General features: G+C 42.8%; 210 protein-coding genes, 8 tRNA genes and 7 pseudogenes (2 of these 225 cut by a window edge). 120 read left to right on the top strand and 105 right to left on the bottom strand.

Annotated features, from left to right (window positions below):
• From acnA to HUK62_RS03970, 8 genes are all read right to left on the bottom strand, one after another.
• On the bottom strand, positions 1 to 644 hold the 5' end (the start) of the coding sequence (gene acnA, locus HUK62_RS04005) for an aconitate hydratase AcnA (RefSeq protein ID WP_176537147.1). 2,110 nt of this gene lie to the left of the window's left edge; the window shows 644 of its 2,754 coding nt (coding positions 1-644); it begins with the start codon at positions 642 to 644; the stop codon falls past the left edge of the window.
• Positions 645 to 790: 146 nt separating this feature from the next.
• Positions 791 to 1,537 (bottom strand): IS5-like element ISAba31 family transposase, encoded by a 747-nt coding sequence (locus HUK62_RS04000; RefSeq protein ID WP_004645384.1) that lies wholly within the window; start codon positions 1,535 to 1,537, stop codon positions 791 to 793.
• Between the two features lie 93 nt (positions 1,538 to 1,630).
• Complete coding sequence (locus HUK62_RS03995) at positions 1,631 to 2,446, bottom strand: TatD family hydrolase (RefSeq protein ID WP_171500530.1); 816 nt, start codon at positions 2,444 to 2,446, stop codon at positions 1,631 to 1,633.
• 12 nt (positions 2,447 to 2,458) lie between these two features.
• On the bottom strand, positions 2,459 to 3,409 hold the full coding sequence (locus HUK62_RS03990; protein ID WP_151835552.1) for an RsiV family protein: 951 nt from the start codon (positions 3,407 to 3,409) through the stop codon (positions 2,459 to 2,461).
• Between the two features lie 47 nt (positions 3,410 to 3,456).
• A complete protein-coding gene (locus tag HUK62_RS03985; protein ID WP_151835551.1) occupies positions 3,457 to 4,275 on the bottom strand; it encodes a hypothetical protein in 819 nt (272 codons plus the stop codon).
• Between the two features lie 90 nt (positions 4,276 to 4,365).
• Entirely contained in the window at positions 4,366 to 5,955 is a 1,590-nt protein-coding gene (locus tag HUK62_RS03980) for a peptide chain release factor 3 (RefSeq protein WP_004692398.1), read from the bottom strand.
• 168 nt (positions 5,956 to 6,123) lie between these two features.
• Positions 6,124 to 8,202: an EAL domain-containing protein gene (locus tag HUK62_RS03975; RefSeq protein WP_176537146.1), complete on the bottom strand. Its 2,079-nt coding sequence runs from the start codon at positions 8,200 to 8,202 to the stop codon at positions 6,124 to 6,126.
• Between the two features lie 265 nt (positions 8,203 to 8,467).
• Entirely contained in the window at positions 8,468 to 10,663 is a 2,196-nt protein-coding gene (locus tag HUK62_RS03970) for a carboxy terminal-processing peptidase (protein WP_176537145.1), read from the bottom strand.
• Between the two features lie 241 nt (positions 10,664 to 10,904).
• On the opposite strand from HUK62_RS03970, the gene nagZ reads away from it, so the two are divergent.
• Together nagZ and HUK62_RS03960 are read left to right on the top strand one after the other, a co-directional pair.
• Complete coding sequence (gene nagZ / locus HUK62_RS03965; RefSeq protein WP_176537144.1) at positions 10,905 to 11,921, top strand: beta-N-acetylhexosaminidase; 1,017 nt, start codon at positions 10,905 to 10,907, stop codon at positions 11,919 to 11,921.
• A 158-nt stretch (positions 11,922 to 12,079) separates the two neighbouring features.
• A complete protein-coding gene (locus tag HUK62_RS03960) occupies positions 12,080 to 12,955 on the top strand; it encodes a class I SAM-dependent methyltransferase (protein ID WP_176537143.1) in 876 nt (291 codons plus the stop codon).
• Positions 12,956 to 13,013: 58 nt separating this feature from the next.
• Here HUK62_RS03960 and HUK62_RS03955 read toward each other — a convergent pair whose 3' ends face one another.
• Positions 13,014 to 14,345, bottom strand: coding sequence for an alpha/beta hydrolase (locus HUK62_RS03955; RefSeq protein ID WP_176537142.1), 1,332 nt, complete (start codon positions 14,343 to 14,345; stop codon positions 13,014 to 13,016).
• Positions 14,346 to 14,651: 306 nt separating this feature from the next.
• Here HUK62_RS03955 and HUK62_RS03950 point away from each other — a divergent pair, with 306 nt between their 5' ends.
• The 4 genes from HUK62_RS03950 to HUK62_RS03935 all read left to right on the top strand — a co-directional run bounded on the left by HUK62_RS03950 (position 14,652) and on the right by HUK62_RS03935 (position 21,023).
• A complete protein-coding gene (locus HUK62_RS03950; RefSeq protein WP_176538444.1) occupies positions 14,652 to 15,917 on the top strand; it encodes a glutamate-5-semialdehyde dehydrogenase in 1,266 nt (421 codons plus the stop codon).
• A gap of 476 nt (positions 15,918 to 16,393) precedes the next feature.
• On the top strand, positions 16,394 to 17,611 hold the full coding sequence (locus HUK62_RS03945; protein WP_176537141.1) for an acetate kinase: 1,218 nt from the start codon (positions 16,394 to 16,396) through the stop codon (positions 17,609 to 17,611).
• Positions 17,612 to 17,666: 55 nt separating this feature from the next.
• On the top strand, positions 17,667 to 19,808 hold the full coding sequence (gene pta / locus HUK62_RS03940) for a phosphate acetyltransferase (protein ID WP_058868917.1): 2,142 nt from the start codon (positions 17,667 to 17,669) through the stop codon (positions 19,806 to 19,808).
• A gap of 204 nt (positions 19,809 to 20,012) precedes the next feature.
• Positions 20,013 to 21,023: a hypothetical protein gene (locus HUK62_RS03935; protein ID WP_176537140.1), complete on the top strand. Its 1,011-nt coding sequence runs from the start codon at positions 20,013 to 20,015 to the stop codon at positions 21,021 to 21,023.
• A 55-nt stretch (positions 21,024 to 21,078) separates the two neighbouring features.
• Here the strand turns inward: HUK62_RS03935 and HUK62_RS03930 are convergent, their stop codons facing one another.
• Positions 21,079 to 21,588: a DinB family protein gene (locus HUK62_RS03930; protein WP_176537139.1), complete on the bottom strand. Its 510-nt coding sequence runs from the start codon at positions 21,586 to 21,588 to the stop codon at positions 21,079 to 21,081.
• Positions 21,589 to 21,697: 109 nt separating this feature from the next.
• A complete protein-coding gene (locus HUK62_RS03925; RefSeq protein WP_176537138.1) occupies positions 21,698 to 22,603 on the bottom strand; it encodes a DMT family transporter in 906 nt (301 codons plus the stop codon).
• A 179-nt stretch (positions 22,604 to 22,782) separates the two neighbouring features.
• Here HUK62_RS03925 and HUK62_RS03920 point away from each other — a divergent pair, with 179 nt between their 5' ends.
• Entirely contained in the window at positions 22,783 to 23,652 is an 870-nt protein-coding gene (locus tag HUK62_RS03920; protein ID WP_176538443.1) for an AraC family transcriptional regulator, read from the top strand.
• 22 nt (positions 23,653 to 23,674) lie between these two features.
• Here HUK62_RS03920 and HUK62_RS03915 read toward each other — a convergent pair whose 3' ends face one another.
• On the bottom strand, positions 23,675 to 23,980 hold the full coding sequence (locus HUK62_RS03915) for a hypothetical protein (RefSeq protein ID WP_004979064.1): 306 nt from the start codon (positions 23,978 to 23,980) through the stop codon (positions 23,675 to 23,677).
• A gap of 696 nt (positions 23,981 to 24,676) precedes the next feature.
• Between HUK62_RS03915 and HUK62_RS03910 the strand changes: the two genes are divergently transcribed.
• Both HUK62_RS03910 and HUK62_RS03905 read left to right on the top strand, forming a co-directional pair.
• Positions 24,677 to 26,203: a fumarate hydratase gene (locus HUK62_RS03910; protein WP_004692421.1), complete on the top strand. Its 1,527-nt coding sequence runs from the start codon at positions 24,677 to 24,679 to the stop codon at positions 26,201 to 26,203.
• A 104-nt stretch (positions 26,204 to 26,307) separates the two neighbouring features.
• Positions 26,308 to 26,856, top strand: coding sequence for a DUF2059 domain-containing protein (locus tag HUK62_RS03905; protein WP_176537137.1), 549 nt, complete (start codon positions 26,308 to 26,310; stop codon positions 26,854 to 26,856).
• A gap of 5 nt (positions 26,857 to 26,861) precedes the next feature.
• Here HUK62_RS03905 and HUK62_RS03900 read toward each other — a convergent pair whose 3' ends face one another.
• From HUK62_RS03900 to tig, 4 genes are all read right to left on the bottom strand, one after another.
• Positions 26,862 to 27,578, bottom strand: a complete 717-nt coding sequence (locus tag HUK62_RS03900; protein WP_176537136.1) for a DUF2846 domain-containing protein — start codon at positions 27,576 to 27,578, stop codon at positions 26,862 to 26,864.
• A gap of 158 nt (positions 27,579 to 27,736) precedes the next feature.
• Entirely contained in the window at positions 27,737 to 29,047 is a 1,311-nt protein-coding gene (gene clpX / locus HUK62_RS03895) for an ATP-dependent protease ATP-binding subunit ClpX (protein WP_010325894.1), read from the bottom strand.
• Positions 29,048 to 29,075: 28 nt separating this feature from the next.
• On the bottom strand, positions 29,076 to 29,681 hold the full coding sequence (gene clpP / locus HUK62_RS03890) for an ATP-dependent Clp endopeptidase proteolytic subunit ClpP (RefSeq protein ID WP_004692427.1): 606 nt from the start codon (positions 29,679 to 29,681) through the stop codon (positions 29,076 to 29,078).
• 193 nt (positions 29,682 to 29,874) lie between these two features.
• Positions 29,875 to 31,206, bottom strand: coding sequence for a trigger factor (gene tig / locus HUK62_RS03885; RefSeq protein ID WP_004979052.1), 1,332 nt, complete (start codon positions 31,204 to 31,206; stop codon positions 29,875 to 29,877).
• Positions 31,207 to 31,480: 274 nt separating this feature from the next.
• On the opposite strand from tig, the gene HUK62_RS03880 reads away from it, so the two are divergent.
• A complete protein-coding gene (locus HUK62_RS03880) occupies positions 31,481 to 33,664 on the top strand; it encodes a TonB-dependent receptor (protein WP_176537135.1) in 2,184 nt (727 codons plus the stop codon).
• A gap of 94 nt (positions 33,665 to 33,758) precedes the next feature.
• Here the strand turns inward: HUK62_RS03880 and HUK62_RS03875 are convergent, their stop codons facing one another.
• The gene (locus HUK62_RS03875) at positions 33,759 to 34,787 is read right to left on the bottom strand and encodes a transposase (protein WP_176536921.1); all 1,029 of its coding nucleotides are present in this window, start codon (positions 34,785 to 34,787) and stop codon (positions 33,759 to 33,761) included.
• 314 nt (positions 34,788 to 35,101) lie between these two features.
• Between HUK62_RS03875 and HUK62_RS03870 the strand changes: the two genes are divergently transcribed.
• The 8 genes from HUK62_RS03870 to rdgB all read left to right on the top strand — a co-directional run bounded on the left by HUK62_RS03870 (position 35,102) and on the right by rdgB (position 44,562).
• On the top strand, positions 35,102 to 37,378 hold the full coding sequence (locus HUK62_RS03870) for a TonB-dependent siderophore receptor (protein WP_176537134.1): 2,277 nt from the start codon (positions 35,102 to 35,104) through the stop codon (positions 37,376 to 37,378).
• 115 nt (positions 37,379 to 37,493) lie between these two features.
• Positions 37,494 to 38,177 (top strand): Fe2+-dependent dioxygenase, encoded by a 684-nt coding sequence (locus tag HUK62_RS03865; protein WP_176537133.1) that lies wholly within the window; start codon positions 37,494 to 37,496, stop codon positions 38,175 to 38,177.
• 49 nt (positions 38,178 to 38,226) lie between these two features.
• Entirely contained in the window at positions 38,227 to 39,333 is a 1,107-nt protein-coding gene (locus HUK62_RS03860; protein WP_176537132.1) for an alpha-hydroxy acid oxidase, read from the top strand.
• 358 nt (positions 39,334 to 39,691) lie between these two features.
• Positions 39,692 to 41,389, top strand: a complete 1,698-nt coding sequence (gene leuA / locus HUK62_RS03855) for a 2-isopropylmalate synthase (protein ID WP_004979043.1) — start codon at positions 39,692 to 39,694, stop codon at positions 41,387 to 41,389.
• 101 nt (positions 41,390 to 41,490) lie between these two features.
• Positions 41,491 to 42,651: a homoserine O-acetyltransferase gene (locus tag HUK62_RS03850; protein ID WP_176537131.1), complete on the top strand. Its 1,161-nt coding sequence runs from the start codon at positions 41,491 to 41,493 to the stop codon at positions 42,649 to 42,651.
• Positions 42,651 to 43,244, top strand: a complete 594-nt coding sequence (gene metW, locus HUK62_RS03845; protein ID WP_004692438.1) for a methionine biosynthesis protein MetW — start codon at positions 42,651 to 42,653, stop codon at positions 43,242 to 43,244. The genes HUK62_RS03850 and metW overlap by 1 nt, the downstream gene beginning before the upstream one ends.
• Positions 43,241 to 43,831 (top strand): tetratricopeptide repeat protein, encoded by a 591-nt coding sequence (locus HUK62_RS03840; protein WP_218015310.1) that lies wholly within the window; start codon positions 43,241 to 43,243, stop codon positions 43,829 to 43,831. The genes metW and HUK62_RS03840 overlap by 4 nt, the downstream gene beginning before the upstream one ends.
• A 104-nt stretch (positions 43,832 to 43,935) precedes the next feature.
• The gene (gene rdgB / locus HUK62_RS03835; protein ID WP_176537130.1) at positions 43,936 to 44,562 is read left to right on the top strand and encodes an RdgB/HAM1 family non-canonical purine NTP pyrophosphatase; all 627 of its coding nucleotides are present in this window, start codon (positions 43,936 to 43,938) and stop codon (positions 44,560 to 44,562) included.
• Between the two features lie 119 nt (positions 44,563 to 44,681).
• Here rdgB and HUK62_RS03830 read toward each other — a convergent pair whose 3' ends face one another.
• On the bottom strand, positions 44,682 to 45,566 hold the full coding sequence (locus HUK62_RS03830) for a permease (RefSeq protein ID WP_176537129.1): 885 nt from the start codon (positions 45,564 to 45,566) through the stop codon (positions 44,682 to 44,684).
• Between the two features lie 159 nt (positions 45,567 to 45,725).
• Here HUK62_RS03830 and tatA point away from each other — a divergent pair, with 159 nt between their 5' ends.
• From tatA to HUK62_RS03810, 4 genes are all read left to right on the top strand, one after another.
• Positions 45,726 to 45,944 carry a Sec-independent protein translocase subunit TatA gene (tatA, locus tag HUK62_RS03825; RefSeq protein ID WP_004692445.1) on the top strand — a complete coding sequence of 73 codons (219 nt, stop codon included), beginning with the start codon at positions 45,726 to 45,728 and terminating at the stop codon, positions 45,942 to 45,944.
• 12 nt (positions 45,945 to 45,956) lie between these two features.
• A complete protein-coding gene (gene tatB, locus HUK62_RS03820) occupies positions 45,957 to 46,415 on the top strand; it encodes a Sec-independent protein translocase protein TatB (RefSeq protein WP_176537128.1) in 459 nt (152 codons plus the stop codon).
• Positions 46,412 to 47,191, top strand: a complete 780-nt coding sequence (gene tatC, locus HUK62_RS03815) for a twin-arginine translocase subunit TatC (protein WP_176537127.1) — start codon at positions 46,412 to 46,414, stop codon at positions 47,189 to 47,191. The genes tatB and tatC overlap by 4 nt, the downstream gene beginning before the upstream one ends.
• Positions 47,192 to 47,364: 173 nt before the next feature.
• The gene (locus HUK62_RS03810) at positions 47,365 to 47,904 is read left to right on the top strand and encodes an alkaline phosphatase PhoX (protein WP_176537126.1); all 540 of its coding nucleotides are present in this window, start codon (positions 47,365 to 47,367) and stop codon (positions 47,902 to 47,904) included.
• A gap of 3 nt (positions 47,905 to 47,907) precedes the next feature.
• On the opposite strand, the gene HUK62_RS03805 is transcribed toward HUK62_RS03810, so the two are convergent.
• Positions 47,908 to 48,659 (bottom strand): IS5 family transposase gene (locus HUK62_RS03805; RefSeq protein WP_149931241.1). Its coding sequence is split into 2 segments (ribosomal slippage): positions 47,908 to 48,323 and positions 48,323 to 48,659, totalling 753 coding nucleotides; the frame shifts between segments, so codons are not numbered across the junction.
• A gap of 71 nt (positions 48,660 to 48,730) precedes the next feature.
• On the opposite strand from HUK62_RS03805, the pseudogene HUK62_RS03800 reads away from it, so the two are divergent.
• Positions 48,731 to 50,398 (top strand): annotated as a pseudogene (locus HUK62_RS03800) (alkaline phosphatase PhoX); the annotation flags it as partial.
• 42 nt (positions 50,399 to 50,440) lie between these two features.
• Here the strand turns inward: HUK62_RS03800 and HUK62_RS03795 are convergent.
• Positions 50,441 to 51,223 carry an NRDE family protein gene (locus HUK62_RS03795; protein WP_176537125.1) on the bottom strand — a complete coding sequence of 261 codons (783 nt, stop codon included), beginning with the start codon at positions 51,221 to 51,223 and terminating at the stop codon, positions 50,441 to 50,443.
• Between the two features lie 93 nt (positions 51,224 to 51,316).
• On the opposite strand from HUK62_RS03795, the gene lgt reads away from it, so the two are divergent.
• From lgt to HUK62_RS03780, 3 genes are all read left to right on the top strand, one after another.
• Positions 51,317 to 52,129, top strand: coding sequence for a prolipoprotein diacylglyceryl transferase (gene lgt / locus HUK62_RS03790; RefSeq protein ID WP_176537124.1), 813 nt, complete (start codon positions 51,317 to 51,319; stop codon positions 52,127 to 52,129).
• Between the two features lie 100 nt (positions 52,130 to 52,229).
• The gene (locus HUK62_RS03785; RefSeq protein WP_176537123.1) at positions 52,230 to 52,613 is read left to right on the top strand and encodes an AzlD domain-containing protein; all 384 of its coding nucleotides are present in this window, start codon (positions 52,230 to 52,232) and stop codon (positions 52,611 to 52,613) included.
• 3 nt (positions 52,614 to 52,616) lie between these two features.
• Entirely contained in the window at positions 52,617 to 52,985 is a 369-nt protein-coding gene (locus HUK62_RS03780; protein WP_151835538.1) for a hypothetical protein, read from the top strand.
• Positions 52,986 to 53,166: 181 nt separating this feature from the next.
• Here the strand turns inward: HUK62_RS03780 and ltrA are convergent, their stop codons facing one another.
• Positions 53,167 to 54,408, bottom strand: a complete 1,242-nt coding sequence (gene ltrA / locus HUK62_RS03770) for a group II intron reverse transcriptase/maturase (RefSeq protein ID WP_004826931.1) — start codon at positions 54,406 to 54,408, stop codon at positions 53,167 to 53,169.
• 492 nt (positions 54,409 to 54,900) lie between these two features.
• Positions 54,901 to 55,368, bottom strand: a complete 468-nt coding sequence (locus tag HUK62_RS03765; RefSeq protein WP_176537122.1) for a CHAP domain-containing protein — start codon at positions 55,366 to 55,368, stop codon at positions 54,901 to 54,903.
• A 526-nt stretch (positions 55,369 to 55,894) separates the two neighbouring features.
• On the opposite strand from HUK62_RS03765, the gene thyA reads away from it, so the two are divergent.
• The 5 genes from thyA (at position 55,895) to msrA (ending at position 59,688) form a co-directional block, all read left to right on the top strand.
• On the top strand, positions 55,895 to 56,737 hold the full coding sequence (thyA, locus tag HUK62_RS03760; protein ID WP_176537121.1) for a thymidylate synthase: 843 nt from the start codon (positions 55,895 to 55,897) through the stop codon (positions 56,735 to 56,737).
• Positions 56,738 to 56,900: 163 nt separating this feature from the next.
• Positions 56,901 to 57,413, top strand: coding sequence for a dihydrofolate reductase (locus tag HUK62_RS03755; protein WP_176537120.1), 513 nt, complete (start codon positions 56,901 to 56,903; stop codon positions 57,411 to 57,413).
• Between the two features lie 26 nt (positions 57,414 to 57,439).
• Positions 57,440 to 58,492 carry a DUF4105 domain-containing protein gene (locus HUK62_RS03750; protein WP_176537119.1) on the top strand — a complete coding sequence of 351 codons (1,053 nt, stop codon included), beginning with the start codon at positions 57,440 to 57,442 and terminating at the stop codon, positions 58,490 to 58,492.
• Between the two features lie 95 nt (positions 58,493 to 58,587).
• Entirely contained in the window at positions 58,588 to 59,046 is a 459-nt protein-coding gene (locus HUK62_RS03745; protein ID WP_010325871.1) for an META domain-containing protein, read from the top strand.
• Between the two features lie 114 nt (positions 59,047 to 59,160).
• Entirely contained in the window at positions 59,161 to 59,688 is a 528-nt protein-coding gene (msrA, locus tag HUK62_RS03740) for a peptide-methionine (S)-S-oxide reductase MsrA (protein ID WP_176537118.1), read from the top strand.
• Between the two features lie 56 nt (positions 59,689 to 59,744).
• On the opposite strand, the gene HUK62_RS03735 is transcribed toward msrA, so the two are convergent.
• The 5 genes from HUK62_RS03735 to HUK62_RS03715 form a co-directional block, all read right to left on the bottom strand.
• On the bottom strand, positions 59,745 to 60,149 hold the full coding sequence (locus HUK62_RS03735; protein ID WP_058868889.1) for a biopolymer transporter ExbD: 405 nt from the start codon (positions 60,147 to 60,149) through the stop codon (positions 59,745 to 59,747).
• Entirely contained in the window at positions 60,149 to 60,772 is a 624-nt protein-coding gene (locus tag HUK62_RS03730; protein ID WP_176537117.1) for a MotA/TolQ/ExbB proton channel family protein, read from the bottom strand. The genes HUK62_RS03735 and HUK62_RS03730 overlap by 1 nt, the downstream gene beginning before the upstream one ends.
• A gap of 19 nt (positions 60,773 to 60,791) precedes the next feature.
• Complete coding sequence (locus tag HUK62_RS03725; protein WP_114836430.1) at positions 60,792 to 61,559, bottom strand: energy transducer TonB; 768 nt, start codon at positions 61,557 to 61,559, stop codon at positions 60,792 to 60,794.
• Positions 61,560 to 61,774: 215 nt separating this feature from the next.
• Positions 61,775 to 62,641, bottom strand: a complete 867-nt coding sequence (gene purU / locus HUK62_RS03720; RefSeq protein WP_004692478.1) for a formyltetrahydrofolate deformylase — start codon at positions 62,639 to 62,641, stop codon at positions 61,775 to 61,777.
• Positions 62,642 to 62,712: 71 nt separating this feature from the next.
• On the bottom strand, positions 62,713 to 63,414 hold the full coding sequence (locus HUK62_RS03715; protein WP_005400842.1) for a TetR/AcrR family transcriptional regulator: 702 nt from the start codon (positions 63,412 to 63,414) through the stop codon (positions 62,713 to 62,715).
• A 116-nt stretch (positions 63,415 to 63,530) separates the two neighbouring features.
• Here HUK62_RS03715 and HUK62_RS03710 point away from each other — a divergent pair, with 116 nt between their 5' ends.
• The 4 genes from HUK62_RS03710 (at position 63,531) to HUK62_RS03695 (ending at position 67,403) form a co-directional block, all read left to right on the top strand.
• Complete coding sequence (locus HUK62_RS03710) at positions 63,531 to 64,979, top strand: coniferyl aldehyde dehydrogenase (RefSeq protein ID WP_176537116.1); 1,449 nt, start codon at positions 63,531 to 63,533, stop codon at positions 64,977 to 64,979.
• 159 nt (positions 64,980 to 65,138) lie between these two features.
• The gene (rpmB, locus tag HUK62_RS03705) at positions 65,139 to 65,375 is read left to right on the top strand and encodes a 50S ribosomal protein L28 (RefSeq protein ID WP_000048256.1); all 237 of its coding nucleotides are present in this window, start codon (positions 65,139 to 65,141) and stop codon (positions 65,373 to 65,375) included.
• Between the two features lie 12 nt (positions 65,376 to 65,387).
• Positions 65,388 to 65,543 (top strand): 50S ribosomal protein L33, encoded by a 156-nt coding sequence (rpmG, locus tag HUK62_RS03700; RefSeq protein WP_003654787.1) that lies wholly within the window; start codon positions 65,388 to 65,390, stop codon positions 65,541 to 65,543.
• A 144-nt stretch (positions 65,544 to 65,687) separates the two neighbouring features.
• A complete protein-coding gene (locus tag HUK62_RS03695; RefSeq protein ID WP_176537115.1) occupies positions 65,688 to 67,403 on the top strand; it encodes a cation:proton antiporter in 1,716 nt (571 codons plus the stop codon).
• 56 nt (positions 67,404 to 67,459) lie between these two features.
• Here the strand turns inward: HUK62_RS03695 and HUK62_RS03690 are convergent, their stop codons facing one another.
• The 6 genes from HUK62_RS03690 to HUK62_RS03665 form a co-directional block, all read right to left on the bottom strand.
• The gene (locus HUK62_RS03690; RefSeq protein ID WP_004692486.1) at positions 67,460 to 67,738 is read right to left on the bottom strand and encodes a hypothetical protein; all 279 of its coding nucleotides are present in this window, start codon (positions 67,736 to 67,738) and stop codon (positions 67,460 to 67,462) included.
• Between the two features lie 105 nt (positions 67,739 to 67,843).
• Entirely contained in the window at positions 67,844 to 68,347 is a 504-nt protein-coding gene (locus tag HUK62_RS03685; protein WP_004692488.1) for a DUF6586 family protein, read from the bottom strand.
• Positions 68,348 to 68,422: 75 nt separating this feature from the next.
• Entirely contained in the window at positions 68,423 to 68,746 is a 324-nt protein-coding gene (locus tag HUK62_RS03680) for an ASCH domain-containing protein (protein ID WP_176537114.1), read from the bottom strand.
• Between the two features lie 78 nt (positions 68,747 to 68,824).
• On the bottom strand, positions 68,825 to 69,085 hold the full coding sequence (locus tag HUK62_RS03675; protein ID WP_176537113.1) for an RNA-binding protein: 261 nt from the start codon (positions 69,083 to 69,085) through the stop codon (positions 68,825 to 68,827).
• Between the two features lie 98 nt (positions 69,086 to 69,183).
• The gene (locus HUK62_RS03670) at positions 69,184 to 71,172 is read right to left on the bottom strand and encodes an ATP-dependent helicase (RefSeq protein WP_176537112.1); all 1,989 of its coding nucleotides are present in this window, start codon (positions 71,170 to 71,172) and stop codon (positions 69,184 to 69,186) included.
• A gap of 155 nt (positions 71,173 to 71,327) precedes the next feature.
• Positions 71,328 to 72,482, bottom strand: a complete 1,155-nt coding sequence (locus HUK62_RS03665; protein WP_176537111.1) for a glycerate kinase — start codon at positions 72,480 to 72,482, stop codon at positions 71,328 to 71,330.
• A 301-nt stretch (positions 72,483 to 72,783) separates the two neighbouring features.
• On the opposite strand from HUK62_RS03665, the gene HUK62_RS03660 reads away from it, so the two are divergent.
• Positions 72,784 to 73,233, top strand: coding sequence for a carboxymuconolactone decarboxylase family protein (locus HUK62_RS03660; protein ID WP_176537110.1), 450 nt, complete (start codon positions 72,784 to 72,786; stop codon positions 73,231 to 73,233).
• An 83-nt stretch (positions 73,234 to 73,316) separates the two neighbouring features.
• Here the strand turns inward: HUK62_RS03660 and HUK62_RS03655 are convergent, their stop codons facing one another.
• The 7 genes from HUK62_RS03655 to HUK62_RS03625 form a co-directional block, all read right to left on the bottom strand.
• Positions 73,317 to 73,886, bottom strand: a complete 570-nt coding sequence (locus tag HUK62_RS03655; protein ID WP_176537109.1) for an HdeD family acid-resistance protein — start codon at positions 73,884 to 73,886, stop codon at positions 73,317 to 73,319.
• A gap of 119 nt (positions 73,887 to 74,005) precedes the next feature.
• Complete coding sequence (locus tag HUK62_RS03650; protein WP_176537108.1) at positions 74,006 to 74,764, bottom strand: hypothetical protein; 759 nt, start codon at positions 74,762 to 74,764, stop codon at positions 74,006 to 74,008.
• 47 nt (positions 74,765 to 74,811) lie between these two features.
• Positions 74,812 to 75,258, bottom strand: a complete 447-nt coding sequence (locus HUK62_RS03645; RefSeq protein ID WP_005400851.1) for an NUDIX domain-containing protein — start codon at positions 75,256 to 75,258, stop codon at positions 74,812 to 74,814.
• A 96-nt stretch (positions 75,259 to 75,354) separates the two neighbouring features.
• Complete coding sequence (topA, locus tag HUK62_RS03640) at positions 75,355 to 77,997, bottom strand: type I DNA topoisomerase (RefSeq protein ID WP_005400852.1); 2,643 nt, start codon at positions 77,995 to 77,997, stop codon at positions 75,355 to 75,357.
• A gap of 36 nt (positions 77,998 to 78,033) precedes the next feature.
• Positions 78,034 to 78,483 (bottom strand): ammonium transporter, encoded by a 450-nt coding sequence (locus HUK62_RS03635; protein WP_004692510.1) that lies wholly within the window; start codon positions 78,481 to 78,483, stop codon positions 78,034 to 78,036.
• Positions 78,484 to 78,553: 70 nt separating this feature from the next.
• Entirely contained in the window at positions 78,554 to 79,543 is a 990-nt protein-coding gene (locus tag HUK62_RS03630; protein WP_176537107.1) for a hypothetical protein, read from the bottom strand.
• A 178-nt stretch (positions 79,544 to 79,721) separates the two neighbouring features.
• Positions 79,722 to 79,967, bottom strand: a complete 246-nt coding sequence (locus HUK62_RS03625; RefSeq protein WP_004692513.1) for a SlyX family protein — start codon at positions 79,965 to 79,967, stop codon at positions 79,722 to 79,724.
• A gap of 35 nt (positions 79,968 to 80,002) precedes the next feature.
• Here HUK62_RS03625 and HUK62_RS03620 point away from each other — a divergent pair, with 35 nt between their 5' ends.
• A complete protein-coding gene (locus HUK62_RS03620; protein ID WP_078389554.1) occupies positions 80,003 to 81,898 on the top strand; it encodes an ATP-binding cassette domain-containing protein in 1,896 nt (631 codons plus the stop codon).
• 52 nt (positions 81,899 to 81,950) lie between these two features.
• Here HUK62_RS03620 and HUK62_RS03615 read toward each other — a convergent pair whose 3' ends face one another.
• Positions 81,951 to 82,301: a hypothetical protein gene (locus HUK62_RS03615; protein ID WP_176537106.1), complete on the bottom strand. Its 351-nt coding sequence runs from the start codon at positions 82,299 to 82,301 to the stop codon at positions 81,951 to 81,953.
• A 249-nt stretch (positions 82,302 to 82,550) separates the two neighbouring features.
• Between HUK62_RS03615 and HUK62_RS03610 the strand changes: the two genes are divergently transcribed.
• On the top strand, positions 82,551 to 83,489 hold the full coding sequence (locus HUK62_RS03610; protein WP_026056504.1) for a lauroyl acyltransferase: 939 nt from the start codon (positions 82,551 to 82,553) through the stop codon (positions 83,487 to 83,489).
• A gap of 291 nt (positions 83,490 to 83,780) precedes the next feature.
• Here HUK62_RS03610 and HUK62_RS03605 read toward each other — a convergent pair.
• A pseudogene (locus HUK62_RS03605) lies at positions 83,781 to 84,897 on the bottom strand (endonuclease/exonuclease/phosphatase family protein).
• A gap of 184 nt (positions 84,898 to 85,081) precedes the next feature.
• Here HUK62_RS03605 and asd point away from each other — a divergent pair.
• The 5 genes from asd to truA all read left to right on the top strand — a co-directional run bounded on the left by asd (position 85,082) and on the right by truA (position 90,903).
• The gene (gene asd, locus HUK62_RS03600; RefSeq protein ID WP_004692521.1) at positions 85,082 to 86,200 is read left to right on the top strand and encodes an aspartate-semialdehyde dehydrogenase; all 1,119 of its coding nucleotides are present in this window, start codon (positions 85,082 to 85,084) and stop codon (positions 86,198 to 86,200) included.
• Between the two features lie 141 nt (positions 86,201 to 86,341).
• The gene (locus tag HUK62_RS03595; RefSeq protein ID WP_176537105.1) at positions 86,342 to 87,709 is read left to right on the top strand and encodes a hypothetical protein; all 1,368 of its coding nucleotides are present in this window, start codon (positions 86,342 to 86,344) and stop codon (positions 87,707 to 87,709) included.
• A 64-nt stretch (positions 87,710 to 87,773) separates the two neighbouring features.
• Entirely contained in the window at positions 87,774 to 89,075 is a 1,302-nt protein-coding gene (locus HUK62_RS03590) for a hypothetical protein (protein WP_176537104.1), read from the top strand.
• A gap of 46 nt (positions 89,076 to 89,121) precedes the next feature.
• Positions 89,122 to 90,093 (top strand): asparaginase, encoded by a 972-nt coding sequence (locus HUK62_RS03585; protein ID WP_176538440.1) that lies wholly within the window; start codon positions 89,122 to 89,124, stop codon positions 90,091 to 90,093.
• 12 nt (positions 90,094 to 90,105) lie between these two features.
• The gene (truA, locus tag HUK62_RS03580; protein ID WP_176537103.1) at positions 90,106 to 90,903 is read left to right on the top strand and encodes a tRNA pseudouridine(38-40) synthase TruA; all 798 of its coding nucleotides are present in this window, start codon (positions 90,106 to 90,108) and stop codon (positions 90,901 to 90,903) included.
• An 87-nt stretch (positions 90,904 to 90,990) separates the two neighbouring features.
• Here truA and HUK62_RS03575 read toward each other — a convergent pair whose 3' ends face one another.
• A complete protein-coding gene (locus HUK62_RS03575; protein WP_005400861.1) occupies positions 90,991 to 91,998 on the bottom strand; it encodes an AraC family transcriptional regulator in 1,008 nt (335 codons plus the stop codon).
• A gap of 230 nt (positions 91,999 to 92,228) precedes the next feature.
• Here HUK62_RS03575 and infA point away from each other — a divergent pair, with 230 nt between their 5' ends.
• From infA to HUK62_RS03555, 4 genes are all read left to right on the top strand, one after another.
• Positions 92,229 to 92,450, top strand: a complete 222-nt coding sequence (infA, locus tag HUK62_RS03570; protein WP_004692529.1) for a translation initiation factor IF-1 — start codon at positions 92,229 to 92,231, stop codon at positions 92,448 to 92,450.
• Positions 92,451 to 92,592: 142 nt separating this feature from the next.
• Positions 92,593 to 92,799 (top strand): hypothetical protein, encoded by a 207-nt coding sequence (locus HUK62_RS03565; protein ID WP_004692531.1) that lies wholly within the window; start codon positions 92,593 to 92,595, stop codon positions 92,797 to 92,799.
• A 27-nt stretch (positions 92,800 to 92,826) separates the two neighbouring features.
• Positions 92,827 to 92,982 (top strand): hypothetical protein, encoded by a 156-nt coding sequence (locus HUK62_RS03560; RefSeq protein ID WP_176537102.1) that lies wholly within the window; start codon positions 92,827 to 92,829, stop codon positions 92,980 to 92,982.
• 130 nt (positions 92,983 to 93,112) lie between these two features.
• On the top strand, positions 93,113 to 93,433 hold the full coding sequence (locus tag HUK62_RS03555; RefSeq protein ID WP_228723729.1) for a hypothetical protein: 321 nt from the start codon (positions 93,113 to 93,115) through the stop codon (positions 93,431 to 93,433).
• Positions 93,434 to 93,578: 145 nt separating this feature from the next.
• Here the strand turns inward: HUK62_RS03555 and leuB are convergent, their stop codons facing one another.
• From leuB to leuC, 4 genes are all read right to left on the bottom strand, one after another.
• Positions 93,579 to 94,658, bottom strand: a complete 1,080-nt coding sequence (leuB, locus tag HUK62_RS03550; RefSeq protein ID WP_176537101.1) for a 3-isopropylmalate dehydrogenase — start codon at positions 94,656 to 94,658, stop codon at positions 93,579 to 93,581.
• 37 nt (positions 94,659 to 94,695) lie between these two features.
• Positions 94,696 to 95,256, bottom strand: a complete 561-nt coding sequence (locus HUK62_RS03545) for a hypothetical protein (RefSeq protein WP_005400864.1) — start codon at positions 95,254 to 95,256, stop codon at positions 94,696 to 94,698.
• 99 nt (positions 95,257 to 95,355) lie between these two features.
• Entirely contained in the window at positions 95,356 to 96,006 is a 651-nt protein-coding gene (gene leuD / locus HUK62_RS03540; RefSeq protein WP_004692538.1) for a 3-isopropylmalate dehydratase small subunit, read from the bottom strand.
• 21 nt (positions 96,007 to 96,027) lie between these two features.
• On the bottom strand, positions 96,028 to 97,461 hold the full coding sequence (leuC, locus tag HUK62_RS03535; RefSeq protein ID WP_159153405.1) for a 3-isopropylmalate dehydratase large subunit: 1,434 nt from the start codon (positions 97,459 to 97,461) through the stop codon (positions 96,028 to 96,030).
• Positions 97,462 to 97,961: 500 nt separating this feature from the next.
• Between leuC and HUK62_RS03530 the strand changes: the two genes are divergently transcribed.
• Both HUK62_RS03530 and HUK62_RS03525 read left to right on the top strand, forming a co-directional pair.
• Positions 97,962 to 98,198, top strand: a complete 237-nt coding sequence (locus HUK62_RS03530; protein ID WP_004692541.1) for a DUF2061 domain-containing protein — start codon at positions 97,962 to 97,964, stop codon at positions 98,196 to 98,198.
• 159 nt (positions 98,199 to 98,357) lie between these two features.
• Positions 98,358 to 99,215, top strand: coding sequence for a LysR family transcriptional regulator (locus tag HUK62_RS03525; RefSeq protein ID WP_004692542.1), 858 nt, complete (start codon positions 98,358 to 98,360; stop codon positions 99,213 to 99,215).
• A gap of 58 nt (positions 99,216 to 99,273) precedes the next feature.
• Here the strand turns inward: HUK62_RS03525 and HUK62_RS03520 are convergent, their stop codons facing one another.
• The 3 genes from HUK62_RS03520 to HUK62_RS03510 form a co-directional block, all read right to left on the bottom strand.
• Positions 99,274 to 99,780: a DUF2628 domain-containing protein gene (locus tag HUK62_RS03520; protein ID WP_176537100.1), complete on the bottom strand. Its 507-nt coding sequence runs from the start codon at positions 99,778 to 99,780 to the stop codon at positions 99,274 to 99,276.
• A 70-nt stretch (positions 99,781 to 99,850) separates the two neighbouring features.
• The gene (locus HUK62_RS03515) at positions 99,851 to 100,096 is read right to left on the bottom strand and encodes a DUF2789 family protein (RefSeq protein WP_004978928.1); all 246 of its coding nucleotides are present in this window, start codon (positions 100,094 to 100,096) and stop codon (positions 99,851 to 99,853) included.
• A gap of 212 nt (positions 100,097 to 100,308) precedes the next feature.
• Positions 100,309 to 100,959: an HAD family hydrolase gene (locus HUK62_RS03510; RefSeq protein ID WP_005400870.1), complete on the bottom strand. Its 651-nt coding sequence runs from the start codon at positions 100,957 to 100,959 to the stop codon at positions 100,309 to 100,311.
• A gap of 182 nt (positions 100,960 to 101,141) precedes the next feature.
• Here HUK62_RS03510 and HUK62_RS03505 point away from each other — a divergent pair, with 182 nt between their 5' ends.
• Both HUK62_RS03505 and ptsP read left to right on the top strand, forming a co-directional pair.
• Positions 101,142 to 101,624 (top strand): RNA pyrophosphohydrolase, encoded by a 483-nt coding sequence (locus HUK62_RS03505; RefSeq protein ID WP_004692547.1) that lies wholly within the window; start codon positions 101,142 to 101,144, stop codon positions 101,622 to 101,624.
• A gap of 81 nt (positions 101,625 to 101,705) precedes the next feature.
• The gene (gene ptsP, locus HUK62_RS03500) at positions 101,706 to 104,003 is read left to right on the top strand and encodes a phosphoenolpyruvate--protein phosphotransferase (RefSeq protein WP_176537099.1); all 2,298 of its coding nucleotides are present in this window, start codon (positions 101,706 to 101,708) and stop codon (positions 104,001 to 104,003) included.
• Between the two features lie 11 nt (positions 104,004 to 104,014).
• On the opposite strand, the gene HUK62_RS03495 is transcribed toward ptsP, so the two are convergent.
• The gene (locus HUK62_RS03495) at positions 104,015 to 104,197 is read right to left on the bottom strand and encodes a hypothetical protein (protein WP_176537098.1); all 183 of its coding nucleotides are present in this window, start codon (positions 104,195 to 104,197) and stop codon (positions 104,015 to 104,017) included.
• Positions 104,198 to 104,385: 188 nt separating this feature from the next.
• Entirely contained in the window at positions 104,386 to 104,949 is a 564-nt protein-coding gene (locus tag HUK62_RS03490) for a LysE family transporter (protein ID WP_176538439.1), read from the bottom strand.
• 203 nt (positions 104,950 to 105,152) lie between these two features.
• On the opposite strand from HUK62_RS03490, the gene HUK62_RS03485 reads away from it, so the two are divergent.
• Entirely contained in the window at positions 105,153 to 105,605 is a 453-nt protein-coding gene (locus tag HUK62_RS03485) for an Lrp/AsnC family transcriptional regulator (protein ID WP_176537097.1), read from the top strand.
• Between the two features lie 283 nt (positions 105,606 to 105,888).
• The gene (locus HUK62_RS03480) at positions 105,889 to 107,025 is read left to right on the top strand and encodes a DUF389 domain-containing protein (protein ID WP_176537096.1); all 1,137 of its coding nucleotides are present in this window, start codon (positions 105,889 to 105,891) and stop codon (positions 107,023 to 107,025) included.
• Positions 107,026 to 107,031: 6 nt separating this feature from the next.
• Here HUK62_RS03480 and HUK62_RS03475 read toward each other — a convergent pair whose 3' ends face one another.
• On the bottom strand, positions 107,032 to 108,684 hold the full coding sequence (locus HUK62_RS03475) for an acyl-CoA dehydrogenase family protein (RefSeq protein WP_176537095.1): 1,653 nt from the start codon (positions 108,682 to 108,684) through the stop codon (positions 107,032 to 107,034).
• A 78-nt stretch (positions 108,685 to 108,762) separates the two neighbouring features.
• Between HUK62_RS03475 and HUK62_RS03470 the strand changes: the two genes are divergently transcribed.
• From HUK62_RS03470 to HUK62_RS03435, 9 genes and pseudogenes are all read left to right on the top strand, one after another.
• Positions 108,763 to 109,383, top strand: a complete 621-nt coding sequence (locus HUK62_RS03470; RefSeq protein ID WP_176537094.1) for a TetR/AcrR family transcriptional regulator — start codon at positions 108,763 to 108,765, stop codon at positions 109,381 to 109,383.
• 380 nt (positions 109,384 to 109,763) lie between these two features.
• Positions 109,764 to 109,826, top strand: a pseudogene (locus tag HUK62_RS19210) (PAAR domain-containing protein); the annotation flags it as partial.
• 6 nt (positions 109,827 to 109,832) lie between these two features.
• Positions 109,833 to 110,183, top strand: a complete 351-nt coding sequence (locus HUK62_RS03465) for a hypothetical protein (protein ID WP_267314105.1) — start codon at positions 109,833 to 109,835, stop codon at positions 110,181 to 110,183.
• Positions 110,173 to 110,499 (top strand): annotated as a pseudogene (locus HUK62_RS03460) (zinc protease); the annotation flags it as partial. The gene HUK62_RS03465 and the pseudogene HUK62_RS03460, both read left to right, overlap by 11 nt.
• A gap of 66 nt (positions 110,500 to 110,565) precedes the next feature.
• A protein-coding gene (locus HUK62_RS03455) for an IS3-like element ISAba22 family transposase (RefSeq protein ID WP_176537093.1) occupies positions 110,566 to 111,731 on the top strand; the annotation gives its coding sequence in 2 pieces (ribosomal slippage) (positions 110,566 to 110,824 and positions 110,824 to 111,731; 1,167 coding nt in all).
• Between the two features lie 130 nt (positions 111,732 to 111,861).
• A complete protein-coding gene (locus HUK62_RS03450; protein WP_004726761.1) occupies positions 111,862 to 112,338 on the top strand; it encodes a helix-turn-helix domain-containing protein in 477 nt (158 codons plus the stop codon).
• Entirely contained in the window at positions 112,334 to 112,873 is a 540-nt protein-coding gene (locus tag HUK62_RS03445) for an IS630 family transposase (protein ID WP_126038012.1), read from the top strand. Before HUK62_RS03450 ends, HUK62_RS03445 begins: the two co-directional genes overlap by 5 nt.
• A pseudogene (locus tag HUK62_RS03440) lies at positions 112,874 to 113,228 on the top strand (zinc protease); the annotation flags it as partial.
• Positions 113,225 to 113,626 (top strand): NF045616 family extracytoplasmic (lipo)protein, encoded by a 402-nt coding sequence (locus HUK62_RS03435; protein WP_342755709.1) that lies wholly within the window; start codon positions 113,225 to 113,227, stop codon positions 113,624 to 113,626. The pseudogene HUK62_RS03440 and the gene HUK62_RS03435, both read left to right, overlap by 4 nt.
• Positions 113,627 to 113,763: 137 nt before the next feature.
• Here the strand turns inward: HUK62_RS03435 and katG are convergent, their stop codons facing one another.
• From katG to HUK62_RS03420, 3 genes are all read right to left on the bottom strand, one after another.
• Positions 113,764 to 115,956 carry a catalase/peroxidase HPI gene (gene katG, locus HUK62_RS03430; RefSeq protein ID WP_176537091.1) on the bottom strand — a complete coding sequence of 731 codons (2,193 nt, stop codon included), beginning with the start codon at positions 115,954 to 115,956 and terminating at the stop codon, positions 113,764 to 113,766.
• Positions 115,957 to 116,391: 435 nt separating this feature from the next.
• Entirely contained in the window at positions 116,392 to 117,447 is a 1,056-nt protein-coding gene (locus HUK62_RS03425; protein ID WP_176537090.1) for an MBL fold metallo-hydrolase, read from the bottom strand.
• Positions 117,448 to 117,517: 70 nt separating this feature from the next.
• Positions 117,518 to 118,456 (bottom strand): cation diffusion facilitator family transporter, encoded by a 939-nt coding sequence (locus HUK62_RS03420; protein WP_176537089.1) that lies wholly within the window; start codon positions 118,454 to 118,456, stop codon positions 117,518 to 117,520.
• Positions 118,457 to 118,774: 318 nt separating this feature from the next.
• On the opposite strand from HUK62_RS03420, the gene hcaR reads away from it, so the two are divergent.
• Together hcaR and HUK62_RS03410 are read left to right on the top strand one after the other, a co-directional pair.
• Positions 118,775 to 119,674 carry a DNA-binding transcriptional regulator HcaR gene (gene hcaR / locus HUK62_RS03415; protein WP_176537088.1) on the top strand — a complete coding sequence of 300 codons (900 nt, stop codon included), beginning with the start codon at positions 118,775 to 118,777 and terminating at the stop codon, positions 119,672 to 119,674.
• A 302-nt stretch (positions 119,675 to 119,976) separates the two neighbouring features.
• Entirely contained in the window at positions 119,977 to 120,654 is a 678-nt protein-coding gene (locus HUK62_RS03410) for a DUF1345 domain-containing protein (RefSeq protein ID WP_114392485.1), read from the top strand.
• A gap of 260 nt (positions 120,655 to 120,914) precedes the next feature.
• Here the strand turns inward: HUK62_RS03410 and HUK62_RS03405 are convergent, their stop codons facing one another.
• Together HUK62_RS03405 and HUK62_RS03400 are read right to left on the bottom strand one after the other, a co-directional pair.
• Positions 120,915 to 121,583, bottom strand: coding sequence for an HAD-IA family hydrolase (locus HUK62_RS03405; protein ID WP_176537087.1), 669 nt, complete (start codon positions 121,581 to 121,583; stop codon positions 120,915 to 120,917).
• A gap of 192 nt (positions 121,584 to 121,775) precedes the next feature.
• On the bottom strand, positions 121,776 to 122,714 hold the full coding sequence (locus HUK62_RS03400; protein ID WP_004692575.1) for an RluA family pseudouridine synthase: 939 nt from the start codon (positions 122,712 to 122,714) through the stop codon (positions 121,776 to 121,778).
• A gap of 757 nt (positions 122,715 to 123,471) precedes the next feature.
• On the opposite strand from HUK62_RS03400, the gene HUK62_RS03395 reads away from it, so the two are divergent.
• The 5 genes from HUK62_RS03395 to HUK62_RS03375 all read left to right on the top strand — a co-directional run bounded on the left by HUK62_RS03395 (position 123,472) and on the right by HUK62_RS03375 (position 129,430).
• Complete coding sequence (locus tag HUK62_RS03395; RefSeq protein ID WP_176537086.1) at positions 123,472 to 126,939, top strand: Rne/Rng family ribonuclease; 3,468 nt, start codon at positions 123,472 to 123,474, stop codon at positions 126,937 to 126,939.
• 170 nt (positions 126,940 to 127,109) lie between these two features.
• Positions 127,110 to 128,951: a long-chain-acyl-CoA synthetase gene (locus HUK62_RS03390; RefSeq protein WP_176537085.1), complete on the top strand. Its 1,842-nt coding sequence runs from the start codon at positions 127,110 to 127,112 to the stop codon at positions 128,949 to 128,951.
• Positions 128,952 to 129,081: 130 nt separating this feature from the next.
• Positions 129,082 to 129,157 (top strand) — tRNA-Lys (locus HUK62_RS03385).
• Positions 129,158 to 129,176: 19 nt separating this feature from the next.
• Positions 129,177 to 129,252: transfer RNA gene (locus HUK62_RS03380), tRNA-Lys, on the top strand.
• 102 nt (positions 129,253 to 129,354) lie between these two features.
• A tRNA-Lys gene (locus HUK62_RS03375) sits at positions 129,355 to 129,430 on the top strand.
• Positions 129,431 to 129,573: 143 nt separating this feature from the next.
• Here the strand turns inward: HUK62_RS03375 and HUK62_RS03370 are convergent.
• Positions 129,574 to 130,218 carry a hypothetical protein gene (locus HUK62_RS03370; protein WP_005400888.1) on the bottom strand — a complete coding sequence of 215 codons (645 nt, stop codon included), beginning with the start codon at positions 130,216 to 130,218 and terminating at the stop codon, positions 129,574 to 129,576.
• 280 nt (positions 130,219 to 130,498) lie between these two features.
• Here HUK62_RS03370 and HUK62_RS03365 point away from each other — a divergent pair, with 280 nt between their 5' ends.
• The gene (locus HUK62_RS03365; protein ID WP_004692583.1) at positions 130,499 to 130,774 is read left to right on the top strand and encodes a PspC domain-containing protein; all 276 of its coding nucleotides are present in this window, start codon (positions 130,499 to 130,501) and stop codon (positions 130,772 to 130,774) included.
• A 95-nt stretch (positions 130,775 to 130,869) separates the two neighbouring features.
• Here HUK62_RS03365 and HUK62_RS03360 read toward each other — a convergent pair whose 3' ends face one another.
• Complete coding sequence (locus HUK62_RS03360) at positions 130,870 to 131,967, bottom strand: HPP family protein (protein ID WP_058868850.1); 1,098 nt, start codon at positions 131,965 to 131,967, stop codon at positions 130,870 to 130,872.
• Positions 131,968 to 132,139: 172 nt separating this feature from the next.
• On the opposite strand from HUK62_RS03360, the gene HUK62_RS03355 reads away from it, so the two are divergent.
• The 7 genes from HUK62_RS03355 to HUK62_RS03325 all read left to right on the top strand — a co-directional run bounded on the left by HUK62_RS03355 (position 132,140) and on the right by HUK62_RS03325 (position 139,158).
• Positions 132,140 to 132,430: a hypothetical protein gene (locus tag HUK62_RS03355; RefSeq protein WP_004692588.1), complete on the top strand. Its 291-nt coding sequence runs from the start codon at positions 132,140 to 132,142 to the stop codon at positions 132,428 to 132,430.
• 410 nt (positions 132,431 to 132,840) lie between these two features.
• Positions 132,841 to 133,830 carry a glycine--tRNA ligase subunit alpha gene (glyQ, locus tag HUK62_RS03350; RefSeq protein ID WP_004978878.1) on the top strand — a complete coding sequence of 330 codons (990 nt, stop codon included), beginning with the start codon at positions 132,841 to 132,843 and terminating at the stop codon, positions 133,828 to 133,830.
• The gene (gene glyS / locus HUK62_RS03345; RefSeq protein ID WP_176537084.1) at positions 133,830 to 135,899 is read left to right on the top strand and encodes a glycine--tRNA ligase subunit beta; all 2,070 of its coding nucleotides are present in this window, start codon (positions 133,830 to 133,832) and stop codon (positions 135,897 to 135,899) included. Before glyQ ends, glyS begins: the two co-directional genes overlap by 1 nt.
• 69 nt (positions 135,900 to 135,968) lie before the next feature.
• Positions 135,969 to 137,132, top strand: coding sequence for a TIR domain-containing protein (locus tag HUK62_RS03340; protein ID WP_176537083.1), 1,164 nt, complete (start codon positions 135,969 to 135,971; stop codon positions 137,130 to 137,132).
• A gap of 81 nt (positions 137,133 to 137,213) precedes the next feature.
• The gene (locus HUK62_RS03335; protein ID WP_004978867.1) at positions 137,214 to 137,603 is read left to right on the top strand and encodes a hypothetical protein; all 390 of its coding nucleotides are present in this window, start codon (positions 137,214 to 137,216) and stop codon (positions 137,601 to 137,603) included.
• 300 nt (positions 137,604 to 137,903) lie between these two features.
• Positions 137,904 to 138,425: a hypothetical protein gene (locus HUK62_RS03330; RefSeq protein ID WP_176537082.1), complete on the top strand. Its 522-nt coding sequence runs from the start codon at positions 137,904 to 137,906 to the stop codon at positions 138,423 to 138,425.
• A 169-nt stretch (positions 138,426 to 138,594) separates the two neighbouring features.
• Positions 138,595 to 139,158 carry a hypothetical protein gene (locus tag HUK62_RS03325; protein WP_078425264.1) on the top strand — a complete coding sequence of 188 codons (564 nt, stop codon included), beginning with the start codon at positions 138,595 to 138,597 and terminating at the stop codon, positions 139,156 to 139,158.
• Positions 139,159 to 139,208: 50 nt separating this feature from the next.
• Here HUK62_RS03325 and HUK62_RS03320 read toward each other — a convergent pair whose 3' ends face one another.
• From HUK62_RS03320 to HUK62_RS03310, 3 genes are all read right to left on the bottom strand, one after another.
• Complete coding sequence (locus HUK62_RS03320) at positions 139,209 to 140,165, bottom strand: 2-hydroxyacid dehydrogenase (protein WP_176537081.1); 957 nt, start codon at positions 140,163 to 140,165, stop codon at positions 139,209 to 139,211.
• A gap of 123 nt (positions 140,166 to 140,288) precedes the next feature.
• Positions 140,289 to 140,483: a hypothetical protein gene (locus HUK62_RS03315; protein ID WP_078425266.1), complete on the bottom strand. Its 195-nt coding sequence runs from the start codon at positions 140,481 to 140,483 to the stop codon at positions 140,289 to 140,291.
• Between the two features lie 133 nt (positions 140,484 to 140,616).
• Positions 140,617 to 141,903 (bottom strand): hypothetical protein, encoded by a 1,287-nt coding sequence (locus tag HUK62_RS03310; protein ID WP_176537080.1) that lies wholly within the window; start codon positions 141,901 to 141,903, stop codon positions 140,617 to 140,619.
• A gap of 122 nt (positions 141,904 to 142,025) precedes the next feature.
• Between HUK62_RS03310 and HUK62_RS03305 the strand changes: the two genes are divergently transcribed.
• Both HUK62_RS03305 and HUK62_RS03300 read left to right on the top strand, forming a co-directional pair.
• Positions 142,026 to 142,805, top strand: a complete 780-nt coding sequence (locus HUK62_RS03305; RefSeq protein WP_176537079.1) for a class I SAM-dependent methyltransferase — start codon at positions 142,026 to 142,028, stop codon at positions 142,803 to 142,805.
• Between the two features lie 12 nt (positions 142,806 to 142,817).
• The gene (locus HUK62_RS03300) at positions 142,818 to 143,378 is read left to right on the top strand and encodes a hypothetical protein (RefSeq protein WP_176537078.1); all 561 of its coding nucleotides are present in this window, start codon (positions 142,818 to 142,820) and stop codon (positions 143,376 to 143,378) included.
• 58 nt (positions 143,379 to 143,436) lie between these two features.
• Here the strand turns inward: HUK62_RS03300 and HUK62_RS03295 are convergent, their stop codons facing one another.
• From HUK62_RS03295 to HUK62_RS03285, 3 genes are read right to left on the bottom strand one after another with little or no spacing between them, the layout of a single operon-like run.
• Positions 143,437 to 143,847, bottom strand: a complete 411-nt coding sequence (locus HUK62_RS03295; protein WP_062035103.1) for a GFA family protein — start codon at positions 143,845 to 143,847, stop codon at positions 143,437 to 143,439.
• 45 nt (positions 143,848 to 143,892) lie between these two features.
• Positions 143,893 to 145,116: a TIGR03862 family flavoprotein gene (locus tag HUK62_RS03290; RefSeq protein ID WP_176537077.1), complete on the bottom strand. Its 1,224-nt coding sequence runs from the start codon at positions 145,114 to 145,116 to the stop codon at positions 143,893 to 143,895.
• A 3-nt stretch (positions 145,117 to 145,119) separates the two neighbouring features.
• Positions 145,120 to 145,779 (bottom strand): SAM-dependent methyltransferase, encoded by a 660-nt coding sequence (locus tag HUK62_RS03285; RefSeq protein WP_176538438.1) that lies wholly within the window; start codon positions 145,777 to 145,779, stop codon positions 145,120 to 145,122.
• Positions 145,780 to 145,864: 85 nt separating this feature from the next.
• On the opposite strand from HUK62_RS03285, the gene HUK62_RS03280 reads away from it, so the two are divergent.
• Both HUK62_RS03280 and HUK62_RS03275 read left to right on the top strand, forming a co-directional pair.
• Positions 145,865 to 146,038 carry a DNA gyrase inhibitor YacG gene (locus HUK62_RS03280; RefSeq protein ID WP_004692619.1) on the top strand — a complete coding sequence of 58 codons (174 nt, stop codon included), beginning with the start codon at positions 145,865 to 145,867 and terminating at the stop codon, positions 146,036 to 146,038.
• Between the two features lie 165 nt (positions 146,039 to 146,203).
• A complete protein-coding gene (locus HUK62_RS03275; protein WP_176537076.1) occupies positions 146,204 to 146,383 on the top strand; it encodes a hypothetical protein in 180 nt (59 codons plus the stop codon).
• A 51-nt stretch (positions 146,384 to 146,434) separates the two neighbouring features.
• On the opposite strand, the gene HUK62_RS03270 is transcribed toward HUK62_RS03275, so the two are convergent.
• From HUK62_RS03270 to HUK62_RS03250, 5 genes are all read right to left on the bottom strand, one after another.
• Positions 146,435 to 147,079, bottom strand: a complete 645-nt coding sequence (locus HUK62_RS03270) for an MBL fold metallo-hydrolase (protein WP_078425275.1) — start codon at positions 147,077 to 147,079, stop codon at positions 146,435 to 146,437.
• 12 nt (positions 147,080 to 147,091) lie between these two features.
• Positions 147,092 to 148,114 carry a ferrochelatase gene (hemH, locus tag HUK62_RS03265; RefSeq protein ID WP_176537075.1) on the bottom strand — a complete coding sequence of 341 codons (1,023 nt, stop codon included), beginning with the start codon at positions 148,112 to 148,114 and terminating at the stop codon, positions 147,092 to 147,094.
• Positions 148,115 to 148,183: 69 nt separating this feature from the next.
• Positions 148,184 to 149,209: a DUF4062 domain-containing protein gene (locus HUK62_RS03260; protein ID WP_004692624.1), complete on the bottom strand. Its 1,026-nt coding sequence runs from the start codon at positions 149,207 to 149,209 to the stop codon at positions 148,184 to 148,186.
• A 131-nt stretch (positions 149,210 to 149,340) separates the two neighbouring features.
• Complete coding sequence (murI, locus tag HUK62_RS03255) at positions 149,341 to 150,210, bottom strand: glutamate racemase (RefSeq protein ID WP_058868829.1); 870 nt, start codon at positions 150,208 to 150,210, stop codon at positions 149,341 to 149,343.
• Between the two features lie 47 nt (positions 150,211 to 150,257).
• A complete protein-coding gene (locus HUK62_RS03250; RefSeq protein ID WP_176537074.1) occupies positions 150,258 to 150,869 on the bottom strand; it encodes a DUF1285 domain-containing protein in 612 nt (203 codons plus the stop codon).
• A 191-nt stretch (positions 150,870 to 151,060) separates the two neighbouring features.
• On the opposite strand from HUK62_RS03250, the gene HUK62_RS03245 reads away from it, so the two are divergent.
• The 4 genes from HUK62_RS03245 (at position 151,061) to HUK62_RS03230 (ending at position 155,490) form a co-directional block, all read left to right on the top strand.
• Entirely contained in the window at positions 151,061 to 152,773 is a 1,713-nt protein-coding gene (locus HUK62_RS03245; RefSeq protein WP_004692627.1) for an electron transfer flavoprotein-ubiquinone oxidoreductase, read from the top strand.
• 301 nt (positions 152,774 to 153,074) lie between these two features.
• Positions 153,075 to 153,458: a transposase gene (locus HUK62_RS03240; RefSeq protein ID WP_151829929.1), complete on the top strand. Its 384-nt coding sequence runs from the start codon at positions 153,075 to 153,077 to the stop codon at positions 153,456 to 153,458.
• Positions 153,455 to 153,790: an IS66 family insertion sequence element accessory protein TnpB gene (tnpB, locus tag HUK62_RS03235; RefSeq protein ID WP_058951667.1), complete on the top strand. Its 336-nt coding sequence runs from the start codon at positions 153,455 to 153,457 to the stop codon at positions 153,788 to 153,790. Before HUK62_RS03240 ends, tnpB begins: the two co-directional genes overlap by 4 nt.
• Before the next feature lie 74 nt (positions 153,791 to 153,864).
• A complete protein-coding gene (locus HUK62_RS03230) occupies positions 153,865 to 155,490 on the top strand; it encodes an IS66 family transposase (RefSeq protein ID WP_151829928.1) in 1,626 nt (541 codons plus the stop codon).
• Between the two features lie 27 nt (positions 155,491 to 155,517).
• Here HUK62_RS03230 and HUK62_RS03225 read toward each other — a convergent pair whose 3' ends face one another.
• Together HUK62_RS03225 and tusA are read right to left on the bottom strand one after the other, a co-directional pair.
• The gene (locus tag HUK62_RS03225; protein WP_176537073.1) at positions 155,518 to 155,994 is read right to left on the bottom strand and encodes a hypothetical protein; all 477 of its coding nucleotides are present in this window, start codon (positions 155,992 to 155,994) and stop codon (positions 155,518 to 155,520) included.
• A 72-nt stretch (positions 155,995 to 156,066) separates the two neighbouring features.
• Entirely contained in the window at positions 156,067 to 156,324 is a 258-nt protein-coding gene (gene tusA, locus HUK62_RS03220; RefSeq protein WP_004692640.1) for a sulfurtransferase TusA, read from the bottom strand.
• Positions 156,325 to 156,536: 212 nt separating this feature from the next.
• Here tusA and HUK62_RS03215 point away from each other — a divergent pair, with 212 nt between their 5' ends.
• A complete protein-coding gene (locus HUK62_RS03215) occupies positions 156,537 to 157,376 on the top strand; it encodes a CBS domain-containing protein (RefSeq protein ID WP_004978829.1) in 840 nt (279 codons plus the stop codon).
• Complete coding sequence (gene lnt, locus HUK62_RS03210) at positions 157,373 to 158,932, top strand: apolipoprotein N-acyltransferase (RefSeq protein WP_176537072.1); 1,560 nt, start codon at positions 157,373 to 157,375, stop codon at positions 158,930 to 158,932. The genes HUK62_RS03215 and lnt overlap by 4 nt, the downstream gene beginning before the upstream one ends.
• A 66-nt stretch (positions 158,933 to 158,998) precedes the next feature.
• Here lnt and HUK62_RS03205 read toward each other — a convergent pair whose 3' ends face one another.
• From HUK62_RS03205 to gspF, 4 genes are all read right to left on the bottom strand, one after another.
• On the bottom strand, positions 158,999 to 159,337 hold the full coding sequence (locus HUK62_RS03205; RefSeq protein WP_004978826.1) for a tRNA-binding protein: 339 nt from the start codon (positions 159,335 to 159,337) through the stop codon (positions 158,999 to 159,001).
• A 161-nt stretch (positions 159,338 to 159,498) separates the two neighbouring features.
• A complete protein-coding gene (locus tag HUK62_RS03200) occupies positions 159,499 to 159,834 on the bottom strand; it encodes a hypothetical protein (protein ID WP_004978824.1) in 336 nt (111 codons plus the stop codon).
• A gap of 283 nt (positions 159,835 to 160,117) precedes the next feature.
• Entirely contained in the window at positions 160,118 to 160,555 is a 438-nt protein-coding gene (gspG, locus tag HUK62_RS03195) for a type II secretion system major pseudopilin GspG (protein WP_010325797.1), read from the bottom strand.
• Positions 160,556 to 160,588: 33 nt separating this feature from the next.
• The gene (gspF, locus tag HUK62_RS03190) at positions 160,589 to 161,794 is read right to left on the bottom strand and encodes a type II secretion system inner membrane protein GspF (protein ID WP_058868820.1); all 1,206 of its coding nucleotides are present in this window, start codon (positions 161,792 to 161,794) and stop codon (positions 160,589 to 160,591) included.
• A 152-nt stretch (positions 161,795 to 161,946) separates the two neighbouring features.
• Between gspF and HUK62_RS03185 the strand changes: the two genes are divergently transcribed.
• The 7 genes from HUK62_RS03185 to HUK62_RS03155 all read left to right on the top strand — a co-directional run bounded on the left by HUK62_RS03185 (position 161,947) and on the right by HUK62_RS03155 (position 169,471).
• Positions 161,947 to 164,169 (top strand): primosomal protein N', encoded by a 2,223-nt coding sequence (locus HUK62_RS03185; RefSeq protein ID WP_176537071.1) that lies wholly within the window; start codon positions 161,947 to 161,949, stop codon positions 164,167 to 164,169.
• An 82-nt stretch (positions 164,170 to 164,251) separates the two neighbouring features.
• A complete protein-coding gene (locus HUK62_RS03180) occupies positions 164,252 to 166,093 on the top strand; it encodes a monovalent cation:proton antiporter-2 (CPA2) family protein (protein WP_176537070.1) in 1,842 nt (613 codons plus the stop codon).
• 50 nt (positions 166,094 to 166,143) lie between these two features.
• Entirely contained in the window at positions 166,144 to 167,019 is an 876-nt protein-coding gene (locus tag HUK62_RS03175; protein WP_176537069.1) for an Hsp33 family molecular chaperone HslO, read from the top strand.
• A 200-nt stretch (positions 167,020 to 167,219) separates the two neighbouring features.
• Positions 167,220 to 167,672, top strand: coding sequence for a DUF2147 domain-containing protein (locus tag HUK62_RS03170; RefSeq protein ID WP_176537068.1), 453 nt, complete (start codon positions 167,220 to 167,222; stop codon positions 167,670 to 167,672).
• Positions 167,673 to 167,816: 144 nt separating this feature from the next.
• Positions 167,817 to 168,770, top strand: coding sequence for a DnaJ C-terminal domain-containing protein (locus tag HUK62_RS03165; protein ID WP_176538437.1), 954 nt, complete (start codon positions 167,817 to 167,819; stop codon positions 168,768 to 168,770).
• A gap of 10 nt (positions 168,771 to 168,780) precedes the next feature.
• Positions 168,781 to 169,137 (top strand): chaperone modulator CbpM, encoded by a 357-nt coding sequence (locus HUK62_RS03160; protein WP_004978810.1) that lies wholly within the window; start codon positions 168,781 to 168,783, stop codon positions 169,135 to 169,137.
• Between the two features lie 73 nt (positions 169,138 to 169,210).
• On the top strand, positions 169,211 to 169,471 hold the full coding sequence (locus HUK62_RS03155; RefSeq protein WP_004692664.1) for a YdcH family protein: 261 nt from the start codon (positions 169,211 to 169,213) through the stop codon (positions 169,469 to 169,471).
• Between the two features lie 120 nt (positions 169,472 to 169,591).
• Here HUK62_RS03155 and HUK62_RS03150 read toward each other — a convergent pair whose 3' ends face one another.
• The 3 genes from HUK62_RS03150 to rpsO form a co-directional block, all read right to left on the bottom strand.
• On the bottom strand, positions 169,592 to 170,827 hold the full coding sequence (locus HUK62_RS03150; RefSeq protein ID WP_176537067.1) for a magnesium transporter CorA family protein: 1,236 nt from the start codon (positions 170,825 to 170,827) through the stop codon (positions 169,592 to 169,594).
• Positions 170,828 to 170,969: 142 nt separating this feature from the next.
• The gene (pnp, locus tag HUK62_RS03145) at positions 170,970 to 173,057 is read right to left on the bottom strand and encodes a polyribonucleotide nucleotidyltransferase (protein WP_171428538.1); all 2,088 of its coding nucleotides are present in this window, start codon (positions 173,055 to 173,057) and stop codon (positions 170,970 to 170,972) included.
• A 260-nt stretch (positions 173,058 to 173,317) separates the two neighbouring features.
• On the bottom strand, positions 173,318 to 173,587 hold the full coding sequence (rpsO, locus tag HUK62_RS03140; RefSeq protein WP_004692669.1) for a 30S ribosomal protein S15: 270 nt from the start codon (positions 173,585 to 173,587) through the stop codon (positions 173,318 to 173,320).
• A gap of 251 nt (positions 173,588 to 173,838) precedes the next feature.
• Between rpsO and HUK62_RS03135 the strand changes: the two genes are divergently transcribed.
• On the top strand, positions 173,839 to 175,137 hold the full coding sequence (locus tag HUK62_RS03135) for a serine hydrolase domain-containing protein (protein WP_176537066.1): 1,299 nt from the start codon (positions 173,839 to 173,841) through the stop codon (positions 175,135 to 175,137).
• 689 nt (positions 175,138 to 175,826) lie between these two features.
• Here HUK62_RS03135 and recD read toward each other — a convergent pair.
• The 3 genes from recD to HUK62_RS03120 are packed head-to-tail and all read right to left on the bottom strand — an operon-like array spanning position 175,827 to position 185,087.
• Positions 175,827 to 177,611 (bottom strand): exodeoxyribonuclease V subunit alpha, encoded by a 1,785-nt coding sequence (gene recD, locus HUK62_RS03130; protein WP_176538436.1) that lies wholly within the window; start codon positions 177,609 to 177,611, stop codon positions 175,827 to 175,829.
• A 39-nt stretch (positions 177,612 to 177,650) separates the two neighbouring features.
• Positions 177,651 to 181,403 (bottom strand): UvrD-helicase domain-containing protein, encoded by a 3,753-nt coding sequence (locus HUK62_RS03125; RefSeq protein WP_176537065.1) that lies wholly within the window; start codon positions 181,401 to 181,403, stop codon positions 177,651 to 177,653.
• Between the two features lie 3 nt (positions 181,404 to 181,406).
• Complete coding sequence (locus HUK62_RS03120) at positions 181,407 to 185,087, bottom strand: exodeoxyribonuclease V subunit gamma (RefSeq protein ID WP_176537064.1); 3,681 nt, start codon at positions 185,085 to 185,087, stop codon at positions 181,407 to 181,409.
• A gap of 178 nt (positions 185,088 to 185,265) precedes the next feature.
• On the opposite strand from HUK62_RS03120, the gene HUK62_RS03115 reads away from it, so the two are divergent.
• Positions 185,266 to 185,808: a hypothetical protein gene (locus HUK62_RS03115; protein ID WP_176537063.1), complete on the top strand. Its 543-nt coding sequence runs from the start codon at positions 185,266 to 185,268 to the stop codon at positions 185,806 to 185,808.
• A 622-nt stretch (positions 185,809 to 186,430) separates the two neighbouring features.
• On the opposite strand, the pseudogene HUK62_RS03110 reads toward HUK62_RS03115, so the two are convergent.
• Positions 186,431 to 187,078 (bottom strand): annotated as a pseudogene (locus HUK62_RS03110) (phosphate--AMP phosphotransferase); the annotation flags it as partial.
• Between the two features lie 77 nt (positions 187,079 to 187,155).
• On the opposite strand from HUK62_RS03110, the gene HUK62_RS03105 reads away from it, so the two are divergent.
• A protein-coding gene (locus tag HUK62_RS03105; protein WP_107010211.1) for an IS4-like element ISAba33 family transposase occupies positions 187,156 to 188,246 on the top strand; the annotation gives its coding sequence in 2 pieces (ribosomal slippage) (positions 187,156 to 187,696 and positions 187,696 to 188,246; 1,092 coding nt in all).
• On the opposite strand, the pseudogene HUK62_RS03100 reads toward HUK62_RS03105, so the two are convergent.
• Positions 188,244 to 189,047, bottom strand: a pseudogene (locus tag HUK62_RS03100) (phosphate--AMP phosphotransferase); the annotation flags it as partial. The gene HUK62_RS03105 and the pseudogene HUK62_RS03100 overlap by 3 nt on opposite strands.
• Before the next feature lie 196 nt (positions 189,048 to 189,243).
• On the opposite strand from HUK62_RS03100, the gene HUK62_RS03095 reads away from it, so the two are divergent.
• From HUK62_RS03095 to HUK62_RS03025, 15 genes are all read left to right on the top strand, one after another.
• Positions 189,244 to 189,948, top strand: a complete 705-nt coding sequence (locus HUK62_RS03095) for a hypothetical protein (RefSeq protein ID WP_176537062.1) — start codon at positions 189,244 to 189,246, stop codon at positions 189,946 to 189,948.
• Positions 189,949 to 190,115: 167 nt separating this feature from the next.
• A complete protein-coding gene (ubiE, locus tag HUK62_RS03090; protein WP_176537061.1) occupies positions 190,116 to 191,060 on the top strand; it encodes a bifunctional demethylmenaquinone methyltransferase/2-methoxy-6-polyprenyl-1,4-benzoquinol methylase UbiE in 945 nt (314 codons plus the stop codon).
• A gap of 23 nt (positions 191,061 to 191,083) precedes the next feature.
• Entirely contained in the window at positions 191,084 to 191,755 is a 672-nt protein-coding gene (locus tag HUK62_RS03085; protein WP_176537060.1) for a hypothetical protein, read from the top strand.
• Positions 191,756 to 191,767: 12 nt separating this feature from the next.
• Complete coding sequence (locus HUK62_RS03080) at positions 191,768 to 193,387, top strand: AarF/UbiB family protein (protein ID WP_078388540.1); 1,620 nt, start codon at positions 191,768 to 191,770, stop codon at positions 193,385 to 193,387.
• 162 nt (positions 193,388 to 193,549) lie between these two features.
• Positions 193,550 to 194,626: a patatin-like phospholipase family protein gene (locus tag HUK62_RS03075; RefSeq protein WP_176537059.1), complete on the top strand. Its 1,077-nt coding sequence runs from the start codon at positions 193,550 to 193,552 to the stop codon at positions 194,624 to 194,626.
• Positions 194,627 to 194,885: 259 nt separating this feature from the next.
• Positions 194,886 to 196,172 carry an NAD(P)/FAD-dependent oxidoreductase gene (locus HUK62_RS03070; RefSeq protein ID WP_176537058.1) on the top strand — a complete coding sequence of 429 codons (1,287 nt, stop codon included), beginning with the start codon at positions 194,886 to 194,888 and terminating at the stop codon, positions 196,170 to 196,172.
• Positions 196,173 to 196,361: 189 nt separating this feature from the next.
• Complete coding sequence (hisIE, locus tag HUK62_RS03065; protein WP_176537057.1) at positions 196,362 to 197,144, top strand: bifunctional phosphoribosyl-AMP cyclohydrolase/phosphoribosyl-ATP diphosphatase HisIE; 783 nt, start codon at positions 196,362 to 196,364, stop codon at positions 197,142 to 197,144.
• Between the two features lie 11 nt (positions 197,145 to 197,155).
• Entirely contained in the window at positions 197,156 to 198,658 is a 1,503-nt protein-coding gene (locus HUK62_RS03060; protein WP_005400931.1) for an AAA family ATPase, read from the top strand.
• A gap of 38 nt (positions 198,659 to 198,696) precedes the next feature.
• Positions 198,697 to 200,061, top strand: coding sequence for an AAA family ATPase (locus HUK62_RS03055; RefSeq protein WP_176537056.1), 1,365 nt, complete (start codon positions 198,697 to 198,699; stop codon positions 200,059 to 200,061).
• A gap of 361 nt (positions 200,062 to 200,422) precedes the next feature.
• Positions 200,423 to 203,263, top strand: coding sequence for a monovalent cation/H+ antiporter subunit A (locus HUK62_RS03050; protein ID WP_176537055.1), 2,841 nt, complete (start codon positions 200,423 to 200,425; stop codon positions 203,261 to 203,263).
• Position 203,264: 1 nt separating this feature from the next.
• Positions 203,265 to 203,630, top strand: coding sequence for a Na+/H+ antiporter subunit C (locus HUK62_RS03045; protein WP_004692695.1), 366 nt, complete (start codon positions 203,265 to 203,267; stop codon positions 203,628 to 203,630).
• Positions 203,630 to 205,438 carry a monovalent cation/H+ antiporter subunit D gene (locus HUK62_RS03040; protein WP_176537054.1) on the top strand — a complete coding sequence of 603 codons (1,809 nt, stop codon included), beginning with the start codon at positions 203,630 to 203,632 and terminating at the stop codon, positions 205,436 to 205,438. The genes HUK62_RS03045 and HUK62_RS03040 overlap by 1 nt, the downstream gene beginning before the upstream one ends.
• Positions 205,439 to 205,440: 2 nt before the next feature.
• Entirely contained in the window at positions 205,441 to 205,962 is a 522-nt protein-coding gene (locus HUK62_RS03035) for a Na+/H+ antiporter subunit E (RefSeq protein ID WP_005400935.1), read from the top strand.
• Positions 205,959 to 206,234, top strand: a complete 276-nt coding sequence (locus tag HUK62_RS03030) for a monovalent cation/H+ antiporter subunit F (protein WP_004692700.1) — start codon at positions 205,959 to 205,961, stop codon at positions 206,232 to 206,234. The genes HUK62_RS03035 and HUK62_RS03030 overlap by 4 nt, the downstream gene beginning before the upstream one ends.
• Positions 206,235 to 206,245: 11 nt before the next feature.
• Positions 206,246 to 206,644, top strand: a complete 399-nt coding sequence (locus tag HUK62_RS03025) for a Na+/H+ antiporter subunit G (RefSeq protein ID WP_004692702.1) — start codon at positions 206,246 to 206,248, stop codon at positions 206,642 to 206,644.
• Positions 206,645 to 207,021: 377 nt separating this feature from the next.
• Here HUK62_RS03025 and HUK62_RS03020 read toward each other — a convergent pair whose 3' ends face one another.
• The 11 genes from HUK62_RS03020 to tpiA all read right to left on the bottom strand — a co-directional run bounded on the left by HUK62_RS03020 (position 207,022) and on the right by tpiA (position 214,268).
• Positions 207,022 to 207,426: a ribosome-binding factor A gene (locus HUK62_RS03020; protein ID WP_004978763.1), complete on the bottom strand. Its 405-nt coding sequence runs from the start codon at positions 207,424 to 207,426 to the stop codon at positions 207,022 to 207,024.
• Positions 207,426 to 210,125, bottom strand: a complete 2,700-nt coding sequence (gene infB / locus HUK62_RS03015) for a translation initiation factor IF-2 (protein ID WP_176537053.1) — start codon at positions 210,123 to 210,125, stop codon at positions 207,426 to 207,428. Before infB ends, HUK62_RS03020 begins: the two co-directional genes overlap by 1 nt.
• 9 nt (positions 210,126 to 210,134) lie before the next feature.
• A complete protein-coding gene (gene nusA, locus HUK62_RS03010; protein WP_005400937.1) occupies positions 210,135 to 211,619 on the bottom strand; it encodes a transcription termination factor NusA in 1,485 nt (494 codons plus the stop codon).
• A gap of 39 nt (positions 211,620 to 211,658) precedes the next feature.
• Positions 211,659 to 212,183 (bottom strand): ribosome maturation factor RimP, encoded by a 525-nt coding sequence (gene rimP / locus HUK62_RS03005; RefSeq protein ID WP_004692708.1) that lies wholly within the window; start codon positions 212,181 to 212,183, stop codon positions 211,659 to 211,661.
• A 228-nt stretch (positions 212,184 to 212,411) separates the two neighbouring features.
• Positions 212,412 to 212,488, bottom strand: a tRNA-Met gene (locus HUK62_RS03000).
• 89 nt (positions 212,489 to 212,577) lie between these two features.
• Positions 212,578 to 212,654: transfer RNA gene (locus HUK62_RS02995), tRNA-Met, on the bottom strand.
• A 69-nt stretch (positions 212,655 to 212,723) separates the two neighbouring features.
• Positions 212,724 to 212,800, bottom strand: a tRNA-Met gene (locus tag HUK62_RS02990).
• A 69-nt stretch (positions 212,801 to 212,869) separates the two neighbouring features.
• Positions 212,870 to 212,946, bottom strand: a tRNA-Met gene (locus HUK62_RS02985).
• 49 nt (positions 212,947 to 212,995) lie between these two features.
• Positions 212,996 to 213,080 (bottom strand) — tRNA-Leu (locus HUK62_RS02980).
• A 53-nt stretch (positions 213,081 to 213,133) separates the two neighbouring features.
• Entirely contained in the window at positions 213,134 to 213,463 is a 330-nt protein-coding gene (secG, locus tag HUK62_RS02975) for a preprotein translocase subunit SecG (RefSeq protein WP_004692710.1), read from the bottom strand.
• A gap of 13 nt (positions 213,464 to 213,476) precedes the next feature.
• On the bottom strand, positions 213,477 to 214,268 hold the full coding sequence (tpiA, locus tag HUK62_RS02970) for a triose-phosphate isomerase (RefSeq protein WP_176537052.1): 792 nt from the start codon (positions 214,266 to 214,268) through the stop codon (positions 213,477 to 213,479).
• 279 nt (positions 214,269 to 214,547) lie between these two features.
• Here tpiA and pilB point away from each other — a divergent pair, with 279 nt between their 5' ends.
• The 4 genes from pilB to coaE are packed head-to-tail and all read left to right on the top strand — an operon-like array spanning position 214,548 to position 218,983.
• Positions 214,548 to 216,260, top strand: coding sequence for a type IV-A pilus assembly ATPase PilB (gene pilB / locus HUK62_RS02965; RefSeq protein WP_176537051.1), 1,713 nt, complete (start codon positions 214,548 to 214,550; stop codon positions 216,258 to 216,260).
• A gap of 30 nt (positions 216,261 to 216,290) precedes the next feature.
• Positions 216,291 to 217,517 (top strand): type II secretion system F family protein, encoded by a 1,227-nt coding sequence (locus HUK62_RS02960; RefSeq protein WP_176537050.1) that lies wholly within the window; start codon positions 216,291 to 216,293, stop codon positions 217,515 to 217,517.
• On the top strand, positions 217,517 to 218,377 hold the full coding sequence (locus tag HUK62_RS02955; protein WP_176537049.1) for an A24 family peptidase: 861 nt from the start codon (positions 217,517 to 217,519) through the stop codon (positions 218,375 to 218,377). The genes HUK62_RS02960 and HUK62_RS02955 overlap by 1 nt, the downstream gene beginning before the upstream one ends.
• Before the next feature lie 6 nt (positions 218,378 to 218,383).
• Positions 218,384 to 218,983: a dephospho-CoA kinase gene (gene coaE / locus HUK62_RS02950; RefSeq protein WP_062035173.1), complete on the top strand. Its 600-nt coding sequence runs from the start codon at positions 218,384 to 218,386 to the stop codon at positions 218,981 to 218,983.
• Positions 218,984 to 218,997: 14 nt separating this feature from the next.
• On the opposite strand, the gene HUK62_RS02945 is transcribed toward coaE, so the two are convergent.
• The 4 genes from HUK62_RS02945 to HUK62_RS02930 all read right to left on the bottom strand — a co-directional run bounded on the left by HUK62_RS02945 (position 218,998) and on the right by HUK62_RS02930 (position 221,370).
• A complete protein-coding gene (locus tag HUK62_RS02945) occupies positions 218,998 to 219,915 on the bottom strand; it encodes a DMT family transporter (protein ID WP_176537048.1) in 918 nt (305 codons plus the stop codon).
• Positions 219,916 to 219,947: 32 nt separating this feature from the next.
• Entirely contained in the window at positions 219,948 to 220,697 is a 750-nt protein-coding gene (gene rlmB, locus HUK62_RS02940; RefSeq protein ID WP_004692717.1) for a 23S rRNA (guanosine(2251)-2'-O)-methyltransferase RlmB, read from the bottom strand.
• A gap of 142 nt (positions 220,698 to 220,839) precedes the next feature.
• Positions 220,840 to 221,163 (bottom strand): pyrimidine/purine nucleoside phosphorylase, encoded by a 324-nt coding sequence (locus tag HUK62_RS02935; RefSeq protein ID WP_004692718.1) that lies wholly within the window; start codon positions 221,161 to 221,163, stop codon positions 220,840 to 220,842.
• Between the two features lie 66 nt (positions 221,164 to 221,229).
• Complete coding sequence (locus HUK62_RS02930; protein ID WP_176537047.1) at positions 221,230 to 221,370, bottom strand: hypothetical protein; 141 nt, start codon at positions 221,368 to 221,370, stop codon at positions 221,230 to 221,232.
• A 184-nt stretch (positions 221,371 to 221,554) separates the two neighbouring features.
• Between HUK62_RS02930 and recN the strand changes: the two genes are divergently transcribed.
• From recN to ruvX, 3 genes are all read left to right on the top strand, one after another.
• Positions 221,555 to 223,216: a DNA repair protein RecN gene (gene recN, locus HUK62_RS02925; protein ID WP_176537046.1), complete on the top strand. Its 1,662-nt coding sequence runs from the start codon at positions 221,555 to 221,557 to the stop codon at positions 223,214 to 223,216.
• A gap of 112 nt (positions 223,217 to 223,328) precedes the next feature.
• Positions 223,329 to 223,883: a YqgE/AlgH family protein gene (locus HUK62_RS02920; RefSeq protein WP_004692720.1), complete on the top strand. Its 555-nt coding sequence runs from the start codon at positions 223,329 to 223,331 to the stop codon at positions 223,881 to 223,883.
• On the top strand, positions 223,876 to 224,319 hold the full coding sequence (ruvX, locus tag HUK62_RS02915; protein WP_176537045.1) for a Holliday junction resolvase RuvX: 444 nt from the start codon (positions 223,876 to 223,878) through the stop codon (positions 224,317 to 224,319). The genes HUK62_RS02920 and ruvX overlap by 8 nt, the downstream gene beginning before the upstream one ends.
• Positions 224,320 to 224,428: 109 nt before the next feature.
• Here the strand turns inward: ruvX and HUK62_RS02910 are convergent.
• From HUK62_RS02910 to HUK62_RS02895, 4 genes are all read right to left on the bottom strand, one after another.
• Positions 224,429 to 225,666 (bottom strand): IS3 family transposase gene (locus HUK62_RS02910; protein ID WP_176537044.1). Its coding sequence is split into 2 segments (ribosomal slippage): positions 224,429 to 225,330 and positions 225,330 to 225,666, totalling 1,239 coding nucleotides; the frame shifts between segments, so codons are not numbered across the junction.
• A 105-nt stretch (positions 225,667 to 225,771) separates the two neighbouring features.
• Positions 225,772 to 226,779, bottom strand: a complete 1,008-nt coding sequence (locus tag HUK62_RS02905) for an HlyD family secretion protein (protein ID WP_125273381.1) — start codon at positions 226,777 to 226,779, stop codon at positions 225,772 to 225,774.
• Between the two features lie 35 nt (positions 226,780 to 226,814).
• Positions 226,815 to 227,021 carry a DUF1656 domain-containing protein gene (locus tag HUK62_RS02900; RefSeq protein ID WP_004692723.1) on the bottom strand — a complete coding sequence of 69 codons (207 nt, stop codon included), beginning with the start codon at positions 227,019 to 227,021 and terminating at the stop codon, positions 226,815 to 226,817.
• A 2-nt stretch (positions 227,022 to 227,023) separates the two neighbouring features.
• Positions 227,024 to 229,105: an FUSC family protein gene (locus HUK62_RS02895; RefSeq protein ID WP_176537043.1), complete on the bottom strand. Its 2,082-nt coding sequence runs from the start codon at positions 229,103 to 229,105 to the stop codon at positions 227,024 to 227,026.
• Positions 229,106 to 229,551: 446 nt separating this feature from the next.
• On the opposite strand from HUK62_RS02895, the gene HUK62_RS02890 reads away from it, so the two are divergent.
• Entirely contained in the window at positions 229,552 to 230,322 is a 771-nt protein-coding gene (locus HUK62_RS02890) for an IclR family transcriptional regulator C-terminal domain-containing protein (protein WP_004692725.1), read from the top strand.
• 6 nt (positions 230,323 to 230,328) lie between these two features.
• Here HUK62_RS02890 and HUK62_RS02885 read toward each other — a convergent pair whose 3' ends face one another.
• Positions 230,329 to 230,686, bottom strand: the 3' portion of a protein-coding gene (locus tag HUK62_RS02885) for an alpha-ketoglutarate-dependent dioxygenase AlkB (protein WP_176537042.1). 275 nt of this gene lie beyond the right edge of the window; only the last 358 of its 633 coding nucleotides appear in the window; the start codon falls outside the window, past its right edge — the gene reads right to left on this strand; the stop codon is at positions 230,329 to 230,331.

Here is a 230,686-nt window from a genome sequence, read left to right as displayed (position 1 = left end):
TCTGTTCCAACCAAAGTGTCAGGGAATGCAAAAGTTTGTCCCTCATCTTCGCCTAGCCATACCGCTTGAGCCAGATACTCTAAATTGACTTGGTGGCAAATCCCTGTCCCTGGCGGAACAACACTAAAGTTATTAAATGCAGATTGCCCCCAACGTAAGAACTGATAGCGCTCACCATTACGCTGCATTTCAATTTCGACATTTTCAGCAAAGGCATCTTTATCTGCAAAATGATCGACCATCACCGAATGGTCAATCACTAAATCTACAGGAGACAAAGGATTAATCAAATTCGGATCGCCCCCCGCTTGTGCCATTGCGGCACGCATGGCTGCCAAGTCAACCACGGCGGGAACCCCTGTGAAATCCTGCATCAGTACGCGTGCTGGCCGATATTGAATTTCCTGATCAGAGCTTCTGGTTTTTTGCCAATCGACTAGGGCTTGAATATGCTCTACTTTTACACTTTTTTGATCTTCAAAACGGAGTAAATTTTCGAGTAAGACCTTTAAAGACTTGGGTAATTGATCAATATTACCCAATGTTTGGGCGGCTTGAGGGAGGTTAAAAATTTGATAGGATTTTTCACCCACCATGAATGTTTGTAATGCATTGAAACTATTGATTTTGCTATATCTGGCCATTCGGTTGCCCTCTAGTATTGGCGAATTTATTTATTATGATGTTCTTTCTTTAATGTAAGCCTGTTTAGAAAAGAATGTGTTCCCTTTTGGTTATCTTATTTTTATCGAGATTAGGGTCTGTTGACATTTACTGTTCATAATTAACCCTATAAAGGTAGCCATAAAAATATACAGGCTAAAGCAACAGAACTTTGATAATTTCTTTTGAGCTTGTCATATCGAGTAGCTATTCCTCTAAATTGCTTTAATCTACAAAACATATTTTCAACTAAATGCCTGATTTTATATAAATACCAGTCCATATGGTCATTGTTCGATTGGCTATTTGTTTTCTTTGGTATATTCGCTTTAGTCCCTGTTTTCCTGATCTGTTCACGCAGTGGTTCTGAATCATAGCCTTTATCTGCACATACCACTTTTGTCTCTTTTAAATCTAATGTTGATATTAAATCAGGTGCAACTTTAACATCATGTGTGGTTCCATCGGTAATCATGAAATCAATAGGATTGCCATGTGCATCAACAATCAAATGTATTTTTGAGGAGTTTCCTCCTACACTTTTAGAAATAGATTGATTCGCTATGCCGGCAGAATGTTGATGAGCACGTACATGAGAGCCATCAATAAAAATCCACTCCATATCGGGGCATGAGGCTAGTAATTTGAATAATCTAAGTAACTTACCGCTGCTTGACCAACGATTAAAACGTTTGAAAATAGAGTTTGAATGACCAAAACAACAAGGAATATCTCGCCACGGACAGCCTGTTCTAATTCTATAGAGAATAGCTTCAATAAAATTGCGTAAATTTGAGTTGTGGTGAATGGATAAATTACGCAGAATAACTTTCAACTTTTGCCAGTGTTGATCTGTCAGCATGGTACGAGGCATAGCGAATAGTAAAATTGGGTTTGGCGATTTGATTTTACTACTTCGCTATTTTTTTAAGCTAAAAGTGTCAACACACCCTATTGTCTTATTCTTCTAAAATTTTAAATTCAACGCAGCCAATGAGTTCTGCCAGAGTTGAGTTGCTAACGACCGCTCAGACTGATCCAGTGTCTGTGCGAGACTCTCCAAAACATAAGGTAAATTTACCGGTGTATTGCGGGTGCGATGCTCGGTCGATGTTTGACAACACAACGGTGTCATATCTGGACAGTCCGTTTCAATCACCAAATGTTCGCTACCAAGTGCTTGCACCACTTGATGCAATTTTTTGGCATTTGGATTGGTGATTTGCCCTGTGACTCCAATTTTAAAACCGAGTTTGACCAAGGCCTTGGCTTCTTCCACCCCACCACTAAAGGCATGAGCGATACCACCGAATTTGAATTTTTGGGCTTTTAAAAGAGCAATGCTTTCTGCATGCGCTTTACGAATATGTAATAACACTGGCTTTTGATATTGCTGAGCAAGTTCCAGTTGTGCAGAAAAATAAGATTGCTGCTTGGCGAAAAGTGCAGGCTGTTTATGTTGTTTAAAAAAGGTGTCTAAACCAATTTCACCCACAGCTACGCAGTCCTGCTGCTGCAAAACCTGCTCTAAACGTTGTAAGTGTTCAGTCTGATGCTGTTCGATATAAAACGGATGTAAACCTGGGGCAAGATAAGAGCACGGAATATTCTCCCAGCTTTTGAGTTGCTGATGTGTCTGAATCAGCGTATCAAATCGTGATTCAAGAAAACCAATAAGGACCAGTGCCTCTACCCCAACATGTTTTGCTTGCTCGGCCAAATGTTGCCGATCAGTATCAAAATCGGCAACATCAAAATGAGTATGGGTGTCGAACAAAGGCAAGCTCATGCTTGATTAGCTCTTGGCTTCTGAAGCAGCCTGTACGCTCTGTTTGGCTTTGGGTAAATACTCAGGCTTTAAAATTTTCTGGAGTTGATCATAACCAAGAGTTAAGCGCGGTAAACCCACCACATAAGGGCCAATTTCATACTCGCCATATTGCAAAATCAGACCTTCAGTGCCCAAGTAATAATTGTTACTCAAACTAAACTTCCACGCTTGCTCATATTCATCGACATTGGTCGCTAACTTAGAGTCGACGACCCAAGTACGAAAGGCTTCATGCGCAACTCTATTTAACGCCGCCTTCTGATTCGGCAACAATAGATCATCCAAACTCACCAGCTTTTGCTGCTTCAAGTCAAAATTATAATAATGCTGTGACGATGAACCATGTGCACCGCCTAAGTAGCTACTGGTGTTCAATACCACCGTGGCCAAAGGATCTTTGGCATTTAGAATTTTAGGCTTAATCATCAAACTAATTTGATGGTTAGAACTTAAGGCTTTCAACTCTTGGTCTAAACCCAGAAAAGCAGCCAAATAAGGTTGAACTTGTTTCTCTAGTTTCAGTTTAGGGGTGATGACTTGGCCCACTACTGCAGGTTCAGAACTTGCCGCCACCGCACTTGATGCCGTGGTATCAGAACTGCTATGCATCGGCGAAATATCAATAATCTGCGATAAATCTTTCACAATTTGTTGATCAATAAAATCATCAATAAATGCTTGATTACTTTGCAAACGATCAATGTTTAATTCTGGGCAAGCATTGCCATCACATTCAGGTAATTCGAATTGTAATTTTTCTGTGTCACCGACCAGCTTTAAGGCTGTTTCTACCTCTGAAGCCGCTGTGGTTTGCGTTGCAGGAGTTTGAGGCTCTTTATCTTTTGGTTGGCAGGCTGTCAAACTAATGGCAGCTGCAAGTACGCTGATTGTAAATATTATTTTGCTTTTTAACATATATAACCTATTACTTTGTGAAGCCGGCTCTTGCTTTGGCCAATGCACTAAAACAACTGGGTATAGACATCGGCTTTTAATACCTGTTGAGTTTGTGCTTTCGTCAAATAAATATCAAGCTGAGTCCCATCTTTTACAATCTCATGAGTCCGGTAGTGTAAACCGATGCCCTCTTGGTCAAAGAACCAATCTGCTTGCCCCCAGTACAACTTCGCAGGTGCAGATTTTCTCACCTCAGGTTCTTGTTTCTTCAACCAGTCTTGATACGCTTTTTGCACCAACACATTCATCGCCAGTTGCTGTTTCGGGTGAATTAAATCTAATAATGCCACCGCTTTTTGATTTTTACGATCTGCAACAAAGAAATAATAACGTTCCTTAACATTTACATTCTCTTGATTGGTATCAACCCCAATTTGCATGAGCACAAACTGATTGCGCTGATACGGTATACGCGTATACATCGCCAAGCTATAAGCCTTGTTGGCCTTGAATTCGGCTTGCCATGTATCCGACTTTTTCACATAGGCATTAATAGCTTGCTGTAAGCTCATGTCTTGTTTTAAGCCAATTTGATCTTGAATCACGCGAGCCTGACTTTTGGCAATCCATTGGTTTAACCACGGATCTGCCGTTGTTAGACTTTGCAGATCTAATTCAATACAATTCTTGGTTTCACAAAATGGTTGTGCAATATCAGCCGCTTGTTGCTGAATATTTAAATATGGTAACACTTCAGCCTGCTCTGTTTTAAATACCGAGCTTTTGGCATCTGCGTCTGTTTCAGATTGTTTAGAGGAGTCACATGCCGTCAATAAGACAGTCAAACTCACCAATATTGTATAAATAGCCTGTTTCTGCAACATGCGTCTTCCATGAAATTCATGATTAAAATAAAGTATCTTGCATAATAAAACAGCTTCACGAAGAAGCTGTTTTATTTTTTAACATCCCGATTAGTGTTCGCGGGTATTGCGGAACACGATGTCTGGATAACGCTCTTGCATCAGTTGTAAGTTCACACGACTCGGTGCCAAGTAGGTCAAGTGACCACCACCATCTACCGATAGTTGGTCATGTGCTTTTTTCTTAAATTCATTGAATTTTTTGTCATCATCACATGACACCCAGCGCACAGTGTTAATGCTCACAGGCTCGTAGACGCAGTCGACTTTGTATTCTTCTTTCAAACGGTATGCCACCACTTCAAACTGAAGCACACCTACCGCACCGACAATCAAGTCATTGCTATTTTGCGGCATGAAGACCTGTGTTGCACCTTCTTCTGAAAGTTCTTTTAAGCCTTTTTGTAACTGCTTCGATTTCAATGGATCTTTCAAACGTACACGGCGGAACATTTCAGGGGCGAAGTGCGGAATACCCGTAAATTGCAATTTTTCACCTGAGGTGAAGGTATCACCAATTTGAATCGTACCGTGGTTATGTAAACCAATAATGTCGCCCGGCCATGCTTCTTCTAGATGCTGACGATCACCAGCTAAAAAAGTCAAAGCATCACTAATACGCACATCTTTATCTAGACGCACATGCTTCATTTTCAAACCTTTTTCATATTTGCCTGAACAAATACGCATAAAGGCAATACGGTCACGGTGTTTCGGGTCCATATTGGCTTGAATTTTAAAAACAAAGCCAGTAAAACCCTCTTCAGTTGCTTCAACCAAACGATTTTCTGTTGGGTGCGCTTTAGGTTCAGGCGCATAGTTGCTAAATGCATCTAACACATGGTCTACACCAAAGTTACCTAATGCTGTACCAAACAATACAGGCGTTTGACGACCCGCAAGGAACTCTGTGCGGTCTAAAGGCTCATTGGCCATTTGCACCAGTTCTAGAGACTCTTCAAATGCCGCCCAAGCCAACTCACCGACTTTTTCACGTAAGTCTGGATAGTCATAGCCATCACGGACTTCAATTTCGGTAATGGTTGAACCAAAACCTGCTTTATACACGTAAAACTTTTCTTCGATCAGGTTAAACACCCCAGCGAAGTCACGACCTGTACCAAGCGGCCAAGTAATCGGCACACATTTGATTTTGAGAACGTTTTCAATTTCATCCAACAGCTCTAAAGGCTCACGGATTTCACGGTCCATTTTGTTCACAAATGAAATGATCGGTGTGTCACGCATACGACACACTTCCATCAGTTTCACGGTACGATCTTCAACACCTTTTGCACCATCGATCACCATCAAAGCTGAATCGACCGCTGTTAAGGTACGATACGTATCTTCAGAGAAGTCTTCGTGTCCCGGCGTATCGAGTAGGTTGATCATCTTGTCTTTAAAGGGAAACTGCATCACAGAGGTGGTGATCGAAATACCACGTTCTTTTTCCATTTCCATCCAGTCTGAAGTCGCAGCACGGTCCGATTTACGGCTTTTCACCATACCAGCAATCTGAATAGCTTGTCCCCACAACAGCAATTTTTCTGTCATGGTGGTCTTACCAGCATCGGGGTGGGAAATAATCGCAAAGGTACGACGCTGCGCAACTTGCGCTGCTAATTCATTTTTAAACATAAATTAAATCTGCAATTGATCATAGCCCTCATGATCGATACGACCACAAAGTCCTATAAAAGAAATTCTAAATTGGGCTAATTGTATCCGAATACCGCTTGAGCTTCTATTGTCTTTTATCAAGCGAAGCGAGAAAGCACCACACGCCAAAGCGTTTCAATGAGTGGCTTAATTGAAATAAGTTGACGATGTGTACTCAAACTCTTCTAAGCGCTTAACATCCATAGGCATACCCAACAAATAGCCTTGTAATTGCTGACAGCCTAAACGCGACAAGATTTCCATTTGTAGGGGACTTTCTACACCTTCTGCTGTCACGACCAAACCCAAGCGAATCGCCAGATGAACAATACTTTCTAAGATCATTTCATCTTTTGAACCAACGGTCAGCTCATGAATAAAGCCACGATCAATCTTCAACTCATCCACAGGAAGATTTTTTAAATATAAAAAGCTGGAATGTCCTGTCCCAAAGTCATCAATCGCCAAACGAATTCCCATTTCACGTAACCGCTGTAAGGTACGAATGCTGCCTTCGATATGGTGCATGGCCGTACTTTCAGTGATTTCAATAATTAAATGGTTTGGGTTGACCTTGTATTTATCAAAAAGATGCTCAAGATTATTAAATAAATGCTTATGCTCAAACTGCACCGCTGATAAATTCACGGCAATCGGATACAGTTCAATTTTCTCTCGTTCCCAAATTTGTAGTTGTTTACATGCTTGCTCCAAAGCCCAATACCCCATTTGGATGATCAGCCCCGTTTTCTCCGCGCCTTTAATAAACATATTGGGGGTCAGCAAGCCTAAAGTCGGATGCTTCCAGCGAATCAGCGCCTCGACTCCACAAATCCGTTGATCTTGGATGGTAAATTTAGGCTGGTAATACAAAACAAACTGTTGTTCTTCTACGGCTTTATATAAGTCATTGATTAGCTTAGTTTGGCTTTTCGCTTCTTGTTGGTCAAAACTGTAGTTAAAAATAGAATAGGTATTTCTTCCCTGATATTTTGAGGTCAGCATCGCTGCATCGGCATTAATCAGTAAATCCTGCAAATTACTGCCATGCTCAGGATACATCGCAATACCAATACTCGCAGACACATTGATTTCTTTACCCGCAATCAAAAAGCTATCTTGAATCAACTCCAGCACGTGCTCCGCCATTTGGCACGCTTGCTCTGGAGTGGCCTGCTCCAGCACCATCAGAAACTCGTCCCCACCAATTCTGAGAATTTTTTCATTTTTACTTAAGTGGCGATGAATTCGTGTGGTCAGTTGAACCAATAATTGATCCCCAACATGATGCCCAAAGACATCATTTACGGCTTTAAAGCGGTCTAAATCGATATATAAAAAGGCAATGCTTTCATTGCGGAAGCGTTGATCTGTAAACAAAAAATGGGCGTATTCCGCCAAATACAATCGATTGGGCAGCTTGGTTAAATTGTCCTGTACAGCCTGATTTTCCAGCTCTTTATTGGCCAGAGAAAGTTGAATATTGCGCTCTTCTAAACGCTGCTCCAGCACCGCAACAACAAATGCTGCCACCAAAATCAAACAGGTAATAAAGATAACAACAAATAAAACGATGCTTTGACCTGCTTCAAGGGTCATGACCAGTTTGTCACTATGGGTTGGATAGAACGAGACTGCTAGCATGCCGGTATAATGCATGCTCACGATGGTCAAGGCCATCATCCCTGCAACATACCATTGGTACAACAGTTTCTTACTGACTGCACTTTTATATTTAAAGATCAGCCAAAAGGTTAAACCCGAGCCACTAATCGCAATCAAGATAGAGAAAACTGTCAGCAAGGGATCATAAGCACTCTGATAGCCCTCAATAATCAGCCCCATCATGCCAGTATAATGCATGCCCGAAATACCAAGCCCCATCAATACCGACCCCAAAACCAATCTTAAAAAAGGTAAGGTCTGACGCGAGGTCAACCAAATTGAAAAAACAGATGCAATAAAAGCAATAAAAAAAGAAAGAATTGTCAGTGCAGGGTCAAAATAACTATGCGTCGGCAAATCACAAGCCAACATACCCACAAAATGCATGGCCCAAATGGCACAGCCTAAGAAAAAACTACTGAGTAAAATGAGCGCTGTTTGAAATTTTTTACGCCAAGCACGAAATAATAAGCGTTCGGTCGACACTGCAAAAAAACACGCCAACAATGCCACAACAATTGAACCTAATACCAAACTAAAATCGTAATGCACATGCATCATATAAAGTGTCCGTATTAATTGCTCTTTTTCTTCATTTATATATCCTTTTTATCAAAGGCGAAAAGCATTGCTACCCGATTAAGAATCTTATACAAACAGGTTCAGGTCAAGAAAAAAACATAGAAATCTTATTAGAATTTATAGATTTATTTTACCTTAAAGATCGGTTTGGTAACCAGCCAAACCCGTATTTGTGTTTCAAATCACAATTTAAATAAAAAGCCAGTCGAAACTGGCTTTTTAATACATTGCGTCAGAGATTAAACTATTTTGCAGTGCCTTTTTGCAACTTGGCATAATCTAATAAGACATTTGCAGATTCAGTCACAAATGCTTCCTCTTCAGGCAATGCAGGACGTTGATTCGCTTTCATTTTAGCGCGTGCTTCAACCAAAGCTTCCATAGAAGCTTGATAGCTTTCCCAGTTTGCATAAGGCTTTTGTCCTGCAATCTGACGGCGCTTGTTTTCCGAGTCTAAAGTCTGTTTTTCCAGTGCCAACAATTCAGCTTTACGTTGATCAATATCTAAAACCACACGTTTTTGATCTTCGGTCTTTTTCGAGATTTCTTTACGCTGTTCAAGATAGTTAAACTGCGGGTCGACTTTAACGCGTGCTTGCGACAACTCACCTAAACGTTTCACATACGGTGCAATACTGCCTTCACGTTTAAACGGTGCAGTTGGAATGGTGTCCCACTCAAGCGCATTTTTCGCTTTACGCTCACCAAACTCTTCATTGTAAATATCTACCAGCTTCACGTCTGGAATCACGCCTTTGTTCTGCGTACTGCCACCCGTTACACGGTAAAACTTACGTTGCGTTAGTGTCGCTTGACCATGCGCCAAGTTGTCGAGCTGAACTTGTGCGGTTCCTTTACCTGTGGTGGTGCTACCAATCACAATGCCACGTTCATAGTCTTGAATCGCAGCAGAATAAATTTCGCTTGCAGATGCAGATGCTAAATTCACCATCACTGCCAATGGACCCGCATAGGTTTGCGCACCATTGTCATCGTCTTCGAAAACGCTCACATTGCCATTACCATCTCGAATTTGCACCACAGGACCTGACTTAATCACCTGTCCAAGCATGCGAGCCACTTCTTCAAGCGAACCCCCTGGGTTATTACGTAAGTCGATAATAATCCCTGAGACATTCTTGGCCGCTAAAGTTTTCAGCGCATTGTTGGTATCTTCAGATACAGAGCGATATTCTGTGCCCGCACGACGTGCACGATAGTTCAAATAGAAAGACGGAATTTCAATCACACCAAAGGTGTATTGTTGTCCATCACGCGCTACATTCACGGTACGTGAACGTACCCCAGCATCTTCTTCTTGAATGACGTCACGGGTAATGGTCACATTACGTGCTTGGCTCATCGGCGCACCTGAACCGAGTAACCGTATGGTAACTTTGGTACCACGTTTACCACGGATTAAGCCCACAATTTCATTGCTCGGCCAACCGATCACATCCACCATTTTTTCGCCATCTTGCGCCACACCAATGATGCGGTCGCCCGACTTCACCTGTCCAGACTTGCTCGCAGGACCACCTTCCACAATGGTTTCGATTTTGGTGTAGTCTTCATTGCCCCGTTCAGGTCGAATCGACACCCCAATCCCTTCAAGCTGCAAAGTCGTCTGACGGTTCAATTCCATTGCATCGACAGGTGGGAAATAGTTACTGTGCGGATCATATGTAAGCGTCATTGCATTGAGTGTTTTGTCTAACACATCATCGCTTTTCACGCGTGAAATACGTTCTAACTGGCGCGTATAACGTTTGGTTAAAGTCTGTACTGGGGTTAAATCTTCCGAGCTAGTGAGATCTTGTCCATTAGCCAATTCTGGGTTGGCTTTAAGCGCTTTTTGCTTCGCTAACTCTTCTTCTTTGCTGATGGTCAAATTAATCAGCTGCGAAACCAACATTTTGTTCCAATGCTGACGTTGCGCCGCTTCATTGGTAAAATATGGTGCCTTTTCACGATCCGTTTCGATATAAACGTTGGTTTGTTTTAAATTCTGCGGCTTTTTCAGCTCATCCAGCATATAGGTATAAAACTGGGTCAAACGATCTCGATACTGTGCATGAATCGCATACGGTCCACTTAAGTCACCTGCTTTTAAAGCTGCACCTAAGTTTGAGCCATATTTACGCTTATAACTCTCTACTTCAGAGGCAAGAAACAGCGAATGGTCTGGATCTAAACTGTCCAGATAGAAATCGAGAATACGTGCCGATGTTTTCGCATCTAAACGTTGATTGAGATAATGTTGACGGTCAACCAAGGTCGCCAGTTGACGAGACACCAAAGCCTGCTCCTGCGACGGAACAATAGCTTGTTTGGTTACAGCGGTAGTTTCAGTCGCTGCAATGGCTTCATTAATGGCATGAGTGAAAAAGAATCCACCCGTTGCAATTGCAACCGCACAAGCAATGGTTTGAAGTTTCATAAATAATTCTTAGTTCCTTGGTTTTTGACCAAAATTACAATGTCATTTTTCGACATGAATTGAGAATATTCAAAATCTTAAACAACTTAATCTGTTTATGTCGTGTAGTTTTATCATAATCTGTGCTGACAAAATGTAGCAAATCATTGCAAAATTCGGGTATTGTTTTCAACGACCTGTTTCGCTCACCTTTCAGAGCCAAAACAGTCACTGACCAAAAAATCAAATACGGACACCCAATATGATTGGCGCATTGATGCTCGACATCGCAGGCACAGAACTTACTCAAGAAGATATTGCACTATTACAAGCACCGCAAGTCGGTGGCATGATTTTATTTGGACGAAATATTGAATCTCCTGCACAAGTTCGCGCCCTAACCGACCATATGCGCCGAATTCGTCCTGATATTTTGATTGCTGTCGATCAAGAAGGTGGACGTGTGCAACGCTTAAAACAGGGCTTTAGCCTACTTCCAGCCATGGGTAAGTTTGGCGAGCTATTCTTAAGCGAACCTGAAAAAGCCTTAAGCTTGGCAGAACAATCTGGCTGGTTGATGGCGACAGAAGTGCTTGCCGTCGGTATCGACTTTAGCTTCGCCCCTGTACTCGATTTAAATGACATCAGTGATGTGATTGGTGACCGTGGCTTTGCCAAAAATATTCAAGACATCGTACCGCTGGCCAGTGCATTCCTAAAAGGGATGAAAGCCGCAGGCATGGCATCGACAGGCAAACATTTCCCCGGTCATGGTTCAGTCAAAGCAGACTCGCATGTCGCAGCAGCCATCGACTCACGCACATATGATGAAATCTATGCCAAAGATATGCAGACTTTTATAAAACTGATGCCACAGTTGGATGCACTCATGCCTGCACATGTGATTTATAACCAAGTCGATCCAAACCCAGCAGGTTTTTCACCGTATTGGATTCAAACCGTTCTACGTCAACAACTGGGCTTTGATGGGGTCTTATTCTCAGATGATTTAAGCATGCAAGCTGCATGTGTTGCAGGCGGTGCAGATGCACGCATTCAAGCCGCACTCCATGCAGGCTGTGACATGGGACTGGTATGTAATGACCGAGCAGCCGCATGTGTAGCCTTGGAGGGGATCAGCCAACTGGCGCTGCCAAACCAAGCTCGCTTAGAACGCATGCGTGGTCAGATTCCAAATATCAGCGTTCAGTCGAAGCTGTATTTAGGTGAAGATTGGGCCAAAGTACGCGACCAAGTGGAACTGTTTAGATTAAGTTAAGCACTTCATCTTTGACCATTTCAACCGCGATATTTCGGACAAAGGGACATCACAAGATGTCCTTTTTTCATTATGATAAACTCAAAATAAATCAACAGGCTTGCTCTGCATTGCCCAAACAACAACGCTAAAATAACAAAATATCAGGTACGGATACCATGACAGATGCTTTATCGGCTCATCGCCATATCTCTTTTACTGCGCACTATACAGGTTATATTTGGTATAGCATGGGCATCTCACATCCTGTATTTGCCACCCGCAAAGGAAAGTTACTGGCCAAACTGGTACATCCACTCGAAAGTTGGGCCGAGAAACACGTCGGTGGTAGCATGCGCACCACCTTAAAACAGCGTCATCAAATGATTGATGACCACCTCAGCACACTAATCCAGCAGCATCCAAACTTACAAGTTTTAGAAATTGCCAGTGGCCTGTCCCCACGCGGCTGGAGCTTTCGCCAACAGTATCCTGAGATTGACTATCGTGAACTCGACTTACCAGACATGGCACAAATGAAAACTCAGGCCTTAAAACAGATCGATCAGACCAGTCCAACGGTTCTCTCCGCCGACTTATTTAGCGCAGATTTTGCCCGTGCCTTTGAGGTGTTTGACCCAAACCGCCCTTTGGTGGTGGTGAGTGAAGGTCTGATCAACTACTTTAGCAAAAACATGCTCGCTCAACTGTTACAAGGCATTGTCCAATACGGACAGCAGTCTGATCAGTTATATTATCTGACTGACCTCTACCCTGAACCTGTGAAAAATAAGCTGGCTAATTTTATCTGGAGCAGTAGCAAGCTTTTAAAATGGATGTCTCGTAGCGCCTTTGGCTTTCACTTTGTCAGTCCGCCTGAAGCGGCTCAGTTTTTCAAACAAGTAGGCTTCCACACTGTTACCGTTCACCAACCCACTTTAGCTTTCAATAGCACTCAGTCTGACACTTCAAACTTAGATCAGCAGGATCACTTAGGCGACTTGGTCTGGTTGATACATAGCCAATGGCAAAAGCCCAATCAACCCGAGCAATAAACTTAGTCCCCATAAAAAAACAGCGATGACACGCTGTTTTTTTATTTTTGACTTTCACTTAACTCACGGCTTCGAGCAACGTCTGTTCTTGTTTCTGACGCCCCACAAAGCGAAGCAGTCGCTCCGCGAGTTCAAAACTGCCATGTTTAAATAAGGCACGAAGGTGCGGTCCATCTTCGGCAAAAATTAAACATTCAATCTGAAACTCGCCTTCGTCATCGCTCAAGTGCAAAGCTAAATCACGCGGATATTTAGCCGCCACAGCAGCCAAGTCTGACTCAAAACGTAAAAGCACCCCAAAGTAGTTCAAATCCATCACTTCTGTCGCAATCACCAAATCCGAATGGCGATAGCTTAAAAAGGTTTCAGGGTGTTGAATCTGAACCCGCTCTTCACCACGGCGCTCCATTTCCAACATTTGTGCTCGACTAAAGGGGATAATCCCGTCTAAGTGTTGAATGGACTCGTCCTTCAGAAACGTCGCAAACAAATGCATGGTTTCTTTACGGCGTTGTAGCTGTGGCACATGGTCTGCATTGGCAATTTGCGCATATTCCATGTCAGGACATTGCAATGCAAAATTGGCATTTTCATGTGGCAAAGTAAAACTGTCATATTGGCCACAGGCCACCAAGACTTTACACTGTGGAATCGGCACATCGGTGAGGCGAAGCAAACGATTGCAGTTGATTTCATAGCGCTCTTGTTCTGTTGCGGTAAACTCCGCCATCTGTCTGAAGAACAAACGCTTGGCTGTGGGTGACATTCTGGTTTTATCCATTTTGGCATGATTGACCAAATACAAAATCACGGCCTGACCAAACTCATCCATGCGTTGTTCACGCATTAAATGTAACGATTCCTCCAGCAACATCCGCCAGCTTTTACGGGTCTTTTGCATCACACCCATTAAAATCATACGGTCAATCAGCTCTGGTCGTTGATCGGCCAGACAAGATGCCACCACTGAGCCCAGTGACATGCCCATCACTGAAACTTTGTCTAATCCTTCAATGTCGAACCAAACACCGAGCATTTTCGCGAGATCACCCAGTTCTAATGTTCCTGCAGACAAGCCCGTATCGATATTACGAATTTGTTGATTGGCGCCCATTGAAGGCAGATCAATCAGGACAATCGGACCAGCATCGAGCAGTTGCTCAACGCAGTATTTGTAGGAATTAAAGTTTTGAAATGCCCCACCGATAATCACGATAGGCGTGCGATGGAATGACTCTGGCCGAGCAATCGCCATGTATTCGACTTTCCAGCCCTCAATCCATGTGGTTCGTGCAGGTTCTTTAAAGCTGTTACGATGGTAAACATCAAAAAAACCTAAGCGTAAATTAGCGTCATACAGCTCGGCATCCCTTTGAATCATAGAATTCATGTTCCTTCCCTCTACTCTTGCCTATACTTTTTGTTTTGCAAGAAATGCACGATCACGCCTGTCAACGATAACAGGGTGTTCAGTGTTGTAATAATTATGCAAGGACTTCATGTCCTAAAATTCATTCTATACAGAGCACTGTTTTACACGCAACAGATTGTGTAACCGCTCATCATGTTTTAGATAAAAAACAATTTCAAAATATGTATAAGTCCGCCTATACGCTGGATTTTTCATGTAGAGACTATGCGGTCGAGTGTTAGGCTGTTACTATCTTCTGTGAAATTTCTAAGTGATCAAACCGCTATGCAAGAGTCGATTGAACAATATATGCAAACGGTAGGACAGCAAGCACGTCAAGCTTCTCGTATTTTGGCGCGTGCCTCTACCGAAACTAAAAACAATGCGTTGTCAGCTATTTATACTGCTTTAGTCAACAGTGAGCCCACTATTTTAGCGGCGAACCAAGCAGATATGAACAAAGCGCACAGCAACAACTTAGACAGTGCTTTACTTGATCGCTTAGAACTGTCTCCCGCACGCTTTAAAGGCATGTTGCAAGGCTTAAAAGATGTGATTGGCCTCAAAGATCCTGTCGGTGAAATCACCGACATGGCCTATCGTCCGTCAGGAATCCAGCTCGGTAAGATGCGCGTTCCTTTAGGCGTGGTTGGCATGATTTACGAGTCTCGCCCAAATGTGACCTTAGAAGCCGCCTCTTTAGCACTGAAGTCTGGTAATGCCATTATTTTACGTGGTGGTTCTGAAGCGCTCGAATCCAATAAAGCCATTGCTGAAGCTATCCAACGCGGTTTAAAACTGGCGGGTTTACCTGAACATGCGGTTCAAGTCATTAACACCGCAGACCGCACAGCCGTGGGGCAACTGATTACACTCACTGAATTTGTCGATGTGATTGTTCCACGTGGAGGCAAAGGTCTGATTGAGCGTATCAGCAAGGAGGCCCGCGTCCCGGTGATTAAACACTTGGATGGGAACTGTCACGTTTATGTTGAAGCACAAGCTGACCTACAAAAAGCCCTACCGATTGCGCTCAATGCAAAAACTCACCGTTACGGCGTATGTAATGCAATGGAAACTTTGCTGGTCGATGAAAAAGTCGCAGATGAGTTTTTACCGCGTGTCGCTGAGCTCTACACTGAAAAACAAGTGGAGTTGCGCGGCTGTGCTGAAACTCAGCGCATTCTAGGTACAGCAGTCAAAACGGCGACAGAAGAAGATTGGTACACCGAATACCTCGGTCCAATTTTAGCAGTGAAAGTGGTGTCTGGTATGGAAGAAGCGATTGAGCATATCAACAAATATGGCTCACACCATACTGATTCGATCATCACCGAAAACTACTCTCTAGCCCGCGAGTTCTTGGCTGCTGTTGATTCGAGTTCTGTCATGATCAATGCTTCGACCCGTTTTGCCGATGGTTTTGAATATGGCTTAGGTGCAGAAATTGGCATCTCAACTGATAAAATCCATGCCCGTGGCCCAGTCGGCTTAGAGGGCCTGACTTCACAAAAATGGATTGTGTTTGGTGATGGTCAAATTCGCCAATAGCGCGTCCAACTCATTTTAAAGCATGATGCTCAGCCCTCTTAAGAGGGCTGAGCATTTTTATATCTAAACATTCTCTGCCTCTGCGAATCCTTAAAATCTAGAGGAAATCATGCTTTTTTGATGGTCACGTTGATTGCGCATATGATTATGTGTGGACTTAAAATGAAATATCAAAAATAAACAGGAACGCCACAATATATTCAGCTCTTTTCAGCAGATAACGTGTTATTTTTAAAAGGTTGGAGCTGATGAATAATTCAGCATCATTTCATGAATAAATGAAAATCATGAGCCGATAAATTTTAATTATTATTCATCAGACGGTCGATAGTGCTTAAGTCTAATCACCTAAAGTCTATCTTGGACTAAAAATATACACATGATACAACATAAAAAATGATCAAGATTGCATAAGAACGTACTGCATGAAGATCAGTTCTAGGACGGATAATTCAATTAGAATCAGGTATTAAAACGTGTCTACATCAGTATTAGTAATTAACTGCGGATCTTCATCAATCAAATATGCGCTCGTTTCTGAACGTCGTGAAGATCGTATTTTCGGTTTAGCTGAGAACTTAGGTTCTGCTGACGCTCGTATCAAAGGCATTACAGCGGGTGGTCAACCCCTTGAATTGTCTATTCCACATGCCGATCATGAAAAAGCATTGGAAACCATCTTAGAACGCCTTTCACATTATAACCCTCAAGCCATTGGTCACCGCGTAGTACACGGCGGTACATTGACCAAAGCTGAACTTTTAACAGAAGAAATTGTAGAACGCATTCGTGCAGCAACACCACTTGCACCATTACACAACCCTGCGCATTTGGTTGGGATTGACGCCACGATGCGTTTATTCCCAGAGCTACCACAAGTGGCTGTATTTGATACAGCATTCCACCAGACTATGCCTGCACATGCTTACCGCTATGCTGTACCAAAATTTTTATACACTGAACACAATGTCCGCCGTTATGGCTTCCACGGCACGAGCCATGCTTATGTGTCTGAACGCGGTTCAGAACTGGCTGGTAGCTTCAAACAAGGGGGCTGGTTAACTGCACACTTGGGCAATGGTAGCTCTACTTGTGCAATTTGGAATGGGCAGAGTGTCGATACCTCAATGGGCTTAACTCCACTTGAAGGTGTCGTGATGGGCACACGCAGTGGTGATGTCGATCCAAGCTTACATAGTTTCCTTGCTAACAACCTAGGCTGGGACATTTATAAAATTGATAAAATGTTGAATAGCCAATCGGGCTTACTCGGCCTATCTGATCTTTCGAATGACATGCGCACTTTGATTGAAGCCTCAGAACAAGGCAATGAAGATGCGACTTTAGCCATTGAAGTGTTCTGCTACCGCCTCGCAAAATCATTGGCTGCGCTGAGCTGTGGTCTACCACGTCTTGATGGCTTGTTCTTCACGGGTGGTATTGGTGAGAACTCCGCATATATTCGTGAAAAAACAGTCGCTTTCCTACCGCACTTTGGTTTTAACTTGAGTAAAGAAGCCAATGACAGTTTAAAACGTGGTACCGAAGGTCGTATTGATACAGGTACAGGCCCGCAAATTTGGGTTGTACCGACCGATGAAGAAGGCCGTATTGCCAAAGAAACTGCATCCGTGGCCGATGAGGTGATTCAAACTGCTGCAAAAAAGTCTGAAGACAATGTAGTGATCGCTTAAGCGGTCGCTACATTCACTCAAGTCTGTTTTAAATTCTTGTATGACGAATAAATATATGAAAACGATTTTACTTGTGCCCACTGGGGAAGGCGTCGGCTTAACATCCGCTTGTCTGGGTTTGGTTTATGCGCTGGAATGCCAAGGTGTTAAGGCTGGATTTTTAAAACCTTTTTCTCAAGAACTGAGCACGGGTGCAGACCGTACCACAGCGCTCTATCACCATGTTTCAAAAAACGAAACCGTTGAACCGATTAGTTATCACACCATTTTGCAACAACTCAGTGCAGGTGAAAATGATGAGTTGCTTGAAGATGCGGTTCGTTTGCACCGTGCTATTGCGCGTAAGCATGACCTGATTATTGTTGAAGGCTTAGTCCCGAATAGCCGAGATTCTTTTGCTTCTGAACTAAATGCACAACTTGCGCAAGCACTCGATGCCAAAGTCATTATTGTCAGTAATGCAGACATTAACAAGCCAAGCGCGACGGCTGAAAAAGTCGATAGTCAACTACGCTACTTTGGGGGTGCGAGTTCAGAGCGAACTGCGGGTGTGTTATTGATGCGCACCAAAGGCTTGCCCGATGACTCAGCACACATTCCAGTGACGTTTGACCCAAGTCTGCGTTTAATCAGCGATACCAATAAATTTATAATTGAGCTCCAAAAGACCCATCCAAAGCTCGGATCAGACAAACTCCCTGTAATAGGCTTGGTTCCGTTTAGCAACACGCTTAGCGTACCGCGTATGTCGGACTTGGCTTCACACATTCAAGCGGAATGGATCAATCAAGGCGACGCTAACCAACGTCGTGTGTTGCATAGCAGTTTGATTGCATCGAACATTGAGCACGAACTTCATAAGTTTGTCGCAGGCGAGCTGATCATTAGTGCATCAGATCGTATCGATGTGCTTTTGGCATCCAGCTTAGCCAGCAGTAACGGTATTCCACTGGCAGGTTTAGTCCTAACTGAACACCATACACCAAACGAGCAAGTGCTTGCGTTCTGCCAAACAGCGATTAAGCAAGGCTTACCAATTTTACATACAGCGCTCAGCACGTTCGACACGGCGCAGAGCTTAGCCAATCTCAGCAATGAAATTCCGGTCGATGATACGGAACGTGCTGAACAAGTCACTCGTTTTGTTTCGAGCCATATCAATGAAGAATGGTTAACGGCAATGTTGAATGGCTCGTACCAACCTCGTCTCTCGCCTTCGGCTTTCCGCCATGAGTTGGTCCAAAAATCGATTGCTGCGAAAAAGCGGATTGTTCTACCTGAAGGCGATGAGCCACGTACAGTTCAAGCGGCGGCTATTTGCCAATCTCGTGGCATTGCACACTGTATCTTATTGGCAAAACCTGAAGCTGTCGTAGAGGTGGCAAAAGCACGTGGTATTGAGCTTCCACATGACTTAGAAATTATCGATCCAGATTTAATTCGTGAAAACTATGTCGAAAAAATGGTGGAATTGCGTAAAGGCAAACTGAACGAGCTGCAAGCACGTGAACAACTGCAAGACACAGTCGTTCTTGGTACTATGATGTTGGCACTCGATCAGGTCGATGGTTTGGTTTCAGGTGCAATACATACCACAGCCAATACTGTACGCCCAGCCTTCCAACTGATTAAAACAGCGCCTGAGTACTCACTGGTCTCTTCCGTGTTCTTTATGCTGTTACCCGATGAAGTCTATGTTTATGGCGACTGTGCGATTAACCCAGACCCAAATGCCGAAGAGCTCGCTGAAATTGCGATTCAATCGGCTGATTCAGCAAAGGCCTTCGGCTTAGACCCACGTATTGCAATGATTTCATACTCTACGGGTACCTCTGGTGCTGGAGCTGAAGTTGAAAAAGTCGCTGAGGCAACACGTATAGCGAAAGAACGCCGTCCTGATCTGTTGATTGATGGGCCGCTTCAGTACGATGCAGCATCGGTTGAAAGTGTCGGACGCTCGAAAGCACCTGATTCTAAAGTTGCAGGTCGTGCCAATGTGTTTATTTTCCCTGACCTAAACACAGGCAATACGACCTATAAAGCCGTGCAACGCTCTGCCAATGTGGTAAGCGTCGGCCCAATGTTGCAAGGTTTGAACAAACCTGTAAATGATTTGTCTCGTGGGGCTTTGGTGGATGACATCGTGTTTACGATTGCACTCACTGCAATTCAAGCAGAACAGCAAGCAACAGCGTAAAGTAATTTAAGCGGATCAAAACCATCCAACGGAAAAGTTGGGTGGTTTTTTTATTCTATAGCGCTCAACGGTATGACCGAAGCTTAACTTCTATATATTTACGAACATAGCCCAAACACAGATAAAATAGTAAGACTTTACTTTTCAGAAACTTAAGAAATATACTCAAGCGATATAATTAAATCCTAAATCATTGGTCTCATAATGAATAAAACATGGCTTCCAATTCTAATAGTGACAACATTTTCTCTGACAGCATGTAATGAATCTAAGCAGCACCAAACACCGTCAGACTCAACCACAGCATATAAAAACTTAAGAACAGCAAATCCAACTGACATTAAAGCGGATCTTGATGCCCTAGATCAGATTTCGAATAAAAACTCTCAAGCCATTTTGAACGCACAAGATGCACTTAAAGCGGCTCGTCAAAATAAAGAAGTCGATATCATCCCCGCCCTGCTAGAACAACTGAAAACCCATTCTCTTGCGTTTAATACTGCACTAGATGCAACAAACTTCAAAAGCCAAGAAGGTGCTGCGCTACGTGAGAAATTTAAGCAAGTCCATTTACTTGGTGTTGAACTGGCACAAGAAAATACTAAAACTCCACCACAGATGCAGCGTATAACAGCACTTGAAGCAGAAATCAGCGTCATACAACAAAGCTCTATCAGTGAAATGAGAGCCTTACAACACATGATTTACCCTCAACTGAATTCAGGGGCATTAGACAACACGCGACAACAGATAAAATCAGACCCTGAGCTCAATGTTACGGCTCGCACTGCACCGCAGACCACCTCACATCTAAGTCAAGATAATGCTGCAGACATTAAATATGACCTCATCGTTCTTGGAGCTGCATCTCAAACCGCCAAACAAAAGGCTCAAAATTCTTTTATGGGCATCCAGCATGCGATAGACAGTGGTAATAGGAATGCGCTTATGACGGCTGTTAAACAAACCACTACGCGAATTCATGACCTGAATCAAAAATACGATGCTGTGACACTCAAAAGTGCTGAAGTAACAGCGGCTCGTGAAAAGTTGAAAGAAGAAAATAATCTTCAAATTGAAATGGGTAATATCATCCTATCTGCCTCACCAGATCGACAGAGGTTTGCTGAGCTGAATAAGAAATGGGAAAATGCTCAAAAAATGGTTGAGATTGAGATGGAAGCGCTTCGGATTAAAGCCAATACAGCGTCATGATTGGGGCGTCGTATTAGCTCGATTCCATTATTTTACAAAACCAACCGCAGCTCTCTTAAACAGGCAGATTTTCTTCTATCAACATATATACCATATCAATCTCTGGGCATGGATAACCCATTGAAGTTAAAGCCGCTGTCACTTGTCCTCTGTGATGCGTTCCATGGTTAAACACATGCAATAATGTAGCGGCATAGGGCAGACTCATTTCTTGTCCAGCTGATGTTTTGTACTGTAAATCATGTCCAAATTTTTCCACATCAACATGTTTTAAGAAATCTATCCAGTTGTAAGCCCTGCTCTCTAACTCAAACATGAGTTTATCTTTATCCCTTTCTACGATGGTATTTAACTTCAATGTAGGAGATGATTTCGATGAGAACCGAGGAAACCATAGATAATGCTCACCAACAAGCAAGTGATTCAACGTTCCAGAAATACTTTTGAAGAAAAGTCCACATTCAGCATTGAAATCTTCATCAGAGACATTTTTTAAAACTTGGTTTAATTTTTGAGTAGACCACACGTTGTAACGAGCGAATAATTCAAACATTTTTAAATCCATTTATAAAGCCCTACATAAAGTCCTCTAAAATGAGCATAATACAAAGGATGAAAAACACCTAAATCTTTCATTTCTAAGGCAGAATCGCTTTTGATTTTCTTGCGCACACTCAACTTCGCTTCAACATTTGACTCAGTCTAAACTTGGGCGGCTTGATAAAGAAAATTGCATTACCACATAAAATCAAAATCACCCCAATCACCGCATTGATATGCCATTGATACCCTTCCCAGATGGTCGAAATCACCAAAGCCACCAAAGGAAATAACAAAGTACTATAAGCTGCCTTACCTGCCCCAATCCTTCCGACCAAATAGAAGTAGGCGGTAAAGCCAATCACTGAACCAAAAATAGCCAAATACAATAAAGCACTCACTGCACTGAATTCCATAGCAGGGAAAAACTCGTCTTGTTTAAATCCAGCAATCAACGCCATCAGAATTGAACCGTACAACATGCCATAAGCATTGGTGGTAAAAATATCCAGACCTTGTTTTTGATGACGCGCACTGATCATATTGCCCAGTGAAAACCCATAGGTTCCCAACACACAAAGACCAATCCCCATCAGCGTATGATTGTTTAAGGTACTCCCCACCACATCATGCCAAAATAAGGCGATGATCCCCAATCCACCCAACAAAGCCGCAGGATAAAAACGTGTAGACACCTGTTGTCCAAAGAACAGTTTAGCGTTGAGGGTATTAAAAATTACCGCCATCGAAAAAATAACAGCCTCCAAACCGCTGCTGATATATTGAACCGCATAATAGAAACAAACAAAGTTAAAACCAAAAATACAGCATGCTTGCAACATACAAAATAGATGGTCTTTTACAGCCAGCTTTTGCAGTTTTCGGCACAATACAACAAAAGTAAACAACACCAGAGCCGAAATAAAGAAGCGCCAAAATACGGCTACATTGGTCAATATTCCACTTTGTTGTTGCAGACTTATCGCAATCCATGTCGTTCCCCAAATCACCACCACCAAAGCATATAACAGCGCATTCATACTCTTTAAACCAAACTCAAACGACTCACGCTATTGTGCTTGGTTTAGGTTTCTCATTTCTTGCACCTTCTTGTGGTCACTATCATGAACTTGTGGTTTTTTACTGATTTTCTGCTATAGATGACAAAATGAAATCAAAGTCCTACACTGAATCTTCCATTCGGCACTGCGTATAGATGATGAAATATCAGATTCTAGATCAATTACAACAACATAAAGCTCAACTCCTCGACTCGGTCGAATTGGGTTCAGGCATGCAGTTGGCCATGTGGCAAAACAACCAAGACCGCGTCAGTGTTTGTAGTAACCACCATACGCTCAGTATGTATATTCAGGGTGGATATCACAGTTATCAAAAGACAGCTCAAGGTTGGCATAATGGCGGTGGGCCAGATCATATGTGCTTGATGCCACAAAATTTTGAGTCAACATGGGATCTGCGTGACCCTCTGACTTTTGTGCATTTGTACTATACTGAACAACATTTACAACGTGTCGCCGAACAGGTGTGGGATCGTGAGCCGAGCCAAATTATTTTAAATCCGCAAAGTTTCGTGGCCGACCCACAGATTGCTATGATCTATCGACATTTTTTACTCAATGGGGCTTGGCAAAACCGTGAAAATCACTTGCAGATGAGTACTGCCACAACGCTTCTGCTCAACCATCTAATTAAAAATTATAGCCATACCGAATGGCAAGTCCCTGAAGTCAAAGGTGGGCTGTCCCCGTATACTCTGAAGCAATTATTAGAATGGGTTGATCAGCATATTCAGCAAAGCTTGACTCTGTCAGATTTAGCCGAGCAAACTCAGCTCAGTGAATACCATTTTGCCCATATGTTTAAGCAATCCATGCACATGCCACCGCACCAATATGTAATGCAACGTCGACTTGAACTGGCACATCAAGCTTTACAGCACACATCTGCCAATATGACGGACATTTCGGAACAGTATGGATTTAGCTCCAGCAGCCATTTTAGTCATCGCTTTAAAAAGCACTTTGGCTACTCTCCATCCCAAATGCGAAAAAGTGAGAAAAATTAGATCGGATAAACTCACATTCAGCTTATTTATCTAACATCAAAATAAAGCTCATCATTAAACTCGACATTAAAAAACCGAAAAAAGCACTCATCAAATAAGCTTTCCGACGCTCTTGAGCAGATTGGCTCAGGACTTGATGGCGCATTTCCATATGTTGCTTTTCTTCAAAAATCGTCATCTCGACATCGTTTTTAGGCGGAGCTTTTTTCAAAAGCAAAGGCGACATTGCAAGCATCATGCAGTAAAAATTAAATTTAAATATATCTTCGACAATGACATTGCCTGCATGCTTTTGAGCCATTAAATAAAACAGGAAAATAGACCACAAGAAAAAGCATCCGATAAATAGCAAGGCTGAAGTCGAGGAATAGTATTTCATTTTATTTTTTAAGATTTGAAACTTGAATCTTAAGGCGTTAAACAATTTTTAGCTAGTTGAAGATTTGAAGATTTGAAGATTTGAAGATTTGAAGATTTGAAGATTTGAAGATTTGAAGATTTGAAGATTTGAAGATTTGAAGATTTGAAGATTTGAAGATTTGAAGATTTGAAGATTTGAAGATTTGAAGATTTGAAGAGAGCTTAAAACAAAAAAAAGAAGATAAAGCTTAAGCCTGATCTTCTTTTTGACCGTACATCCAAGTCGCTGCGATATATACACAAAAGCCCGCAGCCATCACTAAACCTGTCAACATGTTCGATGTCCTATTGTTTGATGAATGCATTATGCGAAAGTTTTATGACAACTTTATGACAGTGCTGTCATATTTCGAAGATTATTATTTTTACAATAAATTCAAAACCTTAAACAATAAATCATATTTATAATCCAAATTTAGACATGAAATATTTCATTAAATTTAGATATTTTTGTCATATTTACCACCATTTATAACCCCATTTTCTCATCAATTTCGTTCAACTATTAAACTTTCGCCCAAAGCCTTCGCAAAACATCCACAACCTCGGCATTTTGTCTTATAATTTAGCCCGCTAGCTATCAGCCCGCTCAAGAGATATTTGTATGACCACTATTATCAAGCAAGATGATTTGATCACATCGGTCAAAGACGCGCTTCAGTTCATTTCTTACTATCACCCACAAGACTTCATCCAAGCGATGAGCCGTGCATATGATCGTGAAGAGAACAAAGCTGCGAAGGATGCGATCGCACAAATCTTAATTAACTCGCGTATGTGCGCAGAGGGTCACCGCCCAATCTGTCAAGATACAGGTATCGTCAACGTATTCGTTGAAGTGGGCATGGATGTTAAATTTGATTTAACTATGAGCTTAGACGATGCAATCAACGAAGGCGTACGTCAAGGTTACCTAGAAAACTCAAACGTACTGCGTGCTTCTGTATTGGCTGACCCAGCTTTTGGTCGTAAAAATACCAAAGACAACACCCCTGCGGTGATCTATCACAAACTTGTTCCAGGCAACAAAGTGGATATTACCGTTGCGGCAAAAGGTGGCGGTTCAGAAAACAAATCTAAACTGGCTATGTTAAACCCATCTGACTCAATCGTGGATTGGGTACTTAAAACTGTTCCAACTATGGGTGCTGGCTGGTGTCCACCAGGTATGTTGGGTATTGGTATTGGTGGTACTGCTGAAAAAGCCATGATGCTTGCGAAAGAATCGCTCATGGAAGAAATCAACATGGACGAATTACTTCGTCGTGGTCCTGAAAATAAAATCGAAGAACTTCGTATGGAAATCTTCGAAAAAGTAAATGCGTTGGGTATTGGCGCGCAAGGCCTAGGTGGCTTAACCACAGTTCTAGACATTAAAATTAAAGATTACCCATGTCACGCTGCGGGCAAACCAGTGGGCATGATTCCAAACTGCGCAGCGACTCGTCACGCGCACTTCCAACTTGATGGTACAGGTGTTGCACACATTCAAGCACCTAAACTTGAAGACTATCCATCAGTCACTTGGGATTCATCAACCTCTAAACGCGTTGACCTTGACACCATTACCCAAGAAGAAATGAACGCTTGGCAACCAGGCGACACTTTGCTTCTAAACGGTACAATTTATACAGGTCGTGATGCTGCACACAAACGCATGGTAGACATGCTAAACAATGGTGAAGAACTTCCTGTCGACTTAAAAGGTAAATTCATTTACTACGTGGGCCCTGTAGATCCAGTCGGTGATGAAGTGGTTGGTCCTGCTGGCCCAACAACAGCAACACGTATGGACAAGTTCACACGTCAAGTGCTTGAAGCAACCGGCATGTTCGGCATGATCGGTAAAGCGGACCGTGGTCCTGCAGCGGTTGAAGCAATCAAAGACAACAAAGCGACTTACTTGATGGCAGTGGGCGGCGCAGCTTACCTTGTGTCTAAAGCAATTCGTGAAGCTGAAGTGGTTGCTTTTGCTGACTTAGGTATGGAAGCGATTTACAAATTTGTAGTGAAAGACATGCCTGTATCGGTAGCAGTTGATGTGAATGGTACGTCTATTCACGCAACAGCACCAAAAATCTGGCAAGCCAAAATTGGTAAAATTCCAGTAGTCGATGCTGCAGCGGGCTAAAACTTAAGTTTTACTTTTTTGGATACCCTTAACATGCTAAGGTCATGTTAAGGGTATTTTTTTTACCTATTTTTATAGACTTAATCAAAAGATATAGACCAACAATGAAAAAATTAAATCACATCCTTTGCGGTATTACCTTATGTGTCCTCAGCACAGCGTCTTTTGCAAAACCCGCGACCGAAGCATCGGTAGAAAAGGCGCTCAAACTGGGCGATATTAAAGGCACATTAGCTCAATCGCAGCAAGAAATGCGCCCTGTATATGACCAACAAGCCGAAGAAATTATTAAGAATATTTTTAAAACCTCAACACTCAATACTGAACAACAAAAAGCAGCCAAGCAAATCGCTGAAATCACGGCATCATTTAGCAGTAAATTGATTTCAGATCCAAAATTTATGCAAATGCTTAAAAATGTCTATATGCAGACCTTTACCGAAGAGGAAGTGTTGGCCAACATTCAGTTCCTCGAAACGCCTCTAGGCCAGTCTATCAATAAAAAAAGCAGCAAAATGATGAGTGAAATCATGCGTAATAGCATCGCCATGTCTGCTGAAATGATGCAAGATCCAGCTATTCAGCTGGAAATGAATCGTCAAATTGAAAAGACCCTGACACCATTATTTGAACAAGCCAAGAAAGCACAATAGCTCACTTACCAGGTTAAAGGATTCCATAGCTTAAAGGGCTTCATCAGCTGAACATCTTCACTTGGGTCATATTTGGCAGGTTTAAGTTTTTGCGCTTTCTTTCGTAGTTCACCCGTGTGTTGATCTTCCGCCACAAAGTTGTAGCTGTTGGACTTTAATTGGGTAAATGCAATTTCTTGAATCGCAATTTTTTCAGGTATGACCGCCAAAGGCCCCGAAACATCACGGCGTGTGGATAAGTTCTCTTCATCATACTTGATGAAATAAGACTGCCCCGCTTCTACGCTAAAATCGATATATTTCGGCTTTTGAAAATGGTTAATACCCAAAGGCCGACTACTCGATAAGCGATAAGTCCCAGCGGGCAATTCGACCCAATAGTAATGATTGTTCAGCAGGCTTGGAATGCGTTCTTTATTGATAAATAAACTCGACGCCACAATTTCTTGTCGGTTCCATTTTGAGTCTGGACGATACAGATAAACCATCGCCGCTTGTTCATGCTGGGGTTGGACACGCTGAAAACGCTGTCCTAATTTTTGATTGACCCACCCACCTACGCTAAACACCCCAATGCGATACTGCTCAATCATGCCTGGGTCATGTTCAAAATCAACCTCATGACTGAGGGTCGATGTTAGTTCAGGTTGTTCAACTGCGACCTTTCCATGACAACCCAATAAAATTAAACTGCTTAAAAGCGTAATCGTCATTGCACGCATGACTATTCCTCACGGCATTTTTTTATTTTGATACTAAATTTTTAGTTTTAATCTAGGCATCCCAGCCTATTGATGCAGAGTAGCATCCCCTCTTTTTTTTGAATACAAAAAAACGTGTGAAAACACTCGATTTTCACACGTTTCAGATGAATAACAACTTAAGCGGACTTTGAATTAATCACTTTTAAATCAACTTTGGCTGCATCTTTCTGTTCGATTCTTGGTAAACGTTCTGGCTTAAATAATGGTGCAGCCGTGCCGTTAATCACGTCTTCATTCACCACAACCGTACCAACATCGGTACGACTTGGTAAATCGTACATGGTTTCAAGCAGCGTATTTTCCAAAATAGAACGTAAGCCACGTGCACCCGTATTGCGGTCTAAGGCTTTTTTCGCCACAGCGCGTAGTGCTGAGTCTTCAAAAACCAGATCAACATTTTCCATATCAAACAAATGTTGATATTGACGGGTCAATGCATTCTTCGGTTCAGTCAGAATTTGCATCAAAGCTTCTTCGTCTAACTCTTCCAAAGTCGCAATTACAGGTAAACGACCAATAAACTCTGGAATCAGACCAAATTTCACCAAATCTGTCGCTTCAACTTGACGGAACAAATCAGACAATTTCTTGCCTTCATCTTTCTTCTTCACTTCAGCCGTGAAGCCGATTCCACCTTTTTCTTGGCGCTGTTGTACGATTTTCTCAAGACCCGAGAATGCCCCACCACAGATGAACAAGATATTTGAAGTATCAATTTGAATGAATTCTTGCTGCGGATGCTTACGACCACCTTGAGGTGGAATAGAGGCAACCGTACCTTCAATCATTTTCAGTAACGCTTGTTGCACACCTTCACCCGACACATCACGCGTGATCGATGGGTTTTCAGACTTACGGGTAATCTTGTCGATTTCGTCGATATAGATAATACCTTTTTGCGCTTTTTCTACATCGTAGTCTGCTTTTTGTAGAAGCTTTTGTACAATGTTTTCAACATCTTCACCGACATAGCCTGCTTCGGTAAGTGTCGTGGCATCAGCCATAGCAAAAGGAACATCAAGAAGACGGGCCATGGTTTGCGCAAGCAAGGTTTTACCCGAACCCGTTGGTCCTACTAATAAGATATTACTTTTCGCAATTTCAACAGCATCATCGTGTTTATGTCCACCATGTGTCGCTTTAAGGCGTTTATAGTGGTTATAGACAGCAACTGACAAGGTTTTCTTTGCCACATCTTGACCAATGACATATTGATCTAGTGCCGCACGAATCTCGTGAGGTTTAGGCAAGGGTTTTGCAGCCCAGTCACCCGACTCAACTTGTTGACTGGTTTGCACCAAGTCTAAGCATACGTCCACACATTCATTACAGATGTACGCGTCCTCGCCTGCTATCAGTTTCCCAACTTCAGACTGCGTTTTACCGCAAAATGAACAATGCTTTTGTCCTTGAGGATGTTCGGACATATTCACTCCAATTCTAAACTTTTAAAACTTATGGACGTTTAGATAACACTTCGTCCACGAGACCATATTCTTTTGCAGCTTGCGCTGTCATAAAGTTATCACGGTCAGTATCACGTGCCACAGTTTCATAGTCTTGACCACTGTGCTCTGCCATTAAACGGTTTAAACGTTCTTTAATGAACAGAATTTCACGTGCATGAATTTCAATATCAGATGCCTGACCACGGAAACCACCTAACGGTTGATGGATCATGACACGTGCATTTTCAAGGCAATAACGTTTACCCTTTGCACCTGCATTCAGCAAGAAAGCACCCATTGATGCTGCTTGCCCCATACAGTAAGTCACAACATCTGGTTTAATAAATTGCATGGTATCGTAAATCGCCATACCAGCAGTCACCGAACCACCTGGTGAGTTAATGTAAAGATGAATATCTTTATCTGGGTTTTCCGCTTCTAAAAACAACATTTGCGCGACAATCAAATTCGCCATGTTATCTTCAACTTCACCAGTCATAAAAATGACGCGTTCACGCAAAAGACGTGAATAAATGTCAAATGAACGTTCACCGCGAGATGACTGTTCTACAACCATTGGAACTAAGGCATTATCGATAGTTGGAATATACATACGTTTACTTATTCCTAAATTTTTTGTTACTCAACTCATAGTCACAATATGAGGGATAATTGCTGAAAATGCAAAATATTCTCAAGTAAATAACAGATATTTTTTGCATAAGCTTTATGAACGCAAGGCCTTTTAAAAAAACCAGATCACAATAAAAAAGGCGCTCAAAGCGCCTTTTTTACTTTAGCTAAACTTAGCCTTGTTGACGAGCTTGTTGCTCTTTCAATAAATCTTCGTAGCTTACAGCAGTATCTGTTACTTTAGCAGACGCTAAGATGTGATCAACCACTTGGTCTTCTAACACAACAGCTTCGATTTGCGAACGTTGTTGTTTGTCATTTTTGAAGTATTCGATCACTTCAGCTGGATCTTCATAAGAAGAAGCCATGTCTTCGATGTAAGCATCAACACGTGCTTGATCTACTTCAATTTTAGCATCAGCTAAAACTTTGCTTACCAGTACGCCTAATTTTACAGATTTTTCAGCTTGTTCTTTGAACAATTCATCTGGAAGCATGCTTGAGTCAAATGCTTTCGCACCTTGAGCACCAAATTGCTGAGTGAACTGTTGGATCATTTGTTGACGTTGACGGTCAACTTCTTGAGCAACCATAGACGCAGGAAGTTCAACTTCGTTTGCAGCTACAAGCGCATCAAAAGCCGCACCTTTCACTTGATTACGCAAACCATTTTTCACTTCACGTTCCATGTTTTTACGAACGTCAGCTTTTAATTTCTCAATGCCTTCTTCTTCAGTTAAACCGAAGATTTTAAGGAATTCAGCATCAACTTCTGGAAGTTTTTGTTTTTCAACAAGCTTCACAGTAATTTTGAATTGAGCTGATTTGCCAGCAAGGTTTTCAGCTTGGTAGTCTTCAGGGAAAGTTACATCAATCACTTTCTCTTCACCTTTCTTCATACCAACGATGCCGTCTTCGAAGCCAGGGATCATACGACCTGAACCTAAAACAAGTTTAAAGTCTTCTGCAGAACCGCCTTCAAACTTTTCACCGTCTACTGAACCTTCAAAGTCGAAAGTGACTTGCATGTCTTTTTTAGCCATGCCTTTCGTTTCAGCCCAAGAAGCACGTTGCTTCTGAAGGTTTTCGATCATTTGATCAACATCTTTGTCGTTTACTTCAGACGCTTTACGTTCAACTTCTAAACCATCAAACTTCACGTTAACTTCTGGATAAACTTCAACAGTCGCTTCGTATACAAGCGCGTCGTCTTTTAATTCGGATTTTTCAATGTTTGGCATGCCAACAGCATTGATTTTTTCTTGTTGGATCGCTTCAAATACTGTGTCACGAATTATGTCGCTTACGACTTCTTGGTAGATACCCGCGCCATATTCACGACGAACAACATTTACTGGCACTTTACCTGGACGGAAGCCGTTGATCTTCACAGTTTTAGCAGTGCGTTTTAAGCGAGCTTCGAACTGCTCGTTAACACGGCTCGTCGGTACAGATACATTTAAACGACGGGTAACACCCGAAACCGCTTCAGAAGTTACTTGCATGGCTTCCTCAATCTTTTGGTAAGAACAATTTTAAAAAGTGCCACATTATATGACAACATTGAACGATATACAAAACACCCGATTGAAACCACATATTTTTTTCTTCATTTATCGTTTTTTATTTTGAATATTTTTAAATCGCTACTTAATTAAGCGCAAAGTATTATATTTTTTATGTCTTTTTGTTGCAAATGATAAATATTACCATTAATATTTGCAACAACTTTGATCGCTTTTTTCAATTTTTTTCTCGTCCATCATTGGAACTCTAGTTATGAGTAAGTTTAATCTACACCCTCTTTCATTGGCATTGCTTGGGGCAATCACCACTCCTGTTTTCGCAGAAACAACAACTGAAGACTCATCTACCCATCAGCTTTCCACCATTGTGATTTCAGCTGCGGGTTTTGAGCAAGATATTAAAAAAGCACCTGCTACAATGACGGTCATTACAGCAGAAGATTTAAAAAATAAACGTATTAATTCGATTGCCGATGCCTTAAGCGATATAGAAGGCGTTGATATTAGTCCCACAGCAGGAAAAACAGGTGGTCTGAATATTCGTATTCGTGGAATGGATTCAGAATATACACTCGTTCTAATTGATGGTCGCCGTCAAAACAGCACTGGTGACATTACTCCAAATGGATTTGGCGAATCAAACAACAGTTTTATCCCTCCAATATCTGCGATTGAACGTATTGAAGTCATACGCGGCCCTGCATCAACATTATATGGCTCTGATGCCATCGGTGGTGTAGTCAACATTATTACTAAAAAAGTTTCAAATGAATGGACTGGAGCAGTCACTTTAGAAGGAACATTACTCCCTAATAGTTCTGATTTCGGGAATCAACGCTCTGTAGATGCATATGTTACTGGTCCACTTATTCCAAACCTCCTTGGTATTCAATTAAGGGGCCGCAAAGCTGAACGAGATCAATCAAGCGTAATTCGTAGCGATGATGAAGGTACTGAAACAGAACTAACTCAGGGACAAAACCCAACCAAATCAGACTTAGAAAATATTGGTGTTCGCTTAACTTTAACACCAACGGATCAACACGATATTTCTGCGGAATATGAACAGACAGATCAATGGTATGACAACTCTAAAGGACAATTAGGCACTTTAGGTGCAAACGGCGGTTATGATAAGTCCCAAGAATATAATCGTGAAAAAATGATTCTTTCGCATACATGGCGCAGTAATATCGGCACTCTTGAGTCTAGTCTCGCAAATACTCAAACAGAAACTGTAGGTCGCTTAATTCCGGCTCGCGCGCAAAATATGTCTCAGGCAATAACACCACGTTTGCTTGAAAGCGAAGATACTATTTTCGATACCAAGTTTACGACTAATTATATTAATGGTCATAACATTACTTTAGGGGGGCAATGGTGGGATGCAAGTATTCGTGATGGACTTCGTGTTCGAAAAGAAGTTTCTTTTGAGCAATTAGGACTATTCGCTGAAGATACATGGTCACTTAATGATAGTTTGGCATTAACCTTGGGTTTACGTTATGACAATCATGATACTTTTGGGGATTTTTGGACGCCGCGTGCTTATTTAGTCTGGAATGCAAATGATAACTGGACATTTAAAGGTGGCTACTCTGAAGGCTACAAAGCGCCTCGATTAGAACGCCTAACCACAGGTATTTATAATGTTAGTGGTCAAGGCCGCACACCAGTTTTCGGTAATCCTGATTTAAAACCTGAAACCAGTAAAAATTTAGAACTAGGTACGTATTTTACAAATAACTCTAATTTTGACTTTAATATCACAGGTTTTTTTAGTGAAATTGAAGACAAAATTATGACGGGTAATGCTGAGTTACGTTGTAATACTGATACGAATAAACAGCAATGTGAAGACTATATGCTTTCCGTTGGAACGCCTTGGACAATGGACTATAACCGAGGTGCTCCAGATACGTGGAACGTTACGCGCCCAATCAATGCCGAAGAAGCTGAAGTTTATGGTATTGAAACTGGTCTAAATTGGGAGTTTGCAGAAAACTGGAAACTAGGCCTCAATTATACTTGGACCGAGACGGAAATTAAGGATAAACAACTTAATAACCCTGTTCTAAATGATACACCAAAGCATATGGCAAACGCCTCTTTGAAATGGCAAGCTGCCGATTTCGTCAATTTATGGGCACGTGGTGAATATCGTAGTGAACGTGCACGTTTTACGTCAAATTACGAGAATCTAACTGCAGCTAACCAAGCTGTTTATGATGCTTTAGGAGATTATAAGGCATATACACTGTTCCATATTGGTTCAAACTTTATCGTTAATGATAACTGGGACGTCGGTGTGGCTTTATACAATGTCTTTGACAAAGACTTCAATGATTATGAAAAAATAGGGACAGGCTACTACAATCGTTATAGCAATACCCAAGAAGGACGACGTGTTCAGCTAAGTACGACCTTTAAGTTCTAAGCTGCATCCAAAACCCTGCTCCGGCAGGGTTTTCTTCATACATACCAAATATAGATCCAACACAATTTCTACATATTCTAGGACTTACGCAGTATTATTTATAGATTCTCTGTGGTAGCAGATGATTTTTATCGAGAATAAAGTCATCAATGAAGTTTTTGATCATTGGTCTAAATAACTTCTTCTGCCAACGATATACATTTTCAAAGATCCGCTCAAACTGGTTCTTTTGTATCTCAACGTAGGCCATCAAGGCTGAAAAAATATGATTCGAAATCAGTTTAGATCGTCTTACTTGAAACTTTTCAATATGACAAACCTGTTTAATCACTCGGTGATATTGTTCTATTTTCCAATGACTTGAATGTAATTCATGAAAACCCTCAAAGGACAATAAATCATCTTCATCTTGATGCACAATATAAAACCTCTGCTGTTCTTTTAACTGAGTCTTAAATAATTGTACAAAGCCAAAATCTTTAAGCCAGACCACTTGACCCTGATGGAAATTCGGCAATAAACGCAGTTGAAACCATTGTCCTTTTTCTGGGGAAACCTTACGGTTACAGTCGATACCAAACATAAATCGAATACCATATTTTCTTATGGTTTTTAGATTTGCAGTCGATGAATACCAACTATCACCTGTAATAAATTGAATCTTTGCACCCCAACTGAGTACTTCACTTAACATATCCATAAAGTAATCATTCTTGGTTTTACTTTCAGATTTGTCATAAATTCGGAAATTAATTGGAATATTTTGACCATTTTGATCTGTCGCATACAAGGTAATGAGATTAATACCCTTGACGGATCGGTGGTGTTTGCCTGACCAAAAATAGCTAACCAAGTCCATATGCTGACTATACGGTTTATCTAAAACAGTATCATCAATACTGACTATAAGTTTATTATTATCAATATGTTGAATTGCTTCTTGATATAGGTCGTGAGGTGTGTAGTCTTCACGCTCTAGAAAGCGATTTACACTATCATGCGAGATGTTATAAGTCTCGGCAAGTTGTGTGCAGCTAATAGAGTTCGGTTCTGTCATGAGAAAGCCCATATAAATGGGTAGTGTACAAGTTGCTGTAGAAGCATTTTTAATTCGTCTGATCACAGATACTTTATAAAGTATTTTAATACTTTTTTGAATCCGTCAATGCGTAAGTCCTATATTCTTTTGAGATACGCCTTTAAAATTGGCTTGCAAAAAGTAAATTCTAAATTCCAATAACATTATAAAAATATAATCTAATTTTCCAATTTAAATAAAAATCAAAAACTTACAACAAATTCATTACATTATTACATTTATTTTTTCTACACAAATATATCTAAGCATCGACAATTCCAATGTAATAGTTATGCTACAAAAAAATAAGAATCATTATTATTCGCATACTAATTTACAACGCTAGAACTAGATTCGTTATGGCCTTCATCAAAACACGTAAAAAGCTGGTTTCTTCAGCAATCGCTTCAACACTCTCTGTGGTTGCAGTCAATGCTGTTGCGCAAGATCAAATCGCGCAATTAGAAACAATTCACACGGAAGCGGCAGCAGAACAAAGTTTGAAAGTAGACAAATCTGCAAACAGCAAGTTCGTTGCTCCCCTACTCGACACACCAAAGTCAGTGTCTGTTATTTCTAAACAGTTGATTGAAGACACTCAAGTTACAACTTTAAGCGATGCTTTACGCACAGTGCCTGGTATCACACTTGGTGCAGGTGAAGGTGGTAACCCAAATGGTGACCGTCCATTTATCCGTGGTTATAACTCTGAAAGTTCAATGTACGTAGACGGTGTACGTAACTCTACTTCTCAAAACCGTGAAATGTTTGCAATTGAGCAAGTTGAAATTACTAAAGGTTCTGCATCTGCTATGGGCGGTGCAGGTACAACTGGTGGTAGCATCAACATGATTTCTAAAGTTGCAAAAAAAGGTGACTTTTTAGAAGGTTCTGTTGGTGCAGGAACGGATGATTACCAACGTATTACTTTAGATGGTAACAAAGATTTTGGTAATGGTATTGCTGCTCGTGTTGCCGTAATGGGTCACCACAACGACAAAGCGGGTCAAGAAGATGGTACTGAATATGCACGTGCAGGTATTGCGCCAAGTATTACTTTTGGTCTAGACAGCGACACGCGTGCGACTTTAATCTACTACTACCTCAAAACTGATGACACCCCTGATTCAGGCATTCCATATAACAACCCTTTTGCAGCCACAAATGCAAAAGCGGGTCTAAATGGTAATGGTAAGCCTATTGATGTTGAACAAGGCATGTATTATGGCTGGAAAGATCGTGATTTCCAAAAACAAGAAAATCAATCAGGAACGATCAAGCTTGAACATGATCTTACTGATAATTTAACCATTAGTAATACTGCTGTTTATAACAAATCTAAAAATGACTACCTTTGGACAAATCCAGATGATTCAAAAGGTAACTTTTATAGTGCTACAGGGGCTTTAACAGGAAATGTTTGGGCACGTACAAACTCACGTGTCGCCGATACTGATACATTTACAGACCAATTGGCTTTAACAGGTAAATTTAATACAGGTCGCTTAAAGCACAACTTTAACCTAGGTGCTGAGTACTCAGACCAAGAAACTGATCGTACCCAATATATTATTGATGGTTTGACCTCGACAGGTGCTGCGAATAGCTCATGTAATGCAGCTGCTATTGCTTCAGGCTGGTGTACTTCTGTACAAAATCCTAATCGTGGTCCATGGACAGGCAGCATCAGCACCGAAGGCGCTGACCGCTATAACATTGAAAATAAAAACAAATCAGTTTACTTTCTAGACAGTATTGAATTTAGCCCTCAATGGATTTTAGATTTAGGTCTTCGTTGGGATGATTATTCTGCGAAGCAGACCATGACGTATGGCGCACGTAATAGTGCTGTTATTGCAAACCCACCAACAGCAAAAGCTGGCGATAAAGTAACGATTAAAAACGACTCTGATTTTGTCAATTACCAAGTCGGCTTAGTCTACAAACCAGTCGAAAATGGCTCGATCTATGCAAGTTATGCAACCTCATCAAATCCAGTCGGTGTGGATGGTGGTGATGGTTCAGAAGGTATTACAGCAGCTATTCAGAACTTAAAACCTGAAGAAGTCCGTACTATGGAACTGGGAACTAAATGGGATGTCTTGAATGACAAACTTAATTTAACTGCAGCCATTTTCCGTACTGAAAAAACCAATACACGTGCAACAGCTGATGACGGTACAACCAAAAATATTGGTGAAACACGTGTCGATGGTTTTGAATTGGGTGTAAACGGTAATATCACTGAAAAATGGGCGTTATCTGCTGGTTATACCTATTTGGATAGCGAATTAGTGGATGATGGCACTGGTTTAAATGACGGTAAGCAAGTTCAAAACGTTGCTAAGAACTCTGCGACACTTTGGACCACTTACCAAGTCATGCCACAGTTGACTTTAGGTGCTGGCGCAATTGCGATGGACAAAGTCTATGGCAATGCTGCAAATACCAAATGGGTACCAGGCTACGTTCGCTACGATGCTATGGCACGTTACAACGTAAACAAAAATGTTGACCTTCAGTTAAATGTCAACAACTTGGCTGATACACGCTACTTCACTAAAGCATATTCATCTCACTATGCAACTGAAGCCGAAGGTCGTAGCGCAGTACTGTCTCTAAACTTCAAATACTAAGGTTATAACTAAAATCTCTCTTCATCCTGAGATTTGATAAAATAGCCTCTCATTGAGGCTATTTTTATATATGCTTAAAGACTAAATAGATCTTTCATTTTCAGCAGGTCGTGTTGTGATCCATCATATTCCCAATGTTTTAAACAAAGAACAGGTACAATACTTTCGCAGTGAAATGACAAAAGTCGAGTGGGTTGATGGTAAAAAAACCACAGGATCACTCTCAAAAAATGTAAAACAAAATCAACAGCTACCTGAAGCTCACCCTCTCACGCAACACTTAGGTAATATCATCCTAGAAGCACTTGGACAACATCCACTCTTTATATCCGCTGCCCTACCTTTAGATATTTTGCCACCGTATTTTAACCGCTATGAACAAGGCGAAACTTTTGGCTTCCATGTAGACAATGCTATTCGCTGGGTAGCCGGAAGCAAAGATCGGATTCGTACCGATGTATCCTGCACTATTTTCCTAAGCGAACCTGACGAATATGAGGGTGGCGATTTGGTGGTAGAAGACACCTATGGTTATCATGAAGTAAAACTACCTGCGGGAGATATGATTTTATATCCATCTACCAGCGTGCATGAGGTAACACCAGTGACCTCGGGCTGCCGTGTTGCGTCGTTCTTTTGGGTTCAAAGTATGATTCGAGATGATGCTGACCGTCATATCTTATTTAATCTTGATCAAACCATTCAGAACCTACGTGTACAACTCGGTGATCAACATCAGGAAGTGGTCAAGCTCACCAGTCTGTATCATAACCTGATGCGCAAATGGGCTGAACTGTAAAACAATAATCCCAGCTCAACGTTAACTACTGTAGTAACTGGACCGTTCCATGACATCAAAAACTGTTTTGCCACCACTCACCCAAATTCCTGCCTCATTACAAACGATTGCAGACTATGAAATTGAGGCAGAAAAGCATCTGCCTGAGATGGTCTGGCACTATTTGCAAGGTGGTGCTATGGATGAAATCAGTGTTCGAAATAACCTCGCTCAGTTCCAAAACCTGCACTTGATACCACGCATGTTAAGAGATCTCACTCACGGCAATACGAGCTGTGAAATCTTAGGACAAAGCTTTCCACATCCTATTTTTGTTGCACCGATTGGTCATCAACAGCAGTTTCATCCTGACGCAGAAGCTGCAACCGCGTTGGCGGCTGAAGTACTCGGCAGTAATATGATTTTGAGTACTTTTACCAATACCGATATGCGCACATTCAAATCAGAGAATCCCTACAAATGGTTTCAACTGTACTGGCAAGGTGACCGCGATAAATCTTTGGCTTTGCTTAAACTTGCTGAGGGACAAAATTTCACCGCCATTGTCATCACTGTAGACTCACCACATACAGGGATTCGTGACCGTGAACGTCGTGCATTTTTTCACTTACCTGAAGGCATGCAACACCCACATACCCCTGCTCATATTCCGCTACCTGAACTGCAAGAAGGTGATCATCCCGTGTTTAATGGCCTAATGAAAATTGCCCCTACATGGGAAGATATCGCGTGGATAGTTCAACAGACTGATTTACCCATTCTGTTAAAAGGCATCGTCAGTCCACTCGATGCGCAACTGGCTATTCAACACGGCGTACAAGGCTTAATTGTGTCTAACCACGGCGGTCGTGTTTTAGATACCTGTATTCCTCCACTCAAAGCCTTGCAACTCATCAAAAAAGCCGTTCCGCATGACTTCCCTCTTTTATATGATGGGGGTGTGCGTCGCGGCTCAGATGTGTTTAAGGCGATTGCCTTGGGAGCTTCCGCGGTTTTAGTTGGGCGACCATGTATTTATGGTCTTGCCACTGCGGGTGCCTTGGGCGTTGCCCATGTGCTTAAAATCTTAAAAGAAGAGTTTGAGATCACCATGGCGTTGATGGGCACTGCAACACTTGCAGATATACAGCCCGATATGGTCATAGAGTTCTCATAACCTCTTCAACAAAGCGAATGAAATGAATCAAATTCGTAAAATAAAGAAATAGATCAAACACATCTCAAAAATACACGGAAATATTTCCCCTAAATATCAAATTAAAGGGAAATATTTTTTCAGATACGACTAAAAGCCATAAAAAAAGAAAAATCTTTTCGACCGAACTGGATTAAACTCTTAAATATAACGTTACAAGGTTACTCACGGTAAATCTAAGTCGTATCAAATATTTACGTTTACAAACACCCTGAAGACTCCCTTGTAAATAGAGACCATAGACACAATCTATATTCAGTAGTAGGTTGCTTTTTATTACCCACTCAAATGCAACCCGTACTATGTAAGGAGTTACCTCATGATGTTGGCTGATCCAAGTAAAAAATATCGTCGCATGTATCAACGTGTTGACTTGCCAGACCGTCAATGGCCAAACAACGAAATTACAAAAGCGCCTATTTGGATGAGTACTGACCTGCGTGATGGTAACCAAGCGATTTTTGAACCGATGGACATGGAACAAAAATTTAAAATGTTCCAAATGTTGGTGAAAATTGGATTCAAGAATATTGAAATCGGTTTCCCTTCAGCATCTCAAATTGACTTTGACTTTACCCGTAAATTAATCGAAGAAAATCACATTCCAGATGATGTGTATATCGAAGTTTTAGTTCAAGCACGTGATCATTTGATCCAGCGTACTTTTGAGTCTTTAGCGGGCGCAAAACGTGCCATCGTACATATTTATAATTCAAATGCTCCAACTTTCCGCCAAAAAGTCTTAAATGTCGATGTTGCAGGTGCGAAGCAATTAGCAGTCAATGCAGCGAGCAAAGTTAAAGAATATGCAGCGCAATATCCGGAAACGGAATGGGTGTTCCAGTACAGCCCAGAGTGTTTCTCTGCAACCGAATTAGAAGTTGCAAAAGATGTGTGTGATGCAGTTACCGAAATTTGGGAAGCATCGCCAACCAATAAAGTGATTTTAAACTTACCTGCTACGGTTGAAGTTTCAACACCGAATGTTTATGCAGACCAAGTTGAATGGATGCACCGCAACATCGCTCGTCGTGATGGCGTGATTATTTCTGTGCACTGTCACAACGATCGTGGCTGCGGGATTGCTGCCTCAGAATTGGCGATTATGGCCGGTGCAGACCGTGTCGAAGGCTGTGTGTTTGGTAATGGCGAACGTACAGGTAACGTCGACGTCGCTGCGATTGCTTTGAATATGTACTCTCAAGGTGTTGCGCCAAACTTAGATTTTTCAAATATCAATGAAATCATTGCAACGGTAGAAGAATGTACAGGTTTGCCTGTTCACCCTCGCCACCCTTATGCAGGCGACTTGGTCTTCACCGCATTTTCTGGTTCGCATCAAGATGCCATTAAAAAAGGGTTTGAGTTCCAAAAGAACGAAGAAATTTGGGATATGCCATACTTACCAATCGACCCGAAAGACTTGGGCCGCGACTATGATGCTGTGATTCGCGTCAACTCACAGTCAGGTAAAGGTGGTATTGCTTACTTGTTGGAAGCAAATTACAACGTAGTATTGCCACGTCGTATCCAAATTGAATTCTCTCAAACCGTACAAAAACGTACCGATGAAGAAGGCACTGAAATTACCGCACAAGAAATTTGGAAATTGTTCAAAGAAACTTATGTGGACACCAAGGATACGCATTACTCGACTAAAAACTACCGTTTGTATGACAACAACGGCAAACAAGTGGTTGAGCTTGAAGTTGAAGTGAATGGTGAAACGCAGCAATTACGTGGCGAAGGCAATGGTCCAATTTCTGCGATGTTGGATGCTTTACAGTTACCAATTGATGTCTTGAGCTACGAAGAGCGTGGTATTAGCTCTGGGGCAAATGCTAAAGCCTTGGCTTTGGTTGAATTACAAGTCAAAGGAACCGGCAAATCAGCCTTCGGTGCAGGTATTCATGACAACATTGTGACCTCATCGATTGAAGCGATTATTGCGTGTACCAACCGCTTAATTGATCAAGGTGTGTTAAGCACAGATCAAGTGATTGCTGCTGCGGTATAAGTATTAGCAATAATAATTAGCACTAAAATGACTTTAGAAGGATACCCTCAAGTGGTATCCTTTTGTTTATTAATCCCAAAGATTTAAGGCGTATTATTCCTGTGTCTTTTCCTGCTGACTCCGTGGGTATCGTTAGTCCACAAAAGTTTACTTTTGAAGAGCCCTTAGAGCTCGAATGCGGTCGTATTCTCCCTCGTTATGAACTGATGGTTGAAACCTATGGTGAGCTCAATGCAGATAAATCCAATGCGATTTTAATTTGCCATGCACTATCGGGTCATCATCATGCTGCGGGTTACCATCATGCTGACGATAAAAAACCGGGTTGGTGGGACGCCTGTATTGGCCCAGGCAAAGCGATTGATACTTCAAAGTTTTTCGTAGTTGCACTGAACAATATTGGGGGCTGTAGCGGTTCAACAGGGCCAACTTCGCCAAATCCTGAAAATGATAACCGTCCTTATGGCCCTGACTTTCCTTTAGTCACCGTCCGAGACTGGGTTAAAACCCAAGCCATTTTATCCGATCATCTGGGTATTCAAGTCTGGAGTGCGCTCATTGGCGGTTCGCTAGGCGGTATGCAAGCCTTGCAATGGTCGGTTGATTATCCTGATCGCTTGCAAAAATGCGTGATTATTGCCAGTGCGCCGAAACTGTCTGCTCAGAATATTGCCTTTAACGAAGTCGCACGTCAGTCAATTTTGTCTGATCCAGACTTCCATGATGGTCGCTATCTTGAAAATGACAGCTATCCAAAACGTGGCCTAATTTTGGCACGTATGGTCGGTCATATTACCTACCTGTCTGAAGAAGCCATGAAACAAAAATTTGGCCGCGACTTAAAGTCAGGCAAATTTATGTATGGTTTCGATGTCGAATTCCAAGTCGAAAGCTATTTGCGCTATCAAGGTGAACAATTTAGCCGTAACTTTGATGCCAACACTTATCTGATTATGACCAAAGCTTTGGATTATTTTGATCCTTCGCGTGAGTATGAACAGTCTTTAGTTAAAGCCATGTCACAGACCAAATGTCAGTTCCTTGTGGTGTCCTTTACCACCGACTGGCGTTTTACCCCGCAACGTTCACAAGAAATTGTGGATGCGCTGATCACCAACCACAAACCGGTGAGCTATTTAGATATCGACGCTGAACAAGGCCATGACTCATTCCTGTTCCCGATTCCTTTGTATGTAAAAGCATTACGTGCATTTCTGGGCGGTTCTGAACACCTTCAAGCAACATCTCAGGAGGCTCTGTAATGCGTATTGATCATCAACTGGCAGAAAAATGGATCAAACCTGATTCTAGCGTACTCGATTTAGGTTGTGGTGACGGTGAATTACTGGCTCATATGAGCAAAAAGCACAATATTCGCGCATATGGACTGGAAATTGATCAAGAAAAGATTGCAATTGCAGTCGGTCGCGGGTTAAATATTATCCAACAAGACTTAAACTTGGGTTTAAGCCGCTTTGCAGACCAGTCTTTTGACTATGTCGTTATGGCACAAGCCTTGCAAGCGGTAGATGCACCAGATGTTTTATTACGTGATATGGTGCGCGTAGGGAAACAGGCGATCATTACTTTTCCTAACTTTGCCCATTGGAAGACCCGTTCTTTCTTGGCACTGAAAGGAATGATGCCCGTTTCTGAAGTTTTGCCGTACATGTGGTATAACACACCCAATATCCACTTATGTACTTTCCGTGATTTTGAAGCACTTTGTGCGGAAAATAACATCAGAATTATTAATCGACTCGCTGTAAATGGGGATCAACAAGATAGTTTACTCAGTAAACGTCTCCCGAATTTGTTTGGTGAAGTCGCAATTTATCGAGTGAGCGCTCTATGAAAAAACTATTCTTAAGCACGACACTACTGGTTGGACTTTTGAGCATTCAAGCTCATGCAGATTATGTTTCCCCAACCACGTCTGTTGCGAGTCAAGCTGCACAGTATTCTGTTATGGATATCAATAGCTTAATTAAAGCGGCAAAAGCAGGTCAGCCTGCTGCGCAGTTCTATCTTGCAACCAAGTATCAACAAGGTAAAGACATCTCTGCAGATGAACGACATGCCTTTGCTTGGTACAAAGCAGCTGCAGATCAAGGTCTTTCAGCGGCCCAGCTGAATGTTGGTCGTATGCTTGCAGATGGCCTAGGCACTAAAAAAGATGAATCTTTAGCACGTCAATACTTTGAAAAAGCAGCCAGCCGTGGTGATAACCGCGCAAGCTTTAACTTGGCGATGATGGAAGAGCAAAAGAAAAACTACATGGGTGCTTACCAATGGTATGAGCTTTCAACCCGTGATGGCATGCTTGACAATAAAGTGATTACACTTTCTGAAGGCAAGAAAACAGCCTTGGCGGCAAACTTAACGCAAGATCAAATTCGTCAAGCACGTGACCGTGCAGACAAGTGGATTCAAGCTCAATAAGCTTTTATTTCCATACTCAGCACCTTCGGGTGCTTTTTTATTGCCTATCCATGAGTCGGACTTGTTAAAATAATCGCATAATTTTTAAAGCACGGATCTTTCACATGGCATCAACTGATTGGTTATCTCAAGGTACCTTAGTCCTCGCAAGTAATAACAAAGGCAAAATTGCGGAATTTGAAAAATTATTTGCAGAACTCAACTTACCTGTTGAAGTGATTGCTCAAGGTAAATTGAATATTGAAGATGCCATTGAAGATGGTTTGAGCTTTGTCGAAAATGCGATTATTAAAGCGCGCCATGCTTCTAAAATTTCAGGAAAACCAGCCATTGCAGATGACTCTGGGGTTTGTGTCCCAGTTTTAGATGGTGCACCGGGGATTTACTCTGCGCGTTATGCAGGTGAACACGGCGATGATGCTGCCAATAACCAAAAACTCTTAGCTGAACTCAAGCCACTGCGTAAAGACGGTCAAGCGATCGAAGGCATGTTTGTATGCGTTTTAGCGTTAGTACAACATGCTGATGATCCTCTTCCACAAATTTTCCAAGGCATTTGGAAAGGTGAAGTACTAGAGGCTGCTCGTGGGGAAAATGGTTTTGGTTATGATCCACTGTTCTGGCTACCCGAGTTAGGGCTTTCAAGTGCAGAAATGAGCAAAGAAGAAAAAAATAAAATCAGCCATCGTGGTCAGGCGATGCAACTGTTTAAAGCCAGTTTAGAACAATAAAAACCAAGCTGCGCAATGTTACCCATTCTCCCCTCGGGGAGGACGGCGGCGAAAGATTTTTCATATTCTCCTCTATCGCCCTTGCGCAGCACTACGCATCTCCAGCTAAAAGTGAGTGCTTAGATCACAGCAAATACATGCAGCAATAAACCATAAATACTCACCACAACACAGCTGATGATCGTACCTGAAGCAATGTATTTTGCCGACATGCCTGTACCCTGATAATGCGTTTCCAAAGCCACAATATTGGCTGCTGGCGGTAAACAGAACAATAAGAACATGACCCCAATATATTGTTCAATATTAGGAATAGCGAAGTAACGATAACTCAGCCCACACAGCACCACGCCGCATGCCAATTTTAACAAAGCCGTCTGACTACTTTGCCACAGGTCCGCTTTCTCAACTTTGGTGTGCCTCAACCACATGCCCAATACACACATGCCAGAGAAGCTCATACCAAATTTGGCTGCACTATAAATCACATCAATCAGATCATGCTGTGACCAATGTTGTACCCCAACGGAACGAAAAATAAGGGCTAAAATCAAAGCAATCATGGGTGGAGCACAGAGCACTTTTTTAAAAATAAACGAAAAAGCTAACGATGTTTGGCTCACAGCCGTCACTGCCCAGAGATTGCCAAAAATAGAGCCACCGATATATAAAGCCACCATCGCTGGACTAATTTTTGTGCCAAACAACGCAATCGCAAAAGGAAAGCCTAACCATGCCATATTGACATAACTAAAACATAGGGCGCTTAATTTATTCTTTGAAAAGTATAAGAAAAAGTAAAATAAGAGCACTGCCACGACAAAACTGAATAGCATCAGACTAAAGCTACCAGCCTGATAAAACACCATGTTGTAGACAATAACAATCGGAATAAAGCAACGCGCTAAAAGACTTGAAAAGCCTGTTTTCAACCATGTTGCCAATGGGGTGGATGCAACGAATAAACCACTAAGAAAGGCCAACAGAGGGAGCAGCAACGTCACTTCAATATCCTTGAAATTTCACCGAATCATCATAACACTGCTTTTTCTCAAAATCTGTGCAAAGCGATCGTTTTGTCTTGAAATTGAAACATCATCGTCACCGCAATGTCACACAAGCCTGTTGATATAGGGAAAACGAAAAATGATGAGGATCTACCCATGGCGGGACTATCAATTTGGCACGTACTAATTTTTGCAATTGTGGTTATTCTTCTTTTTGGTACAGCCAAACTTAAGAACTTAGGTAAAGATGTCGGCGGTGCGGTGAAAGACTTTAAAAAGTCGATCCGTGATGAGGAAGCTGAAGCAGCTCAACTCAATGAGCCACGAACGATTGATGCTCATGTCAAAAGCACCGAAAGTTCTATTAAAAGCTAAGCGAGCACTGCCATGCTAAATGTAGGTATGACGGAACTCTTATGCTTTGCTATCGTTGCATTATTAGTTCTAGGTCCTGAGAAACTACCTGAAGCAGCACGCTTTGCAGCCAAATGGTATGGCAAAGCCAAACGCATGGTCAGTAATGTACAAAATGACATTGACCGTGAACTGCGTATGTCTGAATTACGTGAGCAAATGCAAAATGAAATGAAGCGAATTCAGGAGCTTGAACAAAAAATGCAAGCTCAGATGCAACATATACAACAACAAAATATTTTGGCAAATGAAAAGCACCAAGAAACCGCCACACTCGATAATAAAAATATCTCCCATACTTATCAGTATGTAGATCAAAAAGCACCTGTATTATTGACACTTCAGCCTATGAAACAAAAGTCATCTGTAGATTCGGCACCTTATTTAAGCTGTGTTCAAAATAGCTTTGAACCGATGCGGGAGGCCGTATGAAATCTAGCAACTTAAGCCCTGTAGTGACGCAAGACTCAGAGCAACTGCTGCTTGAAGAAATGCCGATTACTAAGCACTTGATCATCTTAAGAGGTCATTTATTTAAAATCGTCGGTTTAATTCTCATTTTGTTTTTTTGTTTATTGCCTTTTGCCAATCATAGCTACCAAATGCTATCTGAACCCTTACGAGCACAACTTCCAGTTAGCTCATCTATGATTGCAACGGATGTTACTGCCACCTTCATGGCACCATTTAAACTGAACTTTTTTGTGGCTCTCATGCTGGCCATGCCTTTTATCATTTATCAGCTTTGGGCTTTTGTAAAACCTGCGCTATACGAAAAAGAAAAATCGCTCGCAACACCTCTTTTGATTGGTAGTATTGCTTTGTTTTATGCTGGTGTGGCTTTCGCTTATTTCATTGCGCTGCCATCCATTTTACACTTTTTTATCAGTGTTTCCCCTGACACTGTGGCCCCAATGACAGACATCAACAGCTATCTCAGCTTCTGTCTAAAACTGTTTTTGGTTTTTGGTTTAACATTTGAAATTCCTATTGTTACCTTGATACTCATCTTGATTGGGGTGGTGAGCACACAACAATTGGTTGAAAAACGAAAATTCATTATTGTCGGCTGTTTTTTTGTTGCAATGTTTGTGACCCCACCTGATGCTCTTTCGATGATTATGCTCGCGATACCGATGTGGCTTTTATTTGAGATTGGTCTCTTTTTTGGAAAACTGATTGAAAAAAAGCGAGCGGCTGAAGTTTAAACTCCCCCGAGTTTAAACAATGAGCAGGCAAAAGTGCCTGCTTTTTTTATGGCTAGATGTACTACTGATCATTTCATGTTTTTGACATATAAGCTTCACCACCTTGTCATATTGACGCTTTACCTTGTTTGTAACTTTCTAAAAACGACCAAGCAAAGACGCTAGGAAAACTTATGACTGAGCAAATGCCTTTTAATGACGATTACGATAGTAATAATTCGGGGAATGCTGAATTTTCAGAACTGTTTAATAAAAAAATTACACGTCGTGATTTAATCACCAAAACTGCAGGTGGTGCTGTTGCACTTACATTAGCAGCGTCTTTGACGGGCTGTGGTGATGATGACAATAACGATTCGACACCCACAACACCAGTTACACCAGATAAAAACCAAACGCCAAGTTCACTAAAGTTTAAAGCCGTAAATAAAAACGTGTTAGATCAAGTTAGCGTTCCAGAAGGCTATGAGGCACGTGTTCTATATGCGCTTGGTGACCCGATTTCTGATGGACTCACAGAATGGGACGAAAATAATATTCCAACAGGTGCTTCATTTGTTCGTCGTTCTGGCGAATGTCATGATGGTATGACCTTCTTTGGCATGACCAATAGCCGCTTCGATGTAAACCAATCAGACTCAGGTCTATTGGTCATGAATCACGAATATGTCGATGACAAAAAAATTCTACACCCTGCTGTTAGGGTCTGTTGAGAATTACCGAGAGTTAATTAAACTCGCGCACAATTGAATCATGGCTTCAAAACTCGTATCTGTTTTACAACTACGCATCGCTATACGTTTAAATTCTTTTAACTTACAGAAATAGTTTTCAATGAGATGACGCCATTTATACATAATCGTATCAAAGGCTCTCATTACTTTTCGATTAGATTTGGGTGGGATCACCACTTTCACTTTACGTTCATTGAGTTCTTGGATGAGCCAATCTGCATCAAATGCTTTATCCGCTAGTAATGCTTGAAAATCAACATCTTCAATTAAAGGTTTGGTTTCTACTAAATCGTGATATTGACCAGGCATTAATCGAAACTTAATGAGGTTGCCTAGACTATCCACTAAGGCAAGAATTTTACAAGTCATTCCACCTCGAGATTTACCTATAGACTGTTTGAAGGTCCCCCTTTTGCACCTTGGCCATGTCGATGAACTTTAACAATCGTTCCATCAATCATGGCGTATTCCAAATCAACATCTTCATTTACAGATGCAAAAATAGTTTCAAATACACCAGCTTTCACCCAATCACGGTATCTTTTAAAGACGGTATTCCATTTACCAAAATGAGCAGGTAGATCACGCCATGGACTGCCTGTACGGGCAATCCATAGGACTGCTTCTAAAAATAATCGATTATCTTTTCCACTACGACCTCGATCGGTCACTTTACCTAGGCAAAAAGGTTCCATTTTTGCCCATTGGGCATCAGTAAGTATGTATCTATCCATAGTACTATTATAAATTAATCAGTAGCCTTTGTTAATTCTCAACAAGCCCTAATACAATTAATGCAGCAGTTCGCTCAGAAGATGAAGCACTCCGTGAAATTAACTGTCACGGTGTTTCAGTGATTGAACTGAAAAAAGACAGCAAAACGCAACTGGTAGGCATAAATAAATCTTCTGTGTTTAACCGCCGTGTTACCGCTGCTTCACGTATTGAGTTTACTGGTCCAGTGAAAGGTAGCAACCAAGTTAAAACCAAGTTCAGCCCAAATGGCGATTTCGGTTTAGGCACCATCAATAACTGTGGTAATGGCTATACCCCTTGGGGAACCTACCTAACTACAGAAGAAAACTTTAACCAGTATTTCTCGCGTGATGACATTGGTCGTGATGCCAATAGCATTGTGGCATTAGACCGCTACAAAATTCCTGCGGCAAGCTCATACAAATGGCATACCGTCAAAGCCACTGAAGACTCACGTACAAATGATATTAAAGACCTTAATATCCAAGATATCTATGACCGTTGGTTAACCAAAGTATCGGGTGCTGAAGCAAAAGATGACTTCCGTAACACGACAAATACCTTTGGCTGGATTGTTGAGATTGATCCTTTTAATGGCAGTCACACCCCTGTTAAACGCACCGCACTCGGTCGTTTTGCACACGAAGACTGTCGTGCAAGTCGTGCTATTGCAGGTCAGCCACTCGCATTCTATATGGGTGATGACTCTCAAGGCGAATACATCTATAAGTTTGTCTCTGATGCACTTTGGGATGCTAAAGATATCAATGGTGGTTACACCGCTGGTGACAAATACATGAACAGCGGCAAACTGTATGTTGCGAAGTTTAACTTTGATACTGCGACAGAAAAATCAACAGGCGAATGGGTTGAACTCAATATCAATAACCCGCTTATTTCGGCTTATGCAAAATATAAATTTGCTGATCAGGCTGATGTCTTGGTTAATACTCGCCTTGCAGCAGATGCAGTGGGTGCAACCAAAATGGACCGTCCAGAGTGGGTTGCAGTCAATCCTAAGAATGGTGAAGTCTATGTGACTTTAACCAACAACAGTAGCCGTGGTACTGCTCACCCACTGGACTCTGCAAACCCACGTAACTATGCAGATGCCGACAAAGGTGGCAGTCCTAAAGGAAATATTAACGGTCATATCATCCGTTTCAAAGAAACTGGAGATGTCGTTACTGCATCAACCTTTACATGGGACATTTTCCTATTCGGCGCTGAACAAGACTCTATTCAAGATGTTAACCTGTCAAAACTTGGCGCAGACAATGACTTTTCAAGCCCAGATGGCATGTGGTTCGACCCACGTGGTGTATTGTGGATTCAAACAGATGATGGTTCATATACAGATGAAACTAACTGTATGATGCTCGCAGCACTTCCTGGTCAAGTCGGCGATGGTCAAGTTAAAACGACAGCTGGTTTACCAACGCCTACTGGTGCGGAGCTAGACAACACCAAACTCCGTCGCTTCCTTACAGGCCCTGCAGGTTGTGAAATTACAGGCGTTACGATGACACCTGATTACAAAGCTATCTTTATCAATATTCAGCACCCAGGTAATAATTGGTCTGCGAATCATCCATCTGCATTAAATCTAAGCAAAGCGGTATTAGGCTCTCGCCCACGTTCTGCAACATTAGTCATTACACGTGTAGATGGTGGTGCAATTGCTGGAGAAGCATTGGAAACGACCAAAGCCTCTTAAGTAACAAACTCATAAAAAATGCCGACCTCATGTCGGCATTTTTTATGGTTTAAAGAATACCACCTGTTCTATGATTTCCCCTTTACACTCACCCTGCTGCTGCTTTTCAAGCCAAGACCATTGTTCATGAGTCATGCTCAGGAAGTTAGAACAGCGTGTCCCATAAATCGGACTTTGAATAAAGGTCGAAGACAGTAACTCTTCCATATCCAGACTAATCCCAGTTTGTGGCAACAAGTCTGAAATAATCTTGCGTTCATCCTCCAAAATATCCCAAGCTGTCTTCTCTAACTCGCTTTGTAAGATGTTGGATTGTTGCAACATCGGTAGGAACTCTTGGGTAAAGCGCTTACGTAAATGTTTGGTTTTTTCCCAATGTTCCGTCATCAAACCATTCGACACCACATACACGCCTTTCGGAAGAACCTGTGGTGCTTCACCACGATTGCTCATGTAGACCGCCTGATGCCGATCCCCCATAAAAAGATTAAAGCCCGCATAGTCGCATTGTTTTTTCTCTAAGTCTTGAGCAAAACGAATCGGGGTTTGTTCAGACTCTAAAAAGGATTGAATCAAATGTCCGCGAGACGTTGGATAGCTAGTTTGATCCTTTCCATCGCGAAAGTTGGTCAAAACCGCCCAACGTCTTGTTGGCGTTATACCCATCCATGTGCCGCCAGACTGCAAATCTTGCCCTGCAATAATCGGGCTGTTTTCCCATTGCTTTAAATGGCTCGACGGACGCTGATAGAACTCATCTCGATTTGAAATCAAACATAATGGCATCTCATCCAAGACCTGCCATGCTATTGCCACAATACACATAAACGATACTCATCATCTTTACACATTGAATGTACAACATTTTTCATCTCTTTCAGCTAAAATCTGTTCAAAACATAATGACTAGGAATATGCATGCTGACCTATCCAAATATTGACCCCGTCGCAATAGCACTTGGCCCTTTACAAGTCCATTGGTACGGACTGATGTATTTATTGGCCTTTTTGTTTGCTTGGGGACTAGCAAGCTACCGCGCGAAAGAACGAGGTTGGACACCGGACATGGTCTCCGATCTGATCTTTTATGGCGCTCTAGGTGTAGTTATTGGTGGTCGTGTCGGTTACGTCTTCTTTTATGGCTTTGAGCAATTCCTTGCCAACCCTATTTGGCTATTCCAAGTCTGGACAGGCGGAATGAGCTTCCACGGCGGCTTCTTGGGTGTAATGCTTGCCATGCTGTTTTGGTGCAAGAAATACAAAATGACTTGGTTCCAAACCCTCGACTTTATTGCGCCATGTGTACCTACAGGGCTCATGTTTGGCCGTATTGGTAACTTCATTGGTGGAGAGCTTTACGGTCGCCCTGTTGCAGACCCAAACTTTGCATTGGGTATGATTTTCCCAACGGATCCGCTACAGCTAATTCGCCATCCGTCTCAGCTCTATCAGGCCTTTTTTGAAGGGTTATTGTTATTCATCGTACTGTGGTGGTTCAGTTCAAAGCCACGTCCTCGCATGGCGGTTTCAGCGTTATTCCTGATCGGTTATGGTATGGCCCGCTTCATCGTCGAGTTCTTCCGTGAACCTGACAACGGACAACTATTCATCGCATGGATGAGTAAAGGTCAATTCCTCAGTCTGCCAATGATTTTGGTTGGTACGTGGATGATGTGGTATGCCTATCAAAAGAAAATCTATGATTGGGGTCCACAAAAGAATAATGGCTAATCCGATGAGCGGATAAAATATTGGGGGCTTCATTGCCCCCTTTTTTAGGGCCAAATTATGCTAAAGTGACATATGTTTGGTTTTTAAATACATCACTCCCATGCTCGAATTTTGGTTTAATCCCTCAATTTCTATTCTTAAAAAATTACTTATTTTTATCGCAATTGCTGTTATAACAGGTGTGTTGTATTGGATGGAACCCCTGAGCCTCAATGCCATTTTAATGTTCTTGGGTACTGGGATTGTTTTTCTGATTTGTCGTTACTGCAAAATTCACTTTGCGGCCAAGAACCCTACAGGCTTTCTGTATCGTCTACTGACTTGGATTCCGATTGCCCTACTCTTAGCGCTAATTTTTATGAATATTAAAGATGGTGAGCTGCTGATTCCAGGTGCACAAGGGATTGGTTTTATGGCGCTGGGGATTTGCCTATTTTCCCCCCTATCTCTTTTGCATAGCAATACTCAGCCTGAGTCCAAATAAACCATGTTGAACTTTTGGTATTCTGAACGCTGTAGCCGTCAAATTAAACTCATCGTTTGTATTGCCACTTGCGTGATGATTTTTATGGCAGCACAAGTTCAACAGCTTGGCGCGATTTTTATTGGTTTGAGTCTAGTGATTGGCATTGCAACGCATCTGCTACGCGGTGTGCAATTGAAGATTGCTCAGGACAATCCGTATCGTGAAGGCTTTTCGCGTTTGGTTATTTTTATGCCCCTAATTGCCCTGATTTGTTTGCTCGGCTATTTACCCGCTCAAGATAAAATTGCGCTTGCGCTCCAGTGTATCGGCTTTAGTGGAATTGGTTTATTTTTAGTCTCGATTCACGCGCAGCGTGAAAAAAGAGTTTAATCGGGATGCGGAGTTGCTCTACATCCCGTCAACATCTGCTTAATCCATTCGATAATAGCTGTAGTTCACATTTTGGTTACGATAAACCGCATAACCACTTTGTTGGTGAGTAGACCAAGGGAATTTCACCCTTAGCCCCTCGCAGAACCGGACATGAACCTCTCAGCTCATCCGGCTCCCATTATCCAACCGATGGTAAACATCCCATTTTCCAGTGCACAAAGGCATTTGGAAAATCACGCGCAAGTCGCCCTAAGGCATATCTAGCCCGTCTTTTATGACGGGCCAAGTTTTTATACTTACGCCTCATCCAGCGTATAAGATAAGCATTCATGTGTTGCCAGATCGCTGACATTGCTGAACCATGGAATCGACCATAGTATTGCTGCCAACCTTGAAGAATTGGATTGAATATTGCAGATAAATCACTTAATTCGCGATTACACATCAGATGTAGATGCCATTTCCGAATAGTCTGTCGCATTGCTTTAAGTGCATCACGACTGACTGCAGGAGAGAAATTTACATAAACTCTTTTATACTTGTCCACAGCCTTACGGGGCCTAAACGTGTACCCGAGAAAAGTAAATTGAACATCGGGATATGCTTTACGACGATTAATATCTTGGCAATAAACAATCTTTGTCTTGTCTGGATGCAATTCGAGACCACATTCACGAAATCGTGCATCGATCTTTTGTAAAACAAGTTTGGCTTGAGATAAACTCCGACAATGAATTACGCCATCATCTGCATAACGGCAGAACCGTACACTTTGAAGATGTTTCGTAATCCACATATCAAAAGCATAATGCATAAATAAATTCGCCAATAAAGGACTCACAACACCACCTTGTGGTGTGCCGCGATTCCTTTCTAAAAGATGGCCATTTATGTGTTGCATTGGTGCTTTTAACCAACGTTGCACATATAAAAGAATCCATGGAATTTCACAGTGTTTCTTGAGTGCACGCATGAGTAAATCATGGTCGATGTTATCAAAGAGACCTTTGATATCAAATTCCACAACCCAGTCATAATCCCAACTTCGTCTCCTCACTATCGCAATTGCATCATGGGCAGAACGCCCCGGACGATATCCATATGAGTTTGGATGAAATAATGGATCAATTTTCGGCTCTAATAAGAGCTTAACTGCTGTTTGCGCGACTCGATCTGCAACTGTTGGAATACCTAGTATACGCACGCCACCTGACTTCTTTGGAATCGGAACAGCCTTAACTGGCGGTGGAAAATAACTGCCAGAACAAAGTCGATTCCATAGTTTGTATAGGTTGTTCTTTAAATGCTTTTCGAATTGCTCAATAGATTCATGATCAACGCCTGGAGCGCCACCATTCTCTTTGACTTTTTTAAATGCCTCCCAGATTAACGCTTTAGGAATGTTAAATGGTTTGGTCATAAAGTTTTGCTCCTCCTGCTTGCACAGTTGACAAATCCGTAGACCTGGATAATGCAACCCCTTCGCTCCATTACCATTACAGTAACTTCAACACTACTACGAGTTGCTCCGCCCCTTGGTGACGCATTGCTATTATCAGCCTTGCCTTTTGAGCTTGTGCCTTTCGCTTGACATCGCCACCGAAGGTTCCCGCAGTTCAACGTAAGAGCCTGAATTAGGATCGCGCTGCCTCTACGCCGGACACCGAATGGCCCGTAAGCAGGTAACGGCCAAACTAATCGCGGGGTAACTTCCATCCCCGGTTTTGATGTCATTTGAGTACTTTCGACACTTGAACGGCAGTTCACTGGTGTTCGCCTTCCTAATTCTTACCTGACATCTCTACGATGCCTTTTCCATAACGCTCACGACCGGGACTTTTGATCCAAGCCGCTTATGGTGGTTTGCTACCTGCTCCTGCAAGCCGATAGCGAGGGGCCACACCCTCATCTCTTACGCCGCTTGCTGCGGCACACTAAAATCAGAAACCCAGCCATTGCCTGAATAAGCGGCAATATGTCCATAACGGTTCTTTGCAGTACGGTCGATAATATAAATATCGCCTTTTTTAGGCTGATCAAAAGATAAGTTGATTTTACGATAACCAATGCTGGTTAAGGTCTTCCCCCAATCTGCCGCAGCCACAGGATGGCTCTTGAAGCGTGCACCCGCAGACTCTAAGCCAATGCGAATACTTTTAGCACATTTTTGGGTGCTGGTTTGACGGGTGATATTTCTTAAGAAACCTGTAAATTTTTCAAGATCCACGCGCTGATGGTTGCTAATAGCCCTTTCTCGTGCCTGCTTCGAGCTTAAAATATCCGAAGCGGTGACATTTCGCTCTGACTGAGAACGTATTATGATATTGGTTTGCGCAGGCGCATAGACGTCATTCATATTTACGTTTTGATCATAAGGCATACTAAAACCAACTCTCCTCCCAATCATTAGGGGTGTGCAACTTTTCGAGTTCGAAATACTAACCGCTCAGCATTGAACTTTCATGTCGTAAATGTAATATTTTTTTTCAAAATGCAACACAACCTTTCTAAAGTTTTATTTTCTCTGTACTTTTTGAAACCTAAATTAACTAAAAAAAATTTAATCCTTCACCAAGTACTATTCGCCTCAAGCCCAAATGTTTCAACATAGGCAACGAAGTCCTTAAATATGGAATGGATTGCCCATCTAAACGACTGCCTATTTAGATCCAATACAACTCAATCATTCCAGTTTAAATCCTGCACAAAACCACTTTAATCTGGTTTTCTGTAATAGCTTTCACATAACTTTTATATGATTAATCATCTCGCCTGACTTACTAATCTCGGGTGCGCAATAAGGCACAATTCAGTATAATCATCCGCAGATTTTATAATTTAGAGTGGAAAGAACAGGCCCTTCTTTTAAGAGATCTGTTCTCCCAAAGTGTTTATTTGAGAGTTTTATGAAAACGTATTTAGACCTGCTACAACACATCCTCGATCACGGTGGTGATAAAGGCGACCGTACTGGTACAGGTACGCGCTCGGTATTTGGTCATCAAATGCGCTTTGATCTTTCTCAAGGCTTCCCTTTATTAACCACTAAAAAAGTTCACTTTCGTTCAATCGTGATTGAACTGTTGTGGTTCTTAAAAGGCGATACCAATGTGCAATATTTACAGGACAACAAAGTCAGCATTTGGGATGAATGGTCAACTGCAGAACAAACTGCGCGTTTTGATCGTCCAGAAGGTGAACTAGGGCCTGTGTATGGCCATCAATGGCGTAACTTCGGCGCAACTAAAAAAGCCGACGGTTTGTATGAAAAAGATGGTTTTGACCAAATTGCTTGGTTAGTCAATGAAATTAAAACCAATCCAAACTCACGCCGTCTGATTGTATCGGGTTGGAATCCACAAGAAGCTGGGCAAGTCGCCCTTCCTCCGTGCCACACCCTCTTCCAGTTCTTTGTTCATAACGGCAAACTGTCTTGTCAGCTCTATCAGCGCAGTGCCGATGTTTTTCTAGGTGTGCCTTTCAATATTGCCAGTTATGCGCTACTCACCCATATGATTGCGCAAGTCTGCGGTTTAGGTGTTGGGGACTTTGTTTGGACGGGTGGTGATACGCATTTATATGCCAACCATTTTGAGCAAGCGAAGCTTCAGTTAAGCCGTGAACCTTTAGGGCTGTGCCAACTGAAACTCAATCCTGCGGTTAAAGATATTTTCGACTTTAAATTTGAAGATATCGAAATCGTGGGTTATGAATCACATCCTGGGATTAAAGCACCTGTCGCTGTTTAAAATCTTTTACAGAATAAATATCTACTATTCTTAAGCGAACTTAAAAAATCGTAACTATTTAATTTCCTATTTTATAGTTACAATAACTAAATCCCATTTTATTAAGTTAAAGTGGGATTTATTTTGCTTTGCGTTGTTTAAATTTGGCTTGGATTTTAGAGTTATGACTTTCAGTAATTATGAAGTAGTACATGTGGTTGCTATGGACAACCAACAATGTATTGGTAAAGATAACGATCTTCCTTGGCATATTTCAGCAGACTTAAAACACTTCAAAGAAATTACGCAAGGTGGCGTAATTATCATGGGGCGTAAAAATTTCGACTCAATTGGGCGTGCTTTACCTAAACGCGTGAACTGGGTAATTACTCGTAATCCAAACTGGAGTTTTGATGGAGTCAAAGTTGCTCATTCAATTGAGGAAGCTTTAAAAAATTCTATTAAAGATGTTCAATCTTCCGAGAAACCTACAACTATTTTTATCATAGGTGGCGGTGAAATATTTCAACAAACCATTGATATTGCAGACCGTTTAGAGTTAACACATATTAATATAGATGCTATGGGGGATGTCTTTTACCCTGCCATTCCAGCAGCATTTAAAAAAGTCGCGTCAGAACAACATATTGATGACAAAACTGGAATTGCTTTTGAGTTCGCAACCTATCAAAAATAAAGCATATTCTTTTTGCTAAAAGCACGATGCACAACATGATCAAAATAGAATTTTGGCGGACACTGGGCTTTGGGTTACTCCACACCCTGTTTAGTATTTTTGTCTTGTTCAGTTCAATTTGGCTGTGTTTTGCATTGTGGATTCAAGCGCCTTGGGGTTGGTTGGTCAGCCGTATTTTTATTGGAATCTGGATTGCTTTTGCGCTCAGCATTTTGGGCATCTATATCACCCAAAGCTTTTTTGGTCGTCGCCTCGATATCATCCTTTATCTCCTTGGCTTTTTACTGGCTTTGTCTTGGTATTTTAGTTTAGATGCTCGCCAAGACCGCGACTGGCAACCTGAAGTAGCAAAAATCTTGCATTATGAAAAACAAGGCGACCATGTCACCCTTCATAATGTCCGCAATTTCACATGGCACCCTGACGGCTCCTATACTGAACATTGGGATACCCGCTCTTTCAATCTGAATCAAATCACTGGGGTCAATATCATTACCTCATACTGGATGGGGCCGCAAATTGCACATACTTTGGTCAGTTTTGATTTTGCCAATACCGCACCGCTGACCTTTTCCATTGAAATTCGCAAAGAGAAAAATGAAGAATTTTCAGCGATTGGTGGTTTTTTTAGAAAATATGAGCTGAGTTTAGTGGCCTCAGACGAACATGATATTGTGTATACCCGTAGCAATATTCGTCAGGAACAAGTCTATTTCTTTCCTGTTCGCCTCAGACAGGCTGAAAGTAAAGCACTGTTTGTAGAGTATTTACATAAGGCAGACGAGCTCGCCAAGCATCCTAAGTGGTATAACACCCTCACCAGTAATTGCACCACATTGGTGTTTGATATGGTTCAAGCCGTTTCACATGACGCTTTACCAACCGACTATCGTATTTTAGCTTCAGGTTATTTGCCGAACTATCTGTATGACTTAGGCGCGATTAGTCCACAGTGGGATATGAAAACATGGTATCAAAAAGCCTATATCAACCCACGTGTAAGCAAAGAAACAGAGTTAACCAGTCGAGAGTATTCACAGCTTATTCGTCAGGGCCTACCCGTTGACCAAACACGCTAAAGTCTGCAACGAAAAGCTGCAAGTTAAAACTGGCAATCAACGACAAAATTTGCTTTGATAGTTCAGACGATACATCAAAATAAGAGTCTGATCCCATGTTAAAAAAACTGATTGCAAGCAGTCTTTTAGCGAGTAGCTTAATCATGACTGGTTGCCAAACGACACCACCGCCATCCGACACCATTGAAATGGCCAACATTCAACAGCTTCAGCAACGGACTTGGATTTTGACGCAAATCGGCAATACCGAAATTAAAACAGCACCCAATGAACGTAATATTCCAAGCCTTCAGTTTTCAGCTGATAACCGCATCAGTGGTGCAGATGGCTGTAACCGCATTATGGGCAGCTATACCGTAGGACGCGATACGCTCACCTTGAGCCAGCTCGCAACCACCCGAATGGCCTGTATCAATAACAGTACTGTTCCACAACAGTTCCAAGAAGCGCTGGCAAAAGTGACACATTACCAAGTGTTTGGTAAAACTCTGAAACTACTCGATCGACATGGCAACTTGCTGCTACAGTTTGGCTCTGCCATTCAACCACGTTAAATTATTTCTATAAAAAGCCTGTAATCACAGGCTTTTTTAATCTGTAGCAGACAACATTGTACTGCACCAATCAGCCCTTATATAAACAGATATAAACACAATTAGGATTTTAAAATGCAACAAGCACTCTTTGGCGGTGGATGTTTTTGGTGTGTAGAAGCGGTTTATTTAGAGCTTCAGGGCATACATAAAGTGACCAGTGGTTATGCAGGAGGAGATACCGACAACCCAACATATGAAGATATTTGTCGTGGCGATACCAACCACGCCGAAGTTATTTTAATTGATTTTGATGAAACTCAAATCAGCTATGCTCAGCTGCTCGATGTGTTTTTTGCCACTCATGATCCTACGACACTCAACCGTCAAGGCAATGATGTCGGCACCCAGTATCGTTCAGTCATTTATTATTTTAATGATGCGCAGCGTGTTGATGCAGAGCAAGCAATTAACGACTTAAAGGCAGAAGGTCTCGATATTGTGACCGAACTCAGTCCTGTACCAACGTTCTATTCGGCCGAAGACTATCACCAGAACTTTTACGCTCGTAACCCTTCTCAAGGCTATTGCAACTTTGCCATTCCGCCAAAACTGATGAAGCTGCGCTCTAAGTTTCAGGCTTTATTGAAAGACAGCAAATAACTTAATAATTCACCATAAAAAAAGCGACTTCAAGAGTCGCTTTTTTTAACATCAACTTAGTTATCGCTTACGAAAGCAATATCCGCCAGTCCAGCTTCACTCGCACGAGACATCACTTGTGCGACCATATCGTAACGAGATTCTTTATCTGCACGAAGTTGAACCGTTGGCTTGGTTTCCAACTCACCCGCTTCATTAAAACGCGTTTGTAGTTCTTCTAAGCTAATCACTTGATTATCCCAAGCCACTTCGCCATTTGCATTAATGCTTACCGTAATGGCTTTAGGTGGAGGATCTACAATATCAGCCGTCGTTTTTGGTAAAGTTAATGGAATTGATGGGTTGGCAACGGTCGCTGTCACCAAGAAGATGATCATCAAAACCAGCATAATATCGATCAGCGGAATGAGGTTCATCTCATTCATACCAGCATCGTTATCGTCACCCAATTGAAAAGCCATTAAGCTTGACCTCCAACTAAACCTTGTTGAGTCGCTTTACTTTCTACTGCCGCAGGTGCTGAGTCTTGTTGCAACATGGTATCAATGAGCAAGCCGTGTGCTTGGTCTTGAAGCTCATGTGCCAAAGTACGGTTTACACGTGCACAGATGTTATACGCTAACACCGCAGGAATCGCGACAGCCAAACCTAAACCCGTCATGATCAGTGCTTCACCTACAGGAGTTGCAACTTGCGCTAGGCCTGCTTGACCACTTTTGCCAACAGCAACCAGGGCATGGAAAATTCCCCATACTGTACCAAACAAACCAACGAACGGTGCAAGCGATGCAATCGTACCTAGAACTGAAACACCTTTCTCAGCATTCGCTTTTTCAGCAGAAATTTGACGAAGGAGTGCTTGTTCTGCAACTGATTTACGTTGTTCAAAGTTCAATACAGCAAACTTTGATTTTAACTTAGCTAAAGCTTGCGAAAGTTGAGCATAAGCTTGTTGTTTCAATTGACGTGTACCCATGATACGTAAAACAAAGATGGTCCACGTTGCAATCGACATTGCCAACAAGATGAAATACAGTGTTTTACTGACTGCATCAGCATGTTGCCAATAAACTGAAAAGTTCATACTCGAACTCCTGATAAAGTTAGCGTTTTGTATTCAATTCTAAATCAAATGGTTGCTCAGCCCGAATTGGATAAGCCACACCATTTTCTTTATAAGGTTTAAATTTAGCGCCTTTGACAGCTCTTAAAATCTTTTCATCTAAAGCAGGTACACCACTTGAGCGCGTAATACGGGCATTCACAATCGACCCTTTTTCATTCGCCTCAATCAGCACCACGACTCGACGGTTTTCACCTTGTAAATCTTGATTACTATAAACTGGTTTTGGAGAGCGACTCCATTGCACACCTGAACCACCAATCGACACCGACTTAGGTGAAGTATCAGCTGGTGCAGCTTGAGTGACAGGTTTCGCTTGTTCTTGTTTCTCGACAGGCTTTTCGACTTTTTTCTCTGTAATCGTCGTGGTGACTGTCGGTTTTACAGGGGTTTCAGTTGGTTTAACAACTGGTTTAACCACTTCTGCTTTTTTAACTTGTTGAACCTTTTCTACCTTTTTCGGTGGGGTCGGTTGTGGTTTTTCCACAATCTTCACTTCCTTCGGCTTAGTCGGTTCCTTTTTCGGTTCTTCCTTCGGCTTAGGCGGTAGCGGTTTTGGTGGTTCTTGAATTTTAACGAAGCGAACCTTCAATGGTTCTTTTTCAATCGGTTTGAGTTCAGGAGCTTTCATGTGGTTCACTGCCCACAATACGCCCATATGGCCCACGACAACCGCGATCAAAGCAGCAAGAACTTTCTTTTTCATCGGGTTGGGAGTCTGCATAGGAGAAATAACTGTTGAACTCATTAAAATCGGTGACCTAATTTAAGCGGAGTGGCCACTGGGTTGGTTTCCACTATAACGCTTATCGGTTAGTACAATAAAGTAGCGCAATGATAAATGAGAAGTGTTTTCATTTGCAACTATTAATTTGTCACTTTTTATGGTTTTTTCTAATCATACCCAAACAAAAAAGGCATACTTAATGTATGCCTTTTTCAATCTTGCTTGCAACCAATTTTTTATTGGAAAACGACTGTTTTGTTACCATCAACAATAATACGGTCTTCTAAGTGCCACTTCACTGCACGTGCCAAGACATTACGTTCAACATCCTGACCCAATTCACGTAATTGATCAACCGTAAAGTCATGGTTCACACGCTCTACATCCTGCTCAATGATCGGACCTTGATCCAGATCCGCAGTGACATAGTGCGCAGTTGCACCAATGAGTTTTACACCTTTTTCATGCGCTTGCTTATATGGGTTTGCGCCAACAAAAGCAGGTAAGAAAGAATGGTGAATGTTAATCACTTTCATTTCCCATTTCTCGACAAATGCTTCATCTAGAATTTGCATATAACGCGCAAGTACCAATAAATCATTGCCCTGCATTAATTCATCAATTTCAGCATAAGCTTCGCGTTTGTTGTCCTTCGTTACAGGGACAACCTCAAACGGAATACCAAAGTTCTCAACCGCTTCACGTAAAGTTTCGTGGTTAGAAATCACTTTGGTAATTTCGCATGGCAAACCACCACGCGCATGACGCCATAACAGCTCAAGTAAGGCATGGTCTACTTTAGACACCAAAATCCCGACTTTTTTCACGTCGCTGACTAGCGCCAAACGCCATTGCATTTCATAACGCTCTGCTACATTTGCAGCAAAAGTTTGAGTAATGCTTTCTTTACGAGACTGTAAATTGTCCAGTTCAAATTCAACACGCATGAAGTAACGTCCGCCCTGAGCTTCAGTCGCGTATTGATCAAGCGCAGTAATATTTGCGCCTTGATGATACAAAAAGCTCGATACAGCTTGCACGATCCCTGGCTTATCTTCACAAGTAATCAGTAAACGTGCTGTGTTAGCAGTTGTCATATTCATGTCAGTTTAAATCAGTAAAATGAAAATCAAGCCGAGTATTCTAGCGCTTTTTACTCAGCTGTCAAAACACCTTATGGCTTATCATCCGATTTAAATGATGCCAAGCTCGAAAACAGTTCAGACGGCCCCATCGTATCCAACAAGCGCTCATACGTCTCACGACTTTCACCACGCAAATAAGCCCCTTCTAAGAACACCATTTGACGGAGTGCCTGCCAGACCCACTTTTCTTCTAATGTATTGGAGTCAGTGATATGACCCGACATATAAAGGAAGTTGGTCCAGTTGGTCAGTACAATCCATAAATTAATAATCAGGGCTTCAATTTCTGACGACGTCATTTGCATCAAGCCTGCATCAACAAAGGCCTGATAAATTTTTTGCCCTTGTTGCATCACTTGCCCTGCAAAACGCGGATACATCTTGCGGAAGTCTTCATTGTTTTCAACCAAGTGGTAGACATCACGGTGTAAAAAGCGATAAGCCCATAACTGGCTGCTCAGCACCTGAAAATAACGAATTTTATCATTGGCATCTAACAGACGGTCATCCGGCAAAGCCAGCATCTGTAGCGTTTCGCCTTGATACTGCTCCATAAGCTCTTTGATAATTTCACTTTTATTGCGAAAGTGATAATACAAATTTCCCGGACTCATATTCAATTCAGCGGCAATATGATTGGTCGTAACAGAACGTTCTCCACGCTCGTTAAAAAGCTGCAAACTGAGTTGCAAAATACGTTCTTTGGTTTTCAACGTTTTAGTTTGAGACATCCTAAAATAACCATTCATTCAGTGCATTAGAAGACTAACACATAAAGTAACTTGACTAATTAGAGTAATCACTCTAAAAATTAAACATAAATTGAAATTTGAAATGGTAGTGCGGCATGAACAGTCAAACAAAAACAACTTCATTGACACCACATTCTTATGATATTCAGCACCTACAAGATGTGCTTGAACAGCAAAAGCACGCTTATTTACGCTATCCATTGCCAACCGCAAAAGAGCGTATTGACCGTTTGGCACGACTTAAGCGTATCTTAGTTAAGTATCAAGATCAATTTGCAGAGGCAATTAATCAAGACTACGGTAACCGTTCCACCAGTGAAACCAAAATTGGGGAATTGCTCACCTGCCTTGAACACATCAAATATTATAGCAAGCATTTAACCACGTGGATGAAACCCTCGAAACGTCACGTTTCAATCATTCACCAGCCAGCTAAAGCATGGGTGCAATATCAACCTTTAGGTGTGATCGGTATTATTACCCCATGGAACTATCCTTTATTACTCTCGATTGGACCCTTAATTTGTGCTTTGGCGGCAGGTAACCATGCCATGATCAAAATTTCCAGTTCATCGAGCAACTTTGGTCGCATCCTTGAAAAAGCGCTCTCCGAAGCCTTTCCTCAAGAATTAGTTTCCGTGACCAATGGCGGTGGTGCAATTTCGGATGCCTTTTGTCGTCTGGCTTTTGACAAACTGATTTTCACAGGTTCAACCAATGTCGGTAAAACCGTCATGTCTGCTGCGGCAGAGAACCTCGTTCCACTGATCCTCGAACTTGGCGGAAAATCACCAGTATTAGTACATCCTTCTATTCATTTACGGGATGTTGCGCAGCGTATAGCTGCAGGGAAACTGTGGAATGCAGGTCAAACCTGCGTTGCACCTGACTATATGTTCTTACCTAAAGGTAAAACTGCCGAGTTCATTGAGCACTTCCGCGAGTGTGTGGAAGAGATGTATCCCGACATTCTGCATAATCCAGACTACACCTCGATTATTAATGACCGCCAATACAACCGCTTGCAAGGCTATCTTGAAAATGCACGTGAGCATGGAGCGCAGGTGGTTGAGATCAACCCAGCCCATGAAACCTTCTCCGATACACGTAAAGTGCCCCCTACACTGTTAACTGGGGTCACACCTGACATGCGTATTATGCAAGACGAAATCTTTGGGCCACTGTTGCCGATCATGGAATATGATCAAATAGACGATGTTATCGAGTTTATTAATAGCCGTCCGCGTCCACTTGCATTATACTACTTCGACTTTGATCAGGCGCGTGCAGATTATGTTGCACAGCGTACTCATTCAGGGCATTTCGGACAAAACACGGTTTTGACCCATGTCGCACAAGACGATTTACCATTTGGTGGCGTTGGTGCATCAGGTATGGGAAAATATCATGGTCCAGAAGGTTTCTTCAGTTTGTCGCATGAACGGTCAGTGATGTCGAATCCCAAGTTATATAGCTTGAAATTCATTCTCCCACCGTTTAACAAACCAATTCACAAGTTGATTTCAAAGACCCTTCTTCGCTAAATGATCAAGGCATGACCTATCGCACGGGTTCATGCCTAGTTTTAATGAAAATCGCTTGTCTTTTAAGCGCATTTTTGGTATAAAACGCCCCTTGAATGATTTCATCCGTTTACTTAATAACTAGCGCACAATCGGTGCTGTCTAGCAATGGAGTTCACCATGTCTAAGGTTTGCCAAGTTACCGGCAAGCGTCCAGTCGTTGGCAACAACGTCTCGCACGCCAATAACAAAACCAAACGCCGGTTCGAGCCGAACCTGCATCACCACCGTTTCTGGTTAGAAAGCGAAAAACGTTTCGTACGTCTTCGTCTAACTACAAAAGGTATGCGTATTATCGACAAATTGGGTATCGAGAAGGTTGTTGCTGACCTACGTGCTCAAGGTCAAAAGATCTAAGGAGTCTGAACCATGCGTGATAAAATTCGCCTAGTTTCTACTGCTGGTACAGGTTATTTCTATACCACAACTAAGAACAAACGTACTATGCCGGAAAAAATGGAAATCAAAAAATTTGATCCAAAAATCCGTCAACACGTAATCTTCAAAGAAGCTAAAATTAAATAATTTTAGTTTTTTGGAAAAAACGACCTGCTTTAGGTCGTTTTTTTTTGCTTTTTTTTCGTTCGACTTGTTAAACTTTTAATCTCTTTTGGCACCTTTTGTGCTTTGCTTCTTTTTCACCCTTAACTTTTGCTTAAGGAGTTTTTAGTGCCTCATGACGTAGATCTCATTATATTACTCGCTGTCGGTTTTGGGCTTGCGCTCATTTTCGGCTATCTTGCCGTACGCTTACGCCTTCCCCCACTCATTGGTTATCTGATTGCGGGTATCATTATTAGCCCCAATACTCCCGGTATTGTCGCAGACATTCATCTGGCGAACCAATTGGCTGAACTTGGGGTCATGTTCCTCATGTTTGGTGTGGGCATGCATTTTTCCCTCAATGACTTATTACAAGTTCGACGCATTGCATTGCCTGGTGCTATTTTACAAATTGCTGTCGCGACCCTGCTCGGAATAGGCGTCAGTATGATCTGGGGGTGGAGTTTTGGCTCTGCCTTGGTCTTCGGCTTAAGCCTGTCTTGTGCCAGTACAGTGGTATTACTCAAAGCACTGGGAGACCGTGGTCTACTCAATTCAGTCAACGGTAAAATTGCCGTAGGTTGGCTCTTAGTTGAAGATCTGGTCATGGTCTTGGTACTGGTACTCCTACCCGCAACAGCAGCTCTACTCGGTGGAGAAGCCCTTGCAGGCAGTACTGATGACAACATTTGGCTTACCTTAGGCATCACCTTACTTAAAGTAGTAGGCTTCATCGCTTTTATGCTGATCATCGGGAAACGTCTTGTTCCAATGATCATGCAATTTGTCGCTCGCCTTGGTTCGCGTGAACTATTTACCTTAACCGTGGTGGCTGCTGCGGTCTCAATCGCCTTTGGCGCGTACAAAATTTTCGGTGTTTCCATGGCACTGGGCGCTTTCTTTGCCGGGATGGTCGTTAAAGAGTCTGACTTTAGCCATCGAGCCGAAGAAGAGACTCTCCCTCTACGTGAAATTTTTGCCATTTTGTTCTTTGTTGCAGTTGGCATGTTATTTGACCCACGCATCTTAGTGGAACAACCGGTGCATGTGCTTGCAGTCGTTGCAATTATTATGGTCGGCAAAACCATTGCCGCTATGGCACTGGTGCTCTTTTTCCGCTACCCCATCAATACGGCACTCACCGTCGGTGCTTCACTGGCACAAATTGGTGAGTTTTCCTTCATCTTAGCCACACTCGGGGTTTCACTTAAACTCTTGTCCCTAGAAGGGCAAAACCTAATTTTGGCAGGGGCACTCATCTCCATCACCTTAAACAGCTTTGTGTTCTCCGCAATTGAGCCTGTACAACGTTGGATTCGTGAGCGCTCACATCTAGCACGCTTACTGGAACGTAGTGGTGACCCATTGGCAATGCTGCCTGATGAAGTTTCACAAGACTACTTACGTGATCAAGTGGTAATTGTTGGACATGGTGAAGTTGGCCGTCGCATTACCAAACAATTGATGGCCGAAGACATTAAAGTGGTGATTGCGGAAGAAAACCGTGAAATTGTAGAAAACCTGCGTGAAAAAGGCATTGCGGCTGTTTCTGGGATGGCGACAGACCCTGGCGTACTGATTCAAGCCCATATTCAACATGCGCGTCTGTTGGTACTTTCCCCGATGGATATTTTAGATATTCATAAAATCGTGGATATCGCCAAAACTCTCAATCCTGAGATTCAGGTCTTGGTGTGTGCAGAAAGTAAAGAAGAAGCCGAAGTGATACGCCGCGATCAAATTGGTGAAGTTTATTTTGCAAAAGAGGAAATGGCGAAAAATATGAGCAATCATATTTTAAATCAAATTCAGATTGCGCATCATCAAACACCCACCCACTAGGGAACAAACACTGGATACAAAAAACGCACTGTTCAGTGCGTTTTTTCTTATTCGACTTAGCTGAAGAACTGTGGCTTTTCATCCACCACTTCCGCTTGCCACTCGCCTACTTGTTTTTCAAGTAAGCCGTATAAAGCCGCTTGCACCATCTGCTGAGCAACGACTGTTGTCTGGTCGCCCAATAATGCTTTGAGCTCTTCATTAAACTGGATCGTGACTAAAGGTGCACTCTCCGAACCTGCGTTACGTAGTGCGAGCTCACCACCTTCAAGTTGAACCAATTCTAAAATGGCTTCTTGATTTCCAAATAATTCTTTCAATTGTTCTATAGACATATTTCCTCCATGTTCAACATGGTGGCAAAGGCAGTTGCACTTTGCTTCGCTTAGACTTATTGATATAAGGACAAATTTTCAAACTTCAAGCGCTGGTCATCGCTTTTAGAATTCAACCATCTCATTCCGAAAGCCATCGATCAACGCCGTTAAGTCTCGATGCCACTCACGTAAAATTTTGGTATCGGGTAACCATGCCTGAGGGGTTTGAGTGACTTTAATGATCAGATTCGATGAAGTTTCTGACTCAGGTTCAGGTGTACTCGGCTCTGGCGCATACTGACACAAGCGATAAGCACGTTTTAACTCGGCAATGAAACCTTCTTTCGACAGTTGTTGCATTACAGTCACTTCAGGCGAGACTTGGCCCTTAGCTGCCATATGCTCTTCTATGGACTTCAACGTTGGGTTTAAGTCATTTAAGCGGTAGTAACGGACCAACTCTTGTAGAAACGCAAGCACCGCGCCATGCAAGTGAAACACAGCAGCCTCACGGTAAGCCTGAGCTTGTTGCACATGATCAATTTGTTCTGCTTGTTGACATGAAAGTCGAGCAAAGTAGAGTTTTTGGTTAGTGCGATCAGCATGGTAACGGGCAACACGAGTCATGAAGGGTGTTCCTAAGTTTTGGCGTTTATAACAATTCTAAGAGTAATCTTTCTATACAGCAGTGCATAATAAAAATTATGCATGATCTATTTCAATAAAATAAATCTTTCTTTTTGCTATGACAGGCATCGAAATATGTATGGGACGTACATTTGTGAGTACCCAAGCCCAATATCCCTCTTCCCAATACGATGCCATCGCCGAATCAAGCTCATCTTCTCTCCATGAGTGAATCGACTCAACATCAACCATAGCAACAGCATACCCCAACTCTTCATCGTCCTTGTGGGTTAAATAGTGCTTATTTTCCACAATAATCAAATCTTTGAGTGACCATTGCTCTGGTCGCCAAAAACGGATCTCTAAGGTTTTATTTCCTTGAGAGATTTGTCGTCCCATCGGCGCAACAATCGATAAAGCTGGATAGATTTTTTCATTTTATCCCATAAAAAAGGAGCATCAATTGCTCCTTTTTATTTATGCTTCTGGCTTCTCAGATTTATCTTCCGCCTGTTTGACGCGAATACCAGTGCCATGCAAACGTAGTGTATTAAGTCCTTTAATGGCTTTAATCGCTTCACGTGCGTGTGGCATTTCAACAAATGCAAAACCTTTCGATTTACCTGTTGCTGCATCAAGGATTAAATTACATGATGCAACTGTGCCATATTGCTTAAATAATTCAAGCAGTTCAGCTTCGGCCACTGTACGCTCTAAATTACGAACTAAAATTTTCATCTTACAACCTTCAAAAATAGGCAAAATCATCAAAAAGCAATCGCCTACGCTACTTTCTGAACATTGCACAACAAATACCACAATGTAATCTGTTTAGTTTAATCGAGATTAATCCCAAAATCTAAATTAATCGATTGGCGCTCAATTAAAGCACTCTTTACCGTTTGCTGACGAGGTTTATGATGGGTTTCCATGCTACACAAATTTCGCGTCAGATCATTCAAAAAATAACTTTCGACTTTACGCCCTTGCTCATCAATCACGTCTCGCGCCCACAGACTTAAATTTTGCTTGGTTAAAATCAGCTCATTCTGAGCACGGGTCAGTGCCACATACAAGACCCGACGCTCTTCTTCGACATCATTAAAATCACCTTGGGCACGTGCATGCGGATATTGCCCCGGGGTGACATTGACGACATAACAGACTTTTTGCTCTGTACCTTTGGCCGAGTGAATGGTAATCAGAGTGACGACATCACTATCGGACTGGCGTTCGATTTCAGAAATCGACACAGGATCAAGCACATATTCCTCTAGAAACTCACTCAATTGGGTATGTTTAGAAGCTAATTGTTTAACCAATTCAAAGTCACCTTGGCGTCTGTTCCAGTCTTTTTTATAATTTTCCGCCAATTGTGCTTCAATCGCCTGAATACCCAAACTGACACAAGCCTGTACCTCCTGTTTCAGTACCGTCATTTGCTTCATGATCAACACAGTTTCAGCCGGAATCCGCCCAAATTTCTCTAATTTATCAAAGATCAAATCAAACTCAGGCTCCAGTAAAAGTTGCTGAGCGAGACGACTTGCACCGACATCTCCCACCCCATTCCACAAGGTAAGAAAACGCATCCATGCAATATCATCCAGAGGGTTGGCAATCACGCGCAGCAAGCTCAGTAAATCTTTCACATGCGCGGTTTCAAGCAGTTTCATGCCCCCAATAAATCGATAGGGGACATTGGCTGCAATACATGCTGCCTCAATATGCCGTGCTGCAAAGCTGGAACGCACCAAAACCATATGATCCGACCATTTACTGCCTTGTAAGTAATGGCGCTCTTTAATGTCGATCGCAATCCATTTTGCTTCATCAAACTCATTTGGGAAAATGTGCATGCAAGGCTTCACGCCCTCCCCCCGATGCGCATCTAGGCGTTTGTTATATTGAATCTCAGATTGATTGAGCAGCCAATTGGAAAGGTCTAAAATTTCTTGGGTTGAACGATAATTTTGCTCCAATTTAAACACCTGAGCATTCGGAACACGGTCTTTAAAGTGGTGAATATTTTCAAAATCTGCACCACGGAAACCATAAATCGACTGTGCATCATCACCGACACAGAACAGGCTTACTTTGTCTTTGAGAGGTTCAAGCAAGGTCCACTGCAAAGGGTTGGTGTCCTGCATTTCATCGACCAGCATGTGTTTGCAGAGCGATGCCACATAGTCGGCTAAACCGTCTGACTGGTCGAGTGCTGAGGCCACGATCGCAAGAATATCGTCATAATCTAAAAAACTACGCGCACGTTTTCGTGTCTCGTACTCTTTCATGATTTCCGCAATTTGATCTTTAAAAGCCAAATGCTCAGGATGCTGTTTTTCTAAGGCATCACTCAACTTTTGACGCGTATTTCGTGCAAAAGAATACAGATCACACAGTTCTTGCGGTTTAGGCAATTGATTGGGATTTTTCTTGTCATCTTTCCCACGAATCAGGCGGAACATCATCAGCTGATCATCACGATCAATAATTGAAAACTGCTCTAAACCAAAGGCCTTCGGTACACGGCGCAGCAGATACATACAAAAAGTATGAAAAGTTGATGCACGCAGCCCTTTGGCTTGCTCACCTAAAGCCAACTCCACTCGCGCCACAATTTCACTGGCTGAACGGCGGGTAAAGGTTAAAATCTGAATTTGGTTGGCAGGAATCCCTTGATCAATTAGGTACGCCGCTCGTGCCACAATGGTTTTCGTCTTGCCACAGCCAGCCCCTGCGAGCACCAGACTGTGTTGCGACTCAGTCGTGGCAGCTTGTTTTTGTTGCGGGTTTAATTCATCAATTAGGCTGGCTAAACTCATAATCACTCATCAATTCGTGGATGCTACTAGTTTAACAAATCTATGACATCAATATGAGGCTACAGCAACGATTATCCATTTCTGTCTAAAATATACCTTCAAATCTGGGGCTAAGACCTTATGTTCGAACCGCTTACTGCCTCAAAAATTTAAAATTAAGCTTGCTCAGTATGAATTAAAAGCAAAAGTCGAGTAATGTCCTCACAGCTGTTTTGCAAATTCTGCTCTGCGTTTTTCAATGCTGTTGCTAAATCACAGTCAGGTTCATTGATCGAAACAATTTGACTAAACCCTTCATCAAATAATGCCTCAACATCCTCTCCGACACGTCCAGCAAAGGCAATCACTGGTTTATTCAACTGCTTGGCTAACTGAGCCACTGCCCACGGCGTTTTGCCAAACTTGGTTTGGAAGTCGATACTGCCTTCACCCGTAAAGACATAATCGGCTTGCTTTATTTTCTCCGTCAGTTGAGTTTGCTCAATCACCCACTTCGCGCCAGACTGAAGCTTAGCGCCTGTAAAGGCCATTAGACCAAAACCTAGCCCTCCTGCGGCGCCTGCCCCCGCAATATTACGTACCTGTAGATTAAGCTGTGTTTCCACCACATCCGCAAAGTGACTCAAGTTTTGATCCAACTGCTCAACCATCTCTGCGCTCGCCCCTTTTTGCGGGCCAAACACATACGAAGCGCCTTGCATGCCACATAGTGGATTGGAGACATCAGAGGCAATCAAAACTTGAACCCCGTGCAAGCGTGGGTCTAAAGCCTGTATATCGATCTGTTCAATATCTTTTAAATGGCCACCACCAACGGGCACTTCCCGCCCTTGTACATCTAAAAACCTTATTCCAAGTGCTTGAGCCATACCACTGCCTGCATCATTGGTAACACTGCCTCCAAGTGCCAAAATAATTTTGGATACGCCTGCGTCCAAGGCATGCCGAATCATTTGCCCCGTCCCCAAAGTTGTGGTCAATAATGGTTTTCGCTGTGCGGGCTCAAGTAGATGAATACCATTGGCTTTGGCCATTTCAATAACAGCCGTTTGCCCGCCATCAAATAAGCCCCAATACGTTTTAACTCGTTGTGATGGCAATGGCCCTGTTACTTCACATTCGACTTTTTGGCCAGCCAAAGATGTTAATAAAGCATCGACTGTGCCTTCGCCACCATCGGCCATGGGTACATGTATACATACAGCATTAGGGATTATGTTTTGAATTCCACGCTGCATCGCCGCACAAGCCTGTTCTGCTGTCATACTTTCTTTGAATGAGTCTGGCGCTAAAATAAAAGTTGTCATCATCCATCATTTTTTAGAAAATTTAATTTATTAATAACACGATTTATAAATTTTCCGCCCGCATTTTTCTCTTTTCATTGTCCTTAACACAGTTCGTTATCATTGAAATTAAATACATCTCGATAAAGACAAAATAACCTCAATGATTCTTTAATTCTAAACATAGAAGAGTTTTACTATGCGCGTCACCAAAACGACCACCTTGACTCATTTGTTTTAATGCATAAATTAAACAAAGTGCCAATCAATTAGCCTATAAAATCATCACTAAACACTCAACGCTCTTTAAAAAAATAGGTGATGTATGCAACGTATCAATTTGGGAAAAGCTGCACCTGAACTGTATAAAACAGTTTTAGAACTCGAAAACTTATCCATGCAAAAAATCCAACAAGCAGGTCTTGAGATTGGGTTTTCACACTTACTGAAACTGAGAGCCTCACAGATTAACCAATGCGCATTCTGTGTGCGTATGCATACACAAGATGCCATGAAAGCAGGCGAATCAATGGAACGGATTGCCCTCATCAGTGCATGGCAAGAAAGTGGATATTTTTCCGAAAAAGAACGCGCCGCGCTGATTTTAATTGAAGAAATTACACTCATTGCTCAGCAGCATTTCCCCGACTCGGCGTATCAACAAGCAGCAAAAAACTTATCCGATGCAGAAGTTGCTGCTATTGAATGGATCGCGATTGTGATTAACACGTGGAATCGTATTGCGATTTCAAGTCAATATGCCGTCAATCCATAAGCCTGCCATTCAGCTTTTCAAATGATAAAAGCACACGAAAAAGGGAGCCTGCATGAGGCTCCCTTTTATTTTTTAAGAATGCTTTATTCAGATTGGCTTGCTGGTGGAATCTGCTTAATGGCTGCCGCTAGAGTCAGATAATTAATCCCTTGGAATAAAATATCAAAAGCAAGGAATAAGCCCAGCACCCAAAATGGGGCATCTGGTGTGGTTAAAATCATAATGCCTGCCAGCAGAGTTAAAACACCAGAAAAAAGTGTCCAACCCCAACCTTGGAATGCTCGAAATAATATTGCATTAAAGATACGAATGACCCCTGCAATAATCAAGAAAACCGCTAAAACACTGGTCAATACAATGGCTGTTTTCACAGGGGTGCTAAATGCATAATAGCCTGCGACCAAATACAACACACCAAACAATGCCCATAACCAGCGGAAGCCACCCTCAAAAACCTTAAAGGCTGCGATGAAGTGTAGAACACCACCTATCATCATCAGCACGCCAAAGATAAACACCATAGATAAGGTGGCAAAAGGCAAAGCGGCCAAAAGAATGAAACCAAACAACACCAATAAAATCCCTAAACCCAAATACCATTTACGATTTTCATGGAGTTGATGGCGAACTAAATCATTACCGACTGTTTTCATCTTCTTCTCAAGTTTGATTTTCGTTCACTTAGTTTTAACATGTTTTGCAGCGAACTTGTAGGTTTGAGTTTATCCACACTATCAATCCATGCTGTGGATAAACCTAGCATTATCCACAGTTACTTTTTCCACCCAATTTCAATCGCAGTGATCTCATTCACCAATGTTTCATCAATCGATTCAGGCATTTTACTCTGTGTTTGCGAGGTTGGAATGTGCCCCGCCATTAATTCAGCTTTGGCTTGAGGAAACAGCGGTTGTTGATTTGGATATGCATAACCCGCCGGATACATCGGCTGCCCTGTGGCTAAGTCATATTTATCACTGGCACCAAAGGCATGTAAAAGTTCATGTGCAAGCACGACTTTGTTTTGCTCAGTTTGCTTGGTCGATGCAAATAAATTCACCGAACCAATGCGACCTTTTTGCAAAGCTGTCGAGTGTTTCAGCTCTTTAGTCAGTGCAGGATCATAATAGTTCAAATATAAAGTAACGGCTGGTGCACCATCTGAACCTTGATGGTTTTTCCATGCATAATAACGGAACTTTAAGCTCCACAAGACCGTATCCAATAAACTTGCCTGCTCAGGCACTTTCGGTGGTAGCTGTTTGAGTTCACGCCCAAGTTGGAAGTAAATCGCAATCGGTTGTCCGCGATATGTCGCCGACATCTGCTCTAAATAACCTTGCACCCCTTTTAAGTTCGCAGGCGTCAATTGCTGTATATATTGCTGAGTTGTGCCTTGCCCATCTGCATTAACTGGATGGAGTAATACAATAATGGGCTTACTCCAATCTTGGTTCTGATCCCGGTAAGCATTCACAGCAACCACCAATAAAATCAGCAGCAAGATTAAAATACGAAGTTTTTTCCACATCTTTGATCCCCAATTTTTAATAATTTTTTATCACAATGATCAGTACATTACGTAATTTCTAAATGTATTATAGGTTGTTGTAATACAAAGTTTTCCCAAATAAAGTCGTATAATTTTCTTTGATTTGAAAATACAGCCACAGTTTTAGCTTCAGATAAGCTGCACCACCGATATTCAGTATGCTCATGATTCAATAGAACAGATTGGTTTTCAGCACAGAAGCCAACAAATGCGGGAATCATTTCAATCACATTCAAGCTTGGCTCATAAAACTGCTCGATGTAATCTGCACTAAATAAACGTTGTGGCTGAATGGCGGTTTCTTCTTTGATTTCGCGAAGTATCGCTTGGCTGGCGGTCTCCTTTTCTTCAACCTTTCCTGCGACATGGCACCAATAATCATCTTTAACACGCTTCATCAATAACAGTTTAATTTCACTCTCAATTTTTGACAGTAAAACTGCGGATACAACAACAGAGCGAATAGGAATCATACATTAACCAGAATCTTTTTTTATTTATAGCTGTACATCATATAAAAAATGCCCACCAAAGTGAGCATTTCTTGATTATTTCTAAGCAATTAGAACTTAAGCTTCAACCCATTTTCCATCATTGAACACCAATGACCACTTGGTTTGCTTACCTTCAGGCGTTTCAGAACCAATATATTGCGCTTGATTCTTACGGCTAAATTTGACCAAAGTTGGATTCCCTTCAGGGTCAACATCAGGTGCTTGCAAAATAAACTGATACTTCGGATCAAGCTGATCGGCAACACTACGAAGTTCCGAAACTTTAGGTGCACGTGTTTCACGTACTTTCGGGAACTTACTTGCCGCCAAGAATAAACCAGCCGCCCCATCACGTAATACAAAAAAGTCATCATGCTTGGTTGAACGTAAATGTTCCATCTTAATCGGGTCTACACGCGGAGGTGCAGGCTGACCACTTTTTAAGACTTTACGTGTGTTATCACAGCTTGAGCAAGCAAAATAAGGACCAAAACGCCCAGTCTTCAGCTGCATTTCCCCATCACACTTATCACATGGAATGGTTGGGCCATCATAACCTTTGATTTTGAACTCACCTTCTTCAAGTTCAAAACCAGCACAGTCTGGGTTATTACCACAGACATGTAGCTTACGACCACCGTCGATCACATAACTATCCATCGCAGTTTCACAGATTGGACAGCGTTTTTTCGACATCAAATCTGCTGTTTCTGCTGCGTCATCATCAGAAAGTGCGGCAAGTGATTCAACTGGCGTTAAGTTCAACGTGCCTTTACAACGCTCTTTCGGCGGTAAGTTATAGCCAGAACACCCTAAGAAGACACCTGTGGTTCCCGTACGAATCTGCATTGGGCGGTCACATTCTTTACAGTGTACGGCTTCAACCTCTACAGGTTGGTTGCGGCGCATACCGCCTTCACCTTGCGCATTGGTCAGGCGCTTTTTAAAGTCGCCATAGAAACTGTCGAGCAACTCTTTCCAGTTGCGTTCACCATCAGCCACTTTATCGAGCTGACCTTCTAAGTCCGCGGTAAAGTCATAGTTCATGAGGTTATTGAAACTTTCATCTAAACGATCAGTAACAATTTCACCCATTTTTTCTGCATACAGACGGCGGTTCTCGAGTTTGACATAACCACGGTCTTGAATGGTCGAGATAATCGCCGCATAGGTCGATGGACGACCAATGCCTTTCTTCTCAAGCTCTTTCACCAGTGACGCTTCGGTAAAGCGTGCAGGTGGCTTGGTAAAGTGTTGCGATGGATCTAATTTTTCAAGCGTCAGGATTTCACCGACTTTCACCGCAGGCAATAACACATCATCGTCTGACTTGTTTTGACCACGGACTTTAGTGAAACCGTCAAAGACTAAGGTGCGACCTTTGGCTTTAAGTTCAACACCGTTGGCATCCACTAAAATAGTCGATGACAAGTATTCTGCTGGTGTCATTTGACACGCGACGAATTGACGCCAAATCAAATCATACAAACGTTGTGCATCACGTTCCACACCCACTAAGCTATCGCCTTTTAAAGCCACATTCGATGGACGAATCGCTTCGTGGGCTTCTTGTGCACCCGCTTTGTTACCATAGCGGTTCGGCTTAGCAGGCAGATACTTCGTACCAAACTCGGTCTCAATATGATGACGTACCATATTCACCGCATCGTCACTCAAAAAGGTCGAGTCGGTACGCATATAGGTAATAAAACCAGCTTCATACAAACGCTGCGCCAACATCATGGTTTTCTTCACAGAGAAACCCAAACGTGTACTGGCGGCTTGTTGTAAAGTCGAGGTGATATACGGCGCGCTAGGATTGACCTTGGTCGGTTTATCTTCACGTGCTGAAACTTTGTAATCTGCGTCTTTAATGAGCTTCAATAAAGCATCGGTATCGGCTTTATTGCGTAACTTTAAGGCTTTACCTGCTTGTTTGACGGCTTCTAAACGAATCTCATCGGTCTGTGACTTGGTGTCTGCAAAAACTTGCCAGTATTCTTCGGGAATAAAGGCACGAATTTCACGCTCACGCTCAACCACCAGTTTAACTGCGACAGACTGAACACGACCTGCCGATAAACCACGGGCAATTTTTTCCCAAAGTAATGGCGAAATCATAAAGCCGACGACGCGGTCTAAAAAGCGGCGTGCTTGTTGCGCATTAACTTTATCGATATCAAGGCGTGCTGGATGCTTGAATGCATCTTGGATGGCATTTTTGGTAATTTCGTTGAATACCACACGTTGATAACGTGAGTCATCCCCACCAATCACTTCTTTTAAATGCCAAGCAATTGCTTCTCCTTCACGGTCCAAGTCCGTTGCGAGATAGACCTCGTCAACTTGCGAAGCAAGCTTTTTCAGTTCAGCAACCACATGCTCTTTGCCTGGAAGCACTTCATAATGTGCTTTCCAGTCATGCTCAGGATCAACCCCCATACGATTGACCAGTGCATTTTGTGCTTTTTCAGCTTTCTGAGCATCGGTCAGTTTGGTTCGTGTTGCTGGCTTCTTTTCTGCAGTCTTACTAGAACCACCTGTAGGTAAATCACGCACGTGACCCACAGACGACTTCACAATGTAATTCGAGCCTAAATATTTATTGATTGTTTTCGCTTTTGCAGGCGACTCCACAATCACTAAAGCACGCTTTTTCCCAGCCTCAGGAGAATCTGCTGTAGTACTTTTGGATGTGGACCGAGGAGCTTTCGCCATATTAACCGTTAATCCTGTTTCAATGGGTCTGTAAAATTAAAGTTCAGCCAAAGACTGTAAATATGCTTTCATGGCATCTAACTGGGTTGCTCTTAAGTCAGAATGCTCATCCCAATAGAGTCCCACGCAGTTTGCTTGCATATCAATAGCATAAATACCCTTTAATTCAATGGGTAAATGTTTAAACTTGTCATCACCTGTAATGAGTTCAAGCTGTTGATCAACAACGCGAGCGCGCATTAAAGGTAGGCGTGCTTCTGGAATCAGGACACTGTAGTACGCCACCATGCTGGCCCGGTTTTCCGAAGCCATTGGTATTTTCGTCCAGTCAGGTGCTGCGACTAAACGCGGGTGTAAACCCATCTTGCGCGCTTTATCACGCATTTCACCTAAAGCTTTCTCTCTTGGACTTACACGAAGTCCAAAAATCGAGCCGAGGATGAATAAGATGATAAATCCGACAACCCAAATTCCAGTATTTTCCATAGCACAACCTTTTTATTCCTTTATTAGAGTTGCATAAGCACAATATAAAACGCAAGTTTGAACGATAAAATTAATTTAAGAACATTTCATGACTATATAGAACTTCATGTCCATTCCAGTAAATATAGCCTTTATCGAGTAACTCTTTCAGTAACATACGCACATCTGACTTCGGAAACATTTGCTCAAGCAAATCACGTAGTGCATAGATATCTTTGGGTTTATTGGTTTTTAACTCGCGTAGTTTTCGTGCGACCTCAAGCTGTACAGGATCAATCTGTGCAAAGTTTTTAAACAGTTCTTGTTGCGCGGACTTCATATCTACAGTTGGTTCAAGCACACCTACCATACTGTCTTTTTGCAGTTGCTGTAGTGCTTGTTGCATGCTTTTCGGCTGTGTAATTGGGTCTTGTTCATTCAAATTCAGTGCCAACCACTGCTTCAACACTTTTTTACGAAAGCGAATCTGCTCATCATAGCGTTTGATGATTTTGAGATTAATCAACATCCCTACCACCCGCTGCGTCTTTTCAGGTACGAGTTGCAAAATATTACTTATTGAATTTTTTAGACCGTCCAATGTGTTCGGCTTACCTGACATTTCCCCCAAAGCATCACAATATTTTTTGACCATTTTTAAATAAGGCTGATTTTTGATGCTGTCTAAACTGGGAAGATGACGTTGAGTCGTTAACGCTTCAGACTGAATGAGAATCAAATTGCTTTGAATATGCGAAGATTGCATTAAGTCCAAGAGTATTTCTGCTGTATTGACCGCAGAGATAATTTCAACCTGCGTCTCTGGCTCAAGTAAAGCCATTAACTGTCCCACCACAACGGCATATTCGAACTCTTTTTGCTCGGCTTTGGGCGTGTCTAAAATCACCACTTGACCACTGCTGATCCAAGCAGCTAATTCTGTTAAATCTTGCAATGCATACTCAAATTGACCTTGGCAATGAAACAAATACAAAGTCGGATAATGCTCCACAATCTCGCGCAACAATTTGGCAGTCGGAACATTATTTTCAAGGTCAAGAAGAACAACTTTTTGAGTCATAGGACAGTTTTTATGGGATGCACCAGAAAGCGGGTATTAGAGTAGGAACTACATCAAAGGTCAAATGATTTCGTCAGTCAAATTGGGCTTTGAGTTGGGTAAAACAAAAAAGAGACAAGACTCAGCACTATCTGCACCCCACATCACAGCATTTTTTAGCCCCAGACAGCAAATGAACTTAATAATGTGGTGGACGATCGGCCATCGGATCAAATGTCGCAATTCCATCGGACAAATCTGAAGATTCAACACGTTGATACAAAATTTGCATTTGTTTTTTTAAATCAGCAATTTCCAGTCCTTGAATCACCAATTGTTCATTGAGTTGTTCAACTAAATCATCTAAAAATGCAATTCGGACTTGCAAATCTTCAATGGGTGCGGACAATGGCGCTTGATTATCAATATTTTGTTGTTTAGACACTTCAAGTCCTCATTTGAGATTTTTCAGGAAACATTATGGCCTATATTACTTTAAGGGATGTCCAACTTGCGTTTGGTGGACCTGCCTTGCTCGACGGCGCGAACTTTTCATTGGAGCGCGGTGAACGAGTGTGTTTAATTGGTCGTAATGGTGAAGGTAAGTCTACTTTACTTAAACTGATCGAGGGAAGTTTATTACCCGATTCTGGTGAAGTTTCTCTGCAAAACGGCATCACCATTTCCATGTTGGCGCAAGATGTGCCGATGGACTCGGGTAAAGTGGCGGATATCGTGGCAGACGGCGCAGGTGAAGCCGCAGATGTGCTCAGAGCCTATCATGAAGCCAGTGATGCTTGTGTATTGGGTGATATGGATGCATGCGACCGTATGGGTAACTTGCAACATAAAATGGATATGTTAGATGGCTGGGCTTTAGAAACCAAAGTCAATTCCATTTTAAGCAAAATGGGCCTAGACCCAGATGCTGATTTGGCTGATTTATCGGGTGGTCGTAAGCGTCGTGTGCTGCTTGCTCGTGCACTCCTCACCCAACCCGATGTACTATTACTGGACGAACCAACCAACCATTTGGACGTTGAAAGTATTGAATGGTTAGAAAAATTTCTACTCGATCAAAATAATTTAACTTTACTGTTCATCTCGCATGACCGTTCATTTGTTGACAGTATTGCAACTCGTATTGTAGAGCTCGACCGTGGCACTTTGCGCAGTTACGAGGGTAACTATTCACGCTACCTCGAACTAAAAGCACAGCAAATGGAAGCTGAGGAAAAGCAGAATGCACTGTTTGACAAACGTTTAGCTGAAGAAGAAGTGTGGATTCGCCAAGGGATTAAAGCGCGTCGTACGCGTAACGAAGGTCGTGTACGTGCCTTAAAAGAACTACGTGAACAATCAAAAGCCCGTCGCTCACAACAAGGCAAAGTCAGCATGGCGACACAAGACGCTAGCCGTTCAGGTAAAGTGGTCTTTGAAATTGAGAACTTAAGCGTTCGCTTTGGTCATGATGCGCCGATCATCAAAGACTTCTCTGCATTAGTGTTACGTGGTGACCGTATTGGTCTTGTTGGTGACAACGGTGTCGGTAAAACCACCCTCATTAAAGCCATTTTAGGCGAACAAGAACATACGGGTACGGTGAAAACTGGCACACAATTGGAAGTAGCTTACTTCGACCAATTACGTAATGCTCTCGACCTTGAAAAATCTGTCAAAGATAACGTTTCAGAAGGTTCTGACCATGTCGATGTGAATGGTAACCGTCGTCACATTTACAGCTATTTGCAAGATTTCTTGTTCTCACCAGAACGTGCGCGTACACCAGTCAAAGCCCTTTCAGGCGGTGAGCGCAACCGTATTCTTTTAGCCAAGTTACTACTTAAGCCATCTAACTTAATCGTGATGGACGAACCCACCAATGACTTGGATATGGTGACACTAGAGCTGCTAGAAGAAATGTTGTCTGACTACAAAGGCACTTTACTGCTTATTTCGCATGACCGTGCCTTTATGGATAACGTAGTAACCTCAACTTGGGTGTTCGATGGTAAAGGCAATATCGATGAATACATTGGTGGTTACCAAGATTACTTACAACAGCGACCAGACCAAACTGCGGTTGATCAAAAAAGTGCTGTGAAAAAAGCAGCGGCAAAAGCTGAAGCGAACGCAGCACCTGCTAAAAAAGTCAAACTCAGCTATAAAGATCAACGTGCACTTGAACAACTGCCTGCCGAAATGGAAGCACTGGAAAAAGAGCAAGCGGAAATCAATGCCTCACTTGCAGATGGTTCATTATTTATTTCAGATGCAGACAAGGCGATGACGTTGTCAAATCGTTTGACTGAAATTGATGAGCTATTGCTGGAAAAACTGGAACGTTGGGAAGAACTGGAAAATTTAACCAAATAATTTTTCGTAAACTCCATAAAAAAACTCCGCACAATGCGGAGTTTTTTTATATTTAACGCGGCTGACGATGCCCACCTCCGCTAGGATGTACGCCAGCACCTCCACCTGAATGTATCCCGCCCCCGCCAGGATGAGTTCCGCCACCACCTGAATGACTACCTCCTGGATGCAACCCACCTCCACCAGGCTGCCCTCCTCCTGGATGGATATGATCAGGATGTTGCCCTCCTGGATGTCCACCGCCATGACCATTAGGTGGTGGACGATGGTCTTCTAGTGGAAAGGGTGCATACCCAGTCCAACCAAACCCGTGATAATAATGATTATAATCATCATATGGACTATAGACACAGCCCGTTAAAGCAATAAATAGCACACCGCAACTGATAATGTTTTTTAGCATTTTTATCCCTCTGTTCTTATCTTTCTTCTTAGTATTGTGAATTTCACCCAAATTAAAACAAAACAAATGTTGCGAGATATTTAGACCCCGTTCTCCACTGAGCATGAATACAGTTTCACCCACCTCATAAAAACCATCACAACTTGATATGAGAAGGTCCTGTACAACAGGTTCATGGTGAAGATTGCATCTTCATTCTTGCTTCATGCTAAACTCGAAACATTCTCTTTTCAGCCTTTATCGCAATTTATGAGTTCGAAGCCAGACTATCAACCCGGTGAATTTCAGTGGTCTTTTCTGCATCCCAAATATTGGGGCGTTTGGATTGGTATCGTCTTTCTCATGATATTGGCGATTCTCCCATGGGCAATTCAACACCGACTGGCAACCCTCTTAGGCAACCTCAGTTTTAAATATTTGAAGTCGCGGCGTAAAACCACCATTCGTAATCTGGAAGTGTGTTTCCCTGAATGGTCGGCCCAAGAGGTCCTTGAAAATGCGCGTCTGGTTTTTGTCGATCAAATGCTGGGGGTCTTTGAAACGCTGAATGCGTGGTATAACCCAAAGTGGTTTACTGGCCGTGTCAGTATTGAAGGTTTAGAACATATTCAAAAAGCACAAGCAGAAGGTAAAGGTGCACTGCTTTTAGGAACCCACTCTACTTTGCTCGATGCGGGTGGTTATCTATGCGCGCAGTATTTTGAACCAGATGTGGTGTATCGCCCACAAAATAATACACTGCTGGATATGCTCATCTACCGCTGTCGTTCCACCATTTATGCACATCAAATCGATCATGATGACATGCGTGGTTTGGTCCGCAACTTAAAAAATGGCCATGCCATTTGGTATAGTCCAGATCAAGACTTTGGTTTAAAACAAGGTGTTATGGCACCTTTTTTTGGCGTTCCCGCAGCGACTGTTACAGCACATCGTCGCTTATTGAAAATGACCAAAGCCGCAGCCATCCCTCTGTATTTTTATCGTGATGGGGATATTAAAAACCCACAATACAAAGTGTTGATTGAACCTGCGGTGGAAAACTTACCCAGTGAAGATGAAGTCGATGATGCGACACGCGTGAATCAAATTATTGAAAATCAACTCCGTATTGCTCCAACTCAATATATGTGGTTCCACCGTCGCTTTAAAACTCGCCCCGCAGGCTATGACAAGATTTATTCTTAACAAAAAAAAGTGCTGCTTAAAAAGTAGAACCCGAGTTCTGCGTCCTGCAAAACTCGGGTACATGAGGTTGTGCTTTCAACGTTATTCTTGTTTTATTCGGTGGCATTCCATACCTACATCATATCCATGATGATTTCCATCAGCTTCAACTTCCATACTGGGATGATCCATTCCCGTTCCATCTGCTGATGAGACTAGAATATGGGGATATCAAATGACTAACCATTCGTCAGATTCCCAAATCCCTGTAAGCCATATCCTACACTGATGAAATCCGAGCGCCCCGTATGTTTACTGGTAATCTTTGACAATTTTATCTGTCACCTGCTTACCTTCTCGTTCCGCTTTCTCAATTCCATCTTCAATCGCCTCCTGCGCTTCTTGCTCATCGGCTTCGGTTTGTTCCAGCTCTTCTTGCACCTGCTCAAACACCCGACCGGTTTGTAGCACCACATATACGGGGAAATGATCTGAACCCATATGTGCTAAACGCTGCATCTGCACTAAGGCAAAATCCGTACTGTGAAAAACATGATCCAGTGACCAGCGCAGCAAGGGATAGTCGGCATGAAAAGTATTGACAAAATGTCGTCCGACTCGGGGGTCTAGCAGCCCACTGATCCGTTGAAAAAGTCGTGTCGTGCGCGACCACGCCACATCATTCAAATCCCCCATCACAATACAACTTTCATCCAAATCTTTAATCTGATCACCAACTATCAATAATTCAGCATCACGTAAAGTAGAGTCTTTGGCTTCTGTCGGACTTGGTGGTTTCGGGTGTAAGCAATACAGTTGCACTGGCTGTCCTGACCTTAAGATGACTGTGGCATGAATCGAAGGAATTTCATCGCTCAAAATAAACTTAACTTCAATATCTTTAAGCGCTAAACGACTATACAAGTGCATGCCGTACAGATTATCCAAAGGCACTGCAACCCGATAGGGATAGTCATCTTCCAGTACACTCAAGGCTTGTTGCCAATGTGCATCTGACTCTAAAGTCAAAATCAAGTCTGGTTGATACTGACGAATCTGCTGCAGCAATAAGTGATATTGAGTATTGAGTATTGGGCGTTAGTACATTCGACACAATTAAAGAAATCTGACGCTCTGACTGTAACTCTGTTTTGGTAACCGTTTTAACCTGTTTTTTCCACACAAAAGTATAAGGCAACACCATTTTGAGTTGGTACGCCACCGCCGCAATTAACCCAATCAAAATAGCTTCACGCACCCAATCCCAAGGCGCATCCCAAAGCAACATCAAGATAAAAGCAATTAACCCCAATGCCAAAATCTGTAAGCGTGGAAAATCTGCGCCTCGAAACCACCATTCATCTCGTGGAATCAGAGACCAGAAGCTTAACCAAATCACAACACATGCCAGCAACTCAACCCAGATCATAGATACCCACTCTTATATTCTTAATTTTTTGTAGATTCATAAATTAATATCAATTTTGCATGTAACATAAACAAGATATATTGCACAATATAATTGCTGTTTTCATTGTGTAGTGCTTGCAGTTAAGCGCTCTTTTGATACACTCGAATCCCCTTTTAATTTTAACGCACCGAGGCAAAGTGACATGAAAGTAGGTCTGGTCGGTTGGCGCGGGATGGTTGGTTCCGTCCTTATGCAACGTATGGTTGAAGAGAATGATTTTGCTCATTTTGAGCCATTTTATTTCTCTACCAGTAATGCAGGTGGTGAAGCGCCTGCGTTTGGCGGTAAAACTGCCCCAGCACTTATGGATGCATCAGACATTAACAGTCTGAAGCAAATGGATGTCATTATTACCTGCCAAGGTGGCGACTATACCTCTGAAGTTTTCCCGAAGCTCAAAGCGGAAAACTGGACAGGCTATTGGATTGATGCGGCATCTACACTTCGTATGGAAGATGAAGCCATCATCGTACTTGACCCTGTCAACATGAACGTGATTAAAGATGGTTTAGTAAACGGCACCAAAACATTCGTGGGCGGTAACTGTACAGTTTCACTGATGCTGATGGGCTTAGGTGGTTTATTCCAAAACAATTTAGTGGAATGGGCAACCTCGATGACTTATCAAGCAGCATCGGGTGCCGGTGCGCAAAATATGCGTGAACTCATCTCTGGTATGGGCTATTTGTACAACAACACCAAAGATTTGTTAGATGACCCACGCTCTCCAATTCTAGATATCGACTCTAAAATTGCGGAATTACAACGTGGCGAAGGTTTCCCTTCAGCAAACTTTGGCGTGCCATTAGCAGGCTCACTCATTCCTTATATCGACAAACAATTAGACAGCGGTCAGTCGAAAGAAGAATGGAAAGGTCAAGTTGAAACCAACAAGATCTTGGGCAACCAGCAAATCGTTCCGATTGACGGTCATTGTGTGCGTATTGGTGCGATGCGTTGTCACTCTCAAGCTTTAACATTAAAGCTGAAGAAAGACGTGCCTCTCGATGAAATCGAAGATATGTTACGTAGCGCAAACCAATGGGCAAAAGTGGTTCCAAATACCCGTGAAGCGTCTATGACGGACTTAACACCTGTGGCTGTAACAGGCACATTAACAGTTCCTGTTGGTCGTCTACGCAAATTGAATATGGGCAAAGAATACTTAGGCGCTTTCACTGTCGGTGATCAATTGCTTTGGGGTGCTGCGGAACCCTTACGTCGTATGCTCCGTATCCTGATTGACTACAAAAATACTTAAGCATTTACCCGCTAAAGTATTAAGCCGATCACACTTGATCGGCTTTTTTTTGTAACCCTGATGTTAACGTTTTACAAATAACACACAACTCGCTAATCTATAATTTTCGCTTTGCGATCTGTGACCGAGCTAAAGATTAAGATGACCGTAAATAACAAATTAAAGATAGCCATTTTAGCCATTATTGCTTCGCAAAATGTGAATGCGATCACTGTTGATCCTATTCAAATTCAATCTGCACCTGGGGAACTATTGTATGCAGAATTGAACTTTCACGATGCCGATCCAAATGCTCCGATTCAAGCCAGTCTAGCCAGCGCAGAAGATTTGATGTCTCTTGGTGTCATGCATCAGCCGCCCAGTAATCTGAACTTTTTTACCCGTCGTACCAGCGCCAGTACAGGTGTGATTACGATTACCTCTTCACGACCTTTAACTGAAGCGGAACTCAACATTGTCGTCAAAATCAAAGAAGGCAATGCGGCACGGCTACAACATATTAAAACAGCCAATAAACGCTCGGCAGCACTTCAAGCCCGTACGAATAATAATGAAAAAGCCTTAAAACCGGTGGTGATTGTCAATGAAAAAGATATTGCGCTGAACTTACCTGTCAGCACACAATTCAATAGCTTAAAAACAACAGCTACGCCGACGACAAACTCGACGCCCCTCAAACTCAATAACCATACCCCACCAAGCATGAGTGCGACCGCTATTGCCGCGCCAACGCAAGTTATTTCAGTAGCCTCTGCACAAATTGCAGCAGCTGCTCAAACATCAGCTCCACGTGTTGAACCTATTACGCAAGCAAAAAAATCGGCAGATCCGTTGGTGCAAAAGTATGCCGATTCAGTTCAAAAATCAGATACACCCATTTCTGCACAGGCTAACCCTCAAGCCACTCCATCGACAGCAAAAACAACACCTGCTGCCCCTGCAACTACTGCACGCCAAGCCGCACCTCAAAGTGCCCATGTAGTTCGGTCAAATGAATCTCTCTGGGGCATTGCATCGCGCATTGCTGCTGAAGAAAACCGTCCTGTCGGTGAAGTCATGCAACAAATTAAAGCCAAGAACGAACATGCCTTTATTCAAGGTGACGTAAACCGCCTACGTCGTGGTGCCAACCTCAATTTAACGGGTCTACAAACAGCCAAACCAGAACAAAAAGTCTCCGTTTCAGCACTTCCAAAACAAAGCTCACAGCAATCTGGCAAGGCGAAATATCGCCTCAATCAAGCCGAGATGAGTTTGGTTGCAGAGAAAGAGCAAGATTCAAGCCACGGTTCTGCCAAGAAGTCGACAGAAAAGAATCAAACATCAAACGAGTTGTCATTAAAAGTTATGACATCCCGTGAAAAAACCGTTAAATTACAGAGAAACGTAACACAATTAGACGTGGCACTTCATCAGAAAGATCAGAGAATTCAATTACTAAACGCTCGTCTTGTACAATTGCAACAACAATTGAAAGCACAACAAACTGAGAAAAAGCCAACACACTAGGTGTTATTTTTATTATTTGATTTTGGATGAACTTGCAAAAAGACAAGTTCAAAAGGGGTAAAACATGCTTATTTATGTGATTCCATTTATCTTACTATTGGTTGTTGCCATAGTCTTAAAAAAGCGTGAAGCGAGTAAAGAAGCAGAACCTAAAACTCAAAAAGCAGTCGCTGCAAAAAATAAAGCCAAAAAAAACAGTTCGTCTAAAAAATCCCCGCAACAAACTCAAGTTGTTGAAGATGTTGTCACTAAAAAAGCCACGACACCACTCGCCACAGATCTACGTAATAAAATTGAAGGTCAAATTCGCGACCGTAATTTCTTCTCAGCCGAAGCGCAAATCAACCAAGCCCTAAATAAAGACAATTCACAACACGAATTATATTTACTGCTGCTCGATATTCACTTGCTCCAAAAAGATGAGTTTGCCATCAGTCAATTGCTGAATCATTTACGTTCTTTAGAACTGGATGATATTTTGGCGCAAGCAGAAGCTAAAAAATCGGATTACGATCAATTAAATCAAAACCCTAGCGACGACACACTTGAATCAAAATCAATAGGAGTTGTTCCATCAACCCCTAAGTCAATAGAAACCATCAATACTGCTGACTTCGATGCTCTGATGTCATCAAATAATCCCGCTCCTGTGCCGGCTTCTGTTGTTGAATCGGTTCAAGACATTAAACCGCTTGATTTTGATACCTCAGCATTTACCACCACAACAACAGCTCAACCTGAACCGAGCATCGAAGTTCAAAGCTTAGAATTTGATATCTCTAGTTTAAATACACCAACAGCAGAACCAACCAAATCTGCTGAAGAACTTAAACCGCTCGATTTCGGTTCACTTTCTTTAGAAAGCACGCCTGCTCAACCAGCAGAAACTGCTGCAGCCGACATCCAACCTTTAGATTTTTCGTTCAATCTCGACACAGCGCCGACAACAGCGCCAGAAGCAGAAACTTCACCGCATGCTGCAGATGACCGTCCTGAATTTACATTTGATTTTTCAAGCGAATCTACGGCTGAAGCTGCAAAAGACATCCCTGCTTTTTCTTTCGATACGGTTAGTCCAAGTGAAGCGATAGTAGAAGAAACACCAGCAGTTGTTACGCCAAGCCTCAGTTTTAGTCTAGAGTCTACTGCACCTGCCAATACGGTGGATCAAAGCGATCCTCTGGTACAGTCTTTCCCTCAACTGAGCGAAGTCAATGAAATACAATTAAACCTTGAATTGGCTGAGCAATACATTCAACTCGGCGCTTTCGAAGCTGCACGTGAAATTTTGGTCGAACAAGAACCAAATTACTCTACGGAACAACGTCAGCAAGTAGAACAGTTACTGAGCCGCATAGCATCCTAAGCCATTTCGTTTTAAACTAAAGCAGTCATCACCGACTGCTTTTTTTATAATGAAAAAAATTGCGCTTATCTATATGGGTGGAACCTTTGGCTGTATTGGCGAACCCTTACAACCAATGCCTGCCGAAGACTTTATTCCCAAGCTCACACATGTCTTGCCGATTCATCTCGACATTGAATGTTTTATTGCACCTGTCATTAAAGACAGTAGCGCCTGTACGGCTGCAGACTGGTTATTGCTGATTCAGCAGATTCAACAATTGCAACTGCAACAATTCCAGCATTTTGTCGTGATTCATGGCACAGATACCTTAAGCTATGCCAGTGCTGTCGCGGCACACTTTATTGCAGATTCCGCACGTGTGGTTTTCACAGGTAGCCAATATCCATTACTGAATGTACAAGGTACAGATACGCGGGAATTTAGCGATGCGATTAGTAATTTGAATTTTGCCTTAGATGCGGTGATGAAACATCCTGTCGGAGTGTATCTAGCTTTTCATCAACAGGTATTGCATGCGCAAACTGCGCTAAAACAACATACCACTGAACTAGATGCTTTTACAGGCGTCATGGCTGAACAGCCGATTCCACACGGCTTAAAAACACACATTGTACAAACAGGTGATGTAGAACAATCCCACCAGTTCAATTACCTCAACCTGATGATGCAACCTGTTGCCTTGGTGCAGCAAGTACAAAACTTGCGAAATTTGCTCTCTGCGCCGCCACATTTCCTCATTTTGCAAGGTTTTGGAACGGGTAATTTAGCTGTGAATGCCGAGCTAATAGCACTTTTCGATGAATTTTACGCACAAGGCTGTGTTGTTATCTTAAGCACCCAAGTCCCTTTCGGCCGTACTGATCAACGCTATGCAGTTGCCGCGTGGACAACCCAAGCCAAAATAATTGTTAGTGATTGCCTCGGGCATGCAGATCTGTATGCCAAAGCCCTCAAAATGTATTTACAATACCCCACCGCTGAAGCACGCTTCAGCCATTGGCATGATTTGGGTTAATTTGAGGTACATATGCAACGTTTTGCGATCGGCATTGAGTTTTGTGGAACACACTATCGTGGTTGGCAAACCCAGCAAACAGGTGTGATCAGCGTACAAGAGACGATTGAAAAAGTACTCTCTAAAATTGCCAATGAACCGATTAGCTTACATGGTGCAGGTCGTACCGATGCTGGCGTCCATGCCACCAATATGGTGGCACATTTTGATAGCTCTGCACTTCGTTCAGAGCGCGGTTGGTTAATGGGCAGCAACAGCCAACTGCCAAAAGATATTTCGATCCAGTGGATCAAAGCGATGGATCAAGACTTTCATGCACGCTTCAAAGCACAGGCACGTCGTTATCGCTATGTGGTCTATAACTACCCGCAACGCCCTGCTCTTATGCATAAACAAGTCACACATGCCTATTATGCGCTAGATGTAGCGAAGATGATGCAAGCCGCGCAAAAGTTCGAAGGCACGCATAACTTTGAAAGCTTCCGTGCAGCCGCATGCCAATCCAATCAACCTGTGCGCCATGTCAGCCACTGTCGCTTAATTCAACATGGCCCATATTTGGTCCTCGACATTCAGGCTGATGGCTTCTTGCACCATATGGTCCGCAATATCATGGGCTGCTTACTGGAAATTGGTCAAGGTATGTATGAAGCCGAACATATTGAGGCTATTTTCGCAGCAGAAGACCGTAAAGCCGCAGGCATTACTGCCCCCCCTGATGGGCTATATTTCATTCATGCCGACTATCCAACGCAGTTTGAGCTACCAAAGCAGCCGCTTGGGCCACACTGGCTCAATATGCCTGAATAATTTATTTTTGAATCCTCCATCTAGCTAGCTTTTTCAAAGGTGGGGAGAAATTCCTCCCTTTTATAAAGGGAGGTTAGGAGGGATTTCTTAACGCTGCTTACGCTTGCGATATTCCACTGGGGTTTCATTGGTCCAGCGTTTAAATGCACGATAGAAGGTGCTTGGCTCAGAAAAGCCCGTCAAATACACGATACGCTCTACACTTTCAGCCGTATTGGCCAAAAGTTTTTTCGCCAACCGGCAGCGATAATCAGACAAAATTTGCTGGAAGCTAGTATTCGCCTCACTAAGCTGTGTTCGTAAACGTCTTGGGGTAATACTGAGCTGAGAAGCCACTGTTTCAAGTGTGGTTTCGCCACTTTCTAGGGTTGAACCTATCGCGCGACGCACCTCACCCACCAAATCATAGCGGGCTAATTCTTGAAGTTTTTCAATCGCTAACTGCTCATGCAGTTGCAATAATTCAGGTTCCGCCTGCCACAACGGATAAGCCAAAATACTTGGGTCAAAATATAAGCGAGTTTCTTTTTGTCCTAGGCTGACAGGGCACTCATATACACGGAAATACTCATCATCAAACGCGCCTTTACTGAAGTTAAAATCAATATAGATCGGTTCAAAACGCCCTTCAGTAATAAATTTAAAAAACCGTAAAATACCGGACATCGCACATTCAGAAAAATGTCGATTGACTAAATTCTCAGCCCAAGGTTGTTCCCCATTGGTCAAATAACACCTGTCATCTTCAACCACTAACTTGGCATGAAAGGCATCACTGATCAAGCGCTGATAAGCCAAAGCGCGTTTCAAACCCTCACCAAAGTTTTCCGATGAAATAAACAAATGCTCAATCACTTGGCCACGGTATAAAGGCAGATTTTCACCCAAATGTAGACCGATGTCTGGATCTCGGCTCACCTCTTCTGCGGCCACCCAAAAAGCGTATTGCGCGCTCAAAGGCGTACGCTCATTGGTTTCCATCTGATTTAACGCAACACCGGCCTTTGTTAAAATTTCTTCTGTTGGCAACCCTGAACGACGAATCGCTTGGTAGCCTAATCGCAAGACAATCGATGCATCAGTTAGCTGACCCACGCTAGAACCTTCCTTGTATGTTCTTCATTTATACACAAAACATTAAAATTAGATTAACTGCGATTGACCGAACTGACAACAACTTATACAGTTTTTTTGTTGAAAATATTTATTCCTCTTGTTCGCTTATTTTACTGACAGATGATCAGGCAACCGCCCATTCCGCCTTGTTTTATGCAAAAAAATTGACTATAATTTGCGCCTTTCCAATTTATTCATTCAGGTAGGCTATGGCCAATAAAGAGGAACTCATCGAGTTCGAAGGCGTTGTCACCGAGACGCTTCCTAATACTATGTTTCGTGTACGTTTAGAAAACGGTCATGAAGTGATTGCTCACATCTCTGGTAAAATGCGTAAACACTATATTCGTATTTTGACTGGCGACAGTGTTAAAGTAGAAATGACACCTTATGATTTGTCTAAGGGTCGTATCACTTATCGTGCGCGCTAAGTTTTAGCGAAGCGAAAAAGCCACTTTTTAAGTGGCTTTTTTAATGTCTGCGCTCAGACTAAAACGTTATGAATCAACTATATTCCAAGCAAAAATCAAACTATAATTAAATGAGATAACAACCTAATACGCCAAAACAATAATGAAGACGACTTCAACGAAGCTCGCTATTTTACTGTTCCCAATGCTATGTGTTGCTTGTGCCACAACAAGCCAAACGCAGCTCAAGCAAACCTTACAACACTATATCGGACAATCGTCACATCAAGTTCAAAATCAACTCAACCTCAATAGCATGGGCTATAAAGTGCTCGGTGCTCCTGTATATACCCCAGAGAAACTGACCTAAACTCTGTTACGTAATATGCCTATTCCGATGGGAACACCCAACCTTGGAACCAGTGTCAGTATGGGTGCACCCATTCAGACACCTTCCGGCGGTAGCCTGAATATTGAAATGAAATGTAAAATTGAGTTCAGACTGCATGATGGTCTTGTGGAATCTATTCACTATATCGGCAAAGCGTGTTAACGACTGCGTTATGTTGAGCCGCTTACATACCGTTTATCTCAAATTATTCGAAACATACTCAAACTAATGTTCAGATATACAATAATAAAAAGGTCTTTCTCTGCTTAGGGGATGATCATGAAGCCTTTTATTGTCAGTTGTTTGTTCCACCTGCTTTCTACTCCTTCAAGCTTGTAGCAGCTCTCCAGAACAACACCAGACCGTCGTTTCACCCGCTAAAATTGCGCTCTCCGACTATTTAGAACAATATATCGCCCAACATGTATCGAGCATTCGGCGCGAACTCAACTTACGTCATCTCGGTTATGAAACCTTAGGTGCGCCGATTCAAACACCAAACCAACTGAGTTATACCATTGTCCGACGGATTCAAATTCCAACTCCTATGCACTATGCGCAGTGCCAGCAGTGTCGGTGCAATTCCTATTCCCACACATACACCATTTTATGATGTTTAGTTAGAGTGCCAAGTCCACTTCTTTTTAAAAGATAGTATTGCGCAATCAATTCAATATCGAGGTAAAGCTTGTAAAGGGTTATTAAAGCTTCGGCATAAAAAACGCAGCGGTTAGCTGCGTTTTCAAATTGTTTTTGGCTTAGTGCAGTGCAGCCACAACCGCCTGCCCCATTTCCACTGTACCCACTTTGCTCATGCCTTCAGACATGATATCAGCTGTACGCAAGCCTTGATCTAGGACATTGCCTACTGCATCTTCAATCGCTTGAGCAGCAGCTTCTTCACGGAAAGTATATCGCAACATCATAGCTACCGAAAGAATAGTGGCTAATGGATTGGCAATATTTTGTCCTGCGATATCGGGCGCCGAACCATGACATGGCTCATACATCCCTTTCGCATTTTCATCTAAGGATGCTGATGGCAACATCCCAATTGAACCTGTCAACATCGCAGCTTCATCAGACAAGATGTCACCAAATAAGTTACCTGTCACAATCACGTCAAACTGTTTAGGCGCGCGCACCAATTGCATTGCAGCATTATCGACATACATATGCGACAAGTTAATGTTTGGATAGTCAGCTTCTTTCATCGCCGTTACGGTTTGCTTCCAAAGTTCAGTCACTTCAAGGACGTTGGCTTTGTCAACAGAACAGACTTTGCCGCCACGTAAACCTGCCATTTCAAAAGCCACTTTAGCAATACGCTTGATTTCAGACTCTGCATAAACGTCAGTGTTAAAACCTTGTTTTTCACCATTCTCAAGTTCACGAATACCCCGTGGCTGACCGAAATAAATCCCGCCAGTCAATTCACGAACGATAAGAATATCAAGACCTGCAACAATTTCAGGCTTCAAGCTTGATGCATCTGCCAATTGCGGATACAAAATAGCTGGACGTAAGTTCGCGAATAAATTCAATTCACTACGAATTTTTAACAAACCACGCTCTGGACGGATCGAACGCTCAATGTTGTCCCACTTCGGACCACCCACCGCACCAAGTAAAATTGCATCTGCATTTTTGGCTTGTTTTGCGGTCACATCTGGATAAGGCGAACCGTGTGCATCTATGGCAGCCCCACCGAGTAGGCCCTGTTCCCACGTTAAACCTAAATTGAATTGATCATTGACTCGTGTAAGTACCTGTTCTGCGGCTTTTACAATTTCAGGACCAATGCCGTCACCAGGCAAAATCAAAATATGTTTAGACATGAAATATTCCATTGTTGGTGAGTTCTGACTCACACGATTAAAGTTTTTGTTCTACAAACTCGCCCAAGCCATTTAAGACATTGTAAGGTTTGCAAAAACGACGAATTGTTCTTTGGTTTTGTTTTAAATCGACACACAAAGGGTCAGGTGCAGACATATTCAATAAGCTTCCCTGATGTCGACTGCGTGCACGAAACATCCTAAAGGTGTAGCGTTCCGCAGGCTTAAAACGATGAATCACATGCAGCGTTTCAGCGCGATCGACCGAAACAGGATAGAAGCGAATCACCAGTTCATGTTGCCCCGCTGGCACTGACAGAAACAAGGCATTCGCTTCATTCAAATCATCTCGTTTTAGACGCACGACCTTCTCTCGAATGGCCTCACGGCTGACGCGATGATTGTCTGCATTAACAATTTTGATCTGATTCCATCGTTCAAACTCGCAGTTCACTGTACCAGTACAATAAAGCTGCGCATTATTTTTACTCGCTGGGGTATCCTGAATCCGCTTAATGCTTGCCGTATTCATACTTTGGCAGGCAGTTAATGTTCCCACCAACGCCAGTAGAGCGATACGACTGTAACTCGTCACCATTGTTCAAGCCCAACCTTTACCAGTAGCAAAACGTTTAAAATTCTTTTGCTCGATATTAACAAGAGATGGCCCCAAGCACTAGATGCATCGAATTTTCAATTAAGCATGAATTTCAGCAAACACCCACGGACGTGATGCTTTGGTCTTTTCTTCATAGGCTTTGATGTCATCTGCAACCTGTAAAGTTAAACCAATATCATCCAAACCATTTAACAAACAGTGCTTACGAAATGGATCAACTTCAAATGTGAAGGCTTCACCTGATGGTGTACGCACTTCTTGCGCGTCCAAATCAATCGTCAGTTGGTAACCTTCTGTTGCTGCACATTCTTTGAAAAGTTGGTCAACAATTTCTTCAGACAAAATCACAGGCAACATGCCATTTTTGAAACTATTATTGAAGAAAATGTCGGCATAGCTGGGTGCAATCACAGTACGGAAACCATATTCTTCCAATGCCCACGGCGCATGTTCGCGGCTTGAACCACAACCAAAGTTCGCACGAGAAATTAAGATGCTCGCACCTTGGTAACGTGGCTGATTCAATGCAAAATCAGGGTTTTTAGGACGTTTGGAATTGTCTTGTCCCAAAAAACCTTCATCTAAATAACGCAACTCATCAAATAAGTTTTCACCAAAACCCGTGCGCTTAATGGATTTCAAAAACTGTTTTGGAATGATCAAGTCTGTATCGACATTGGCACGGTCTAAAGGTGCAACGATACCCTGTTCAACGGTATATTTTTTCATGTCTATGCTCCCAAGCCCGAATTAAAATGAACGCACATCGACAAAGTGACCTGCAATCGCTGCTGCGGCTGCCATTGCTGGACTCACCAAATGCGTACGACCGCCATTGCCTTGACGACCTTCGAAGTTACGGTTAGAGGTCGATGCACAGTGCTCACCGGGTTGTAATTTGTCTGCATTCATGGCTAAACACATTGAACAACCTGGCTCACGCCATTCAAAGCCAGCTTCAATCAAAACTTTGTCTAAGCCTTCAGCTTCTGCTTGAGCTTTGACTAAACCAGACCCTGGAACCACCATGGCTTGTTTAATGGTACTTGCCACTTTTTTGCCTTTAGCCACTTCAGCCGCGGCACGAATATCTTCAATACGTGAATTGGTACATGAACCAATAAAGACACGGTCTAATTGAATATCAGCCAATGCCTGACCTGCGGTTAAACCCATGTAGTTATAAGCACGCGTCCAATCATTTCGTTGCACTTCATCTTTGGCTTGTTCTAATGTCGGTACAGCTTGAGTCACTGGAATCACCATTTCAGGCGATGTACCCCAAGACACTTGTGGCTCAATCTCTTCACCTTGCAATACAACTACTGTGTCAAAATGCGCATCTGCATCCGAATGTAAGGTATTCCAATACGCAACTGCAGCATCCCACTGTGCGCCCTGTGGTGCATATGGACGGTCTTTAACATAGGCAATGGTTTTGTCATCGACAGCGACCATACCCACACGTGCGCCGCCTTCAATTGCCATATTACACACCGTCATACGACCTTCGATCGACATATCACGGAACACTTGACCACCAAACTCGATGGCATGACCTGTACCGCCTGCAGTACCAATTTTACCGATGATGGCTAAAACCACGTCTTTCGGTGTTACGCCCTGACCCAATTGACCATCAACACGCACCAACATGTTTTTCATCTTCTTTTGAACCAAGCATTGGGTTGCCAATACATGCTCCACTTCAGATGTACCAATCCCGTGCGCCAAACAGCCAAATGCACCATGTGTTGCCGTATGAGAGTCTCCACACACCACCGTCATACCTGGTAAAGTCAAACCTTGCTCAGGCCCGACCACGTGTGCAATGCCTTGACGGACATCATTAATGTCAAACTGCACCACATTAAAGGTTTTACAGTTGTCGTCTAAGGTTTGAACTTGGATACGTGAAGTATCATCTTCAATACCTGCGATTCCCTCTGAGCGCTCTTTGGTCGATGTTGGAACGTTATGATCAGGGGTTGCCACATTCGCACTTAAACGCCATGGTTTACGACCCGCAAGTTGTAAACCTTCAAAGGCTTGCGGAGAAGTCACTTCATGTAATAAATGACGGTCGATATAGAGTAAAGCCGAGCCATCGTCGCGTTGTTTTACTAAGTGGTCATCCCACAATTTGTCATACAATGTTTTTGCTTGTTGGTTTTCGCCTGCCATGTCGATTGACTCCACTGGACTGGGTAATTCTTTCATTAAAATCGATTATAGCGACGATTTCACATAAATCTAATTTATCATTTTTATTAATTTAGAAACTTTTTGGAATTATTTTAAATTCATACCTCTTTGTTTCAATCCCTTTGATGACAAGCCCTCACCGCTGGTTTTAATTCAAGCCCTATACGCCTATTTATCAACTTGTTGTAGGCCTCACAGTATATTTCCCTGCTCAGCCATGCAAGGTTTATCTTCCCTAGTTAGACCCATACTTTTTAAGGCTCTCTTCATTGATCTGAATAAAAAGAAAGCGACCTATTCATAAGCTAAAGAGTAAAATCTACAGAAGTTTGTTTTCTCAAGTCAAACATTCCAAACAATCGACTACGTCACCTTACATTCAAAAACCCAATCATGAGCAATCAAAATTTCATTTTGACTTTATTAATGATAATAATTACTATTTACAAATGAAAGACATTATTGAGAGGGTATTTATCATGGCGAACATTCAGAAATTTGTAGCGAACAATCAGCGCATATTCAAAAAAACCCTAAGCTATTACATCATGCACATTACTGTGGCCATGATTGTGGCTTACTTTGTCACAGGTAACTTATGGATGGCGGTCACCCTCAGCTTATTAGAACCAACCGTTCAAGCCTTCGCATTCTTTTTCCATGAACGTATTTGGGAGAAAAAGAACCGTACTACCGAAGAAAATATTCCTGCTTAAGCCCTTATATCAAGCGCCCTCTCAACTCTCCAAAAGATCACATCAAGTGATCTTTTTTATTTCAGTTCAGATCCAATAAGCTCCCGTTCATTTTAAAGATCGCAATTCATATAAAATTATTTTATAATTTAATTATACTTTCATAACTAGATTATCCTTATGAATCTTGCAGCCTTCGAAGCTTTTGTAAAAGTCATGGAAACCGGCTCTATTTCTTTAGCCGCAGATCAACTCTTCATTACGCAACCTGCTGTAACCAAACGTATTCATAGTTTAGAAGAATATTTTGGTGTGAAACTTTTTGAGTCTGCTGGTCGTGGTGTACAAGCCACACATGCCGCGCATTCACTGCTGCCTAAAGTCAAAAACTGGCTCAATGAACTGGGTGACATTCATCACACCTTGAGTCATGAACAAGGCATGGTCCAAGGCAAACTCAAAATTGGCACCAGTCACCATATTGGTTTACATCACTTGCCGAGCCATTTGCGTAGCTATGTGCAAAGCTTTCCAAATGTCACCTTAGATGTGCACTTTGTCGACTCCGAGCAAGCGCATGAAAAAGTACTGGCTGGCGACTTAGAATTGGCTTTTTTAACGCTTCCACCCAAACTCGATGAACGTTTGCAGTACGTCACCATTTGGGAAGATCCTTTAGTTTTTGTAGCAGCGCCATTTCATCCGCTGGCACAAATGCAAAACTTACAACTCGAAGACCTGATTCAGTACCCAAGTTTATTGCCTGCATCACAAACCTATACCAGCCAAATCACACTAGCAGAGTTTGAAAAACAAGGGCTGAAACCTAAAATCACCATGAGCAATAATCCACTCGAATCGATTCGTATGTTGGCATCGATTGGACTGGGTTGGTCAGTGCTTCCAAAAACGATGATTAACCAAGACCTACAGCAGTTGAATGTGAAGTTCGAAATGAACCGTCAACTTGGTATGGTTTGGCATCCGGGCAGAACCCAATCTCGTGCGGTGCAAGAGCTGATTGCAATGATGAACTAAGCTTTACAAGCATTAAAAAACCATCCACAAGGATGGTTTTTTATTTTGCGCGGGCGAATTAAGAAGCACTAATAGCCAGTGCAACCAGCCCAAGCCAAATCACCAGCAAGATCGAACCTGCTACGATATTTGTACCCCCACGATTTTCTAATTCCGTATTGACGTTGCTATTTCCAAATTGGCGAATTTTGGCAATCTGCTGATCGACATGATGCTTATACAAGGTCTTCCCAAACATTCCAAATGCTACGGCCAAGCCAATATTTGCACCAGAACTTTCAATCCCCAAAAGTATTTCAACCATCCCTATGACCACAATCAAACCAATGGCCATAAAGCCATAACTGTAGATTTTTCGATAAAATAACCAGACCACACCTAAGAAAAAGTCGGCAATATTAAAACCTGCATATTGTTTCCTTGGCGTGATTTTTTCAAATTGAGCTTGATAGTAAGACTCATATTTCACACCTATAAACAGGGCACGATCTTGTTCCAATTGATTAACTGAAGCTACAGAGTCTAAAGACGTAGAGTCAGGAAAAGCTTGATGATCGAGAGACATAAATTTCTACTTTTATCTTATTTTTATCAAGAGAGGCAAAGCTTCGATGCTCAGCCTCTTTGAGTTCTACTTATTTTTGGATCAGTGAATCTTCATGCAGGGATTCATTCAACTGGTCTACAATAATGGCCCATTCACCGTCCGATTTAATTTTTTCTGCCAAAAACTGACGTTGCGCTTCAGTCCAATACTCTGCGTCAACAATCGTGGTTTGTGCATTGAGCTGATGCGTTACAATAAACAAGGCGATGGCCTCTTCACTCGCATCTAAACCGAGTTGCTCAAACAGGTGGGTCATTCTTGGTCGTACACTCATATTTTTCTCCACGCTTATGTTCTAATTTTTCATAGTCAAAATAGTTTTAGCCAAGGTTCAACATAGCATATTTGGTTAATTTGCCAAGATCAGCCCACCTATAGCCCGATATTTTATTATCGCTTTACGCACTTTTCATTTTTGACATCGATGCCTTTCAAATAAAAAAGACTGCCCGAAAGCAGCCTTTTCAAACAACTAAAGACAGATACTTAAATCGACCAGTCTTGGATTTCCCATGCCTGCTCTTTAGCCAATGCTTCTAGGCGGTCATCTGGATTGACGGCAATGGCATGGTCAGCATATTCAAGTAAAAAGCGATCATTGATGGAATCTGAATACGCCCAAGACTCGCTAACATCACGCCCTGCAAGCCATTGATCTAAACGCGTCAATTTGCCTTTTTGATAGCATGGTGTATTGATCACTTTGCCCGTGTATTTACCCTCAACCACTTCAGCATTGGTCGCAATAATTTCACTAATCCCAAATTCACGAAAAATCGGTGCCGTAATAAAATCAGAGGTTGCGGTAATGCCAACCAAAGCATGTCCAGCATCGCGGTGCTTTTCAATGGCTGCAAAACCTTCGGGACGCATTTGCGGGCGAATCACTTTGTGCATGAATAGTTCATGCAGTTCAGTCAGGTAGGTATTGTCATGTTGAGTTAAAAATTCAAATACAAATTCATTATAGGCAATCGGGTCGAGCTGCCCTGCTTTGTAGTCTTCATAAAATTTATCGTTCATGGCGCGATGGCGAACTGGGTCGACCAAGCCTTCATTCACCAAAAACTCTCCCCAAGAATGATCTGAATCAGTGTTTAACAAGGTGTGATCGAGATCAAATAGCGCCAATTTCATGAAAATACTCGTAAAAACTGAAATTTAAGAAAAAATTTGTAAATCTATCTCCGCTAGTCGATAGAAATTCGTTAAGATCATAGCAATTTTAACATTTTTAAACTTTGCTTTTTTCGAGTTGGATACAGAAATAAAAATCCCCGATCGCAAAGTCATAAATTACACAATATTTAGGTAGCCAAATGATCGATTCGGAAGGTTTCCGACCCAATGTCGGGATCATTTTGGCAAACGAGTTTGGACAAGTTTTATGGGCAAAACGCATTGGACACAATGCTTGGCAATTTCCACAAGGAGGTATCCAATATGGAGAAACCCCTGAACAGGCACTTTATCGTGAGCTGAGAGAAGAAGTTGGCTTACTGCCCGAACACGTCCAAATTGTAGCGCAAACTAAAGGTTGGCTGCGTTATCGTTTGCCGCACCGATACATTCGTACAGATTCCGATCCCGTATGTATTGGACAAAAACAAAAGTGGTTTTTACTCAAACTCACTGCTCCCGCTCAGAACATTCGTTTGAATTTGTCTGATCCGCCTGAGTTTGACCAATGGCAGTGGGTCAGTTATTGGTACCCGCTGGGACAAGTTGTAAATTTTAAACGCGATGTATACCGCAAAGCGATGGTGGAGCTGTGCAATCAGCTCCCTCAAAAAAAGCCTTAAAAAATCTAGACGTCCTACAGATTTTTTAAGGATCTCTTGTTATAAATAAGTTGGACGCACATTATTTTTGGAGTAGACGCGATGTCGAATATGCAACTGGATACCCTTCGACGCATTGTACAAGAAATCAATGCGTCCACCAGTTTGCATGAATCACTCGACATTATGGTCAACCATGTGGCGGAAGCCATGCATGTTGATGTTTGCTCCATCTATTTACTCGACGAACGCAATCAACGTTATTTGTTGATGGCATCGAAAGGTTTGAACCCTGATTCGGTCGGCCATGTTTCACTGCATACCAGTGAAGGCTTGGTTGGTCTGGTGGGTCAGCGTGAAGAAATCGTTAACCTTGACAATGCACCGAAACATGAACGTTTTATGTACTTACCTGAAACAGGTGAGGAAATTTATAACTCGTTCCTCGGTGTACCCGTCATGTACCGCCGTAAAGTCATGGGCGTGCTCGTGGTGCAAAACAAAGAGTCGCAAGACTTTAGTGAAGCTGCGGAATCATTCCTCGTCACGCTCTGTGCTCAGCTTTCAGGGGTCATTGCGCATGCGCATGCGGTGGGCAATATCGATGTATTTCGTAAACCCAGCAATCTACCTGCCTACAAAACCTTCCAAGGTGTCCCAGGTTCAGGTGGAATTGCATTAGGGCGTGCCGTCATTCTCTATCCCCCTGCGGATTTGGCGGCTGTCCCTGACCGTGAAGCCGATGACATCAGTGAAGAATTAGAGCTGCTGGATCGTGCCCTCACCTCAGTGCGTGATGAAATCAAATCACTTGATGACAAAATGCAAGATGCCCTCATGGCGGAAGAGCGCGCCCTGTTTAGCGTGTTCTTACGCATGTTGGATGAAAATGCGCTACCAGCGGAAATTAAAGAACAAATTCGTGATGGGAACTGGGCACAAGGTGCGGTGCGTATCGTCATCGATAATCACATCGATCTGTTTGAACAGATGGAAGATGACTATCTCCGTGAACGTGCCGCGGACTTAAAAGATCTCGGGCGACGGATTTTGGCCTATTTGCAAGAAGCCGACTCCAGCCACCGTGAACTTACCGATGAAAGTATTCTGATTGGAGAAGAAATCTCAACCGCAGCCTTGGTTGAACTGCCAGTCGATAAAATTGCAGCCATCGTAACTACCGAAGGCGCCATGAACTCGCATATGGTGATTGTAGCGCGCGCACTCGGTATTCCAACCGTTGTTGGTGTCACTGAACTGCCAATTAATACCCTCGATGATGTGGAAATGATAGTCGATGCGCACCAAGGGCGTGTGTTCATTAATCCACCTCGCCGTTTACGTAGTCGCTATAAAGAAATTCAAAAAGAAGAAGAACTGATTGCCAAAGATTTAAAACAGTATGAAACTAAAGATGCCATCACCCCTGATGGTGTCGCAGTCAAACTGTTCGTCAATACTGGCTTGATGATTGATGTGGTCCGTGGTGTACAACGTGGTGCCAAAGGTGTTGGTCTATATCGCTCTGAAATTCCGTTCATGCTGCGTGATCGCTTCCCAGGTGAAGAAGAACAGCGTGCGATTTATCGTCAACAGTTGAGCCACTTTGCCAACAAACCTGTGGTGATGCGTACCCTCGATATCGGTGCAGATAAGGACTTGCCTTATTTTTCAATTGAGGAAGAAAACTCCGCATTGGGCTGGCGCGGCATTCGCTTTACGCTCGACCACCCTGAAATTTTTTCTTCACAAATTCGTGCCATGCTCAAAGCCAGTATTGGTCTTAACAACCTACACATTCTTCTGCCAATGGTGACCAGTGTCAGCGAAGTAGAAGAAGCCTTGTACTTACTGGAGCGTGACTGGGTCGCGGTGCAAGAAGAAGAACAGGTCAAAATCACCAAACCAAAAATCGGGATCATGGTCGAAGTACCAAGTGTCTTATTGCAGATTGAAGAGTTTGCCGAGTTGGTTGACTTTTTCTCGGTAGGTTCAAACGACCTGACACAATACTTACTGGCTGTTGACCGTAATAATCCACGTGTCGCCAATGTCTACTCACATTTCCACCCTGCGGTTTTACGTGCGCTCACCCGCTTAGTCAAAGAGTGTCATAAGTACAACAAGCCAGTCAGTATTTGTGGGGAAATGGCGGGCGATCCTTTGTCAGCGATCTTACTGATGGCAATGGGCTTCAATACCCTATCAATGAGCTCAAGCAACATTCTGCGTGTACGCAAAGCTATTTGTCATGTCCCAATGCCAGATGCGGTCGAATTGTTAGATCGAGCGTTGAAAATGAGTAATCCACTCATCGTGAAAAGCCAGATGGAATATTATTTTAAAACACATGGTTTGGCCGATATGGTCAAATCTGCAACGCGGATTGTGACGGCTTAAGAGTCTTAAGCTCAAAGAAGAGGCATTAAAAAAGGGAGATAATCATCTGAATATCTCCCTTTTTTGTGCTTGTCATAGCCTCGTTTTGCATTTTTCTTTCGGTCTACAAAGACTTGACTTTGGTTGACTTCATGCATGTGTTTAGCCACGAAGTTGTGAATCACAACTTTTGGCTCAGCTTTCTTCTTTGCCATTTTTTTCACCTTGTTGATGTGATCATCTCACTGATGATGCGCTAGAAATTTTACGCCTTTTTGAACGTATTACAAGCGATTTTGGCTGAACCTATATCACCAACTCATCCGCTATTTTCCAATTCAATTATAGGTTATGGCAATGCTTTATTTTGCACTGCCTTTGATCCATATACTTAAAATGTCGCTTAGCCATAAAGCTGCTCTAACAATAAAATCATCGCAATCAACATCATCAATGCCCCTGACACTCGACTGACCACCCTAGCAGCCTGTGGGCGTGTGCCCAAAACTTTCTGCGCACTAAATCCAACCAAGAAATAAACAGCCGCACAACTCATAAGGTGAATTCCCGCCAATAAAACAATTTGAGAGGTGGGCGACAAAGCCGCTTGCGGGTCGATAAAGGGCGGCAATAAAGCCAAAAATAACAGCAGGACTTTCGGGTTTAATCCACTCAAGTAAACGCCTCGAATGTACCATGACTTTGAAGATGCAATGGCAACCTGATCACTGCTAATACTTGCAGGACGCATCGATAGGCTCAGCCCCATCCACAGCAAATAAACAGCCCCAACGCCCGTGAGTACTTGAAGCAATACGGGCTGACTGGTCACCAATGTGCCCACACCCGCTGCAACAATCAGTGCCGCCATCAAATGCCCTGTTAATAAACCAGTTACCGCAGGCAACACTCTTTTGCCCTGTATCCCCGACGAAATAGCGTAGGCCCAATCGATACCCGGTGTCATCACAAACAGGATAGAAACACCCCAAAATGCAAGTAAAAATATTCAGTGACATCCCTTTCCCCTTTTATTAGCCATCGTTTTTGATGTTTGATCCAATCAAAAAATGATCTGTATCAAATAATTTTGAAAGGATATCCTTTAGGCTCTAAAATGTGCTTTCAAATATTTGTGTAATAACGCCTAAAAAAGGGAGATTCTTCCATATGGATAAAATTGATAAGAAGATTCTTGCTGAACTGCAAGCCGATGGTCGTTTATCTGTTACAGAGCTAGCCCATAAAGTCGGGCTGAGTCTTTCGCCTTGCCATCGACGTGTCAAAGCTTTACAGGAAACTGGCATTATTAAAGGCTATCGCGCACAGTTGGATATCTCCCAACTCGGATTGAATTTCTCCACCATTGTTTTTGTGACCTTAAAAAATGGCGATAAAGATTCGGTGCTGAGTCTTGAAGAAGCAATTCTTAAAGTTCCGCAAATTGTGAAAGCACAGCGGCTTTTTGGCGACCCCGACTACTTGCTGCATGTCGTGACCTATGACTTGGAAAGTTATCAAAAACTCTATGATGAGCACTTGTCAGCACTGCCGAATGTGCAACGTCTCATCTCGACCATGGTGATGAAAAATATTATTTCGCATCGCAGCGTTTTGTTCTAAGAGAACAAGCGCTTGGATCAGCTAAATACCTATAATTCAGCTGTGCTTTGCAAGTATGAAACCTCTTATTTTCAAGCAGTTGTTTAAGTAATCTGTTTGAAAATAAGTGCAACTCAACAGCGAATAATAAGAAAAATAAGCCTCTTTTGCATATAAAAGTTACTGCTGAAGCCTACTTTAAAATTAAGTGCGAATCATATTATTGCTCACCATTTTTTTGTTTACTTCCAGTGATAAAAGCGCTAGATTAAATCTTAATCACATACAAAATAATAGCATCGCCATGCCAATCGAAAAAGACAAAGATGCAACCATTGTGATCAAAGATACGCCTGACCAAGAAAAGTATGAACTTTTAAAAGAGAAAATTCGTTATAAACAAGCCTTGCGCGAAAATTCCAAAAAAATTGACCACCAAAAAGTCCGCTTGAATATCCAAGCCGATGCACTGCCAAGTAAAACATTTTTTATTATGAATGCCTTGGCTGCCGTCATTGCAGGCTATGGACTGCTGTCCAATTCGGCTGCCGTGGTGATTGGTGCGATGTTGGTTGCCATGATGCTGGGGCCAATTTCAGGTATCGCTTTGGCTTTAATTGATAACCGCTGGCTGCTGTTTAAAACCGCACTATCCACTTTGCTACTGGGCATTGGCATGATTTATAGCATCGGGATCATTTTAGGGCTGGTGAACTATGACCTACCCATGACCAATGAAATATTATCGCGTACGCAGCCAACCATTTTGGATTTGATGATTGCTTTAGCGGGTGGTGCCGCAGGTGCTTTTGCCTCAGTATCACCTCGCCTGTCTGTGGCCGTGGTGGGCGTCGCCGTTGCGACGGCCTTAGTTCCGCCCTTGGTGGCCAGCGGAATTTTATTTGCACATATGGAATGGAAAAACTCAGCCAATGCATTTTTACTGGCGGTGACCAATATCTTCGCCATTCAGATTAGCTCATCTTTAGTCCTTTGGATTGCAGGCTTTAGACGGGGTTCCACCGAAGAAGTGCAGAGTAGTGTCAAAGAATTTCTCAAACGTAATGCTGTTAGCCTAATGTTCTTGGCGCTTTTAGGGATTTATCTCTCACTCAACTTTTATGCGCTGCTCAATACACGCCTGTACGAAAGCAGTACCGAGGCGACCATTAGCACAGAACTCAACCACGCCAATAATATTATTGATACCATCCAATACGATAAAAAAGAGGGTTTTACTTTAGTCCGTGTCTCTATCCGTGGAGATATTCCGCCTAGCCCAGCGCAAATTGCAGCACTCAATCAAAAGCTATTGCCAGACTTGAACGATAACCCAAGCATTGTTCAAGTCCGCTTTATTCCGATTGATATTATTCAGGCTGAAGACAGCCCCAACGTCAAACTCGAACAAGATGAGGCGCAAAAGCTTTCAGTACAATAACGTGCTTTAAGCTGAAAATGCTCTATGCAGCAGTCGTTCTACGTCGGGTTGTTTCATCTCAAGCATCCCGACAACCCGACCATGAAATGGACTATAACGGCTTTGAATAAAGCCATCCGCCACATAGTCTGGTGCATGCCGTTTCAGTAGGACTGCTTGTGCCAAAATCACTAAACGGCTGACCAAACTGCGCCCCATAAATTGTAGTTCATCAGATTTCTGCTGGAACAACTGAAATAGATTTTGTAGCTCTTGTTTCAACTGTTCATCTTGCATAGCCGTGGCGGCCAAATCTTGAAACAGGACTTCAATCGACTCTACATCACGGCTGATGGCTCGTAATACATCCAAACACATGACATTGCCTGAACCTTCCCAAATGGTATTGACTGGGGCTTCTTTAAAAATACGTGCCATGATGCCGTTGTCGACATAGCCATTACCACCAAAGATTTCCATCATTTCCCCTGTCAGCTCAACCGCACGTTTACATATCCAGAACTTCGACGCTGGGGTCATAATACGTTTCCATGCTACGGACAGCGCATCCTCCGCTTCATAGCAATGTGCCAAATGAAAACTGAGTTGCATCGCCGCTTCTGTTTCTAAGGCTAAATCTGCCAATACGGCGCGCATCAGCGGTTGTTCAGCCAAATGCTTACCAAAGGCTTTGCGCTGACGGGTATAGGCAAGGCATTGCACTAAGGCTTGTCTAAGCATGGCAGTACTGCCCACCGAACAGGTCAAACGGGTATAGTTCGCCATTTCAATGATGGTTGGAATACCGCGTCCCGCCTCCCCAATCATAATGCCCCACGCCTCTTTAAATTCGACTTCGGAGCTGGAGTTACTTCGGTTGCCGACTTTGTCTTTTAAGCGTTGCACATGAATTGGGTTCTTGGTTCCATCCTCCAGCCAGCGCGGCACAAAGAAACAGGCCAAACCATCTTGTTCCGTCTTTGCCACCACCAAATGCACATCACACATAGGTGCAGAGAAAAACCATTTATGCCCTGTGAGCAAATAAGCTTGACCACGCCCTGACTCGGCGACTGGCACAGCAATGGTTTCATTGGCACGCACATCCGAACCGCCCTGCTTTTCGGTCATGCCCATGCCTAGCCAAATCGATTTTTTCTGGCTAATCGGCACATCACGTTCATCGTATTCGGTCGAAAGTAACTTATCGCCTATTTTAGCCCACAGTTCAGGTTCGCGTTGAATCAGTGGAATACTGCCTAAGGTCATCGAATTTGGGCACAAGTTTCCACACTCCACCTGCCCTGCCAAATAAAAACGCGCTGCCCACTCGACCCATTTTGAGGATGAATTGGGCTGATTAAACGGATGTGCATGAGTATCGAACTGACGATTTAACCCCATCCATTTATGCCATGCAGGATGAAACTCGATAAAGTCTTTACGGCGTCCGCGAGCATCAAAGGCGTGTAAAATAGGCGTATGCCTATTGGCGAGATCGGCATAGTCATAATATTCCGCTGAACCAACAACTTTGCCCATCTCTGTGAGTCTTGCCTGATCCTGACTACCATAACGAGTGAGAATTTCTTTTAAAACGGTATCGGTTTCAAACAAGTTGTAATTTTCCAGTTCATCAAATTGATTGCTGATTTGATGGGTCATCCATGCGGTATTCATATCACTTTGCTCTTGTTATGCTGTGCTTTTCATTTCAGTATAGAGAAAAATTGTGTCTGCCATGTTCAGCTTTGTGCTATGAAGAATCCTGAGATCCAAGTCCGCCGTAGACCGCGCCAGTCGCGAGCCAAGCTCACCCAAGAAGCTTTGCAAGAAAGTTTTGTTCGGCTTTTGCATGAGCGCCATGCGCACGAAATTACCATTCGGGAAATTACCGATGTGGCGGGTGTCGGTTTGGGTACCTTTTATGAGTACTTTTCAAAGAAGGAAGATTTGGTTGCATTGACCATTCACCAGCATGTGAAAACTAATGCGGAGCAGCTAAAAAGTTATGCACAAAGCCTGATGGAGTTATCCACAAAATTGAGTTTTGAGGACTATTTACAGCAAATTATTCACTTTCAGCTTGAGCAGATTCAGGCTCGACAGTTTCTCTGGGCACAGACTTTTCTACTGGAACGGCAGGTTTCAAACATTGAAAGCTATCGAAAGAGTTATGAAATGATGGTGCAGATGTGGCGCAGCATCCTTGAGCCTTATATTGAAGATGAAGTGCAACTCAAGCGAATCAGTTTAAATGTACAGCGGGTGTGTTATGGCTTTGTGTCGCAGACTTTGTTGGTCGAGCCTGAGTTTGAGGAGTGGGTAATGTTGGAAGGAGATATTCTTCAAAGTTTAGGAAAACTTAAGTTTGAATAAAAATAGCTTTTTTTAACTTAAAGATCCTTTTTGATTGGCAAAACATAACTAAACTGCTTACAAAAAATACTATTTGTCTAAAAATTGCTTTCCCATGATTTTCTGTGCTTACCTTTAAATTATAAATTACTGATATATAAAATAATATTTAAATTAGGTTCATATAAGCCCTATTATCTAAAATGGAATCAATATTTCAGGGTATTCCTTGGAATTTTGTATCGTTTAATTCTTATGGTTGAATAACAATATCGTTAAAAAATTATAAAAAATAAATGAAAGCATTAATCACAGTAGGTTGTAAAACAGATCATGGTTGAATCATTGTTTTAGGTGACTCATCTTTTTTAGTCGAAGGTAAGGCAGTACATCTTGATGGTATGACTCATTTTTGTCCTAAATGTAAAGTTCAATCACGTGCAATAGCTTCTAATCAAGGTTTTATGGTCGTGGGTGGAAAAAGCATTGTTGCTGTTGGTGATACCTCTAGTTGTGGATCAAAATATTTAAAAATTTCTGATTTAGCTGTGATGAGTAGTGGGACTAGTAGTCCAAAAATTGTATCTAATAATACTAATAGTTTTGTAGCTGAACCTAATTTTAAATACGGAAAAAAATTTGTACTACAGGATGAGTTAACAGGAGAACCTTTAGCTAATGTATGTTATGAAATATATATGAATGGTGAAACTTTCCACGGTAAAACGGATAAAGAAGGGTTTACTCATTTTATTACTAGTGAAACAGAAGAAGAACTAGAAATAAGAATAATTTTAGAGGATCATGAACATGGCGAATAGAGTAACAGGCAGAGGAAATCCTAAAAATACTGTTTTAAAGAGTATAACTTCTAAATTACAAAAAATAGATGCAGAGATGAAAAATCAAGCTGCTACTATTATTAAAGTCGGAAGTAAAAGACTGTTAACTTCTGGTGAAATAGCTATGTCTCGCCTGATTTTTAAAGATGCAATTGATTACTCTAAGGTCTGGATACATTTAGGTGGCTTAATACATACAAAAACAGGTAATGCCATGACGCCTGCTGGGGAAATCTATTTACCGAAAGATGATTACTTAAAAACACCTGACTATAGCAAAGCTACAGGTGAAAACTGATGTGTGCTGAAAAAACAGGAGGTTTTAACTTGGTAAACTAAACACACTCATCAGGAGTTTACCATGAGCAAGAAACACAAGACTTACACCACAGAATTTAAAGCTGAAGCCATCAAATTAATTGAAGCCAATCAAGGCAATGTCTCGGAAACAGCTAGACAACTTAGCATTTCAATGCAAACTCTTTCAAATTGGAATACCAAAGCAAAGGCTGGAACTTTAGCAGGTACAAAACAGTATTCACCTGATCTAAACGTTCTACTCGAAGAAAATAAAAAACTCAAACAACAGCTCAAAATAGCTGAAATGGAACGTGAATTTTTAAAAAAGGCAGCAGCGTACTTTGCCAAAGAAAGTCAGTAAGGTACGCCTATATGAAACAAAAAAGATATTCTTTTCCAATTACCTTAATGGCTCGATTACTTCATGTTTCAGTTTCATGTTTTTATGATTGGCTCAAGAGAGGCGTGAGCAAAAGAACGATTCAACGAAATCAACAGACGATATTGGTGAAAATAGCCCATGAGGAGACAAGGCAGAGCTATGGTTATATTCGATTAACCAAATACTTACAAGCTCAGGGCATAAAAATGAGTATGTACGCTGTACGTCAGATAAAAGCGCTGAACCACCTGTATTGTAAGCGACACAAGCGTTTTAAAAGGACTACGAATAGTGACCATAATCGAGCGATCTATGAAAACCTGCTGGAGCAACAATTCTCAATGACTAGACCAAATCAAGCATGGTCAAGTGATATTACGTACATATGGACTGTTGAAGGATGGCTGTACTTAGCAGCGGTAAAAGACCTTTACACGAAGCAAGTGGTTGGCTATAGCTTAAATGAGCGCATGACAACACAGCTTGTTTGTAATGCGCTAAATATGGCTATTCACAATCAAAAACCAACCAAAGAACTGATTGTGCATTCAGACAGAGGAAGTCAATATTGCAGCCATGAATATCGAAATATACTTGAGCAATATGGTTTTCAAGGTTCAATGAGCAAGCGCGGAGACTGTTACGATAATGCACCGATTGAAAGCTTTTGGGGAATACTGAAAAATGAGTTAGTGCATCATTACAACTATCAAACCAGAGAAGAAGCCAAAGCAGATATTATAAAATACATTGAATTATTTTATAATCATCGAAGAATTCAAAAGGGTTTGGGTTTTAAGACACCAAATCAAATGGCCGAAGACTTTTATAAGTTGGCTGCCTAGAATCTCCCAAGGGAAAGTCTCCTGATAATTCAGCGTATATCAAACCGTCATTGGTTTATTCATGAAATGGTAAGTTTACAAAAACAACTAAGCATGCGAAAAGACATTTTTGGTTAAACGATGTTTGCACATGCCACGGATTGTTACCGTCCCACTCAGCTTAGAAGAGCGTGAACAACTGATTCTTCTGACCAAGCACGCAGCACATTGGCGTGAAAGACAACGTGCTCAAACCATTCTCTGGCTTTCCGAAGGTAAAACTGTTGCCGAAGTTGCTAGGTTACAAGAGCGTATCCCAGAAACCATAAGGCTACAACGCCGACATTGGGAGCTACATCGGTTTGAATCGATTCAAGAAGGCCGTCGCTCAGGCCGACCCAATACACTGACCGCAGACTATCAGGTTCAAATCTTAGAGTGGGTCAACACAAGCCCACTCAATGCAGAACAGATCCGAGTCAAACTGCATGAAAAATACGGTGTGTCCGTGTCTGTTGAAACTCTGCGCAAGTTTTTGCGAGATTCAGGTATGGTCTTCAAACGCACCCGCCACAGCTTGAAAAAAAAGAGACCCGACCGCATTTGGACAAGCGCAACAGCAGATTGAAGCATTACGTGAGCAAGCGGCACGTGGTGAAATTGTATTGGGCTATGTTGACGAAACAGGATTTTCGGCTACGCCAGATAACCGTTATGCATGGACAAAGATAGGCGATGTTCATGCGGTTGATGCTGTAAGACTAAAGCGAGTCAATGTGATGGGTTGTCTCCTGTCAACGGGTCATCTGATCACCAGTTGCCTACAGGAATCCGTTAACAGTCGCTGGTTTTATGCCTATTTGATGGGTGTAGCAGCACAGGTGAAACGCAGCTATCAAGTTCCTTTGGTGTTGATTGTTGACAATGCCTCGATTCATCGCAGCAAACAGATGGTAGATTGGCGAAAGCTTCTTGTACAAGAGTATTCAACGACTTTGTATTTTCTACCTGCGTATAGTCCTGAGCTGAATAGAATTGAGATGGTTTGGAAGCAGATGAAGTATAACTGGCGGGATTTTAAGGTGATGAAGGCAGATCAAATAGAGCGTTGGGTTGGGCAGATTTCAAAGGGTTTTGGTAATGAATACATGTTTACTTTTTAGTTGATACTTACATGTTTGGCAATATCAAATGGGGACATCAACTGGTTGGCTTGGGATAAAACAATTATGTAAAGGAGGATATACTTCGGAGGTCAATTCTGTTGACTCGGACAATGAGTTAGAAGCCTATGACACGGACTTAGGAGGTCGAGATTTAAATAAAAAATTTCAAGATTTTAACTTTGAACAACAAGGTAGAATTATTGAGTTTTGGTTTGATGCTTGTTATTTACAAAAAGTTAATCCCAAACGGGATCATCATCAAAAAAGTTTACAATTATTAGGCTATGTTGAGAAAATATTAAGAGATTTTTTACTTAACCCCTCAAATAAAAATTTATTACCGAAATCGTGATTATGAAAAAAATAATATATAGTTTTGTAGCAATGGTGCTTATAGGTTGTAATCAGCAGAGTCGAGATCTTAATACAAAAATTATTAATGATAATTTATGTCTTTTCACGAATGAATCTAAAGATTATGGAAAAGATAATTTTCTAGTTCATTTTTCAAAAATTGACTTTTCTAAAGAATATCAAAGTGAATATGAAAAATCTTACTCAAAAACAGACTTACCTATTAGTGAAAAAAATTGTATAGCTATCCCATTAGATAAGTTAGAAAAAAATTTAGCTTATACAATTACTTTAAGCACTATTAATAAGTCATTTAACTCTCAAATTTGTATTTTAGAAAATAACAGCGGTATTAGTATTAAACAGGTAGAGGCTGGAAAAAGCACATGTGAATAACTCCTATCGCATTAATCCACTTTAAAATTAACACAATACACACCATACAAAAATAAACTTATAAATCAAATAATATCAGCATCTCATGATCTATAAAAAAACCGCTCTTTCGAGCGGTTTTTTTATTCCAGTGAAAACTACTTCACATCAAAACGGTCTGCATTCATCACTTTCACCCAAGCGGCAACAAAGTCTTTTACAAACTTCTCTTTGTTGTCATCTTGCGCATACACTTCTGCATATGAACGTAAAATCGAGTTTGAACCAAACACTAAATCTACACGTGTCGCCGTCCATTTGGTTGCCCCTGTCGCACGGTCTACAATTTCATAACGGTTTTTACCCACGGGTTTCCAGTTATATTTCATATCCGTTAAGTTCACAAAGAAGTCATTGCTGAGTATACCCACACGAGCAGTCAACACACCTTCTGGTGTACCTGCATAGTTTGTGCCGAGTACACGCATACCACCGACGAGAACCGTCATTTCAGGTGCAGTCAAACCGAGTAATTGTGCGCGGTCTAACAACATTTCTTCAGGCTGTACGCTGTAATCTTCTTTGACCCAATTACGGAAACCATCATGCTTAGGGAGTAAATCTTCAAAAGAATAGACATCTGTTTGCTCTTGAGTCGCATCACCTCGTCCTGCAAGGAACGGAACTTTGATATTCACACCCGCAGCATGCGCCGCTTTTTCAACAGCTGCCGTACCACCCAGTACAATCAAGTCTGCAATGCTGACTTTTTTCGCCAGACTCGCCTGAATTTCTTCAAGCTTCGCCAAAACTTTGGCTAAACGCTCAGGCTCATTGCCCACCCAGTCTTTTTGTGGTGCAAGACGGATACGTGCACCATTGGCACCACCACGGTAGTCTGAACCACGGAAAGTCCGCGCACTATCCCAAGCAGTATTAATCAATTCAACCGAAGTTAAACCGCTATTTAGCAACTTCGCTTTTAAGTCTTCAATTTCAGCTTCAGACAAAACATAATCGACCGATGGAATTGGGTCTTGCCAGATCAGATCCTCATTCGGCACATCTGCACCTAAGTAACGAGATTTTGGTCCCATGTCACGGTGAGTGAGCTTGTACCAAGCACGCGCAAACACTTCAGACAAGTAAGCTGGATCTGCATAAAAACGCTCTGAAATTTTGCGGTATTCAGGGTCCATTTTCAGCGCCATATCGGCATCGGTCATCATTGGATTACGACGGACATTGGGGTTATGTGCATCAACAGGTTTGTCTTCCTCTTTGATGTTAATCGGTTCCCATTGTTTCGCACCCGCAGGACTGGTGGTTTTTTCCCATTCATAAGTGAACAGTAGATAGAAAAACTCGTTATCCCATTTGGTCGGGTGTGTGGTCCAAGCCCCTTCTAAACCACTGACCATGGTGTTCGCGCCATTGCCTGTACCTTCAGAGTTATGCCAACCGAGACCTTGAAACTCCACGTCAGCGCTTTCGACATCTGCCCCTAAGTTTTGAGCTTTACCATTCCCGTGCGCTTTCCCTACGGTGTGACCACCCGCAGTGAGTGCGACGGTTTCTTCATCATTCATTCCCATACGGTCAAAAGTGACGCGCATGTCTTGTGCAGTACGAAGGGGATCTTGGACGCCATCAACCCCTTCTGGATTGACGTAGATTAATCCCATTTGTACCGCAGCTAATGGATTTTCAAGCGATTTACGGTCTTGGTCATTGGCATAACGGTTTGCCGTTGGTGCCAGCCATTGACGCTCTTCACCCCAGTAAATGTCTTTTTCGGGTGCCCAAATATCTAGACGACCACCACCAAAGCCAAAGGTTTTCAGGCCTGCTTCTTCATAAGCTACAGTCCCAGCAAGAACGATTAAATCGCCCCATGAAATTTTGTTGCCATATTTACGTTTGATTGGCCATAGTAGGCGACGGCCTTTATCGGTGTTGACGTTATCAGGCCAACTGTTGAGGGGTGCAAAACGTTGGTTCCCTGTGTTAGCGCCGCCACGTCCATCTTGTTTACGGTAAGAACCCGCCAAGTGCCATGCGGTACGTACAAACATCCCAATGTAACTACCATAGTCAGATGGCCACCATTCTTGGCTGCTGTTGATGAGTTCACGAAGATCTTGTTTCACCGCTTCTAAATCCAATGATTTGAATGCGGTTGCATAGTCAAAATCAGGATCCATCGGGTTGGTTTTTTTATCGTGTTGCGACAGGATGTCGAGATTGAGCGCATTCGGCCACCAATCAGAATTATTGGTGCTGGCTAAACTCGTTTGTCCACCATCTTTCTGGTGAAATGGACAGCCTGATGCTTGCATATTCTGTGTCATGTCGAGCTCCAAATTTGATCATCAAATTATGATTATCATGAACCGTTTAAAGTAATTATTACTGTTCTAACATAGCCTCTTTTGATGACAATCGAAAGCGAGTTTTACGAATAAAAATAATCGGATTCTTCCATGTAAACATTTAAGAAAAAAAAGAATTTTAATTTTTCAACAAGATAAGACCCGAGGAAAACACAGCAAAAAGAAAGCATTTTTATACGAGGTTGATGGGCATTTTCAATCGAGCTTATCGATCAAAACTCAGACAAACCTTACCAGCAATGTGCGCGGCTCAGATTGAGCAAAAATTAAATAGAAAAAGAGGCATACTTTCGCTTTATAGATTTTATTTGAAAGATATTTTGGTGATGTACTTATGGTCTCGGTGATGACTGTTTTGCCAGCCATCACCTGATCTTATACTTAAAGCGTTCATTACACGCTTAAACGTCGACCTTCTCTTAAGCAGACAAATGGATTCATCAGCTTCGAGCTATTTTTCATCGCCACTTTTAAGTCAATTTCAGGTTGTTCACGACTTTCATCGGTCAGCTGAAAAGTACGATAGTGAATGGCCATCGAGCATTTGGCATGCAGATCTTTATGCGCCTGAAAGGCATCTTGCGGGTTCATATGCATATAGCGCATCAGCTCACGCGGTTCATACGCCCCGATAGGCAGTAACGCAATTCGCGGTGCGCCAAAACGCTGATGCAGCTCTTTAAAGTGCGGTGAATAACCAGTATCCCCCGCAAAATAAGCATAGTCAGCGCCACAGTGAACACTAAACCCGCCCCATAACGCACGATTTTGATCGCGCAGACCACGGCCAGAACCATGCTGTGCTGGGGTGTAGACCAGTTTTAAATCATGCAGACGCGCCGACTGCCACCAGTCCATTTCCAATACTTGTAAGTGCTTGGGTAAATACCATCCATTGCCTAGCCCTGTATAAATGGGCATGGCGAAACGCTCATACAACCAGTTCAGACTGGCAATATCCATATGGTCATAGTGGTTATGGCTCAAGAGCACCGCATGGATGGTCGGTAAATCTTCCAAGGCAATGCCAGCAGGCATAACACGGCGTGGTCCCCGCCCTTGCTTCGGACTGACATGTTCCGCCCATACAGGATCGGTCAATAAGTTATAGGGCCCTATTTGGAGTAATACCGTGGCATGACCCACAAACCAAACCTGCCAATCATTTAAATCGGCATGGGGGCGATCTTGCGGCAGGCTTTTTTTATCGGCATGAAAGTGTGCATATTCTTGCGCCAAGTCCACATTCCATGTCGAAGATTTACGCTTAATCAACCATTTCAGCAAGTCGCCTCGACTACGGCCCTCAGGTCGACGAACCGAATTGACAAAGCGAGTCCCGTTATAATGGTCGGAGTGTAGAAACTGAAATTCGGGCTGTCGCCATGTATGGGACATGGTATTTTCAGTCGGAATTTGATAATGGAGTTCAGTTGATTTTGGCTTCATTTAACGTCGTTATCTTTATTGCAATACATCAGTAACAGGACCAGTTTTGAAAACTGACCTCTACCTTAACCTATTCCAAGCGTCCTTGCATTCGCTCTAACCACACTTTTTTTGATTGCGGCTTCACAAAGAGTGCCACAATCTCAGGATGATTTTGTTTAATTTTTGCTTCAATGCGATTGACACACGCTTCTATCTCATCGGTAGTGAGGTGATCTTCAAACTCTACGCTCAATGAGGCCAAAACCTGCTTGGCGCCCATTTGCTCGGTCAGTAAGCCGTTGGCCGACAGTACACCTTCATCGTCTTGGGCAATTTTTAAGATATTTTGCCGTACATGCAGGTCTGCGGTCTCACCAAGAAGCAAACCTTTGGTTTCTCTTGCCAGCAAAAAAGCGGACACCGCCAGCACCAGCCCAATCAGAATGGACGCTACCCCATCCAGTGCAGGCATATTTAAACGATGTGCCAAATAAATCCCCAGAAAGGCAATCAACAAACCAATTAACGCAGCGGAATCTTCAAACAGAACGGTAAACGTGGTGGGATCTTTACTGCGTCGAAAGGCTTCGAAATAACCCTGCTGACCTTTCGCCTTACGAAACACTTTCAGAGCAACACACCATGAAATACCTTCACTTACAAATGCAAAGCCAAGTACAACATAATTGATGGTCGGGTTTAAAATGGGTTCAGGGTGCAAAATGTGCATGATCCCATTGTACATAGACACCAATGCCCCTAAAGCAAAAACCATGAGAGATACAATGAAGGCCCAAAAATACAGCTCTCGCCCATAGCCAAAAGGATGATTAAAATTGGCAGGTTTATTTGACTTCTTCAGTCCATATAACAGTAGAATTTCGTTTAAGGTATCCACAACAGAGTGAATCGCTTCACTCAACATGGCAGAGCTGTTGGTCAAATAAGCCGCAATAAACTTTACCAGCGCAATGGCTAAATTCCCCAACAGCGCGGCATAGACCACCAGTTTATTTGAATCTGCCATATCGATTTTTAGCCCATATGTTCAATTAAATTCTATTTATGTTTTTATCATATCCAATTTCGGTAAAACGCAACTGTATTTTTATGTAGTTCACCTCCCCTGATTTTCAGGTGATTGGTATGAACTATTTTCAATATTGAATTAATACCTTTTAGCAATTATTAAACCTGTTATTTCATATACGAAAATCTCAAAAATCACCCCAAGATCATTTATTTTCTAAATAATTGAATCATCTTCACGGCATCATTGTTTATCGATTATACTTTACCGCAGTCATGGTAAGACATTTTTTGGATTAGTCAGTGGGTTATTTATATGGAACTTAGACACCTTCGCTATTTCATTACTGTTGCTGAAGAACTGAACTTTAGTAAAGCAGCACTGAAACTTTATACCGCTCAACCCTCATTAAGTCAGCAAATCAAAGACCTTGAAGAAGATGTCGGTGTACAGTTATTGTATCGAACCAAGCGAAAAGTTGAACTCACGGAAGAAGGCGCTGTTTTCCTTGAACAAGCACGTCTCACCCTAGCTCAGGCAGACAAAGCGGTCGCTATGGCACGCCAAGTGTCACAGGCCAAACAGCAGATGCTCCGCATTGGTTTTGTCCCTGTTGCGGAAATGAAAATCTTTCCTTATGTGCTGCCCAATTTAAGAGTACAAAACCCAGAATTAAAAATTGAGTTGTTCAGTATGAACAATACTGAGCAACTGCGTTTGCTGAAAAAAGGTGAATTGGACATTAGCTTTACACGAAATAATGTTCATAGTGATGAAATCGAAAGCCAGTTTGTACTGCGTGAACCACTCATTTTCCTGTTGCCGAAAGACCATCCTTTGGCCCAATACGAGCGAATTCCTGTTAAAGCGTTAAATGGCATTGATTTTATTATTCCCGTAGCCGAGCAGTCACAGACTTTGCACCAGACCATTTTAGAATTTGCCAAAGCCCACAATATTGAATTTAACATTGTGCAAAAAGCCGACAATATCCTATTCAATATCAATGCGATTGGCTTGGGGCTCGGCTGTACAATTTTACCCGGTTACATTGCGCCACTTAGCATGAACAACACTGTAATTCGTCCACTTGAGGTTGAGCTGCCGTATTTGGATCTGTATGTGAACTATGGTAAAAATAACAGCTCACTGGCAGTGACTAAATTTTTAGAATTACTGACTCGGGTATTTTATTTGGATATTAACCGCGAATAACTCCGCAGTGAGTCCTGATTATTCATCTCATTCGGCGCGCTACTATTTTCTGAATAAATAGTTACGCGCCTTTCTCATAGAACTATACGCTGTAAGACAAGCATATTTGCACCCTTATGTTTTTAAGCGATGTCGATGACATCTCGCTTTTTCATTTTGCATTCTTTTTAAGCTAGGATAGGCTAAGAAAAACAGGCTTTTGTCAAATTCCCTACAGCTGAAGTCCGAACACAGACTGGTACTGAAGTAGATCTTGTGACTTTAGCTGCACGAAAAAAAATAAAACGAAGAAGGAGAAAATTATGCCGATGCCCACTTTGCAGCGTTTAAAAACAGCAATGAAATTTCGCCCCTTCTTTTTCATTAGTTTTTTGCTAACTGCTGTTTTTTATACGCTGCTGAATACATTTACCGACTGGTCTTGGTCGACCAATTTATTGATCAGTTGGAATATTGCCGTCTCAAGTTATTTAGTGAAAACTATGACCACCCTGTGGTCTGTTGACCATCGGCACATTCTGCAACATGCACAACAGCAAGATGCCAGTAAATGGATCATTCTACTGTTGGTGATCATGACTTTGCTCATGTGCTTAATTGCGATTGTATTGGAATTGACTCATCTTCCGAATGACCCAACCATCAAATATGGGCATTTGGCGCTGTCCTTACTCACCATTATTAGTGCATGGTTCTTTATGCATACCGTGTTTGCCATTCATTATGCACATGACTATTATCTGGCTCTCGCAGACCAACAAGATGCAGGCTTAGACTTTCCCAAAACGGCTCAACCGACCTATCCCGACTTTTTATATTTTAGTTATGTGATTGGCACTTCTGCGCAAACCGCGGATGTTTCTATTACTTCGCGTTCGATGCGTATTCTCAATATTCTGCACATTATTTTAGCTTATGGTTTTAACACCTCTATTCTCGCCATTAGCATCAATGTCGCGGCGGGTTTTATCACGCTTTAAACGTTTTATTTTTTCATTTCTTGGTCATCTTCACAAATGACAACCATCCAATATAAAGACGATGATTGAAGTCATTTCGACGACAACATCACAAAAAAAGCCCCATCAAAGAGCTTTTTCAAATCACAAACCCAACAATTCAATCAACCGTTCATCAGCCTTAAAACATACTGAAGACAAAAGCTTTAAAGATGATCAACCCAAAACAGGCAGGCTCACTCTGACCATCTTCCACAGGCTATATATTTAGACGACTCAAATTAAATCACTTGTTTAAGGTCAACATATTGCAATAAATGCTGCTGCAAGCTCGGCACATCATCCGCGATGGCTAAAGGTTGATATTGTCTGAGCGTTTCAGGTGTATGCACCCCATAACTCACCCCGATTCTCGGCATGGCAATATTACGCGCCATCTCTAGATCATAACTGGTATCACCGACCATAATCGCGCGTTCAGCAGACACACCCGTTTCAGCTAAAATTTCTTCCAACATCAAAGGATGCGGTTTAGATTTGGTCTCACTGGCAGCACGTGTTGTGACAAATAGTGCTTGGCTCTGTGTTTGAGCCAATACTCGATCTAAGCCTTTACGGCTTTTACCTGTCGCAACCGCCAACTGTAAACCTGCTTCACGTAAGCCATTCAACATATCGGCTACGCCTTCGAACCAGACATCACCTTTCGAGTTCGCCACATAATGCTCGGCATAGCATTGCAAAATCTTAGTATGTAGCTCAGGTACTTGAGGAAATAATCGCTGCGCGACTTCTGGCAAACCTAAACCAATAATACTTTTTGCAGCATCAGCAGTTAAAGGTTGTGCAAATTGCTGCGCGGCAAACAATAAACTCGCCACAATCTGCCCCACTGAATCAAATAATGTCCCATCCCAATCAAAGATAATCAGTTCTACAGGTTTGTTCATGCTGGGGTTCCAATATTTACTTTTATAAAGACAATTTACACGATGCATTTGCTACACAATGGCGACAAGGAGTCGCCGTTGAGCTGACTTGCACTTCGCTTTAGAGCAGTGCTTAAAGCGCGTTCAGGATGTTCCATCAGCTCAACAAAAGCCATGTCTTTATCACCTCTCCTAAAATGAAAGGGAAAAGACTTAATCCTTCTTCTGCGCTCTTAACTGCGCCACAATACTCTGCATATCTTCAGGCAAAGGTGCTTCAATCGGCGCATAACCAGGGATGTCTAAACGCATTGCATGCAGACATAAACGACGTGGCTTCGGCCCTTTATATTCCGTTTCATGACCATATTTATCGTCACCTACCAGTGGATGACCGATGCTTAAACCATGTACACGAATTTGATGGGTACGCCCTGAAAGCGGCGATGCATAAACTAAGGTTGCATGCATAAAGCGCTCAGCCACATTCCACTGTGTTTTAGACTCTTTACCTTCACTCGACACACGCACACGACGTTCACCATTGGCCAGTTCATAACGGTGCAAAGGCGCATCAATTAACTGCTTGTCTAAACTCACCACACCTTTGACTACAGCAGCGTAAGTTTTCTTAATTTTGTGTTCACGCAACATGTCTTGTAAGCTTTTTAACACACTACGCTTTTTAGAAATCATCACCAAACCTGAGGTATCACGGTCAATACGATGAATCAGTTCTAAATATTTTTTACCTGTTGCCGCACGTAAGCCTTCAATCAGACCATAAGCCACGCCACTGCCGCCATGTACAGCAATGCCAGATGGCTTATTGACAACCATCAAGCCCTCATCTTCATACACCACACGGCTGAGTAAACTCTGTGCTACTTTGTCAGAAACAGGCGCCGCATTTTCATCTTTTTGTTCATAGCGAATTGGTGCCACACGAATCTGGTCACCAATGGACAGCTTAGTTTCTGCTTTTATACGCTTTTTATTCACGCGAACCTGACCTTCACGAATCAGGCGATAAATACGACTTTTAGGCACACCTTTTAAACGGCTAAATAAAAAGTTATCAATCCGTTGCCCTGCTTGATGCTCGTCCACTTCAAACCACGTCACGTTTTGCCATTGTTGGGTAGAATTCATACAGTTACTGCGACCTAAAAAATACGGAATTTGAATAAAAAATGACCATTTAGGCTATGCTTTACACAAGAAAGACTAGCTTAGCCCATAGGCAGATGGTACAAGGTTTGATATAGTCAGCGCACGGATACCACCATAAGTGAGTCAAAAGCTTAATCATTTCAATTTTAAATTGAATAGTTAAGAAAATAACTCAACTCAGCTTGGAACGGTCCCAAAAGAATTATGCCGACGCCGAAGGCTTATTATATCGGCAAAACAGCAAACTGTTAGGTTTAATTGTGCATCTGCACATAAATCAGTTTGCCCCAAAAAAATATGTGACCAACGAAGGTTGGTTTTTAAACGTAAACTGATATACATCAGATTAGTCGCTCCCTGATGTCGTATTCAGGCCACAGCGTTGATGCATATGGATCTGTTCAGTTGTAAAGGTACGATGATAATTCCGTATCAAGACACCCTATCCAAAAAGAAGGGTTGCTCTTCGAGCAAATGTGACAGTGAAAGTTACTTACATCCAATGCACCGCTTGTCCGCCAGTGAAACGCGCAGGAGACTTTAATCGTTTAAAGATTGAAGCCGTATTGCCATCATCAATATGTGAATCAAAACCGAAGCCGATCAAAAAGGCAGGTAATAAAACTCAGACCACAATCGGTTTATTTGAGATCTGAGCAAAATTGGTCCGTGATGTTTGATGTTCGCTACGTGTTTAGCGATAGTTTGCTGTGTATCACTATTAGGTGTTACACCCATGAAACGTATGTTGATTAATGCAACACATGCAGAAGAGATTCGCGTTGCACTTGTCACTGGGCAGCGTCTTTACGATTTTGACTTAGAGAATCGTACCCGTGAACAAAAAAAATCCAATATCTATAAAGGTCACGTGACTCGCGTTGAGCCTTCTTTAGAAGCCGTCTTTGTTGAATATGGTGCTGGACGTCAAGGCTTCTTGTCTATGCGCGAAATCGCAAATTCATATTACCAAGCAGACCCACGCCAAACTTCAAACATTCGCGAATTGATTACTGAAGGCACAGAGCTTTTGGTTCAAGTTGAAAAAGAAGAACGCGGTAACAAAGGCGCTGCCCTTTCTACCTTCATTTCTTTAGCTGGTCGCTATTTGGTACTTATGCCAAACAACCCGAAAGGTGGTGGTATTAGCCGTCAAATTTCAGGTTCAGTACGTGAAGAATTGAAAGAAATGTTGGCGTCATTAAATGTACCTCGTGGCATGAGCGTGATTGTACGTACTGCGGGTATTGGCCGTTCTCAAGAAGAGTTACAACTTGACCTACAGCACTTACTGGATCTTTGGGCGCAAATCCAAAACACAGCAAGTTCTGGTCCATCACCAATGTTGGTTCACCAAGAAGCGGGCGTAGTGACGCGTGCGATTCGTGATTATTTACGTGATGATGTTGCTGAAATCTTAATTGATTCAGAGCAGGCCTATAACGAAGCCTATAACTTCGTAAAAGCAGTCATGCCTCGTCAAATCGACAAGTTAAAAACCTATACGCTAAATGAGCCGTTATTTGCGCATTTTGGTATTGAAAGCCAAATTCAAACCGCTTATGAACGTGAAGTTAAACTTCCTTCAGGCGGTTCAATCGTTATTGACCAAACCGAAGCATTAGTGTCAATTGACATTAACTCTGCAAAATCAACCCGTGGTAGCGACGTTGAAGATACAGCGCTCAATACTAACCTTGAAGCGGCAGAAGAAATTGCACGTCAACTACGTTTACGTGACATTGGTGGGTTGGTAGTAATCGACTTTATCGACATGACCAAAGACCGCAACCAACGTATGGTGGAGGCGAAACTTCGCGAAGCTACACAAAGCGACCGTGCCCGTATCCAATTCGGCCAATTGTCTCGTTTTGGCTTGATGGAAATGAGCCGTCAACGTCTACGCCCTTCGCTTGAAGAAGCAACAGGTTATGTCTGCCCACGCTGTCATGGCACAGGTATGGTGCGTGACTTGCGTTCATTATCGCTTTCAATCATGCGTAAAGTAGAAGAAATTGCGCTGCGTGAACGTCATGGTGAAGTTCAAGTACAGGTTCCAGTTGAAATTGCAGCATTCTTATTGAATGAAAAGCGTCACACATTGGTTTACCTCGAACAAACTTCAGGTGTTCGTGTGACTGTACTTCCGCACCCACACTTAGAAACCCCACATTACGAAATTTCGTATAACCCTGAAGGCTTTGCACCAACCAGCTATGAACGCACAGAAGCAACACGTTCAAGCGAAAAAGAGTTGGGTTACGAGTCATCAGAATGGCATTTAGATGGTGCAGATCATGTGCATCAACATGCCGCTCCTGCGCCTGTACAACAAGAAAAAGGCAACAAAAAACCTCGTAACAACGCGCCACAACAACAAGTTGCGCAACAAGCCCCTGCCCAAACTGCACCTTCAAGCAGCCCATGTGCATGGTTAGAAAACTTGTTTGTACAAAAACAAGCCGCGACTGTCGATCAATCACGCTCTGCAAATAATGCTGCTGCTGCCATTGAGCAAATGGTAAATGGCGGTGCAGTGAGCCGTGGTCAGTTTGGTCAAGTTGGCACGCCTGCTGTGGCACCTGTCGCGCCAAGCAACAATGTCTACATGAGCGCTGCACCTGTTCATGCCAAATCTGAACACCGTGAAGATAAGCATGTAGAGAAAGAAGAACGCGGCACACGCCACAACAAAAAGCGCCCTAATAAGCACAAAGAGTCACGTGAGCAAAATGCGCAACATGACAACCAAGTTCATGAAGAAATTGTGCAGGTCTCTCGTCAAGATCAACAGCGCCAAGATCGTTATGAACAACGTCCTGAACGCAATGAATCACAACGCCAAGACCGTCATGAACAGCGTACTGAGCGCGGTGAACAACAACGTCAAGACCGTCCAGAGCGCAGTGAACAGCAACGTCAAGAACCGCGTGAAAACAAGCGTTCATCACGTCGCCAACACGGTGAGCAACAGCAAAACACTGATGTTCAAAACGAACAGCAAAATGCAATGCCACGTCGTGACCGCCGTAACCAACCTCGTCCAGAACGCCCAAATCGCCATCGCGACCCAAGTGTACTGAATGAGCAAGCGACTGAAGCAGCGCCAGCTGTGGTTCAAGAACCTCAAATTAAAGTTGAGTTGATTGAAGCACCGCGTCAAGAAATGATCACAACAGCCCATGTGGTCAATGTCGATCAAGCGCAAAGTGAAATCGTGGCATTAACTCCGCCTGCACACACTGCAACCGAAACCAAGCCTCAGCAAGCGGCTGTTGCGAAAGCAGAAGTTGAAGTAAAAGCTGAGAAAGTGGTACAGGAGAAAGCAACTGAAGTTGTAGCAGCACCTGCTGAACAACAAGCAGAGCAAAAACCACGTGAAAGCGTAAAACGTGCCAGCAATGATCCACGCCAACGCCGTCGCCAACAACGCGCTGCACACACACAGCAAACTGAAACACCTAAACTCACACCTTCACAGGTGCCAACTTTAGGTCAGTACACCATCAGCAGCTTGATTCGCCATGTCTATGGTGAAGACTGTTCAGTGCTGATTGAGCAGTTTGGTTTAATTCCAACCTTCAACCGTGCCCTTCAGAAATTTACTGAAGAGTATGCAGCAACGTTAAGCAAAACTGTGACAACGCCTGCTGTTGAAGCAGAGAAAAAACCGGTCACCCGTGATGTTGAAATCACAAAAGCGCAGCCTGAAGCAGAGCCAGTTCCAGTCTTGGATCTGACACCGCCTGCACCTGTGTCTGAACAACGTGTTGCAAATGACCCGCGTGAGCGTCGTCGTCTAGCTAAACTTGCTGCTGAACAAGCCAAACAAGCACGCGAAACAACACCTGTTGCTGAATCGTCAGCGCCTGAAACAGCGATTGTTGCGGAAACGCCTGCAGCTGTAACTCCACAGGAAAGCGAACCTGTTCTTGCAACAGAAAGCGAAGCACCCGTTGCCGTTGAAAGCAGTGAAGTGAAAAGCATGGCTGATGTAGCTGCGGTTGAAGAAGTGGAAGTTGTTGTTGCTCCGGTTCAAGCCAAAGCGCCTAGAGCATCAAAGCAAGCTGAAAAAGTAGAAGTGACTGAAACTGTAGCGGAAACAGCTGCGGACGAGTCGGATAAATCAGACTCGGACAAGCCAGTTCGCCCACGTCGTCCACGTGGTCGTCCACCGAAAAAAGCGAGCCCGACTGAGTCGTAATTCGCCCTAGAGTTGTAAATTTTAAAAACCTAGTCATGTCAGTGGCTAGGTTTTTTTGTTATTTTCGTCAGATTAGGTTGATTGCACTAGACCGAAACGATTAAAAGAACAAGTGTAGAAACTGAGCACTATTCAAACGCATTGGATTGCATAAAATAATTAGGATTCATATGAGCCAACACCCATCACATGACCTCATTGGTATTACTGACGTTGCAGCAAAACTTCCTCAATTCATCAGTAAAGTTCCCAACTTACTCAGTGGATTAAAGCAAGCATATTTACGTACCCCAAACACCCCAGCAGGCCTCGGGATTGCTTTTGAAAAAGCAGTGAAGCGCAACCCTCACGGTATGGCCTTGCTTTTTGAAGATCAAAAATTTAGCTATCAAGCCCTCAACGAATGGGCAAACCAAATCGGGCATTATTTTTTATCCATCGGGGCAAAAAAGGGTGATGTCATCACAGTGATGATTGAAAACCGTCCTGAATTGGTTGCAACCGTGATTGCACTTGCCAAAATTGGCGTTACTGCGGCTTTAGTCAATACCTCTCAAGTCGGTAAAGTGCTGGCGCATAGTATTAATCTGGTCAAACCCATTGCAGTCATCGTGGGTGAAGAATGCCGTGCCGCAGTTGATGAAATCCGTCATGATCTAAATCTCACTGCGGATCGTTTCTATTGGTTTGCTGACCAAGAAACCCAAAAAGATGCAGGCCTTGCACCAAAAGGTTTCAGTAATCTTGCTGAAAAAATTGATGCCTTTGCCAAGTTCAATACTCCAACCACACACAGTGTGCTGGGTAAAGATGGCTTATTTTATATTTATACATCAGGCACAACCGGTCTACCTAAAGCCGTTATTTTCACACATAGCCGCTGGACGTTGGCTTATGGAACCTACGGGCACGTACTCAACCTCGGCAAAGACGATGTAATGTATGTCACCCTGCCGCTGTACCATGCAACAGGCATTGTGGTGTGTTGGTGTGGCGTGATTGCGGGTGCGGGCACCTTGGCTTTGCGCCGTAAATACTCCACTTCTGCATTTTGGAAAGATGTGCAAAAGTTCGATGCCTCTGCCATTGGCTATGTCGGTGAGTTATGTCGCTACCTCATGGATGCAGCACCTTCAGATTTAGAAAAAGGCCACCGTGTCACCAAAATGATCGGCAATGGCATGCGTCCAAATATTTGGGACAAATTCAAACAGCGGTTTGGTATTGAAGAAATTTTAGAGCTTTATGCATCGAGTGAAGGCAATGTCGGCTTTAGCAATGTATTTAACTTTGACAACACTGTCGGTTTTTCACCCACGCCTTATGCCATTATCCAGTTTGATAAAGAAAAAAATGCACCTGTTTATGATGCCAAAGGTGGCTGTATCAAGGTCAAAAAAGGCGAAGTTGGTTTATTGATTGGTAAAATTACCCACCGCTCCCCTTTTGATGGCTATACCGACCCTAAAAAAAATAAATCAGTGATTCTTAAAGATGTCTTCAAGTCTGGAGATGCTTATTTCAACACAGGGGACCTAGTCCGCGACATTGGCTTTCGTCATGCCCAATTCGTCGACCGCTTAGGCGATACCTTCCGCTGGAAAGGCGAAAATGTGTCCACGACTGAAGTTGAAAACATGGTTAGTGAATATGACAAAATCACCGAAGCTGTGGTTTATGGGGTTGAAATTCCAAACACCAATGGTCGTGTGGGGATGGCTGCGATTACACTGGCAGATGGCGCTGAATTGAATGAGCAGGATTTAGCCCAAATGCTCGTGAGCTTTAAAAAATGTCTGCCTGCCTATGCTGTACCCGTTTTCTTACGCGTACAAAAGCAAGTTGAAACTACAGGAACGTTTAAATACCAAAAGAACAAGCTCAAAGAACAAGCCTTTGACCCGAAAAAAACGGATGAACGCTTGCTGGTCCTGTTACCCAACAGCAGTGCCTATGCAGATTTAACGCAACAAGTCTTTGATAACATTCAAGCCTATCAATATCGCTTCTAAACTCGAATTGCTTGTTTTTTAGCTACCTAATCACAAATTTGTTGTATTTATAATCAAACATCAACAAGTTTGCGATTTTTTACTTGCGCTCGATGCATATCTTGCTACAATACGCTCCATCAAATGATATGGGTCGTTAGCTCAGCTGGTAGAGCAGCGGACTTTTAATCCGTTGGTCCCGCGTTCGAATCGCGGACGACCCACCATTCCTTTGATACCCTTGATGGGTCGTTAGCTCAGCTGGTAGAGCAGCGGACTTTTAATCCGTTGGTCCCGCGTTCGAATCGCGGACGACCCACCATCTTTCTTGTAAAATCTAATTTTACAAACCTGCTCAGGTTGGAATGCTTTAAAAATTTCTTTTTTAAACTTTCAGCGAATACTCTTTCGCACACCTTGCTCAGGGTCGTTAGCTCAGCTGGTAGAGCAGCGGACTTTTAATCCGTTGGTCCCGCGTTCGAATCGCGGACGACCCACCATTTATTTAAATCCTCTTTAATTGCATTGATATGACATTTATTTAGCGAAATGCTATTTAATTCATAAAATTCGCACTCTGTTCATTTCTTCACTATTTTTATTCTTCAGTCTTATTCTGTTGCTTTACCCAATTCCATTTTAACTATGAATTAGGCTCACGCTTTAACGTATACGCACGCTCTAATTTCGGAAAACCTCGCGCATACAATTTTTGGTTAGTGGCATCTAGATTATTACTTTTATCCAAATCCATTTGCAGCGTTTGCGAATCCACCACGCGATAATAAAAATTAATCCCCTCTTTACGATGGACAATCAACTCTGTTCGCTCTTTATTCATGGTCCATGTATCACGGCGATAACTTAAGTTTGAAAAGCCAGGGCGTTGTTTTTCCGAAAAGACCTTACCCAAACGCACAATGCTGCGATGCACCGTACCATCAGGTAAAAAATTGAGAATAAAATCAGCCTTCCCCGTTTCACAAGGGAAAAAATAACCATCACATTGAATTTGTGTGCGATAACGCCCAATGAACTGCTGTTCACCAATATCCAGCGTACGAGGTGCATACTCCGAATCATCTTGCATGGTTGCCCGTCCTGCCACCTCAGTCAGCTTCTTCCCCGACTCAGGCGGAACAGCAACATCCTCTACTGTGCTATTTTCATGTTGTTGTGACGCCTCCGACAGCCCACCATCACAGCCAGCTAACGATACACCGATTAGCCCCACTGCCCCTTGCAGTAATGCGCCAATCAAACCCTGATGCTTTCGTTTCAACTTCATTCCACACTCACTTCCTGCACGTGATTAATCTCCATAACCATCACGAATATTCCATCCCGACCTCTGGTGTTTTCTCGGATTCAAATGACTTACTGACTTTAAGCAGCTAGCTCAACGCCAAATAGAGCACATTTTAGTCCTGATCAAAACCACAGCTTTTATCTCTTTACATAACTTTACTTTTTAATCGACTCCGTCACCTTTAAAAACTTAATTCCATCTCCATTTTTAAACTATGAGTGCATAAAGCCACTCAGATTTTAATTTTAAGGAGACCTAGATGGCCAATGTTGGTTTATATCGCTCAAACCGCTCAAACATGATTGCTGGTGTAATGGGTGGTATTGCTGAACGTTTTGGTTGGAACGCAAATTTACTTCGTATTGTTTTCATCACCATTTCACTGTTAAGTGCAGCATTCCCTGGAATTTTGGTTTACCTGATTCTTTGGTTGGTGATGCCGAAACAAAAAGACCAAATTGAGCATTCTCCACAGGCTCGATCAGGTTATAGCAATACGATGCGTACCGTTAATCCAGATCATCGCAACCCATAAGCGCACATCTTTCGTCTCAAAAAAGTTTCTTTTTATGCTACGACAACTTCCCCCAAAGTGTCGTAGCTTTTTTTTGCCTACGACACTCACATGACTTAGCGATGTTGTAACAGACGATACAACGCTGCAATCATATCGGCACGGCTAATGATGCCGACCAAAGCCTTATTTTCAACCACAGGAATATAGTTAAAAGAACGTTCAACAAAGTACGGAATCAAATCTTGTAGTTCTTGATCCGGCTGTACCGTGACCACCTGACGTTTCATAATGTGCTTGACTTGATCTTGCCAAGAGGTACGCAAATCCGTTGCCTTTTGGAACCACTCCACCACCTCATATAAAGCTAAGGTTCCGCAAACTTGTTCAGCTCGATTTAACACAGGTAAACTCATCAAATTGACCTGTTTAAATTTTTCCACAGCGACTTGAATGTCTTCATCTTCATATAAACACAGGACATCTTTACTCATAATGTCCCGACAACGCAGGTCTATGTGAAAGCGAGTATCGGCCTGCGCTTGAGCTTTTAAAATCAATTTTTGTAAATCATATTCACTGATGTCAAGCAACTGTGTTTCTTGGGCTAAAACTTGATGAATATCTTCAGGTTGAATTGTGACCTTCTGGGTGGGGGTCGGGTCGGTGCTACGCGTATTGACTTGCGCCACGGTTGGGTATTGCTTCCCGAGCAATCGGTTGAACGCAATCGCAATCACGAGAAGCAGGATCGAGTTAAGTAGAACAGGATAAAACACAAATTGATACCCTAACTCGTGTACCGTATCTCCTCCCAGTACCGCTGTAATTGCCACTGCACCACTTGGTGGATGCAAAGAATCTGTCGTCATCATCAAAATAATCGACAAAGCCACAGCAACACTAAATGCTTCTGTTAAGTTGGAAATATAGAGTGCACAGGTCACCCCAATCACAGCTGCAATCGTATTCCCAATCACAATATTCCATGGCTGAGCCAAAGGACTAGCTGGTACGGCAAAAAGCAACACCGAGGACGCACCCATCGGGGCGATATACCATGCATTGATCCCACCCAAAAGCCACCAACTTATGAGTGAAGACAGTGCTAATCCCAACAATGCACCCAAACCACAGAGCATTCTTTCCTTTAGCGGTAACACTTTAAAATTCGGTTTTAAGGTATTTAACCATTCAAGTTGCATATGAAACACAGCCGCCCTTCTACTTTTGCGCACTTAACCAGTGCAAAATTATACGCGGTCTCACCAATAAGATGCATCTATTTTACATCTTAGAGATATCAATTTTGTTATTTCAATTGTTATCAGCAAAGTCTATATTTAGCGCAAGAGTTTCATTTTTATAAGAAGAAAGGTACACGTCTTGGGAAAATTCAAATATGAAGATCACCTTGAAACTTTAGGTTTATGTGAATGCTTAATTGCCCTGATTCAATTTGAAGTGAAACAAGGCAACAAAATCTCTGGTTACGATACTCATGCAAAATGGCCTAAAGAAGAGAGCCATTTGATTTATCTAAAACAATCTCTGCATTTAAAAAATCTTAATTTTCCCCAACACCCGAATGTTCAAGCTCAGGTTAATCGAGATATGCATTCTAATTGGCATACAGATGCTTACTGCACCGTACATCATCACCTTATTATTGGATAATTTATGAAAAGAATAAAAAAATGACTGAAAAACTTGAAATCTGCGACTGCTTAAATGAATTATTAACACTTGAATTGTCACTTGGAAATTCAGTTTCCCACTTTGACAATCATGCCAAATGGCCTTATCCCGAGACCCATTTTGTTATGTTAGCCCATGATCTTCATACTCATTTAGAAACATTGAGATATTCAAAAAATATCTCCCACCAAATATGCAAAGATATTCATTATGGTTGGCATGATGAATGTTTATGCGAAATTCATCATGACTTACTCTGTGCAGGTCGTACTAAGCCATTTTAGCGAATATAAAATTAAGTGCTGAAAAATAAATAGAGCCTTTGCCACTCCCCTGCAAAATCCTTATACTTAGAACCAATTTTTTCTTATATTTATAATGGATGCTGCATGAGTCGCGCCATATCGCATATTGATACATTCCAAGGCTTAATTCTTGCCTTACAAAACTACTGGGCTGAACAAGGTTGTGTCATTTTACAACCTTACGATATGGAAATGGGTGCAGGGACATTCCACACTGCAACATTCTTACGCGCACTTGGGCCTGAAACTTGGAACGCCGCATACGTTCAACCCTCACGCCGCCCTAAAGATGGTCGTTATGGTGAAAACCCAAACCGTTTGCAACACTACTACCAATTCCAAGTGGTATTGAAACCAAACCCAGATAATATCCAACAACTTTACCTAGACTCCTTAGAAGCGATTGGTATCGATACCCTTACTCACGATATTCGTTTCGTAGAAGACAACTGGGAATCTCCAACACTCGGCGCTTGGGGCTTAGGTTGGGAAGTTTGGCTCAACGGTATGGAAGTGACTCAGTTTACGTACTTCCAACAAGTCGGTGGTGTTGAATGTTACCCAGTAACAGGTGAAATCACTTACGGTCTTGAGCGTCTTGCAATGTACTTGCAAGGTGTCGATTCTGTTTACGATCTTGTTTGGACCAAAGGTCAGTTTGGTACAGTCACTTATGGCGATGTATTCCATCAAAATGAAGTTGAGCAATCGACCTATAACTTTGAATATGCAAATGTTGAAAAAATGTTTGAATTATTCGATTTCTATGAAGCGGAAGCAACTCGCTTAATGGAAGCTGAACTTCCATTGCCTGCCTACGAACAAGTGATTAAAGCATCACATAGCTTTAACTTGCTCGATGCACGTGGTGCAATTTCTGTGACTGAGCGTCAACGCTATATTTTACGTGTACGTACTTTGGCACGTTCAATTGCGCAAAGTTATGTGGCTGCTCGTGCGAAGCTTGGCTTCCCAATGGCAGAACCGCATTTACGTGATGAAGTTTTAGCGCAATTGAAAGCTCAGGTTGAAGCGGAAGCGGCTCAAGCCGAAAAATCAGCGGAGAACAAATAATGTCTAAACATACCGTTTTATTTGAACTTGGCTGTGAAGAACTTCCCCCAAAAAGCTTAAAAACTTTACGTGACGCATTGCAAGCTGAAACTGTAAAAGGCTTAAAAGATGCAGGCTTGGCTTTTGATTCTATTGAGGCCTATGCAGCACCACGTCGTTTGGCATTGAAAATTATCAATGTCGATGGTGCTCAAGCAGATACTCAAAAACGTTTTGACGGCCCTGCTGTACAAGCTGCTTATGATGCTGAAGGTAAGCCAACCAAAGCACTTGAAGGCTTTATGCGTGGTCAAGGCATTACTGCGGATCAAGTTTCAACTTTCCAAGCCGGTAAAGTTGAAAAAGTTTGCTACCTAAAAGATGTGAAAGGTCAAAGTCTTGACGTTTTACTACCACAAATTTTACAAACTGCTTTGGATAACCTTCCAATTGCAAAACGTATGCGTTCTGCAGCAAGCCGTACTGAATTCGTTCGTCCTGTAAAATGGGTGGTATTGTTAAAAGACAACGATGTTGTTGATGCAACCATTCAGGATCACAAAGCAGGTAATGTGACTTATGGTCATCGTTTCCATGCACCTGAAGCGATTACTTTAGCCAATGCAGATACATATTTAGATGCGCTTCGTGCTGTCAAAGTCGTAGCAAATTTTGAAGAACGTCAAGCGATCATTGACCAACAAGTGAAAGCACTTGCTGATGAAGTGAATGCCATTGCGATCGTTCCTACTGATTTACGTGATGAAGTCACCGCATTGGTTGAATGGCCTGTTGCGCTACGTGCGAGCTTTGAAGAACGTTTCCTTGCTGTGCCGCAAGAAGCGTTAATCACCACCATGCAAGACAATCAGAAGTATTTCTGTTTGGTGAATGCTGACAATAAACTTCAACCTTATTTCATTACTGTTTCAAATATTGAGTCGAAAGATCCGACTCAAATTATTGAAGGGAATGAGAAAGTTGTACGCCCTCGTTTGTCTGATGCAGAATTCTTCTTCTTACAAGATCAAAAGCAACCGCTTGCATCTCGTAAAGAAAAATTAGCCAATATGGTTTTCCAAGCACAGTTGGGTACGCTTTGGAATAAATCTGAACGTATTGCTAAATTGGCTGTAGCTTTATCTGCAATCACAGGTGCTAATCCTGCCGATGCTGAAAAAGCAGCACTTCTTGCAAAGTGTGATTTAACTTCTGAATTGGTTGGCGAATTCCCTGAACTTCAAGGGATTGCGGGCACTTACTATGCACGTATTGAAGGCGAGAATGATGAAGTTGCGGAAGCTTTAGGTGAGCAATATTTACCTAAGTTTGCTGGCGATGTTCTACCGAAAACCAAAACGGGTACGACGATTGCCCTTGCTGATCGTTTAGATACGTTGACTGGTATTTTCGGTATTGGTCAAGCGCCTACAGGTTCTAAAGACCCGTTTGCTTTACGTCGTTCTGCGATTGGTATTTTGCGTTTAGTGACTGAAAACAATCTTGATGTTTCAATTGAAGAATTGATCAAGCTTGCTTTGGCTGCCTACGGCGATGTATTGAAAGACCACGACAAGACTTTGGCGGATGCTGTTGCATTCCTTGAAGGTCGTTATCGTGCGAAGTATGAAGACCAGGGTGTTGCTGTTGATGTGATTCAAGCGGTTCAAGCACTTTCTCCAAAATCACCACTTGATTTTGATAAGCGTGTAAATGCAGTCAATCACTTCCGTGCCTTGCCTGAAGCTGCTGCTTTGGCTGCTGCGAATAAACGTGTTGCCAATATCTTGGCGAAAGAAGCTGCACCTACAGGTGAAATTGTTGAATCTAAATTGGTTGAAGATGCTGAAAAAGCACTTTATGCCGAGATTCAAAATATCCTGCCTGTGGTTCAACCGCTTTTAGCTGCCAAAGACTATACCGCTGCGCTTTCTAAGTTAGCTGCGCTACGTGCGCCAATTGATGCCTTCTTCGATGGTGTCATGGTGATGGCAGATGATAGCGACTTGAAAGCAAACCGTTTACGTTTACTGGCTCAGTTACGTGACTTGTTTACCAGTGTTGCAGATATTTCGGTGTTGCAACACTAAAGTCTTAATTGGTTGTAAATTAATGAGAACCCCGCTATAAATTAGTGGGGTTTTTATTATTAAAGCAGCATGAAAGTATTTCTCAGTTACGCAAAAGAAGATAAAGAATTCGTTTTAGAGTGCTACGAAGAGTTAAATCGTAGAAACTTTAATCCTTGGATGGATGAACATGACCTTCTTCCAGGGCAAGCTTGGGATGAATGTATTAAAGCCAATATGGGAGATACGGATGTCGTATTAGTTTTTATGTCTTCTGAGAGTGTTTCTAAAATTGGGTATGTGCAAAGAGAGCTAAAATATTTTGCAGACAAGAGAAAAAATTATCCTGAAGGATTCATTTATTTAATACCTATCCAACTCGACACTTGCAAAGTACCTGATACTATTGCTTCCGAAATTCAGTTTATCAACATAAATCGAGATTTGACTAGTAAAGAGTGGGCTAAAGCTCTTAGATCCTTAGATTTAGCCGCCAAGCAACGAAATATTGAAAGAATAAATGAAGACTCTACAAAACCTAGAATAGAGCTAAAAGAAATATCTGAAAGTGTAAAATCATTGACAGGATATGAATTCAACGGAAATTATCCTGTTATTAAAACAATACATGACAATTTTAAGGAAGTTAATGATCTCATATATTCTATTGTACATAACCATCTAATTCATTTAAGACAGCGATTTTTTGAAAAGCCATTAGATATCGAAAGAGAAAATAATGAACCAATGTATATGGATATGTATGATATTTCAATAACTGCTGATATTGGTTACGTTCGAAATAACTTCGTGAGCTTTATATTCACTAACTACTACTACACAGGTGGAGCCCATGGTAATCATAACTTTTTAACTAAAAATTTCTATGTAAGAGATGGAAAAGCAGCTTTACTTACATACCATTCACTTTTTCACACTGACAACATTTTAGATGTACAAACCTTTATCAAGTCTTATTGTCATGATGATTTATTAGCCCAAATTGCTTATCGTTCCGAATCAGAAGATTTTGACAAAGATTGGGTTAAAACTGGTACTGAACAAATAGATACTGATACTATCCTTATAAAAGAAGACTGTTTAGAAATATTCTTTGCTCCATATTCAGTTACAGGATATGCATTCGGAGATTTTAAAGTAGAGATACCTTTTTATAAATTATCAAAATATTTGGATAAGAATCCCAACAGCTTGTATTCTCAATTAACAACTTATGAAGATGATAAAATTTAGAAATAATCAGATATCTTTTGTAGGTAATTTTATTAGAATTCCCTATACTCAACCTAACAACTCGCAACAAGAACGAACCTTATGAAATTAAAAACTGTGCTTTTCGCTACTTTTGCTGCCCTTTCTATTACAGCATGTACATCTCAACCAACGATTCCACAGTTGACAGCGGGTGTATTACAAGAAGTCCAAGACATTGAAGTTTATCCAGACACAACCAATAACAAAGCAAAACTGACTAAATTTGAAGACAAGTGCGTCATCGAATTTACTGGCAACCTCAAAGCAGGCAAAGTCGTAGAACAATGGGCGTTCCGTGACTACACCCTCATCACAGGTGGCTCAGCAACCTTTGCACTCGATGGCACTAGCACAGCAACCAAATTTGAATTACACGATGCAGAAGTACAAAAAAACTTCCTTGCACTACGTAATCACTTTGCAAAAGAAGCCTTAGCTCAATGTAACTAAGCAAATCGTCATCACTGATGCAACATCAGTGATGACTTCTCTCCCAAACACCTTCTGTTTCATATCTTTTATTTCAACACCAGTCTTCATACTTGTTACATTTAAAACAACGACCACGCATAAACTTACATAATTTTAATGAATTAACTGAACGACACAATTTTCAGCCCATTGTTCATGCGCTGTTGCCGCATTGTGCGACTTTCATATCAAACGCTATTTTTAAGCTCATTTCTGTCTATGATGACTGCTGTTCTGAACTCCTCATCGGGTTCTGTCATAAGAGGTAGAAAATCAAAGATGAAAGTTTTAACAAAAACACTCACCGCTTCGGCTTTAACCACTGCACTTTTAGCCTCCACGTCCCTATTTGCAAATACCACAGCCAATACATCGGCCAATGTTCAAGTTCAAACCTCGCAGCCAAGCGTATTGCAAAACTTAAAACATGATGTCAAACATGCCGCGCATACGACAGGTGAAACGGTTGAGCATGGTGTAGACAAAACCAAAGCATTCAGCAAAGAAAAATGGCAAGACACCAAAGATTTTTCAGCTGAAAAATCTGCTGTCGTAAAAGATAAGGCTGGTGACGTTAAACAGTCTGTTGAGCATAACACCAAAAAAAGTGGTCACTATATAGCGGATAAAGCGAAACAAGGCCAACAAGCGACCAAACAAAAATGGCAGGAAACTAAGCAGGCTGTCAATGGTCAACCCAAACGTGCAGACGTAAATGGGCAAGCCCAAGTGGAATTAGATACACCTGTTGCTAAAGCCAAAGTCGGTTCATCGACCGATGCTGCCGTTGGCGCGAAGTAAAAGTTAAACTCCTCCAGAGTTGAGAGAGCCCACACGCTGGGCTCTTTTTTTTTAGCTATATACATTTACACACGACGCTTGTTTACAACCAAGCACATGAAATTCACACAAAGAGGCTTTATGCTAAAACGCTGATTTATGCACGATAGCCCAAGAGGTACACTGCTCTATGAATATGATGAAAACAACACTCTTCTGCGCTCTTTTAATGACAACAGCAGGTGTATGGGCACAAACAGAAACCACTACTCAGCAAGCGCAAAAGCCAATTACGCCTTATGGTAAAAACCCCAATATCTTTCATGTCTGGGCTTATAAAACTCAAGAAGGTGTGATTAACACGGCTGAAAAAGTCGGGACAGCAACAGAAAAAGGCATCCAAAAAATTCGCCCTTCTGCACACCAAGCTTTGGACAGTGCAAAAACCATCACCAACAACACCGCAGAACAAGCCAAAGAAACAGGACAGCAAGTTACCCAAAATGTGAATAAAAAGCTGCATGAAACCAAGCAAGTGATTACTGGTCAAACAGATCAACCCGCTCCCATTTACCAAGGCAGCTTGAGTCAACCGTCATCTACACCCGTAGATGCTCCTGCGGTTCAAACACCGTCAGCCTCATCTGCACAGCCTGTCACCCCCCAAACAGTGAATGAACCCACGATTACCCAAGCACCATCTTCCTTTACACCTGCTCAAGCAGAAGAAGAAATTAAAGTAACTAAGCTTTAATAGCAAAAAAGCCCATCAGTTGATGGGCTTTTTAGTTGTCATTATTTGCTTTAATCCACCCGACGGATTGGCTGCCCTGCTTGAAAAGCTTGAGCATTTTCGACCAACTGCTGCACCATGCGCTGGCGCGCATCGACACTACCCCACGCGCTGTGTGGTGTGATGATTAAATTCGGCAGACGAGCCTCCAATAAAACATTACCCTCTTTGGGTGGCTCAACGGTCAATACATCAGTTGCTGCGCCCGCAATTTCACCCTGTTTTAACGCATCTGCCAAAGCTGCTTCATTGACAATTCCGCCACGTGCACAATTAATTAAAAAGGCACTTTTTTTCATTTTTTTGAAAGCTTCGGCATCAATCAAGTCGCGAGTATCATCGGTTAATGGACAATGCAGACTGACAAAATCTGATTGTGCCAGCAAGTCATTAAAGCCTACTCGTGTTGGGTCAGCATGTGGACGGTTTGGCAAATTGCCCACTAAAACCCGCATACCAAATGCTTCAGCGAGTTTAGCCACTGCCTGCCCCAATTCGCCATAACCTAAAATGCCCAATGTCTTGCCGGAAAGTTCGATAATTGGGTAGTCCAATAGACAAAACTGAGAAGCTCTATTCCATTCGCCCTGCTGCACCGCACGGTCATATTGCAAGCATGAGGTTGCAAGGTTGAGCATCAACATTAAAGTGTGCTGTGCCACCGCTGCCGTGCCATAACCCTGACAATTACACACCACAACACCTTGTACTTTGGCTTGCTGCAAATCGATGTTATTGGTGCCTGTGGCAGAGATTAAAATCAACTTTAACTGAGGGCATTGTTTTAAGGTGTCAGCATCCAGCATGACTTTATTGCTAATAATCACATCTGCATCTTGTACACGAGCGACAAGCATCTCAGCATCGGTACTTGGGTAAAGGATCAGTTCATCAAAAACAGCATGCAGTGCTTGAAAGTCCAAATCATTTTTATCTAAGGATGCACAATCTAAAAATACGGCTTTCATTGCTCACGTCCAGTTGTTCTGCATAATGATAGAGCGCTTATTTAAACCAACTCAACTCCATTTTTCAACGTAAACACTGTCTTGACCACCTAAAAATAGCCGTCACATACAGAAAAAAGCCCGCTATTTAATGGGCTTATTACGATGAATACGAATAGAAATACTGATTTGTTTAATCACATAAAACGTCAGGATCAGCAGGAGAATGAGACCACCACCGAATGTCAGATAAGCTGGGTCTAAACTTTGTGCCAGTACGCTTTGTGATGTTGAAATAAACAGTAATGTTATAAATACAGCCGACCAATGTCTTTGCATTGCTTCCACCCTATTTGATCTTTATCCGTATTGTTTAAAAGATAAACAATACTTTCATATTAAACCAAATAGGCCGGAAAACAAGCGCTTGGCTTTAGACCAAAGCCCTATAGGGATAAATCAAATGAACATATCATAGAAACACATCTGACTCAGCATCGCTTGGCACCAAAAACTGCGCCGTTTCAGGAATCTCTTCGACTAAATCAAAGCCACCATATTCATCACAGCTAAAGTTAAACTGCTTATAACTAATCAGATAATAATCACTGTATTTTTTCATTAATAATGGATGCATCCCAGCGCTCAATTCGGCTTGTTCATGCACCAACTTCATAATCTGACGGTCATTCATCACCACGGTATAGCGCATGTCATTATAGTAAATGTGGACCAGTCCGTTGCCCTTGGCAAAGATCGGCAACAGAAACTTATGATTCAGTGCAATAGCATCTGGTGCATAGCTTTCAATCTTCTGACTGATCATATTGAACACTAAACCATGTCCAAAACTATCCATTAACTGACAGCTATTTTCTTGCGGCAAGTTGACCTGAATACCCAATTTCAGCAGATCCGTCTGGCTCACTTGTCGATTGCTGAGTAACTCGCGGATAATGCTTTGTTTTAGCTTGGCATCAAAAAATTGACCATCTAACTCAAGCTCATTATTTTTCAGAATTCGCCCCAAAGAAAAGCGATGACGCGGCAACAAGTTTTCGATCACTTTACGGTAGTAAAACTTGCTGTTCTTTTTCACTTCACGAATTTTTTTATAAAAATACGGCGCATCAAACTCATGACGTAAAAAATCGTGTAACAAATCTGAACTGGCTAAAACCGCAATCGCATCATGCCCTGTAAAAGGTAAGTTCAGGGTATTCAGATTCGGCACGACCGTTTGTAATTTTTCATAATGCGCACGGTCTTCAGGGCAGTAAGGGTCATAAATAACAATGTATTCACACTCTGCCGAGACATCTTTCGGCTGTACCTGCATGTCATGGTTCAGCTCAGGCTGATAGAACATGTTATAGCGGTTATCCGTCACCTGTTCAGGGTCAATCGAATACTGCGGCACCAAGGCCACTACGCGCTTAAACTGAAGCAGTTTAGAGTATTTAATCGCAGCATAACCACCCATTGACCCTGCATAGGCAATACGGGTTTGAAAGGGTGCAATCCAAGCGCGAATTGCATCCAACATCGCTAACATCGAAGACTCTGGAAACCATGACTTTTGTTTTGGCATAATGCCAACCACATTAAAGCCAAACTTGGCTAGCGACTTTTCTGCATTGATCGACGTTCCCTTGGCACGGGTAATCAGGTCGCCAAAAGAGAAAATAAGTTCGTCCGATGAACCCTGTAAAAAAATGACACGAATCTGTTCGTCTTCAAAAATAATTTGTTTCGCCATGTCCATGCTGAGAGATTTCATTCCTATAAAGTGAGGTCATGTTCGTTCCATACAGCATAAGCGATTTCATCGAACCAAATGTGTTATTTTATAGATGCAGAGCAGATAAAAAAGCGCAAAATATGACACAATTACTCCATCCTGCAGCACAACACGGGTTTAGCGCAGCTGCTGAACTTTATCAACAAGTGCGTCCAAGTTATCCACAAGAGATCCATGCGTGGCTCACCGAGCAGTTGCATTTAAACGCAGATTCACGTGTGATTGATCTTGCCTCGGGTACAGGTAAGTTTCTGCCTTATCTGATTCCACATAGTGGACAGCTCACTGCCATCGAACCTATCACCGAAATGTTGGCTCAGCTTAAACTGGCTTACCCACTGGTGGAAACTTTACAAGCCTTTAGTGACCATATGCCCCTGCCATCGCAAAGTATCGATGCGGTTTTATCTGCGCAGGCCTTCCACTGGTTTGCCAACATGGATAGTTTAAAAGAAATCCATCGTGTCCTAAAACCGCAAGGGCATTTGGGCTTGGTCTGGAACCAACGCGATACTCAAGTCGACTGGGTCAATGCTCTGGCAGAACTGCTCGCTCCCTTAGAAGGAGAGACCCCGCGTTATCATAGTGGACTATGGCAAAAAGTCTTTGAACATCAACACTTATTTCAGCTCAAAAGCCTGCATCAGTTTGCACAGCAACAAACAGGTACAGTAGAACAAGTCGTCTCAAAACGCCTACTTTCAACCAGCTTTATTGCCGCAATGCCACTCGAACAACAACAGGATTTAAAACATCAGTTTGAACAAATTGTGCAAAAGTACACAGGTAAACAGCCACAAGACGAAATCAGTTTTCCTTACATCACCTATGCCTATCACTTTCAAAAAATAGCAGAATAATAGGACACCGATATGAACCCACATACTCTTTCATTGAAACAGGTTCTACTGCCGCTTCTTTTAGGTGGCAGCTTAATCCTCACAGGCTGTAACAAAGCAAATGAATCTGCTGAGCAAGACACGCTTTCGAGCGATGATAAAATTCTGCAAGAACTCAGCTCTGAACCTGTCAAAAGTTTTGCTAAAACGGCCAATGATCCACACGATATTGCGCTCTTAGTCGACTATGACCAGCGCTTTAGTAGCATGAGTGATGAAATGGAAGATGAACTCATGAAAATGCGTGAGGCAGGCACGCTCACGGATGAATTTGCAAAAACACGTCAACAAGACAATATTCAGTCTGCACTGAATATGCTGAAAGAGCTGGATTTAAAAACAGAACAAGGGCGCTACATTCAAACTCTGATGTACCGATATTGGGATAACCAAGCCAAAATCATCCAAGATAAAGCCGCAGCACCACATGACAACGTGAAAGGCCTCGGTGAGCTCATTCATGCTCAAGAGCAGCTTGAACACTGGCAGTCGCAGTATCCTAAAGCTCAAGATACGATATCGACAGGCTACTAACTCAATCGCAGACAAAGAAAAGGGATCCGATGATCCCTTTTACTTATATCTATTCTAACTATGGGCGTTCAGCATATTGTGGTAATGCATCACAAATGTTGTCCCACTCGGCTTGAGACGCCACAAAAATATGCTGCGTCGGCTTTTGCTGTAACGGGGTATCTAAAGTGCCGATCCGCAAACGGTAAAAGTCAGGTGTTTCAGCTTTAATACTGACAAGAGGTGAACCACAGTTGCCACAGAAACAACGCTCTGTGCCTGCACTCGATGCATATTTTTTCACAACGTCTTGACCAGAGGTCAGTTTAAAATCCGCCTTAGCAATCGGTGCATTTGTTGCATATGCCGTTCCATTGGCCTTGCGACATTTTTGACAATGGCATTGAATAATATCGCCAATTGGCCCATCAATTTGATAAGTCACTGCACCGCATAGGCAGCTGCCCACATACTGCTGAAGATCCGACATGATGATGCTCCTTGAATTTTTTATTCAAATTAGCACAGCTGATTTTCAGTTGCATCGCTTACGGCGATTTTTTGCCACATTCAAATACTGCATAACACCCTCACCTGCGGCACGCCCCGTTGCAAAACATGCAGTGAGTAAGTAGCCCCCTGTGGGTGCATCCCAGTCCAACATTTCCCCACATAAAAAAACAGCGGGATTGGATTTTAATTGTAGCTGCGGGTTCAGGTCTTTACGGCGCACACCACCAGCACAACTAATCGCTTCTTCAATCGGACGAAAACCAGTTAAAGGAATCTGTAATTGCTTCACCTGCTGCGCCAATTGTTCAGGGTGATTCCAGTGTTCTTTTGCAACCAACTCTCGCACTAAACTCGCCTTGGCTGCATCTAAACCTGCTTTACGCCAAATATTACTTAAAGACTGTTTTTTTGTGGGTTTCAGACGCACAGCCAATTCTTGTACCGTGACATCTGGCAGTAAATCAAGCGTTAACACTAAAGGTTGGAGCTGTTTTTGCTGCGCACGCAGCGCTCGACCTTGCTTATAGACCAAACCACTTTCTAGTCCATAATGGGTGATGATGATATCGCCCATACTTTTTTCCGCATCGCCCACCCATGCTGCGATACGTTTCAGGGGCTGCCCAAAGATGGGTTGCATATAGGTAGACCATTCATGTTCTACCCCAGCATTGCTGGCTTGAAAAGGCTCAATTTCATCGGCCTCCAACCAGTTTTGCCATGCGCCATCACTACCGAGCTGAGACCATGACACTGCTCCGCAAGCCAAGACGATCGCATCATAGCTCTGGCTATGTACTTGATCACTAAGCAAAGACTTGATTTCAAGTGTATGTTCTTTGAGGCTGAGGCATTGATGACGATAGTAAAACTTGACGCCTGACTCAACCAAGCGTTTCAACCATGCACGTAATAAAGGCGCGGCTTTCATTTCAATCGGGAAAATACGACCAGACGTCCCGACATAGGACTCAATGCCTAAACCTTTCATCCATGCTTGAATCCATGTGGCATCCCACTCACGAATCCAAGGTGCCAACCATTCGGCTTGATCATAGCGACCGATAAACTGCTCCACAGGTTCTGCATGAGAGATATTCAGTCCTGTTTTACCCGCCATCAGGAACTTACGTGCCGCAGATGGTTTTTGCTCAAACACATCGACCTGAACATCATATTGGCTCAACACTTCTGCTGCCATCAAACCAGCTGGGCCCGCCCCAATAATTGCAATACGCTTTGGCATGATTTATTCAGCGTGATCCGAAGATTGCGCCTGCGGGTTCTGACCTTGCAAGGCCTGAAACGTATCAAAGCGCGTACGATAACCTTCAGGTTTCGTGATGATTAACTGTTGGCAGAGCTCACCACGTTCTAAATATTTAATTTCAAAATGCGTGCGCGCTGAGCTATCCGCAATGCGCTCTTTCACAAATGGTAACTTCCATACCTCAATCAACTGTTGCTGTGCTTCTTCAATATATTCAGGAATATTGCTGGCTAACGTAATTTGTCCGCCCACTTGTAAACGTGAAATCAGAAACTCAAAAAAAGGCATATTCAACCAGCGCTGCGCAGGATTATGCGGTTCAGGGTTGGGATAAAGAATAAAGAACTGTTCAACCTGCTGCGGTTGCAAGGCATGTACCACCCAAGGCAGAGCATCGGCATGTACCAGCTGTAAATTCTGCTGACCTTCTAAGCCATGTTGTTTCTGCATCGCCACAAACTTTTCACGGGTACGCTCAACCGCAATCAGCTTTTTCTCAGGATGATTGGTCGTAAACAATAAGGCATGTTTCCCCTTGCCCGCCCCAATTTCCACACATAGTGGATCAGGACTGATCATTTGAAAATCACGAGGCGCATGCATACGCTGGGCTTGAAATTGACGAATCGGCATAATCAGATCAAACTAAGAAAAAACCGCATCAGTCTAACAACTGCCAACGTTTTTGCCTATTTCAATCCGAAAATTTTATCTGGAGTCGATCATGCCACATACGTTTCCTTGTCCCCGTTGTGGAGAAATGAGTCAATGGGAAGACAACGCCTTTCGTCCATTTTGTTCTGAACGCTGCAAACTGATCGACTTAGGTGCATGGGCCAATGATGAATATCGCCTCCCAACGCAAGATGCACCACAAGCAGAAAACTCAGAAGAATAATATGTTTAATTTCATGATATTTTTCATATTTTAAGAGAAATTGTTCATTATTTAATGTCTTAATAGTCGCTTAAAAGGATAATTCGTCGACTATACTCCCCCCAAAATTGATACATGCTCACAGCATGATCAAGTCACAAAAATAACATCCTAAAGGAGGATAAGATGAACATCCTGAGTAAGACTATTGTTTTAATTGGCGTTTTACTTGCGATCTGTCTATGCAGTTTTGGCATCTATATGCAAGATCTGTTGATCCTATCGGTTGGACTATTAGTGACCTTATTCTCCATCGTGTTTGCTCTTGAAACTCAGCACATTTTGAATAATCCATTTCGCAAATAAAAAAGTCAGCACCTGCTGACTTTTTTATTTTTTAATGAGACCTCAAAGCGTTTAGCCTGCTTTTCCTGCCACAAAGGGGTTATGTTGTTTTTCAAAACCAATGGTACTGATTGGACCATGTCCTGAAATGAACTGCGTCTCATCGGGTAAACTAAAGCATTCACGCTGAATAGAGTCAATCAGCTGCTGATGATTGCCACGCGGAAAGTCGGTACGACCAATGGAGCCTTTAAACAACACGTCACCGGTCCAAAGCAGACCATAGTTTTTGTTATAAAACATCACATGACCTGGGGTATGTCCAGGGGCAAAACGTACTTCAAACGCTTCATTGCCCAGTTTAAGGACTTCACCACCTTCTAGCCATGTCGTGACATCCACCTTTTCAGGAACAGGAAAACCATAACGCTGCGAGACTTCTTGGATCATATCCAACCAAAAGGCATCTTCTTTATGCGGGCCAATCACAGGGACATCCCACAGTTTTTTTAATGCCCCGACTGCTCCAGCATGATCTAAATGTCCGTGCGTCAACCAAAGCGCTTTTACTGTCAAACCCAACGCTTCAATTTCTGCTTTAAGCTTCTCAGGCTCCCCACCTGCATCAATTAAAATTGCTTCTTTACTGTCACTGTCCCAAACAATGGAACAGTTCTGCTGAAATGCCGTTACAGGCACAATTTTAACTTGCAACATAGAGTGTCAACCTCAATTCGTTTTGCTGGCTAATGTCTGTTTTAAGGCATCAAGATTAGCCTGAACCAGCGTATTGAGCAATTGCAAATGATCTCCGCGGCTGTTCAAGGCTGGAATATATTGATACCGCTCTCCACCTTGAGACAAAAACAATTCAGCATTCTGGATCGCCAGTTCCTCTAAAGTTTCTAAGCAATCCGCTGAAAACGCAGGACTCATAATTTGTACCGATTTCACCCCCTGCGCCGCCCATTCGGCCAGTAAGGCATCGGTATACGGTTTCACCCACTCTTGTTTCCCAAAACGAGACTGGAAACTGATTGCCCATTCATCTTCCGCTAGGCCCAATTCGGCTGCCACCAACTGTCCTGTGATACGGCAACGGTCGGCATAGGGATCACCTTTATCGGCATAAGGCTGTGGAATACCATGGAAAGACATTAACAGCTTTTCACTCACCCCATGTTCAGCACGGAAATCGCGCACACTTTGCGCCAATGCCTGAATGTATAAAGGGTGCTGATAATAATCACGAATAATGCTCAGCCCCGGCAAATTACGCTGCTTTGGAATCCACTTCGCGAAAGCATCATATAAGGGCGCGCTAGATGTCGCAGAGTACTGCGGAAACAAAGGAAAAAGGACGATGTGATCTTGCGGCTTTTGACTCAACTCAGCAAGCAAGGGCTGAATGCCTGGATTACCATAGGTCATCGCAGGGACGATATTCAGCTCAAACTCAGGGTATTGCAAAATCAACTGCTGTTGTAACGCGGCCACTTGAGTCAGCAAAATTTCTCGCATTGGAGAATCGCTGCCCCACACCATCTCATAAGCATGGGCAACGCGTTTCGGGCGAAACGGCAAAATAAATAAACGGAGAATAATTTGCCAAAGCGGTTTGGGAATTTCAATCACCCGCTGGTCTGACAAAAACTGATCCAAAAAGCGACGCACTGCTGAAGCTGTCGGTGCATCAGGCGTTCCCAAATTTGCCAAAATAACAGTAACTTTTGCTTTTGTTGCAGTAGACATTCAACCCTCGTGGCTCGTTTTCGAATGTCTCTACTGTAACAGTTTTCAGTTCATTATCTAAATGGATAACTACGAAGATTGAAATTGAAAAGGCCGATCCTTTTCCAATAAATTACTCTCCAAAAGTTTCATCGCCTTCGGGGTCAACTGCCAGAGCATGCGCTGACGATCATCTCGACCCGACTGAACAATCCAATCATTTTGACGCATTTGCATTTTGATACTGTGCAAAGCACGAATATTAATTTGTGAGCGCGCAACAGCATGGGCACGAGGCATTTCTAAGCGTGCATCATTTAAACCAGTTTCGTTTAAATATTCATTAATGCGTTTGGAAAAATACTCTTCAGGAGTTGGGTGAATAAAGGTTGTCCCCAAAACCGAGAGTAACTGCGCCCAAGTCATCTGCTTTTGAATTTTAAGCTCTTTAAAATTGCCATCTTGATAGGCATGCATCCGATAATCAAATGCAAAAAACTCATGCATAGCCACTTTGGGTAGAGACAAAAATGGATCAACTTCGCGTTTACCCGCTTCAGTTTCAAGTTGCACCAGTTTGGCTTTGAGTTTATCTATTTCGTCATGCAACACTTGGGTGTTCTGCGGACGTACCCAACCGGACACAGGATAGCGCTCTAGCATTTGCGTCATATTCAAGCGAACGGCCATTTCCAAGTCACGCATAGTGCGATAAGTGAAAACCTGATCGACTTCGTTTTGCAGCAGTTTTCTAAACTCTTTGAATTTTTCACGCAGCTCAGCTTTGTCGTCATGTAAACATAACTCACGGGCATCGGGATCATCATGCATAAATACAATAATCGGCTTTTGTTTGGTGACCGCATAAATGTATTCAAGGTGCATATATCCCACCCCTGACACGGACTGTTCGCCATATTTGCTGCCCAGCAACAATATGACATAGTCACAGTCATCGATCTGACGACGTGCAAAAGCCGTTGAAAGTGGTGTCCGTTGCTCTAATCCCCAAGAAAAAAATCCCATGCCCACTAAAGTTTGGGCCAAAATGATCCGCTCTGGCTGCATCTCGCTTCCAGAAGTGGTTATAAACACTTGATAACGCTTATCGAGCATCGGTTATCCTCATTATTCTTCGCAGCATCCCATCCCCCAAATTCCATTAGATAGACACTGCGACTAACTCAAGCATATTAGGTTGCAATTTTTGACTATATATCAAAATACTGGACTTATTTGTTTAAAAATTAATCAGATATGTTTGAAATAGTCCAATTTAGTTCTGGTTCAAGCAAAAGTTGTAAGATAGGTCTCAAACTTTCTGCATTATTTCCACTGACATAACATTCAATTCGAACATCACCATCATGATTTTGTTCAAATAATAACTCATTTTTGATTAAAATACGGGCTGTTTGTCGTGCAACTGCCAGTCCAGAGTCAATTAATGTCAGTTTCTGACCAAAAATAGATTGTATCGCTATTTTCAAAAAAGGGTAATGGGTACAGCCTAAAACTAAGTAATCTGCACCCTGATCAACAACCGGTTGTAAAATATCTTTTAACGTGGCTAAACATGCCGCACTCATCTGTGCGCCGCTTTCAACAAAAGGTACTAAATCTAAGCAGGTCACTGGAATCACAGTGACTCCCGAAGGCTGTGCAAACTTATCAACCACATCTTTAATCAGCTGCCCGCGAAAGGTCGCTGGGGTTGCTAGTACAGCTACGGTTTTGGATTTGCTTTGCAATACCGCAGGTTTTAGGGCCGGAACAAGGCCGATAATAGGGAAATTGTCGCCATAGTGCTCGCGTAAATAATCCAAACTAAAGGCTGAAGCGGTATTACACGCCACAACTGCAACCTTACAGCCTTTGCGGTAAAGCCACTCAATCGCTTGTGCAGTCAATTCTCGGATATTTTGATCATTGCGTGGCCCATAAGGCACATGTGCGGTATCGGCAAAATAAATAAATCGTTCATGCGGTAAATGCTTGGCAATTTCTTGAGCGATGGATAAGCCGCCTATCCCCGAATCAAATATCCCGATTGGCGCATTGGCTGTCGCTTTTGGCATAGGGTTGATCAGAGGAAATAAGGGCTGAATGGCACTCATGGGGACTCGTTGCAGTATAAAGTTAAAAGATCAATCAAGCTTAAACCTCAGGTGCCTAATTGCAATAGCAAATCACCACTTTGTAAGCACAGTTTGACCTGACCCGCCGCATCGTCGCTTAGCTCACCCATTTCCACCAAATGAAAAAAAGCAGCACGCTGAATCAGTGCATTGATGCCAAAACGAACATGCACATAAGGACGTAGCTCCCCTTGGAAGGCACGCATAAAAATGGGATGGTCTTCATCAACAATCACCACATCATGCGTGGTCGTGGTCAGTTGTAGGTAGATTTTTCCTGCAATTTCGACTTGCTCGACTTGATTGACAAATAAAGGTTCATCTTCAACCTCGATTTCAATCTGCTCGACAGGAGTTTTGAGATAAAATTTTCCGTCCTCTTTCCAAAGTACCGTTGCAAACAGCTCGATCATGGCTGGACGTTTGATCAATTGACCTTCGTGCCACCATTCTCCATTGGCTAAAACCTTCAAATCCATTGCGCCACAATGCTTTGGGTGCCATTGATCTAAAGGGGGGATTGACCTTTTGTGACTGGACTGTCCATCTTTTATGTATTGTGCAATATCAGTTAAGTTTTTATTATCAGCAATAGCTACTTTTTTCGTCGGATTTGCTGAGTTGTGCTGCTTATCCATAAAATTCATGCCTGTCTGACGGAAAAATAATATGATTCAGCCAATTGGCTAGAACTCGGTTTAAACCTATACTAGCTCACAATATAAAAGACACGATGATAAATTTTGTGTCTGGGAACTAAGAACACTCATGGCAGCACCGTTCTTTGAGTCAAAACGGTTGCCACCTTTAACCATATGAGGAGTCCTACATGGAACACATCGAACGTGAATCGATGGAGTTTGACGTAGTCATCGTTGGCGCAGGCCCTGCTGGCCTTTCTGCTGCGATTAAAATTCGTCAACTTGCAATTGAAAACAACCTTAATGATCTGTCCGTTTGTGTCGTAGAAAAAGGCTCTGAAGTTGGTGCGCATATCCTTTCAGGTGCTGTGCTCGAACCGCGTGCGATCAATGAGTTGTTCCCAAACTGGAAAGAAGAAGGCGCGCCTTTAAATGTTCCAGTAACTGAAGATAAAACGTATTTCCTAATGTCTGCTGAAAAGTCACAAGAAGCGCCGCACTGGATGGTTCCTAAAACCATGCATAATGATGGCAACTATGTGATTTCACTCGGTAACGTGGTGCGTTGGTTAGGTCAAAAAGCTGAAGAATTAGAAGTTTCTATTTTCCCAGGTTTTGCTGCGTCTGAAATTCTTTATCATGCCGATGGTACGGTTAAAGGTATCCAAACCGGTGATATGGGGATTGGTAAAGATGGTGAACCAACACATAACTTTACCCCGGGCTATGAACTACATGCCAAATATACGATTTTTGCGGAAGGCTGCCGTGGTCATTTAGGTAAACGCCTGATTGCCAAGTTCGATCTAGATAAAGATGCAGACCCGCAACACTATGGTATCGGCATCAAAGAACTATGGGAAATTGACCCTGCAAAACACAAGCCAGGTTTGGTGATGCACGGTGCAGGTTGGCCTCTAGCTGAAACAGGTTCTTCTGGTGGTTGGTGGTTATATCACGCTGAAAACAACCAAGTTACTTTGGGTATGATCGTGGATTTATCTTACGAAAACCCACACATGTATCCATTTGCAGAAATGCAACGCTGGAAAACACACCCACTGATTAAGCAGTATCTTGAAGGTGGTAAGCGTATTTCTTATGGCGCACGTGCTGTTGTCAAAGGTGGTTTCAACTCACTGCCGAAGTTTACCTTCCCAGGTGGCTCTTTAATTGGTGATGATGCAGGCTTCCTAAACTTCGCTAAAATTAAAGGCTCACATACGGCCATGAAATCTGGCATGTTGTGTGGCGAAGCGGTATTCGAAGCGATTCAAGCAGGCGTTGAAAAAGGTGGTGACCTTGCCATTGCACGTGTGCTTGAAGGTGAAGACTTCTTTGCAAAAGAGTTAACAGCTTACACAGACAAGTTCAACAACAGCTGGTTAAAAGAAGAGTTATATCGTTCTCGTAACTTTGGTCCAGCAATGCACAAATTTGGCACGTTCGGTGGTGGTGCATTTAACTTCATCGACCAAAATGTGTTTAAAGTCCCGTTTACACTGCATGACTTAGTACCTGACTTCAGCACACTGAAAACTGTAGATGCAGCAACAGTGAAACCGAACTATCCAAAACCAGATGGTAAGTTGACCTTTGACCGTTTATCTTCAGTATTTGTATCGAATACGGTGCATGAAGAAAATCAGCCAGCACACTTGAAACTGACTGATGCGTCTATTCCTGTGAATGTAAACCTACCAAAATGGGACGAGCCAGCTCAGCGCTACTGCCCTGCGGGTGTTTATGAAATTATGGAAGAGAACGATGGTTCGAAGCGTTTCCAAATTAACGCAGCTAACTGTGTGCACTGTAAAACGTGTGATATTAAAGATCCATCTCAGAACATTACTTGGGTAACGCCTGAGGGTGGTGGTGGTCCGAATTACCCTAATATGTAATTCCTTGCGACACGGCAAAGCAGTTGCTTTGCTAACCGTGTCGCATAACCGAACATGTAATGTTAAAACGGGCTTGCGCTGAGGCGCATTTCCGAGTAAGTAATCGCTTTTAGATTAAAAAATCCCTTCAGCACTGAAGGGATTTTTTTTAATTAATAGGCATCTGACTTTTTGCTAAAAACCATCACTGTTGGCCCTATCGCGGTATGTCCAACGTAAGCGTCCGCTGAACACATCTTATGAATTCGTCCTATAAGCCTTAATTTAGTCCTCACTTAAAAACAAGTGGGAACTTAAATTTATGACTACAAATAACCAGACATACATCGCATCTCTTACGATAATACGAAGAACATATAGTGCTGAATTTAAACAGCAGATCGTTCAGGCGTGTAAAGCATCGGAGGTTTCAATTGCTTCGGTCGCTTTTCAACATGGATTGAATACACATCTTGTATCCAAATGGATTCGCTTAATTGATGCTAAGCCAGGGAATGATCGCTCACTACTACCGAATAAACCTGCATTTATTGCCTTATCTTGCTCTGCACCATTAGATCCTATTTCTACTGGCATGTTAACGGTTCAAATTACTTTACCCCACTCAAAAGCAGAAATTGGCTTGAAATGGCAAGTATCAGAAATATCTGCTTTAGCAGAATTACTCAAGGCACTTACAACATGATCCGTATCGATGAAATCTGGTTGTCTACCCAGCCCATGGACATGCGTGCAGGTATGGATACGGCCATGGCTCAGGTGGTGAGAGCCTTTGGCTACATTAAACCGCATTGTGCTTACCTGTTCTGTAATAAACGTGGCCATCGCATGAAAGTGCTGGTACATGATGGACTGGGGATCTGGCTGTGTGCTCGGCGGTTGGAACAGGGCAAATTTCACTGGGCTAAAGTTCATCAGGGTGAAACCCTGGCACTCAGTCCAGAACAGTTACAGGCACTGATCCAGGGTTTGCCTTGGCAGCGCATTGGACGACAGCAAGTGGTCACAATGCTCTAAACTAGCTTGGTCCATTCTGCTATTCTCCAAACGTTCTATTTCATTCTTCTCATGACCTCAGGCATACTGCGGTCATGAATACACTGCCTGATTTAAGCCAACTGACCCATGAACAACTGCTGGAATTTACTAGACAGTTGGCAATGCAACATCAGTCTCTGGCACAATCAAACCAGCAATTAGATGCCAAAGTTCAGCATCTTGAAGTATCCAATCTGCAATTAGATGCTCAAGTTCAACATCTTTCCATTCTCACGCAAAAATACGAGCATGAGCTCGCACTATTTAAACAGCACAAATTTGGCAGTAAAAACGAACATCTCACCGCAAAACAAATCCATCTGTGGGATGAAGCGGTCGAAGAAGATATTGCCGCTGTTGATCTGGAACTGGAACGGCTGAATGCAGATAAAACTGATGCAGCGACACACAAAGCCACAGTCAACAAACCTAAACGTCGACTGCTGCCCGATCATCTACACACCATCCGTATCGAGCATGAACCAACATCAACCCAATGTGCTTGTGGCTGCACCTTGCGTCGTATCGGCGAAGATATCAGTGAAAAACTACATTTCAGACCGGCACAGTTCTATAAGGAACAGCATGTGCGTGGCAAATGGGTCTGTGATCAGTGTGACACACTGACTCAGCAAGCGATGCCCGCCTATTTGATTGATAAAGGCATTGCCAGTCCTGAACTGCTTAGCCATGTGTTGGTCTCGAAATACGCAGATCATTTACCGCTGTACCGTCAACGTCTGATCTATCAGCGGGCGGGAATCGAGCTTTCTAGATCAACTTTATCTGACTGGATAGGTCGCTGCGGTGTAGAACTGGAACCTCTGGCCAATGCTTTAAAAGAGGTGGTGCTGCAACAGCGGGTGATCCATGCCGATGAAACGCCGGTCACCATCATGCGGATGGGTGATGATGAGAAAAAACCGAAGAAAGGTTATGTCTGGGCCTATGCAACAACCCAATATAATCCAATTCAAGCCGTGATTTATGACTTTCAGGATAGTCGTTCAGGCCAGCATGCTGAAGCGTTCCTGAAAGACTGGCAGGGCCATCTGGTCTGTGATGATTACAGTGGTTATAAAGCACGCTTTAAATCAGGCCAAGTCATTGAGGTGGGCTGCATGGCGCATGCTCGTCGTAAATTCCATGAACTGCATGTGACCAAGAAAAGTCAGGTCGCTGAACAGGCCTTAGTGCTGATTCAGAAACTGTATGCCATAGAAGCAGAACTCAGGAGAAAGACCGATGGTACAGCAGAACAGCGCCGCGAATACCGACAACAGCATAGTCAACCGGTGATGCAACAACTGTATGAATGGCTCAACCAGCATCAACTGACGGTGCCATCGAGTTCTCCAACCGCCAAGGCCATCAATTACACTCTGAAGCGTTGGCCAGCTTTAAGCCGCTATCTGGATGATGGCAATCTACCGATTTGCAATAATTGGGTGGAAAACCAGGTGCGGCCTTGGGCGTTGGGACGTAAGAACTGGTTATTTGCAGGTTCGCTGCGTAGTGGTCAGCGAGCGGCAAACATCATGACTTTAATCCAGTCAGCAAAGCTGAATGGGCTGGATCCGTATGCCTATTTAAGTGATGTGCTGAAAAGATTGCCGACCCATAAAGTGACCCAAATAGAAGAATTGCTACCACACCGCTGGAAATCCAACTCAAATTAAAAAATAGACATGGGGTTCAGCGGACGCTTACTGTCCAACCCCATGATCTTGATAAATTTCAATCCGATAATCGGCACACTGATAGACATATTTATTTTCAGCTTGTTTCCAACCGTTTTGCGCCACCCGAAAGCGTTTTAATACTCGACTTTTAAAAACATCTAAATCGGTTTCATACGTCGCAAGTGGCCCATCTAGAAAACTTAAACTGTATGAAATAATCATTTTAGAATGCGGATCGTAACGAATATGCTGAACCCAGCTCACACCAGCTTTTTTAATTTGTGTATCTACACCTTGTGCAAATTCAAACTGATAATTATCGCCCCCTAAAATAACCGTTTTTGCGGTGGGATGATGCTGTTGAAATTCACGAATATGCTGTCCAATTTTTAAACCTGCAACATTCATCGTACCTACAGGAACTTCACAAGATTTTGCCCAAGAAATTGAACAAAATAATGCAAAAATATGAGCCCATAAGAACACATTTATTCTTTTCATTCTGATTTCCTTGGATGAACTTGATTTCTTTTTCTTTACTCAAGTACATTTTAAAAGGCTAAGACAAATGTCCTAACCTTTTTTAACTAAATAATGAAATTCTTTATTGCCGTTTTCGTCTAAGCGCTCTTCTTGCAGCAAAAGTTCATGCCCAAGATGCATACAAAATTTCGGAATATCCCATGAAGTTGAATTGTCCGTTGCAAACACCTCCACTACATCTCCCGATTTAGACTTGCGAATGGCTTGATGCAACATCATCACAGGCTCTGGACAGCGTAAACCACGGGTGTTTAATTGGATGCTTGGGCTCACTTCCAAATCAGACATATATAAACTCAAAAATTTAAAAACTTGCCAATTTTAACACAACTGCCCATTTCGCATATCTGTTTGCATAGCTTGATGGCAGATGAACCTCGTATTTAAAAGTATTGATCTAAGCATTCATGCAATCCTTGCTTAATTACAATAGACAACTGTGTTTTCTACGGTATGATAAAATTAAGTTTTTTAGATATTAAGAGTCTTTAGGAAAGATCATGCACGAGGAATCAGGCCCGTCGTGGGGAATGCGTGGCTTACGCAAATGGTTAGGTACCGCGCCAGAAACTCGCGATGAACTGTTAAAGTTAGTTCAAGATTCACGTCGTTTTTTAGAACCCGACACTGTTGCGATGTTAGAAGGCGTATTAGACCTTCCAGCAACCAAAGTCCGCGAGGTCATGACACCGCGTACATCGATGATCAGCCTACAAGAAGATGATGAGTTACTCGACATTTTGCATACCTTGGTTGAGTCGGCACATTCACGTTTCCCTGTCTTTTCATCCGATCAACCAGACAATGTCGTGGGCATTTTATTAGCCAAGGACTTATTGCCTTTTTTGACTGAACCAAACAATAAAGTGGATATACGTGCGCTGATGCGCCAACCTTTATATGTCCCTGAAAGCGCACGCTCAGACCAAGTACTTCGCATGTTGAAAAATACCCAAACGCACATTGCAGTGGTAATTGATGAATATGGCACGACCTCAGGTTTAGTGACGCTAGAAGATATTTTGGAAGAGATCGTCGGTGAAATTGAAGATGAACACGACAAGATCGATGAGGAAGCTGAATATATTATTCCCGACAATGACCCAACGACCGCAAATACGTGGCTGGTTCAAGCACTTACACCAATCGAACACTTTAACAATCTTTTAGATGCAGACTTTTCTGATGATGAGGTTGAAACTGTGGGCGGTTTATTGCTTCAAGAAATTGGTTTAGTGAGTGATTTACAAGGTCAGGTGATTGATCTTGAAAATTGGGAATTTACCATTGTAGAAGCAGATGCACGTTCTATTCATCTGATTCGAGCCGTTCGTAAATGAGAGCTTACTTTGACAAACTGTTAACCCCCAATCCACAACAAAAACAGTTACCTTTAATTTATCCGCTTCTAATTGCCTTATTTTCAGGGGCTGTCTTTAGTTTTGCACTCGCCCCTTATCATTATTGGTGGTTGGCAATCTTATCCCCTGCACTGCTCTATGCCACTTTACGTAAACGCAGTGCAAAGCATGCCTTTGGCATTGGTTGGGCCTATGGTTTTGGCCTATGGTTCGTGGGGGCTTTTTGGCTCTATACTTCCATCCATGTCTATGGCGATACCAATAGTGCCTTAAGTGTCGGCATGATCGGCATTATGGCCTTGGTCATGGGCTTATTCACGGCTGTCCAAAGCTTTATTTACCGCCGCTTTTTCCCTGAAACGCCACTGACCTTCGCCCCGCTTTGGGTGCTTTTTGAATGGGCAAAAACCTGGGTCTTCACAGGCTTCCCATGGCTGTTTGCAGGCTATGCCTTTACAGAACGTTTACTGGATGGGTATGCGCCATTATTTGGTATCTTCGGGGTATCGTTTGTAGTCTTGGTGTTGGCCTGCGCACTGGTCGAAGTTTTAAACCGTCGCGTCTTCTGGGTCATCCCCTCTGCTTTATTGGTGCTCGGCGCATGGGGCGCATCAAAAATTGAATTCGTCTCCGCAAAAAATACACCACCATTATCGGTTTCTTTAATTCAGGGCAATATCCCACAAGACTTAAAATGGCTCACTGAGTATCAACTGAAAACACTTGGAATCTATGCGGATTTAACCAAAACAGAATGGGGACGAGACCTCATTGTTTGGCCTGAATCCTCTATTCCGATGTTCCAGAGTGATATCGAACCCTTTTTAGTTGCAATGACGGCACAGGCCAAGAAAACCAACACGGCGTGGGTCACCGGTATTCCATACTGGGATATTTCAGGCTCTGAAGCGGCAGGTCGACCACTGTACTACAACAGTATTATGGCCAATGGTGCTGAAGCCGAAGGACTCTATAAAAAGCAACGTTTAGTGCCTTTTGGTGAATATATTCCACTATCTGGTTTACTGAAATGGGTCTTGCCAGCCATGCAGAATGATCCGTCGATGAGTGGTTTTTCGCGTGGTGAACAACAGCAACAACCGCTTTCTATTCATCAGCAGCATTTAGGCGCAGCCATTTGCTATGAAGTGGCTTATCCGAACTTGACGCGTCGTAATGCCAGCCAAAGTGATTTCTTGGTGACAGTTTCCAACGATGCATGGTTTACAGGAACCGCAGGCCCTTTACAGCATTTACAGATGGTTCAAATGCGTGCCAAAGAAAATGGACGCTGGTTTATCCGTGCCACTAATACAGGCGTGACGGCGTTTATTGACCATCAAGGGCATATCGTAAAACGTGCCCCACAAGATGTGGCAACCGTGCTTCGTGGTGAACTGCCTGCTATGCAAGGTCAAACGCTATATACCCGTTTAAGTGACTGGCCAATTTTAGGTTTTTCAGTCTTTTTACTGATCTTGGGCTGGATCTATCGTCCACGTAAAGTCGATGTATCATTTAAGTCTCGTCGATAGTTGCTATTGTTAGATCAGATTGTTCCAAAGAAAACCCCAAGCTGAGCTTGGGGTTTTCTTTTTCAATTATAGTAGCTTGGTACCTACTGGAACATCTGTATCAGGCACACACAGCACCACGCCTGCATCTGAATCATGAAAGCCTGTCACTAAGCACTCAGACTGGATGGGACCAATTTGTTTGTTTGGAAAGTTAACCACCGCCACTACCAATTTACCCAACAACAGTTCAGGTTGATAACGCTCAGTAATCTGCGCACTCGATTTCTTAATGCCAATTTCATGGCCAAAGTCGACATGTAAAATATAAGCGGGCTTACGTGCTTGCTCAAAGACTTCGGCCTGAATAATACGCCCGACTCGGAGCTCGACTTTTAAAAAATCCGCCCAATCAATCTGTTCCATATTTCACTCTATATTTATATTTTCTACAGTATAGAGAGCGAACACTAGGATCATATACAACGAAACAGACAAGCGATCCTATCTTTCCGCCATTCTTCATGACGCAATAAAAAACTGACCGTATGTGCTCGGTTTTTTTATCACAACTATGAATGTCAGTATTAAATTTGACTGACCAAATAGGACACCATACCAGCTAAAAAGAGCATCGGGGTATAACGGTAGAACATGACCACTTTTTGTTCTAATGCTGTAATCTGTACTTGATCGAGTGTGAGTACGGTTGCTTTTAACGCAGACCAAAAGCTTAAAACCGCCCATGTGCTGAACAGACTGATTGCAAAGAAACCCACCATAATTTGGCTGCTGCCTTCAGTCGACTGCCAGACACTTAAAACCCCTTGAGCAACAGGAAGCATACTCAGAATCAAAAGAACAGATTTGAGCATCGACCAATGGAATTGGCTCATTTCATCCAACAAGGTTAATGCTTTCATTCTATTCTCCTCAGGCAAATCAGTTGCCATTGAGAACATTATGCAAGGATTTAAATAAATAAAAAGCCTATTTTTATCCATAATTTACATTATTTGTAATCAATAAATATGGGAATAATTCTTATTATAAATCTCAGCTGATGCTTATTATATTTAATAATTTAAAATCATAATCTTAGATATTAATTTTAAATTAAGATGTATTATCATTACAGTCCACATTGACATAACCTATGCACTGTAATGATATATTCAATTAAACCCAATATATAATAATTCTCAATTAAGGTTGATACTGAATATCAGCATCGGTTTCTTCACCACCTTGCTGTCCATCTGCGCCAAAAGAATATAAATCAAATGGTCGTCCATCGGTCCCAGGTGCAACATATTGAATGTCATTATCCCAACTGTCTTTCGGATATCCACCTTTCACATAACCGCCGGGCAACCAATTTTTTGCAGACTCAGGCTTATTCACCAAAGCGTCGAGTCCACCCTCTTGCATCGAAGGATATTTACCATTATCCAATTTATATTGATCCAATGCCGCAGCAACACCTTTAAGGGTAATGACAGTGGTATCCACTTTGGCTTTTTCACCGCGTCCCATCACATTGGGTACAATTAAGGCTGCCAATACACCTAAAATAACAATCACCACCATGACTTCAATTAAGGTAAAGCCTGAAGCTTGGCGTCTATAGATTTTTGATTGCATGTGAATTTTCTCTTCCATCTTATATTTTTAAAATTAAATCATGTTGTTCATATTGACGATCGGTAGCATCACGGCGATCACAATCACCAAGACAATGCTTGCCATCAGAACCAACATCAGTGGCTCCAGTAAAGCCAGCAAGGTCGATATGAGCGTTGTCACCTCTCGGTCTTGCATGGTCGATGCGCGCTCCAACATCCGATCCAATTCACCCGACGTTTCACCACTTTTAATCATTTGTACCATCATCGGTGGGAAATAACCACTGCGCTCCAGCTGGGTCGCAAGGTTTCCACCTTCAGTCACTTTTTCTGCGGCATGATTGACCGCATCGCGAATCACCCAGTTATTACTCACCGCCGCGCCAATTTTTAACGCATCCACCAAGGGCACACCTGACTGGGTCAAAATCGATAAGGTACTGGCAAAGCGTGCGGCATTTATACCACGTGAAAGTTTACCGAATAATGGCAGTTTGAGCGTTAAACGATCAAAGGCATAATGCCCTGCTGTGGTTCTTAAAAATCGCAGTAATAAGCCGATGCCTAGTACACTGCCCACCAATAAAAATGGCCATGCCACTCGAATAAAATCGCTGGCTTTCATCAAGGCAACGGTAATCCATGGCAAGGCATCTTTGCTTTGGTCAAAGGTTTTGACAATGTCAGGCACTACATAAGTCATGAGCCCCATCACGATGGCAAAAGACATCAGCATTAAAATAATCGGATAAATCATCGCGCCTTGGATTTTCTTTTGCATCGCAAAGCGATTTTCAGTGTAGTCTGCCAGCTGATCTAAAATTAAGTCTAAATGTCCTGAACGTTCGCCAGCGGCAATCGTGGCAATGTACAACTCTGGAAAGCGTCCAGATTGCTGTAAACCCTGTGCCAATGAATGACCTTCCAGTACTTTAGAACGCACTGACATCAATAGATTTTGTACATGTGTTTTTTCTGACTGCTTTCCAACCGCACGAATGGCTTCTTCCAACGGAATGGCCGCCGCCACAAGTACCGAAAGTTGACGTGTCAATAAGGCCAAATCATAGGCGGTAATTTGTTTTTGAAACCATGTTTTACTGCTGTGCTTATCTTTTTGTTCAACAGGATCAACCGAGACTGGGATCAGCGCTTTATCACGAAGTTGTTGCCGAATTTGACGTGCTGAATCCCCTTCGAGCACGCCTTTTTGCTGCTTTCCTGCGGCATCGAGTGCGGTAAATTGATATGCTGGCATGTTTACGCTTTCTAATTGTCCATTTAGTCATTTGGCGCTGTTGCATGTCGGCACCAAAATCATTCATATTCTAAGTTATAAATTATGTCATCACTCTAACACAACTCATTCATCGCACAACGACAATTTCATCAGGACATTTTGAGCTTTTTATGCCAGAAACTACACTTTCCACAACACCAAGCTACCGTATTCGTGTGGCTGTTCCCGTTTATCTATATGACTGTTTTGACTATAGTTTAACGGCTGAACAATACCACCAAGCTGAAGTGGGTGCACGTGTGGCTGTCTCATTTGGTCGCCAAAATGTGGTCGGTGTCATTGTTGAGAAACTCACTGATGAGAAACCACTCGATTTAGGCTTTAAACTCAAAGCCATAACTGAGTTGCTCGATGACAGCGCTATTCTAGATGCTAAAGTTTTAAGTTTATTGACATGGTCAGCGCAATATTACCAATTTCCCATTGGGGAAGTGATGCATGCTGCTTTACCCAGCTTTTTACGCCAAGGTAAACCCTATAATTTACTGGCGCGGATGTGGAAGCTGATTGATGATCATGCCGAAGACAAATTGAAGCGTTCTGAAAAACAACAAGATGCCTATAAAATTTTAAAGCTGCATCCCACAGGAACGTCTGAAAACATTCTAAATTTGGCTGGCATTGAAACGGCGACCTTAAAAGCCTTAGAAAAAAAGCAAATCACCCAGTGCATACTTGAAGCTCAAGACTTTAAACCGCAAGTTATGACACTGGCGCAAATGCCCCTCACGCCCAATGATGAACAAAAGCGTGCCATTCAAAACATTCTCAAAGCTCGTCATAGCTACCATGCTTTCTTACTGGATGGTTTAACCGGTAGTGGGAAAACTGAAGTCTATTTACAAGTCATGCAAGAGATTTTAAAACAAGGCAAACAGGTCTTGGTATTAGTGCCTGAAATTGGTCTCACCCCACAAACAGTGAGCCGTTTTCAGTCACGTTTTCACTGTCATATTGCGCTACTACATTCAGGTTTAAATGATTCTAAGCGCCTTCAAGCCTGGCAAAGTGCGCAAACGGGCAAAGCCTCAATTGTGATTGGCACACGTTCTGCCATCTATACGCCCCTTCCGCATTTGGGTTTGATTGTCTTAGATGAAGAGCATGATCTATCTTTCAAGCAACAAGAAGGCTTTCGCTACCATGCTCGTGATGTGGCTTTATACCGTGCACACTTAGAAAACTGTCCGATTATCCTCGGTTCTGCAACGCCAAGTATCGACAGTTATGCATTGGTTGAACAAGGTAAAATGACCCGTTTGGAGTTGGACCAACGTGCAGGTGTGGCCGTGATGCCGAAAATGCATGTGATCGATCTGAAAGTGGCACAGAAACAAAATGGCATCAGCCAACAGCTGATTCATGAAGTACAAAAGCGCTTAGACAAAAAAGAACAGGTGCTGATTTTCTTAAACCGTCGCGGCTATGCGCCTGTGTTGATTTGTGAAAGTTGTGGCTGGCAGGCGAAGTGCCCACATTGCGATGCCAATTTTACCGTGCATCGACAGCCCTACCAGCATTTGCACTGTCACCACTGCGGCACCATCCACCGCATGCCTGAACACTGCCCGCAATGTCAGCATAGCGAACTGAAACCAATTGGTTTAGGCACCGCAAAAGTTGAAGAAAACCTACAAGCACTGTTCCCCAACTTTGATGTAATTCGGGTGGATCGTGACTCGACCAGTCGGGTCGGTAGTTGGCAAAAAATCTATAACAAGATTCAGAAAAGTGAACCCATCATTTTGCTCGGTACTCAAATGCTGGCCAAAGGACATCACTTTCCTTATGTGACTTTGGTGGCGATTTTAGACATTGACTCAGGCTTACTCAGTGTTGACTTTCGTGCCACAGAACGTACTGCACAGCTCATCATCCAAGTCGCGGGACGTGCTGGGCGTGGCGAGAAAAAAGGCGAAGTCTATTTACAAACTCTACGTCCAGATCATCCTTTGCTGAATACCCTGCTGGAATCTGGCTATCGTAGCTTTGCCAAGCAAACGTTGAAAGAGCGTAAAGCTGCATGGATGCCACCTTATCGCTATGCGGCTTTATTGCGCTGTGAATCCAAAGACCAAGAACTGAACCAAAGCTTTTTACAAGAGCATGCACAAGTACTGCGCCAAGCCTCCGAAAACAGTATTGATATTTGGGGGCCCATTCCTGCGCCGATGGAACGTAAAGCAGGCCGCTATCAAGCGCATATGGTACTACTGTCCAAAGACCGTGCGCGGATGCATTTTTACATTCGTCAGTGGTGGCAAAATGTCTGGCATAACAAACCGCATGGTATGAAATTGAGCCTTGATATTGATCCACAAGAGTTAAGTTAAGGCTTGACATGAATAAGGTTTAGACCTGAGTCGCGTTCTCCCTTAAACTTCCAACATAAAGAAAAAAATTTAGGACAGGGCAATGTCTCTACTGCTTCAAATCACCCTCTTTTTGGCTGCGGCACTGATGATCGTTCCGTTGGCTAAACGGCTGGGGATTGCCACGGTACTCGGCTATTTATTCACGGGCATCTTACTCGGTCCCAGTTTATTCAATGTCGTCCATGACCCTGAAGACATTCATAAACTCGCTGAATATGGCGTGATTTTCTTGATGTTCATTATTGGACTCGAACTTCGCCCGCAACGTTTATGGGAAATGCGTAAATCCATTTTTGTGATGGGCAGTTTACAAGTGATGCTCTGTGGCGTGCTACTGGCGTGCATCGTCTTTTTTGCCCTGCAACAGCAGATTGCGGCCAGTGTTGTGATTGGTTTTGCCCTTGCCCTTTCTTCTACCGCTTTTGTGCTACAGCTTTTAAACGAAAAACAGCAGCTTAATACCACTTTTGGTCAGCAGTCTTTTTCTATTTTACTCTTCCAAGATATTGCCGCGATTCCGCTGATTGCGATTATCCCCCTGCTTGCGGGAACAAACCCAACCCATCATGGCGTGGCCTACTTTGCAGCGATTGTTGCTACCTTTACAGGCTTGTTTTTATTTAGCCGCTATCTCATGCGCCCTTTTTTCCGCTTTGTGGCCAAAAGTGGCGCACATGAACTGATTACCGCAGTCGGTTTGTTTATTGTCTTAGGCGTAGTCGCGCTGATGGATGTCTTAGGTATCAGTACCACCTTGGGCGCATTTTTAACTGGGGTACTTCTAGCTGACTCTGAATTCCGTCATGAACTGGAAGCCAGTATTGCACCATTTAAAGGTCTACTTCTCGGTCTATTTTTCATGACCGTCGGGATGAGCACGCAAGTTTCGCTGCTGTGGGAAAGCCCAAGTCTGATTGTTGGCGGTGCGTTATTGCTGATGTTGGTCAAACTGCTGGCCTTAACAGCCATCGCTCGCTACTTCGAGTTTTCATGGCGCAATAGTTTGATGCTGGCAACCTGTTTGGCACAAGGCGGTGAGTTTGCTTTTGTAGTGCTTAATGTTGCCATGAGTGAACACGTGATTACGCAAGCCATTTTAGAGCCGATCAATTTGATCGTGACGTTGTCGATGATTCTAACGCCTATTCTATACTGGCTGATGAGTTCGTGGGTGGTGCCTCTATTCGAGAAAGAAACTACACCTGTCTATGATGAGATTCCTGAACAGCATAACCCGATGATCATTGCTGGCTTTGGCCGTGTCGGCCAAATTGTGGCACGACTGGTTCACTTACAGCACCAAACCTTCACGGCAATTGACAGCAATATCGACAAGGTCGATTTCGTTCGCAACTATGGTGGCAAACTCTACTATGGTGATGCCACTCAACCCGATATCCTGCGTGCAGCCGGTATCGAACATGCCAAAGTGTTTGTATTAGCCATTGATGATATTGAAGACTCCATGAATGTGGCACGGCATATTCGACTCAATTATCCAGATTTAAACTTGCTGGTCCGTGCCCGTGACCGACATCATGTGCATTTGTTGCGTGACTTGGGGGTAGAACATATTTGGCGTGAAACCTATTTATCGTCTTTAGGGATGGCCTATTTTGCCCTGCGCAATCTCGGAATTGCAGAACAAGATGCTTATAAGAGCATTGAGTTATTTCGCGATTATGATGAAAAACTGCTCGCACAGCAGCAAAGTATTTATAACGACGAACAGAAGGTCTATGAAACACATCGTAATGCTCTAGCCGAATTAGAACACTTATTTGAAAGTGATACGCAGCTCCGTCAAAGTCCTGTTGGCGTTGACCTACAACGCGAGTTACAACATGACCGAATAGATGTAACACGGGATGAAGTAAAATGACTTGTGTTTTACAATATCGTCACCATTAAGACAGGATATTGGAGAAATTTATGTCTGATTTGCGTCAACGCTTTTATATTGAAGATAGTCCTGTTCGTGGTGAAGTGGTTCATCTAGAAGAAACCCTACAAACCATCTTGGCGCAGCGTGATTATGCACCTGCAATCCAAGTGCTGTTAGGTGAAATGCTTAGTGCCACGGCATTACTTGCCAGTACTTTAAAAATTAAAGGCCGTATTAGTTTACAAATTCAGGCTTCAGGTAGTTTCAAATGGGCCATGGCTGAATGTAATCACCTTGGTGAAGTGCGTGCCTTGGCGGATTATGAAGCAGATCCACGCTTTAATGCTGCCGACAGCAGCAGTACGGTATTGAGCACCCTCATTAGCCCTGTACTATTTATTAATATTGAGCCAGAATTTGGTGAGCGTTATCAAGGGATTGTGGCTTTAGACAAGCCAAATCTTGCAGGTTGTTTAATGCAGTACTATGACCTGTCTGCCCAAATTCCAACGCGTATCGTTTTGGCCAGTTCAGCCCAACGTGCTGGCGGTTTACTCATTCAGCTGTTACCACGTAACAGTGAAGAGGAACAAGAACGTGTTGATCAAGACTTATGGCCACGTCTAACCATGTTGACTGAAACGCTCAAAATCGAAGAGTTAACCGATTTAGAGTCCAGTGAAATTCTTTACCGTTTGTACAACGAAGAAGAAGTGCGCTTACCTGAAGTTGAAATACTAAAATTTGGCTGTACCTGTTCGAAAGAACGTTGTGCTCAAGCGCTTGAACAAATTGGCGCCGAAGCCGTTCGTGAAACGCTAGAACATCAAAACCCGATTACCATGGACTGCCAGTTCTGTAACACACAATACAGCTTTAGTGCAGAAGAAGCCTTGGGTTTATTTGGTGAACACTTAAGCTAAGCGCGTCATGTGCAATAAAAAAAAGAGCAACTAAATTGCTCTTTTTTTATGCCTTTGTTCTCATAAAAACAAGATAATTCAAATGATTCATCACTTTTATTCATAGATATTTCACTGGTCACACAGCTTAAATTTCGTTATAAATAAACCCATAATTTTTATATGTCTTTATTTTTCTCTTCCATTGGGGTTTTATCATCATGAAATTTTCTTGCAGTCTTTTCGTACTCAGCAGTTTATGCGCCTTCTCCTGTTTTGCAGCAACTGATCCTTTGGTCGGAAAATGGAAAACTATCGATGATAAAACAGGATACTCTCTCAGTGACGTCATGATTGAAAAAGACAAAAACAATAGCTATAAAGCAGTCATCGTAAGTACGCGTGAAATTCCAGGTGCGGTAAAAATAGAAAACTGTAGCAAGTGTGATGGTGTCAATAAAAATCAGCCCATCGTCGGCATGACAACGCTCAGCCATTTGCAGTTAGACAATGCCAATGATTTGACCTATAACCATGGGCAGTTCCTCGACCCTTTCACAGGGTTACGTTATGACGCATATGCACGACTCAGCAACAATGGTAAGCACTTACGAATTCGAGGAACGTCGACCGAAAATGGCGGTGGGCGCAACATCACATGGGTCAAATATTAAGTATTCCTCATCCATCAAAGCCCCTTTCATCGGGGGCTTTTTTCTTGTCATGTTTTGAAACAATAAGGAACATATCTTTACTGTTGAAATCTGCTGAAAGGCTGAATAATGATTAAAACTCAATCAATTTATTTAATCTTATTTATGCCGAAGAACCATTATGAAATACTCGGTTTAACGCGAGATGCGACCGCCGAACAAATTAAAAAAGCCTATCGAAAATTGGCACGTAAATATCATCCCGATGTCAGTAAGGAGCCTGATGCTGAAGCACGTATGCAAGAATTAAATGTCGCCTACGACACCTTAAGTAATGAAACAAAAAAAGCTGAATATGACTTTGAACTCGATCATCCGCAAGGCTCACAGCAATTCAACTCCAATGCAGGCTTTGGCGGTTTTGAAGATACATTTCGGAATGCCCAAGGTGGGCAACAGGCACATGATTTTTCAGGATTTGAAGACTTATTTGGCCGTTTTGGTTCAGGTTTTGGAGGATCAAACTATCAATATCAACGCCAAAATAGCACACGCCATAAAGGCGAAGACCAACATGCGCGTTTAGAGGTCGATCTTGAGGTTGGATTCCACGGTACCACCCAAACTATTACCTTACAAATTCCCACTTTAAATGCCTATGGTGAAGCGGAAATTCAGCGCAAAACGCTGGAAGTTAAAATTCCCAAAGGCATGAAAGAAGGGCAACAAATTCGCTTAAGTGGTCAAGGACAGTCAGGTATTCAGGGGGGTGAAAATGGCGACCTGTATATCGAAATTTATTACAAAGATACGGAGACCACACGCGTTGAAGGAGTTGATGTCTATCACCAACTCAACATTAGTCCTTGGGAAGCCGCTTTGGGGCAAAGCATCACCGCCGCGCTACCCAATGGTCGGACATTACAAATTCAAATTCCGAAAAATGCCAAAACGGGGCAGCAACTCCGTTTAAAAGATCAGGGGATTCCAGCCAAAACGGCAGGACATTTATATTTAATTTTAAACATTGTTCAACCTCCTGCGCAGAGTGAGCAAGAACAGCAAGCCTACCAAGCCTTTGCTGAAGCCTTCCCTCACTTTAAGCCGCGTCAGTCTTAAGGAGAAAATTATGACGACTATTCAATATCGTGAAATTATTTTAGACGGATGTAGACACGCTGAAATTGTTGATGAACAACATAGCTTTGATTTAAAGCATTTTGCTGAAGCCTGCGGACAAAGTCCTGAATGGGTTTTACAGCTGTTGGAATATGACATTCTGCCTAACCGACCTGATAACCGCATTCACCAATTTTTTGGTGATGATGTCTCACGTGCACGGCGAGCCTATCGCTTACAACGTGACTTTGATGCCAGCTTTACTGCAGTCGCAATGATGCTGGATTTGATTGAGGAAGTTCAAAAACTTCGTCGTGAAGTAAAACATTTACATCTCACTGACCCAGTTCAAACGACTCAACACTAGTTCTATAAAGAAAGATTGGCGCATGCCTTTCTTTCTTTTTTTTATTTTTGAATAAGAGGATTAGACGGCAACCATGAAACTCAAAGTTTGTAATAAAAAGACTAAGCTCATGTTTCCTGAATACCGAGACATGATTCAACAGCTTAGAGAAGACAATCCGCATTTTTCTAAAATGTTTGACGACCATGAAGCTCTCGATCAGGAAATTTGTTTACTCGAACAAGACCCTGTCAGGATTCATCGTGGAGAGATTGAGCCCCTCAAACGCAAAAAGTTGTTCATTAAAGATCAGCTTTACCGGATTTTAAAAGGAGCCCAGTTAAAAACTTCTTAAATTAAATCTCCCTGCGACGCCCATATATCCGAATAATAAATTGAACAAGGATAGCGTCAGCATATAAAGAAATACCTTAAAGCCCATTGGCTTTAATGGTCTATGCGGAAAATCACCGAATTATTTTAATTTGGTGATTTTCTCTAAATCTTTGATGGTGCCCTTCACGGTTTGCTTGATCGGCTCATAATCGATAAACCAAAACAAATTCATATGTTGATCCGCATGCTGCTGTGCCAACATATCAATGACACTTTTTTCGCCACGCCCGACCAAATGACGTCGATAAAAATAATACAGCAGAATCAATGTCGTCATTAACATGATACCTAACATGATCCAAAACCCTGTTGGAGACTTCAGTCCAGGAATAAACTCAAAGTTCATACCATACACCCCTGTCAACAAGGTTAGCGGCGCAAAAATCGCGGTAATAATGGCTAAAATCCGCATGTTTTCATTGGTTTGATTGGCAATGGCTGAAAAATGTAGATCGATAGCTGCTTGCACTGCATTTCTCAAGCGAATGGTATGCTTTTGAATACGTTCAATATGACTGGTTAAATCATCGACACGTACCAGCATGATGTCTTGTTTTTCACTACGTTTTTTCCCTTTCAAGTGCGAATAATTATCGACAATTTCATCGCGTAATTCCTGCAAAGTCTCAATTTGTTCTTCGCACAAATTTTCCACTTGTTGGAAAGCCATATTCTCTTGCAACAGTTGATGCCACTTGGTAAAACGACGATGGCCTTGTAAAAGCTCTTGCTGCCAAAACTCTACTCGACGTGTCAGCGGCACACGTAAATCAAGATGACCATCTACCATGTTATTGAGCAGTCTCAAGGTCAAATCTAAAGGCGTTGTGGGTAGTTTCCGTGGCTTATTATGCTCTTCAATCGGACGGCTCAACACCGTTTCCATACGCTGAATATAGCTTTCAACTTCTTTATTGCCCTGCTCTCTAACCGTAATCAAGACTTGCGGCGTGAGCATAAAGCTAATCGGGGTCGTCGCCAGACCAAAAACCCGTTCATGTTTTTCAGCCGCTTGCGTATCAAGCTTGATTTGATCATCAGGTGTAATCAGCTTACGAAAGATCAGTAAGTCGTAATCTTCCAAAGTGTCAAAGGCACAAGGGTGTTCTAAATTTAGAATGTCACGCAGATGATATTCATTCATCCACAGTCCCGTTGCCGCATAAATGTCCTGCTGCCAATGTTCTGCCCGATTAACCACATCGTCACGGCTACACTCCACCCAAATAAACTCGGCTTCCTGCTCTGCAATTGGCTGTTTCTGCACATAGGTATGCTGTGCGGTGGGATGTTGATAGAAATAATAGCTTTGCATATCTCATTTATTATTGTCTGTCTTAGCCAGCATGATGCCATAAAAAAAGCCCTGAGCAAGCCAAAGTTTAAATTGGCCAAGCTCAAAGCTTTTCTAAGACAGCTCAATTCACATGGCAAACACCATGTGAATTGACAAGAGATTAAACTTGTTCGATGTCTTTCATCGTCAATTTGATACGACCACGGTTGTCTACATCCGCAACTTGTACCTTAATTTCTTGACCTTCTTTCAACACATCTGCCACGTTTGCGATACGCTCGTTTGAGATTTGTGAAATGTGAAGTAAGCCATCAGTACCTGGAAGGATGTTGACAAACGCACCGAATTCAACGATACGAATGACTTTACCGACGTAAATCGTACCTGGTTCAATTTCAGCAGTAAGTGCTTGGATTTTTGCAACCGCAGCAGCAGCAGCAGCTTTGGTTTCACCAAATACACGAACAGTACCATTGTCTTCAATATCAATAGCAGCTTTGGTTTCTTCAGTAATAGCACGGATGGTCGCACCACCTTTACCAATCACGTCACGGATCTTGTCTGGGTTGATGTTGATCACTTGGAATGTCGGTGCATGCATTGAAATTTCAGGACGAGCGCGTGAAATCACTTGGTTCATTTCATTCAAGATATGCATACGACCCGCATACGCTTGGTTCAATGCCGCTTCCATGATTTCTTCAGTGATACCTTCGATCTTGATATCCATTTGAAGTGCAGTAATACCGTTCGCAGAACCCGCTACTTTAAAGTCCATGTCACCTAAGTGATCTTCGTCACCTAAGATGTCAGAAAGAACTGCGAAACGCTCGCCTTCTTTCACTAGACCCATTGCAATACCTGCAACTGGCGCTTTCAATGGAACACCTGCATCCATAAGTGATAATGAAGCACCACATACAGAAGCCATTGAAGATGAACCGTTTGATTCAGTAATGTCCGATACGATACGAATTACGTACGGGAAGCGATCAGCCGCAGGAAGAACCGCTTGAACACCACGACGCGCCAAACGACCGTGACCGATTTCACGACGCTTAGGACCAGATTCACGACCTGTTTCACCGACAGAGTACGCAGGGAAGTTGTAGTGCAACATGAAGTTGTCAGTTTTAGTTCCTGCAAGCGTATCAACCATCAATGCATCACGTGTATTACCCAAAGTGGTGGTTACCAACGCCTGAGTTTCACCACGTGTGAACAATGCAGAACCGTGTGCACGGCCTAATACGCCCACTTGAACATCAATGGCGCGAACAGTTTTCGTGTCACGACCATCAATACGTGGTTTACCAGACAAGATGTTGTCACGTACCGTACGGTATTTCAAATCTTCGAATAATTCGTCAACTTCAGCAGCAATACCAGTTTCATCATTTTCAGGAACGAACTGAGCAAGAGCTTCTACGTGAAGTGCATCTAATGCTGCGTAACGGTCTTGCTTAACAGCAATGGTATACGCTTCAGAGATTTTCGCTTCAAATGCATCTTTCAATTTGCCAAGAAGCTCTTCATTTTTAACTGGCGCAACCCAAGTTGATTCAACCGCACCCGCAGCAGCAGCAAATTCTTTAATCGCTTGAATTGCGATTTGCATTTCGTCATGACCGAAAAGTACAGCACCTAACATTTGGTCTTCAGAAAGTTCTTTCGCTTCAGATTCAACCATCAATACAGCAGCTTCAGTACCTGCAACCACAAGGTCAAGATCAGATTCTTTAAGCTGTTCTAAAGTTGGGTTAAGGATGTATTCACCGTTGATTAAACCAACACGTGCGCCTGCGATTGGGCCTGCAAATGGAACACCAGCAATTGACATTGCAGCTGAAGCACCCAACATTGCAGCGATATCGCCTTCCATGGTTTTGTCAGAAGAAATAACAGTCGCTGTTACTTGGATTTCGTTGTAGAAACCTTCTGGGAACAATGGACGGATTGGACGGTCAATAAGACGTGAAATTAAAGTTTCAGCTTCAGACTGACGACCTTCACGCTTACCGTAACCACCTGGGATACGACCTGCAGCATATTGTTTTTCTTGGTAATTAACAGTCAACGGGAAGAAGTCTTGGCCTGCTTTTGCTTTTGGTTGAGCAACGATTGCAACAAGAACCTGTACACCACCCATGGTGATCACAACAGTGTTTGCTTGACGAGCAACACGACCAGTTTCTAAAACAACCGTGTGTTGACCATATTGGAATTCTTTACGAATAATATTAAACATAGACATGTATTTTTCTTTCCTGATTTTTATTCTAGTGGAGACCCCTAAGGTTTGGCATTCACATCGCCATTTCAGGCAACTGTATAAATGACAAAGCTTAGAAGCCGACCTCACCAGAGACTAAAAATATGATTTTAAGACACAAAGAAGGAGCGAAACATTCGCCCCTTCCCCATTACCTCACAGAAGCAAGGTAGACTTTCTTTTCCAGTAATAAAGCATTCAAAATGCGATAGTCCGAAAATAAAAGTTTAATCGAATTAACGACGTAAACCTAAAGCAGCAATCAAGTCGCTGTAACGAGTAGCGTCTTTACCTTTAAGGTAATCAAGAAGCTTACGACGTTGGTTAACCATACGGATAAGACCGCGACGGCTATGATGGTCGTGTTTGTGCTCTTTGAAGTGACCTTGTAAATCATTGATTTGAGCAGTTAAAAGAGCTACTTGAACTTCTGGTGAACCAGTGTCGTTTTCAGCGCGAGCAAATTTAGCAATGATCTCTGCGCGATCTGCGTTTGTTAAAGCCATTCGATTTCTCCGAGATGCTTATAAGTTACATTTGATACAAATCAAATTGATTCTTCAAAACCAAGTTGACTGCCGTGCATCACTACAGCAAAGCATTATTTTAAGGGATCTAGCGCTATATTGCAAAAATGTTTTATGTTCGCAGTCAATTCAGCAACTGACGGCTTTGCACAAATCATGCACAATCATGACAATTCTGATTTTCAATATCAGACTCAAATCCAATAAAAACGAAAAATAGAGAGAAATTTGTGAAAATTTTATCTGCCAATACCTGTTATGTCCCCCATGACCTCAACCACGTGATTCGTTCTAAGGATGAGGTCTCCGCTACCTTGGGTGGCATGAATGACGCACAAATTCAAAGCATTTGGGCCAGTGTAGAGTCCCTATATAAAACAGGAAACTACCCTTTCATCAGCCTCTGTTTACGTCGTCAGGGACAAATATTGTTAAATCGCAGCATTGGTTATGCGCAAGGCAACTCACCCGATGGTTTAGCGGCAGATGCGAAAATTGGCACACCCGATACCCCAGTTTGCTTATTTTCCGCCTCTAAAATCGTTACAGCCATGCTGATTCATATGTTGGATGAACGCGGTGATCTGAATTTACTCGATCCGATTAGCCACTATATTCCCGAATATGGCGTAAACGGTAAACATCGTGCCACCATTTTCCATTTACTCGCTCATCGTGGTGGCATTCCTCGCATTGACAGTAAAGTCACACCTGAACTGTTGTTTAATCAAGATCAAATTTTAGAACGTCTTTATGCTGCACAACCCGTTTCAGCCTCAGGCACACATCTGGCGTATCACGCCGTGACGTCAGGTTATATTTTAGGGGAAATTATCAAGCGGGTAACAGGTCAAACGGCCCGTGAATTTCTTGCCGAAAATATCGAAAAACCCATGGGCTTAGATTACTTTAACTATGGCCTAAAACCTGAGTATCGGGCGGATGTCGCTTTAAACTATGCCACAGGTCTACATCCACGTTTAGGCACAGACCATTATCTTAATCGGGTACTGGGCGGTGGTTTACAGTTGGCGGTCGATGTGACCAATGATGCGCGTTTTATGGACACGATTTGCCCAGCAGGCAACATTTATACCAGTGCGGAACAAGCTGGACGTTTCTTTGAAATGCTCTTGAGTGGTGGCGAATACCAAGGCAAACAAATCATGAGTGCCCAAACGGTATTTCGCTCGACCTTGGCCACGTCAGGAGTTAGTTTAGATCGGACATTATTAGTCCCGATGCGTTATGCCTTAGGCCCAATGTTAGGGAGTAATCCTATTGGGTTATTTGGACCCATGACTGGGCAAGCCTTTGGACATCTCGGGTTTTCCAATATTCTCTGCTGGGCCGATCCAGAACGTGATATTAGTGTATCGCTATTAACCACAGGAAAATCTGTCGTCGGGACCCACTTACCCGCTTTAGCGAAAACGCTTTATCAAATCTCAAAGAACTGTCCCAAAATCTTAAAGCACCAACGTCGCTCCTTATTTGCAACCGATCGAAGCGAAACAGACTTAGTCTGAGCATAAAAAAAAGCCCAAGTAAACTTGGGCTTTTTTGCGCTGTAGTGTTCTTTTATTTTTATTCTTGTTGTTTTGGTTATCATTATAATAATGCGCTTTTCCGCGTCTTCTATTAAACATTCCATGTTTAATTATTTACGTCCTTATGTGACACATTTTGCCACACAGAGCTAAAGAGAAAAGTCGCATTTTGCTCGTCTCCATGTAAGCAATTACTTACATTAAACTCTCAATTTCTCCACAATTGAACCTAAAGTACATTCTAGAACTCAACAACAAATACTTAAAATTATAAAAAAACAAATACTTAAAACAACAGCTAAAAAATACAAGCCACAATATATTGCGCCAATATCTACCCAACCGTTCATATATTAATGTATTTGTGTTCCGATAAATGATTGGCTATTTTTTGTCACATTATGCCAATTCAGCAGATATAAAAAAGCCTTGTAGTCTCTCCCAAAACTACAAGGCTTAGCGGCTGTAAGTTTCCTCTTTCACCTACTTCACTGTAAGTTCGCTGTCTACTGATGTTATTATTATCTTTTTGCGATTATACTCAACATTCCGTGTTGAGCTCTTTATGTGAAGCCATCTTCTCAAAATCCTCAGCAAAGCTCTATGCGCAAATCTCTTGAATCCATGTAAGCCATTTCGTACAAAACTCCTATTTGTTTATTAAATCTTCACAATTGAATTTGTTGATTAATTTTTCTTGATAGACCACTTTCTCGGGTGGTTCGAGTCACCATAGCATGTACGAATGCATCGGCATCGACCAGTAAACTGACCACTTTTTTCGCCCGCGTAATTGCGGTATAAATCAACTCTTTACTGAGTAATTTTTCAGCCTGCCGATCTAAAACCACCGCGGTATGGGTGAACTCAGAGCCTTGAGATTTGTGAATGGTCAGTGCAAAAGCCGTTTCAATATTTTTGGGTAACCGTGTCGCGGCCACCCATTTATTCAAACTAGGGAAATACACCTCAAACTGCAACTTACCTTGTTGTATACGCTGTAAACACAGGCCAATATCGCCATTCGACACCCCCAACTGATAGTCGTTATAGGTCATCATCACAGGGCGTCCTAAATACCACTCACCCTGCTTGATTTGTTTTGATTGTTCTAATAGACGTTGCTCGATTTGCAGATTGAGCTGTTTTAAGCCGAAATGGCCGTGACGTATGGCTGCCAAAATACGGTAATCATCAAAATGTTGAATCACTTTGGGTACGAGAGACTCATTAGGATTTTGCTGATATTGCTTTAAAGCCTCGACATAGCCCTGAAAGCCAAGCATCAACAGATCATAATAATGCTGCAACTGCTCTACAGATAAAGCCTGCTCGGGCAACAATTCGAGTTGTAAATAATCGACCTTGACCTGATCCAACTCAACCGCCTTCAACGTCATGGCATGTACCACTTGCTGTTGAAAAGTGTGCAATACTCTCTGTTTTTCAGCAGGATGCATCATTAAGTCAAAACAAGATTGCTGTTGAATAAATTGTGCCAACTTTCCAATCCGTGCATCTGATTTGAAACGACGGCTATTGACCAAATTGACTCTATTTTCAGCCAAAGCTGGAACCTGTTGTAGATCAGCGAGCACAGAGCCAACATCGACCGAAGCCAACTGATCGGCATCTCCCAATAAAATCAAACGGGCTTGATTCGGCATGGCAGCAAAGAGCATCTGTGCCAAATTTAAATCCAGCATTGACGCTTCATCAACGACAATCACATCATAAGGCAAGGGTTGTCTGCTATGAAAACGTGGCTGCTGCGTATTCCCAAGCCCCAAAAGGCGATGTAGCGTCACAGGGTTTAAGTTTTTCAAATCTGGGGTAACTAGGTTTTGTAACTTTTCATCCTGAAAAGAGTTTTGCAGCGCTTCTTTCATCCGCTGCGCTGCCTTACCTGTCGGTGCAGCCATCGCAATACGAATATCAGGCAGACTTTGCTTGAGCACCGCAATAATACGCGCCAAGGTATACGTTTTCCCTGTGCCCGGACCACCTGTAATGATCGCGAGCGCCTGCTCGGTTACCATCGCCAAAGCCTTTTTTTGGTGTGGATCTTCAAGCAAATGGGCATAAGCTGAAATATCCACTTGCATTAAATTTTGCAGTTTTAACCGTGCTACTTGCTCAGCCAAAGACTGCTCTAAAGCCCAATAACGATACAGATATAATTGCTGCTGATCGTAAACAAACGGCGCTTTTTGTTGCTTTGCCTGCTGTTCATCCATGACCAAATCATCTAAGACTGTGAGGGCTTCAGCTGCAACCGAGATACAACTCTCACCGCGTAGCATGGCTTCAAGAACCTGTTGAATCATTTCACTACGTGCTTCAGTGCCCCCTGTTGTACTCAGCGGTGACTGCTGAATAAACTGACTCCAACGCGTTAACCATGTGTCTACCACGGCAGCCTGATCAATACTGGCTTTATGAACATTTTCCACACGGTTATCCTCAAAGTTATCCACAACTTAATTCTTTGTTTATGAGTGACTAATTTCACTTAATTCAGAAGTTTTGCCTACATGATTTTCAGTAGAAGTATCCTCAGCAAAATACCCCAAGATGGCATCTAATCTTAAAATAAACTCTGGACTAGCACGCCAACTTAAAACCCCTTGATCAGGCTGCCCATTCATCCCTCTCAAATAGAGATAACTCGCCTGACCCAGATGTTCTTCAATATCATAGTCCAGCAAATTCACTTTTAAATAACGATGCAAAGCCACCAAATACAAACCCGCCTGCAACCAATAACTGGCATGTGACATATTTAATTGGATTGCGTCATAATTGTAGCTCTGCTGATCCGCCCCTAAGAAGTTACTTTTATAATCGGCAATGTGATAACGCTGACCATCAAAATAAACCAAGTCAATTGAACCGGTCAGATAACGAGCAGAATTGGCTTCATTTAAGTCGAGCAGATCAATGCCGTATTCTTGAAACAATGCCTGTATGCGTTTAATCGCCAGCACATGATCGGACAATGACAAATAAAAAGGAAATTCAGCCAAGTGTTCATCGGCTTTAAGCTGCTTCAACTGAAAACCTACATGCAAAGGCGTTTCTAGCACATCTGCTAACCACGCTTGCATCCACATCACCAATTGGGTTTCATCATCCTGTCCAAACTCGTGTTGATATTTGCCCAATAACTCTTGCCACAGTAAGGGACTATCATTTTTAAAACGACGATGAATTTCCAGTCCCCAGTCACCCGAGTCCTGAAAGTCAATATGCTCGAAAATTTCGTGCAGGAAGGTTCCCGCAGTCGTCCCCATTGGAAACTGCCGTTTAATCCACGCCAAAGGCTGAATCAGTTCCACATCCTCAAGCACAGGATGATTGATCTCGTCATCCGCACTGCCCACTTTCTCGCTCAAAACCGCTAAGGCATCCTTTGCCTCTTTACGACTCAAATGCTGTGCCAACGCACTAAAACTGGTTTTGGAACGTGGATAAAAACGCTGTTCAGGAAAGGCCAAAGCTTGCAGTTGAATGATCTCTTGCTGCTCCGCTGGCTGTAAACGAATCGGCTTTTCGGCCAATAATGCTTCATCACCACTGGCAGGATGTTCAAACAGATTACCTGCTTGACCACGCCAAAATGCTAATGCCGTATTTGATTTATATTCCTGATCTTGCAGCAAGGCATACACGCGGTGGCTGGCGCGAGTCAGTGCGACGTACCATAAGCGATGCTGTTCTGCTTCGGCTCGCTCATTGTGTTGATCAATCGCGGCTGGGTCTAACAGATTGGCATCATTTACTGCCACGATACGCTGTAACTCGCTCTGCCCTGTCGTCGGATTGATCTGTTCTAGCGTTGAAAAGTTTAAGGTTTTATTTATTTCCTTAAAGTCTTTGTCGGCACCCAGCAAAAACACAATTTTAAACTCTAGACCTTTGGACTGATGAATAGTCATCAACTGTACGCCTGTGGCATTGGAGAGTTTGCGTTCCAACTCCCACTCACGTTCCGCAGGCAAATGTAACTGTTTGAGATACCAATGATACAGTTTCTGCGCGCCTTGGAAGTGCTCACTATGTTGGCTCAACAACTCAGTCAAATGTCGCAGATTAACCACAGTCCGTTCGTTGTCTCGGCTTTGGTAAGCCACCAAGTTTTTCCACACTTTAAACAGGTTTAAAGCGTACTGCCATGCACTTAAAAAGCCTTTATTGATCCACATGTCGCGGATGTCATCAAAATCCGTCATAAACTGGCTCAAACCGTTGGCTTGCTTTTCCAGTTCCAGTAACTGTTTTAAATCTATCGCCAACAGCCGGCTCAAAAGCGCACGGCGAACCTTGGCTTCATCAAAAGGATGCATCATTGCGGTCAATAACGCACCGACATCTTTCGCGACCTGACTTTCAAACACACTACGTTTAGACGGACGGTTGACCAAAATTCCCAAACGCTCTAGTTCAAACTGAACTTTGTCCAAGCCATCATGGTTTTTCGACAACACCGCGATATCATTTGCACCCATAAACTGTGGCGGATCATCTGCCACATAGAGTTGCTGTTGAATGCCTTGGTTGATTAAATCACGAATTTTCCATGCCACTTGTTGAGCTTCATTTTTTTTATCTTCAAGTAACAGCCAGCGCAGCGGTACATGGTTTTCACCCTGTGTATCGACCAAAGCGGGATGTGGTCGAGTCCCTGCTTCTACAGGCTGGTAATAGACCTGCTCACCAAAGTCCTGTTGGCGTTGAAATAAAGCATCCACCACCTGTACCAGCTTTTGCACAGAACGATGATTATATTTCAAACTATACTGCCGACCATGCTTTGCCAAAACATCTAAACGCGCTTTGTTATACGTCAGCATGTCCCCCCCACGAAAACCATAAATAGCTTGTTTCGGGTCACCGACCATAATCATACAGCCTTGATGATAACGCTGTGCATCACGCCAAATCCGCGCCAACATATCATCTTGGTCTTGGTTGGTGTCTTGAAACTCATCCACTAAAATGAGCGGATAGCGTGCCTGTACAAACTGAGCAAAGCGCCTGCCTTGTTCGCCCTGTAAGGCTTCTGACAAGGTACGAATTTGCTGGGCAAAAGTCGTTTCACTCTTTTGCTGCAAGACTTGTGGTAATCGCTTTTTCACCTCAGAACTTAAGTGATATTTTAAATAGGCATCCAGCACATCCAAATTGAGCTCTAGCTCTGCCAACGCGTCTAAGAAACTGCGGACCTGTCGCCACACAGGATGCTGCTCAAACTGTTCTAGTACATCTACAGCACATTTGTTTAAGACTTTTTTCGTCGCAAGGTCAGTCAGATGTTTTAAGGTTTTTTCAAAATGTGGCGCGAATAAAGCATAAGCTCGTTGCTCTTTCAGGGCGGTCAAAAAAGCAGGTAAATCCTGACATAGAATACGCTGCATCAAAGCATCGGTACGCCACTTTTTCCCCAGCACTGCATGGTATTGCCCTTCGGGTGCATAATAGTCTTTCAAGCTTTCAATCTGCGCCACATCCAGCGCGGTAAATTGATCAATGGCCTGCTCAAATTGCGTCAAATCAAGCACAGGTTTTTCTACCTGTTGAAACTGTGCCGAGGCAAAGTTCAGACTATTTTCAACAATTGGCACATAAGCCTGTTCGGTTTTTAATTTTTGTTTTAACAGTAAATAATTCACCACAGGCTGCGGCTGTGCCTGAATCCACTCGCGTAATACGTCATGAATGAGCTGCTGAGTATAACTCTGCGCATCATCGGTAATATCCGCACGCTCAATCTTGCCACTTTCAAAAGAAAACTCACGCAGTAACTTTTGACTAAAACTGTCCAGTGTCCCGACAAATAACTCATCTAACTGGTCAATCACCAACTTCAAGCGCTCTTGGGCAAAACCGACCCGCTGTGCGTAGTCTGTGAGCACTTTGATAAAAAGCGGATCTTGTTCAGCGGCAATTTTGGCCTGTATTTCTCGCTCTGTCAGACTCTGACAACCTTCAAAATAACGTAAAGTTTCAACCAAGCGTGCCCGAACGCGACTTTTCAGCTCCGCAGCGGCAGCACGGGTGAAGGTGGTTGCAATGACCTGATTCGGCAAATAGGCCCCGAGAAAAATCCGTACCATCAAACTGGATAAAGTAAAAGTCTTGCCTGTGCCTGCTGAAGCTTCAATCCAATGCAAGCCCTGAAAGCTCATATCGGCAATGGGTTGATAAGACATGTTCGATGTAGTGACCTGAGACTGTGCTTTCATGACTTAGTCCTCAAGGCTTTGCTGATGCAAAAAAATCGGATGATATAGTTCATAAGAAAACTGCTCACAGGCATGGGCAAGTAATGCCTTGGCATCCTGCTCTTGTAGAATAAACTGCCAGTCGCGGTGTGCTTTATTGGCTTCGTTTTCAGTCATTGAAAAACCACTAAAGCGACCATCTTCTTCCCACACTTTATAAATGGCGTCCATGTCCGCAATCACCATCTGTTCCTGATCATTCAGTTGCCATTCATGCGTTTTATCTTTTTCTGCAATTTTCAGTAACAAGGCCGCAGGTAAAACCAAAGGCTGAGTTTGTGCATACTCCCATGCTTTCAACCAAGGTTTGAGCCATTCACGCGCCTGATTTGAACTCACACCAGTACATAAAATGGTTCGGTCACTAAACACCACGATGCGTTGATATTGCTGTCCGCCCTCTCCCAAATTGACATAAGCCAACCACAGTAAATACTCTAACCAAACTTTGGCACGGCGCTTTGCTCTGGCACTGGATGCTTCTACACTGACCCATTTTTCAGCACTGTATTTGGCTAAAGTAACATTGATCTGTAAATGTTCATTCACCTTCCAGACTTGTTGGGTCGTGGCTGTAGCCTCGGGTGCATAGCGTTGTAAACGTGTCAGCAAGCGCTGCTGCTCAAGCACGCTCATTTGCCAGACCCCATCTTGGACTTTACCAATCGGCAGTTGATCCATCAAAAGATTGGCATCTGCCGCTGCCTCATGTTGTTGTAAAAAATGACGAATGGCATAACGCCCTAAACCATCGAGCAGTAACGGTTCTTGCGTTGCAGGAATCTCTTCTGGTTTTAAGTTTTCCACGCCTAAAGTCTTGAGATACAGCCTTGCAGGGAAAGTGATGTCCTGAATCCACTGCTGACTATCAAGAACTTGAATATCTTGCTCTAATTTTGGATAAGGCGTGTTAACCCAACTACTCCGTTGCCCCGATGCATACTGTAGTTGTTTCGCGACCTGAAACCATTGATCCTGAAAACGAATACTGTGCTCAGACTCAAAACCACGCGGATCAAAAGGCAATAAAGGATGGACATGATACAGCGATGCCAACTGTGCAGGGACAGTCACACCATGCTTATCAACCGTTGCATTGACACTCTTGCTTTGTATGTCAGGCTGCACAATAAAGGCCATATGCTGAATCAGTTCTTGCAATACCGTAGACGGATCACGGACTTCACCATCGTTGATATCAAAGCCATTATAAAATAACCATATGTTCTCTTGTGCCAACAACAAGGCATCTAGAAAAGCCCCTTGATCATCTTCCAAACGGGAACGATCCCCCAGTTGTGGCTTCAGCAAGTCCATCAGGTCAAAAGGCAAATGCGCACTGCGGTTGGGAAACTTGCCACTGTCCAAGCCCAACATCACGATCAACTTATACGGCACAGGTCGAATCTGGCCAATTTGACTAAACGTGATCTGCCCCGTGGGTTCTGCATAGTCCAGTTGCGCTTCTAAGGTCTTTTGGATTTCTTCTAATACATAAGGCAAAGGTAAACTTAAACCGCGCAGTGCATGATGGTCGTGTTCATCATAAAAACTCGCCAAGGTCAGCATACGTTCTTGTTTTTTGACCATCTTATACACTGCGGCCAAAGACTCGACACCCGCAGCTTCGAACTCGCGAATATCTTCCATCAAACGATTCAGCCAGGTTTCAGCAGTCGTCCGTTGTCCAATTTCATGCGCGATCATCCATTCGGAACGGTGTTTAAAATCCTGATAGATTTCTATCAAAACACCAATCAGCTCAAAATCACTCGACTGTACTTGGGCATAGCTCAAGGTCTCATGAAACAGCACATGCTCTGGTAAAGCGACGCCTAAAGCCAAACGATCTAAGGCAAACTTCAGACTATAACGATAGTCATCATCCCCTTCGGCCAAACTACGTTTTAAATGTTCAGCATCCAATCCACGTTTAAAGCCTGCGTTGATCAACAGCTCCGTCATCCGCTCAATCATATTCATGTCTAAGCCATAACGTTGCTGCGTTGCATTTAAACTAAGCCAATCGGCAAAGTCCTCAATACTCAAACGCCCCCGCACCAAAACCATCCGCCCCAACACAGCACGCCATGCATTTAAGGCATCGAGTTGAGTCACGCCAGCCAGCTTAATCGGCAGATAAATACTGTCTTTACTGAGTTGGTGACCCTTTTGCAAAGCTTCACGCTCATGCGGAGGAGGCGCAAAAACACTGCGAATAAAAGGTTCTAGCTCAGTCAAACTGGGCGTCAACACTAAAATATCGCTTGGACGTCGCGGTGCATCAGCCGTGCCCTGAGCCAACCAATGCGTCAGTTGATCTTTGAGGACTTCAAGCTGTCTAAGGCTGGAGTGACAGACATGAATCTGTATCGAATCATCTTGTTCAGCCAAGGCATACTGATGCTGCGTAGGTTCTACCAAATACAGGACATCAGACTGAATTTTACCAAGTAAAGTTTCTGGATATTCATCGACAAAGATATCGGCCCAGACGCCGTCTTCACCTGAAGAAAGGCTGGAAAGTAAAGAGAAATGGTCGCGCGCTTGTTTACCAAATCGGGTCAGTAAAGGATGGCGAGACTCTCGGGTTTCTGCATTAAAATTGAGGGTAAACTCATCAAAAAACTGCTGAATCTCGGCATCATTGGCATTTGGATTTTTTTCAATAAAACGCTGCTTCACCCGTGCGTCATAACGCGCTTTCCAATTGGGATCGACACTGTCCGCCCAATATTCTTGCGATGGGTTATAGTGAAAAATAAAGATCTCGAGGTATTGTCCCAATCGATGTAAAAACTCCAATTGCCTTGGCGGTAAATCTAAAACCGTAAATACCACCAACTGTGCAGGCAACTTTTTAAGTGCAGCGTCTCGGGTCTCTGCTTGATCGAGTAAGCCCCAAAATGCAGTATCAATACGCTGAATTTGTTCAAAGTCAGCATGGAACACCACTTGCCAGAGCCAACGTTGCCATGCTTCCAATTCATAAGCTTGATTGAGTTGAAAAGCACTGAGTTCTTGCTGAGTTTTAAAGAACATCTGCTCCAAATCGAGCGGCTGGTTTTTGCCCCACGCTTGTAACCAATTGGTCTGGCAACGGCAACTTTGCGGTGGGCAGCCTTTGGTGCAATGCCCACGATAATCCATATAAAAACTAAACAGCCGTGAAACCTGCTCCGCGACCCAATACAGCATGCTTTGCTTTTTGAGCTGTTTATCGATGCCTTGTTGCAAACGGTCAGCACTGGCATAGATCCGCTGAATAATCGGATACAACGGATGAGCAACCTCTAAAGGATTCAGCTCGGCTTGTATAAATTCTTTTAAGGCTTGAAAGACACGCCATTTAATAATCAATCGCGGAATATTGGCTTTACGGACTTCATCTTTTTGGTCGACCAAAACCCACTGATAAGCCGACCATTGAAAACCACGAATACTATGATGAAACTGCGTGTTGGCACTGATGCCCTGCTGTTCTGCCAACTTTTGCGTTAGCCACGCCTCAACCGCAGGTGAAGGTACAATAAAATGCTGTGCTTGCAGCACTTGAAAGGCATTTTTGGCCGGTTTAAAGACGGTTTTTTGCATGGCTTGCAACAGAACATCAATACGCTGACTTTGTATTACGTGTATCGCCATGTTTCCTCTCAAATAACCATCTTATGAAAAATCTACAAAAGTACACAGATTATTGACTATACTTCTGGTTCTGTCTATGTCACTTTGATGACATATTTCTATTTAAAATTTGCTTTAAAATACGTACTTTAAGCAAAACTAGAATCAATGTGAATCAGGATATTTTAGGATTTAGAAAATGAAATTAGAGCATATTCCAGAAAAAATTGATCCCTCTTTAAATTTAGAACAAATCCGTGAAGAATGTTTGGACTTAGTCAAAAAGCGCGCCTATTTTTCCGCAGGTGCAGCGGTTATTCCAGTCCCTTTCCTTGATGTGGTGATTGATGTGGGCATATTGTCGCAGTTGATTCCAGAAATTAACGCCCGCTTTGGTTTAACCCCTGAGCAAGTCAGTGTCTACGACCCAGAAACCAAGCAAATACATTGGTCAGAACTACGTAAACGTGGTGTGGAGTTCTCTGGACTGGTGGTGGCACGTACAGCCGTGAAAAAATCCATCAATAACATGGCAGCCAAATACATCACCAAACAAGTCACCAAATTCATTCCCTTAGGTGGACAAATGATTGCGGCCAGCTTGGGTTATGTCGTGATGAAAAAAATTGCGGAAACCCATGTGGAAGAGTCGTATAAGCTCGCCAAAGGCATTCAACTGAAACAAGCCGCTGAACAAGGAATTCCTGTTGCAGCGCCAGTGACTCAAATTCCCTTAAGTTAAAGAACTAAATCCGCCTCTAAAAAACGATCAAATGACCATAATGCCAGTCCACTAAAAAGCCGACTGGCATGTCTTTTTAAACTCTAAATTCTCATCGATACACAACAACGTCATTCGCAACCTGCTCAGCCTTTAAAATGGACTGTTTTTGCAATAAAAGTTGTTTTATATACAAAAATTGAACAGGTTTTGCGAATGACAAATGTTTTTGGTTCTTTTGGCTAAACAAAAGAACCAAACGAACTCCAAAAATTAGACTTTAAGCGGTAAGACTCCGCAATAAAGAGCTAAAAATGCAACCTGAAATCGACTCAAATATTCCACCAACTTATTGAAAAATAACTATCTTGGCAGAGTCTTATCAGGCTCTTATCCAATTTCATCACTATCCAGAGGCTCGCCCTACTTTTCTTTCGGGAAAAGTAGGCAAAACCATTTTCATCTGCAAAACCTGTTCTCTTTTTGGATTTATTAAAATAAATCGCAGACATTATTTTACTTACACCATGCAGGTTGCAAATGACATTTCCGTGTATCGTATTTTTGTCGAGCTCAGGTTAAAAGGTTAATACGAAACTACTTAACCAACTCACATTAGCTCAAATGACCGTTTTTAAGCTTTTTAATCTGTATCGCGATCCGCTTTGAGCTGTTTTAAAATTGCCCTTAAGACTTCAATTCGGGCCTGTTGTTTATCATTGGTGGAAATAATATACCAAGGCGCATAACCCGTATCGGTATGTGCAAACATATCCGCGGCTGCCTTTAAATAGTCATCCCATTTGTCGCGATTGCGCCAATCTTCTTCGGTAATTTTAAAGCGTTTATGCGGAGTACTTTCGCGGGCTTTAAAACGCGCTGCTTGTTCATCTTTATCAATCGCCAGCCAAAACTTAATCAGTACGGTTTGACTGTTGCTGAGGTTTTTTTCAAAACGATTGATTTCCGCATAAGCGCGTTGCCACTCCACCTCGGTTGCGAAGCCTTCTACCCGTTCTACCAAAACGCGTCCATACCACGTTCGATCAAAAATAGTGATGTCATCCGACTGCAATTTGCTCCAAAAACGCCACTGGTAAGGACGGCGTAACTCATACTTTTCAGGTGCGGCAATGGTATGAATTTCATATTCTCGCGGGTCGAGCTTTTTCACAATGCGCTTAATCGCCCCCCCTTTCCCAGCGGCATCCATACCTTCAAAAGCGATCACCACTTTACGGTCATCACAGCGGATGGCATCGGCCACTTGTTTAGTGAGTTTTTTTAACTCTGCTTTCTTTGTACACGACAAAAAAAGATAACTCATTGAAATAATGGCATAATACTTGTTTTCTGACGACGAATATGATGACACATTTCAATGAGTTACATCTCATCTTAAACAAATATCTAAAGTGGAACAAGTCACATGCAAAATGTTTTACACTGATTATGCTTGCATTAATTGTAAAACAGACATGTAATCTTTCTTCTGCATCTAAAGCCTTACCCATCAAGTGCTTACCACAATCATTTTATCGACGTATACAACGCTTCTTTGCAGATCAGTATTTCGATTATCGTCAAATTTCTCAGTTAATTTTCAATATATTTTCATTCGATAAAGTCCAATTAACTTTGGATAGAACTAATTGGAAATGGGGAAAACGAGATATTAATATCTTGATGTTAGCCATCGTCTATCGTGGAATAGCGATACCTATTGTTTGGACATTGCTCAATAAACGTGGAAATTCAGATACAAAAGAGCGTATTGCTTTGATTCAACGCTTTATCTCCATTTTTGGTAAAGATCGTATTGTGAATGTGTTTGCAGACAGAGAATTTATCGGTGAGAAATGGTTTACATGGTTAATTGAAAATGACATTAACTTCTGTATACGTGTTAAAAAAACTTTATTGTGACCAATCACTTAGCCAAGAATCATAAAATTAGTGATTTATTTCGTCATCTTCAAGTTGGTCAAACTGAATGTCGTAAACGACGTATTTGGGTTGGTCGAGTGAAACTGTATATTAGTGCGCTACGATTAGAAGATGGAGAGCTTTTACTTGTTGTTTCTCCTATGTTTAATGCTTCTGCTATTCGTGATTATGCATTACGCTGGGAAATCGAAACGTTATTTAGTTGTCTCAAAGGACGTGGATTCAATCTTGAAAATACTCGTTTAACAGACCCTAGACGAGTCAAGAAATTGATAGCAGTGCTAGCTATCGGTTTCTGTTGGTGCTATTTAACAGGTGAATGGCAACATGATCGGAAAAAAGCGATAAAAATAAAGAAGCATGGACGACTTTCAGTAAGTTTATTTCGCTACGGTTTGGACTATGTTCAAATGGCTATTCTACGTTTGATTGGTTTTGGAAAAAAAGAAGAATTTAAGAAAGTGCTAGCAATTTTAAGAAAGAAAAAGCCTGATAGGACAAGGATCCTATGAAATTTGTCGTGTACAGAGCTCTGCTTTATAGTTTGCATCCTCAGCTTGAGGGGCTTCAAACTGAGTCAGAATATCCGGTATCGCTGCTTGCTGCCACTTTAGCGCGGCCTTTTTTTCATGCTCTGGACAGTGTCGCAGCGCTGTTAAAATTGCTTGTGCAAAATTGTGATTACGCAAATCTTCATCTTCACCATCAATGATTTGCCAGTCATCGGTGAAGCGCGTACGTAGCTTTTGTAAGGTGTCATATTGTTTTTTATTGCGCCAGTCTAGCCCATGCAACTTATGCCAATGCACTTCGCTCGGGTCCATATCATCCAGACGCTTTTGCAGAGACTTCCACGACAAATCGAACCAAACTTTTAAGACATCTACGTTGTTGTTTTTTAAGTCCTGTTCAAAAGCCCGCATATTGCTGACGTATTCATCAAACAAAGTGTCGTCCAAAGGCTTTGAAGCATGCATGGCCGTAGCCAACAAGTCCCCATACCAATTACCAAACCACACCATAATTTGCCCTTCGGCAGGTACAAATCGAGTATAGGGCTGCCAAAAAGGCTGTTTTAGATTAAACAGATGCGGTGGATCGGCTTTGACATATAAAAAACGCGGATCGACCCATTCGCGCAGCTGTTTCACCGCTTCGCCTTTACCCGCAAGTTCAATTCCACTGACCAAAATCACTAAACTTTTTGCATTGCTCTGATCACGGGTATTCATCAACGCATATTGCGCTTCAATTAAGTCCAGTGAAAGCTGTTCTTCATTCAGCACTGTACTGACGATCGTTTCTGTATCCATGGCCCCCTCCTTTTTTCTATTTAATCAGATCACTAGATCCTAAAAGATGATGGTCTAGATGATTTTCATATGTATCTTTTGACTACTTCTACATCAAACTGACCACAAATAAATAGTTTTTTTGTCACTTTGTCATAGCGAGTTCCGTCATCACGCACTAAGATTTAGCTATCTTTAAATAGAACTGAGACAGCAAATGTCCAAACTCGCCGCCCTCGATGAGCTTTTAGAACAGTATTACCAATTGCATTATCATCAAGATTCGGTGCTCTTCCAACGTTTACAAGATGTGCAAGTCTGGCAAAAGCAACGGATGCAACGCACGCATAACCGTGCTTTCGCAGAAAAACAGAACCTCTTGATGGCCGAGTATTTTATCAACCGTTTATATGGTGGCCCAGATTTTGACGCTTTGGCAGGACAAATTGCGCGCTTGAGCAAATATGCGCACAAAGCAGAGAAATTAATTCCTGAAAATGCCATTAAAACAGGTACCTCTGGGGTTGAGTTGGCTATTTTGGCGGTGCGACTGGATGAAAAAGTGGCGATGCAATTGCTGAAAGATCACCATCCCTCTGAAGCCTTAACCGATGATTTGATGCGCCAAGCCTATTTAAAACTAGAACAAGGCGAAGAACGCTTGAAACAGCTGTATTTACTCGATCAATTGGGTAAGAACCTCGATAAATACATGCGCTCTTTTATGGTCTATACCGCTTTTAAGATGTGTAAAGGGACGGCCAACAAATATAACTTCAATGTCATGTATGAATTTATGCAGGATGGCTTTTTGGCCATGAAACCGCTAAAGTCGGCGGAGAAATTTGTGAAAGACTTTACTGCGGTGGAACGTCAAATTATTGATAAAGTCCATGCGGGGCATTTGTATCCTTTTCAGTAAATTTCAACGAATGACTTGATAAAAATAAGCCAGCAGCAGCTTTGCTCTGCTGTTTTTCTGTATATTATTCAGCACAATTGCATGATGGTTACTGTACAACGTCCTAGAATCTGTCATCATGCATGCACTGCAACATTTACCCTATTGCTATGTTAGGAGTGACTCCCATGTCGAATGAAAATCAAACGCCTACCGCTACTCAAGAGTCGGCACAAAACACAGACAAAGTGAGTCCATTTTTAACTGAACCATTACCCCAAGGCACGGCGCAAGGTCAGCAAAAATCATTACAACAACAGTTGACTGATACCCCTGTGACGGGTTCTGTACCCAAATACAATCTTCCTCGCGGAGCTAACACAGGCAACGTCGGCAATACCACACACTTTGGTTACCAGACGGTGAGCAGTGAAGATAAAGCTCAAAAAGTAGCGGAAGTTTTCCACTCGGTTGCCAGCAAATACGACATTATGAATGACTTGATGTCTTTTGGCATTCACCGTCTATGGAAACGCTTTGCGATCAATATGTCAGGGGTACGTCGTGGTCAACGCGTGCTCGATATTGCTGGCGGGACAGGCGACTTGGCTAAAGTGTTTAGTCGTGAAGTCGGCCCTACTGGTCATGTGGTACTTTCAGACATTAATGAATCGATGTTGAATGTGGGTCGTGATCGTTTAATTGATGCAGGCTGTACCAATGTTGACTTCGTATTAGCCAATGCTGAAACCCTAGAGCCGTTTGAAGACAACAGCTTCAACCTACTCACGATCTCATTTGGTCTACGTAATGTGACCGATAAAGATGCAGCACTTGCAGCGATGTACCGCGTGCTTAAGCCAGGTGGTCGCCTACTGGTATTAGAGTTCTCTAAACCTGTGTTTGAGCCTTTTTCAAAACTGTACGATCTATATTCGTTCACCGCACTGCCGATCATGGGCAAAATCATTGCCAATGACTCAGAAAGCTATAAATATTTAGCCGAGTCCATTCGTATGCACCCCGACCAACGTACATTGAAAGGTATGATGGAAAATGCAGGCTTCCAAAACTGCGACTATCATAACCTGACAGGCGGTATCGTTGCTGTACACCGTGGTTTTAAACTTTAAAATTAAACGTTTAAGGGCAAATTATGTGGTCGATTCTGGCACTCGGTGCAGTTGAACGATTAATTCATCATGTGATTAATTTGGATGCGATCACTCGCATCCAGCTCAATGAACTACAAGGCAAGATGTTACGTGTGGTGATCGCATCCCCACAACTGTCTGTAGATGTGTTCTTTGATCAAGCTAAAGTGCGCTTAGAACCTACCGTTACGGGGCATAGTGAAACAGCGTCCATTTTCGAACAACGCCCTTTTGACCAAACTCAGTCTCACACCCCAGCAACCGCAACTTTAACGGTGGCCAATGTGGTTGAGCTGCTCAAGCTATTACTGGCGGATGATATCGGCAATATCCCGCTCCAAGGTGATTATCACCTTCTACAGGATATTCAACGGATTATGCAACACGCTGAGCCTGACTTGGCTGCGTATTTAAGCCCATGGATTGGCCCAAGTTTGGCGCATGAATTGGCTAAAATTCAGCTGGCCCCAAAACACATCAAACAGGCCTTACAAAGTCATTTTTTCTTTGCTGAAGATGCCTTGAAAGAAGACAGTGGTCTATTTGCCCCACGTTGGCAAATGGATGATCTGCATCAAGACACCCGTATTTTTAATCAAAACTTAGATCGTGCCGAAGCCAAAATTCAACAGCTTCAAGCACAGATTGACACTCAAGACTCAACTCAAAACTAGGTATTTACATATATGATTCCGCACGTTTCACGTTTACTCGAACTTTGGCGCATTGCCGCGCACTATAGACTCGACACGTTGTTTCCTGCGGAAGAATTGCCTGAAAAAGCGCGCCATGCGCTGGGTGTAATTCGTATGCACCCTGCGGCATGGTCCAGTCGTGAACGAAAAAATCCACTGAAGCTCAAACAAGCTTTAGAGGAAATGGGACCACTGGCGATTAAAATGGGACAACTACTGTCTACTCGTCGTGACCTAATTCCACCTGAAGTGTTACAACAACTGGTTTTACTCCAAGACCGTGTCAAACCGTTTGGTTCTGATGTGGCGAAAATACGCATTCAAGACTCACTGAAAGCCGATGTAAACACGCTGTTTGCTCGCTTCGACGAACAACCCTTGGCAGCAGCCTCGATTGCTCAAGTACATACGGCCGCTTTACATGATGGTCGCGAAGTGGTGGTGAAAGTCACCCGTCCCGCTATTCGTAGTCAAATTTTACAAGACTTTGAAATTTTAGAATGGCTAGGTGATTTTCTAGAAAAACGCCTAGAAGCCGCGCGTGCACTGCACTTATCTGAAATTATTCAGGACTATCGTCAGGTCATTTTAAATGAACTGGATTTGACTTTAGAAGCCGACAATACCCGTCGTATGCGCCATTATTTTACAGGCTCAAGCATGATGTATGTGCCTGAAGTCTATATGGATAGCAAAGACGTGATGGTGGCCGAACGCATTACGGGCGTTCCCATTTCAGACATTGAAACCTTTGAAAAGCTGGGAATGGATCGTAAAGATCTGGCGGAAAAAGGCTTAACCATTTTCTTTACCCAAGTCTTCCGTGACAACTTTTTCCATGCCGACATGCATCCGGGCAATGTCTTCGTTGAAACCCTAAACCCAAGCCAACCCCGCTATATTGCACTAGACTGTGCCATTATGGGTGAGTTGTCGAAGCACGACCAAATGACCGTGGCGCGTATGCTGCTTGCGGTCATGAACAGCGACTTTATGCAACTGATTCAAATCGTGCATCAAGCTGGTTGGATTCCACCGGGCACAGACCAAGATGCACTAGCACGTGAAATGCGTCGCACGGTCGGGCCAATGGTGTCCAAACCTATGCATGAATTGGACTTCGCGGGCATTTTGATTCAAGTGATGGATATTGCACGACGCTTCCATTTGGAAATTCCACCACAGCTGATGCTGCTGCTTAAAACCCTCGTGCATGTTGAGGGTTTAGGTACAGACCTTTACCCAGAGCTGGACATTTGGAGTTTGGCAAAGCCAATCCTGACCGATTGGATCAAAGCGCAAATGAATCCACAAAAGAACCTAAAAGAGCTGGGACAAAAAATTCCAGATTTACTTTTAGGGGCACAAGACTTCCCAACGCTGTTGGTCGATAGCTTAAATGGTCTCAAAAACCAATCAGCTTGGCATGCTAAACAGCTCAATGAACTGCAAAGTATGCGCCTACAAATGGAGCATCAGCAAAAACGCAGTTGGATTTTTGGCAGTCTCATGGCCATTTTGCTGTCGATTGCGATTATCTCGCCTTGGTTTATTTCAGTGATTTTAATTGTACTCACCAGCTTACTGGCGGTGTGGCGCGTGTTTAAATAGACGCTTTCTGCTGTATTAAAAGCCTGAGTCTCTCAGGCTTTTTTATGTTTAGGTTTTATGTCGGAAGTGACTCCCAAGTCATTCTTGGATCACTTTTGCCAATGCGCTCATTCTCTCACCAGTTAAAATGACAATACATATTGTCTATTTTGAATGATCACGATGACTCAAATCCTGCATAAACACCCTCCAGCTTTAAGCATTCGTGCAGGTAAATTAGCACGTCAACTCATTCAAAGCGAAGGCTTACAAGCTGAGCAGGTCGATATTGTACCCGGTGCCGCAGGTGGGCCCAAAGGGATCGGGATTCAAGGTTTAGACCAAGCTATTTTTGGTGAATTCTTTGCTCGTGCGCCGCAAAGACGGACTTTGATTGGTTCGTCCATTGGCAGTTGGCGCTTTGCCAGCATCTTAGCGCACGGTGCAAAAGCAGGTACCGAACGTTTAGGTGAACTCTATACCAATCTCTATTTTGACAAAAAAATGCAGCGTCAAGAAGTCAGTGATATTTGCCGTGGCATGCTGCTCGACTTGGTGCAAGGCAAAGAAGCGGAATTGGTCAATCATCCCGATTACCACCTCGCGGTACTGTCGATTAAGGCTCAACACATCTTCCAAAGTGACCAAGTTCTCCCGCTCTTAGCTTCTGTGGCAGGTATCATCGGCACAACCGCTGTTGCGCGAAAGCATAGTCGCCACTTTATGCAACGAGTGATTAGTCAGCCCAGCAATGGCAAACAATTTAAAGTAGAAGATGATTTCCTCACTCATTATCACAGCCTCACCGCTGCAAACGTTCTGCCTTGGTTGATTGCCTCAGCCTCTATTCCAGGCGTGATGGCCGCGATTCGTGATATTCCAGATGCACCACAAGGCAGTTATCGTGATGGTGGTCTGATTGACTATCACATCGATCTGCCTTTTGAGAGTCAAGGCATTGTGCTTTATCCACACTTTACGGACAGCATTACGCCCGGTTGGTTTGATAAGCTGTTTAAACGTCACGCCAATCCTGAAAATCAAGCCCGTACGCTGCTATTGTCCCCATCCCAAGACTATTTACAGAGCTTACCTTTAGGACGCCTGCCCGATCGTAAAGATTTCACACTCAAAGGGCTCGACCAAAAACAGCGCATTCAAATGTGGAACCAATGTATTTCTGAAAGTCAGCGCTTAGGTGATGAGTTCTTGGAAATAGTGGAAAAACAGCATTTTGCACAGGTCATACAAGATTTATAAACAAAATTTGCGCATGAATGTAATCTTGTTTAATCTGACCAAATAAAGAAAAATCGAGATTACATTTTTTCTATGCTAACAATAATTTTAAGTGAACAAAAAAAATATGGTCAAGTCATTGAATTACAAAATGAATCGTGGAAAAAATGTGATTGCAAGCTCGTTAGAAGATTTCATTCAAATCAACATCGACCAATTAAAAAAATCTGATGATATTCGTTACGCATTCATTTTAGACAATGGTTAAATCATTCGATCTATGATTCCTAATCACCCGCCCCACTTCGCCATCATCGGTGCTGGAACCGCAGGGTTAGCCACTGCGATTTTACTGGCTCGACAAAATATTCAAGTCAGTATTTTAGAGAAAGCCTCAGAACTCGAACCTGTCGGCGCAGGACTGTTACTACAGCCTTCTGGTTTAGCTGTTTTTGAGCATTTAGGCCTTTTAGATGAGGTTTTAAGACTGGGTGCAAAAGTCACTGGGCTCAAAGGTCAGTTACCGAGTGGAAATTTACTGGTCAATAGTCATTATCAACAAGCGCATCCTGATTTTTATGGTGTCGGTATCCATCGAGCAACGTTATGTCATGTTTTAGAAAATAAATGCCGTGAATATTCCGAACTGATTACTTGGCAAATGAATACCGACATTCAAACATTAGAAGAAACATCCAATCAAGTGCGTGTTTTGGGTACAAAAGATGGTGAATCATTTGATCAAGCTTTTGATGCGGTGATCATTGCCAATGGCGCACGCAGTCTTTTAAGACCGAAAGAATGGGTAAAGGTTGATCAAGCTTATCCTTGGGGAGCCAAATGGACAATTGTTCCCGAATGTATTGAATTAGATACAGAAATTTTACATCAGTTTCATGATCGCTCTAAAATGATGATGGGCATCTTACCGACAGGTACAGTGCCACATGAACCCAAGCAAAGACTGTCGAGTATTTTTTGGAGTCTTCCCAGCCATCAGCTAAATAACTTTCTACACAATTCACAAGCTCACTCAGACTGGTTAAACCAAGTGTCTAAGCGTTGGAAACCTGCTGCGGATTGGTTAGAACAAGTCATTGCCCAGCCTGAACAAAAATCACAATGGTTAACTGCAAATTATCGTGATGTAGTACTGTCTAAGTTTGGTGAGGGTCGTATCGGTGTCATGGGTGATGCAGCACATGCGATGAGTCCACAACTGGGGCAAGGTGCAAATATGGCCCTTTTAGATGCATGGGCTTTGGGACAAGCGGTTCAAAGCGCAAGAAAAAATGCAGCCCTTGATTATGTTCAACTCTGGCAAACTTATCATCAACACCGTCAAAGTTCGACGGCGTTCTATCAATTTTTAAGTCGTTTACTTACACCACTTTACCAATCTGACCTATGGTGGGCAGGTGGTTTACGAGATTTAAGCTTTGCTTGGATGTATCGAATTCCCTATTTCCGTAAAGAAATGGCGGTGACAATTTCAGGTTTAAAATTAGGCATGTTCAGTCAAATGAACTATCGGGATATTGCAAAACAAAACAATCATTCTGTGTAGAATGCGATGACAATCATCGTCATCCGCTTTGGATGGGTGACTGATGGTTGAATTTCTAAAATATATCAATTAAGCCGCTGTGAGATAACTGTAGAAAGTTTCTCCTCTATTCTGTTTAAATCACGTAGACTATAGCGCGCTACGTTAACATCGTAACACTCTCAATATTTATTCGCTTGGTGAAATCTTATGAACAATTTGCAATGGCTCGATGAAGTAAAATTTAACGAACAAGGTTTAGTCCCTGCCATTGCACAGCATCACCAAACGGGACGTGTCTTGATGGTTGCATGGATGAACCGTGAAGCTTTGGCTTTGACGGCTGAGAAAAACCAAGCCGTGTATTTCTCTCGTTCACGCAACAAATTATGGCACAAAGGCGAAGAATCTGGGCATTTTCAAACCGTACATGAAATTCGTCTCGACTGCGATGCCGATGTAATTGTGCTGCAAATTGCACAGCACGGCGGAATTGCCTGTCATACAGGTCGCGAATCGTGCTTCTACCGTAAACTCACGCCAAATGGCTGGGAAATTGTGGATGCACAGCTCAAAGACCCGAACGCGATTTATGGTGAAAAATCAACCAATCCACATACATTGGCGATGAATGCCTCAACGGCGCAGTCTGAGCAAGTTGAAGTTTTGTCTTACCTCGGCCAAATGATGGCTGAGCGTAAAGCAGCGGATCCAGACTCGTCTTATGTTGCAAAGCTGTACCACAAAGGTCTCAACAAAATTTTAGAAAAAGTCGGTGAAGAAGCCATCGAGACTGTGATTGCCGCGAAAGACTTTAAGTCTGAAGCCAATGAAGATCATAAAAATGATTTGATTTATGAAGTGGCGGATCTTTGGTTCCATACGATTGTGGTTTTAGGTTATTTCGACTTAGACCCTCAATTGGTTCTCAATGAATTGGCACGTCGTCAAGGGCTTTCTGGTTTGCTTGAAAAAGCCAACCGCAGCCACTAAGTTTATTGCCTGTGTCGAATATCATCAAACCGAGCGCGACTTATGAGCAAGCCATTGCCATTGATAACGCGCGTCTGGGCAAATCGTTTAAAGTAATTGCCTACGCAGGCACAGGTAAAACCACCACACTGCAAATGATTAGCGATGCTATGCCGCAAAGACGAGGCATGTATTTAGCGTTCAACAAAGCCATTGCCAGCGAAGCGCAAATGAAGTTTCATGGCAATGTCGACTGCCGAACCTTTCACTCGCTTGCTTTTCGCAGTGTTCCACGTGGAGTAACGGACAAACTTCGTCTGCCTCGTTTAAGTCCGAGTTTTATCGCCAAAGAATACCGCCTTGAACCCATCACTTTAAGACGGATGATGGGCGGACGTTATGAAAAATATGTATTGATGCCATCACGCTTGGCCAGTCTTGTGGCGAATGCCGTGAGTCACTTCTGTTCAACCAGTTCTCAGTACCCAGCACCGCGACATTTACAAGCACCGAGCTGGTTACATCCCGATGATATCGATTCACTACAAAAGCACCTCTACCCTGCCATTGAAAGACGTTGGTTAGAGTCCATCGATCCCAATCATCAAGCTGGGATTGGTCACGATATTTATTTAAAACTGTGGGCGTTGTCTGAACCCAATATCCCAAGTGACTATGTGTTGTTTGATGAGGCACAAGATGCCGATCCGCTGATGTTGGGCATCTTACTGAAGCAGCGTAATACACAAGTGATCTATGTCGGAGATGCACACCAACAAATTTATGCATGGCGCGGCGCAGTCAATGCCATGCAACAACTGCCTTTGCCTGAGTCACGCCTTACCACCTCGTTTCGTTTTGGTGAAGAGATTGCATTGCATGCCAATGCTATTTTAGGCGCCTTGAATGAAACCGTGCCGCTCATGGGCAACCCTCTGCTCAACTCCAAAGTGGTCAACAAACCTCATACCAAAATGCGCGATGCGATTTTATGTCGCACCAATGCGCGCGCTATGGAACTGCTGCTTTCAGGATTAGTTCATGGCGACAAAGTCAGCTTACAAGCCGACCATGTCAAACTGAACCGCTTTGTCGATGCCGCAGCGATGTTGAAACAAGGTAAGCGCGTCACCGATGTGCCTGAACTGGCCTGGTTTAATTCTTGGCATGATGTACATGAGTATTGCGAAACCAATGACGGCAGCGACATCAAGCCTTTAGTGAAATTGGTGGATGATCATGGCACCGATCCACTCAAAAAAGCCCTCGCGAAGATTACGCCGATTGAACAAGCGGATTATATTATTTCCACCGCACACAAAGCCAAAGGCCTAGAGTGGAACCGCGTTCACATCGAAGATGATTACCAGTTCAAGGTCAACGACAAAGACCATAAAATTAGTGATGAAGAGTTAAGACTGCTTTACGTGGCCTGTACACGTGCTAAAGTAAGTCTAAATATCCATCACATTTACGACCTGATGCAACAGCTGAAAAAACAAATGCCAAGCTCATTACGTAAAGTTGTTGGATAGTCGAATGTAAAAATAGTCACAACCGCTGCGGGTGTTCTATGAAAATTCAATCGATTCACCTGAAACACATCCTGCATTTTGCTGACCTTAAAGTCGATTTTTCTTATCACGATAAACCCGTCACTTTAATTTTAGGCGATCAAGCCTCAGGCAAGACCTCGATCTTACGTTTTAGCTATCAGGCTCTGACTTGGTTTGCGGCCCGTTATAAAGATTTACGCTCTGCAGGTGTGGTGATGTTAGATCACGACATTATGCTGAACCGCCTTCAGTCCAAAATTGATATTCAAGTTGCTGTGCCCGCTGAGTTGTATGCTCTCAAACCTACGGCAGCCGATACTGCGCCCGAATCTTATACATGGCAACTCTACAAAACCTTAAACCAACAAGGTATTGGCATCAGTCGAGTTGAAACCTTGGAACTCGAACAACTGGTGAATTTATATCAGCAGGCAACGTTACAGGATCCGCTGCAAGGTTTGCCGTTGATTGCATATTATCCTGCGGAACGTTTTGTCAATGAGATGAATATTCTCAGCAAGAACAATCCCCTGATTTTCCAACATGCACATGCCTATGAAATTTCAGCTATTCCCTATACCACCTTTGCACGCTTCTTTGAGTGGTTTCGTGAAATCAGCGATATTGAAAATGCGCAAACTGCACAGTTTTTACAAACGATATTGCATCAGCCCAAAAGCATGCCACCCGATATTCCCTTAAGCTATAAACTGGCTCAAGCTCAAGCACACATCCAGTCGCCCAGCCTACAAGCACTTAAGCAAGCGTTAGCAACCGTTCTGCCCGAAATAGAAGATATTTATCTGCAATATCACCCCAAGTTACAACTGATGGTGCGCTACCATGGCAACATCATGCTCTATCAACAGCTTTCCAATAGTATTCGCAACTGGGTGGCGCTCGTTGGCGATATTGTGCGACGTTTATGCCTACTCAATCCTGAAAGCCTATTCCCCTGTTTAGAAGGTGACGGCGTACTGTTGATTGACGCGATTGATCATCAATTGGATCAAAATATGGCGCAAGTCATTTTAAAACGTTTAAATCAGGCTTTTCCTCGACTACAAATTATTGCCTCAGGCAACCGAAGTGAGTTGCTGGAACAAGCCAGCGAGTTTCAATGCCTCAAACTGGAAAATAAGCAATTAAGTCCGATCCAACTCGAACCACTGCAACATCAGTTCGATGTCATTTACCAAAACCTTGCCAATCATGAAGCGACCATTGGAAGCACCGAACCGATTGCGGCTGAACCCCAAGATTTAAGTGTGGCTGAATTATTCACACAGATTCAACAGCAGCTTTCTCCCGAACAGCAACAGCATTTGATTACTTTACTCAGTGCCGAAGATGATGCTTCATCGGCAAATCCATTAACTTAGCCTGCTTCATAAGCATATCTATTTCAACCCTCAAAAACAGGCGACCAATGGTCGCTTTTTTACATTTCTTGCACTGAGAAAGTACCTGCCATCCACCAAGAAACAACCATCACGCGTATAATGTTTTGCGTCAGCGCAAAAAAGATTGATGTTGTTTTAGTCATGTTATATGATCGGTTTTACTTGCAAATTTCCAACTGAAATCGGATTTTGCTATAACGCTTCATGAGTTGCGCAACACAACTTCATTATTTTTAAATTTCACATTGGCTTTCAAGATTGAAACTCTTGGGCTGCTCTTTGCAGTCCTGTAATCCTTGAAAGATGAGATTCACCAATAGGTTTTGACCTATTCACGACAATGGAAACGAGTGTGCTACCGATTATTATATTGTTACCGTTAATACTTGGCACAACCCTTGTCTCATTACTGAAGCAGAGCTCACGCAGGCTAACCGCCTTCGCAGCTGTTGGGGTCAGTATGACAAGTTTAGGCTTATTACTGACCCAAGCACGAGAGGTGTTTAATGGCGCTGTCATTACGCAGTCGTGGTCATGGTTGCCGCAGCTTGGAATTGACTTCAGCTTCCGTCTAGACGCATTAGGCCTACTCTTTGCCTTACTCATTAGTGGCATCGGGACGCTCATTTATATTTATGCCTATTTTTATTTAGGCCCAAAAAATTCTCTCAATAAACTCTATCTACTGCTCATGTTGTTCATGGCAGCCATGCTCGGGATTTCTCTCTCCAATAATTTAATTTTACTCCTCGTTTTTTGGGAGTTGACCAGTATCTCATCTTTTCTGTTGGTCGGTTATTGGAGCAATTACGACGCGGCGCAACGTGGCTCACGAATGGCATTGACCATTACGGGTATGGGCGGATTAGCCATGCTAGGTGGTTTCATCTTGCTCGGCCAAATCACAGGCACCTACGAGATTGATCAAATCTTGACGATGACAGCGCAGATTCAAAGCCATGCTTTATTTGTTCCTACGCTGCTGCTGATTTTACTCGGTGCTTTTACCAAAAGTGCGCAATTTCCATTCCATTTTTGGCTACCCAACGCGATGGCTGCCCCGACCCCCGTGTCTGCTTATTTGCACTCAGCAACCATGGTAAAAGCGGGCATTTTCTTGGTGGCACGACTGTTACCCATTTTTGCAGGTGCGGCACTGTTCCATAATTTGGTCACCTTTATTGGCTTATTTACCCTGTGTATGGCTGCATTTTTTGCCATCTTTAAAGAAGACCTGAAAGGTTTATTGGCCTATTCAACCATCAGCCATCTCGGCTTGATCATGTGTCTCTTGGGAATCGGATCACCATTGGCTGTGGCTGCGGCTATTTTCCATATTATTAACCATGCCACCTTTAAAGCAGCGCTGTTCATGATCGCAGGTATTATCGATCATGAGTCAGGCACACGTGATTTACGTAAGCTTAGTGGGTTATGGCAACTGTTGCCTTATACGGCCACTTTGACGATGGTCACTGCAGCATCGATGGCTGGCGTACCCTTGACCAACGGTTTCTTATCTAAAGAAATGTTCTTTACTGAACTGCTCAGCAATCTGTCTGGTCCTGTGCTCATCTGCTCGGCGATTGTCGCGACACTAGCGGGGATTTTTGCAGTGGCTTACTCTGTGCGTTTGGTGCATGGGGTTTTCTTCGATGGCCCGTTAGGCAAGCAAGTTCCGAACAAAGATGCACATGAACCGCCGTTTGGCATGCGTGCACCCGCTACTTTACTGGCGATTCTCTGTATTTTAGTCGGCTTATTCCCTGCTCTACTAGTTGAAAATATCGTCAATAGCACAGCACGCGCTAGCACCCAAGTGATGGACTTTGAAGGCGCACATCTTGCCCTATGGCATGGTTTTAACATGCCATTATTGATGAGCCTGATTGCATCGATTGGCGGTCTGATTTTCTATTTCAGTCTGGCGAAAGGTGGCAAAATTCGAGAAATTGATCTCGATCCATACCTAGGTCGTCTACAAGGTCGAGTTGCCTTTGACTTATTCCTGAAGTCACTCCTACTCAACTCGCGCAAATTTAAACGCTGGACTGAAAACGGTAAATTACAAAGCTATATTCTTTGGATTGTGATCTTCAGTATTGCCATAGTCTCACTTCCATTTTTAGGACAAGGACTGACCACAGGTACCCGTGAACTCACCCATGCCCCTGCTTTAGCGATTGTCCTGTGGCTACTGTTATTCTCTTCGTGCTGGATGATGTTGTGGTTCCACCACGAACGGATTAAAGCGGTATTGATCAGTGGCGCGATTGGTTTAGTCGTAACTATGGTCTTTATCTGCTTCTCTGCACCTGATTTGGCCTTGACACAAATCACCGTCGATGTAGTCACCACCGTACTGTTATTGATGAGTTTATCGCTTTTACCACAGCTCACTCCCTATGAGTCGAGTGTCTCACGTCGTTGGCGAGATGCCCTGATTGCGATTGGCGGCGGGCTCGGCATTGCATGGATCACATGGCTCATCTTGACCCGTGATCACAACTCCATTTCATGGTTCTTCATGCAGCAGTCGATTCCATTAGGCGGCGGTACCAACGTGGTCAACGTAATTTTAGTCGATTTCCGTGGTTTCGATACCTTCGGTGAAATTACCGTCCTCGGCATTGCAGGCATTGGCGCGCTGTGCCTAATGGATGGTATGCGTACCCACGGCACGACTATGACCCAAGGTCTCAGTTACCGTTTTAATCCATCGCCATTGATGCTTCGTATCACTGCATCTTGGATTTTACCGATTGCCTTGGTGGTCAGTCTGTATATCTTCCTGCGTGGACACAATCTGCCTGGAGGCGGTTTTATCGCAGGTCTAATTACCGCTTTGGCCTTGATTATTCAGTACATGGCACTCGGTCAAGACCATGCGGAACAGCTGCTCAAAGCCAAGTCAGGTCGTTTGTATGAAATCTGGATTGGAACTGGTCTGGTCATTGCAGGATTAACAGGCTTAGGTGCATGGTTCTGGGGACGTCCATTCCTCACCAGTGCACACTTTTATGTGTCGCCACCGATCTTAGGTGAAATGCACTTAGCGACAGCTGCACTGTTCGATGTCGGGGTTTATATCACGGTTGTGGGTGCAACCATGCTACTTATTTCAGTACTCGGGGACTCGCGTCACTCTAGTATGTCTGGTCCAGTACCAAAGGGGGATTAATATGATTAGTTTAGAACTGTTACTTGCCTCCGCTATTGGTCTGTTGACTGCCACAGGCATCTATCTGATTTTGCGTGCCCGTACCTTTCCTGTGGTACTTGGCTTGGCCATGATTGGATATGCCGTCAATTTATTTTTATTTGCCATGGGGCGACTTCAACTTAATGCACCCGCAGTACTCACGGAAGCCAGCAAAGCCACTGACCCTTTGCCACAAGCCTTGGTGTTAACCGCAATTGTGATTGGCTTTGCTACCACGGCGTTTATTGTACAACTGGCTTTACGCAGTCGTTATGAAACAGGAACCGACCACGTTGACTCTAAAGAAGAAATACCTCAAATTGACCCACGTGAGGATGAGCCATAATGAATGACCTCATCCAATTTTGGACCGAACACACCCCAATTTTTAGTATTTTAATTCCTGCCATTACCGCCTTTATTTTGGTGTTATTGGGCAATCCTGGATCAGGTTCTTTAGCACAAGACTGGCGACAACCTTGGCGTCGAGGCATCAGTTATACCTCTGGCCTGTTGGGCTTATTTACAGCGATCAACTATCTGATCTTTGCCAGCTCAGGGCAAATCAGTGTTTATAACCTGAGTGAATGGGCTGCACCATTTGGTATTGTTTTGGTCCTCGACCAACTGTCTGCCCTGATGCTGGTTTTAACCTACGGCTTAGCTGTTCCAGTGATGTGGTTCGCCAGTAAAGAATGGGATGAACGTGGCCGTTATTTCCATGCCATGTGCCATTTCCTACTGATGGGTTTAACCGGTGCCTTCCTGACAGGCGACTTATTTAACCTGTTCGTATTCTTTGAAATTTTGTTGATGGCCTCTTATGTTTTGTTACTGCATGGCCAAGGCAAAGCGCGTTTTCAACTCGGCATTCACTATGTCACCATTAACTTGTTGGCATCAGCTCTGTTTCTGATTGGCCTTGGCATGATTTACGGCAGCGTCGGCAGCCTCAATATGGCGGATGTTGCACGTCTGATGCCATTGTTAGAAGGCGATCAACATCGTATTGCTGTTGCTGGCGGGCTGTTGTTGTTTACAGTCTTTGGCATTAAAGCAGCCATGCTACCTGTCGGTTTTTGGCTACCGAAAACCTATGCAGTCGCGACCACTCCTGTGGCGGCACTGTTCACCATCATGACCAAAGTCGGTATTTATGCCATTTTACGTGTTAATGGCACCGTATTTGACGATGCGATTAGCCGTGAAATCCTGCAATACATTCTATTGCCGATTGGTTTAATTACCTCAGTCTATGGTGTGATTGGCGCGATGGGCGCAGAACGCTTACGTCGTTTCATTGGCTTTATGATTTTGTCTTCTGTGGGCACGATTTTAATCGCCATTTCCCTATTCAATACCTTGGCATGGGCAGCGGCACTGTATTATTTGGTGCACAGCACCATTATTGCGGCAGCTTTCTACATTTTAAGTGGTTGGATTACCTCTCAACGTGGTGAATTTAAAGACCATTTTAAAATTGCACCACAAATGAAACAGCATAAGGTGGTGGCGTTAACCTATTTCACCATTGCCTTGATGATGGCAGGTTTACCACCCTTTAGTGGTTTCTTGGGCAAAGTATTTATTCTCCAAGCCACCGCACACTCACCATATCAATTGCTGATTATTGTGACCGTTTTAGTGGTGAGCTTATTGAGTATTATTGCGTTTACACGTGTGGGTTTCGTGATTTTTTGGCGCGCAACTAAACCAGAAGACAACCCGAATGAAGCTGCTTATGCCGCGTACCAAGCTTTGCCTGAACAAGCACCGAAGCGCAATGACAAAACCATCTATCTATTGTTGGTAGGTTTAATGGCTTATATGGTGTTTGCAGGCCCGATTCAAAAGTACACTTACCAAACGGCTGAGCAAATCCAAAATAATGTGCTCTATGAACAGACTTTGCTCAAAACTGATGAGCATGGGCAAAGCATTAGCGTACAACCTTTCGACAGTGAAAATTTACCCGAGACCAAATATGGTGGCGAACGCGTAGATCCGAATGCACATTTGATTCCATATTTAATTTCAGAGGAAACACTGGAAGGCGAACATATTTCCGAATACAAAAAACGCCAAATGCAACAGCAACAACAGGCTGAAGTGAATCCCGATGCTGAAAGCCTACAACCGATGGTGGAGCCTTAAACATGAAAAAAACGTCGTTTTTGGAGCGTTGGTTACCCCACCCTTTTGTCTCGGTGATTGTTGCGCTGAGCTGGGTGATGTTGGCACATAGTGTCGATGCAGCCAGCTTAGTGATGGCATTTTTACTGGCTATTTTTATTCCGCGTCTGATCAGACCATTCATTACGTATACTCCAAATATTGAATGGAAAGCGGCGGTGAAACTATTTTTTGTGGTGTTATACGACATTGTGGTGTCGAATATTCAAGTGGCTAAATTGGTCCTCGGCCCAATTGATCGTCTACAACCCAAATGGTTTCGCGTTCCGCTGGAAACACAACATGAGGAAGTAAACACCTTACTGGCGATGATTATTACCACCACACCAGGCACTGTTTCAGCAGGCATCGATCAAGATCGTGGGGACATTTTAGTTCACGCCCTCAGCACCGATGATGAAAATGCCGAGATTGAAAATATCAAAGCGCGTTATGAAAAACCGTTGATGCAAATTTTTGGTGTCGAAGCAGGAGACAAAGCATGACTATTTTGCCTTATGCCCTCGGGATTTGTTTAATCGCCGTCACCATTTCAATGTTGTTGTGCTTAATTCGCTTAATCATCGGTCCATCGATTGTAGACCGACTCTTAGCACTCGACACTCTCTTTTTAAATGCAATCTGCCTCATTATTATTTTAGGCATTTACTGGGCCAGCACTTCATTATTTGAAGGTGCTCTTTTGGTTGCGATGCTCGGCTTTGTCTCTACAGCCGCTTTAGCACGCTACTTCACCTCAGGTCATGTGATTGACTAGGAGCAAGATCGATGCAACTTACGATGGAAATTTTAGTCTCAATTTTTCTCATGATCGGTACTTTCTTCATGCTGGTCGGAGGAATTGGAATGGTGCGCCTGCCCGATTTATTCATGCGCCTGCATGCCCCAACCAAGTCCAGTACCTTAGGCTTAGGGAGCTTCTTGATCGCGGCAATGATCTATTCTGCATTCCAAGGACGCTTTGGTTTTGCTGAGCTGTTATTAACGCTGTTTGCCTTCTTAACTGCACCTGTATCGGCAAATTTGATGGCGCAAGCGGCTTTGCACTTACGCTTACGCTCGCTGAGTGGTGACGTTCCTGAGGCACTCAATCGCCCACTGCCTTGGCAACGCACCCGCCGCAGAGCTTTTAGCAATAAGCATGAAGACACTGAACATCGCCTTTAAATGCTTGTGGTGTTAAGGATATAAAAATAAATACATTTCTAGCGCTTCGGCACTGATATGGTGTTGTTGCGCTAATTTGAACATTGTAATGACGATAAGATTCAAACTTATTAGATAGTGTCACATCCATTACATTGACCAATGCAGGTGGACGGATCAATCTACGCAAAAATTAAAATGATCAAAGTGTACCCCCTTGTAAATCATTGCCCATATCAATCCACAGTAACTTGATGGTCAAAATAATCCCTAAAAGTTCAACCCTCTATCCCCCACCATAATCCTGTGCAAAACCCCTAAGTCTTGATCTAGCTTCAGCTATTACTCCGCATAAAAAAAGCCACCCGAAGGTGGCTTTTTGATTCAGTTAGACTGAATTATTCATCATCTTTGTTTGCTTCGTCAGCGGGTAAATCCTTTACTGCTTCAGCAATCAGACCAAACATATAGTTACCATATGCATTGGTTTTATCGTAATGGAAACGCAAACGCGGTGTAATACGTGTCTTAATACGACGGCCGAGTTCGTGACGCAAGAAACCAGATGCTTTGTTCAGCACATCTAGGGTTTCTTTATTGGCTGCTTCACTTTGCTCATCGCCAAGCTCACGGCCCATCACAGTCACATATACTTCAGCATAACCTAAGTCTGGACTAACCTTCACCGCAGAGATGGTCACGAGACCACCTAAGCGTGGATCTTTCAACTCTTGGCGAATTAGTTCAGACAACTCACGTTGCACTGTATCCGCCATGCGCTTAAGACGTTGACTACCCGCCATTAAAGACTCCGTTTGATCAATTGAACATCATAGACTTCGATCTTGTCTTTTTCTTTGATGTCTTTATAACCTTTAACCGCAAGACCACATTCCATACCTGCGCGAACTTCTTCAACCACTTCTTTATAGCGACGAAGTGACTCAAGCTCACCTTGGAACACCACCACGTCATCACGAAGGACACGAATCGGTTTATTACGGTGTAACATACCTTCAAGTACCATACAACCTGCTGCTGCACCAAACTTACTTGAGTGGAACACTTCACGTACTTCAGCCACACCCAGAATAGTTTCACGGTGTTCAGGCGCAAGCTTACCGCTCATCGCTGCTTTCACATCATCAATCAATTGATAGATGATTGAGTAGTAACGAATATCGATGCCGTCAGCATCCGCTTTTTGACGAGCTGCGTTATCCGCACGTACGTTAAAGCCAAGAAGTACCGCTTCAGAAGATTCAGCTAGTGTTACGTCAGATTCAGTGATCGCACCAACACCTGAGCCAATAACACGGACTTTAACTTCGTCTGTTGCAAGGTCAGCAAGAGCAACGTGTAATGCTTCCAATGTACCACGTACATCAGTTTTCAATACCACATTGACGATAGGCACATCTTTCTTGCCCATAGACGCCATGATATTTTCAAGACGCATTGCGCTTTGACGCTCAAGACGTTTTTGACGTTCACGATCCATACGCGCATCGGCAACTTCACGTGCTTTCTTCTCGTCATTCACAACAAGAACTTCATCACCAGCCATTGGCGCTTCAGGTAGACCTAAAATTTCAACTGGAATTGAAGGACCAGCAGATTGGATACGTTTACCGTTTTCATCTGTCATTGCACGTACGCGACCGTAAGATGCACCTGCAAGAACAAGGTCACCTACTTTCAATGTACCGTTTTGAACAAGGATAGACGTTACCGCACCACGGCTGTTGTCTACACGTGCTTCAATCACGACACCTTGAGCAGCACCTTCTTCAGATGCTTTCAACTCAAGTAATTCAGCTTGAATTGAAATAATATCTAGAAGCTCATCAATACCTTGACCTGTATGTGCTGAAACCATTGCAACAGGAACATCACCGCCCCATTGTTCAGGCACGATTTCTTTCACAGTCAATTCATTCAATACGCGATCTGGATCAGCAGATTCTTTATCCATCTTGTTGATGGCAACAATAATCGGCGTACCTGCAGCACGTGCGTGATCAATCGCTTCAGCTGTTTGCGGCATTACACCATCATCCGCTGCAACAACCAATACCACGATGTCTGTCGATTTCGCACCACGTGAACGCATTGCAGTAAATGCTGCGTGTCCCGGAGTATCTAAGAATGTGATAATGCCTTTATCCGTCGTAACATGGTACGCACCGATGTGCTGAGTGATACCACCCGCTTCACCAGCTGCCACTTTTGAACGACGAATGCGGTCAAGTAACGATGTCTTACCATGGTCAACGTGGCCCATGATGGTCACAACAGGAGGACGAGTCGTTTGAGCGCCACGTGCTTCTTCTGCTGCTTCAAGTAAGTTATCTTCAGCTTGCGTATCCGATACAAGAACTGGGTTATGGCCCATCTCTTCTACGATTAATGCTGCAATTTCTTGGTCAATCGCTTGGTTCTGAGTCACAAGCTCACCCATTTTCATGAGTGACTTAATTACTTCACGTACCTTAACTGCCATTTTGGCAGCCAAGTCAGCAACCACAATGGTTGAACCAATTTCAACATCATAAACTTGCTTTTTAACCGGTTTTTCAAAGCCATGCTTGTTTGCAGAGCTTGTTTTTAAACCACGTTTATGCGAGTTATCACGGAAAGATTGCTCTTCACCACGACGACCACCTTTCTTCGGTGCGCGTGTAGCTGGCGTATTGGTACCACGTTTGATTTCGCGGTCTTCTTTCGCAAATGAGTCTTCATATGCTTGACCAACCAGACCCGCAGCAAGTGGAGAATCATCCACTACACGAATGGTCGCAGTTGCATCTTCGTTTGAATACTTAGATGCCATTTGACGCATTTGTTCAAGTGTACGTTGCTGCGCTTCTTCAGCTGCCTTACGACGTGCTGCTTCTTCGGTCGCTTTTAATTGAGCGGCTTGAGCTTCACGTGCTTTTTTCTGTTCAGGTGTTTCAACAACTTTAACTTGTGCTTTAACCACAGGCTTATTGTTTGATTTACGCTTCACAACTACCGCAGCTTTCGCAACTTCTTGCTTCGTCGTTTCTTGCTTTGCAGCAGCACGCATTGCTTCAAAGTTTGCAGCCGCTTTATTTACTGCTGGAGTTTCAGCTTTAGGTTCAACCATAGCTTGAACGTTCGCACGAGCTTGTTGCTCAGCTTGCGCTTTTGCCAAAGCTTCCGCTTTAATTTGTTCTGGATCTGGCTTGGTAAATGTATGTTTCTTGCGAACTTCTACATTAATCGTTTTTGCCTTACCTGAAGTACTCGCTACTTTAGCGGTACTGGTCGTTTTACGTTTCAACGTGATTTTTCCTGCCTGACCATCGTTTTGACCATGAATTTTCTTCAAATGGTGCACGAGGGCATCTTGTTGTTCAGTAGAGATTATATCGTCCGATTTACGCTGTGGTAAACCAGCATCACGAACCTGCTCTAGGAGCTTCTCAACAGGGCGGTTCACACTGAGAGCTAACTCTTGTATCGTCTTATCCGTCATGTAGATCTCCTAGTTAAACCATGATTCGCGCGCTTTCATAATAAGTTGACCTGCTTTCTCTGTACCTAGACTTTCAATATCAGCAATATCGTCAGTCGCTTGGTCAGCCAAGTCATCAATTGTGATGACACCACGTGCTGCAAGTGCATAAGCAATCTCTTGCGTCATCCCTTCCATTGCAACGAGTTCCGCGCTTGGATCTTGGATGTTTTCTTGCTGCTGTAATGCATCAGCCAATGCAACTTCTTTGGCACGACTTTGAAGTAATTCAACAACTTCAGCATCTAGCTCGATTTCGTCAAATGTTTCAGCTGGAACATAAGCAATCTCTTCTAAAGAAGTAAAGCCCATTTCAACCAATGCCATTGCCAAATCTTCTTCAATATCTAGACGCGATACAAATAGGTCTAAGTATTGTTGTGCTTCATTTTGCTGACGAGCATGATACTCATCTTCAAGCATCATGTTGAGTTTGTAGCCTGTCAGTTCAGAGGCTAAACGTACGTTTTGACCTTGTGAACCAATCGCACGCGCTAATTGATCGCTAGTTGCGAAAATAATGTCCGCTGTACGCTCTTCTTCATCAATCACAATACCCGATACATCTGCTGGCTCTAAAGCACTTGCAATGTACTGCGCAGGATCATCAGACCATACAACAACATCAATACGCTCACCGTTCAATTCTTGCTGAACTGCTTGGATACGTGTACCACGCATACCAATACATGCACCCACTGGATCAATACGATGATCATTGGTTTTCACAGCAATTTTAGCACGAACGCCAGGTTGACGCGCTGCCGCTTTAATCTCAATGATTTCTTCAGAAATTTCAGGAATTTCTTTCTTCATCAAAGCGATGAGCATTTCAGGCTTGGCACGTGACAATTGTAATTGTGCACCACGACCTTCACGGTTCACATTAAACAAAATCGCATTTACACGTTGTTTCGGACGCAAAATTTCTTTTGCAATCATTTCTTCACGTGCAAGATACGCTTCTGCGTTATCGCCAAGGTCAATGATAAAGCCATCTTTGGTTTGCTTTTTCACTTCACCGTAGATCAACTCACCCACTTTAGACTCGTAGGCATCTGCAATTAGCGCACGTTCAGCTTCGCGAATCTTTTGAACAATCACTTGTTTTGCAATTTGCGCCGCAATACGACCGAAGTCAATTGAAGGCACTTCAAGCTCACGAATATCACCAATCGACCATTGTGCAGGATCAACATCTGAAATCGCATCTTGACATGCTGGCATTTCATGATCTTCATCCGCAACCACTTCCCATTGACGGAAAGTGCTGTATTCGCCCGTTTTACGATCAATCTCTACACGAAGCTGAGCTTCTTCAGAGTTTGTTCCTTCGTAAAATTTCTTTTTAGTCGCAGCAACAAGCGCTTGTTCTAAGGCTTCGAAAATCGCTTCACGAGGTACACCTTTTTCATTACTAACCGTTTCAACTACGGTAAGAATTTCACGTGCCATAAGCCACCTATTCGTTCAGATTCTTATTTATTAAATGAATTAATCTTGATAGACCAAATTGGCTTTATCAATATTATTACTATCGATTTCAAGCACCTGTTGCTTTTCCACTTCGACTTGAATCATTTCAGCTTCAAGATCTACAGCAACCAATTTAGCTTGGAATTTACGACGGTTATCGACCGCACTGATCAAACGAAAAGCGATCTGTTGACCAATATATGCAGGTAATTGTTCAAGTTGGAAAAATGGACGATCCCAACCCGGAGATGACACTTCAAGTGCATATTCACCTGAAATTGGATCATGGACATCCATCATTGCGCCAACTTGCTGAGTCACGCGTACACAGTCTTGTACGCCGATGCCACGGCCCTGCTCTTCTTCACCATCTTCATTGATGATGGGTTCTGCATTCTCGTCGACCGCTTTGTCGATATAAATGCGTAATAAAGAACGTTTTCCTTGAGGAAGAAATTCAATCCCCCAAAGATCAACACCACAGGCTTGCACTGCAGGAGCAATTAAGTCTTGGAGTGCTTGAGTTTTATTTGATAGCTTCATTTACTCTCGTCATTTTTGTGCGATTCAATGGCCGAAACAGACCACTACAAGCCAATACAAACTATAGTAGTAGTGGAACATGACACTTTGACTTTCACCGTATCCGGCTCACATCGACACTACACGATAGCCAATAAAAAAGGGCGTAATCGCCCCAATTATTGCACAGAAAATTAATATCCACTGTGCAAAAAGGCCCACCTTGTTGTGAGCCTCTTTTTAGAAACTTGGTAGCGGGAGCTGGATTTGAACCAACGACCTTCGGGTTATGAGCCCGACGAGCTACCAGACTGCTCCATCCCGCATCAACGTGCAAAAATTATATACAAATATGAACTATTTTTCAATCTAAATACTTCGTACTTGCTCTGATTTAGTTGCACCTAAATCAAATTGGTAGCGGGAGCTGGATTTGAACCAACGACCTTCGGGTTATGAGCCCGACGAGCTACCAGACTGCTCCATCCCGCAACAAAACGCAAAAATATTCTTAACTTAATGACTTAAGTTACTCACCTTAGTTTGCATCTAAAATAAGATTGGTAGCGGGAGCTGGATTTGAACCAACGACCTTCGGGTTATGAGCCCGACGAGCTACCAGACTGCTCCATCCCGCAACAAAACGCAAAAATATTCTTAACTTAATGACTTAAGTTACTCACCTTAGTTTGCATCTAAAATAAGATTGGTAGCGGGAGCTGGATTTGAACCAACGACCTTCGGGTTATGAGCCCGACGAGCTACCAGACTGCTCCATCCCGCATCAACAGAATTTGCTGCATACACCAACTTAATCTTCTGGATTCATAAGTTGGTGCGGAAGGGGGGACTTGAACCCCCACGCCCGAAAGCACTACCACCTCAAGGTAGCGTGTCTACCAATTCCACCACCACCGCAGCTGTGACGCATTCTAGTAGCATCGTCACAAAAAAGAAAGGACTAATTCCAATTATTCGCTTGTTTTAGGTGCAGCTGGCGAAGTTTCAGTCGATTGTGCAGGTGCAGAACTTGTCGTTTGCACTGACTTTAAGCTATAGGCATCTGTGGTTTGCTTTTTGGCAAACACAGCCAACGACAAACTGGTGATAAAAAACAAGGCCGTCAAAACCGCAGTCAATCGGGTCAAGAAATTACCTGAACCTGATGCACCAAATACAGTTGCAGCACCGCCACCACCAAACGAAGCACCAGCATCTGCACCTTTACCATGCTGGACCAAAATCAGCACGATCATCAACACAGCTAAGATAATATGTACTACCAGCACAAAAGTTTGCATGCTGAACTCCTAATTATTTTGTATTTGCAAATGCTTCGACAATTTTATAAAACGACGTTGCATTTAAAGATGCCCCACCGACGAGTGCACCATTGATATCTGGACAGGCCGCTAACTCTACTGCATTTTCAGCTTTTACACTACCACCATATAAAATGGCCATGTTCCCGCCATGACTGGTAATTTGCGTGAGGCCTTCACGGATTTTCGCATGCATGGCTTGTGCATCTTCTGGTGAAGCAGTTTTTCCTGTACCAATGGCCCAAATTGGCTCATAGGCAATCACAATATGAGGCCACTGCTCTGCCGTTACCACACTGGCTAAGTCGCAAATTTGTTGTAAAACCACTACTTCTGCCTGACCAGATTCACGCTGTTCTAAGCTTTCACCGACACAGTAAATGACTTTTAAACCCGCATTTAAGGCATTTTGAACTTTCGCATTTAAAATTGCTGCGCTTTCAGCAAAATATTCACGACGTTCTGAGTGACCAATTAAAACATATTCAATTTGACTATCTTTGAGCAGTTCTGCACTCACCTCACCCGTATATGCACCCATGTTACCAAAACGCGATACATCCTGCGCTACAGTAAAAACTGAACGTGCAGCATTCGCCAATTCAGCCTGCATTGAAGTCAAAGCCAGCGTCACAGGCGCAAGCCCAATATTACATTTTTCTTCTGCTATTTCATTCTCTTGCAAGAGCTGTTTAAATTCTTTAAGCAATTGCTTGGCATCTGCCTGCATTGGGTTCATCTTCCAATTGCCGACAACCCATGGCTTAATCGTCGAACCCGACATACAGCACCCTATTCAAAACAGTTCATTAAAACGGCCTCATTCTACACGGTATTTATTTTTCAAAGATAGTTTTCTTCTAGAATTTCTTCGGCAATCAAAATAATACGAGTCAAAATAAAGACATCTTTTTGTAAAAAAACCGCCTGCTATCACGACCAGTTCATGCTTTTAATCGATATTAAGGTGGTGACAACACTTTCAGATATGGTATTTTTGTGCAACAAAAGTATAATTTTACGATACCAATTATAAACAATTGAGAAGTTAAGGATCTGGGGAATGTCAGTATCAAATGGTTTGCCTAAGTTCACAGGCTTCATTCGACGCTTAGTCGAAGACGGACGCATGACTGCTGAAAATATGCAGCAGGCAATGCTCTCTGCAAAAAAGGCTCAGCAAGACATCGTTCCTTATCTGATTGAAAATCATAAACTCTCCCCACAAATGATCGCTGAAACGATTTCTTTGGAATTTGGCGAGCCTGTTTTTGACTTAAGTGTCTATGATTCTGTACAAATTCTACGGGATCTGGTCGAAGACAAACTTATCACCAAGCATCGTGTATTGCCGATTTACCGTCGTGGCAATATCCTCTATATCGCTACCAGCAATCCAACCAACATGGATGCGATGGACGCAATTCGCTTCAATTCTAAAATGAATATTGAAGCGATTATTGTTGAACATCCTCAACTTGAAAAACTAATCGAACAAAATTTCGCGCAAGCCGATAGCTTTGAATTTTCTGATGAAGATATTGATTTAGACTTAGAGCAAGACCATCAGAACTCCAATGACGAAGAAGATGACTCACCTCAAGGGGATGAAGCGCCGATCGTCAAATACATCAATAAATTACTGATCGATGCGATTCGTATGGGCGCATCAGACTTGCACTTTGAACCTTATGAAAAATCTTACCGTGTCCGTTATCGAGTAGATGGGGTTCTGCGTCATATTGCCAGTCCACCACTACAACTGGCGACTCGTCTTGCCTCACGTTTAAAAGTTATGTCACAAATGGACATCTCTGAAAAGCGCGTCCCGCAAGATGGCCGAATTAAATTAAAGCTGTCGAAAAGCAAAGCCATCGACTTCCGTGTCAACTCACTTCCAACCTTATTTGGCGAAAAGCTGGTTCTACGTATTCTCGATCCATCCAGTGCTATGCTGGGGATTGATGCTTTAGGTTATGAACCAGATCAAAAAAACCTATTTATGCAGGCTTTAGACAAACCGCAAGGCATGTTGTTAATTACTGGCCCGACAGGTTCAGGTAAAACGGTATCGCTGTATACAGGTTTGAATATTCTAAATAAAGAAGACACCAATATTTCAACTGCGGAAGACCCTGTTGAGATTAACTTAGAAGGCATTAATCAGGTCAATGTGAACAATAAAGTCGGCCTCACCTTCTCTGCTGCGCTGAAGTCCTTCTTACGTCAAGATCCTGATATTGTGATGGTTGGTGAGATTCGCGACCTTGAAACAGCTGAAATCGCAATTAAAGCTGCGCAGACAGGTCACATGGTCATGTCGACACTCCACACCAATAGTGCACCTGAAACTCTGACACGCTTACGTAATATGGGGGTTCCCTCTTTTAACATTGCGACCTCGGTCAATTTAGTGATTGCACAGCGTTTGGCACGCCGTTTATGTAGCCAATGCAAAGCCGCTGTCGACATTCCTGAACAAAGCTTGCTCGAAATGGGCTTTACTTCCACAGATATCAAAGATCCAGACTTCAAAGTTTATCAACCGGTGGGGTGTGCTGAGTGCCGTGAAGGCTATAAAGGACGTGTTGGTATTTATGAAGTTATGAAAGTCACGCCAGAAATTTCAAAAATTATTATGGAAGATGGCAATGCCTTACAGATTGCTGAAGCATCTGCAAAATTAGGATTTAACAATTTACGTCGTTCAGGTTTACTCAAGGTTATGCAGGGGGTCACTTCCTTACAAGAAGTGAATCGTGTAACCAGCGAATAGTTGAAATATTGAAAGAATAAGGATAAATGCATGGCTGTCAAAAAAGCACAGATGATGCCAACCTTCAATTATGAAGGGATTGATCGTAAAGGGGCAAAAATTAAAGGGGAATTGCCTGCACGTAATCTCGCCCTCGCCAAAGTTACTTTGCGCAAACAAGGGATTACCATCAAGAGTATTCGAGAAAAGAAAAAGAATATTCTTGAAGGGATAATGAAGAAAAAAGTGACCACACTGGACATCACGATTTTCACTCGACAGCTCGCAACCATGATGAAAGCGGGTGTACCGCTGGTTCAAGGTTTTGAAATTGTGGCTGAAGGCCTAGAAAACCCATCTATGCGTGAAGTTGTCCTCGGCATTAAAGGTGAAGTTGAAGGCGGTAATACCTTTGCGGGAGCACTCAAAAAATATCCGCAATATTTCGACAACTTATTCTGTTCATTAGTTGAATCAGGCGAACAATCAGGTGCGCTTGAGACCATGCTGGACCGTGTAGCGGTCTATAAAGAAAAAAGTGAATTGTTAAAGCAAAAAATTAAAAAAGCCATGAAATACCCAGCAACCGTGGTTGTGGTTGCTGTGATCGTGACTATTATTTTGATGGTCAAAGTTGTGCCTGTTTTCCAAGATTTATTCAGCTCTTTTGGTGCAGACTTACCTGCATTCACTAAAATGGTGGTAAATATGTCTGAATGGATGCAGAAATACTGGTTCATTTTGATTATTGTCGTTGGTGTTGTGATTACAGCTTTACTCGAAACCAAAAAGCGTAGTAAAAAGTTTCGTGACATGTTGGATAAAGCCGCGCTGAAAGCCCCAATTTTTGGTGATTTAGTCTATAAAGCAATTATCGCGCGCTATAGCCGCACGCTGTCTACCACCTTTGCTGCGGGTGTACCCTTAATTGATGCTCTCGAATCTACAGCAGGCGCAACCAACAATGTTGTGTACGAAGAAGCTGTGATGAAGATTCGTGAAGATGTCGCAACAGGGCAACAGCTTCAATTCGCGATGCGTGCCACCAATAAATTTCCATCAATGGCCGTACAGATGGTGGCGATTGGTGAAGAATCTGGTGCGCTCGATGCCATGCTGGATAAAGTTGCAACTCACTATGAAAACGAAGTCGATAATGCGGTAGATGGCTTAACCTCAATGATGGAGCCTCTCATCATGGCGGTCTTGGGTGTACTTGTGGGTGGCCTAGTGATTGCCATGTATCTACCAATCTTCCAAATGGGTTCTGTGGTTTAATGCAAGAAATAATTTCCTATCTTATCAATACTCCAATGGCGCTTTATTTCGCCGTTGGAGTTTTTAGTTTGTGCATCGGTAGTTTTCTGAATGTGGTGATCTATCGCACTCCAAAAATGATGGAACAAGAATGGCGCACCGACTGCCAACTTCTGCTTCATCCTGAGCAGCCAATTATTGATGAAACGAAGCTCACATTGAGTAAGCCTGCCTCAACCTGTCCAAAATGTAAAAGTGCCATACACTGGTATCAAAATATCCCTGTGATGAGTTGGTTCCTGCTACGAGGAAAGTGTGGCACTTGCCATAACCCGATCAGCATTCGCTACCCTGCGATTGAACTCCTGACCGCCATTTGTGCTTTGGTCGTGGTTGCAGTATTTGGGCCAACAATCCAAATGCTGTTCGGTCTCGTGCTCACTTATATTTTAATCGCCTTAACATTTATTGATTTTGACACTCAGCTTTTACCTGATCGTTATACCCTCACCCTTGGAGGTCTAGGTTTAGGTATCAATAGTTATGCGATTTACACCACACCAACAGCGGCCATTTGGGGTTACATCATTGGCTTTTTATGCTTATGGATCGTGTACTATCTGTTTAAGCTCATCACTGGCAAGGAAGGTATGGGTTATGGCGACTTTAAGTTACTTGCTGCTTTAGGCGCATGGATGGGCCCTTTGCTGCTGCCGCTGATTGTGCTACTTTCCTCTTTCGTAGGTGCCATTATCGGCATCATCCTGCTCAAAGTGCGCAAAGAAAATCAGCCTTTTGCTTTTGGTCCGTATATTGCCATCGCAGGATGGATTGCCTTTTTGTGGGGTGAGCAAATTATGAAAATATACTTAGGCAATTAAAATAATATGTCATTTATTTTAGGTCTGACAGGCGGGATTGGCAGTGGAAAATCTGCTGCAAGCCACTGGTTTGAACAACAAGGCATACAGGTAGTTGATGCTGACGTGGTTGCTCGAGAGATTGTTGCTGTAGGGCAACCCGCACTTCAGCAAATTCGAAGCAGCTTCGGCGAGTGGGCCTTACTGGACAATGGCGAACTGAATCGACGCGCTTTACGTGAACACATTTTTCAGGACCCGTCTGCCCGTAAGCAATTGGAAAAGATCACCCACCCTGCAATTCGTCAGTCCATCATGCAACAATTACAAGCTGCGACCAGCCCTTATGCGATTTTGGTTTCACCGCTACTTTTTGAAACCAATCAGCATGAACTAACACAACATACACTTCTGATCGATGCTTCAATTGATATCCAGATTCTTCGTGCTTCGCAGCGCGACCATCAAACCATTGAGCAAATTCAAACCATCATTAAAGCGCAAATGTCCCGTGAACAAAAACAAGCGTTGGCCGATGATATTGTGGTAAATGATGGACACTTGGAACACTTATATGCACAACTCAGGCCATTGCATTTAAAGTATTTGGCCCATTCAGAAGTCTAAAAAAATGCAGTCGACTATGACTGCTTTTTTTGTTGCACGAGTTGGGCTTTCAAACTGTCCTTGCGTATCCAGCGCCAAGGCTGCAAGGCACCAATCCCCATCCCCACAAGCCCACATAAAATGGCAACACTCAAAGGTTCATTGAGCAAAGGAACCGCAATAATCGCAGCAATAAATGGTGCTAAAGTAACAATACTGCCCGTTTTAAATGCCCCCAAACGTTTAATGGCTTCTACATAAGTAAGGGTTGCTACAATCACCACAAATATGCCATGAAATATGACCTGAGCAATCAATTGCACAGGTTGCACATGTGCTAAGGTTTTAGGCAAAAACAAAACATAAATCGGCACAAATACCATCGCAGACCAGATCGCAACACCTGCCATCGAATGCCATGCGGATAATTTCCATTGCCGAAGCAAGACAGTAAATGTTCCCCAAAGCACCGCACTAAGGAAAAATAAACCATCGCCGAGACTAAAAGCGATACCTGTTTCTTGATACATCAACCCACTCATGGCCGTCAGTGCCAATAACATAATACTGAGGCTAAGCCAAGTATGGCGGTCAAAGGGTTGCCGAAATAAAAGATAAGCCGCGACAGCCGTGCAAAGTGGAATACAGCCATTGAGAAAGATCGCAGCATGTGCCGCAGGCACATAATGAAAAGCTCTATAAGCGGTGATGCAGTAACACACCCCTCCAATCATCGCCAAAATAAAAGGCTCTTTCTTCCACAAAAAGGCGGTATCTTTTTTATAGATCAAGATTGGCATTAAGATGCAAAACGCCAAGAGAAAACGTAAGGCGGTAATATCCCACGCACCAATGCCCCAATTGGCACTGAGCCGCGCCGTTAAGGTAAATCCCCCCCAAATACACATGGTGATGGCAATAAAGACATAGCCTTGTTTTTGAGGGGTCATCATTAGGCTTACATTGAATCAGGAATTAAAAAAACTTAGACATTACGTTGACGGCATGCTTCATACAAAGCCATACCCGTTGCCACACTGACATTCAGACTTTGTAGATTGCCCGCCATCGGAATATAAACGGTTTGATCGCATTGAGACTGGGTAATTGGACGAAGACCAGTATCTTCAGCACCCATCACCACACATACAGCCGTTCCAGTAAAATCGAACTGTTGTAGCGGCAAGGCTTTTTCATCCAACATGGTACCGACCACACGCACATTAAACTCATCTTTAATTTGCGCTAAAGTCCGAGCCAGATTGGTCACTTGGATAAATTTGACTTTTTCAGCACCACCTGCCGCAACTTTGCGCGCGGTCGGGGTCAAACTTGCAGAACGATCGCGAGGCACAATCACGGCTTCAACGCCCATTGCAGCCGCGGTACGGATACATGCGCCGAGGTTATGCGGATCGGTGACTTGGTCTAAACCCAGCAATAAACAATTTGGAGATTGTTTCAGTAAGGCTTCTAGATCTTTTTCATTGAAAACTGGATTAGGACGGACCGCAGCCACAACTCCTTGGTGGAACGGCAAGCCAGCCATTTTTTCTAATCGATCCCGACCCGTTTGTTGTACGCTAATACCAAACGGTTCAGCCAACTCAAGTACACGCTTTAAACGCTGATCATCACGTCCTTTTAAGGTAAAAAGCGTCAGTACGCGTTCAGGTTCAAGTTCCAACAATGACTCCACCGAATGAACGCCATAGAAATATTCAGGTTTAGCCATGTAGGACCTCTAAAAAGATAAATGACCATCGACACGATGTGCCAAAATAAAAATCCTGTAAAGCTGACTTTACAGGATTGCTGTGCAACAGATAGTTTAACCGATTTCGCTCGAAATTACTTGGCGAGTATCGGTTGAAAGCTTAGCCTTCTAAATGGCACACGTAGTCCAACACTTCGTCGGTTTCAATTTTAAAACGACTATTGCCAGGTACATAAAAAGACTGACCTGCGCGGAACAATTCGCTCTCTTCGCTGTCAGCAATTTGTACACGACATTCGCCTGAAATAATTTCCATACGCTCTGCTACATGTGTTTCAAACGTCAAAGCTTGCTCTGTCGGAAGAATGACCCCTAACGTTTTTTTGGTACCATCTTCAAATTGCACAGTATGACTGATGCATAAACCGCCAAAATAAACATTGGATTTTTTAATGACAGAGACATGGTCGAACTGAGTTGACATGCGTACACTCCAGATAATGCGCATTTATATTCGTATTGATTCGCTAGTTTAAAGATGTGCGATTAACTAATCAATCGATGTTTTATTCCCCTCAATCAATATTTTGTTAAAGTCCGACCATCGTACAATTGCCTCAATTTCCAGCCCATTTTGGCGTGTTTTTTGCCCGTGCGTCGGTTCGCTGAGTCGTTCTCTTTCTGTATACATCGCATACCCACAAGTTTGTGCTGTGTTTGCTATAACAGTTGGATTTAAAAAAATCTGCTAGGTCGACTTTCAGATTCACGCTAAAATAAGCCGACTTTGCACAAAACGAATAGCGTTGCCGTCTTGTCGGCTGAATAAAACTTCACTATCTTAAACTAAAACTTTTCGCAGCTCGGATGCGTTTATGCTGACACATTTAACTTTAATTAATTTTGCTTTAGCCGATCACTTAGCACTTGATATCGATCAAGGTTTTAATGTCCTGACTGGGGAAACAGGTGCAGGCAAATCATTATTGCTAGATGCACTGTCCGCCTGTCTGGGAGAACGTACCGATACCAATTATGTCCGTTTCGGTTCAGATAAAGCCGATGTCACGGCTATTTTTAGCTATCAAGAGCACAGCCCTGAAGCCATATGGCTAAAGGCACATGAGTTAGATGATGAGTCAGGAGAAATTCATCTAAGACGGGTTATTTTTGCCACTGGCCGCAGCAAAGCATGGATTAATGGTCGTCCGAGCAGCTTAGCTGAATTGAAAGAAATCGGGCGTTTGCTGGTACAGCTGTATAGTCAACACAGTCAGCAACAGCTATTAGAACCGCCTTATCCAAGACGCTGGTTAGACCTCTATCATAACTTCTACCCAGAAGCGCATGCTGTGCGTGAAGCCTATAGCACATGGCAAAAAGACATTCGTCAGCACCAAGCAGCATTGGATGCTCAAGCCACGCGTAAACAGCGTATAGATACTTTGAGTTTACAATTAGAAGAACTCGAAGATGTGGTGCAAATCGACTATAAAGAGATTGAACAAGAGTTCGACCGCTTGTCGCATCATGAAAATATCATGCAGGACTGCAGTTATGCCGTTACGGCCTTAGATGATGCTGAACAAAATATTAATCAAGAAATTTCCAGTATTATTCGCCGCTTAGAATCACATGCAGGACGCAGTGAACAATTGGCCGAGATTCATACGTCTTTGCTGAATGCACAAAGTGAGCTTGACGATGCCACGGCTAATCTACGTCAGTTTATTGACCGTCAAAGTTATGACCCAGAACGTATGGAAGAGTTGAACACCCAGCTTGAGATGTTCCACCGTTTTGCCCGTAAGTACCGCACGCAGCCAGAACACTTAAAACAAGAGCATGAACAATGGCAATCTGAACTGGCACAGCTCCATTTATTAGAAGATCCAGAAACCCTTGCTGAGCAAGTTGAAGTCTCGCATCAGGACCTGTTAAATAAAGCCCAACACCTCGACCAAATTCGTCGTGATGCAGCCGCACCATTGGCAAAACATTTAACCGAACAGGTCAAACAATTGGCCCTACCTGAAGCACACTTTGAGTTCAAATTTGAGCCGATGGAGCAGGTCTCTAGTGAAGGCTTGAGCTTTATCCAATTACTGTTCACCGCCAACAAAGGTATTCCACCACAACCATTAGCCAAAGTTGCTTCAGGGGGAGAGTTGTCACGTATCGCATTGGTGATGCAAGTGATGAATGCTGAAAAAACTGAAGCAGAAGTTTTAGTCTTCGATGAAATTGACGTCGGCATTAGCGGTGGCACAGCCGAAATTGTCGGTCGTCTCTTGGCCGACTTGGGTTCGCATGTACAAATTCTGTGTATTACCCACCAAGCTCAAGTTGCAGCACAGTCTGACCAGCACTTGTTGGTGAAAAAACGTCAGACCGACCCTGCCAGCAGCACCATTTTAAACTTAGAAGAAGATGAGCGTATCAATGAACTCGCACGTATGACCGGTGGCGTTGAAATTAATGACACCACGCTACAACATGCCAAGCAGTTACGTCAGTTGAAGTTTCAATCTGCCTAATTTATGTAGACTGGATCACAAAAAAAGATTTGGAGAAAGTGCATTAGTCTAGTAACGTGGTAGAGAACAACATTTGACTAGAAGCATTTTAATTTCAAGGAGAAGCCTTTAGGTGAGCAAACAATATCTGACGCATCGCTGTCTCATTGCCCCACCCGATATGGCAGATGAAGTCTTTGCCCATACCGTGATTTATTTGGCCCGACACGATGAGGAAGGTGCTCAAGGCATCATCATCAACCGCCCTTCAGGACTTTCAGTCAAAGAACTGCTCAATGATCTTGAAATTGAAGCCGATCACGTACGACCACACGATGTGCTCCAAGGTGGGCCTTTGCGTCCAGAAGCTGGCTTTGTCTTACATACGGGCCAGCCGACATGGCACTCTTCCATTGCGGTGGGCGAGAATATCTGTATCACCACGTCTAAAGATATTTTAGATGCGATTGCACATAACGAAGGTGTGGGTCGCTATCAAATTGCTTTGGGCTATACCAGTTGGACCAAAAACCAACTGGAAGATGAGCTGTCTCGTGGTGATTGGTTAGTCTGCGACGCTGATATGGATTTGATTTTTAATATTCCTTATGACGACCGTTGGGACGCTGCCTATAAAAAGCTCGGGCTAGACCGAACATGGTTGTCTTCTGAGATTGGACATGCCTGATTTAAACACGCCCCAAATGATTATGGCATTTGATTTTGGTACACAAAAAATGGGCATGGCAGTCGGTCAAGCACTGATTGAAAGTGCAACGCCCTTGGCTTTGTTTCCAATGAAAGATGGTATCCCCAACTGGGATAACCTGCATAAAATTATTAAACAATATCAGCCCAATGTATTTTTAGTCGGTTTACCGCTGAATATGGATGATAGTGAGTCAGAATTATCTGCTCGAGCACGTAAGTTCGCACGTCGTTTACGTCATCAAACCAATATTGAAACATGGATGGTGGATGAACGCCTAAGTACTCGTGCAGCCCGTGATGAGCTAAGCCATTACCATGCGCAAGGCCGAGGTAAAAAACTTTCTGCTGATAGCCTTGCCGCAACATTGTTTATTGAAAGCTGGTATCGCGATCCTGAAGGTCTTACGCCTTAACGAGGCTTTCTTGAAATAGATGACATGGGTTTTATGGCTGGAGTCGGATCTCAACACAGCAAATTGTCTTGTTCTGAAATAGATTGACAGTATTCCACTTCAAACCGAGTTAAGCAATTAGCTCGGTTTTAGTTTGCTCATACATCTGATTCGGGGTGTTCATATTTAAACTTAAATGTGGTCTATAGCAATTATAAATCATGATAGATTCCGTAATTAAGTGATCTAACTCCTTCATGGTTTGACATCGTGTAGTTAAAAACTCCTGCTTTAATATTCCATTAATCCGCTCTGCTAATGCATTTTGATATGAGAAACACTGTTTCGCAAGTGCGCCATCTGTCATGGAAGGACATATCCCATAATGGCGCAATGCCGATTGATATAGCTCAGAGCAATACTGAGAGCCTCTGTCTGAATGATGAATCATCCTAGTCGCTCGATCCGTCACATGCTGCATCGCCATATGTAGAGCCTGCATAACATTCTCCGCACGCATATCATTCGATAACTTATAACCTTTAATCTGACGGGTATAAGCATCTGTCACCAATGATAAATAATGTACGCCTTCAGCACTCTCAACATAAGTAATATCACTAACAAAGACTTCGTTGGCTTGCACTGCTGAATAATCCTTTAATAAATTTGGATGCTTCTTCATCCAATGCTTGCTATCCGTAGTTTTTGTATAGCGACGCTTGGGGCGAATCAATAAATTATGCTCTTTCAATATTTTAAATAACTGATCCCGTCCACACTTTAAACCACGCTGCAACAATTTGCCTTTAATAAGCCAATACAACTTACGTGTTCCGATACTTGGCATGAGACAACGATATTCCATAACCAACTCAAGTATTTGTTCAGTTGCTTGTGCAGTCATTTGAGCACGTTTTTCTGCTTGATAATAAGCTTGTCGGGTGATTCCCAACCACTGACAATAACGTGAAACGCTTAGTCCTGTTTGGCTTTGCCAATCTTTGAAACGTGCTCGGTATACTTTTTTCCAAGATCAGTCCCACATTCTTTATCAATGTGATAAATCACATCCTGAATAAATTCAGTTTTAAGCTTTTCTGCGGCTAACTGCTTTTCTAATTGGCGGATTCGTTGTTGGGGTGTTAATTGGCGTTTAGAAGAAGGCGGCATATTCGAAGTCCAGTCCTGTTGTCCGTGCTTGCGTAACCATACCAGCACAGTTGATCTTCCTTGAATACCATATTTTGCCTGAGCTTGTTTATAAGTAATTTGCCCTTTTTCTACTTCATGTACAACCATCATTTTAAAGGCAAAGCTATAATCACCTTGTGTACGTTTAACTCTTTGTTCTCGTTCATGTTCCATAAAATAAACCTCTTAAAGGTGTAAACTTATTTCAGGACGGGACAAATAGCGTTCTAAAAAAAGCATTCTCATCGGATGCTTTTTTTGAAATGAACAGAGCTCAATTTAGTGCTGTGACTCGGTAATATGTACTGTCACGGTTCGCCCCGCGACAAAGGCCAATTCATTTTTCGGAATATCATCCAGTGCAATTTTCACAGGAACGCGCTGCGCTAAACGCACCCAACTAAAGGTTGGGTTTACATTGGCCAATAAACCTGTACTTGTAGTTCGTTCACGATCTTCAATGCCTGAAGCAATCCCCTGTACATGCCCTTTTAAGATGTTTGAGTCGCCCATCAACTGTACAGTCGCGGGCGCACCCAAATATATTTTATTTAACTTGGTTTCTTCAAAATAACCGACCACATAAAGCTGCGAGCGATCTAATAGCGCCGCTACCGCTTGCCCTACTTTGACATAATTCCCTGCTTTCATCTCAAAATTAGACAGTGTGCCATCGGCTGGTGCTACGACTTCGGAGCGGTTCAGGTTTAATTCAGCCAAATGTAAATTACTGGTGGCTACATCGATTAACGCCTGTTGCTGCGCAATATTGGCTTTGGCCTGCTGAATCGCCGCTTGCATTTGTTCATGTTCGGCATGTGATTGATCTCGTACGGCAAACATCTGATCTTGTTCTTGCTTTGAAATAGCACCATCCATCAAATTGGCATAGCGTTCTGCATTTTTATCGGCCAAGTGACTATTGGCTTGTGATTTGGTCAAATTGGCTTTGCTTTGAAACAGCTCCGCTTCGGCGGCGGCCAAGCTGGCTTTGGCTTTAGCCAAGTCTGATTTGGCTTGTTCCACATCAAGCGCCTGACGTGCAACATCAATTTTAAACAGCACCTGCCCTTGTTTGACGCTTTGATTATCATGCACTAAAACTTCAGTGACTAAGCCTGAAACATCGGAAGACACTTGGATCACATCGCCACGAACCCGCCCATCACGTGTCCACGGTTCAGCATTATAATAATGCCAAAGATGCACGAGTACCGCGATCGCGATACCCGTAATCAGCACTAAAGTGATGGGACGGCTCAGTTTACGCCAATCAAAGGATGCCATTTCTTTTACCTCATTCATTTCAATCAGATGTGCGCTTAGGCAAAGCTCACGATAAAACCCCAATGGACTACGCCAAGCACAGTAATGTAGAGGCATAAATAAAAAATACTGGGTAAAAAAATCCAGCCTTTGTCGACCCAAGGATCGGTCACCCGCATGAGTAACCGCAATACGATGTAAGCCAATACCGCCTGAATGACCAAAACTGGCACATACACACCATAGATATTAAGTTCACCCATCGTTATGCTCCCAGCAAACGGACTTGAGACATTTCATCCCATGTCGCATGACAAAGACTGCTTTGAATATTATTCAGTGAAACTTGCAAACGCCGAGCAATACTTAGGTCTTCCAGCTCTATAAGCTCGGCCTGAATGATCTGAATTTTGTCCAAAATTTGTTGTCTGACCTGTAGGTCGCTATGGTCTAATTCTTTCGCGTGAAAATAAGCATCCATTTGGCTTTGTAGTTCTTGTAGATGAAGCGTGATAGAGGCCTGCATAGGCATTTTTTCAATCAATTCTTGCACCCGAGTTAAATCAATCACCGCACTGGATTCAATCAGGGCCAAATTGATTTTTTGCTTCAAACGATCGGACTGTACCAATTTGGTATTCAGTACGCCTATCCGATCCAACATACTGCGCAAATGCACTCTAAATTCCACCCCATAAGGCAAGTAAAGCGCTTGTCGTATCGCTTTATAATGTAAAGACAGGATTCGCTTGGCGGTAATGTCCGGCGACATCGCACGCACCAAGTGAATCACATAGACAGAAATGATGGGACCAAGCACCGTCCCAATCGATGCATCAAAAAACATCACTTGGTCAAGGTGATAACGGTTTTGCAGGTTTAAGCCCATGACCACACCCATTATCAAAGGTAACGCCAAACCTGTGAGTGGTGGATGTAAAAACAGCATCAGACAGTACATACAAAAAGGGGCCAACACCACAGCCAACATCCAAAAAGCACTAATGTGCGGAAAGATGCCATAAGCATAAATAAAGACAATAATCGCCGCATATAGACTGGCACGGATAAAGATTTTTAAGGCAGGAACAGGATTGTCCATGCTGGTCAGAATACAGGCACAAATAGCGGCCATCTCTGCCATCATAAAACCCGCTTTCCAACCACTGACAATCCAAAAGCCAGTCGCCACAAGCACCACAATAAAAGCTGAAATGCCGCCACGCACAGCTACGCCATGATCTCGATGTAAGTTGGGATAGTTTGTACTAATTGGGGTCACGATTGCGGGTAAGCTGTCATCTCCCTGTTGGATACGCTGCCAAATCAACTTAATAGCACGTATATTTTGGGTGAAATGACGCACATCCATTTTTAAACTGGCCAACATGACTTGCTGCTGTGGCAAGGCACTGTCAAACACGGCTTGAAAACTCGACTCAAACTGCTCAGGTGGCTGGTTTAAGTCCTGCTCTAAAATGACCTGATCACTTTGTAAAAATTTTACAATCTCTGCATGCGCCTTTTCTAAAGCTGGACGGTAGCATGCGTCAATGTGATCTAACTGCTGAATTCGTTCGGCCATGGCCACCAAGTTCGTCACCAACATACTGAGTTGATGCAGCATTTCTTGGAGCGGTTTGGTCATGCCCTGCAAGGTCGATTTTTCATAGCTCAAGTGCACGGCCATCACATGAATATCGGCAATATCCCGCGTGATATGACTAAGCGTAGTGCTGTAATTAATGGCCTTAACATCATCTGTCAGGATCTGATCAAAAACCGCTCGGGTGTCTTGAAAAGTCTGTGAAACACGGGTTTTGACTACGGGACCAATATGCATGGGAAACAGTACCGCATTCACCACTGCACTACACAGTACTCCCACCGTGATTTCAATACAGCGCCCAATCGCCATATCAAACATGGAAGTGGTTTCAATGTTATACACAATGTTGTAGCAAATAATGACCGTGGTATAGCCCGCCAACATAAAAATATAGCTACGCGGCGTCCGATCCAACAATGAAAAATATAGACAAAACCCGACCCATGTGGCTAAAAATAACGTGAACAATTCTGGAGTGTTGATCAGGTTTGGCGTGACTGCAATCGAAACAATCGCTCCCAGCAACGTTCCCAACACCCGATAAAGACTTTTTGAGGAGGTCATACCCGCATAGGGGTTTGCGATGACGAAGACGGTTCCAATCGCCCAAATGGGATAAGCCAAATCTAATGAAAATGCGACATAAAGTGAAAGCATGCCTGCCAAAAAGGTTTTCGTCGCAAAAATCCAGTCCAATTTATTTGGACGGAATGCGAGTAACTGTTTGGTGAGGAACATAAATTCATCTCTAAATGCGCTGAATGACAACATTTAAACAATTCTTCCACACAGCATTGCTCAGACAAACAGCATCACTTCGTCCTCACCTCATGCGAAGACGGATGAAAAAATAATTCAATAAATGAAGTCTTTTACAGAAATGGTCAAAGACAGCGCCATGTTGAAAGGAAAGAAATAGCTCAATAAATAACAAAAGCATTATTCATTAAAAGACATTTGCAATGATAATTTTTCCAAAAATAGGGATTTTTGTCAATTAAAATATCTTAATATGATAATTTACATATTTTTAAGATCATATTTCACCCTTTTTATTGCATTACAAATGCTGATAAAAGTCCACGAAAGCCATGCGCCCAGAACGAAAGCCATGTCGAGTCTAGGGTTTTTGTTATATAGTAACTGTCGTTCAAATGGCATTTATTTTGACTAAGTAGGTTCTTATGGCACTTTCAAGTTTCGGTAAAATTCTCACTGTCTTAGACCTCTTTTCTGTGTCACGCCCGATTATCAATGTCGATATCATCAGTGCCGAACTGGGACTATCACAGCCCACCAGTTATCGCTATTTAAAGGAATTGGTATCCGCAGGACTTTTACAGCGCTTAAGTGGTACCAGTGGTGACTATACTTTAGGCTCTCAGATTGCCGTTTTGGACTATATCTCTCGAACCACAGACCCACTCTTACAAATCAGCATTCCTTTTATGCAAGACATCGTTGAGCGAACGGAGTTTTGCTGTATCCTCACTCAGCTCAACGCAGAGCACTGTATTGACCTATATGGTGAAGTGTTTAAAGACCTTGAGTTATTTTCTTACGGGCGTGGTTGCCCACGTCCCGTGTATTTGGGTTCATCGCCTAAAGTGGTCATTTCACAGCTCAGCAAAGCTAAAATTATTGAATATTATCAAAAATTTTCAGCTCAACTGGCCGAGGTCAATTTTGCTGCGAGCCAAGATGAATTTTTACAGAAAATGAAAGCAATTAAGAAACAGGGCTATTATTTTTCCAATGGCGAGTTTGACCCCAACCTTGCCAGTCTGTCTGTACCTGTCAAATTTTCACCCAAAGATACACCGTTGGCACTGACCTTATTGGCTTCAAAAAATCGGTTTGAATTTGTGGATCTGAAAAAAATGGTTGAAATATTAAGACATAGCGCCTTACAGATCGAACAGAAATGCCATCTATTGCATAATATTGAGGCTTAACTCAACTTAGCTTTGAGGCGCTGGATAGAAATAGCGAAAGGTTAAATTCAGACGTGGCTCAGTGATTTTGCTGGATTTCATCAAAGCATGTTTCCAGTAGCGCTGGGTCTGTCCACGCATCACGATTAATTGCCCGCTGTGCAACATCAGCTCGACTTTTTCCTGTTTAAACTTGTGCTTAAAGCAAAACTTACGGGTTGCACCAAAACTGAGTGAGGCAATCACCACATTTTCTTGCTGCGGCGAACGTAGTGAAGGCTCATCATCACTATGCCAGCCCACGGCTTGGCTACCATTTTCATATAAATTAGCTAGACATGAGTTAAATGGATGTCCCACCAATTGCTCAATATGTTGTTTTAAA

Origin of the sequence: Acinetobacter sp. NEB 394, from assembly GCF_013374795.1 — a bacterium.
GTDB classification, from domain to species: Bacteria; Pseudomonadota; Gammaproteobacteria; order Pseudomonadales; family Moraxellaceae; genus Acinetobacter; species Acinetobacter johnsonii.
The sequence above is the reverse complement of the archived record's forward strand: the minus strand, read 5'-3'. Positions and strand labels throughout refer to the sequence as shown.

Coding starts and splice junctions, on each gene's coding strand:
- HUK62_RS04000 (WP_004645384.1), bottom strand. CDS start 1,537: ATGCCTCGTACCATGCTGACAGATCAACACTGGCAAAAGTTGAAAGTT.
- HUK62_RS03990 (WP_151835552.1), bottom strand. CDS start 3,409: ATGTTAAAAAGCAAAATAATATTTACAATCAGCGTACTTGCAGCTGCC.
- HUK62_RS03985 (WP_151835551.1), bottom strand. CDS start 4,275: ATGTTGCAGAAACAGGCTATTTATACAATATTGGTGAGTTTGACTGTC.
- HUK62_RS03980 (WP_004692398.1), bottom strand. CDS start 5,955: ATGTTTAAAAATGAATTAGCAGCGCAAGTTGCGCAGCGTCGTACCTTT.
- HUK62_RS03975 (WP_176537146.1), bottom strand. CDS start 8,202: ATGATGCATGTGCATTACGATTTTAGTTTGGTATTAGGTTCAATTGTT.
- HUK62_RS03970 (WP_176537145.1), bottom strand. CDS start 10,663: ATGAAACTTCAAACCATTGCTTGTGCGGTTGCAATTGCAACGGGTGGA.
- nagZ (WP_176537144.1), top strand. CDS start 10,905: ATGATTGGCGCATTGATGCTCGACATCGCAGGCACAGAACTTACTCAA.
- HUK62_RS03960 (WP_176537143.1), top strand. CDS start 12,080: ATGACAGATGCTTTATCGGCTCATCGCCATATCTCTTTTACTGCGCAC.
- HUK62_RS03955 (WP_176537142.1), bottom strand. CDS start 14,345: ATGAATTCTATGATTCAAAGGGATGCCGAGCTGTATGACGCTAATTTA.
- HUK62_RS03950 (WP_176538444.1), top strand. CDS start 14,652: ATGCAAGAGTCGATTGAACAATATATGCAAACGGTAGGACAGCAAGCA.
- pta (WP_058868917.1), top strand. CDS start 17,667: ATGAAAACGATTTTACTTGTGCCCACTGGGGAAGGCGTCGGCTTAACA.
- HUK62_RS03935 (WP_176537140.1), top strand. CDS start 20,013: ATGAATAAAACATGGCTTCCAATTCTAATAGTGACAACATTTTCTCTG.
- HUK62_RS03930 (WP_176537139.1), bottom strand. CDS start 21,588: ATGGATTTAAAAATGTTTGAATTATTCGCTCGTTACAACGTGTGGTCT.
- HUK62_RS03925 (WP_176537138.1), bottom strand. CDS start 22,603: ATGAATGCGCTGTTATATGCTTTGGTGGTGGTGATTTGGGGAACGACA.
- HUK62_RS03920 (WP_176538443.1), top strand. CDS start 22,783: ATGAAATATCAGATTCTAGATCAATTACAACAACATAAAGCTCAACTC.
- HUK62_RS03910 (WP_004692421.1), top strand. CDS start 24,677: ATGACCACTATTATCAAGCAAGATGATTTGATCACATCGGTCAAAGAC.
- HUK62_RS03905 (WP_176537137.1), top strand. CDS start 26,308: ATGAAAAAATTAAATCACATCCTTTGCGGTATTACCTTATGTGTCCTC.
- HUK62_RS03900 (WP_176537136.1), bottom strand. CDS start 27,578: ATGCGTGCAATGACGATTACGCTTTTAAGCAGTTTAATTTTATTGGGT.
- clpX (WP_010325894.1), bottom strand. CDS start 29,047: ATGTCCGAACATCCTCAAGGACAAAAGCATTGTTCATTTTGCGGTAAA.
- clpP (WP_004692427.1), bottom strand. CDS start 29,681: ATGTATATTCCAACTATCGATAATGCCTTAGTTCCAATGGTTGTAGAA.
- tig (WP_004979052.1), bottom strand. CDS start 31,206: ATGCAAGTAACTTCTGAAGCGGTTTCGGGTGTTACCCGTCGTTTAAAT.
- HUK62_RS03880 (WP_176537135.1), top strand. CDS start 31,481: ATGAGTAAGTTTAATCTACACCCTCTTTCATTGGCATTGCTTGGGGCA.
- HUK62_RS03870 (WP_176537134.1), top strand. CDS start 35,102: ATGGCCTTCATCAAAACACGTAAAAAGCTGGTTTCTTCAGCAATCGCT.
- HUK62_RS03860 (WP_176537132.1), top strand. CDS start 38,227: ATGACATCAAAAACTGTTTTGCCACCACTCACCCAAATTCCTGCCTCA.
- leuA (WP_004979043.1), top strand. CDS start 39,692: ATGATGTTGGCTGATCCAAGTAAAAAATATCGTCGCATGTATCAACGT.
- metW (WP_004692438.1), top strand. CDS start 42,651: ATGCGTATTGATCATCAACTGGCAGAAAAATGGATCAAACCTGATTCT.
- HUK62_RS03840 (WP_218015310.1), top strand. CDS start 43,241: ATGAAAAAACTATTCTTAAGCACGACACTACTGGTTGGACTTTTGAGC.
- rdgB (WP_176537130.1), top strand. CDS start 43,936: ATGGCATCAACTGATTGGTTATCTCAAGGTACCTTAGTCCTCGCAAGT.
- tatA (WP_004692445.1), top strand. CDS start 45,726: ATGGCGGGACTATCAATTTGGCACGTACTAATTTTTGCAATTGTGGTT.
- tatB (WP_176537128.1), top strand. CDS start 45,957: ATGCTAAATGTAGGTATGACGGAACTCTTATGCTTTGCTATCGTTGCA.
- tatC (WP_176537127.1), top strand. CDS start 46,412: ATGAAATCTAGCAACTTAAGCCCTGTAGTGACGCAAGACTCAGAGCAA.
- HUK62_RS03810 (WP_176537126.1), top strand. CDS start 47,365: ATGACTGAGCAAATGCCTTTTAATGACGATTACGATAGTAATAATTCG.
- HUK62_RS03795 (WP_176537125.1), bottom strand. CDS start 51,223: ATGTGTATTGTGGCAATAGCATGGCAGGTCTTGGATGAGATGCCATTA.
- lgt (WP_176537124.1), top strand. CDS start 51,317: ATGCTGACCTATCCAAATATTGACCCCGTCGCAATAGCACTTGGCCCT.
- HUK62_RS03785 (WP_176537123.1), top strand. CDS start 52,230: ATGCTCGAATTTTGGTTTAATCCCTCAATTTCTATTCTTAAAAAATTA.
- HUK62_RS03780 (WP_151835538.1), top strand. CDS start 52,617: ATGTTGAACTTTTGGTATTCTGAACGCTGTAGCCGTCAAATTAAACTC.
- ltrA (WP_004826931.1), bottom strand. CDS start 54,408: ATGACCAAACCATTTAACATTCCTAAAGCGTTAATCTGGGAGGCATTT.
- HUK62_RS03765 (WP_176537122.1), bottom strand. CDS start 55,368: ATGCCTTATGATCAAAACGTAAATATGAATGACGTCTATGCGCCTGCG.
- thyA (WP_176537121.1), top strand. CDS start 55,895: ATGAAAACGTATTTAGACCTGCTACAACACATCCTCGATCACGGTGGT.
- HUK62_RS03755 (WP_176537120.1), top strand. CDS start 56,901: ATGACTTTCAGTAATTATGAAGTAGTACATGTGGTTGCTATGGACAAC.
- HUK62_RS03750 (WP_176537119.1), top strand. CDS start 57,440: ATGCACAACATGATCAAAATAGAATTTTGGCGGACACTGGGCTTTGGG.
- HUK62_RS03745 (WP_010325871.1), top strand. CDS start 58,588: ATGTTAAAAAAACTGATTGCAAGCAGTCTTTTAGCGAGTAGCTTAATC.
- msrA (WP_176537118.1), top strand. CDS start 59,161: ATGCAACAAGCACTCTTTGGCGGTGGATGTTTTTGGTGTGTAGAAGCG.
- HUK62_RS03735 (WP_058868889.1), bottom strand. CDS start 60,149: ATGGCTTTTCAATTGGGTGACGATAACGATGCTGGTATGAATGAGATG.
- HUK62_RS03730 (WP_176537117.1), bottom strand. CDS start 60,772: ATGAACTTTTCAGTTTATTGGCAACATGCTGATGCAGTCAGTAAAACA.
- HUK62_RS03725 (WP_114836430.1), bottom strand. CDS start 61,559: ATGAGTTCAACAGTTATTTCTCCTATGCAGACTCCCAACCCGATGAAA.
- purU (WP_004692478.1), bottom strand. CDS start 62,641: ATGAATATGACAACTGCTAACACAGCACGTTTACTGATTACTTGTGAA.
- HUK62_RS03715 (WP_005400842.1), bottom strand. CDS start 63,414: ATGTCTCAAACTAAAACGTTGAAAACCAAAGAACGTATTTTGCAACTC.
- HUK62_RS03710 (WP_176537116.1), top strand. CDS start 63,531: ATGAACAGTCAAACAAAAACAACTTCATTGACACCACATTCTTATGAT.
- rpmB (WP_000048256.1), top strand. CDS start 65,139: ATGTCTAAGGTTTGCCAAGTTACCGGCAAGCGTCCAGTCGTTGGCAAC.
- rpmG (WP_003654787.1), top strand. CDS start 65,388: ATGCGTGATAAAATTCGCCTAGTTTCTACTGCTGGTACAGGTTATTTC.
- HUK62_RS03690 (WP_004692486.1), bottom strand. CDS start 67,738: ATGTCTATAGAACAATTGAAAGAATTATTTGGAAATCAAGAAGCCATT.
- HUK62_RS03685 (WP_004692488.1), bottom strand. CDS start 68,347: ATGACTCGTGTTGCCCGTTACCATGCTGATCGCACTAACCAAAAACTC.
- HUK62_RS03680 (WP_176537114.1), bottom strand. CDS start 68,746: ATGGGACGACAAATCTCTCAAGGAAATAAAACCTTAGAGATCCGTTTT.
- HUK62_RS03675 (WP_176537113.1), bottom strand. CDS start 69,085: ATGAAAATTTTAGTTCGTAATTTAGAGCGTACAGTGGCCGAAGCTGAA.
- HUK62_RS03670 (WP_176537112.1), bottom strand. CDS start 71,172: ATGAGTTTAGCCAGCCTAATTGATGAATTAAACCCGCAACAAAAACAA.
- HUK62_RS03665 (WP_176537111.1), bottom strand. CDS start 72,482: ATGATGACAACTTTTATTTTAGCGCCAGACTCATTCAAAGAAAGTATG.
- HUK62_RS03660 (WP_176537110.1), top strand. CDS start 72,784: ATGCAACGTATCAATTTGGGAAAAGCTGCACCTGAACTGTATAAAACA.
- HUK62_RS03655 (WP_176537109.1), bottom strand. CDS start 73,886: ATGAAAACAGTCGGTAATGATTTAGTTCGCCATCAACTCCATGAAAAT.
- HUK62_RS03650 (WP_176537108.1), bottom strand. CDS start 74,764: ATGTGGAAAAAACTTCGTATTTTAATCTTGCTGCTGATTTTATTGGTG.
- HUK62_RS03645 (WP_005400851.1), bottom strand. CDS start 75,258: ATGATTCCTATTCGCTCTGTTGTTGTATCCGCAGTTTTACTGTCAAAA.
- topA (WP_005400852.1), bottom strand. CDS start 77,997: ATGGCGAAAGCTCCTCGGTCCACATCCAAAAGTACTACAGCAGATTCT.
- HUK62_RS03635 (WP_004692510.1), bottom strand. CDS start 78,483: ATGGAAAATACTGGAATTTGGGTTGTCGGATTTATCATCTTATTCATC.
- HUK62_RS03630 (WP_176537107.1), bottom strand. CDS start 79,543: ATGACTCAAAAAGTTGTTCTTCTTGACCTTGAAAATAATGTTCCGACT.
- HUK62_RS03620 (WP_078389554.1), top strand. CDS start 80,003: ATGGCCTATATTACTTTAAGGGATGTCCAACTTGCGTTTGGTGGACCT.
- HUK62_RS03615 (WP_176537106.1), bottom strand. CDS start 82,301: ATGCTAAAAAACATTATCAGTTGCGGTGTGCTATTTATTGCTTTAACG.
- HUK62_RS03610 (WP_026056504.1), top strand. CDS start 82,551: ATGAGTTCGAAGCCAGACTATCAACCCGGTGAATTTCAGTGGTCTTTT.
- asd (WP_004692521.1), top strand. CDS start 85,082: ATGAAAGTAGGTCTGGTCGGTTGGCGCGGGATGGTTGGTTCCGTCCTT.
- HUK62_RS03595 (WP_176537105.1), top strand. CDS start 86,342: ATGACCGTAAATAACAAATTAAAGATAGCCATTTTAGCCATTATTGCT.
- HUK62_RS03590 (WP_176537104.1), top strand. CDS start 87,774: ATGCTTATTTATGTGATTCCATTTATCTTACTATTGGTTGTTGCCATA.
- truA (WP_176537103.1), top strand. CDS start 90,106: ATGCAACGTTTTGCGATCGGCATTGAGTTTTGTGGAACACACTATCGT.
- infA (WP_004692529.1), top strand. CDS start 92,229: ATGGCCAATAAAGAGGAACTCATCGAGTTCGAAGGCGTTGTCACCGAG.
- HUK62_RS03565 (WP_004692531.1), top strand. CDS start 92,593: ATGAAGACGACTTCAACGAAGCTCGCTATTTTACTGTTCCCAATGCTA.
- HUK62_RS03560 (WP_176537102.1), top strand. CDS start 92,827: ATGGGAACACCCAACCTTGGAACCAGTGTCAGTATGGGTGCACCCATT.
- leuB (WP_176537101.1), bottom strand. CDS start 94,658: ATGTCTAAACATATTTTGATTTTGCCTGGTGACGGCATTGGTCCTGAA.
- HUK62_RS03545 (WP_005400864.1), bottom strand. CDS start 95,256: ATGGTGACGAGTTACAGTCGTATCGCTCTACTGGCGTTGGTGGGAACA.
- leuD (WP_004692538.1), bottom strand. CDS start 96,006: ATGAAAAAATATACCGTTGAACAGGGTATCGTTGCACCTTTAGACCGT.
- leuC (WP_159153405.1), bottom strand. CDS start 97,461: ATGGCAGGCGAAAACCAACAAGCAAAAACATTGTATGACAAATTGTGG.
- HUK62_RS03530 (WP_004692541.1), top strand. CDS start 97,962: ATGGCGAACATTCAGAAATTTGTAGCGAACAATCAGCGCATATTCAAA.
- HUK62_RS03525 (WP_004692542.1), top strand. CDS start 98,358: ATGAATCTTGCAGCCTTCGAAGCTTTTGTAAAAGTCATGGAAACCGGC.
- HUK62_RS03520 (WP_176537100.1), bottom strand. CDS start 99,780: ATGTCTCTCGATCATCAAGCTTTTCCTGACTCTACGTCTTTAGACTCT.
- HUK62_RS03515 (WP_004978928.1), bottom strand. CDS start 100,096: ATGAGTGTACGACCAAGAATGACCCACCTGTTTGAGCAACTCGGTTTA.
- HUK62_RS03510 (WP_005400870.1), bottom strand. CDS start 100,959: ATGAAATTGGCGCTATTTGATCTCGATCACACCTTGTTAAACACTGAT.
- HUK62_RS03505 (WP_004692547.1), top strand. CDS start 101,142: ATGATCGATTCGGAAGGTTTCCGACCCAATGTCGGGATCATTTTGGCA.
- ptsP (WP_176537099.1), top strand. CDS start 101,706: ATGTCGAATATGCAACTGGATACCCTTCGACGCATTGTACAAGAAATC.
- HUK62_RS03495 (WP_176537098.1), bottom strand. CDS start 104,197: ATGGCAAAGAAGAAAGCTGAGCCAAAAGTTGTGATTCACAACTTCGTG.
- HUK62_RS03490 (WP_176538439.1), bottom strand. CDS start 104,949: ATGACACCGGGTATCGATTGGGCCTACGCTATTTCGTCGGGGATACAG.
- HUK62_RS03485 (WP_176537097.1), top strand. CDS start 105,153: ATGGATAAAATTGATAAGAAGATTCTTGCTGAACTGCAAGCCGATGGT.
- HUK62_RS03480 (WP_176537096.1), top strand. CDS start 105,889: ATGCCAATCGAAAAAGACAAAGATGCAACCATTGTGATCAAAGATACG.
- HUK62_RS03475 (WP_176537095.1), bottom strand. CDS start 108,684: ATGAATACCGCATGGATGACCCATCAAATCAGCAATCAATTTGATGAA.
- HUK62_RS03470 (WP_176537094.1), top strand. CDS start 108,763: ATGAAGAATCCTGAGATCCAAGTCCGCCGTAGACCGCGCCAGTCGCGA.
- HUK62_RS03450 (WP_004726761.1), top strand. CDS start 111,862: ATGCCACGGATTGTTACCGTCCCACTCAGCTTAGAAGAGCGTGAACAA.
- katG (WP_176537091.1), bottom strand. CDS start 115,956: ATGACACAGAATATGCAAGCATCAGGCTGTCCATTTCACCAGAAAGAT.
- HUK62_RS03425 (WP_176537090.1), bottom strand. CDS start 117,447: ATGAAGCCAAAATCAACTGAACTCCATTATCAAATTCCGACTGAAAAT.
- HUK62_RS03420 (WP_176537089.1), bottom strand. CDS start 118,456: ATGGCAGATTCAAATAAACTGGTGGTCTATGCCGCGCTGTTGGGGAAT.
- hcaR (WP_176537088.1), top strand. CDS start 118,775: ATGGAACTTAGACACCTTCGCTATTTCATTACTGTTGCTGAAGAACTG.
- HUK62_RS03410 (WP_114392485.1), top strand. CDS start 119,977: ATGCCGATGCCCACTTTGCAGCGTTTAAAAACAGCAATGAAATTTCGC.
- HUK62_RS03405 (WP_176537087.1), bottom strand. CDS start 121,583: ATGAACAAACCTGTAGAACTGATTATCTTTGATTGGGATGGGACATTA.
- HUK62_RS03400 (WP_004692575.1), bottom strand. CDS start 122,714: ATGAATTCTACCCAACAATGGCAAAACGTGACGTGGTTTGAAGTGGAC.
- HUK62_RS03395 (WP_176537086.1), top strand. CDS start 123,472: ATGAAACGTATGTTGATTAATGCAACACATGCAGAAGAGATTCGCGTT.
- HUK62_RS03390 (WP_176537085.1), top strand. CDS start 127,110: ATGAGCCAACACCCATCACATGACCTCATTGGTATTACTGACGTTGCA.
- HUK62_RS03370 (WP_005400888.1), bottom strand. CDS start 130,218: ATGAAGTTGAAACGAAAGCATCAGGGTTTGATTGGCGCATTACTGCAA.
- HUK62_RS03365 (WP_004692583.1), top strand. CDS start 130,499: ATGGCCAATGTTGGTTTATATCGCTCAAACCGCTCAAACATGATTGCT.
- glyQ (WP_004978878.1), top strand. CDS start 132,841: ATGAGTCGCGCCATATCGCATATTGATACATTCCAAGGCTTAATTCTT.
- glyS (WP_176537084.1), top strand. CDS start 133,830: ATGTCTAAACATACCGTTTTATTTGAACTTGGCTGTGAAGAACTTCCC.
- HUK62_RS03340 (WP_176537083.1), top strand. CDS start 135,969: ATGAAAGTATTTCTCAGTTACGCAAAAGAAGATAAAGAATTCGTTTTA.
- HUK62_RS03335 (WP_004978867.1), top strand. CDS start 137,214: ATGAAATTAAAAACTGTGCTTTTCGCTACTTTTGCTGCCCTTTCTATT.
- HUK62_RS03330 (WP_176537082.1), top strand. CDS start 137,904: ATGAAAGTTTTAACAAAAACACTCACCGCTTCGGCTTTAACCACTGCA.
- HUK62_RS03325 (WP_078425264.1), top strand. CDS start 138,595: ATGAATATGATGAAAACAACACTCTTCTGCGCTCTTTTAATGACAACA.
- HUK62_RS03320 (WP_176537081.1), bottom strand. CDS start 140,165: ATGAAAGCCGTATTTTTAGATTGTGCATCCTTAGATAAAAATGATTTG.
- HUK62_RS03315 (WP_078425266.1), bottom strand. CDS start 140,483: ATGCAAAGACATTGGTCGGCTGTATTTATAACATTACTGTTTATTTCA.
- HUK62_RS03310 (WP_176537080.1), bottom strand. CDS start 141,903: ATGGCGAAACAAATTATTTTTGAAGACGAACAGATTCGTGTCATTTTT.
- HUK62_RS03305 (WP_176537079.1), top strand. CDS start 142,026: ATGACACAATTACTCCATCCTGCAGCACAACACGGGTTTAGCGCAGCT.
- HUK62_RS03300 (WP_176537078.1), top strand. CDS start 142,818: ATGAACCCACATACTCTTTCATTGAAACAGGTTCTACTGCCGCTTCTT.
- HUK62_RS03295 (WP_062035103.1), bottom strand. CDS start 143,847: ATGTCGGATCTTCAGCAGTATGTGGGCAGCTGCCTATGCGGTGCAGTG.
- HUK62_RS03290 (WP_176537077.1), bottom strand. CDS start 145,116: ATGCCAAAGCGTATTGCAATTATTGGGGCGGGCCCAGCTGGTTTGATG.
- HUK62_RS03280 (WP_004692619.1), top strand. CDS start 145,865: ATGCCACATACGTTTCCTTGTCCCCGTTGTGGAGAAATGAGTCAATGG.
- HUK62_RS03275 (WP_176537076.1), top strand. CDS start 146,204: ATGAACATCCTGAGTAAGACTATTGTTTTAATTGGCGTTTTACTTGCG.
- HUK62_RS03270 (WP_078425275.1), bottom strand. CDS start 147,079: ATGTTGCAAGTTAAAATTGTGCCTGTAACGGCATTTCAGCAGAACTGT.
- hemH (WP_176537075.1), bottom strand. CDS start 148,114: ATGTCTACTGCAACAAAAGCAAAAGTTACTGTTATTTTGGCAAATTTG.
- HUK62_RS03260 (WP_004692624.1), bottom strand. CDS start 149,209: ATGCTCGATAAGCGTTATCAAGTGTTTATAACCACTTCTGGAAGCGAG.
- murI (WP_058868829.1), bottom strand. CDS start 150,210: ATGAGTGCCATTCAGCCCTTATTTCCTCTGATCAACCCTATGCCAAAA.
- HUK62_RS03250 (WP_176537074.1), bottom strand. CDS start 150,869: ATGGATAAGCAGCACAACTCAGCAAATCCGACGAAAAAAGTAGCTATT.
- HUK62_RS03245 (WP_004692627.1), top strand. CDS start 151,061: ATGGAACACATCGAACGTGAATCGATGGAGTTTGACGTAGTCATCGTT.
- HUK62_RS03240 (WP_151829929.1), top strand. CDS start 153,075: ATGACTACAAATAACCAGACATACATCGCATCTCTTACGATAATACGA.
- tnpB (WP_058951667.1), top strand. CDS start 153,455: ATGATCCGTATCGATGAAATCTGGTTGTCTACCCAGCCCATGGACATG.
- HUK62_RS03230 (WP_151829928.1), top strand. CDS start 153,865: ATGAATACACTGCCTGATTTAAGCCAACTGACCCATGAACAACTGCTG.
- HUK62_RS03225 (WP_176537073.1), bottom strand. CDS start 155,994: ATGAAAAGAATAAATGTGTTCTTATGGGCTCATATTTTTGCATTATTT.
- tusA (WP_004692640.1), bottom strand. CDS start 156,324: ATGTCTGATTTGGAAGTGAGCCCAAGCATCCAATTAAACACCCGTGGT.
- HUK62_RS03215 (WP_004978829.1), top strand. CDS start 156,537: ATGCACGAGGAATCAGGCCCGTCGTGGGGAATGCGTGGCTTACGCAAA.
- lnt (WP_176537072.1), top strand. CDS start 157,373: ATGAGAGCTTACTTTGACAAACTGTTAACCCCCAATCCACAACAAAAA.
- HUK62_RS03205 (WP_004978826.1), bottom strand. CDS start 159,337: ATGGAACAGATTGATTGGGCGGATTTTTTAAAAGTCGAGCTCCGAGTC.
- HUK62_RS03200 (WP_004978824.1), bottom strand. CDS start 159,834: ATGAAAGCATTAACCTTGTTGGATGAAATGAGCCAATTCCATTGGTCG.
- gspG (WP_010325797.1), bottom strand. CDS start 160,555: ATGCAATCAAAAATCTATAGACGCCAAGCTTCAGGCTTTACCTTAATT.
- gspF (WP_058868820.1), bottom strand. CDS start 161,794: ATGCCAGCATATCAATTTACCGCACTCGATGCCGCAGGAAAGCAGCAA.
- HUK62_RS03185 (WP_176537071.1), top strand. CDS start 161,947: ATGCCAGAAACTACACTTTCCACAACACCAAGCTACCGTATTCGTGTG.
- HUK62_RS03180 (WP_176537070.1), top strand. CDS start 164,252: ATGTCTCTACTGCTTCAAATCACCCTCTTTTTGGCTGCGGCACTGATG.
- HUK62_RS03175 (WP_176537069.1), top strand. CDS start 166,144: ATGTCTGATTTGCGTCAACGCTTTTATATTGAAGATAGTCCTGTTCGT.
- HUK62_RS03170 (WP_176537068.1), top strand. CDS start 167,220: ATGAAATTTTCTTGCAGTCTTTTCGTACTCAGCAGTTTATGCGCCTTC.
- HUK62_RS03165 (WP_176538437.1), top strand. CDS start 167,817: ATGCCGAAGAACCATTATGAAATACTCGGTTTAACGCGAGATGCGACC.
- HUK62_RS03160 (WP_004978810.1), top strand. CDS start 168,781: ATGACGACTATTCAATATCGTGAAATTATTTTAGACGGATGTAGACAC.
- HUK62_RS03155 (WP_004692664.1), top strand. CDS start 169,211: ATGAAACTCAAAGTTTGTAATAAAAAGACTAAGCTCATGTTTCCTGAA.
- HUK62_RS03150 (WP_176537067.1), bottom strand. CDS start 170,827: ATGCAAAGCTATTATTTCTATCAACATCCCACCGCACAGCATACCTAT.
- pnp (WP_171428538.1), bottom strand. CDS start 173,057: ATGTTTAATATTATTCGTAAAGAATTCCAATATGGTCAACACACGGTT.
- rpsO (WP_004692669.1), bottom strand. CDS start 173,587: ATGGCTTTAACAAACGCAGATCGCGCAGAGATCATTGCTAAATTTGCT.
- HUK62_RS03125 (WP_176537065.1), bottom strand. CDS start 181,403: ATGAAAGCACAGTCTCAGGTCACTACATCGAACATGTCTTATCAACCC.
- HUK62_RS03120 (WP_176537064.1), bottom strand. CDS start 185,087: ATGGCGATACACGTAATACAAAGTCAGCGTATTGATGTTCTGTTGCAA.
- HUK62_RS03115 (WP_176537063.1), top strand. CDS start 185,266: ATGAAATTAGAGCATATTCCAGAAAAAATTGATCCCTCTTTAAATTTA.
- HUK62_RS03095 (WP_176537062.1), top strand. CDS start 189,244: ATGTCCAAACTCGCCGCCCTCGATGAGCTTTTAGAACAGTATTACCAA.
- ubiE (WP_176537061.1), top strand. CDS start 190,116: ATGTCGAATGAAAATCAAACGCCTACCGCTACTCAAGAGTCGGCACAA.
- HUK62_RS03085 (WP_176537060.1), top strand. CDS start 191,084: ATGTGGTCGATTCTGGCACTCGGTGCAGTTGAACGATTAATTCATCAT.
- HUK62_RS03080 (WP_078388540.1), top strand. CDS start 191,768: ATGATTCCGCACGTTTCACGTTTACTCGAACTTTGGCGCATTGCCGCG.
- HUK62_RS03075 (WP_176537059.1), top strand. CDS start 193,550: ATGACTCAAATCCTGCATAAACACCCTCCAGCTTTAAGCATTCGTGCA.
- HUK62_RS03070 (WP_176537058.1), top strand. CDS start 194,886: ATGATTCCTAATCACCCGCCCCACTTCGCCATCATCGGTGCTGGAACC.
- hisIE (WP_176537057.1), top strand. CDS start 196,362: ATGAACAATTTGCAATGGCTCGATGAAGTAAAATTTAACGAACAAGGT.
- HUK62_RS03055 (WP_176537056.1), top strand. CDS start 198,697: ATGAAAATTCAATCGATTCACCTGAAACACATCCTGCATTTTGCTGAC.
- HUK62_RS03050 (WP_176537055.1), top strand. CDS start 200,423: ATGGAAACGAGTGTGCTACCGATTATTATATTGTTACCGTTAATACTT.
- HUK62_RS03045 (WP_004692695.1), top strand. CDS start 203,265: ATGATTAGTTTAGAACTGTTACTTGCCTCCGCTATTGGTCTGTTGACT.
- HUK62_RS03040 (WP_176537054.1), top strand. CDS start 203,630: ATGAATGACCTCATCCAATTTTGGACCGAACACACCCCAATTTTTAGT.
- HUK62_RS03035 (WP_005400935.1), top strand. CDS start 205,441: ATGAAAAAAACGTCGTTTTTGGAGCGTTGGTTACCCCACCCTTTTGTC.
- HUK62_RS03030 (WP_004692700.1), top strand. CDS start 205,959: ATGACTATTTTGCCTTATGCCCTCGGGATTTGTTTAATCGCCGTCACC.
- HUK62_RS03025 (WP_004692702.1), top strand. CDS start 206,246: ATGCAACTTACGATGGAAATTTTAGTCTCAATTTTTCTCATGATCGGT.
- HUK62_RS03020 (WP_004978763.1), bottom strand. CDS start 207,426: ATGGCGGGTAGTCAACGTCTTAAGCGCATGGCGGATACAGTGCAACGT.
- infB (WP_176537053.1), bottom strand. CDS start 210,125: ATGACGGATAAGACGATACAAGAGTTAGCTCTCAGTGTGAACCGCCCT.
- nusA (WP_005400937.1), bottom strand. CDS start 211,619: ATGGCACGTGAAATTCTTACCGTAGTTGAAACGGTTAGTAATGAAAAA.
- rimP (WP_004692708.1), bottom strand. CDS start 212,183: ATGAAGCTATCAAATAAAACTCAAGCACTCCAAGACTTAATTGCTCCT.
- secG (WP_004692710.1), bottom strand. CDS start 213,463: ATGCAAACTTTTGTGCTGGTAGTACATATTATCTTAGCTGTGTTGATG.
- tpiA (WP_176537052.1), bottom strand. CDS start 214,268: ATGTCGGGTTCGACGATTAAGCCATGGGTTGTCGGCAATTGGAAGATG.
- pilB (WP_176537051.1), top strand. CDS start 214,548: ATGTCAGTATCAAATGGTTTGCCTAAGTTCACAGGCTTCATTCGACGC.
- HUK62_RS02960 (WP_176537050.1), top strand. CDS start 216,291: ATGGCTGTCAAAAAAGCACAGATGATGCCAACCTTCAATTATGAAGGG.
- HUK62_RS02955 (WP_176537049.1), top strand. CDS start 217,517: ATGCAAGAAATAATTTCCTATCTTATCAATACTCCAATGGCGCTTTAT.
- coaE (WP_062035173.1), top strand. CDS start 218,384: ATGTCATTTATTTTAGGTCTGACAGGCGGGATTGGCAGTGGAAAATCT.
- HUK62_RS02945 (WP_176537048.1), bottom strand. CDS start 219,915: ATGATGACCCCTCAAAAACAAGGCTATGTCTTTATTGCCATCACCATG.
- rlmB (WP_004692717.1), bottom strand. CDS start 220,697: ATGGCTAAACCTGAATATTTCTATGGCGTTCATTCGGTGGAGTCATTG.
- HUK62_RS02935 (WP_004692718.1), bottom strand. CDS start 221,163: ATGTCAACTCAGTTCGACCATGTCTCTGTCATTAAAAAATCCAATGTT.
- HUK62_RS02930 (WP_176537047.1), bottom strand. CDS start 221,370: ATGTATACAGAAAGAGAACGACTCAGCGAACCGACGCACGGGCAAAAA.
- recN (WP_176537046.1), top strand. CDS start 221,555: ATGCTGACACATTTAACTTTAATTAATTTTGCTTTAGCCGATCACTTA.
- ruvX (WP_176537045.1), top strand. CDS start 223,876: ATGCCTGATTTAAACACGCCCCAAATGATTATGGCATTTGATTTTGGT.
- HUK62_RS02905 (WP_125273381.1), bottom strand. CDS start 226,779: ATGGCATCCTTTGATTGGCGTAAACTGAGCCGTCCCATCACTTTAGTG.
- HUK62_RS02900 (WP_004692723.1), bottom strand. CDS start 227,021: ATGGGTGAACTTAATATCTATGGTGTGTATGTGCCAGTTTTGGTCATT.
- HUK62_RS02895 (WP_176537043.1), bottom strand. CDS start 229,105: ATGTTCCTCACCAAACAGTTACTCGCATTCCGTCCAAATAAATTGGAC.
- HUK62_RS02890 (WP_004692725.1), top strand. CDS start 229,552: ATGGCACTTTCAAGTTTCGGTAAAATTCTCACTGTCTTAGACCTCTTT.